Origin of the sequence: Micromonospora sp. NPDC002389, assembly GCF_040296095.1 — a bacterium.
Lineage (GTDB): Bacteria > Actinomycetota > Actinomycetes > Mycobacteriales > Micromonosporaceae > Micromonospora.
The window spans coordinates 1-229,514 of record NZ_JBEOWP010000009.1; the positions used below are offsets into that span (position 1 = coordinate 1).

Consider the following 229,514-nt stretch of genomic DNA (forward strand, 5'->3'; position numbering starts at 1 on the left):
AGATGTACGGACGCGCGGGCTTCGCTCTCCTACGACACCGAATCCTGCTCAGCTGACCAGCACCCTCCGTCACCACCGAATGTGAGACAGAGCCGAAATCATCTACGCAGTCCCCGGCTCCGGTCGTTCGGCTCGTCCCTCGTTCCGGGGCGGTCGTCGTCGCGCCGGTCACCTACACCGTTCGGGAAGTCGCCAAGCTGCTGGGCATCTCGCTCGGCAGCACGTACGCCCTCGTACGCGCCGGCACCATCCCGGCGACCCGCCTCGGGGGCCGCTGGCTGATCCCCCGTACCCGGTTCCATGCCTGGCTCGACGGCGTCACCGAGCAACCCGCCGCCACCGGCACCGAGCACGGTCGGGGGCGTTGATGGGCTTCGTCCGCAAGACTCCGGCCGGTACCTTCCGCGCCTGCTGGCGTGACCCCGCAGGCCAGCAGAAGTCGAAGAGTTTCCGCACGAAGCGGGAGGCCAGTGCCTACCTGGTGGAGATGGAAGGCAGCCTCAATCGGGGCACCTACGTCAACCCGCATGCCGGCCGTACCCGCGTCGGTGACTTCGCTCAGCAGTGGCTCGCCACCCGCTCGGTCGAAGCGCGCACCACGGAACGGACCGTGTCCCTGCTCCGGGCTCATGTCCTGCCCAAGTGGGGTGACTGGCCGCTCGGGAAGGTCGACTTCATGTCGGTGCAGGAGTGGGTGACCGGGCTCGGCCGCGACCTCGCTCCCGCCACCGTGGGCAAGTGCTACCAACTGCTGTCGATGATCCTGCGAACCGCTGTGCAGGCGCGGCTGATCGCGGTCAACCCCGCCGAGGGCGTCAAGCTGCCCCGGGACCGGACGCGGGACGTCAAGCCGATCACGATCAGCCGGGAGGACTTCTTCGGCAAGTTGCTGCCGGCCGTTCCACCCCGTCACCGGGCCATCGTCTGCACCGCCGCCGGGGCCGGGCTCCGCTGGGGCGAGTGCGCCGGGCTCACCTGGTCGTCAGTCGACCTCGACCGGGCATCGCTGCGCGTCGTCCAGGTCGCCGAGGAGACGCACGGCGGGATCGTGCTGCGCCCGTACCCGAAGAGTCGCGCCGGAGTGCGGACCGTGCCGCTGCCCGGCTTCCTCGTCGACGCGCTACGCCAGTTGCACGCCGCCGCCGACAACCTGGACCCGCGCACGCTGGTCTTCCGGGACCGGGTCGGCCGACCGCTGCGCCGGTCGAACTTCCGGCGTCGGGTCTGGCTGCCCTCGCTGGTCCGCGCCGGCCTGCTCGGCCAGGTCGTCGACACCGGTCCGCATCGGTACCGGGCCGTCTGGCCCGACCGGGAAGGCATCGAGTGGTCGGCCGAATTCACCACCGGGCGGGAAGCCGTTGCCTACGTCGCGGCCAAGGCTGCTGGCGGGATGCGGTTCCACGATCTGCGGCACGCCTACGCCACCTGGCTGGTCACCGACGGCGTGCCGATCAACCTCGTGCAGCGGGTCATGGGCCACGAGCAGGCGTCGACCACGCTCAACCGCTACACCCACACTCCGGACGACTACGCCGCCCGGGTCCTGGCGGCCTTCGACGGCCCTGCTGCCTCTCTGCTGCCTCCGACGGGAGAAACCGCGCCGGACGAGGCCGATGATGAGATCGGAGACGACCTGTGACCTGGGGCGGAGCGTTCCCACGGGAAAGGGACGACCCCCGTCGGGGGGGAGACGGGGGTCGTCGGAGGTTCGGCTCCGGGGGGGTCGAGCCGAACCCGCTCAGCGGTCACGGGGGGTGCAACCGCCGAGAGTCTGCCGGTTGTACGAGATGTGAATACTCGTGCTACGAACAAGTCTGCCTGAGCGGACCTGTGTACGTCGAGTGGTGTAGCCTCCACTCCCCGCAGATTCCTTTTCGCAGAGTGTGACTGCAGTCACCCTTCGCAGGCGGCGGGGAGGCCGACCCGCAGGTCCGCACGGTCCTTGGCCCCCGGGCATCCGCCGACGATAGACCATCGGGCTAGACTTTCGCGCCGTGGGCCGAAGTGCCGCTTTCTTCGATCTGGACAAGACCGTCATCGCCAAGTCGAGCGCCCTGGCGTTCGGTCGGCCGTTCTACCGGGACGGGCTGATCACTCGGCGTGACGTCGTCAAGTCGGCGTACGCGCAGCTGATGTTCCGGCTGGGCGGCACCGACGAGCAGACCATGGCCAGAACCAGGGACTACCTCGCCACGCTGTGCAAGGGGTGGCAGGTGGAGCAGGTCCGCCAGCTCGTCGCCGAGACACTGCACGAGCTGATCAACCCCTACGTGTACGCCGAGGCCGCCGCCCTCATCGAGGAGCACCAGGCGGCGGGGCGGGACGTGGTACTGGTCTCCGCCTCCGGCGAGGAGATGGTCCGCCCGATCGGCGCGCTGCTCGGGGTCACCGACGTGATCGCCACCCGGATGGGTGTGGTGGACGGGCGGTACAGCGGCGAGGTCGAGTTCTATGCGGCCGGTCCGAGCAAGGTCGAGGCGGTCAGCGAGCTGGCCGAGGCGCGCGGGTACGACCTGGCCGACTCGTTCGCCTACTCCGACTCGTACACCGATCGGCCGTTGTTGGAGTGCGTGGGGCATCCCAGCGTGGTCAACCCGGACCGGCAGTTGCGCAAGCTCGCGGTGGAGAACGCCTGGCCGGTGCTGGAGTTCCGGCACCCGATCCCGCTGGGTCGGCGGCTGCGGGAGCGGCCGGGCGTCCCGGTGGCGGCGGCCGCGCTCGGCGTGGGTGTCGGGGTGGCGATCGGCATCGCCTGGTACGGCCGGCACCGCCGGACCCGCGCCGGCAGCTCGGCCTGATCCCGGCCACAGTTCCCCCGCCGGTTCGGCCCGGTCATCGTCGCTCCCGCCTGAGCTCTTCCCACACGGGGTCGGCGGGACGGTCGATCCGCACGGACAGGTGGCCTGGCCGACGCCGGGCGGCGCGCACACCTCACGCGGCGGCCAGCACCTCGTCGCCGATGGCGGTGAGCTGGTCGGCGCCCACCTCGACGGCGGACATGTAGTGGCGTAGCCACGACCGGAGCCCGTCGGGTGTCCCGGTGGCGAAGGCTCCGGCCGCGCCGACGTACTCCGGCTCGCGTTCCTGGTGCCCGACGTCGACCGGCAGCAGGCCGCGCGGGTCGACGCCGCTGGCGAGCAGCACCAGGCGGGCCGCGCCCCGGGCCACCACGCCGGAGGGGCCGGCGAACGGGCGCAGGTTCAGCAGTTCCCCGTGCACCACGGCGGCGAGCACCAGCGGGGTGACCCTGGTGCCGCCGGCCACCAGCCCGGCCAGGGCGTCGAGGCGGGCGGCCACCACCGGGTCGTCGACCGGGCGGCCCAGGTCGGGCTGGTCGACGATGTCGCGGGCGGCGAGTACGTGCAGCTTCGCGAGGGCCTGTCGGGGCGCTCGGGGCCAGAGGTCGATCAGCCCGGGGAGCGCACCGGCGACGCGCAGGGCGCCCTGGAGGACCGGTTCGGTGACGGTGCCGGCGCGTACCGCCTCACGGTCGTGGGGCCGGCCTTCCAGGCCGGCGCTGGCCACCGCGGACCGCAGGCCGACCTCGGCCACGACCTGGCCGCCGTGTCGGCGCAGCGCGCGGTGGCCGAGTGCCTGGTCGAAGCGGGCGCGGGCGCGCGCGACGGCGTCGGCGACGTCGGCGAGGTCGAGCAGAGGCGCGAGCGGGTCGGCGGTCACCCCGTCACGCTATCGACCCGGCTGTCCGCGCCGAGCACGAGTCGGTGGCGGCGGGGTGCCGCAGGTGTGTCGGCGCCGTGCCGCAGGTGTTAGGAAGGGACCCTTCCTATGCACGAGGCGTTAATAAGGTGCCCTTCCTTACATCTCGGCGCGTGGGAGGGGCCGTTGGGCGACGAGGGCGGACGAGATCGGTCGCCTGGCGCGCCCGCCCCGGCTAACCTGCCCGGAAGAGACGCAGGTCACCCCGAGCGACGAGGAGCCACCGCATGAGCGAGGCATTGGCCAATCTGCTGAACGAGACGCGCCAGTTCCCGCCGCCGGCCGAACTCGCCGCCGCCGCCAACGTCACCGCGGACGCGTACGTCGAGGCCGAGAACGACCGGCTGGCCTTCTGGGAGCGCCAGGCCGGGCGGCTGACCTGGGCGAAGCAGTGGGACCAGGTGCTGGACTGGTCGACCCCGCCGTTCGCGAAGTGGTTCGTGGGTGGGCAGCTCAACGTGGCGTACAACTGTCTGGACCGGCACGTCGAGGCGGGCCGGGGCGACAAGGTGGCGATCCACTGGGAGGGCGAGCCGGGCGACACCCGGACCATCACCTACGCCGACCTGCACCGGATGACGTGCCAGGCGGCGAACGCCCTCACCGACCTCGGGGTGGTCGCCGGTGACCGGGTGGCGATCTATCTACCGATGATCCCGGAGGCGGCGGTCGCGATGCTGGCCTGCGCCCGGATCGGCGCGACGCACAGCGTGGTCTTCGGCGGCTTCTCCGCCGAGTCGCTGACCAACCGGATCCAGGACGCCACCGCCAAGGTCGTGATCACCGCGGACGGCGGGTACCGCCGGGGCAAGCCGTCGGCGCTCAAGCCGACCGTGGACGACGCGGTGGCGAACTGTCCGTCGGTGGAGCACGTGCTGGTGGTACGGCGTACCGGCGAGCAGGTCGGCTGGTCGGAGCGGGACCACTGGTGGCACGAGACGGTGGAGCAGGCGTCGACCGAGCACGCCGCGCAGCCGTTCGACGCCGAGCACCCGCTGTTCATCCTGTACACCAGCGGCACCACGGCCCGCCCGAAGGGCATCCTGCACACCACCGGCGGGTACCTGACGCAGACCTCGTACACCTCGCACGCGGTCTTCGACCTGAAGCCGGAGAGCGACGTCTACTGGTGCACGGCGGACATCGGCTGGGTGACCGGCCACTCCTACATCGTGTACGGCCCGCTCTCCAACGGCGTCAGCCAGGTCATGTACGAGGGCACCCCGGACACCCCGCACAAGGGCCGCTTCTGGGAGATCGTCGACAAGTACGGCGTCACGATCCTCTACACGGCACCGACGTTGATCCGCACCATGATGAAGTGGGGCGACGAGATCCCCGCCGAGTACAGCCTCTCCACGCTCCGCCTGCTCGGCAGCGTCGGTGAGCCGATCAACCCCGAGGCCTGGATGTGGTACAGGCAGCACGTCGGGCGGGGCGAACTGCCGATCGTGGACACCTGGTGGCAGACCGAGACCGGCGCCATGATGATCTCGCCGCTGCCCGGGGTGACCGCCGCGAAGCCGGGTTCGGCGATGACGCCGCTGCCGGGTGTCAGCGCGGACGTGGTGGACGACCAGGGCCAGTCGGTGCCGAACGGCGGCGGCGGGTACCTGGTGCTGCGGGAGCCGTGGCCGTCGATGCTGCGCACCATCTGGGGCGACGACAACCGGTTCATCGAGACGTACTGGTCCCGGTTCGGCGCGGGGGTGAGCGGCAACGCCGACGACCCGTGGGTCTACTTCGCCGGTGACGGGGCGAAGAAGGACGACGACGGGCACCTCTGGCTGCTCGGCCGGGTCGACGACGTCATGCTGGTCTCCGGGCACAACATCTCCACCACGGAGGTGGAGTCGGCGCTGGTGTCGCACCCGTCGGTGGCGGAGGCGGCGGTGGTCGGCGCCACCGACCCGACGACCGGTCAGGCGATCGTGGCGTTCGCGATCCCGCGCGGCAGCATCGACACCGCCGGTGAGGCCGGTGAGCAGCTCATCGCCGACCTGCGCACCCATGTGGCGAAGACGCTCGGCCCGATCGCCAAGCCGCGCCAGATCATGTTGGTGCCGGAGCTGCCGAAGACCCGTTCCGGCAAGATCATGCGCCGGCTGCTGCGGGACGTGGCGGAGAACCGGTCGCTGGGCGACGTCACCACGTTGCAGGACTCGTCGGTGATGGACCTGATCGCCTCCGGCATGGGCGGGGGCAAGTCCGACGAGGACTGACGGATAGGCGTACCACTCGACGGGTGGCGGTCCGACGCGGACCGCCACCCGTCGATGTCTGTCCGGACCTGCACGGACGTCGGGTGACCGCCGCCGAGGGCTGTGACAGTGAAAACGCCTGCCAACAACTCGCTGCCACAAAATCGACGCATACCCCTTCCCCTGCAGCCCCACGAGTGCCTATGTTCACCAGTGGCCCCATCCGTAGGGGCCTATTTCACCGGTCCACAACCCCCGACGGGCCGGTTCCCTCAATCCGGAGGTACCACGTGCGGAAAGTCGCAGTGGGTCTGCTCGGGCTCTCGCTGACCGCGACAGGGTTGACGGTCGGCGCTTCCGCCGCCGCCGCGCCTGCCACGGCGCCGTCGGCCCAGTCGATCGCGGAGCCCGCCCACGCCGAACACGACCTGCCGAACCCGCTGGAGGACAAGCGCCGCGCCCTGCGCGAGCAGGGTCTGAGCGAGGTTCTCTCGGGTCGGGCCGAGGCGGAGCGGATCAACGGCAGCACGGTGGTCAAGGTCGGCGAGCGGGCCACCAAGGGTGGCAAGGCCGGCCGCAACGCCAAGACCACCAAGGGCGGCAAGGGCCCGACCGAGAAGCAGTACGTCGAACTGTCGCGGGAGAAGACCGACCGGATCTTCGTGATCCTCGCCGAGTTCGGCAACGAGCGACACCCGGACTACCCCGACCAGGACACCGACCCCGACACCCCCGGCCCGACGCGGTTCGACGGACCGATGCACAACGAGATCCCGGAGCCGGACCGCCGGGTGGACAACTCCACCGTCTGGCAGCCGGACTACGACGCCGACCACTTCAGGAAGCTGTACTTCGGCACCGGCCCCGGCGACGAGTCGGTGAAGCAGTACTACGAGGCCCAGTCCTCCGGGCGCTACAGCGTCGACGGTGTGGTCACCGACTGGGTGAAGGTCAACTACAACCAGGCCCGGTACGGGCGCTCAAGCGGCTACCCGTGCGACGGGATCGTCTGCAACAACGTGTGGGCGCTGGTGCGCGACGCCGCCAACAAGTGGGTCGCCGACCAGAAGGCGGCCGGGCGGACCGACGCGGAGATCGCCGCCGACGTGCGGGCGATGGACCAGTGGGACCGGTACGACCACGACGGTGACGGCGACTTCAACGAGCCGGACGGCTACATCGACCACTTCCAGATCGTGCACGCCGGTGGCGACATGGCCGACGGCGACCCGATCTACGGCGAGGACGCGATCTGGAGCCACCGCTGGTACGCGTACGCCTCCGACCAGGGACGCACCGGCCCGCCGAACTTCCCGGCCGGCGGCACCCAGATCGGCGACACCGGAATCTGGATCGGCGACTACACGATCCAGCCGGAGAACGGCGGTCGCAGTGTCTTCTACCACGAGTACGCTCACGACCTCGGCCTGCCGGACGACTACAACGTCATCAGCGGCGGCGACAACAACAACGAGCACTGGACCCTGATGGCCCAGAGCCGCCTCGGCGCCAAGAACGACGGCGGTATCGGCGAGCGCGGCGGTGACCTCGGTGCGTGGAACAAGCTCCAGCTCGGCTGGCTCGACTACGAGGTGATCGTGGCCGGGCAGAAGCGCACGTTGGTGCTCGGTCCGCAGGAGTACAACACCAAGGAGGCCCAGGCCGCCGTGGTGGTGCTGCCCGAACGGGAGTACACGTTCGAGAACGGCGCGCCGTTCGAGGGCGACAAGCAGTTCTTCTCCGGCAACGCCGACGACCTGAACAGCACCCTGACCAGGACGTTCGACCTGAGTGGGGCGTCGTCGGCAAGCGTCTCGCTGAAGGGCCGCTACAGCATCGAGGCGGACTACGACTACCTGTTCTTCGAGACCTCGACCGACGGTGGGCAGACCTGGACGCCGCAGCCCGGCACCGCCGACGGCCGGCCGTTCAAGGAGATCTCCCCCGGCCGGTACGCGCTGGACGGCAGCACCGACGACGAGTGGGTGGACGTTCAGATCCCGCTGGACTCGGTGGCCGGCAACAGCGTCGGGTTCCGCCTGCGCTACCAGACGGACGGCGCGGTCGCCGAGGGCGGGTTCTTCGGTGACGCGATCACGCTGACCGCCGACGGGCAGACGGTCTTCGTCGACGGTGCCGAGGACGGTGCCACCGGCTGGACGCTGGCCGGCGGGTTCGAGGTCGTCGAGGAGACCTACACCCGCAGTTTCCCGAACTACTACATCGCCGGTACGCGGCAGTACATCTCATACGACAAGTACCTCAAGACCGGCCCGTACTTCTTCGGGTACGCCAACACCAAGCCGGACTTCGTGGACCACTACGCGTACCAGGAGGGTCTGCTGATCTCGTACTGGAACACCCGGTGGTCGGACAACGACACGTTCGCGCACCCGGGCGAGGGCCGGAACCTGATCATCGACTCCCGTCCACGGCCGATCTACAACCTGACCGGACAGCCCTGGCGGGCCCGGATCCAGGTGTACGACGCGCCGTTCAGCCTCAAGAAGGCGGACTCGTTCACGCTGCACCTCAACAGCCAGCCCCAGTACATCCGGGGTCAGGCCGCGCAGCCGCTGTTCGACGACACCAAGCAGTACTGGTTCCCGGAGCTGCCCAACCACGGCGTCAAGCTCCCGGCCACCGGCACCAAGATCAAGGTGCTGGAACAGGACGGCATCTACACCAAGGTCCGGTTCTCCTGAGCCGCCGACCTGACACGACGACGCCCCGGGCAGGCCATCTGCCCGGGGCGTCGCCCCTGCCGGGCCGGTGGTCCGGTCGGCCCGCCCGGGCCGGCGGCGGCGGGGTCATAGGCTGTCGGTCATGACCGAGCAGCGTGGCGATGCCATCGACGAATCCTGCGTCCTCACCGAGGGGCCGTGGACGCACCGGTTCGTCGGCGCCAACGGCAGCCGGTTCCACGTCGTGGAGGCGGGCACCGGTCCGATGGTGCTCTTCCTGCACGGCTTCCCCGAGCACTGGTGGGCCTGGCAGCAGATGCTGCCGGCGGTCGCCGACGCCGGTTTCCGCGCCGTCGCCGTCGACCTGCGCGGCTACGGCGCCAGCGACAAACCACCCCGGGGGTACGACGGCTACACCCTCGCGGCCGACGTGGCCGGTCTGATCCGTGCGCTCGGCGAACGCTCGGCGACCGTGGTCGGCGCCGGTGCCGGCGGGATGATCGCCTGGACGGTGGCCTCGTTCCACCCCAACCTGGTCCGGCGGCTGGTCGTGCTCGGCGCGCCGCACCCGCTACGGCTGCGTGCCGCGATCTTCGCCGATCCGCGTGGCCAGTTCGCCGCCTCCACGCCCGCGCTGAGGTTCCAGCTCCCCCGCTACGAGCACGTCCTCACCCGGGACGACGCTCGGGCCGTGGAGGTGATCCTGCGCCGCTGGGGCGGACCCCGCTGGGTGAGCGGCCCGGAGTTCGCCGGGTACGCCCAGCGCTACCGGGAGGCGATGCGCATCCCACAGGCCGCGTTCTGCGCCCTGGAGGGTTACCGGTGGGCGTTCCGGTCCGTGCTGCGGCTGCACGGGTACCGGTTCGTCAAGCTGATGCAGCGACCCCTGGTCACGCCCACCCTGCAACTGCACGGCGCGCTGGACGTGGCCTCGTTGCCGCGTACCGCGCAGGGGTCGGGGCGTTACGTCAGCGCGGCGTACGAGTGGCGGCTGCTGGACGACGTCGGGCACTTCCCGCACCTGGAGACGCCGGAGCTGGTGCTGGGCGAGATCCTGCGCTGGACGAAGTCCTGACCGCTGCTCAGATCCGCTGTTCGCGGACGTCGGTGACCTCACCGACCGGTGCCCAGCCCTGGTAGACACCGAAGTCGAAGGCTTCCAGCCGCATGGCCTGGGCGACCGGCCACCGACCACCGGTGTACTCGACCCGCAGCCACCCGTCGTGCACGGCGAGCACGATGAACGGCTGTCCCTGCCAGGTGCAGGTCGTCCGGACGTACGCCAACTCCTCGACCTCGGCGGTCGGGACGACCCGGACGTAGCGGCCGGAGCGGACCTCCTCGAAACCGTCGGCGGCCTCCGGCCGGTAGAGCCGGATCTCGCCGCCGTCCGGGCTGGCCTGGTACTCCCGGCCACGCCAGCGGGCCACGTAGCCGTCGCGCATCACCGCTCACCGACCTGACGCCAGGCGAGCGTGTCGGTGTCGAGCACGGCGACCAGCCGTTCGGTGCCGTCCGCGCCGATCCGCAGCAGTTGGGCACCGTGCGGCAGCCGGACACTGTCCACCTTGAACTCGGCCACCACGTCGGAACTCTCGCCGGGGGCGAAGCCGTTGCCCCGGAACGGGGAACGCTCGATCACCCAGCCCTCCATCGCCCGCATGGCGGCCTCGTTCTGCCCGCCGTACGGGATCCGGTAGAGGCTGGGCCGGTACGCCGGCCACCTCAGCACGTAGATCTGCTCGGCGTCGGCCGCGAAGGGCGACTCGGGGTGGTTGAGGCCGAGCGCACCGTACAGCTTCGCCGGGGTGTCGAGATGGGCCAGCTCACCGGCCCGGTGCACGAAGCCGGAGACCCGGTCGTAGCCACGCTCCAGGTAGTAGCCGAGCTGGCTGGGTGCGATCGCCTTCTGCATCACGATCGGCCGCACCGGGTCGACGACCGGTGCGGCCTCCCGTGGGCTGCTGGACGACACGGCCGGCTCGGCCGTCGACTCGGTCTCCCGCTCCGGGTCGTCACCGAGCCCCAGCTCGGCTGCCCAGTTGGCCAACCCGACGATCTGCTCACCGGGCAGCTTGGCCCCCACCGGCGTACCGGGATTGACCGCGAACGACCACGACGTGTCCGGCCAGCAGCGGATGAGCTGAACGAAGCGGACCTGGAGCGTCTCGGCGACGGCCGGGTCGGTGTGGTCGGCCAGCCGTTGCGGCGAGGTGTACGCCACCACGAAGGTCTGGCCGTCCAGTTGCACGGTGGGCCAGACGAAGCCCGGTTCGCCCGGCCGGGTGCCCGCGACGCAGTCGGCCGCCACCGGCATGAGGACCCGGGCCAGCAGCAGCGTGGACAGGAACGTGTCGGTGCTGCCGGCCTCCGCCGCCTCCAGCAGGTTCACCTCGACGTCGTTGGCCGGTGTGAAGTCGGCACCGACGGCCTGCGGCGCGGCGGCTGTTGGTGCGGCGGCGGATGCCGATTCCGGTACGGCGGCCGAGGTGGCCGCCGCCGTACTCTGCACCGTCGGCTCGGACCCGTCACCCGACCCGTCCTTCCCGGGCTGCGGCAACGTGGGCGACACCGGCGGAGTGATCACCTCGGTCTCGATCGCCGACTCCGGCGTCGTTCCCCGAAGCAGGACGGTCTGCTGCTCGGCCCCGACCAGCGGGACGTCAGCAGTCGGCTCGGAACCCGGCGACAGGACCTCGGCGGTCGGCTCGGACCCGACGGACGGAACCTCAGCGGTCGGCTCGGCCTCGACCGTCGGCACCCACGCCGTCGTCTCGGGCTCCACCGTCGGCACCCACGCCGTCGTCTCGGGCTCCACCGTCGGCACCCACGCCGTCGTCTCGGGCTCGACCGTCGGGACCTCAGCGGTCGACTCGGCCCCGGCGGTCGGCACCTCGGCGGTCGGCTCGGATCCGATCGTCGGGATCCACCCGGTCGGATCCGCCACCGTGGGCACCCATGCGGTCGGTTCGGCCTCCACCAAGGGAACCGGCGCGGTCGGCTCCGCCTCGGCAGACGGCACTTCGACCGTCGGTTCGGCCTCGACCGTGGGCACCCACGCCGTCGTCTCGGGCTCCACCGTCGGCACCCAGGCCGTCGTCTCGGGCTCGACCGTCGGGACCGGCGCGGTCGGCTCGGCCCCGACCGTGGGCACCCACGTGGTCGGCTCCGCCTCCACCAACGGAACCTGCGCGGTCGGCTCGGCTTCCGACACCGGGACACGTACGGTCGGCTCCGCCTCTGCCAGCGGGACCCGCATCGTGGGCTCCGACTCGGGGACCGGGACGCGCACCGTCGGCTCGGCCTCGACCGGGGGGACGCGCACTGTCCGTTCCGTGCTCGGGAAAGGGGCGGGCTCGTGCGGGCGGGGCGGGGCGTCGTCGACCGAGCTGAGGTCGCGGGCCTCGATGATGGTGCCCTCGATGACGATCGGGGTGAAGCCACGGCGGGGCGCGGGCGGGCTGGAGACCGGTTCTGCGGCCGACAACTCCTCCGTGGGCTCCGCCGGCCCGCGAGGAGGCAGCGCCTCGGTGGGGTCGCCGCCGTCGGCGAGACCACCCGGTGCCGTCCAGCCGTTCGGCGGGGACACCCGCAGTGGCCGGGTCGGCTCCTGCACCGCACCACCCGGTGACGGCAGTTGCTGGGTCGGCTCGCCACCGGACTCCGGACGGACGCCCGACTCGGCACCGGTGAAGTCGAAGGCGCGGGTCTTCCCCTCAGCGGACGGATCGCCGGCCGCTCCGCGCCGGGGGAACGGCTGCGCACCACGGGCCGCCAGTCGGGACGGCGGGGTCGCCCGGTCGGTCAGCCGGTCGGCGCGCTGGCCGGTGCGGGAGTTCGCCGGCTCGAAGAAGGACTTCCGAGGTGCCTGGCCGGGATCGGCGGGCCGGCCGTTGGTCGGCGGGCCGGCTCGGTCCGGCGTACTCGGCCAGCCGGGACCGGCGGCTGTCGGCTCCTCGTCGGGTGCCGGCATCGGCCGACTCGGCGGCGGACCGACCTGCCCTTCCACCCGGCCACCGCCGACGGCGCTGAGCCGGCTTCCCAGGGTCTCCTGACCGGCGGCGCGGTCCGGGGCGGGGGCACCCCAACCGGGATCGGGCCGGCCCGGCGACGCTCCGCCGGGCTGCTGGTGATGCGGACCGGCCACCGTGCCGGGCGCCGCCACCGGTGACTCGGGCAACTGGAAAGCCGCCGGGGCCACCGGTTGCGGCGAGGGCGGGGCCGGACGCCCCGGGCCGGTGCCGGATGACCGTGGAGTGCCGACCGGGGCGGGCGGGGTGCTCTGCGTACGGGCGTCGCGGGCGCGGTTCAGGGCCTCCACCCGTTCCAACCGGGCTCGTGCGCCGACGGTGCGCCCGGGCAGCCGGACGTCGCCCCGGGACAACTGGGAGACGTACCAGGCCGGCAGGTAGCCCTCGACCGGCAGGCCGGGATTGACGGCCAGCCACCACTCGTGGTTGGGCCAACCGGCGGCCAGTTCGGCGTACCCGGAGCGTCGGCTGGGTCCGGCGTGGTCACCGAGGCAGGACCGCATCGCCTCGGCGGAGGTGAACGCCAACACGTGCGTGCGGCCACCGGTCGTCCAGGTGCCCCAACCCGCCGGCACCTGACCTGGCACGGGCTGGACGGAGATCGGCAACAGCAGCTCGACCCGGGACAGGATGCGGAAGTACAACTGCTGGTCGTTGCCGCGCAGCGCGTCCCGCATCGCCGCCTCGGCCTCGGTGGCCGGCGCCCAGTCGGTCACGGCCACCCCTCCTCCCGGGCACAGCCATAGGTATCGCTTACAACCTACAAGGTGTCCACAAGATCACAATGCCAGGCCGTCGCCGGTCCGCCCGCTTCGCCGAGGGGCGCTAACATCCCGTTCCGGTGTCGACACGATACGGAGGCGGTCGATGTCCCGGAACGTCCCGCGTCCGCTCCTCGCGGGGGTGGCCGCCGCCCTGCTGGCCGGGCCGGCGACACCGGCATCCGCCGCGACCTCACGGCCCGCGCCGGACTGCACCGCGCCACCGGCACCGGCCCGGCCGGTGGTCACCACGCCCTGGCCGCAGGAACGGTACGCCCCGGCGCGGCTGTCGCCGCTGACCGACGGGTCCGGGGTGACCGTCGCCGTGGTCGACTCGGGCGTGGATCGCCGCCATCCACAGCTCGCCGGTCGGGTACTCGACGGCCTCGACCTGCTCGACCCCGGTGGTGACGGCACCCGGGACTGTGTCGGCCACGGCACCGGCGTGGCCAGCATCATCGCCGCCGCCCCGCACGACGGCGTCGCCTTCCACGGTCTGGCGCCGAACGCCCGGATCCTGCCGGTCCGGGTCAGCGAACAGCAGGTCGTGGACGGCCGGGGAGCGGGGCGTACGGTCGCGCCGGAGGAGTTCGCCACGGCGATCCGTTGGGCGGTCGACAACGGCGCCGACGTGATCAACCTGTCCGTGGTGCTCTACACCGACCGGCCGTCGGTCCGTGCCGCGATCGCCTACGCGGCGGCCAGGGACGTGGTCGTGGTGGCCGCCGCCGGCAATCTGCACGGCGAGGGCGACCCTCGCCCCTACCCCGCCGCGTACGAGCCGGTGATCGGGGTCGGCGCGATCGGTGCCGACGGGACACGGGCCGGGTTCTCCCAGACCGGCCCCTATGTCGACCTGGTCGCACCCGGCACCGACGTGCTGATCGCCGCGCCCGGACGCGGCCACCAGCGGGCCGAGGGCACCAGTTACGCCGCACCCTTCGTGGCCGCTACCGCCGCTCTGGTCCGCCAGTACCGTCCGGACCTGAGCGCTGCGGAGGTGGCCCGGCGGATCCTCGCGACCGCCGATTCGGCTCCTGGCGAGGGCTACGGTGCGGGCGTGCTCAATCCGTACCGGGCGGTCACCGAGGCGGACGGCACGACGCCACGCGCACGACCGGCGGTCGGGCTCGACGCGGAGCGGACGGACCCGGCGCTGGTGGCACAGCAGGCCCGGCGGGCCGCCGCGCGGGAACGGGCCGCTCTGCTCACCGCCGCCGGGCTGCTGGCGGTGACCGTCATCGTGCTGGCCGCCGTCATCGTGCCGCAGGGTGTCCGGCGACGGTGGCGCCCCGCCGACCCACGCTGAGCCGACAGCCCCGAGCGGCGGCTGCCGATGGCTGACGCCGACCGCCGCGTGCGAGGCGGCCGGCGTCAGCCCCTCGTCACTGGAACAGGCCGGCGTTGCGCTTCTCGGTGTCGAGATAGTCGGTCGCGGACTCGTCCACCGCCACCTTGATGTCGCGCAGCATCGTCTGGAGGTCCTGCGAGGCGTTGCGCCACCGGGCCTGACGCTGCTCGTACGCCTGCTGTGCCTCGCCGGACCAACTCGCGACCAGCGGAGCGGCGTCCTGCTCAAGCTGACCGAGCTGCGATTCGAGCGTGTTCAAGGCCCGCTGGATGTCCGCGCTGGCCTGTTGCAGCGCGGCGAAGTTGACGACCAGCACACCGTTCTCCATCCGAAGTCTTCCCCCTGGGTCGTGGTCTAGAGCGGCAGTTGGATGCCGCCCCGGTTGGTGGCGGACACCCGGCCGGCCGCCTCGGCGTCCGACGCGTCGTACTTCGCGCCGGCGGTGCGGATCGCGCCTGCGGTCTCCCGAAGGGCCCGCTGCAGGTTCGCCTGATCCTGCGCCCACTGCTGCTTGACCTGCTCGAACGACCGGCCGCCCGCCCCGCGCCAGGCCTGCTGGAGAATCGCCAGCTGGGCCAGCAGTCCACTGAGCATCGACTGCAACGACTGGTCCGTCTGCTCGAACTTCGCCGCGGTCTGTTGCATCACCGCAGCCTCTGCCTGGGTCTGGGAGGACACCCCGACGTCACCTCGTCTCTCGATCGTGGCTGGCCCATGGACACACCACCCGCGCCGCCGGAGGGCGTGCGCGACACGGGACGGGCCAACGAGAACTCGTCGCTGACAGTAGCGACACCATCGCGTTTCTGCTACCCCGCCGCGCTCCCCTGTGGACAATGCGGCAGCCGGGCGGGCTACTACGATGGGCGTCGATGACGTCGCGGGGTGTGATCGATCGACGGGCCGCAGTGCCGACCACCGGCACGCTTGCCCGCCGTACCGTCGACGCCCCCGCCGACACCGGCGACGGTCGAAATGGTCCACAGTGGAGCCTGTGCGCGTACCGGCCGACGGTCGGCCAGGTCGTCACCACGCAGGTGGCGGCGGCGCTGCTCGTCGCCGCGCCGGGTCTGGGCACGCTGCCGACGAGCGCCGCCGCCCTGCTGGCCGGCGCGCTGCTGGTCGGCGCCTGGGGTCGGGTACGTCGACGGTGGCTGCACGAGTGGCTACGGCTCGGGACGGGCTATCTGGCCCGCCGCCGGGTGCACCACCCGACGACCCTGCTCGACCTGGTCGACCCGGACGCCGTCGTCCGACCCGTCGAGTTGGCCGGATCCCCGGCCGCCGCCATCGACGACCCGGGTGGCCTGGTGGCCCTGCTCGACGTCGGCGACGTCGGCGACCTGCTCGGCGCGGGCGTCCGCGCGTTGCCGCCGCCCACCGCCCTGCTGCCGGCCCGCACCGCCGACATGCCGCCGGTACGCGTGCAACTCCTGCTCACCGTCACGGCGGCACCGGCGGTCGCGGCCGGCGGCGGACCGGTGGCCACCTCGTACCGACAGCTCACCGACGGACGGCTGGCCGGTGGAGAGCGCGCGGTGCTGGCCGTGCGCGCGGTGCGGGTGGCGGGCTGGCCCGAGGAGGCGCTGCGGCGGGCGCTCGCCGGCACCGTGCGCCGGGTGGTGCGGCGGCTCCGGCCCCTGCCCGTGCGTCCGCTCGGCGCACAGGCGACCCTGCGCATGCTCGCCGAGCTCGCGCACCACGACGGCCGCGCGCCTCGGGAGACCTGGCAGGGCGTCCGGTGCGGCGGGTTGCTCCAGAGCACCTTCACGCTGCGGCGCTGGCCGACGGAGCCGGTGGGTCGGCTGGTGCCCCGACTGTCCGCGCTGCCGGTGACCGCCACCACGGTGTCGCTGCACGCCGACACCGAGGCACCGGGCCGGACCGAGCTGACCGTACGTCTGAGCGCGGCGACGCCGGCCGAGCTGACCGCCGCCGGTCGAGCGCTGGAGCAGGTCGTGGCGAGCGCCGGTGGGGTGCTCGTCCGCAACGACGGCGCGCACCTGGACGGCTTCGCCGGCACGCTCCCGCTGGCGCTGCCGGGTCAGCCGGTCACGCGTCGCCGGGCCCCGTCGACACCGCCCGGCGCGGACGACCCGGAGTCGACGCTGCCGTACGGCTCGACCGGGTTGATGCTCGGCACCAACCGAGAGGGTGGACCCGTCGCCGTCCGGCTGTTCCGGCCGGAGAGCACCCGGGTGATGCTCGTCGGCGGGGTGCCCACCGCCCAGTTGGTCGCCGTGCGGGCGATGGCGCTCGGGGCCCGGGTGGTGGTCCAGACGACCCGACCACACGCCTGGGAACCCTTCGTGCGGGGTGTCGGCGTACCCGGCCGGACGGTCCCGCTGGTGTCACCGGACCGTCCGGCGGAGCTGCCGCCGGCGACCCCGCTCTCCCCGCTGCTCGTGGTGCGGGACGCGCCGCCACCGCCTCCGGGCCCGCGCCCGGGTGCCCCCTGGCAGACCACCCTGCTGGTACGCGACGAGCTGACCTCGGCCGACGCGGACGCGCTGGCCCGCGCCGACCTGGCGGTGCTGTCGCCGATGAGCCGGGCCGAATCGGCGGTCGCGGGCGGCGCGCTGGGCCTCGGCGACGCCGCGCAGTGGCTGGCGCGCAGTCGGCCCGGCATGGTGGCGCTGGTCAACCGGCGAGCCCTGCGCTGGGCGCTGCTGGCCGTCACACCGATCGAGGCGCAGCTCATCGGGGCACCCCTGAGGCCCCGGCGGAGTTGATCTCGCGGGTTTCGCCGGTACGCAGGCCATGACACCATGCCCGCCATGGGTTTTCTGAAAGGTCTACTGATCCGGGTCGGCGCCACGGCGGTGGCCTTCTGGCTGGCCACTGTGATCATCCCCGGCATCTCCCTGAACACCGACTCGTTCGGTGAGACGGTGTTGACGCTGGTCCTCGTCGCGGTCATCTTCGGCGTGGTGAACGGGGTGCTCCAGCCGATCATCAAGACCGTCGGGTGCGGCTTCTACCTGCTCACCCTCGGTCTGATCGCACTGGTGGTCAACGGTCTGCTGTTCCTGCTCACCGGCTGGATCGCCGACCAGGTGGGGCTGCCCTTCGATGTGGACGGCTTCTGGCCCGCCGCGGTGCTGGGTGCGCTCTTCGTCGGCATCGTCACCTGGATCCTCGGCGCCATCCTCGACCGCGACTGACCCTCGAACGGGGCGGCTCGCCTCGTCGACCGCCCGACCGGCCGTCCGCCGGGCGGTCACCGCCGACACCGACGGTGACCGCCCGGCTCACGAAGGGTGAATGGTCGGGTCCTAGGATCCCGAGGATGTTCACCCGGACCCGTCACGACGGCTACACGATCAGCACCTCGCCCGATCTGCTCGACCTGGATCTGGTGCACACCTGGCTCTCCACCGACGCGTACTGGGCGCTCGGGCGGGACCGCGCGACGGTGGGTGCGGCGTTCGCCGGCTCGCTCGGCTTCGGCGTGTACCGCCCGGCGGACGGCCGACAGGTCGCCGTCGCCCGGGTGATCACGGATCGGGCCACCTTCGGCTATCTCTGCGACGTCTACGTGGACCGGGCCGAGCGCGGACACGGGTTGGGCACCTGGCTGGCCGGCGCCGTCCGCGACCATCTCGCCGAGTTGGGCGTACGCCGGATCCTGCTCGCCACCAACGACGCGCACGGGGTGTACGCCAAACTCGGCTTCACCGTCGTACGCGCGGACCGGTGGATGGAGTTCGATCGCCGCGAGCCGAACGTGACGCCGCTCACCAGCAAGGATCCGCAGGGCGATCCGCCCCTTACGGTGAACACGTGACACCGCTCCGCCTCGGATACCTCTACGGCCTGGCCGCGTACCTGCTGTGGGGGTTCTTCCCGCTGTACTTCAAGCTGCTGCGTCCGACCGGGCCGCTGGAGATCCTGGCTCACCGGGTCATCTGGTCGGTGGCGTTCGTCGCCCTGCTGCTCGCCGTGATGCGCAACATCGGGTTCATCCGTTCCCTGCTGCGTCGGCCGCGCGCCCTGGCCGGGGTCGGTGCCGCCGCCGCCCTGATCGCGGTGAACTGGTTCACCTACATCTACGGCGTGAACTCCGACCGGGTGGTGGAGACCGCCCTCGGGTACTTCATCAACCCGCTGGTGGTGGTGCTGCTCGGCGTCCTGGTGCTGCGGGAGCGGCTGCGCCCGGCGCAGTGGGCGGCGCTCGGGGTCGGCGCGCTGGCGGTGGCCGTACTCACCGTCGACTACGGCCGGCTGCCGTACCTCGCGTTGACGCTGGCCTTCACGTTCGGCGGGTACAGCCTGGTGAAGAAGCGGCTGGGGCTGCCCGCGGCGGAGGGCCTCTTCGTCGAGTCCGCCGTGCTGGCCCTCCCGGCGCTGGCGTTCCTCGGCTGGCTCGCGACCACCGGCGACGCCACGTTCGGACGGGTCTCGGTCGGGCACGCGTTGCTGCTGGTGCTGGCCGGCGCGTTGACCGCCATCCCGCTGCTGCTCTTCGCGGGTGCCGCGAACCGGCTGCCGCTGACTGCCCTGGGCATGCTCCAGTACGTGGCGCCGATCCTCCAACTGGCCTGCGGTGTGCTGATCTTCCACGAGCCGATGCCGCCGGCCCGCCTGGTCGGTTTCGGGCTGGTCTGGCTCGCGCTGATCGTCTTCACCGCCGACGCGCTCCGGCACGCCCGGCGCAACCGCCGCTCGCGCCCGGACAGCGAGGTCAGCGCGGCGGCAGCGGTGCCCGCCCCACGCTGACCGGTCTGCCCCAGGTTGACCGCCCGCCCACGCTGACCGACGCCACCGCCTCAGCGGACGTCGTAGGCCAGCACGGGGGTGCCGTCGGCGCGGATGAGCTCCAGCCGGACCAGTTCGGCGTTGGTGAACCGGGTCGCACCGGTGATCCGCAGGTCGTCGCCGGGCGCGGCGCGCCACGAGCCGATCTGCTCCTCCGCGCCGTCCGGCCCGTACGCCACCAGCCGGAAGGCGTGCGCCTTGGCGTATCCGGTGTCCTCGTCGTACCCGCAGTGCATGGTCACCTCGGTGCCCCAGTCGGTGTGCCGCAGGCCGATCTCGGCGTGCACCGGCACCGACCCGGTCACCGGCTCCATCGCGACCAGGCGCACCTGTGCCAGCGGTGGCCGGCCCGGCTGCTCGCTCGGCAGCATCGTCGCCACGCCGAAGCCGACCAGCAGGGCGAACGCCGCCGCCGCGAGGCCGGTGACCGCGTACCGCAGCCGGTTGGCCTGCCGCTCCCGACGCCGGCGGTCCCGCGCGGCGTTGAGCAGCTCGGGCACCCGGGGATTCTCCGGCGGTGGGAGGAACTGCTCCAGGCTGGACGGGTCCAGCCGACCGAGCAGGCCGGGCAGCACGGCGATCTCGGAGACCGACTGCTGGCAGTCGTGGCAGCCGACGAGGTGACGTTCGTACGCGGCCCGGTCGGCGGGCGAGAGGGCACCCAGCACGTACGCGCCGTCGTCGAAGGCGTAGTCGCAGCGGCTCATCCGGTCACCCCCATCTCCGCCAGCACCAACCGTAGTGAGCGCAGCGCGTAGTGGGTACGGGACTTCACGGTGCCCGGCGGCACCCCGAGCCGGGAGGCGGCCTCGGACACCGAACGGCCCTGGTAGAAGCACTCGACGAGGACGTCCCGGTGGGACGGGCTGAGCCGGTTGAGCGCCTCCGCCACGGTCCACGCCTCCACGGCGCGTTCCGTCTCGTCGACGACCTCGCTGGGCTCGGGCAGCTCGTCGGTGTAGACCTCGCCGACCCGGGTCGACCGTCGCCGCCAGGCGTCGATGGCGAGGTTGCGTGCGGTGGTGAACAACCAGGCGCGGACCGAACCGCGCCGCGGGTCCAGTGACTCCGGGTGTCGCCAGGCCCGCAGCAGCGTCTCCTGCACCAGGTCCTCGGCGCGCTGCCGGTCGCCGTTGACCAGCCGCAACGCGTGCGCGTACAGCGCCTCGGCATGCTCGTCGTGCAGGGCGCGCAGCAGGTGGGCGTCGTGGTCGCTGATGGTCCTCTCCTCGCTCTCGACCGAGCGGGCGCGGCGTTACGACCAGGGATACGTGCGGTCACGCCGAACAGTTCACCGCCTGCGCGACCTGGGATTCCCGACGGGGGAGTTCATCGCCGGTTCACATCGACGCCGACCACCGCTCACCACGCCCTCCTAGCGTCCGGCGGGTACTCGTCGGTGAGCTGCACCGGCGCCCGTGACCCTCAGGAGGCTCCTCCCATGAGCGACCGTCCCCGGCTGCTCCCGCTGCTGGGCACTCCCCGCCACGGCAGCCGCGACGCCATGACCTGTCTCTACCGCTGCGGCAACGCCTGCGACCACCCGGTGCCCAACACCTCCGACAACGCCTACTTCGGCGACCTGGTCGACGCCGAGGTCTCCCGCCGTGGCCTGGTCCGCGCCGGGGCGGTCGGCGCGCTGGTACTCGGCTTCGGCGGTGGCGCCGGTGCGCTGGCCGGCGGCGGTGCCGCCGCAGCGGCACCGGGCTCCCCGGTGGTGCCCGAGACCACCACCTTCGCCGCCGGCGGCCGGGGCGTCGGCAGCGGGGCGCTGACCTTCTCGTCGATCCCGCCGAACACGCTGGACACCTTCGTGGTGCCGAACGGCTACGACCACGCGGTCGTCATCCGCTGGGGCGACCCGGTGCTGCCCGGCGCACCCGCCTTCGACCTGCGTCGGCAGACCGCCGCCGCACAGGCCCGCCAGTTCGGCTACAACAACGACTTCGTCGGTGTGCTGCCGCTGGACAAGGGCGGGCGGCGGGCACTGCTCGTCGTCAACCACGAGTACACCAACGAGGACCTGATGTTCCCCGGCTTCACCAGCCTCGACGCGCTCACCGTCGAGCAGGTGAAGGTGTCGATGGCCGCGCACGGCATGTCGGTGGTGGAGATCGAGCGGGTCGCCGGCACCGGGCAGTGGCGTGCGGTCACCTCGGGTCGCCGCCCGTACAACCGGCGGGTCGACGCGTTGAGCAGCACCTTCGAGCTGACCGGTCCGGCCGCCGGCTCGGCCTTCGTGAAGACCGCCGCCGACCCCAAGGGGCGTACGGTCGTCGGCACGCTGAACAACTGCGCCGGTGGGGTGACCCCGTGGGGCACGGTGCTCTCCGGCGAGGAGAACTTCAACCAGTACTTCGTCGGCGGCGACGCCGCACCGGCGGCGGACAAGCCCCGGTTGGCCCGGTACGGCATCAACACCACCACCCGCTACCCCAGCGGCAACCGCAAGTGGGACCGCGCCGCCGACCGCTTCGACCTGGCCAAACACCCGAACGAGGCGAACCGGCACGGCTGGATCGTGGAGATCGACCCGTACGACCCGGCCAGCCGCCCCCGCAAGCACACCGCGCTGGGCCGCTTCAAGCACGAGGGCGCCAACGTCATCGTGGCCCGCAGCGGGCACGTGGTCGCGTACATGGGCGACGACGAGCGCTTCGACTACCTGTACAAGTTCGTCTCGGACCGCACGTTCATGAAGGGCAACTCCTGGGTCGCCCGCAAGCACAACCTGACGCTGCTGGAGTCCGGCACACTCTATGTCGCCCGGCTCGACCAGACCAGCGCCGACGAGATCGACGGGTCCGGCCGGCTGCCCTCGGACGGCGCCTTCGACGGCACGGGCCGCTGGATCAAGCTGGTCAGCGGCAACCGTTCCTTCGTGGACGGGATGACCGCCGCCGAGGTGCTCACCTTCACCCGCTTCGCCGGTGACAAGGTCGGCGCGACCAAGATGGACCGCCCGGAGGACGTCGAGCCGAGCCTGCTCACCGGCAAGGTCTATGTGGCGCTGACCAACAACACCAACCGGGGTGTCGGCAGCAACCCCGGGCCGGACGAGGCCAACCCGCGCAGCAACAACCGGCACGGGCAGATCCTGGAGCTGGTCGAGCACCGGGGCGACAACACCGCCGAGACGTTCACCTGGTCGCTACCGATCGTCTGCGGCGACCCGGCGGACCCGTCGACCTACTTCTCCGGGTACGACAAGACCAAGGTGTCGCCGATCTCCTGCCCGGACAACGTGGCCTTCGACGCCACCGGCAACCTCTGGATCTCCACCGACGGCAACGCCCTGGGCAGCAACGACGGCCTCTTCGCCACGCCGACCGAAGGGCCGGAGCGGGGTCACCTCAAGCAGTTCCTCACCGTGCCGCGTGGCGCGGAGACCTGCGGGCCGTTCATCACCGGCGACAACCGCTCGCTCTTCGTCGCCGTGCAACACCCGGGCGAGGTCACCGGTGCATCGGTCGACAACCCGGCCTCCACCTGGCCGGACGGCGACTACGCCAAACCCGGCGTGGTGGTGACCTGGCGGCTGGACGGCGGACCGGTCGGTAGCTGACCCCGCCCCGGCTTCGCGCCGGCCGCTTCCCGACGGCCCTCTTCCCACCAGGAAGGGGGCCGTCTCGCGCCCGGGTCAGCCCTCGCGGATCAGCCCTCGGCGGCTCGGTTCTCGGCGGCGGCTCGGTCGGCTCCGGTCAGTTCTCGGCAGCCAGGCACTCGGCGATCGCGCGGGCGGTGGCGATCAGCTTCGTCCGGACCACCCGGGCGGAGGTCATCATCTCGCTGGCCGGCAGCGCGCAGGCCAGCACCGTACGCCGTTCCATGTCCTTGTCCGGGGTGACCAGGACGGCCGCGCAGGCCACCCCCTGCCGGAACTGACCCAGTTCGAGCTGCATACCGCGCCGCTCACCGGCCGCCAGATCGGCCTCGAACGCCTCCGGGGTGGTCAGGGTGGCGCTGGTGAACGGCCGCATGCCGTACTCCCGCAGATAGCGGTGCCGCTGCTCGGCGGTGAGCGTGGCGAGCAGCGCCTTACCGAGCGCGGTCGCGTGCGCGCCCTCGTCGAACCCGGGGACGAGATCCTCCAGGTACGGCGAGCGGTTCCCCTCCGCGACGGCGGTGATGGCGACCTGGCCGCCCACGAAGCGGCCGAGGTAGTGGCTCCACCCGGTCTCGATGGCCGCCCGACGCAGGTTCTCCCCCACTGCGGGCGAGCCCCGGAACGCGGCGACCAACTCGCGGTAGCGGTCGGCCACCTCCAGCCCCACGATGTACGTGCCGTCCTCCCGGCGGATCACGTAACCCTCGTACGCGAGTGTGCGGACCAGGTGGTACGTCGTGGCCACGGTCAGCTCACATCGCCGGGCGATCTGCTTCACCGTCAGCCCCCGCGGGGCACGGCCGACCGACTCGAGCACTCGAAGTGCGCGGGAGACGCTTCGGATCAGGTCCGAAGGTTCCGCCAGGGGGTCACGCACAACCACCTCCGCCACCGGGGACTTACACCATATGAAAAAGGAGCCCGGCGCGAAACGCCTGATCGGGTGGAGGATCACCGTTCGTCGGATACCCGATGTGATGCTGACCGCACTTTCCGTCGCCGGAATGCGGCAGGCGTAGGTTGGCCCCACCATGACCCACACCGCCCCGCCCCGCGCCCCGGAGACCGCCACCCGACCCGTCCGGGCCGCCACCACCGCCGTGGCCGTCACCATCGCCTGTGTCCTGCCGGTCTTCCTGGTCGGCGGCCTCGCCGTGCAGATGCGCGAGGAGTTGGGCTTCAACCCGGCCGGGCTGGGCATCGCCGTGGCCGTCTACTTCGGCATCGGCGCACTCGCCTCGGTCCCCTCCGGCGCACTCGTGGAACGCTGGGGCGGTGGCGTGGTCGCCCGGGTCGGCATCCTGATCTCCGCCGGCTCGCTGCTCGCCGTGGCGGTGCTGGCCCGCTCGTACTCGATGCTGCTCGTCCTGCTGGCCGTGGCCGGCACCGCGAACGCGCTGGGTCAACTCTCCAGCAACCTGCTGCTGGCCCGGCACGTACCGACGCGGCGACAGGGCCTGTCCTTCGGCGTCAAGCAGGCGGCCATCCCGGTCTCCACCCTGCTGGCCGGCGCGGCGGTACCCACGCTCGCGCTCACCGTCGGCTGGCGGTGGGCGTTCGTGGCCGCCGCCGGTGCCGCGCTGGCCACGCTGCCGCTCGTACCCTCACACGGACCGCAACCGGTCCACCGATCGAACCGGCCGGCCGGGAACGCGACCGTCGGTCTGGTGGTGATCGGCGTGGCCGCGACGCTCGCGGCGGGCGCGGCGAACGCGCTGGGCACCTTCCTGGTGGACGCCTCCGTGGACCGGGGTCACGGCCCCGCCCTCGCCGGACTCATGCTGACCCTCGGCAGCGCGGTCTGCGTCGCCGCGCGGATCGGTATCGGCTGGCTGGCCGACCGCCGCTCCGGCGGGCACGTCACCGTGATCGCCGGCCTGCTGGCGGTCGGCGCGGTGGGCCTGGGCCTGCTCGCGGTGGCCGGCTCCGGGGCGCTGGTGGTCGGTGTCCTGCTCGGCTTCGGCCTGGGCTGGTCCTGGCCGGGGCTGATGAACTTCGCCGTGGTCCGGCTGCACCCCCAGGCACCGGCCGCCGCCACCTCCATCACCCAGACCGGCGTGTACGCGGGCGGCTGCCTCGGCCCGCTGGCCCTGGGACCGCTCGCGGCCGCCGCCGGCTACCCGGCGATGTGGCTCACCGCAGCCGCCGCCATGCTCACCGCAGCCGGTCTCATGCTCACCGCGACCCGGCTGCTCTCCGCCCGGCCCGCGTCAGCCTGACCGCACACCCGGTCGAGGGCGTCGGTGGGGCGCTGCAAAGGGTTGGTCAGCTCGTGCGGTCGGCGATGTGGTCGCAGAGCGATTCGAGGGCGCGACGCGCCGGCACGTCCGGCAGCGGCGCGAGGCGGGCGCGAGCGTCCTCGGCGTAGCTGCGGACCGTCTCCCGGGCCCGCTTGAGCGCGGGGCTCTCCCGGAGCAGCCCGAGCGCCTCGGCGTGCAGGGCGTCGTCGGTCAGCGGGCCGGTGGCGAGGATCTCCCGCAGCCGGACCGAGGCGGCGTCCGCGTCGTCGGAGGCGAGGGCGTAGAGCACCGGCAGGGTCGGCACACCCTCCCGCAGGTCGGTGCCGGGCGTCTTGCCGGACTCCTCCGAGTCGCTGGCGATGTCCAACAGGTCGTCGGAGAGCTGGAAGGCGACACCGATGATCTCGCCGTACCCGGCCAGTGCCGACACGTGCTCCGGGGCGGTGCCGCTGAACAGCGCGCCGAAGTGGGCGCTGGTGGCGATCAGCGAACCGGTCTTCTCTGCGATCACGTCCAGGTAGTGCTGCACCGGGTCGGCGTCGGCCCGGGGGCCGACCGTCTCGGCGATCTGGCCGTGCACCAGGCGGGCGAAGGTACGCGCCTGGAGGCGTACCGCTTCGGGACCCAGCTCGGCGGCGACGTCCGCGGCCCGCGCGAAGAGGTAGTCACCGACCAGGATGGCGACCGAGTTCGTCCAGCGGGAGTTGGCGCTCGGCGCTCCCCGGCGCACCGCGGCCTCGTCCATCACGTCGTCGTGGTAGAGCGTGGCCAGGTGGGTCAACTCCACCACCACGGCGGCCGAGACGACCTCCGGCCGAGCCGGCTCGCCGAACTGGGCGCCCAGGGCCACCAGCAGCGGCCGGAAACGCTTCCCGCCCGCCTCCACCAGGTGCCGGGCGGCCTCGGTCACGAACGGATCGGCGCTGGCCACGCTGGCCCGCAGCTCGACCTCGATGGTCTCCAGCAGGCCCAGCACGGATGCCTCGGTGTGTGGGTCGGCCAGATGCAGACCGAGCGGGCCGAACTGGCCCGCGTGCCGGCTCCGGCGGCCACCGGAGCCGGTGACACCTGAACGCTCACCACCCCTAATCACCACTACTCCACCATGCCACACGGGCTCTACCTGCAGCGGACCGGGGAGGCGCGGCGGGGGCCGGCCCACACCCGTGGACCGGCCCCCGAAACGGAAGGTGACGCCGCTAGCGGATGAAGTCCGCAGCGCCGGTGGCCAGATCGAGCAGCGGGGCCGGTGCGACACCGAGGACCAGGGTCGCGAGTACGCCGATCACCAGCGCCGCCGAGGTCATCGCACCCGGCACCGTGACGGTCGGGGTCGAGTCACCCGGCTCGGAGAGCCACATCATCACCACGACCCGCAGGTACGGGAAGGCGAGCACCATGCTGGTCAGCACACCGGCGATCACCAGCCACACCTGACCACCGTCGAGAGCCGGCGCGAATACGGCGAACTTGCTGGTGAAGCCGCTGGTCAGCGGGATACCCGCGAAGGCGAGCAGGATGAAGGTGAACACCGAGGCGTACCCCGGCGAGCGGCGGCCCAGCCCGGCCCAGCGGGACAGGTGGGTGGCCTCCCCGTCGGCATCCCGGACCAGGGTCACCACGGCGAACGCGGCCAGCACGGTGAAGCCGTACGCCACCAGATAGAACATCGTGCCGGAAAGACCCTCCCGGCCCGGGGCCAGCACGCCGACCAGCAGGTAACCGGCGTTGGCGATGGAGGAGTACGCCAGCAGCCGCTTGATGTCGGTCTGGGTGACCGCGAGCACCGCGCCGACCAGCATGGTGAGCACCGCCACCGTGCCGAGCACCGGGGTGAAGTCCCACCGTGCGCCCTCGAAGGCGACGTGGAACACCCGCAGCAGGGCGCCGAACGCGGCGACCTTCGTGCAGGCGGCCATGAAGCCGGTCACCGGGGTCGGTGCGCCCTGGTAGACGTCGGGCGTCCAGACGTGGAACGGCGCGGCGGCGGCCTTGAAGAGCAGGCCGATGGCGACCAGGGCCATACCGGCGAAGAGCAGCACCGGGCTGGCCGTCGAGTTGACCACGGCGGCGTTGAGCGTGGCGAAGTCCACGCCCGCCTGACGGTCGCCCAGACCGGCGCTGAAGCCGTAGAGCAGCGCCAGGCCGAACAGGAAGAACGCCGAGGCGTACGCGCCGAGCAGGAAGTACTTCATCGCCGCTTCCTGGCTCAGGATCCGCCGGCGACGGGCCAGCGCGCAGAGCAGGTAGAGCGGCAGCGAGAAGACCTCGAGCGCGATGAACATGGTCAGCAGGTCGTTCGCCGCCACGAAGATCAGCATGCCGCCGATGGCGAACGTGGTCAGCGGGTAGACCTCACCGGCACCACCGGAGTTGGCCGCCTGCCGCCGGTCGTCCGGCGAGTCGGCGGTGATCGCGGCCTGGGCGACGAACGCGCCGCCCCGCTCCACCGACCGCTCGCCCATCAGCAGCAGCGCCACGCCGGCCAGGGCCAGGATCGCGCCCTGGAGGAACAGCGTGGGCCCGTCGATCGCGATCACCCCGATGGTGATCACCCGCTTGTCGGCGTTGAACACCACCATGGTCAGCGCGGCGAGCACCGCCAGCAGGGCCAGTGGGAGCTGGACGGGGTGCCGCAGCCGGCGCGGCACGAAAGCCTCGACCAGCACCCCCAGCACCGCCGCGCCCATCATGATCAGGATCGGCGCGAGTGCCGCGTAGTCGATCGGCGGCAGTACGAACTCGTTCACCGAGTCAACCTTTCGTTCGCGACTGCGCTGTCTTTTGCGCTCACCGGCTGGCCTTCGTTCGCGACTGCGGGGCTCGCGAGCTCACTCCTCGCGCTCACGGAGCCGCTTTCGTTCGCGACTGCGGGGCTCGCGAGCTCACTCCTCGCGCTCACCGGCTGGCCTCCTGGACGTTGCCTGCCGTCGGGGCCGGATCGGTCCGACCGACGTCCTCCATGGTCGCCTGCACCGCCGGGTTGATCACGTCGGTGACCGGCTTCGGGTAGAAGCCGAGCACCACGATCAGCGCGATCAGCGGGGCGACCACAAACTTCTCGCGCAGGTTGAGGTCGCGCTTCATCGCGTCGATCTGAGTCAGCGCCGGATTGAGCGTGCCCTGAGTGGTCCGCTGCACCATCCACAGCACGTACGCGGCGGCCAGGATGATGCCCAGCGTGGCGATCACCGCGACCGGCTTGTTCACCGTGAAGGTGCCGATCAGCACCAGGAACTCGGAGACGAACGGTGCGGTGCCGGGCAGCGCCAGCGAGGCGAGACCGGCGAAGAACAGCACCCCGGCCAGCACCGGCACCAGCTTGCCGGCACCACCGAAGTCGCTGACCAGCGCCGAGCCCCGGCGCGCGACCAACATGCCGACCACCAGGAAGAGCAGGCCGGTGGCGAGCCCGTGGTTCACCATGTAGAGCACCGCACCGGTGCCGGCCTGGGTGGTGAAGGCGAACAGGCCCACACCGATGAAACCGAAGTGCGCGATCGACGTGTACGACACCAGCCGCTTGAGGTCGTTCTGCCCCACCGCAAGCAGTGCGGCGTAGATGATGCCGATCACCGCGAGGCCCATCGCCCACGGCGCGAACCACTGGGCGGCGTCCGGGAACAGCGGCAGGCCGTACCGGATGATGCCGAAGGTGCCGACCTTGTCCAGCACCCCGACGAGCAGCGCGGCGGCACCGGCGGGGGCCGCGCCACCGGCGTCCGGCAGCCAGGTGTGGAAGGGGAAGAACGGTGCCTTGATCGCGAAGGCGATGAAGAAGCCGAGGAAGAGCCAGCGCTCGGCACCGGTGGAGATGTCCACCTGGGACAGCGCCACCCAGTCGAAGGTCTTCCCGCCGACGACCCAGAGGCCGATCACCGCGGCCAGCATGAACAGGCCGCCGACCAACGAGTAGAGGAAGAACTTGACGGCCGCGTACTGGCGCTGGTGACCGCCGTAGCTGCCGATGAGGAAGTACATCGGCACCAGCATGACCTCGAAGAACACATAGAACAGGAAGACGTCGGCGGCGGCGAAGACGCCGATCATCGTGCATTCGAGGACGAGCAGCAGCGCGAAGTAGACCGGCACCGACCGCTTCGACGACTCGGCGTCGTGCCAGGACGCCAGGATCACCAGCGGCACCAGCACCGCGATCAGCATCAGCATGACCAGCGCGATGCCGTCGGCGGCGAAGGTGAAGTTGACGCCCCAGTTCGGGATCCACGGGTACGACTCGCGGAACTGGAACCGGTCGCCGTCGACCTGCCAGGTCACCCACATGACCACGGAGAGCGCCAGCACCAGCAGCGACCAACCGAACGCGACCTGCTTGGCCAGCGTCGGCCGGCTGCGCGGCAGGAGGGCGACCACCACGGCGCCGACCAGCGGCGCCACGGTGAGCACCGAGAGGAACGGGAAGTCGGACATTATGCGGCCTTACCTCCGTCGTCGATGCGCGGTCCGCCGACGACGGCCGCCTGCGAGACCGTCGGCCTCTTGAGGTCGATCACGCGAACCACCCCGCCTGCACGGCAAGGAACGCGCCCACGATCAGCAGCGCCCCGGCGAGGATCGAGGTGGCGTACGACCGGACGAAGCCGGTCTGCAGCCGCCGCAGTCGACCCGAACCACCGCCGACACCGGCCGCCAGCCCGTTGACCAGCCCGTCGATGCCCCGGTTGTCCAGGTAGACGAGCGCCCGGGTGAGGAAGATGCCGGGCTTCTCGAAGACCGCCTCGTTCACCGCGTCGGTGTAGAGGTTCTTGCGGGCGGCGGTGACCAGCACACCGGCTGGCTGCGGCTCGTTGGCCGTGCCGTTGCGGAACAGGAACCAGGCCAGCGCGGCACCGAGCACGGTGACACCCAGCGACAGCACCACGATCGCCCAGTGCGGCAGCACCGCGTCGTGGTGCGCCTCGGCCGCGCCGAGACCGGCGGTGGCGGTCAGCCAGTCCGGTACGGAGGTGGCCAGCAGCCAACCCGCACCGATCGAGCCGATGCCGAGCAGGATCAGCGGGATGGTCATCAGCGGCGGGGACTCGTGCGGGTGCTCGATGTCCGTGGTCCAGCGCTTCGGGCCGTGGAAGGTCAGCACGAACAGCCGCGTCATGTAGAACGCGGTCAGCGCGGCACCGAGCACCGCGGCCCCGCCGAACAGCCAGGCCGTCCAGTCGTCCCGCTCGAAGGCGGCGGCGATGATCGGCTCCTTCGAGAAGTAGCCGGAGAACGGGAACATGCCGATGATGGCCAGCCAGCCCGCGCCGAAGGTGATCCAGGTGATCTTCATGTACTTCGACAGGCCGCCGAAGCGGCGGATGTCCACCTGGTCGGACATGCCGTGCATGACCGAGCCGGCGCCGAGGAACATGTTGGCCTTGAAGAAGCCGTGCGCCAGCAGGTGCACGATGGCCAGCGCGTACGCCGCGCCGCCCAGGCCGACACCGAGGAACATGTAGCCGATCTGGCTCACCGTCGACCAGGCCAGCACCCGCTTGATGTCGTCCTTGGCGCAGCCGATGATCGCGCCGATCAGCAGCGTCAGCGCACCCACGCTGACCACCACCAACTGCAGCGTGGCGTTGGCCGAGAAGATGATGTTGGAGCGGGCGATCAGGTAGACGCCGGCGGTGACCATCGTCGCGGCGTGGATGAGCGCCGACACCGGGGTCGGGCCCTCCATCGCGTCCGGCAACCACGCCTGGAGCGGGAACTGACCGGACTTGCCGGCCGCGCCGAGCAGCAGGAGTACGCCGAGCACCAGCACGGTGCTGCCGGCCAGTGCGCCGACCCCGTTGAACACCTCGTCGTACTGGGTGGTGCCCAGGGTGGCGAACATGATGAAGATGGCGATGGCCAGACCGGCGTCGCCGACCCGGTTCATCAGGAACGCCTTCTTGCCGGCGGTGGCCGCGGCCGGCTTGGTGTTCCAGAAGGAGATCAGCAGGTACGACGCCAGACCGACGCCCTCCCAGCCGAAGTAGAGCATCACGTAGTTGTTGCCGAGGACCAGCAGCAGCATGGCCGCGACGAACAGGTTGAAGTAGGCGAAGAACCGCCGACGACCCGGGTCGTGCGCCATGTACTCGACCGCGTACAGGTGGATCAGGAAGCCCACGCCGGTGATCAGCAGGACGAAGACCCCGGCCAGCGGATCGAAGAGCAGGCCGAAGTCGACGTTGAGGTTGCCGACCGCGATGAAGTCCCAGAGGCTGAGCTCGACGGACTTGTTCTCCAACCCGCGCAGGTTGAAGAAGTAGGTCAGGCCGAGCAGGAAGGCGGCACCCACGGCGGCCACGCCGAGCCAGTGCCCCCACCGGTCGGCGCGCCGGCCGAGCAGCAGCAGGACCATCGCGCTGACCAGCGGGATCGCCACCAGCAGCCAGACGCTGCTCAGCAGCCCGTCAGCCGTCGCGTACGAGACGGTCTCGGCCGGAGCAGCCTGGGCGTACGTCACAATTTCGTCCACCGGTGGGCCCCTCTAGTACTTCAACAGGTTGGCGTCGTCGACGCTGGCGGAGCGCCGGGTGCGGAAGATCGCCATGATGATGGCCAACCCGACCACGACCTCGGCCGCCGCCACCACCATCACGAAGAACGCCATGATCTGGCCGTTCAGGTCACCGTTCATCCGGCTGAAGGTGACCAGCGCCAGGTTGGCCGCGTTGAGCATCAGCTCGACGCACATGAACAGCACGATCGCGTTGCGCCGGACCAGCACCCCGGCCGCGCCGATGGTGAACAGCACCGCGGCGAGGACGAGGTAGTAGTTCGGTTCGACGGAGAAGAAGTCACTCACCGGACCGGCCTTCCGTTCGCGACTGCGGGGCTCGCAAGCTCACTCCTCGCACTCACTTCTCAGTGCCCTTCAGGGTGGTCTCCTCGGCGGCCAGCTCACGCACCGGAAGGATGTCCGGCGTGCTCCGGTCGCTCAGCCGGCCGTCCGGCAGGCGCGCCGGGGTGGCCACCGACGAGGAGGTGGCGAAGACACCCGGGCCGGGCTTCGGACCGGGGTAGTTGCCCGGCGCGAAGCGGGCCTTCATGGTGGCCACCTGGTCGCGCTTGTCCTCCTTGCGCCGCTCGATGTGCGCCAGGATCATGCCGCCGATGGTGGCGGTGATCAGCAGCGCGGCGGTGAGCTCGAAGGCGAAGATGTAGTCGGTGAAGAGCAACCGGGCGATGCCCTCCACGTTGCCGCCCGCGTTGGCCTCCTCCAGACCCACCGCGACGGTGCCCTGGGTGGCCCGGTAGACCCCGCTGCCGAGCAGGGCGGCGAAGCCGACGCCGAGCCCGATCGCGGCGATCCGCTGACCCCGCAGCACTTCGATCAGTGAGTCCGAGGCGTCCCGGCCGACCAACATCAGCACGAACAGGAAGAGCATCATGATCGCGCCGGTGTAGACGATGATCTGCACCATGCCGATGAACGGTCCGGCCTGGAGCACATAGAACACGCCCAGGCTGAGCATGGTGAGCACCAGCCAGAGCGCCGAGTGCACCGCGTTGCGTGCCGCGACCATGCCGATCGCGCCGGCCAGCGCGAGCGGGGCGAGGATCCAGAAGGCCACCGCCTCGCCGCCGGAGACCGCACCCGCGGCGAGCACCGTCGAGGTGGTCATTCCGTCTCTCCCTTGTCCGCCGCGGCACGCTGGGCGGCCTGCTCGGCACCGGGGAAGGTGACGCCCGGGTGCTCGTCCAGCTGGTACCGCCCCGGCCCCATCGGCGAGCGCTCGGCGCCGGCCGAGGTGCCCGGGTTGGTCAGGCTGCCGATGTAGTAGTCCTTCTCGCTGTCGCCCAGACGCATCGGGTGCGGCGGCTGCTCCATCCCCGGCAGCAGCGGCGCGAGCAGCTGCTCCTTGGTGAAGATCAGGTCCTGCCGGTTGTCCCGGGCCAGCTCGTACTCGTTGCTCATGGTCAACGAGCGGGTCGGGCACGCCTCGATGCACAGCCCGCAGAAGATGCAGCGGGCGTAGTTGATCTGGTAGTTGCTGGCGTACCGCTCACCCGGCGAGAAGCGCTGCTCGTCGGTGTTGTCGCCACCCTCGACGAAGATGGCGTCCGCCGGGCAGGCCCAGGCGCACAGCTCGCAGCCGATGCACTTCTCCAGGCCGTCCGGGTGCCGGTTGAGGATGTGCCGGCCGTGGTAGCGCGGCGCCGGCTTCGGCGGGGTGAAGGGGTAGTCGGTGGTGACGACCTTCTTGAACATGTGCGAGAAGGTGACCCCGAAGCCCTTGAACGTTCCGGTGATCGCGCCCACGTCACACCTCCTCAGAGTCCTGGCCGGCGGGAACGTTGGCCGGCTCCCGCTCGGCGACCATGCGCCGGGTACGCGGGCTCGGGGGTACCTGCAGATCCATTGGCGGCAGCGGGAAGCTGCCCTGCGGCCGGTTCTCGACCTGCTCGGCGACGGTTGGCTTCGGCTGCGGCTTGCGGCTCGGCCAGAACATCGCGGCGAGCAGCACGATCCCGGCCGGGATGCCGATGGCCCACAGGCGACCCGTGGTGTCCCAGTCGCCGATCGTGCGGTACCAGCCCAGGACCACGATCCAGACCAGGCTGATCGGGATCAGCACCTTCCAGCCGAGCCGCATGAGCTGGTCGTAGCGCAGCCGGGGCAGCGTGCCCCGCAGCCAGACGAAGACGAACACCAGCAGGATGACCTTGCCGAAGAACCAGAGCAGCGGCCACCAACCGGAGTTGGCGCCCGACCAGAGGCTGATCGGCCACGGCGCGTACCAACCGCCCAGGAAGAGGGTGACGGTGAAGGCCGACATGGTCACCATCGCCACGTACTCGCTGAGCATGATCAGCGCGAACTTCAGCGAGCTGTACTCGGTCATGAAGCCGGCCACCAGCTCCGACTCCGCCTCCGGCAGGTCGAACGGCGGCCGGTTCGTCTCGCCGACGATGGAGATGAAGAAGACGATGAAGCTCGGGAACAGCAGCAGCGCGTACCAGCCGGGTGCCGGGACGTCGAAGCCGAAGAGGTTCACCTGCGTGCCGGTGCCCTGCGCGGCCACGATCTCCGAGGTGGACATCGTGCCGGCGAGCATGAACACCGCCACGATGGACAGCCCCAGCGACACCTCGTACGAGATGAGCTGGGCGGTGGACCGCAGACCACCGAGCAGCGGGTAGGTCGAGCCGGAGGCCCAACCGGCGAGCACGATGCCGTAGACCGCCAACGACGAGAAGGCGAGCACCACCAGCACCGCCACCGGCACGTCGGTGACCTGCAACGGCGTCTGGTGGCCGAAGATGCTGACCATCGGGCCGAAGGGGATCACCGACAGCGCGGTCACCGCGCAGATCACCGAGATGGCCGGCGCGAAGAAGTAGATGACCTTGTCTGCCGACTTGGGGAGGATGTCCTCCTTGAAGGCCATCTTCAGGCCGTCGGCGAGCGTCTGCAGCAGACCGAAGGGGCCGAGCTGGTTCGGGCCCGGCCGGACCGCCATCCGCCCCACCACTCGCCGCTCGAACCAGACGCCCAGCAGCGTGCCGAGCAGGGCGACGACGAAGGCAAAGACGATCTTGCCAAGCACCAGCCACCACGGGTCGTGACCGAAGTCGGTCAGCGACGGCGCCTGGGCGAGGAGCGGGTGACTCACTGGGCCCACCTTTCGTTCCCGACTGCGGGGCTCACTCGCTGCGCTCGTTCACTCCTCGCACTCACTGGTCACCCCCGGAGGAGTTGAGCAGCGGGCCCGAACGACCCGCCGCGTCGGCGGCGACCGGCTCGGCCGTACCGGGCGCGGAGACCCGGACCACCGAACCGGAGGTCGCGCCCAGGCTGCGCCGTACCGTCGAGCCGGGCGAGTTGGTGGGCAGCCAGACCACGCCGTCCGGCATCTCGGTGATGGCCGCCGGCAGGGTCAGCGCCCCACGGTCGGTACCCACCGTCACCGCGTCGCCGTCGGCGATGCCGAGCGCCTCCGCGCTGCCCTTGCCCAGCCGGACCACCGGCGGACGGGCGGTGCCGCCCAGGTGCTCGTCACCGTCGATGAGGCTGCCCAGGTCGAGCAGTTGGTGCCAGGTCGCCAGGACCGCCTCGCCGGGCGCGAGGTCCCGGACGGTGCCCGGCTCGACACTCGGGGCGGCCGGACGACCCACCCGGGTCGTCGGCAGGCTGCCCAGCTCGCGGCGTACGGAGAGCACGTCGCCGGTGCCCAGCCGCACGTCGAGCTGAGCGGCGAGCGCGTCGAGCACCCGACCGTCGGTCATCGCGGCGGTGTTCAGGACCGCGTCGAACGGACGCAGCCGACCCTCCCAGTCCAGGAAGCTGCCGGCCTTCTCGACCACCGGGGCGACCGGCAGGACGACGTTCGCCCGTCGGGTCACCGCGCTGGCCCGCAGCTCCAGGCTGACCAGGAACGGCACCGCGTCGAGGGCCTGCTCGGCCAGGCGCGGGTCGGCCAGGTCGGCCGGGTCGACGCCGGCCACCACCAGCGCGCCGAGCTGGCCCGCTGCGGCGGCGGCGAGGATGCCGTCGGTGTCCCGTCCGGCCTGGCTCGGGATCACCCCGGCCGGGATGTCCCACGCCTCGCCCAGTTCGGCCCGCGCGGTCGGCTCGGTGACCATCCGGCCACCGGGCAGCAGGTTGGGCAGGCAACCGGTGTCGACGGCGCCCCGGTCGCCGGCGCGCCGCGGCACCCAGACCAGCTTCGCGCCGGTACGCGCGGCCACCTCGGCGGCGGCGGAGAGCCCGCCGGGCACCGAGGCCAGTCGCTCGCCGACGATCAGGATCGCGCCCGGAGCGCTCAGCGCCTCGGCGACCGTGGCGTGCTCGGCGAGCACCCCGGCCTCCTCACCCGGCACCACCCGGGCCAGCTTGGCACCGAGCTTCTCCAGGCCGCGGGTGGCGAACGGCGCGATCGCGTACACCTTGAGCTTGTTCTTGAGGTACGCCTTGCGCATCCGCAGGAAGAGGATCGGGCACTCCTCCTCCGGCTCCAGGCCGACCAGCACCACCGCGGGAGCGTTCTCGACGTCGGTGTAGGTGACGTCGGTGCTGCCGGCGACGTTGCTGGCCAGGAAGTCGGCCTCCTCGCGGGAGGCCGGGCGGGCCCGGAAGTCGATGTCGTTGGTGTGCAGCGCGATCCGGGCGAACTTCGCGTACGCGTAGGCGTCCTCGACGGTCAGCCGACCGCCGGTGAGCACCGCCGAACCCTGACCGCCGTCCCGAGCGGCACGCAGCCCCTCGGCGGCGACGCTGAGCGCCTCGCTCCAGGACGCCTCGCGCAGCTCACCGGTGCGCTCGTCGCGGACCAGCGGAGTGGTCAGCCGGTCGGTGGCGCGGGCGTACTGGAAGCCCCACCGGCCCTTGTCGCAGTTCCACTCCTCGTTGACCTGCGGGTCGTCGCCGGCCAGCCGGCGCATCACCTTGCCCCGACGCCAGTCGGTGCGCTGGGCGCAGCCCGCCGAGCAGTGCTCGCAGACGCTCGGGCTGGAGACCAGGTCGAACGGGCGGGCACGGAAACGGTACTGGGTACCGGTCAGCGCGCCGACCGGGCAGATCTGCACGGTGTTGCCGGAGAAGTACGAGTTGAACGGGACATCGCCGGCGCCGGCCGGAGCGCCAGCGGAGGCCAAGCCGGCGGGGTCGGCACTGTCCGCTTCCGCTCCACCGCCGTACTCCTCGTCCCGGTAGATGTTGATCTCCTCGGCGGACGACCGGTTCATCAGGTCGATGAACTTGTCACCGGCGATCTCCTCGGAGAACCGGGTGCAGCGCTGGCAGAGCACGCACCGCTCACGGTCGAGCAGCACCTGCGTGCTGATCGGCAGCGGCTTCGGGTACTCCCGCTTGTGCTCGTGGAACCGCGAGTCGGTACGGCCGGTCGACATCGCCTGGTTCTGCAGCGGGCACTCGCCGCCCTTGTCGCACATCGGGCAGTCGAGGGGGTGGTTGACCAGGAGCAGCTCCATGATCCCCTCCTGCGCCTTCTTGGCGACCGGGGAGCTGAGCTGGGTACGGACGACCATGCCCTCGGCCACCGTCTGCGTGCAGGAGGCGACCGGCTTGCGCTGCCCCTCCACCTCGACGAGGCACTGGCGGCAGGCACCGGCGGGCGCCAGCAGCGGGTGGTCGCAGAAGCGGGGGATCTCCGTGCCGATCTGCTCGGCGACGCGGATCAGCAGCGCCCCCTTCGGGGCGGTGACCTCGACGCCGTCGATGGTCAGCGTGACCGTCTCGGTCGACTTGGCAACGTCCGTCATTAGTGGGCTCCCACCAACTGCTTGTCGGACAACTTCGGCGCGGTCCGTCCCTCGATGTAGTCGAGGTAGTCCTGCTTGAAGTACTTCAGGGACGAGGTCACCGAGCTGGTGGCACCGTCACCCAGACCGCAGAACGAGCGGCCGAGGATGTTGTCGCAGGTGTCGAGCAGGGTGTCCAGGTCGTCGTGGGTGCCCTGGCCGGCCAGGATGCGCCGGTAGACCCGGACCATCCAGTAGTTGCCCTCCCGGCACGGGGTGCACTTGCCGCACGACTCGTGGTGATAGAACTCCAGCCAGCGGTAGGTCGCGTAGACCGGGCAGTCCTGGTCGGAGAAGATCTGCGTGGCCGTGGTGCCGAGGATCGATCCGGCGCCGGCCACCCCCTCGAAGTCCAGCGGCACGTCCAGGTGCTCGGCGGTGAGCAGCGGGGTGGACGAGCCACCCGGCGTCCAGAACTTGAGGTTGTGTCCCGGCTGCATCCCACCGGCCAGCTCCAGCAGCTCGCGCAGCGTGATGCCCATCGAGCACTCGAACTGGCCGGGGTTGGCGATCCGGCCGGAGAGCGAATAGATCATCGGCCCGGAGGACTTCTCCGTGCCCATGGTCTTCCACCACTCGGCACCACCGAGCACGACGTACGGCACGCTCGCGATGGTGCCGACGTTGTTGACCACGGTGGGGCTGGCGTACAGGCCGTGGGTCGCCGGGAACGGCGGGCGCAGCCGGGGCTGGCCCCGGAAGCCCTCCAGCGAGTCCAGCAGCGCCGTCTCCTCGCCGCAGATGTACGCACCGGCGCCCGAGTGCACCACCAGGTCCAGGTCGAACCCGGAACCGAGGATGTCGCGCCCGAGGTAGCCCTTGGCGTATGCCTCGTTCACCGCGTTGCGCAGCCGACGCGCCGCGTGCACGGCCTCGCCCCGGATGTAGATGTAGGCCCTGCTGGCCCGGATCGCGTACGACGCGATGATCACGCCCTCGACCAGCGAGTGCGGGTCGTGCGTCATCAGCGGCAGGTCCTTGCAGGTGCCCGGCTCGCCCTCGTCGGCGTTGACCACGAGGTAGTGCGGCTTGCCGTCGCCCTGCGGGATGAAGCCCCACTTGAGCCCGGTCGGGAAGCCGGCGCCGCCACGACCGCGCAGCCCGGAGTCCTTGACGAGCTGGATCAGGTCGTCCGGGTGCGCCTTGAGCGCCTTGCGCAGCGCGGCGTACCCGTCGAGCTTCTCGTAGGTGCCGATCCGCCAGGCGTCCGGCGACAGCCAGCGCTTGGTGAGTACCGGCGTCAGCTTGGCCAGGATCTCCGGCCGAGGCGTGGTCACTTCTGAGCCCCCTTGTCGTTCGCGGAGCCCTGGCCACCGCCGGACGACTCCGCCTCGCTGAGGTTGCGCTCCTGAGCCTCGGCGTCGTCGCCGGCAGGCTTGCCGTCACTGGCGGGCCGGTTGGCCGCCGCACCGGCGGCCTCCGCCGCCCGGGCGTCGCTCGACGTGGGCGCCGCCCCGTCGACCGGCACCTTGGTGCCGGGTGCGTCCGGCACGGCCGTCTGGGCGTCCGGCTGCCGGGTCTCTGCGGTACGCACCTGCGGCGACTTGCGGTCCGGCGCGGGTACGTCGGGTGCCGTGGTGCCGGTCGGCGCGGCCTTGGCCGGGGTGGCCGGGGCCGGCTTGTCACCGGCCTTGGCGCTGCGGATCGGGGTGTTCGGGTCGAAGCCCGGCACCGAGATGCCGTGCTGCTCGGCCAGTCGCAGGCCACGCAGGCTCGGCTCACCCGGTACGCCGTCGGCGACCGCGCCCTCGCGCTCGTCGGCGAAGCCGGCGAGCTGCACCGCCATCTCCTTGAGCGTGCAGAGGCGGGCACCTCGGCTCGGCGTGGGCCGCCCACCGGCGCGCAGCTCGTCGACCAGACCGACCGCGCTCTGCGGGTCGACCCCGTCGAAGAAGTCGTAGTTGACCGTCATCACTGGGCCGTAGTCACAGGCGGCCAGGCACTCGGCGTGTTCGAGGGTGATCGAGCCGTCCTCGGTGGTCTCGTCGTGCCCGACACCCAGGTGCTCGGTGAGGGCGTCGTAGACCTCCTGCCCGCCCAGGACGTTGCACATGGTGTTGGTGCAGACGCTGACCAGCCAGTCACCGGTGGGGCGGCGCTTGTACATGGTGTAGAAGCTGGCCACCGCGCCGACCTGGGCCTTGTTCAGGCCGAGCACCTCGGCGCAGAACGCCACTCCGGCCGGGGAGACGTAACCCTCCTCGGACTGCACCAGGTGCAGCAGGGGCAGCAGGGCCGAGCGGGACCGGTCGGCCGGGTACCGGGCGATGATCTCCCGCGCCCGGGCCCGCGTCGCATCAGTGAAAACAGTCGTGGTCATCAGCGCCGCCTTCCGTTCGCGACTGCGGGGCTCGCAAGCTCACTCCTCGCGCTCACCGGTCACAACCTCCCATGACGGGGTCCAGCGAGGCGCCGCCGGCGATCACGTCGGCGATCAGGCCACCCTCGGCCATCGCCGGCAGGGCCTGGAGGTTGACGAAGCTCGGCTCCCGGTAGTGCACCCGGTACGGCCGGGTGCCACCGTCGGAGACCGCGTGCACACCCAGCTCGCCGCGCGGCGACTCGATGCCGACGTAGACCTGGCCCGGCGGCACCCGGAAGCCCTCCGTCACCAGCTTGAAGTGGTGGATCAGGGACTCCATCGACTGCCCCATGATCTTGGCGACGTGCTCCAGCGAGTTGCCCATGCCGTCGACGCCGATGGCCAGCTGCGCCGGCCACGCGATCTTCTTGTCGGCGACCATCACCGGTCCCGGCTCCAGCCGGTCCAGCGCCTGCTCGACGATCTTGAGCGACTCGCGCATCTCGGCCATCCGGACCAGGTACCGGCCCCAGACGTCGCCGTCGGGGTGCGTCGGCACGTCGAACTCGTAGTCCTCGTAGCCGCAGTACGGCATGGTCTTACGCAGGTCCCAGGCCAGGCCGGCGGAGCGCAGCACCGGCCCGGTGACGCCGAGCGCGACACAGCCGGTCACGTCGAGCACCGCGATGTTCTTCGTACGCTCCAGCCAGATCGGCTGGCCGGAGAGCAGGTCCTCGTACTCCTTGAGCCGCTTCGGCAGGAGCTTGAGGAAATCGCGGATCTTGACGATCGCCTCGTCCGGCACGTCCTGGGCGACACCGCCCGGCCGGACGTACGCGTGGTTCATCCGGAGGCCGGTGATCAGCTCGAAGATCTCCAGGATGTACTCGCGCTCCCGGAAGCCGTAGAGCATCATGTTGATCGCGCCCAGCTCCATCGCCGTGGTGGCGACCCAGACCAGGTGCGAGGAGATCCGGTTCAGCTCCATCATGAGCACCCGGATGGTGTTGGCCCGCTCGGTGATGTCGTCGGTGATGCCGAGCAGCTTCTCCACCGCGAGCGAGTACGCCGTCTCGTTGAAGATCGGCGAGAGGTAGTCCATCCGGGTCACGAACGTCGAGCCCTGGACCCAGTTGCGGTATTCCAGGTTCTTCTCGATGCCGGTGTGCAGGTAGCCGACGACCGAGCGGGCCTCCCGGACCGTCTCGCCCTCCAGCTCCAGGACCAGCCGCAGCACCCCGTGCGTGGACGGGTGCTGCGGGCCCATGTTGACGACGATCCGACCCTCGTTGATCGGGTCGACTCCCGAGACGAGATCGTCCCAGTCCCCGCCGGTGACGGTGAAGACCCGACCTTCGGTGGTCTCGCGCTCGGTGGCGTAGTTGGACGCGCTCACAGTGCCGACCTTTCGTTCGCGACTGCGGGGCTCCGCTTCGCTGCACTCCTCGCGTTCACTGGTAAGACCTCCGCTTGTCGGGCGGCGGGATCTCGGCGCCCTTGTACTCCACGGGCACGCCGCCGAGCGGGTAGTCCTTCCGCTGCGGGTGGCCCTCCCAGTCGTCCGGCATGAGAATCCGGGTCAGCGCCGGGTGGCCGTCGAAGATGACGCCGAACATGTCGTACGCCTCCCGCTCCTGCCAGTCCGCGGTCGGGTAGACCGAGGTGACGCTGGGCAGGTGCGGGGCCTCGACGGAGACGGCCGCCTCCAGCCGCACCTGTCGCCGATAGGTCATCGAGGTGAGCTGGTAGACCACGTGCAGCCGGCGCTCGTCGGCACCCAGGTAGTCCACGCCGGAGAGCGAGGAGAGCAGCTCGAAGCGCAGCCCCGCGTCGTCCCGCATCACCTGGCACACCTCGGCGATTCGCTCCGGGCGGATGTGCAGAGTCAGCTCGCCCCGGTCGACCACCACGTTCTCGATCGCGTCGCCGAAGGCCGGGTACGCCTCCTCCAGCGCGTCGTACACGTCGTCGAAGTAGCCGCCGAACGGCCGGGGCGAGTCGGCGAGCTGCGGGCGCGGGCGGACCAGGCCGCCGAAGCCGGAGACGTCGCCGGTGCCCTGGTTGCCGAACATGCCCCGACCGGCGGGCGCGGCCGGCGGGAACTCGGCGGGCGCACCGCTGGTCGACCCGGCCGGCGTCACCGGAACCGGTACGCCGCCGCCCTCGGCTCGCTTGTCGTCAGTCACTTGATCCCCCCGTACGGGTGGAGGTGGTTCTGGGCCTTCATCCAGTTCTCGATCCGCAACTGCTCCTCGCGGCCCTCGCGGACGGCCTTCGTCCACTCGGCGCGGCGGGCCTTGTCGTTGCGGTACGACGACGGCATCGAGCCGTACGGCACCACCGGCACGTCACCGCGCGCCTCGCGGGCCGCCAGCATCTTGCGACCGTTCGGGCCGAGCGGCTCGTGGCCGATCTTCTCGCGCAGCTTGAGGATCGCGTCGATGAGCATCTCCGGCCGGGGCGGGCAGCCCGGCAGGTACATGTCGACCGGCACGACGTGGTCCACGCCCTGCACGATGGCGTAGTTGTTGAACATGCCGCCGCTGCTGGCGCAGACGCCCATGGAGAGCACCCAGCGGGGCTCGGCCATCTGGTCGTAGATCTGGCGCAGCACCGGGGCCATCTTCTGGCTGACCCGGCCGGCGACGATCATCAGGTCGGCCTGACGGGGCGAGGCCCGGAAGACCTCCATGCCCCACCGGCCCATGTCGTAGTGCGGACCACCGGCGGCCATCATCTCGATCGCGCAGCAGGCCAGGCCGAAGGTGGCACCCCAGACCGACGACTTGCGCGACCAGTTGACGAGCTTCTCCACCGAGGTGAGCAGGACGCCGGCGGGAAGTTTCTCCTCGATACCCATTGCCGTTCCTCCCTCAGTCCCAGTCCAGACCGCCGCGCCGCCACTCGTAGGCGTACGCGACGAAGACCGCACCGATGAAAATCAACATGGCGACGAATCCGAACACCGGCAGGAGGTCGAAGGAGACAGCCCACGGGTAAAGGAAGATCATTTCCACGTCGAAGACGATGAAGAGCATCGCCGTCAGATAGAACTTGACCGGGAACCGGCTGCCGCCGATCGGTTGCGGGCTGGGCTCGATCCCACATTCGTAGGCTTCGAGCTTGGCCTTGTTGTAGCGCCGGGGTCCGGCGAACCGGGCAGCCCCTATGGAGAACAGCGCGAAGGCCGCGGCGAGGGCGAACAGCCCAATGATGGGTACGTAAGGCGAGAGCGACATCTTCTTCTCCTGCTCGTCCTTCCCTGCCCTCGTTCGTTGGCGAAATTCACACTATTCACATCCCACCCGGCGACCGTCGGCGGGGGGTCGATCTGCCTGGTCCGCGCCCCTACACAGCGGGCGCGACCCGGGTCATCGCATTGATCACCCGGTCCATCGCGTCACCGCCACGGGGGTCGGTGAGGTTGGCCAGCAGCTTGAGCACGAAGCGCATCAGGGTCGGGTGGGGCATGCCGTGCTTGGTCGCCACGCGCATGATCTCGGGCCGGCCGATCAGCTTCACGAAGACCCCGCCCAGCCGGTAGTAGCCGCCGAACCGGGTCTTCAACTCCTGCGGGTACGCCATCAGGGCCCGCTCCCGCTCGGCACCGACCGGACGGGCCAGCGCCTGCACCGCGACCTCCGCGGCCAGCTCGCCGGACTCCATGGCGTACGCGATGCCCTCGCCGTTGAACGGGTTGACCATGCCGCCGGAGTCACCGACCAGCATGACCCCCCGGGTGTAGTGCGGCACCCGGTTGAAACCCATCGGCAGCGCCGCGCCGAGGATCGAACCCTCGGCGTTGGCCTCGTCGGTCATCCCCCACTCCGGCGGCGTGTTGGCCAGCCAGTCGGTGAGCAGCCGCCGGTAGTTGGTCTTGCCGAAGGCCGACGAGGAGTTGAGGATGCCGAGGCCGACGTTGACCCGACCGTCACCGAGGCCGAAGATCCAGCCGTACCCGGGCAGCAGGGCACCGGTGCCCTTGGCCCGCAGCTCCAGCCACGACTCCAGGTAGTCGTCGTCGTGCCGGGCCTCGGAGCGGTAGTAGCGGCGGACCGCCACGCCGATCGGGCGGTCCTCGCGCTTGGCCAGCCCGAGGGCGAGCGGGAAGCGGCCGGAGACGCCGTCCGCGGCGACCACCAGCGGCGCGTGGAAGGTGGCCGGAGCCTTGTCCGGGCCGTCCTCGGCCTCCACGCCGATCACCCGGCCGTTGCCGTCGAGCACCGGGCCGGTCACGTTCACGTTGGTGCGCAGCGTCGCGCCGGCGGACACCGCCCGCTGGGCGAGCAGGTCGTCGAAGTCGAGCCGGGTGCGGACCAGCCCGTAGTTCGGGAAGCTGGCCAGATCCGGCCAGTCGAGTTCGAGCCGGACGCCGCCGCCGATCACCCGCAGACCTCGGTTGTGCAGCCAGCCGGCCTCCGGTGAGGTGTCCACACCCATCCGGATCAACTGCCGCACCGCGCGCGGGGTCAGCCCGTCGCCGCAGACCTTCTCGCGCGGGAACTCGGTCTTCTCCAGCAGCAGCACGCGTACGCCGTGCTGAGCCAGGTGGTAGGCGGTCGCCGACCCACCGGGACCGGCGCCCACGACGATCACGTCGGCGTCGTTCTCCACCGCGGTCATTCGCGCCTCCTCCCGAGTGCTCGTGAAATGCTTCACAAGCCAGCCGGGACGAGTCTATGACCGACGCCGTACGCTCGGTTTGTTAGGGCGACCTAACATCACGGAAACAGGACACTGACGGAACTCCCGGACGCTGCGGCCATGCGGTCCGGGACATCGGAGCAGTCCTATGCGGTGGGGCTGGCGGCGTCCAGACCCGCGCGAATCGTCTCCGGCAGGTGCTCCCGCAACGCGCCACCGGCGGCCCGGTCCAGTGCGGCGAGCACCTCGGACACCACCTGGCGCACGTCCGCCGGATCCGCGCCGGCCAGATCCCTGAGCTGGTCGACCAGCTCGGCGGCATCATCGGTGGCCACGCGGTTCGCATCCGTCATGCGGGCCAGCCTAAGGGGCAGGCAATACCAAACGACCCAATTCACCTAAATGGCGGCGAGAAAGGGGCAAGTCGGTCAGCCCCGGATGGCCCGGTGCAGCGCCACGATGCCGCCGCTCAGGTTCCGCCACGCCACCTTGCCCCACCCGGCCGCACCCACCCGCGCGGCCAACGCCGGCTGGTCCGGCCAGGCCCGGATCGACTCGGCGAGATAGACGTAGGCGTCCGGGTTGCTGGACACCGTCCGCGCCACCGCCGGCAGCGACCGCATCAGGTACGACAGGTAGACGGTGCGGAAGGCCGGGTTGACCGGGGTGCTGAACTCGCAGACCACCAGCCGGCCGCCCGGCCGGGTGACCCGCGCCAGTTCGCGCAGCGCCGCATCGGTGTCGCTGACGTTGCGCAGCGCGAAGGAGATGGTCACCGCGTCGAAGCTCGCGTCGGCGAAGGGCAGCCGGAGGGCGTCACCGGCCAGCAACGGCACCTGTGGACGGACCTTCTTGCCCGCGTACAGCATGCCCAGCGACAGGTCGGCGCCGACCGCGTACGCCCCGGAGCGGGACAGCTCCTCGGTCGAGACCCCGGTGCCCGCGCCCACGTCCAGCACCCGGTCCCCGGGACGCAGGTCCAGGGCGGCGCGGGTAGCCCGCCGCCAGAACCGGTCCTGCCCGAAGGAGAGGACGGTGTTGGTCAGGTCGTAGCGGGCCGCGACCCCGTCGAACATCGCGGCGACCTCGTGCGGCTGCTTGTCCAGGCTGGCGCGCTGGCCCTGCGGGGTGCTCACCCCTCCACTCTGCCAGCCCGACCTCCGACCGTTCACCGCCAGGGTCGCCGGTGCCCACCGCGCAGACAGTAGGGGCGGGATGGTCGCCCATCCCGCCCCTACTGCCGTGCGTTATGTGAACGGCCCGCGCGGGCCGATTGAGGACCTACCTCAGGAGTTGGTCTTCTCGTCCCCCGGAGCCACCAGGACCACCCGGCGACGACGGGACACCAGGAACATGGCCGCACCGGCGAGCACGACGCCCGCGCCGACGGCGCCGATCGCGCCGGCCTGCACGCCGGTGACCGGCAGGCCACCGCCACCGCCACCGTTACCGGTGGCCGCCACGATCACGGCGAAGTCGTCGATGTTGTCCGACGGGTCGATGTCGGCGAACTCGGTGTCCTCGATCTCCCGGACCTCGGCCCGGTCGAAGTCCGGCACGGTCGCCTGCTTGCTGATCCGGGCCTCCGGCTTCAACACGCCGTGCGCCACGGCCTCCAGCGAGCCGCCCTTGAGGGCCACCGGCGCCTTCACGTCCTCGTCCACCACGACCGGCAGCGGGAGGATCAGCACGCTGTCCTGCTCGAGCAGGAAGTCCTTGTCCTCGCAGACCACGGTGCGCTCGGCGCCGGTCTTGCAGCCGTCGATCGGGAAGGCCAGGCTGACGTGCTCGGGCAGCTTGTAGGTCAGCTTGAGGCCCTGTGCGACCAGGTCGCCCTGGTTGGCGATCTCGCTGTAGACGAGGGCGGTGTCGCCGGGGTGCAGCTTCTTGCCCTCCTTGCCGGTCTCGAAGTCGAAGCTGGTCTTCACGTCCGGGACGATGACGCCCAGGTCGACGCCGCTCTCCGGGGTCACCTCGACGTCGAAGGTGACGCTGTTGTTGCTGTCGTCGGTGTCGTCCGGCGACTCGATGGTGATGGTGACCGGGGCCTTGTACGGCCCGGTGGCCGTTCCATCGGGCTTGATCATGAGGAGCGGCAGCTCGGTGGTCTCGCCGGGTCCGGGGATCTCGGTCTTGTCCAGATCGCAGACGAACAGGTTCGGGTCCGGGTCACTGTCGAACGTGCACCCGCCCTCGGTGAACGTCACGAACCAGAGCTTGCTCTCGTCCACCTTGGAGGCGTCGACCCTGAGGGAGACCTTGCTCGGGGTGTTCTTGCCCAGGTTGGCGACCTTGGCCCAGGCGATCTTGCCCCAGGCACCGTCGGTGACCTTGGTGCCGGCCGAGGTGATCGCCAGATCGGTCTCGGTGCCGGCGGCGTGGGCCGGTACGCCGAACGCGGCGACCGCGCCCGAGGCGAGCAGCGCGGCCGTGGCCAGGCTCGCGGCACGACGAGTACGGAAGATCATTGAAGGGTCTCCCCCGTGGAGTGGTGAGAAGCGTACGGCCGGGGACGTTAGCGGTCGGCGATCACACGCGCCACCCCGGATCACACCCGCCACAAGCTGCTCAGCTAATGGTCATTTAAGGTTTGTCCGGATTGATGGCTCTTGTTGCCCGAGGGAGCGCGCCCCCGCGCCGCTCCGGCACTACGCTTCGAGCCGGTTGGATGGGCGGGGCGAGCCGTTCGGGTGATCAGCCGAGCGTCGGCACCGTTGGCGAACCGTGACCTTTCCGGGGACCACTCGTGACCTTGGGGAGACTCAGTTCGCCTCGACCAGCGGCAGGGAGCGACCGGCACCGCCGCCGGGCAGCGCGATCGACGAGAAGTGCGACACCACCCGCTCGTCGGTGGGGTCGTCGGCGGGGGTGTGGTGCACGGCCAGTCGCCGATAGAGCGTGTCCCGTTGCGCCGGGATCCGGTCGGCGGAGCGGATCATCCCGATCAGCTCGTGCAGGTTGGAGCGGTGCCGGGCACCCGCCGAGGAGATGACGTTCTCCTCCAGCATGATCGAGCCCAGGTCGTCCACGCCCATGTGCAGCGCGAGCTGCCCCACGTCCTTGCCGGTGGTCAACCAGGACGCCTGCAGGTGCGGCACGGTCTCGAAGAAGAGCCGGGCCACCGCCACCAGGCGCAGGTACTCCAGCGTGGTCGCCTGGGTCCGGCCCTTGAGATGGTTGTTCTCCGGCTGGTACGTCCACGGGATGAAGGACCGGAAGCCCTGGGTGCGGTCCTGCACGTCGCGGATCATCCGCAGGTGCTCGATCCGCTCGGCGGCCGTCTCGCCGGTGCCCATCATCATCGTCGCGGTCGACTCGACGCCCTGCCGGTGCGCCAGCTCCATGACCTCCAGCCAGCGCTCGCCCGACTCCTTGAGCGGGGCGATCGCCCTGCGCGGGCGCTCCGGAAGCATCTCGGCGCCGGCACCGGCGATCGAGTCCAGCCCGGCGGCCTTGATCCGGGCGATGGCCTCGTCCAGGCTGACGTCGGAGACCTTGGCCATGTGCAGGATCTCGCTCGGGCCGATCGAGTGGATGGCGAGCTGCGGGTACGCCTGCTTGACCGAGGAGAACAGCTCCTCGTAGTACTCCACCCCGTAGTCCGGGTGGTGGCCGCCCTGGAGCATGACCTGGGTCGCGCCCAGCTCGACCGCCTCGCCGCAGCGGCGCAGGATCTCCTCGGTGGGGTGGGTCCACCCCTCGCTGTGCTTGGGAGCCCGATAGAAGGCGCAGAACTTGCACGCCGTCACGCAGACGTTGGTGTAGTTGATGTTGCGGTCGATCAGGTACGTGACGATGTTGTCCGGGTATCGCCGACGGCGTACCGCGTCGGCGGCCTCGCCCAGCGCGTGGAAGGGCGCCTCGGTGTAGAGCAGCAGCGCCTCCTCGGGCGTGATCCGCCCACCGTCCGCGCCACGCTGCAGGATGTCGTCGATCTCCCGGCTCGTCGTCACGCCACCGAGCCTACGTCGCGACTCCCACCGACCACCCCCAGGCCCGGCCCTCCTGTGACCAAGAACGGACCGGTGCCCACCGCCGCAGAGCGGATCTTGGTGCGGAACGGCCCCCGGAAGGGCGGTGTCGCACCGAGATCTCTCGGGCGGGCCGGCGACGCGGGGCCGCCGCATCCCTCGGGACGCGAACGGCCCCGTCGGGCCTCGACCTGATCGGATCAGGAGCGGTAGGCCGCCAGCAACATGGTGTAGGCGGCGTGCCCTTCCGCGTTCGGGTGGAAGGTCTCGGTGAGGCGGGTCAGGTTGACCCCGTGCAGGAACGGCTTGGGGCTGCACGCCTCGTACCCGGCGAGGACCGGACGCATGTCGACGAAGGTGACGCCGGCCCGGCTCGCCGCCGCGCGGGTGCCCTCGGCCACCGCGTCGGCGTTGCCGTTCATGAAGGTGCGCTTGGCGGCGCTGGGGCTGATCGCACCGCAGGAGCCGGTCGGGGCGACCAGCCTCGGGTAGCCGAGTACGACCACCTTCGCCTTGGGCGCCCGGCGCTTGATCTCGCCGTAGAGGCCGGCGAGCTCGCCCACCATCTGATTGCGGGCGTAGTACGACGAGTACATCGTCGTCACCTCGCAGGACCACTCGCTCTCGGTGAGGCAGCCTCGCGCCACCGAGGAGAACTGCGCGTCGTTACCGCCGACGGTGATGCTGACCAGCGCGGTGTTGCTGGTCAGCGCCGAGAGCTGCTTGCTCCGCACGTCGGCCATGGTGGCGCCGCTGCAGGTGACGTCCTTGACCGTGTACCCGCCGACGCTGGAGGCCAGCAACCTCGGGTAGCTCTTCGGGCTGCGCAGACATGCGCCACTTGCCGAGTCGTACGGGAAGGCGCCAACGCCGGAGGCGTACGAGTCGCCGAGTGCCACGTACTCCTGGGGGGCTGCGGCGCGGGCGGGTGCACCGACGACCGCCTCCATGGCGACGAGCGCCATGGCTGCGGCAACCACCACCGAGGTGAATTTGCGCATGGCTTCCTTTCTGACTGTGAAGCCGGATTTGACCGGGATGACCGTATCAGCGTTCGTCCATAATGGACCAATTGGGTCCAGTACCCGAAAATCGGACGATGCTCGCGTTCATCCCCTGGCGACACAGACGGTGCGGAGCCCGCGCATGTTCAGATCCCGCACGGCGAACTGCCGGCCGAGCGGGTGACGCGGGTTACGCGGGTGGACGTCAGGCGTCGTAGTCGACGGTGACGGTGTCGGTGATCGGGCTGGACTGGCAGGTCAGCACGTAACCGGCGGCCACCTCGTCGGGCTCCAGCGCGTAGTTGCGGGCCATCTCGACCCGGCCGGAGACCACCTTCGCGCGGCAGGTCGAGCAGACGCCGCCCTTGCAGGCGTACGGCAGCTCGCTGCGGACCTTCAACGCCGCGTCCAGGACCCGCTCGTCGCGGCGCATGCTGAAGCGCGACGACCGACCGTCGAGCAGGATGGTGACCTCGGTGCCGGTGCCCGGCTCGTCGCCCGGGCGGCGCACCGGCTCCGGTGGCGCGTCGACGTGGAACAGCTCGGTGTGCACCGCCGACTCGACGACGCCCCGCCCGACGAGCACCGCCTTGGCGTCCACCACGAGCCCGTACGGGCCGCAGAGGAACCATTCCTCGATCGCGTCACCGGGCACCACGGTGTCCAGCAACCGGCCCAGGCGCGCGGCGTCGATCCGCCCGGAGAGCAGCGGCGACTCGGTCTGCTCCCGGGACAGCACGTGCACCAGGTGCAACCGGGTCGGGTAGCGGTCCTTCAGGTCGGCCAACTCCTCGGCGAACATCACCGAGTTGGCCGTGCGGTTGCCGTACACCAGGGTGAAGGTGCTGGCCGGCTCGACGGCCAGAGCGGTGGCGACCAGCGACAGCACCGGGGTGATGCCGGACCCGGCGACCACCGCGCCGTAGCGGCGGACCCGGTCCGGGGCGAACGCGGTGCCGAAGTGCCCCAGCGGCGGCAGCACCTCGACGGTGTCGCCGCGCCGCAGCACCCCGCAGGCGTACGCCGAGAACGCACCGCCGGGGATCTCCCGCACGCCGATCCGCAGCCGCCCGTGCCGGGCCAGGTCCTGCGGCGTGGAGCAGATCGAGTACGACCGGCGCACGTCCTGGCCGGCACCCCCGCTCACGTCGGCGGGCAGCCGTACGGTGAGGTGCTGGCCGGCCTGGAAGGCGAAGGTCTCGCGCAGGTCCTCGGGCACGTCGAAGGTGATCGCGACGGCGTCGGAGGTGAGCCGGTCCACCGCGACGACGGGCAACGGGTGGAACACCGGGCGACGGCGGACCGGACGGGTGATGGTGACAGTCACAGCGCCTTCACATGGTCGAAGGGTTCGGAACAGGCGCGACAGCGCCACAGCGCCTTGCACGCGGTGGAGCCGAAGCGGCTGAGCTGCTCGGTCTGCGGTGAACCGCAGCGTGGGCAGCGCACGGCGAGGGTCAGCGGGACCACGCCGTCGCGGGTTGCCGCCTGCGGAGGGGCGATGCCGGCGGCGGCCAGCTTGGCCCGTCCGGCGTCGCTGATCCAGTCGGTGCTCCAGGCCGGGCTGTGCACCGTACGCACCTCGGCGTCCGGGTGCCCGGCGGCGGCCAGCGCCCGCCGGATGTCGGCCCGGATGACGTCCATCGCCGGGCAGCCGGTGTACGTGGGGGTGATGGTCACCACGACGCGGCCGGTCGCCGGGTCCTCCTCCACCGCGCGCAGGATGCCGAGGTCGTCGATGGTGACCACCCGGATCTCGGGGTCCACCACCGACGCGACGGCCACGCGCGGATCGGTCATCGCGACGCTCCGTCCGTGCTCACCAGCGCGCCCCGGGATGGGCCCGGTGCAACACCTGCGCCTCGGCGAGCAGGTACGACAGGTGTTCGGTGTGCACACCGTCCCGCCCACCGGCCGGCGCCCAGGCCGACTCCGGCACGGTGAGGGTCGCCTCGGCGAGCACCTCGGCGACCGTACGACCGGCCTCGTCCCGGAGGGTGGCCGGGTCGACCGGCGCGTCCGGCCAGGGGCTGAACAGCTCGTCGGCGTACGGCCAGATCTGGTCGATCCCGGCCTGCATCCGCCGGTGCGACTCGGCGGTGCCGTCACCGAGCCGCTTCACCCAGAGCGCGGCGTGGTCCAGGTGGTAGGCGGACTCCTTGCGGGCCTTGCCGCCGATCGCGGCCAGCCGCTCGTCGGAGCAGCCGGCCAACGCGGTGTAGAGCGGAAGCTGGTACGCCGACAACACGAGCAGCTTCGCCATGGTCACCGCGAAGTCGCCGTTCGGCAGCTCGACCAGCAGACAGTTGCGGAACTCCCGGTCGTCGCGCAGGTACGCCAACGCGTCCTCGTCCCGGCCCGCGCCCTCCAGCTCGCCCGCGTACGTCAGCAGCAGCCGGGCCGCGCCGAGCTGGTCGAGGGCGATGTTGGCCAGCGCGATGTCCTCCTCCATCTCCGGAGCCCGGGTGGTCCACTCGGCGAGCCGCTGCGCCGCGATCAACGCGTCGTCGCCGAGCGCCAGCGTGAAGGCGAAGGGACCGTTCACAGGTGCGCCACCCCGTCCGGTACCTCGTAGAAGGTGGGGTGGCGGTAGACCTTGTCGGCAGCCGGGTCGAAGAAGGCGTCCTTCTCGTCCGGGCTGGAGGCGGTGATCGCCCCGGCCGGCACCACCCAGATCGACACCCCCTCCTGGCGGCGGGTGTAGAGGTCCCGGGCGTTACGCAGGGCCAGCTCGGCGTCGGGCGCGTGCAGGCTGCCTACATGCGTGTGCGACAGCCCCCGCCGGGCCCGGACGAAGACCTCCCAGAGCGGTGCGGATTCCCTCGCGCTCACAGCACCCCCCTGGTTCGCGACTGCGGGGCTCGCAAGATCGGCTCACTCCTCGCGCTCACAGCACCCCCCTGGTTCGCGACTGCGGGGCTCGCAAGATCGGCTCACTCCTCGCGCTCACGCTGCCACCTTTTCTTTGGTCCGCCGCTTCGCCGCGTACGCCTCGGCTGCCTCGCGCACCCACGCGCCGTCGGTGTGCGCCTGGCGCCGGTGCGCCATCCGCTGCCGGTTGCACGGCCCGTTGCCCTTGATCACTCGCATCAGCTCGGCGTAGTCGGGCTGGGTGTAGTCGTACGCCTGGCGCTCCTCGTTCCAGCGCAGGTCCGGGTCGGGGAGGGTGAGCCCGAGCGCCTCCGCCTGGCCGACGCACATGTCCACGAAGCGCTGCCGCAACTCGTCGTTGGAGAAACGCTTGATCTTCCAGGCCATCGACTGGGCCGAGTGGGTGGAGTCGCCGTCCGGCGGGCCGAACATGGCCAGTGACGGATACCACCAGCGGTCCACCGCATCCTGCGCCATCGCCTGCTGGGCCGGGGTGCCGTGCGCCAGCACGTGCAGGATCTCGTAGCCCTGGCGCTGGTGGAACGACTCCTCCTTGCAGACCCGGATCATCGCGCGGGCGTACGGGCCGTAGGAGCAGCGGCAGAGCGGCACCTGGTTGACGATCGCCGCGCCGTCCACCAGCCATCCGATGGCGCCGACGTCAGCCCAGGTCAGAGTCGGGTAGTTGAAGATCGAGCTGTACTTCTGCCGGCCGTCCAGCAGGAGCTGGACCAGTTCGTCCCGGCTCACCCCGAGGGTCTCGGCGGCGGCATAGAGGTAGAGCCCGTGGCCGGCCTCGTCCTGCACCTTGGCGAGCAGGATCGCCTTGCGCTTGAGCGACGGGGCCCGGCTGATCCAGTTGCCCTCCGGCTGCATGCCGATGATCTCGGAGTGCGCGTGCTGGGCGATCTGCCGGATCAACGTCCGCCGGTACGCCTCCGGCATCCAGTCGCGCGGCTCGATCTTCTGGTCGGCGTCGACCACGGCAGTGAAGTACGCCGCCAGGTCCATTCCGGGATCGGCGTCCGCCCGGCCCCGTTCCGCCGCAGCCCGCAGTGCCGCCTCCGCCGCCTCGACCTCGCCGAGCAGGCCGCCGGGCGGGTCCTCGCCCGGGAAGTCATTGCCATACATGGACTCAGTGTTACAGCTTGCAACTTGCGACACCAGAGGGGTGTCATAGAAATACGAGATACCCGAGCGTTACCAGGCGCACGCCACGGGTAGCGCCCGCAACTATGAACTGGGTCACAAACGAGCGGCAAATCCTCTCAACAGCCGCGTAGCGGGTTCTTATCCCGCCTTCACGGCGAGTTGACCGGTGTCGGATCCTGGCGTCGCGCGAATCCGGACGTAGACTTCGCAGGTCACACCGATCGGTGCAGGACGATCGCGAGCCGATGGGGCACCTCCCCCGCCCCCGCAAGCGATCCACACCGGTCAGTCCTGGCAACAAGCCGGTCCCCCGGCCCTGACATCTGGAGCTCACCCGCTCATGCGATCTCGCGTGATCATGGTGTTCGCCGTCACGGCGGTGCTACTCGGCGGCGTCATGCTGGTGCCGGCCGCGTACGCCCGACTCAGCGGCGACGAAGCGAACGCCGCCCAGGAGAGCGTCGCGGCCCCGCCGCCCGCGCCACCGCCGCCGCCGACCCTCGCGGCGGGCAAGGTGTCGGTCGACTTCGAGGGCGAGTTCTTCTCGTGGGCGCTGATGGACCGCGAGTCGGGCAAGATCTCCGGCTCGAAGAACATGGCCGCGACCAGCTCCACCGAGTCGATGATCAAGGCCTGGATCGTCGCCGACTACCTGCGCCAACTCGGCGACGAGGAGCCGACCGCAGCACAGAAGAAGGCGGCCAGCAAAGCCATCCGGGACAGCCACGACTCGTCGACCAACTACATCTACCGCCTGGCCGGCGGCTCGTACGCGGTGCCGGCGGGCGGCCAACCCGGCCCGGTGATCAAGCGCGCGATCAGCATCTGCGACCTCACCGACACCAAACGGGGCAACATCAAGGGGTACGAGGGCTGGTGGAGCTTCACCAGGATGTCCCCGCGCGACGCGGTCCGACTCGGCGACTGCATCGCCGACGGCCGGGCAGCCGGCCCGAAGTGGACCGAATGGGTGCTCTCCGAGATGAGCAAGGTGCGCGGCACCACGGCCGACAAGGACCAGCACGAGGTAGAGGGTTGGGGCGGCGGCCGGTGGGGCATCATCGACGGTCTACCTGAGTCGATCACCAGTCAGGGCCCGGTCGGCATGAAGAACGGCTGGACCCGCCTCTATTACGACCGCAACTGGCACGTCAACTGCCTCGCGGTCACCGAGAAGTGGAGTCTGGCCGTCATGCTTCGCTATTCGATCGCCGAAAAGCTCGACTACGGCGCCGACGTCTGCGCCAGCGTCGCCGCCCAGTTGGTGACCGCGCAGCCCGGTGGCGCGCTCAAGGTCCCGCAGCAGCCGGTCGGGAAGCTCTGATGGCCGCCCGTAAGCGCGACCGGGAGGGCGGAACATCCCCGCTACGGCTCATCGCGATCGCGTGCGTCCTGCTCGGCCTGGTGCTGGTGTCCCTGCGCCTACTCCCCGGCTCGCCCTTCGAGTCCCGCGCCGCCGCCGAGTGGGGTCGGTCCGAGCCGCCGGTGTCCCGCGACGGCTCGCTCACCGACCGTCACACGCGCCCGTCGCCCTCGCCCAGCCCGTCGCCGGAGCCCGAGCCGCTGCCGTTCGCGGCGAAGCAGCTCGACCTGGACATCGACGGCTGGTACGGCTGGAGCGTGCTGGACCGCCGCTCGGGTGAGATCATCGGCTCGGACAACATGGACGAGACCAACACCACCGCCTCGCTGATCAAGTCCTGGGTCGTCGCCGACTACCTGCGCCGCACCGCGAACGCGGGGCAGACGCCGAGCGACGCGAAGCTCGACGACCTGACCAGGATCATCCGGGACAGCGACAACACCCGCACCGAGCAGCTCTACACCCAGATCGGGCGGTCCGCGTCGATCAAGCGGCTGCTGTCGGTCTGCGACCTGACGGACAGCAAGGTCTCCAGCGACCTCGGCTGGAGCCGCACCGAGCTGTCCCCCCGCGACACCGCCCGGCTCGGCAACTGCATCGCCGACGGTCGGGCCGCCGGCCCCGAGTGGACCAAGTGGCTGCTCAAGGAGATGCGCCTGGTACGCGGTGCCGGCGACTTCGGTATCCGCAAGGCGTTCCCGGCCGACGAGGCGAAGCAGATCGCCATCAAGAACGGCTGGGTGGACCGCACCCAGGAGCAGGAGATCCACGTCAACTGCCTGGCGGTCGGCGACACCTGGACGATGGGCGTGATGCTCCGTTACCCCATCAGCAAGGGCTACGAGTACGGCATGGACAACTGCCAGGAGATCACCGAGGCGCTGCTGACGCGTACCTGAGGGTGCGGGACGGTCAGCGGCCGACCGCAGTGCCGGCGGCGACGTGCGGCGGTGGCTCGACGGCCGCGCTGCCGTCGGTCCGGGGTGCGGTCAGCGGGTGAAGAAGGTCGGTCCGCCGGCCGGCAGCGCGGGGGCTTCGCCGATCTCGGCGGCCCGACGGGCGAACTCCCGGAGCCCGGCGACCTGACGCTCGCCGAGCGAGAAGTCCAGGGCCCGGAAGTACTCGGCGAGGGTGGCCGCGTCGAAGGGCTCCCAGCGGGCCGCCGACTCGGCCACCTGGTCCAGCTCGGCCAGGCACAGGTCACGCGAGCGCAGGAACGCCTCGTGCACCTCCTTGACCAGGCCGGGATGGGCGGCGGCGAAGTCACGACGGACCGCCCAGACGGCGAAGACCATCGGCAGCCCGGTCCACTCCCGCCAGGCCAACCCCAGGTCGGTCACGGTCAGCCCCTGCCGGGGCGCTTCGTACATGGCCCGCAGCGCCACGTCGCCGATCAGCACCGCGGCGTCGGCCTCCAGCAGCATCTGGGTCAGGTCCGGTGGGCACCGGAAGTACTCCGGGTCGACGCCGTACCGCTCGCGCAGCAGCAGCCGGGCGAGCAGCACACCGGTCCGCGAGGTGGATCCGAGCGCGATCCGGGCCCCGTCGAGGTCGGCCAGCGGGCGGGTGCTGACCAGGTTGACCGACAGCACCGGGCCGTCGCTGCCGACCGCCAGGTCCGGCAGGAGCAGCAGTTCGTCGGCGTGCCGCAGGTACTCGACCAGGGTGATCGGCCCGATGTCCAGGTCACCGGCGACCAGCGCGGCGCTGAGCCGGTCCGGCGAGTCCTTGTGCAGGTCGACGTCGAGCAGCGCGCCCGAGCGCATCAGCCCCCAATAGATGGGAAGGCAGTTGAGGAACTGAATGTGCCCGACCCGGGGACGGGCGACGCGCTCGACCATGCCCCGACCGTAACGCCGCCCTCCCTGATCTGCTCAGGAGGCCGACCCGGAAGTGGCCAACCCCGCACCCGACGGCTGCTCGGAACGGCGGGCACGCTCGGCGCGTACCGTCCGGCGCACCGGCCCGGCGAAGGCGAGCAGCACCAGCAACCCGGCCACCCCGCAGCCGGCGATCAGCGGGCGGGGCTCGGTGACCTCCAGCAGCAGGCCACCGACTAGGTAGCCGAACATCGCCGCGCCCTGCACGGCGGCACCCAGGGCGGCGAAGGCGCGCCCGCGAGCCGCCTCCGGCACCCGCCGGGCCAGCACGATGTTGTTGAAGACGTTGTCACCGCCGTTGCACAGGCCGCCGACGAGCCAGATCGGCACCAGCAGCAGCGCCGTGGGCACGGTCACCGAGATCAGCACCATCAGGCAGCAGCCGGCCAGCAGGAGCAGACCACCCTGGACCAGGGCGCCGTCGTCGGTGAACCGGCGGGCCAGCCGGGCGAAGATCCAGGCGCCGCAGAGCACACCCAGTGTCCACGCCCCGGTCACCAGGCCGTAGGCGGAGGCGGAGGCACCGAGCGTCTCCCGTACGTAGAAGACCTCGATGACACTGATCGCACCGACTGTCGCCATCACCCCGGCCAGGGTGGCCACCACCGCCAGCAACAGCGGATCCCGGCGCAGCCGCCAGTCCTCCACTGCTGCCGGCGCGTCGCCGGTCGCCGCCGGCACCGCGCGCCGCGCACCACCTCGGCGGGTCCGGATCAGCAGGCCGGCGAGGACCAACGCGAGGTAGCTGACCGCGCCGATCTGCAACGGAATCCGGGTGCCGAACCCGCCGACCAGGAACCCGGCCAGGGCCGGGCCGGCGAGCATGCCGAGCAGACCGGCGGTCTGGTTGAGCGCGGTGGCCTTGGGCAGATCGGCCGGGCGCACCATCGAGGGCACCAGGGCCGACAGCACCGGCTGGGTGACCGCCAGTCCGGAGGCCAGCAGCGCGACCAGGCCGACGACGAGTAGCGGGTGGCCGGCGTACGCCAGCGCGAGGCAGATCGCCGACTGGACCAGACCGGCGCCGACCAGCAGATTCCGGCTGTCCACCCGATCTGCGAGCCGCCCGGTGAGCGGGGCGAGCACCACCAACGGCAGAGTTCCCGCCAGCAGCACCCCGGCCACCGCACGGCCACCGGCACCGGAGGACTGCAGGGTCAGCGTCAGTGTGGTGGCCGTCAGGAACTGGCCACAGGTGGCGATGCCCCGGCCGCCGGTGGCGAGACCCACATCGGACCAGCGCGATCCGCCAGTTGTGAAAGACATGCTTCGAAGGTAATGCTTCACATCTGGTCGGCACAACCCCGGTCAATCCAGCGGCAGCGCCTTGTAGTGGATGGCCACTCGACGGGCTGCGGGCGGCGGGTCGGTCCGGGTTCGCTTGCGGTACGGCCGCAGCAGGTCGAGCACCGCCCTGTTCAGCCCGGCCAACTCGTCGGCGGTGAGCAGAAGCATGGAATCGCTGAGGATCGCGCTCTCGTACCACTCCTCCGGCTCGTCCGGGGCCCGCCGCAGCCAGTCGCGGCTACGCTCCAGGTCACGGGCGAGGAACACCTCCACCAGGGTCTGTCCGGCGGCGCGTACCGACGGGTCGGCATTCCGATCGGCGTCGATCGTCCAGGACTGGACCTTGCCGCGCCACAGTCGCTCCCGCGCGTCCCCCCGGCTCGGCGCCTGCTCCACCAACCCGAACCGGGCCAGCGCCCGAAGGTGGTAGCTGGTCGCACTCGGGGACAGGCCGACCACCTCGGCGCACTCCGTGGCGGTGACCGACGCGTCGGTCGATGCGAGATGTTCCATGATCGCGAGTCGGGCCGGGTGAGCGATCGCGCGCAGCGTCTGTGGGTCGCTGATCGTCACCCGGGGCGGCTCGGGGTGCGCCTCCGTCATGCTCACATGATCCCCCGACCGCGCGGAAAACCGGTTGCCGGCCGCCCGGCGGGGAGTAGGCTGTCCGTTTCCGCCTGACGGCCGAGGTGAGTAGCACCGGAGCGGACGTCCCGCGCCGACCCGTGGTCGGACACGCGAGCGGCAGCCTTCCTCCCCGTCAAGGAGCACGTGGATGAGCCTGCACGCCCCACAGACCCCGCACCCGCCGCCGTCCGGCCTCGACGACGAGCTGACTGCCGAGCGAGCGCACCTGACCCGTTCCCGAGCCGCGCTGCACCGGATGCGCGAACGCGCCGAGGCGCTCTTCGCCACCGGCGACAAGGTGGCCGGTGACTCGTACACCGCCGAGCAGCTCGGGCGGCACCTCGCCCGGCGGGTGGCCGAACTGGCCGACGACCCACGGACGCCGCTGTTCTTCGGCCGGCTCGACTTCGGTGACGCCGACGCCGAGCACGCCGGGCGGCGCTACCACGTCGGCCGCCGGCACGTCACCGACGAGCAGGGCGAACCGCTGGTGCTGGACTGGCGGGCCCCGGTGTCGCGGTCGTTCTACCGGGCCAGCGCCCGCGACCCGCAGGGGCTCGCCGTCCGCCGCCGGTTCGGTTTCGGCGACGGCGTGCTGACCAGCTTCGAGGACGAGCACCTCGACCGTGGCGAGGAACTCGGCACCGCCAGCCGGATCCTCACCGCCGAGATCGAACGCCCCCGGATCGGGCCGATGCGCGACATCGTCGCCACCATCCAGCCGGAGCAGGACGAGCTGGTCCGCGCCGACCTGGGCGACTCGATCTGCATACAGGGCGCGCCCGGCACCGGGAAGACGGCGGTCGGGTTGCACCGGGCCGCGTACCTGCTCTATCTGCACCGGGAGCGGCTACGCCGGTCGAAGGTGCTGGTCGTCGGCCCGAACCGGGCGTTCCTCGGGTACATCGCGGCGGTGCTGCCCGCCCTCGGTGAGGTGGAGGTCGCGCAGGCCACCGTCGAGGACCTGGTCGACCGGGTGGCGGTACGCGCGGTGGAACCGCCGGAGGTGGCGAGGATCAAACACGACGCCCGGATGGCCGAGGTGCTGCGCCGGGCCGTCGACGCGTACGTGGGCGAGCCGACCGAGGCGATGACCGTCTCCGACGGCTCGTACCGCTGGCGGATCGGGTTGGAGCCGCTGCACCGGCTGGTCCACGAGACCCGCGCGGAAGGGCTGCCGTACGCCGTCGGCCGGGAACGGATCCGCGCCCGGGTGGTCGGGCTGCTGCAAAGACAGGCCGAGGCCCGGCGGGCGGAGTCGCCCAGCGACGCCTGGCTGCGCCGGACGGGCCGCTCGACGCCGGTCACCACCTTCCTGGACGCGGTCTGGCCCGCGCTCACCCCGGAAGGGCTGGTGCACGCCCTGCTCGGCGACCCGGCCCGGCTGGCGGCGGCAGCGCAGGGCCTGCTCACCGCCGACGAGCAGGCCCTGCTCACCGCCGGGAAGCTGGCCCGTACGCCGAAGGCCACCCGGTGGACCGCCGCCGACGCCGTCCTGATCGACGAGGCGGCCGGGCTGATCGAGCGGCCGACCGGCTTCGGGCACGTGGTGGTGGACGAGGCACAGGACCTCTCCGCGATGCAGTGCCGGGTGATCGCCCGGCGCAGCGAGCACGGTTCGCTCACCCTCCTCGGTGACCTGGCCCAGGCGACCGCGCCGTGGGCCGCCACCGACTGGCGGGAGACCCTGCGGCACCTGGGCAAGCCGGACGCCACGGTGGTGCCGTTGACGGTCGGCTTCCGGGTACCGGCGGAGGTGCTCGCGTTCGCCAACCGGCTGCTGCCGGCGCTCGCCGTCGACGTACCGCCGGCCGAGTCGCTACGCCACGACGGCACGCTTACGGTGCGTACCGTGACCGAGCTGGCCGAGGCGACGGTGGCCGAGGTGCGCGCGGCGCTCGGGCACGAGGGGTCGATCGCGGTGATCGCCGCCGACGACGCGGTGCCCGGGCTGCGCGCGGCGCTGGCGGCGGCAGGGATCGAGACGGCGACGATCGACGAACCGACGGCGGGTACGCGGGTCTCCGTCATGCCGGCCACCAGCGTGAAGGGTCTGGAGTACGACCACGTGGTCGTCGCCGAACCGGCCGCCATCGTGGCGGCCGAACCGCGCGGTCTGCACCGCCTGTACGTGGTGCTCACCCGGGCGGTGTCCCGGCTCTCGGTGGTGCACGTCGCGCCACTTCCCGCCCCACTCGGCTGATTGCGCGGTCGCACCGGGACGGTAGACCGTTGTACACGGAGCAACGTGGAAGGAGCCCCCGTGATTCTCGCCCGCGCCGACCAGGTCAGCCGCCGCTACGGCGAAGTCCTCGCACTGGACCGGGTCGACCTGGAGGTCCGCGCGGGCGAACTGGTCGGCCTGCTCGGGCCGAACGGTGCCGGCAAGAGCACCCTGCTCAACCTGCTGGTCGGGTTGCGTCGGCCGACCTCGGGCCGGGTCGAGCTGTTCGGCGGCGACCCCCGGGACGCGGCGAACCGGCAACGGATCGGTGTGACGCCGCAGGAGACCGGGCTGCCCGCCACCCTGCGCGTCGGCGAGGTGATCGACTTCGTCTCCTCCCACTACCCGGACCCGGTGCCCCGAGGTGAACTGCTCGACCGGTTCGGCCTCACTGAACAGGTGAAACGGCAGAGCGGCGGGTTGTCCGGTGGACAGAAACGCCGGCTGGCCGTGGCACTGGCCTTCGTCGGCCGCCCCCGGCTGGTGGTGCTCGACGAGCCGACCACCGGGCTCGACGTGGAGGCCCGGCACACCCTGTGGGAAGCCATCCGCTCCTTCCACGCCGACGGCGGCACAGTGTTGCTGAGCAGCCACTACCTGGAGGAGGTGGAAGCGCTGGCGCGACGGATCGTGGTGATCGGACACGGTCGGGTGCTCGCCGACGACAGCGTCGACGCCGTCCGGGCCGTGGTCGGCGTACGCCGGGTCAGCCTGACCACCGACGCGCTGCCCACGCTGCCCGGGGTGGCCCGCACCGAACACGTCGACGGCCGGACGCACCTGCTCACCGCCGACGCCGACCAGCTCGTCCGGGACCTGGTCACCAGCGGCGTCGACTTCCGCGACCTGGAGGTACGGCCGACCTCGCTGGAGGAGGCGTTCCTCGCCATCACCACCGCCGACACCGAGCCGACCCCCGTCTGAGGAAGTGCCTGCCGTGCCACTCGCCCTGACCCACGCGCGTTACCAACTGCTGGAGACGGTCCGCATCCCGATCGCGCTCTTCGGCAGCGCCTTCTTCCCGGCCGTCGCGATGCTCTTCTTCGTCGTGCCGTGGGCCGGCGACGACCCGGTCGGCGCCACCTTCGCCACCGCCTCGATGGTCACCTTCTCGGTGATGAGCGCCAACATCTTCCAGTACGGCATGGGCGTCGCCGAGGACCGCCAACAGCCCTGGGACCCGTACACCCGGACCCTGCCCGTCGGGCCCGGACCGCGCTTCGCCGGCCGGGTGCTGGCCGGTCTGCTGATCACCTACCTGTCGCTGATCCCGTTGGTGGTGATCGCCGCGACGTTGACGGCGGCCGAGATCACCCTGCTCCGGTTCCTGCTGGCGCTGGCCACCGTGGCCGTGGTCGCGGTGCCGTTCACCCTGCTGGGGCTCGCCATCGGGTACTCACTGCCGAGCAAGGCGGCGATCGTGGTGGCCCAGGTCGTCTTCTTTCCGATGGCCTTCGGCGGTGGGCTGCTCTCCTCCCCCGGTGACGCGCCCGGCTTCATCGAGGCGATCGCACCGTTCCTGCCCACCCGGGGCGCGGTGGAGCTGATGTGGGCGGCCGTCGGCGACTTCCAGGTCAGCACGTTGTCGCTGGTCATGCTCGGGGTCTGGATGGTGGCGCTGGCCGCGATCGGCGCGTGGGCGTACCGGCGGGACGAGGGTCGCCGGTTCAGTTGACGTTCCGGCCGTTTCCCTCGGGCGGCGGCCGGGCGGTGCCACGATGCCGGTGAGGGCGGTCGAGCGGCGAGCGCCCCGAGCCGAGAGGGGTGGGGAGTGGTCGACGTCGCGCCGGGCACCCCCTGCTGGGCCGATCTGGCCACCCCGGGGCTGGACGCGGCCCGACGGTTCTATCCCGAGCTGTTCGGCTGGACCGGTCGGGTCGATCCCGAACCGGAGGCGGGCGGTTACACCGTCTTCCTGCTCGGTGGGCGACCGGTGGCCGGTGTGGGGCCGCCGGCCGTACCCGACCAGGTGCCGATCTGGTCGACGTACGTCGCCACCGACGACGCCGACCTGGTCGCCGGCCGCGTGGAGCGGGCCGGCGGGCAGGTGGTGGTACCCCCGTTCGAGGTGTTCGACCGGGGTCGGATGGCGGTGTTCAGCGACCCGGCCGGTGCCGCGTTCAGCGTCTGGCAGCCGATGACCTTCGCCGGGGCCGGCGTCTTCGACGTGCCGGGGGCGATGTGCTGGACCGAGCTGGTCACCCCCGACCCGGACGGGGCACGGGTCTTCTACGAGCTGGTCTTCGGGTGGCAGCCCGAGGAGGAGCCGATGGGGCAGGTCGCCTACACCGGTTGGCGGCTGGGTGACCGCCTGGTGGCCGGGATGATGCCGCCGCTGGGTGCGGAGTTCCCGGCCGACTCACCGGCGTACTGGACGCTGTACTTCTCGGTCGTCGACGCCGACGCCACCGCCGCCCGCGCCGCCGAGCTGGGCGGCACCATCCTCGTCCCGCCCCGGGACATTCCCGCCGGCCGCGTCACCGCCCTACGCGACCCGCACGGCGCCCTCTTCTCCCTCATCGCCCTGATCTCCTGACCGTCCCGCCCTCACCGCCACCCGTCAGCGGGGGCGGGTGGGGAGGACCAGGGGGCCGTGGGGGCCGGGGACGACCGTGACGTGGGCCCGGTAGTAGCGGGCGAGCATCTCCTCGGTGAGCACCTCGGTCGGGGTGCCCTCGGCGACGATCCGGCCGTCGGCCAGCAGCACCATGCGGTCGGCGTACTCGCCGGCGATGGAGAGATCGTGCATGGTGGCCAGCACGGTCAGGCCGTGCGTACGGCGCAACTGGTCGACGAGTTCGAGCACCTCCTGCTGGTGACCGATGTCCAGCGCACTGGTCGGCTCGTCGAGCAGCAGCAGGGTGGCGCCCTGTGCCAGTGCGCGGGCCAGGAAGACCCGCTGCCGCTCACCGCCGGAGAGGGTGGCCAGTTCCCGGCCCTGGAAGCCGGCCAGGTCCAGCCGGCCGAGCACCTCGTGCACCACGGCCAGGTCGGCGGCGGACTCCCGACCCAGCGGCGGGATGTACGGCGTACGCCCGAGCAGGACGTAGTCCAGCACCGCCATTCCGGGCGGTACGACCGGGGACTGGGCCACGGTCGCCACCACCCGGGCCCGTTCGCGGCGGCGCAGGGCGCTGAGCGGCGTACCGAAGAGGTGGACGGCGCCCGGCGCGGCGAGCAGGCCGCCGACGGCCCGCAGCAGGGTCGATTTGCCGGCGCCGTTGGGACCGATCACGGTGACCCACTCGCCGGGCTGGACGGTCAGGTCGACGCCGGCCAGGATCGGTGTGCCGTCCAGGCTGATCCGCAGGTCACGCACCTGCACGGCGGCGGCGCCGGACGCGGTCCGGTCGGCACCTGACGACTCGGGCGCGGTCACGTCAGCACCCGCCGGGCGGTCCGCAGCACCAGGACAAAGAAGGGGCCGCCGAGCAGCGCGGTGACCACCCCGATCGGGATCTCCTGCGGCGCGGCGGCGGTCCGGGCCACCACATCGGTCAACGCCAGGAAGGCACCGCCGAACAGCAACGACAGCGGCAGGATGACCCGGTAGCTCGATCCGGCGAGCAGCCGTACGGTGTGCGGCACGATGATCCCGACGAAGCCGATCAGGCCGGAGGCGGACACCGCGGCGGCGGTGCCCAGCGAGGCGGCGGCGATCAGCAGGTACCGGGAGCGCTGCGGGTGCAGGCCCAGCCCGGCCGCCTCGTCGTCACCCACCGAGAGCACGTCCAACTCCCGCCGGTGCAGCAGGATGACCAGGCTGGTGAACAGGAAGTACGGCAGCACCAGCCGGACGTCGTGCCAACCGGCGGTGGCCAGCCGCCCGAGCAGCCAGGAGTACACCTCCTGGATGCTGTCCGCGTTGCGTTGCAGCAGGTACGTCTGCCCGGCGGAGAGGAACGCGGAGACGGCCACCCCGGCCAGGATCAGCGTGGCCGGCGAACGGCTGCGTCCACCGGCCACGCCGAGCAGGTACGTCATGGCGACCGCACCGAGCGAGCCGACGAAGGCGGCCAGCGGGATGGTGAGCGGGAGCCCGCTGAGCGCACCGCCGGTCGCGGTGCCGAGGGTCAGCACGACGGTGACCGCGAGGCCCGCCCCGGCGGCCACGCCGAGCAGGTACGGGTCAGCCAGCGGGTTGCGGAACACGCCCTGGTAGGCGCCACCGGCCAGGGCCAGCAGTCCACCGACCAGCAGGCCCAGCACCACCCGGGGCAGCCGCAGCTCGGTGACGATGGCGATCTCGCGCTCGGTCAGCCCGCTCTCCAGGCGTACCCCGGGCAGCAGGTTGAGCAGTTCGATCGCGACACTGCCGGGCGGCAGGCTGACCGGCCCGAGCGAGACGCCGGCCACCAGGGCGACGAACACGGCGAGCACGCCGATGGCGAGCCAGCGTTTCCGCAGGCCCGCCGGCCGGGCGACAGGTAAGGAAGGGTCCCTTGCTAACGCCTGGTGCATAGGAAGGGTCCCCTGCTAACGCCTGACGTCGGTCACTCGGCAGCCTTGTTGGTGGCGTCCACGATGGTGCGGAGCAGGTCCACCACGCGCGGGCCCCAGCGCGAGGCGATGTCGTCGTCCAGCTCGACGATCTGGTCGTTCTTGACCGCCTCGATGCCGGACCAGCCGCTGCGCGCCTTGACCGTCGCGGCGCTCTGCTGGCAGCACTTGACATCGGAGAGGAAGACGAAGTCCGGGTTGGCCTGGACGATCACTTCCTGGGAGAGCTGCGGGTAGCCGCCGTTCTTGCCGTCGGCGTCCGCCGCGTCGGCGATGTTCTCCAGGCCCGCGAGGGCATAGATCGAGCCGATGAAGGTCTTGCTGGTGGCGGTGTACAGCTCCGGCCCCAACTCGTGGAAGTAGGTGGGCGCCTGGACCCGCTGCGGCACCTCGGCGACGATCTTGGTGATGTCGTCCTTCATCCGCTGCACCACGTCGGCCGCCGCATCGCCGTTGCCGGTGAGCGTGCCCAGCTCGGTGATCTGCCGGTACGAGTCGTCCAGGGTCTGCGCCGCCGGAGTCAGGTAGACCGGGATCTTGAGCGTGGTGAGCTGGTCGACGATCTTGTTGCGGTCGTCGCTGAGCACCACCAGGTCGGGGTTCTTCGCGGCGACCGCCTCGGCGTTCGGCTGGTAACCGGAGAGGTCCGTCTTCGGCACGTCGGCCGGGAAGTTCGACTGGTCGTCGACGGCGGTGACCTGCGGGCCGGCACCGATGGCGAAGAGCATCTCGGTGGCCGTCGCGGAGAGCGAGACGATCTTCTCGGGACGCTGCTCCAGGGTCAACGACCCGACGGTGACGGGGAAGGCGGCGCCACTCGGGCGCTCGCCGGTGCTGGGTGTCTCGCTGCTGGTCTCGGCGCAGGCACCGAGGGCGAGCGCGGCCACCGCGAGAGTGGCGGCGAAGACCCGGGGGGTACGGCTGAACATCGGTCCTCCTGTCGGTCGAGGAGTGCTGCTTCGCCGACAGGAGCCGGAGCGACCCGTCCGCGAGGCGCCCTTCCTCGAGAGCGCGGATCGCGACGCGCCCCAGGCGACCTGACTCGTCCCCGGCTTCGGGGCATCACAGTTGCGGGACAGCGCCGGTTTCGCACCGGCTTCGCTGCGGCGGGTCGGTACGACGGTAGCGCACGGCGGGACCGCGACCCCGCTGAGCAGGTCGCGGTCCCGGTCATGGGCGGCCACCGGCAGCCCGTCTAGTTCACTGTTGTCCGTTTGGCCCCTGGGACGGGGCCCCGCGCGAGGGGGTGTGGCGAGGCCCCGCCGATTTCAGGAGGCGGTGATGGTGACGTTGTCCACAGCCGCCTCGACCAGGCTGGCCGTCGACGCGTCGGCGGCCTCCACCAGGATCCGGACGGACTGTCCCGCGTACGGGGTGAGGTTGAGGTTGGCCTGGGTCCAGGCGCCGTTGCGGTTGCTCGCCGCACCGGCCTGGGTCAGCAGTGCCGTGGTGCCGCCGTTGTGCACCACGCTGATCCGCAGGTAGTCGGCCGACGACGAGTTGGATCCGTGTGCCAGGTACCAGGCCAGCGACAGGGTCAACGTACCGCTGGACGGCAGGGTGACCGCCGGGGACCGGGCGCTGGTCACGCCGCCGTCCACGTCGTAGTCTCCGGCGGCGCTGCCGGCCAGCCGGCCGGTGACCAGGTCGTTGCTACCGGCGAACGGGGTGAGCTGCTTGGCGCCGCTGGAGTTGGTGGCCTGCGCGGCGCCCCGCTCCCACTGCCCCGACGTCGCGGTGTCGGTGCCGTTGGGGTTGATCGTCCAGCCGGTCGCGGTCTCGAAGGTGTCCGACCAGACCGTGGTCCCGCTGCCACCACCGCAGTACTGCGACTGCTTGCCGATGGCCCGGTAGGGGCAGTCGGCGTACTCGGAGAGGATCAGCACCGCCTCCCGGTTGCGCGAGGTCTGCGCCGGGATGACCTCGTCGGGCGGGTAGAAGCCGCCGCCGGAGGCCGAGCCCGGATACAGCTCGAAGGTGTACGCCCAGATGCCGTGCGTCGCCCACATCCAGTCGATGCTGCTGCCGTCGGTGATGTACAGGTCGCTGGACTGCTGCGGGGTGAAGCCGTTGGTCGCCGCCATCTGCTGGCCGATGGTCGCGAAGGTGTTGTACTGGTCGGCGTTCATCCCGGTGGCGGTGTTGCTGGTCGTGTAGCCGTACGGCCAGAGCACCAGCTCGGAGTAGGTGTGGAAATCGATGTTGGCCTTGATCTGCTGCACTCCGCCGACCACCCGGCTGTTGACGAAGTTGCGCAGCGCCTGCGTCTCCGGAGCGGAGAACGCCGACGGGCCCCGGTAGGTGTCCGACGAGGTCGAGCCGGACGAGCCGCCGCAGCACCCGAAGTTGAAGCTCCAGTTGCGGTTCAGGTCGGTGCCGACGTACGACGAGCCGCTGTTGGGTTGCCGGTTCTTCCGCCAGGACCGGTAGGAGCCGGTGGCGATGTCGTACTCGCTGCCGTCGGGGTTGACGGTCGGCACGATCCAGATCTCCCGGTTGTTGACCAGGCTGGTGATCCGGGAGTCGGAGCCGTAGTTGTCGGTGAAGAGGTTGAGCAGATAGATCGCCATCTCGACGGTCAGGTGCTCGCGGGCGTGCTGCTGGGCGTTGAACAGGATCTCCGGCTCGTTCTCGTCGGTGGCGACGTTGTCGGAGATCTTCACCGCCACCAGGTCCCGGCCCTCGTACGAGCTGCCGATGCTGATCTTGCGGGCGATCGACGGGTGGTCCGCGACGACCTGGTTGACCACGGCGGTCATCTCCGCGTAGTCGTGATAGTTCGCGTCGGCCGGCGGGAAGGCCAACGCGCCGACCTGACCGTCCGTGGCGCCCCGATCGGTGGGCAGGGCGGCGATCGCCTCCAGCCGGAACCCGAGGCGGGTGATCGCGGCGGCCTCGGCGCGGGTGGCCGAGACGTGCAGCACCCCGTGTTCGGAGTAGTCGATCGCGGCACCGGTGCCGGCGATCGCGTTGCGGTCGGCGAGCGTCTTCGGGCCGAGCACCCGGTAGGGCACGGCGGCCGGCTGCTCGTCCCGGTTCGGAGCCGGTCCGGCGGACACCGGTGGTGCGGAGATGGTGAGCAGGCCGAGCCCGGCGGCGACGATGAGCGCCAGGGCACGGCGGACGGGGATCGAACGGAGGGCCATGGATAACCTCCTGGAGGCGCGGGGGTTCCCCGCCCGGTAGCGGACAGCCCACCACCGGTCCCATGGTCATATCAACATCGATCGCTGTCCGGCCCATCCCAGCCGGATCCTCATGCCGACGACATGGTTCCGTCGCCGCAGGTCAGGAGGACGGGCCGCGTCCCGGCTCGGTCGCGGAGCCGGGCTGGTCGGTCGTCCCGCCGTCGGCCTGGCCGCCGGAGACCGTGTCGGTCTCGGCCTGGTCCTCGCCGGCCAGGGCGGACCGCAGCCGCTCCTTCTCCGAGCGGCGCCGCTCGGCGGCGGCGGCCATCTCCTCGGCCATCTGGTCGCGTACGCCCTTGAGCAGGAAGAAGGAGACCGCAGCGGAGAACAGCAGGGCCAGGATCAGCTTGAGGAAGATGTCCATGTCGACCGGCCAGAGGGCCAGCATCACGACCACGAACAGGCCGATCCGGCCGAGGGTGTACTTGGCCGCCGCGCTCACGTCGTACTCCATTCTCCGCCGGGGGCGGCGTCTCTCAGCTCCTCCGTGCGGCCCCGCCGCACGACGCAGGGCGACCTCAGGTCGTCCGGTCGACCAGCCAGCGGACGCCGGGGAACCAGACCAGCGCGTACACGACGGTGAACGTCACCGCCGCCAGACCGCCGGAGAGCAGCGGCGGCAGCCCGGTCACCGCGCCCGCCACCAGCAGGCCGGAGACCACCGCCATCGCCAGCGCCACCAACCCGGCCACCACCCGGGGCGCGCCGAACTCCCAGGCCCGGAAGTCCTCCCAGAACAACCAGACCGCCAGGATCACCGCCAGCCATCCGTTGGCCTGGCCGAAATCACCGGCACCGAACCAGGCGAAGGCGGTGTCGAAGAGCACCAGCACCAGCATCCCGATGACCACCCCGGCCAGGCTGACGCCGAGCAGATCACCCAGGAACCGGATGCGCCCGTCGTCGTCCCGGCGCGGGAACGCGCCCTGCTGCTCGCTCATCGTCGTGCCAGGGTACGCGTCGACTCAGGCCCAGACCTGCTGCGGCTCGGAACGGCGCTCCGCCATGCTCGGCGCGGCGTCGTACTCGCGGACCACCTCGTAGCGGGTGTTCCGCTCGACCGGGCGGAAGCCGGCGTCCCAGATCAGGTGCAGCAGGTCGTCCCGGTGCATCGTGTTCGGCGTCCCGTACGAGTCCGCGTCGTGCGTGATCTTGTATTCGACGACCGAGCCGTCCAGGTCGTCCACGCCGAAGTTGAGCGAGAGCTGGGCCACCGAGAGCCCGTGCATCACCCAGAAGCACTTGACGTGCGGCACGTTGTCGAACAGCAGCCGGGAGACCGCGAAGGTCTTCAACGACTCGGCCGGCGAGGCCATCGTGGTGCGGGCCTGGATCCGGTTACGGATCTTGCCGTCCGCCGAGTCGACGAAGTCGTGCTGGTAGCGCAGCGGGATGAAGACCACGAAGCCACCGGTCTCGTCCTGCAGCTCACGCAGCCGCAGCACGTGGTCGACCCGGTGCCGCGGCTCCTCGATGTGGCCGTAGAGCATGGTCGACGGCGTCTTCATGCCCTTGCTGTGCGCCAGCCGGTGGATCCGCGACCAGTCCTCCCAGTGGCAGGCGTGGTCGACGATGTGCTGGCGGACCTCCCAGTCGAAGATCTCCGCGCCGCCACCGGTCAGCGACTCCAGACCGGCCTCCATCAGCTCGTCGAGGATCGCGTCGGCGGTCAGCCCGCTGATCTTCTCGAACCACTGGACCTCGGTGGCGGTGAACGCCTTGAGCTTGACCTTCGGCAGCGCGGCCTTCAGCTCGCGCAGCACCTTCGGGTAGTAGCGCCAGGGCAGCGTCGGGTGCAGGCCGTTGACGATGTGCAACTCGGTGAGCTGCTCGTCCTCCATCTCCTTGGCCTTGCGGACCGCCTCGTCGATACGCATCGTGTACGCGTCCTTCTCGCCCGGCTTGCGCTGGAAGGAGCAGTACGCGCAGGAGGCGGAGCAGACGTTGGTCAGGTTGAGGTGCCGGTTGACGTTGAACATCACCCGGTCGCCGTTGCGCTCGGTGCGCGCGTGGTGGGCCAGCCGCCCCAACCAGGTCAGGTCGTCGCTGGAGTAGAGCGCGATGCCGTCCTCACGGGTCAGCCGCTCCCCGGCGTACACCTTCGCTTCGAGCTCGCGCTTGAGTCCGGCGTCCATCGAAAGCCCGTCCCTTTCCCCTGCGTCCGCGACCGTTACCGGCCGCAGTCAGAGCCTACGTCGCACACCCGGGCTGCTCACACCGTGGTCCATCGGTGACCAGCGTCTCCCGAACTCACAGTTTTCTTTAACCCGTCCAAACATCGACACCACGCACCAGGTGAGGTAAGACAGGATGGGGCACGCCACACCTCACACCGGTGACGCCTGGCGATCTGGCGACACCTGGCGGTAGCGTCCCCACCGCCGCGTCCGACCCCCGGCGCGGCGTAGCAGGTCCGGACGGGAGCGCAATGGTCGACAGCACGGACGGACAACGGCGACGGCGACGGAGTCCGGTGGTCTCGCCGGTGCTGCGGCCGATGCTCTGGTCCGCCCTGCTCAGCGCCGTCGCCACCGCCGTCCTCGCGGCTCCCGCGTACGCCGAGCCGAGCGTCCCGGTCACGGTGCCCGACACCGGCTCCCGCCCGGCCGTCGCCGGCCAGCTCCAGTTGCCCGGCGCACCGACCGGCGGCACCCCCGGTGTGGTGGCGCCGACCGTCACCCCCGCCGGCAACGCGCTCGAAACTCAGATCAACGCCGTCGAGGCACGGATCGGCGAGCTCGGCACCCAACTCCTCGACCTGCAACAGCAGCGCACCGAGGCCGAGTCCCAGCACACCGCCGCGCAACGCACCCTGGAGTTCGCCCGGGCTGCGGTCACGCAGGCCGAGCAGCGCGCTGACCAGGTCGCTGCCGAGGCGATCAAGGTCGATGCCGCCCAACCGCCCGGCGACTGGGCGGCCACCCTGCGGGACCTGGAACTGCTGCACCGGGCCAACCGGGGTGAGCGCAGCGAGGGCGCCACCGGCCCGGCCGCCGGCCAGGTCAGCCGCGCCCGCGCCGACGAGCAGGTGGCCACGCAGGCGTACACCGCCGCCGAGCAGCGGCTGCGCGGGGTCCAGCAGCAGTACGCCGCCACCCAGCAGTCGCTGCGGGAGGAAGAGGCCAAGCTGGTCAAGTTGCGCGAGGAGAACTCCGCGCAGTTGATCACGCTGGCCCGCCAGCAGGAGGCCGCCGAGCAGCGACTCGGTGCCGACTACGGCGACCAGTCGGCCGACGGGCTGGTCGCGCACCCCACCGCGTTGGCCGCCCTCGCGTACGCCCGCCGCCAGCTCGGCGACCCGTACGTCTGGGGGGCCACCGGGCCGAACTCGTTCGACTGCTCCGGCCTGGTCTGGTCGGCGTACCGGTCGGCCGGGTACTACAAACTGCCGCGGGTCGCCCGCGACCAGTACTACGCGACCCGGTCCCGCACCGTGCCGCGCAACGCGCTGCTCCCCGGCGATCTGATCTTCTTCGCCTCCGGCAGCAGTTGGCGGACCATCCACCACATGGGCATGTACGTCGGCGGCGGCAAGATGATCCACGCACCGACCACCGGCGACGTGGTGAAGATCTCGACGGTGCGCTGGTCCCGGTTTTACGCCGCGACCCGGGTGGTCGGTGCGGTGCCCGCCCCCGCCACGCCCCCCACCCCGTCGCAGCCGCCGGCACCCAAGCCCACTCCGAAGCCGACGCCGAAGCCCACCACCACCCCGAAGCCGACGCCGACGCCGCGCCCCACGTCGCCGTCCCCCTCGCCGACGGGCTCGCCCACGCCGACGCCGACCGACTCCCCCTCCCCCTCGCCGTCGGTGACGCCGTCGCCGACCACCTCGCCGTCGCAGAGCCCGTCGGCCTCGTCCACCCCGAGCACGGAGAGCAGCAGCCTCGCCCCGACGAGCAGCAGCCTCGCCCCGACCACGGCGGCGAGCAGCAGGGCTCCCGAGGAGAGCGCCTCGGCCTCCCCGTCCACCGTCGGCGGTCGCTGACCGGACGGGGCCCGCCGGGGCGATCTTCGGCCCGACCCGCGCGTACACGAGGGACACTGTGCGGGCTACGGGTGTGCCATCCGGTCGGGATGTGGCACGGTGTCACACAGGCACTGCCGGTCCGGGGTACGGATCCGGGTGCGAGCGTGGCACGGAGGACGAGGATGACCGAACACGAGGTTCCGGCGAAGCCGGCCGACCCTGCGTCCACCGCCGCGCCGACCAGCACCGCCGAACCGCCTCCGGCCACCGCCGAGCCTGCACTTTCCAACCCCGAGCCTGCGCCAGCCGCCCCTGAGGCTGCGCCTTCCGCATCCGGCCCGGCGGCCGTCATCGGCACCGCTGCCGACCTCGTCGGCACGGACCCCGCGCCGTCACCGGCGGCGCCGAGCGACCCGGCTCGGCCACCGGCACGCGGCCGGGCGGGAGTCGCCCGCGTGGCCGTCCCGGGGAGTTCGGCGGTCGTCGGCACCGGACCAGCCGTCCCGGCCGCCGGCGGGCCCGGATCCGGCGCTCCCGCGACGGGCGGCGGTACCACGTACCGTGCCGGTTCCCCGGTGTCCCCCGAGGCCGACCGGCCGCCGGTGATCGCCCGAGCGCAGGTCAGTGTGGCCGGCGGCGCGGCGGGTGCCGGCACGACCCAGCCCGCCGATTCGAGCGCACCGCCGGCCGTTGCGGGCGTGAGCGGTGTCACCGGCACCGCCAGCGTCGCGGGCACGAACGGCACCGCCGGCACCACGGGCACGAGTGGAGCCACGAGCAGCACGGGCACCAGCGCTGTCACCGGTGGCACGGGCATGAACAGGGCTGTCGGCAGTGCGGGCGTGAGCGGTGCCGCCAAGGCCGGGACGGCGAGCGTGCCGGGGCAGCGGGAGCCGGTGCCGCCGACTGCGGCACGTGCCAGCGTGCGGGTCGCCGGCATGGGCCAGGTGAGCGCGGACGAGGCCGCAGCCGCCGGTGGTGGCCGGGCCGCCGGGGTCTACCGGTCGACGCCGGTCGCCCCGGAAACGGCCGAGCCCGCCGGACCGGCCGAGCCACCGCAGCCCACGACGCCGGAGCCCCAGCCGGTGCCGGATCCGACACCGGCGGAGCCCGCTCCGACGCCGCCCGCACCGGTGCCGGGACCCAATCCACCGTCACCGACGCCACCCGTCCCGGTGCCCGCACCGCCGACGCCCGGGCCGTACCCGCCGGGACCGGTGCCCGCACCGCCACCCGCTCCCCAGCCGGCACCGCCGGTGCCGGGCCCGCCGTCCCCTCCACCCGGCCCGCCCGTACCGCCGCCACCGCCGCCGCCCGGCCCGATGCCCGCACCGCCGTTCCCGCCGCCACCGGCCACCACCGCCTCGACGACGGCAGCATCGGCCACGGCTACCTCGACCACGGCGGCTGTGGCAGCGTCGGCAGCGGTGCCGTCGGTCACCGCGCCGTCGGCCGCGCCCGGCTCGGCGCCGCCGGTGGTGCCCGCTCCGGCGCTGCCGGTGTGGCCGCCACCGACCACTCCGGCCGGGCGTCGGGACGAGCCGGTCTCCGGCTCAACGGGGGTCGAACCTCGGGTCTCGGCACGGCCTGGGCTGCTTCCGGCCGAGCCGCCGACGGCCCCGCTCGGCACCGACCGGGCCCGGCCGGCTCCGCGCGGCACGGACTCGGACCGGACCCAGCCGGTGCCGCTGGACGACCCCGACGTCACCAGGCCGGTGCCCCGGCCGAACCCGCCGTCGGCGGCGGCCGGGCCACGGGCGGCGGCCGGTCCCGGACCTCGGTCGGACGCCTCCGGTCAGGCCGGATCGGCGACGTACCGTCCCGGCGGGTCCGATCTGAGCGCCTACTACGCGGACGGGTCGGGGGCCAACACCGTGGCCTTCCCGGCCGGCGAGGAGAACTCCGGGTCACTCACCGGTCACATCCTGGCGCAGGGCTGGACGGACACTCCGGCCGAGCGGTCCGGCAGCACCCTGCGGGTGGCGATCGTGCTGGCGGTCGCGCTGGGCCTGCTGGTGGCGTTCAGCGTGCTGGTCGTCCTGCTGACCAACGACGCCCTGAGCGGTCTGACCGGCGCTCTGCCGGGGTGAACGGCGGGTGAGTCCGCCCACTACCCCCATCCGGTCCCCGCGTGGGGACGACACTCGCCGTACACTTGTGGGTGATCACTGACCTGGCGCGCGACCGCGCGCCCATGGGCGTTCTTGCGGACGGATCCGGCGGCGCAGTGCCGTGGCGGGACATCGCGAAGGTGCGCCCCGCTCGAAAGGCATTTCTTGACCACCTCCGCTGCCTCTGGCATGCCCCTGTCCGCCTCCGACGTTCCCACCGATCTGCCGGCCGACGCCGCCGGCCCTGACCAGTCGATCGACTTCGGCGCACTGGGGCTGCCCCAGCCGCTCGTGCGCGCCCTCGCCCGGCAGGGCATCACCACACCCTTCGAGATCCAGCGCGCGACCGTGCCGGACGCCCTCGCCGGGCGCGACGTGCTCGGCCGAGGACAGACCGGCTCGGGCAAGACGCTCGCGTTCGGGCTGCCGCTGCTGGCCCGGGTCGCCGAGGGGGGCCGGGCTCGCCCGATGCGCCCGCGTGCGCTCGTCCTGGTGCCCACCCGGGAACTCGCCATGCAGGTCAACGACGCACTCCTGCCGCTGGGCAAGTCGATCGGCGTCTTCCTGAAGACCGCCGTCGGCGGAGTGCCCTACGACCGTCAGATCGACGCCCTGCGCCGGGGCGTCGAGGTGGTCGTGGCCACCCCGGGTCGACTCGCCGACCTGATCGACCGTGGCGTCTGCCGCCTCGACGACGTCGAGGTCACCGTGCTCGACGAGGCGGACCAGATGGCCGACATGGGCTTCCTTCCCGAGGTCACCGAGTTGCTGGCGAAGACGCCTGCGAACGCCCAGCGACTGCTCTTCTCGGCCACTCTGGACACCGACGTGGACGCGTTGGTCAAACGGTTCATGACCGACCCGGTGACCCACTCCACCGCTCCCGCGACCGCTGCGGTCTCCACCATGGACCACCACCTGCTGCTGATCCCGCCGCAGGAGAAGTTCCCGGTGACCGCGTCGATCGCGGCACGGTCCGGTCGGACCATCGTCTTCGCCCGTACGCAGCTCGGCGTGGACCGGCTGGTCACGCAGCTCGCGGCGGTCGGCGTACGCGCGGGTGGGCTGCACGGCGGCAAGACCCAGCGGATGCGTACCCGCACCCTGGCCGAGTTCCGCGAGGGCCGGACCAACGTGTTGGTGGCGACCGACGTGGCGGCCCGGGGAATCCACGTGGACGGGGTCTCGCTGGTGCTGCACGTCGACCCGCCGAAGGACCCGAAGGACTACCTGCACCGGGCCGGGCGCACCGCGCGGGCCGGAGAGGCGGGCGCGGTGGCGACCCTGGTGCTGCCGAAGCAGCGCCGCACCACTCTGGCGATGCTGGAGAAGGCCGGTGTCGAGCCGGAGCAAACCCGGGTACGCGTCGGTGACGCTGCCCTGGCCGAGCTGACCGGAGCCCGCGAACCGAGCGGGGTGCCGGTACGCGAGGAGCGGGAGGAGCACCGTCGGCCCGGTCGGCCCACCGGAGGCCCGCGCCGCTTCGGCGACCGGCCCGGTGGCGACCGCCGGTTCGGCGACCGCCCGGGAGGCGGGGAGCGCCGGTTCGGCGACCGCGCCTACGGCGACCAGCCACGCGGGGAACGCCGCTACGGCGACCGCAGCTACGGCGACCAGCCGAGCGGCGAGCGCCGCTACGGTGACCGCGCCTACGGCGACCAGCCGCGTGGGGAGCGCCGGTTCGGCGACCGCAGCTACGGCGACCAGCCCCGTGGGGAGCGCCGGTTCGGTGCCGACCGGGGTGGGCGCTCGGAGGTGCGGGGCGAGGACCGGCGCGGATCGGTCGGGCGTCCCCGGGCGCACACCTACTGATCGTCCTTCGGCGCATGCCCTGCCGGGCCGGGCGCGGTGGCGTAACGTCCGAAACATGTCGACCATGCGGAAGTCGCTGCTGTGGACCCGGTCCGACACGGCCGGTGCCGAACACGCCGTGGTCGACGACAGTTCCGGGCTGACCGCGCACGGCACGCAGATCGCCGCCGACCCGGTGCCCTACACCTGCCGCTACCAGGTGGCCACCGACTCCGAGTGGGTCAGTGTCCGCCTGGAGGTCGAGGTCGAGGGTGCCGGGTGGCGGCGGAGCGTACGCCTGGAACGGACGACCGAACGGTGGCGGGTGACCGCCGCCGAGCAGGGTGACCTGGACGCGGCCCTGACCGCTGCCGGGCGGGCCCCGGCCGGGCTGCCCGGCCTGGAGGATCCCGACCGCCTGGCCGACGCCCTCGACGTCGACCTGGGCGGCTCGCCGCTGTTCAACACGCTGCCGGTGCGGCGGCTCGGCCTGACCACCGCGCCCGCCGACACCACGCACCGGATCGACGTGGCCTGGGTGCTGCTGCCGAGTCTGACCGTGCTCCCCGCCGAGCAGGTCTACACCGGGCTGGGCCCGCACCGGTTCCGGTACGCCAGCGACGGCTTCAGCGCCGAGGTCGACGTGGACCAGGACGGCTACGTGCAGCACTACCCCGGTCTGGCGGAGCGCGGCACGCCCCGCTGAGTCGTCGGCCGGCTCAGCCCGGCCAGGAACCGTCGGCCAGGAAGCGCTCCACGGTCGCCAGGTGCGGGGCCAGGTCGAGGCCCTGCCCGGCCACCCACTCGTCGGCGTAGTACGTGTCGGCGTACCGGTCACCGGCGTCGCAGATCAGGGTGACCACCGAGCCGGTGCGCCCGGCGGCGCGCATCTCCGCGATCAGCCCGAAGGCGCCCCACAGGTTGGTGCCGGTCGACCCGCCCACCCGTCGGCCGAGGACGGCCGACCCGGCCCGCATGGCGGCCAGGGAGGCGGCGTCCGGCACCTGCACCATCCGGTCCACCACGGCGGGCAGGAACGACGCCTCCACGGTCGGCCGACCGATCCCCTCGATGCGGGAGCCCCGGCCGGTGCGGACCGACCAGTCGGCCGCCTGCCAGGCGGGATAGAACGCGGAGTTCTCCGGGTCGACCACACAGAGCTTGGTGGGCAGCCGCCGGTAGCGGGCGTACCGGCCGATGGTGGCGCTGGTGCCGCCGGTGCCGGCGCCGACCACCACCCAGGCGGGTACGGGATGGCGTTCCAGGGCGAGCTGCGCGTAGATCGACTCGGCGATGTTGTTGTTGCCCCGCCAGTCGGTCGCCCGTTCGGCGTAGGTGAACTGGTCCATGAAATGCCCGGCGGAGTCCTCGGCGAGCCAGCGCGCCTCGATGACCACCTTGGCCGGGTCCTGCACCAGATGGCACCGCCCGCCCTGGAACTCGATCTGGGCGATCTTCTCCGGCGACGTCGAGGCGGGCATCACCGCGATGAACGGCAACCCCAGCATCCGCGCGAAGTACGCCTCGGAGACCGCCGTGGAGCCCGACGACGCCTCGACGATCGTGGTCTCCGGCCCGATCCGGCCGTTGCAGAGGCCGTACAGGAACAGCGAGCGGGCCAGCCGGTGCTTGAGCGAGCCGGTCGGGTGCACCGACTCGTCCTTGAGATAGAGGTCGATCCCCCACGACCGGGGCAGCGGAAAGGGCAGCAGGTGGGTGTCGGCGGACCGGTTGGCGTCCGCCTCGACGGCGGCGATCGCCTCGGTCACCCACCGCCGGCTTGCCTCGTCGCACCGGTCGAGATGAGTCACGCTCGGAAAGGTAGCAAGCCGCTCAGGACGAGGTCTGCGCCACCGGCTGGGGCCGGTTCTCCCACTTGGTCGACAGGGCGATGCCGGTCCGGGTGGAGGCCACGCCGGGGGTCCGGTTCAGCCGGACGATCAGCCGCTCCAACTCGACGATGGTGCTCACCCGGGCCTTGAGCAGGAAGGACTCGACTCCGGCCATGAAGTAGCAGGACTCGATCTCCGGTATCGCCCGGAACGCCTCCAGCACGTCGTCGGTGTCGGCGCCGGAGTCCTCGACGATGCCGATCAGGGCGGTGACGCCCAGCCCGACGGCCTCCGGCTCGACGTCGGCCCGGTACGCCCGGATGACCCCGCCGGACTCCAGCTTTCCGACCCGTTCGTGCACTGCCGGCGCGGATAGACCGACCTGGCGGGCCAGTTCGGCGTACGACAGGCGGGCGTTGCTCCGGAGCAGGTCCACAAGGCTGCGGTCGATGGCGTCCACGGACTGTAGACCCTAGTCGGCGGCGGGTGACACCGGGACGCCGGTATCCGTTGGGCATGGCAGTGGGTGACAGTTCGCATACCCAGGGTCCGAAGGGCGTGCCGCCGGTAGCATTTACTAACTTCTCACTCAGTGCGTTTTTCGCGTTTGGCGGACAGGCCAGTTCGCTGGTGCTGTAATTGCCATACGTCCCTCATGACGGCTCTGGGCTCGCACCGGCCGGGGGCAGTGTGTTCAGCCGGGGGCTTCGTCGACGCGAGGAGGGGGCTGTGGACACTGGAGATCGCCTGCTGACACCGGGTGAAGTCGCCGCGCTGTTTCGGGTAGACCCGAAGACCGTGACGCGTTGGGCGGCAGCCGGCCGGATCGGCAGTATCCGGACTCCAGGAGGGCACCGCCGGTTTCGGGAATCCGAGGTGCGGGCCCTGCTTGAAGGGGAGGGCATGCTGGAAGAGGCGGACGAGATGGGCAGACCACGCAACAACGGCCCAGCCGCCTCGACCGGCTCAGGTCCGGCCAACGCCGGCATGTACTGAGTGGTGCGGGTCAGGACGCGGACCGGTCGTCAGGTCCGGTCCGCGTTCAACTTCCCCGCCCACCTGCGGAACAGGGTGTGCGGTACGCCGAGGGCGTCGAGCACCTTGCCGGCCACGAAGTCCACGAGCTGGGCCGCCGAGGCGGCGGCTCCCGCGCCGTAGAAGCCGGGGCTGGCCGGCAGCACCACCGCACCGGCGTCGTGCAACGCGATCAGGTGTTCCAGGTGGCTACGGGTCACCGGGGTCTCCCGGGGCACCACCACGACCCGTCGACGCTCCTTGAGGTTGACCTCGGCGGCACGCTGCAACAGGTCCTTGGACAGCCCGATGGCGATGCCGGCGCAGGCTGCCGTGCTGGCGGGCACCACCGCCATGCCACGCACCGGGTACGAGCCGCTGCTCGGCCCGGCCGCCAGGTCACCGGCCGGCCAGTGCCGCACGTCGGCGCCGTCCAGCTCGCGACCGAGCCAGGCGCCCAGGTCGTCGGCCCAGTGGGCGTCCCGGAACGACCTGCCGGTCTCGTCCAGCACGGTCAGTCGGGCGGCCCGGGAGACGATCAGGTCCACCGACTCCCCGGCGTCGAGCAGCCCGCGGACGACTGCGGCCGCGTACGGCGTGCCGGAGGCCCCGGAGACGCCGACCACCCATGGTTCACGCATCCCTCAAGCCTGCCTGGTCACCGTCGACGCCGCTGCGGCACCCCCGGGACCTGCCCTGATCCGGCAGTAGAGGGGCGTTACGCCACCGATGTCCGATCGGGGTGCGGGGGTCATCGCGACCTGGCATGCTGCCTGGTGCCGCACGCGGTACGGCACCTCAGGGGGAGGGATCGGGATGAGTCAGGACGTCCTGCCCTCACTGCGGGACGCCTGTCCGATCCCGTCCCGGCTGTCGCCGTACGCGGACGACGTGCAGGAGTGGTTGATCCACTGGTTGCCGCAGACCGGGCTGACGGTGGACCCGACAACCGCCAGACTGTTGGCCGGGGCCCGCTTCGCCCGCTACGCCGGCCGGCTCTATCCGGACGCCGACGAGCCCGACCTGCGCGTACTCACCGCGCTGTTCACCTGGTTCTTCCTGGTCGACGACGCCTGTGACAAGCCCGACCGGTTCACTCTCGCCGAGATCCGTGGGCTGCGCGACGGCGTACTCGCGGTGCTGCGCGGGCAGACCCGCTCACCGCAGACCGGGCTGGCCGGGCCGATGCGCCGCTTGCTGGTGACCGCCTGGCGGGAGCCGCGCCGCCGGATGCCGGCCCCCTGGCGGGCACGATTCGCCGACGCGGTCGCCCACCACCTCGACGGGACCTGGCAGGAGGCGGCCAACAAGACCGGCGGGCACCGGCCCGGCGTCGCCGAGTACGTCGAGCTGCGCCGCGCCACCTCGGCCGCGTACGTGTCGTATCCGCTGGTCGAGTTCGTCACCGGTCGGCCGCTACCCGACGCGGTCTACCACCATCCGGTGCTGAGCCGGTTCCGGGACCTCGGCAACGACCTGCTCTCCTGGTACAACGACCTGGCCTCGCTGGAGCGCGACGAGGCCACCGCTGGTGGGCACAACCTGGTGCTGGCGACCGCCGCCGAACACCGGCTGTCCCGGGAGGCCGCGATCGAGTCGGTGACCCGGCGCTGGCACACCACGATGCGCGAGTTCGTCGACCAGCGGTCGCGGGTGCAGTCGTTCGGTCCGGCGCTGGACGAGGCCGTCACGGCCCATCTCGACGGGGTGTCGCGGGCCGTGCGCGGCACCATCGACTGGACGCTGGAGAGTGCCCGCTACGCGGGTAAGGAAGGGCCCCTTACTAACGCCTCCGGTAGATAAAGGGTCCCTTCCTAACACCCCAAGCCCCCACCCGAACCCAGCCGGCACCCACGCACGACAGGGCGGCAGGGCGCGCGGCCGAGGGTCAGGGACGCAGGCCGAGCCGGACGACCAGGTCGAGCACGGCGAAGGCGAACAGGGCGATGCCGACGAAACCGTTGGCGGTGAAGAAGGCCCGGTTGACCCGGCTCAGGTCGGTCGGCGTGACCACCAGGTGCTGGTAGCCGAAGGCGACCGCGGTGAGCAGCAGACCGATCCACCAGAGCCAGCCGAAGCCGACCAGCACGCCGAACCATCCGAAGAGCGCGAAGGTCACCACGTGCGAGACCGTGGAGGCGTGCAACGCGAAGCGCAGGCCGTACCGCGACGGCACGCTGTGCACACCGATCTCGCGGTCCACCTCGGCGTCCTGGCAGGCGTAGATCAGATCGAAGCCGCCGATCCACAGGCCGACGGCCGCGCCGAGCAGCCAGGCCGGTCCGGAGCCGGCGAAGGTGCCGGTGACCGCCAGCCAGGCGCCGATCGGGCCGACCGCCTGGGCCACCGCCAGGATGGCGTGCGGCCAGTTGGTGAACCGCTTGCCGTACGGGTAGACCACCAGCGGCACCACGGCCAGCGGCGCGAGCACCAGGCAGAGCGGGTTGAGCAGGGCGGCGGCGGCCAGGAAGACCACCAGGGCGACGCCCGCGCCGGTCCAGGCCGTCCGCAGACTCACCGCCCCGGTGACCAACTCCCGGTTGGCGGTACGCGGATTCCGCGCGTCGATCCGGCGGTCCAGGATGCGGTTCGCGGCCATCGCGAACGTCCGTGCCCCGACCATCGCCACGGTGATCAGCAGCAGGTCGAGCCACCGCACCCGCCCACCGTTGACCTGCATCGCGGTCAACGCCGACAGGTACGCGAACGGCAACGCGAACACCGAGTGCTCGATCGCCACGAGCTTGAGGAAGGACTTCACGCGCCCGGGATGTTCGGCCGGCTCCACGGCGGCGGTCGCCATCAGATGCCGTACTCCTTCCACCGCTTGTCGACCAGCGAGACGACCTCGGGCGACATGGTCATCTCCTCCGGCCAACCCCGGGTGTAGCCCTCGGTGGGCAGCTTGCGGGTGGCGTCGATGCCTGCCTTGCCACCCCAGAACTGCTGGTACGAGGAGTGGTCCAGGTGGTCCACCGGCCCCTCGGTGAGCAGCAGGTCGCGGGCGTAGTCGACGTTGCCGAAGGCGCGGAACGCGACCTCGCGGTAGTCGTGCACGTCGCAGTCCTCGTCCACGATCACGATCAGCTTGGTCAGCGACATCATGTGCGCGCCCCAGATCGCGTTCATCACCTTCTGGGCGTGCTTCGGGTACCGCTTGCGGATCGACACGATCGCGCAGTTGTGGAAGACCCCGGCGGCCGGCAGGTCGTAGTCGACGATGTCCGGGATGAGGAAGCGCAGCAGCGGCGCGAAGATCCGCTCGGTCGCCTTGCCGAGACCGTGGTCCTCCTGCGGCGGCTTCGAGGTGACGATCGTGTGGTAGACCGGGTCACGCTGCATGGTCATCGCCTCGACGTGCAGCACCGGGAACGGCTCGACCGGGGTGTAGAAGCCGGTGTGGTCGCCGAACGGCCCCTCCGGCAGGCGCTCGCCCGGCTCCAGGTAACCCTCCAGCACCACCTGGGCGTGCGCCGGCACCTGCAACGGCACGGTCAGGCAGTCGACCATCTCCACCCGCTCGCCGCGCAGGAACCCGGCGAACAGGTACTCGTCGATGTCGGCGGGGAGCGGCGCGCTGGACGCGTAGCTGACCACCGGGTCGCAGCCGATGGCGATGGCGACCGGCAGCCGCTGGCCGAGCCGCTCGGCGACGGCGTGGTGCGCGGTGGAGTTCTTGTGGATCTGCCAGTGCATGCCCACCGTGTTGTGGCTGTGCTGCTGGAGCCGGTACAGCCCGAGGTTGCGCTTGCCGGTCTCCGGGTGCTTGGTGTGGGTCAGCCCGAAGTTGTGGAAGATCCCGCCGTCGCCCGGCCACACCTGGAGCCCCGGCAGCCGGTTCAGGTCGACGTCGTCCCCCCGGTAGACCACCTGCTGACACGGGGCGGTCTTGACCTTCTTGGGCGGCATCGACTTGAGCTGCATCACCTTGCCCAGGCCGCCCATCATGCCGGAGAAGCCCATCGGCAGCTCCGGCTTGAGCATCTCGCCGATCCGGTTGCCGATCTCGTCCAGCGACTCGACGCCGAGCGCCATCGCGGTGCGCTTCTCGGTGCCGAAGAGGTTGATCGCCACCGGCATCTCGCCCCGGGTGGGCCGCTCGAAGAGCAACGCCGGCCCGTCCGCCCGCACGGTCCGCGTGACGACCTCGCTGATCTCCAGCGTCGGGTCGATGGGTACGCCGACGCGCCGTAGCTCGCCCGCGCGCTCCAGCGTCGCCAGGAAGTCCTTCAGATCGGTGTACGGGAACCCACGAGCCGCCATGCAGCAAGTCTGTCCTACGCACCTGCGAAGTGCCCACGCCGGGTGCTGTGATGTGAAAGGAAGGGCCCCTTGTTAACGCCTCCGGTAGAGCACGGGTCCCCTGCTAACACAGAGCGGCACGGACATTACACACAGCGGCATGGACAGGAGCCGGCCGGGTAATCGAGCACCCAACGAGAGCGGAGTCGATCATGGCTGACGAACGGGTCCCGGCGGGGTTCACGGAGCAGCGGGCGAAGGTCGGCGACATCGCTGTCAACTACATCCGAGGCGGTAGCGGCCCCACGCTGGTGCTGCTGCACGGGTATCCGCAGTCCTGGTACATGTGGCGGCACATACTGCCGGAGTTGGGGCGGTCGTTTGAGGTGATTGCACCGGACCTACGGGGCTTCGGCGGCAGCGACGCCCCGCCGGGCGGGTACGACAAGAAGACCCTCGCCGGTGACCTGCACGGGCTGCTCACCAGCCTGGGCCTGAACCGCGACCTCCGGCTCGTCGGCCACGACATCGGGACCATGGTCGCGTACGCGTACACCGCGGCCCACCCGGACCGGGTGCAGCGGCTGGTACTCAGCGAGGCACCGATCCCCGACGAGGGCATCTACACCTTCCCGGCGCTCACCGCCGCCGGCCCGGGGGTGTGGAACTTCGGCTTCTTCAGCCTCACCAACGGGCTACCGGAACAGCTCGTCGCCGGCCGGGAGGCGCTCTGGGTTGACCGGTTCACCGACTCGCTGATGCTGCGCAAGGGCAGCCTGGACGCGACGGACGTCGAGGAGTACGCCCGGCCCCTACGTGACCCGGCCCACCTACGCGCGAGCTTCGAGTGCTTCCGCGCGTTCGGGCAGGACATCGCGGACAACGCCGAATATCGGAAGTCGATGCTGGCAATGCCGGTGCTCGCCATCGGCGCGCAGGCGAGCCTCGGCCGCCAGGTGGCCGAGCAGGTCCACCGGTACGCCAGTTCGGTGACCGGCGAGGTCGTCGAGGACAGCGGCCACTGGCTCTTCGAGGAACAGTCGGCGGAACTCACCGCCCTGCTGCTGCCCTTCCTCCGAGCCTGACCACCTCGCGGCCTGGGGCATGCGCTGACGGCCTGCCGGGCAGGTCAGCGACGGCGGGCCAGCGCCACGAACGCGCGCCAGGCGGCCGGGCCGAAGATCAGCACGTCGCCGTCACGGTCCTTGCTGTCGCGTACGGCGACCACGCCGGGCAGGTTGTCGGCCACCTCGACGCAGTTGCCGCCGTTGGTGCTGCTCCGGGTACTGGTGCGCCACCGGGCACCGGTCAGCTCCGCCATGACTCCGCCACCTCCGTCAACAACTCGATCGACTGCCGGGGCGGCAGCGCCTCGCCCTGTATCGCCTCCCAGGACGCCCGGATCGCCAGCACGTCCTCGGTGTCGTCGATGACCTGACCCTTGAGTTGGTCATCCAGGTAGGCGACGTCCTCCCCACCGGGAAGGGTAGCCAGCACGAAGGCCCCGGCGACACCTGGATACGCGCCGACCGAGGCGGGCACCACGTGCAGCCGCACCCGGGGCTGTTCGGTGGCCAGCTTGACCAGCCGGCGCAACTGTTCCCGCATCACCAGCGGGCCGCCGACCGGGCGACGCAGCACGTGTTCGTCCAGCACTGCGACGAGCTGCGGCGGTCGCTCGCCGGTCAGCACCGCCTGCCGCTCCAGCCGGGCCGATGCCCGCTGCTCCACCTCCTCCTCGTCGTAGAGGCCGACGCTGCGGAACAACGCGCGGGCGTACGCCGAGGTCTGCAACAGTCCCGGCACCACCGTGTTCTCGAACGAGCGCAGCACGGTCGCCTGCCGCTCGTTGGCCTCCCACTCCCGCATCCACTGCGGCGACCCGAGCCGGACCAGCATCCGGGCGAACGCGCCGCCGGTGTCGAGGGCGGTGTCCGCCAACTCCCAGAAGTCCGGCGGCGGTTTGCGCGCCTCCGTCTCGACCATGGCCACCGTCGACGGCGAATAGTTGATCGCCCGGGCCAGGTCCTCCTGGGTCATCTTCCGCGCCGCCCGCATGTGCCGCAGCTCGTCGATCAATACGCGTGACCGCTCGTCCATCCCCACTCCTCCTCACCAGCGTGTTCCGCGATCCTCACGCCTCTCACCGGCGACCCCGCCCGACGCACAGGGCGACCGGATGCCTTCCGACAGTAGTCGCCTCCTCACCAGACTGTCCCCATCGGAACCGTCCGGATCCGACCCGAAAGGACGGGCGGAACCGAGGCGAGGCCGTCCGGCACGTCGGCGACGGACGGCCCCGCTTCCACCCGCGACGGAACCCCCGGGTCCGCCCCGGCAAGCCGCAGAGCGACGGACGGTCCCGCGTCCACGACGGAGCGGTCCCGCGTCCACCCGTGACGGACCGGCCCCGCTTCCGCCCTGCGACGGACGGCCCCACTTCCGCCGCCGGCAAGCCGGAACGCGGCAGCCGGCCCCACGTGATACCCGTGAAGGGAGACGCAGATGAGTTCGGTGCCGCAAGTCCACGTACCGCTCCGGCCGCTCTGGCTGTGCCGGGCCTGCGGTATGCCGTGGCCCTGCGCGACCGCCCGGCTCACCCTGCTGGCCGACTACCGGGAGAGCCGCGTCGCCCTGTCGATCTACCTGGCCGGGATGCTGTACGACGCCGTGGACGACCTGTATCGACTCGATCCACACAACGTGCCGAAGCCCGCGTCGCTACACGAACGCTTCCTCGGCTGGGCCGCCCCGCGCACACCCCGTCCGCCCGAGACCTCAGCCCGTTGAGCCCACAGCGCGTCGACGTTTGAGGCGACAAGCGGCGGGATATCTCACGGGTGCTGGGTCGGCGGGCGTCGGGGACGGCAGGATTGGCGCATGTCTGACGCGTACGTCGTCGGTGACCCGGACGGGTTGTCACCGCTGCTCATTGGCCTGCGAGACGCTGTCGCCCGGGAGCTGCACGCACAGTTGGCGATGCGTGCCGAGCGCATCGAACTGGCCGACGTGCCGGAGATCGCCTACCAGATCACGTTGCGCGTCGACGAGACTCTGAGCCGCCCCGGCAGGGACTGGTGACTACGGCCCGACCAGGGTCGGCAGCCGGTTCACTCGCCGGAGTAGAGCCGGGCGGCATCGACCAGGACCACGTCCGGTCGGCTGACGGCTAGCTGCCGCAGCTCGTCGGTGAACCCCGCAGCGCTGGCGAGCAACAACCGCGTGTGATCCAGATCGAGACCGGGCCGCCCCCGCAGCAGCTCACGTGCCCGGACCAGCCGTTCGAGATCTGAGCGGCCCACAAGATGTAGAACTACAGTTATAAGAACTGTCGTTCTACATCCTGGGTTCTGTCCTCACAGACCGCCGTAGGAGTGCAGGCCCTCGAAGAAGATGTTCACGCCGAAGAGGTTCATCAGCACCGTCAGGAAGCCGAGGATGGCCAGCCAGGCGGCCACGTTGCGCTTCACGCTCGGCGTCGCGCGGGCGTGCAGGTAACCGGCGTAGATCACCCAGGAGATGAACGACCAGGTCTCCTTCGGGTCCCAGCCCCACGGCCGACCCCAGGCCGCCTCGGCCCAGATCGCCCCGGCGATCACCGCGAAGGTGAACAGCGGGAACGCGAAGGCGTGCAGCACGAAGGTGAGCCGCTCCAGGCTGGCCGCCGCCGGCAACTTCTTCGCCAGCGTGTACGGGAAGCTGCGCTTGCCGCGTTCGTAGCCGGCCCGCATCAGGTACGTCGCGGCCGGCACCGAGCCCAGCAGGAACAGTCCCGAGGCGAAGACGACGGTCGACACGTGCACGATGAACCAGTACGAGTTGAGCGCCGGCACCAGCGGCACGATCGGGGTGTAGAGCACCAGCTCGGCGGTTGCCACCAGCAGCACCATGACCAGGGTCAGGAACAGCCCGAGGCGGCGCAGCGACGGCACCTTCCAGAGCACCACCAGCCAGGCGGAGACGCCGATGAACGAGACCGTGAGAACGAACTCGTACATGTTGCCCCAGGGCATCCGCTCGGCGGCGATGCCCCGGGTGACCAGCCCGACCAGGTGCAGGGCCGCGCCCACGGCGGTGAGGGCCACCGCGATCCACCCGGCGAGTGCGGCCCGCCGCGCGGTGCGTTCGGCAGGGGTACGTGCCACACCGCCGCCGGCTGCTCCGCCACCGGCCCCGGCCACACCGCCGGCCGTACCCGTCGAACCGCCGTCCTCGGCCGCCCCCGCCGCGCTGCCGCTGCCCGCTGCGCCCGTCGCGCCGGAGCCGCCGCCGACCGTCGCGCCGACCAGCTCGCGGGCAGGGACCGCTGCCACCTTGGCGCGCGAGTTGCCGAGGGCGTACTCGACCGCGTGGCTGATCATCGCCAGCAGGTACACCAGGGTGGCGATCGACACCACCTGGTCGGAGAGTGCGGACATCACTCGGCTCCTTCTCGCGCCCCGGCCCGCTCGTCCGGGTCGATGGCCTCGCCGGTCCGCCGGTCGTCGCCGATCGCGGCGACCAGTTGGCTGAACTCGGCGGCGAACCCCGGATGTTCGGTCCGGGGCAGGCCAGCCACCTCGACCAAGCTACTACCGCCCGTCGGAGATCCACTGTCGGGGGGCCCGGACCCGGCGGGCCCGACGCCGGTGGGCACAGCACCGGCGGGCCCGGACCCGGCGGTCCCGGCACCGGCCGGAAGCACCCGGACGAAGATCCGGCGTCGCCGGACGAACAGCGAACCCATCAGCCCGAGGACCAGCCCGACGGAGCTGACCAGCAGCAACATCGTGCCCGGGTCATGCCGTACGGACAGCACGATGTAACGCTCGGTGCCCACGAACTCGACCGTGGTGCCGTCGTCGAGTGTCCAGCTCTCGCCCTTGCGCAGTTCCTTCGAGCCGACCTCGGTGAGCCGGCCGTTGCGGATCTGCCGCTGGTCGAGCTGGTAGACCGAGCCGGGGATGCCGCCGTCGAGGCCCAGGTTGCCCCGGTAGGCGATCAGGCCGAGCAGCGGGTTCTGCTCCGTCGGGTACTCGGAGCGGGTGAACGGGGGCTCCTGCGGCGCGGTCGGCAGGTACAGGCCGGAGAAGGCCATCTGGAGATTCGCGTTCCGCTCTCCGGTGTCCGGGTCGACGTTGGCGTCCGGGAAGGCCGCCAGGCCCTCACCGGTCAGACCCATGTCGCCGGTGGTGAGGAAGGGCACCACGCTGGTTTGCGTGCCGCCGAACCGGTCGGTGTAGCGGATCACCGGAGCGTAGCCGTGGCCCAGCAGATAGACGTTCGCGCCGTCGAGGCGCAGCGGCGAGTTGACCGAGAACTCGGCCGCCCGGGGTGCGCCGCCGTCCTCGTCGACCGTGACCTTGGCGTTGAAGTGCGAGGGCTGACCGCTGGGCAGGAACTCAGCCTCGAACTCGTCGAGCTGCATGCAGAACCGGGGCAGGTCGTCGCCGACGCGTGGGCCGAGTTTCGCCTCGGCGTACTGCTGGCGGGTGTTGCAGAAGACGCCGTCCGAGCCGGAGACGAGCAGCCGGTTGCCGTGCCAGCCGTACCAGGAGCCGAGCGCGACACCGACCAGCAGCAGCACCATCGAGGAGTGGAAGATCAGGTTGCCGGTCTCCTTGAGGTAGCCCTTCTCGGCGGAGATCTCGTCGCCGCGTACCGCCACCCGCCACCGACGGCGTCGCAGCGTCTCGGCGACCGCCGCCGCGCCACCGGCGGGTGCCGGCACCACCGCGTGCTGGGGCAACCGCTCCAGACGCTTCGGTACGGCCGGCGGCCTGGCCCGCATCGCCCGGACGTGGTCGCGCAGCCGGGGCGTGATGCACCCGATCAGCGAGGTGAACAGCAGCAGATAGATCGCCGAGAACCAGACCGAGCTGAACGCCTCGAACGCGCCGATCCGGTCCAGCACCGGGGCGAGCTGCGGGTTCGCGGTGTAGAAGTCCCGGACGTCCTCCGGGTTGACGCCGCGCTGCGGCAGCACCGAACCCGGAATGGCGGCGACCGCGAGCAGGAAGAGCAGCACCAGCGCGGTACGCATGCTGGTGAGCTGCCGCCACGAGTTGCGCAGCAGGGCGAGCAGCGCGTTGGGGCGGCGCCGGGGTGACTCGGCCGGGGCGGCCGGCCGGTCGTCCACCGCGGTCATCAGATGCTCACCTCGAAATCGCCCACCCCGACGGTGGTCTGCAACCAGATCACGACGTTGGTCCACCCGCCGGTGAGCAGGGCCAGCCCGATCAGGATCAGCAGGACGCCGCCGACCCGGGTGACCCAGCGGCTGTGCCGACGGATCGTACGGAAGACCCCGAGCAGGCGGTTGAAGCCGAGCCCGAAGACGATGAACGGTATGCCCAGCCCGAGGCAGTACGCCACCGCGAGCACCACCGCGCGGTCGGTCTGCCCGCTGGTGGTGGCCATGCCGAGCACCGCAGCCAGCGTCGGGCCGGTGCACGGGACCCAGCTCAGGGCGAACACCGCGCCGAGGACGGGTGCGCCGAGCAGGCCGGCGTTCGGCAGGCGGTTGATCCGGAACTCGCGTTGGAAGCCGGGCAGCGCGCCGAGGTAGCCCAGCCCGAGCACCACGATCAGCGCGCCGACGACGATCTCCAGCGCCCGCTCGTAGTCGAAGAAGACCCGGCCGATGCTGCTGAACAGGATCGCGGTGGCGGTGAACACCACGGTGAAGCCGGCGATGAAGAGCAGCGTCCCGGCGAGTACGCGCCCCTTGACCGCCGGGCTGACCCGGGTGCGCTCCCGCAGCGCCGTACCCCCGCCCGAGGTGTTAGGAGGGGACCCCTCCTCTACACCAGGCGTTAGTACGGGGCCCTTCCTTACGTCCCGGCCCTCCAGGTCGGCGCCGGCCAGGCCGGTCACGTACGACAGGTAGCCCGGCATCAGGGGCAGGACGCACGGGGAGAGGAAGCTGACCAGCCCGGCCAGTGCCGCCGCGCCGATCGCCAGCAGCAGCGGCCCCGAGACGGCGAGCTGACCGAACGTCTCGCCCATCAGCGCGGGCCGGACGCCGCAGCGGACTCGGCGGCGATCCGCTCGACGATGGGTTGCAGGCCCTCCTGGCGTACCGCCGCCCGGATCACGGTCGTGATCCGGCCCTCCCGGTCCAGGACCACGGTCGCGGGGATGGTGTTCGGCGGGATGTCCAAATCGAGGGCGAGGCGGCTGCCCGGGTCGAAGATGCTCGGGTAACTGATCCCGAAGCCCTCCTCGAAGGCGATCGCCTTGTCCCGGCTGTCCTGCACGTTGATGCCGAGGAAGGTCACCCCGGAGTCCTTGGTCGCCTGGTAGGTGTTCTCCAGGTCGTCGGCCTCGGCCCGGCACGGCGCGCACCAGGAGCCCCAGAAGTTGACCACGACGACCTGGCCCCGTTGCTGCGTCACGTCGTAGGAACCGCCGTCGAGCAGCTCACCGGCGAGACGGGGCGCGTCGGAACGTTGGTCCGGGGCGCATTCCACGATGCCGCCCGTGTTGTCGCAGGCCGCCTCCCGGCCACCGCCGGTGCAGCCGCTCAGCACCGTCGTGGCGGTCACGGCGGCGAGCAGGCCCACGGCCCACCTACGGGCACCCATCTCAGGCCCCCTTGGCCGTCCGCGCGGTCGGCGAGATCGCCACCAGGTGCGCGGCCGGCTCGGAGTAGCCGATTCCGACGATCTTGGCGCCGTCGAAGTGGAACGTGGTCAGCGAGGCCAGCCCGCACTGCCGACGTCGCGGGTCGTGCCAGAGCCGCTTGCGCTCGACGTGCCGACGCAGCGTCCAGATCGGGAGCTGGTGCGAGACCAGGACGGCCTCCCGCCCCTCAGCGGCGACCCGGGCGGCGTGCAGCGCGGCGAACATCCGCTCGGCGATCACCCGGTACGCCTCCCCCCATGAGGGGGTCACCGGGTCGCGCAGCACCCACCAGTTGCGCGGGTCACGGAAGGAGCCGTCACCGGGTGAGACCTTCTTGCCCTCGAACCAGTTGGCGCTCTCGATGAGCCGTTCGTCGACTCCGACGGGGAGCCCGAACTGGGCGGCGATCGGTTCGGCGGTCTGCTGGGCCCGTTCCAGGGGGCTGGCCACCACGTGCACGACCTCGCGTTCGGCGAGCCCCTGCGCGGCGGCCTTGGCCATCTGGACACCCAGCTCACTGAGGCGGAACCCGGGCAGCCGGCCGTAGAGGATGCCGTCCGGGTTGTACACCTCGCCGTGCCGAAGCACGTGGACCACCGTCTTGCTCACTGTGCTACACCCCTGTCGTCGCTGCCGCCGCGTTGGCCGCCACCGGCAGGGCGGCGGCGATCTGTTCCAGGGCGGCGTCGTCGATCGCCGCCGACACGAACCAGGACTCGAACGCGCTCGGCGGCAGGTAGACCCCGGCCGCGAGCATCGCGTGGAAGAACGCCTTGAACGCGGGCACCTGCTGGGTGCGGGCGCTGTCGTAGTCGACCACGTCGGCGTCCGTGAAGAAGATCGAGAACATGTTGCCCGCGTACGACAGCCGGTGCGGCACCCCGGCGGCGGCCAGTGCGTCGGCGGCGAGCTTGCCCACCACGGCGGCGGTGTCGTCCAGCCGGCGGTACAGCGCCTCGTCGGCCAGCCGCAGCGTGGTCAGACCGGCGGCGCAGGCCAGCGGGTTACCGGAGAGGGTGCCGGCCTGGTAGACCGGCCCGGCCGGAGCCAGTCGCGACATGATCTCCGCGCGCCCGCCGAACGCCGCCGCAGGCAGCCCACCACCCATGACCTTGCCGTACGTCCACAGGTCCGCGTCGACCGGATCGAGGCCGTACCAGCCGGAGCGGGAGACCCGGAACCCGGTCATCACCTCGTCGACGATGAGCAGCGCGCCGTTGGCGTGTGCGATCCGCGCCAGCTGGCCGTTGAAGTCGTCCCGGGGTGCCACCACACCCATGTTGCCCGGCGCCGCCTCGGTGATCACGGCGGCGATGTGCTCGCCCTCGGCGGCGAACGCCTCCTGCACCGCAGCGAGGTCGTTGTACGGCAGCACGATCGTCTCGCTCGCCGCCGCGCCGGTCACACCGGGCGAGTCGGGCAGCCCGAGGGTGGCCACGCCGGAGCCGGCCGCAGCCAGCAGCGCGTCCACGTGCCCGTGGTAGCAACCGGCGAACTTGATGATCTTGGAGCGTCCGGTGTACCCCCGGGCCAGCCGGATCGCCGACATGGTCGCCTCGGTGCCCGAGTTGACCAGGCGTACCTGCTCGACCGGCGTCCGCGCGACGATCTCGGCGGCCAGGTCGACCTCGCCCGGGGTGGGGGTGCCGAAGCTGGTGCCCTGCGCGGCGGCGGCCTGCACGGCCGCGACCACCTCGGGATGGGCGTGGCCGAGGATCAGCGGGCCCCAGGAGCAGACCAGGTCGACGTAGCGTCGCCCGTCCGCGTCGTGGAGCCACGGTCCCTCGCCACGGACCATGAAGCGTGGTGTGCCGCCGACCGCTCGGAAGGCGCGCACGGGGGAGTTCACCCCGCCCGGCACGATGGCGCGGGCGCGGTCGAACAGGGCCTCTGAGGCCGGCGCGTCGACCGGATAGCGGTCGGTTCCGGCGGGAAACACCTCGGTCACGATGCCGCCATTGTGTCAGCGCCCGGCTGCGGATCGGCAGGCACCCCGGATCAGGGTTATCCGGCTCACCTGCGGCACGCTGGGCGGAGGCGGTTCGCCTCGACAGGCCGGGTGCCCGAGATCGCGATAGGCTGACCCGGTGGATCGTGCCGAACTGTCCATCACCGTACACCGGACTGGCGACGAAGCGGTGCTTCGCCTAGCCGGTGAGATCGACATGCTCACGGCCGCCCAGCTGTCGACCGTCGTCAACGAAGTGCTCACCGAACCCCCGCCTCGGATCGTGCTCGATCTCGGCGGGGTCACCTTCTGCGACTCGCAGGGGTTGGGGACGCTCGTGGTCCTCAGCCGCAAGGCCAGCCACGCGCAGAGCCTGCTCCTGCTGACCAACGTGGGCGAGTTCCTGATACGCGTACTGGACATCACGGGCCTGCGTAGCGCCCTGATGATCCGGAACGACGCCCCCACCAGCTAAGACAACGCTCAACCCGGTCCCGACCACGGGCCGCCGGGTCGATCGTGACGTCGCCGGGGACCACCGGGCGGCCGTCCACGGCGACGTCACGATCGGGCGGTGTCAGGGGGTGGTGCCCCAGCGGGCCTGCTCCAGCAGGGCCACCGCCCGCGAGACGGCGTCCGGGTCCTTGTCCGCGCTCCGCAGCAGGGTGCTCGCCTCGTCCACCGCGTCGGTCAGCAGCCGCCACTGGGCGTCGCGCTCCCGCACCATCTCGGACTGCGCGGCCAACTGCCGGGTCTTCGTCCACAGCTCCACGAAGACCGAGACCTTGGCCCGCAGCACCCACGGGTCGAAGGGCTTGGTCAGGTAGTCCACCGCGCCGACCGCGTAGCCGCGCAACGCCAGTTGGGCGTCCCGGTCCGCGGCGGTCAGGAAGATGATGGGTACGTGCCGGGTCCGTTCCCGCCGCTTGATGTGACTGGCCGTCTCGAAGCCGTCCATGTCCGGCATCTGGGCGTCCAGCAGGATCACCGCGAAGTCGTCCACCAGAAGCTGCTTCAGCGCCGCCTCGCCGCTCTCCACCGCGACCGTCTGCACCGGCAGGCCCTGGAGGATCGCCTCCAGGGCCATCAGGTTCTCCCGGCGGTCATCGACCAGCAGCGCCTTCGCCACCTGCGTCACGAGCCCTCCTCGGTGCGGCTGCCACTGATCGAGCTGGTCATCAGTTCGATCAGCTCGTCCAGGTCGACCGGCTTGGTGATGTAGTCGCTGGCCCCGGCCGCGATCGCCGACTCCCGGTCACCGGGCATCGCCTTGGCGGTCAGGAAGACGATCGGCAGGTCCACGAAGCGGTGGTTCCGACGGATCTGCCGGGTCGTCTCGTACCCGTCCTGGTCGGGCATCATCGCGTCCATCAGGACGATGTCCACCTCCGGGTGCTCCGCCAACAGGCGCACCCCGTCGGTGCCGTTGTCGGCGTACAGGACGGTCATGCCGTGCAGTTCGAGCGCGCTGGTCAGGGCGAAGACGTTGCGGACGTCGTCGTCGACGATCAGCACGGTCGCACCGTCGAGCTGCCGGGTCTTGGGTGCCTCCGGCCGCTGCGGCAGCAGCTCCACCGGCGGCATCAGCAGCGACGACGGCAGGCCGGCCCGCTGTGGCGAGGGTGGCGACGGCGCCACCACCGCGTCCGGCGCCAGCACGTCGGGCAGGTACAGCGTGAACGTCGAGCCCTGGCCCGGTGCGGAGGTGACGGTGATCGTGCCGCCGATCAGGCGGGCCAGGTCCCGGCTGATCGACAGCCCCAGACCGGTGCCGCCGTAGCGACGGCTGGTGGTGCCGTCCGCCTGCTGGAACGCCTCGAAGATCAGCGAGAGCTTGTCGTCGGAGATGCCGATGCCGGTGTCGATCACCGTGAACGCGAGCACCTGCCGGGCGTTGGTCAGCGCCGGTACGTCGAACACCGCGTGCTCCGGGGCACGCGCGATGCGAAGCGTCACCGCACCGTTGTCGGTGAACTTGACCGCGTTCGAGAGCAGGTTGCGCAGGATCTGCTGGAGCCGCTGGGCGTCGGTGACCACCGCCGCGGGCAGGTCCTTGCCGACGCGTACCTGGAAGTCCAGGCCCTTCTCGTCGGCCTGCGGCGCGAACGCCTGCTCCACGTAGTTGCGGATCTCCGCGAACCGGATCTCGGTCGGCTCCACGTCCATCCGGCCCGCCTCGATCTTCGACAGGTCGAGGATGTCGTCGATCAGCGAGAGCAGGTCGGACCCGGCCCCGTGGATGGTCCGGGCGAACTCGATCTGCTTGGGGCTGAGGTTCTGCTCCGAGTTCTCGGCGAGCAGCCGGGCCAGCAGCAGCAGCGAGTTCAGCGGCGTACGCAGCTCGTGGCTCATGTTCGCCAGGAACTCCGACTTGTACGCCGAGGCCCGGGTGAGCTGCTGTGCCTTCTCCTCCAGACCGAGCCGGGCCAGTTCGATCTCCCGGTTCTTGGTCTCGATGTTGCCCTTCTGCTCGGAGAGCAGCGTCGCCTTCTCCTCCAGCTCGGCGTTGGTGCGCTGCAACTCCGCCGACTGCTCCTGCAACTCGTGGGCCAGCCGCTGCGACTGGGCCAGCAACTCCTCGGTACGCCGGTTCGCCTGGATGGTGTTGACCGCGATGCCGATGGTGGAGACCAGCCGCTCCAGGAACGCCAGGTGCAGTTCGGAGAAGGGGGTGACGGTGGCGAACTCGATCACGCCGAGCAGTTCGCCCTCGAAGAGGACGGGCAGCACGACCAGGTCGGCCGGCGGAGTGTCGGCCAGACCGGAGCGGAGCGTGATGCGGCCGTCCGGCACCGCGCCGACCCGGATCGTGCGCCGGGAGATCGCCGCCTGACCGACGAGTCCCTCACCGGGCCCGAAGGTGACGTCGTGTCCCCGGGACACATAGCCGTACGAGGCGGTCAGCCGCAGCCGCATCACCCCTTCGGAGTTGTCCGCCAGGAAGAACGCGCCGAGCTGCGCGTCGACCAGCGGCGTCACCTCCTGCATGATCATGCGGCAGACCTCGCCGAGGTCGCGTTGGCCCTGCAACAGACCACCGATGCGGGCCAGGTTGGAGTCGAGCCAACCCTGCTCCGCGTTCTTGTGGGTGGTCTCCCGCAGGGTGACGATCATCTGGTTGATGTTGTCCTTGAGCTCGGCGACCTCGCCCTGTGCCTCGACGGTGATCCGCTGGGTCAGGTCGCCACGGGTCACCGAGGTGGAGACCCGGGCGATGGCGCGAAGCTGGGTGGTCAGCGTCGAGGCGAGCTGGTTGACGTTCTCGGTCAGGTCCCGCCAGGTGCCGGAGACCCCCTTCACCTGCGCCTGACCGCCGAGCTTGCCCTCGCTGCCGACCTCGCGGGCCACCCGCGTGACCTCGTCGGCGAACGACGAGAGCTGATCCACCATCGTGTTGACCGTCGACTTCAACTCCAGGATCTCGCCCTGCGCGTCGACCGTGATCTTCTGCGACAGGTCGCCCTTGGCCACCGCCGTCGTCACCGACGCGATGTTCCGCACCTGACCCGTCAGGTTCGACGCCATCGAGTTCACGTTGTCCGTCAGATCCCGCCAGGTGCCCGAAACGCCCTTCACCTCGGCCTGACCGCCGAGCTTGCCCTCCGTACCCACCTCACGGGCCACCCGCGTGACCTCGTCAGCGAACGACGACAACTGGTCGACCATCGTGTTGACGGTCGACTTCAACTCCAGGATCTCGCCCTGCGCGTCGACCGTGATCTTCTGCGACAGGTCGCCCTTGGCGACGGCGGTGGAGACCTGGGCGATGTTGCGGACCTGGGCGGTCAGGTTGGACGCCATCGAGTTGACGTTGTCGGTGAGGTCGCGCCAGGTGCCGGCGACGCCCTTCACCTGCGCCTGACCGCCGAGCTTGCCCTCGGTGCCCACCTCACGGGCCACCCGGGTGACCTCGTCGGCGAACGACGACAACTGGTCGACCATCGTGTTCACGGTCGACTTCAACTCCAGGATCTCGCCCCGGGCATCCACCGTGATCTTCTGCGACAGGTCACCCTTGGCCACCGCCGTCGTCACCGACGCGATGTTCCGCACCTGACCCGTCAGGTTCGACGCCATCGAGTTCACGTTGTCCGTCAGATCCCGCCAGGTGCCCGATACACCCTTCACCTCGGCCTGACCGCCGAGCTTGCCCTCCGTACCCACCTCACGGGCCACCCGCGTGACCTCGTCGGCAAACGACGACAACTGATCCACCATCGTGTTGACCGTCGACTTCAACTCCAGGATCTCGCCCCGAGCATCCACCGTGATCTTCTGCGACAGGTCACCCTTGGCCACCGCCGTGGACACCTGCGAGATGTTGCGGACCTGGCTGGTCAGGTTGCCGGCGAGCTGGTTGACGTTCTCGGTCAGGTCGCGCCAGGTGCCGGAGACACCGCGTACCTGGGCCTGACCGCCGAGCTTGCCCTCCGTACCCACCTCACGGGCCACCCGGGTCACCTCGTCGGCGAACGACGAGAGCTGGTCGACCATCGTGTTGACGGTGTCCTTGAGTTCCAGGATCTCGCCCTGGGCGGCCACCGTGATCTTCTGCGACAGGTCGCCCCGGGCCACCGCCGTGGAGACCTGGGCGATGTTGCGGACCTGGGCGGTCAGGTTCGATGCCATCGAGTTGACGCTGTCGGTCAGGTCCTTCCAGGTGCCGGCCACGCCGGGCACCTCCGCCTGACCGCCGAGCTTGCCCTCGGTGCCCACCTCGCGGGCCACCCGGGTCACCTGCTCGGCGAAGAGGCGCAGCGTGTCGGTCAGCGAGTTCATCGTGTCGGCCAGCGCCGCCACCTCGCCGCGCGCGCTGACCGTGATCTTCTGCGACAGGTCGCCCTTCGCCACCGCCGTCGCGACCTGGGAGATCGACCGCACCTGGCCGGTCAGGTTCGAGGCCATGGTGTTCACCGAGTCGGTGAGGTCCTTCCAGGTGCCGGCCACCCCGCGTACGTCGGCCTGTCCGCCGAGCTTGCCCTCGGTGCCCACCTCCCGGGCGACCCGGGTCACCTCGTTGGAGAAGGACGAGAGCTGGTCGACCATGGTGTTGACCGTGCGGCCGATGCGCAGGTACTCACCGCGCAGTGGGCGACCGTCGATCTCCAGCGCCATGTGCTGGGAGAGGTCACCGTCGGCGACCGCCACGATGACCCGGGCGATCTCGGTGGTGGGTCGACCCAGGTCGTCGATCAACGAGTTGACCGCGCGCTGCCCCTCCGCCCAGGAGCCGTCCAGCCCCTCCTCGTCCAGGCGTTCGGTCAGCCGACCGTCGCGACCCACGACCCGGCTGATCCGGCGCAGGTCCAGATGCTGCCGCTCCTGGAGCGACACCACGTCGTTGAAGGCGTCGGCCACCTCGCCGGCCGCTCCCGAACGTCGGGGCAGCCTGACCTTGAGATCGCCACCGCGGACCCGTCGCAGCGCCTCGGCCAGCTCGGTGAGGACCGCCTCGTGGTCGGCGGCGGAGGTGTCCGCGATCGCCGACTGTTTCGCCGTGGTCATCATTCCTCGCACTCGCATCGGGGTACACCGGCTCGCGCCGGCCACCCCATCATTGTCCCCGTGACCTCGAAACCGCCACGGCGCACCGCCGTCCGTATTCCGGACCCGACCGGTGATCGGCTTGGCACGAGGCGGGTGCCGGGGCAGGATACGAGGGTGTCAGCGGCGGTGGGGCCAACGACGGACGGGGGCCCGGAGGAGCACGTCCGGCGGGTCCGGCTGCCCGCCGACCGGCGTACGCCGGCCGCCGCGCGGGCCGTCGTCCGGTCCGTACTGGCCGAGGCGAACCTGGACGGACTTCTCAACGAGGCGCTCCTGCTCACCACGGAGCTGTCCACCAACGCGGTCGAGCACGCCCGCACCGAACTCGACATCGAGGTCAGCGCGGACTCGTCCGGGTTGACCGTGACCGTGTCGGATTTCGCCTCCGGGCCGGTCGACGAGCTGACCGTCGGCGTCCGGAACGTGGCGACCGACATCACAGAGGTCGCCGAGCGCGGGCGGGGCCTGCTGCTGGTCGACCACTTCGCCAGCCGTTGGGGCACCACCTACCTGCCCAGCGGCAAGGGCGTGTGGTTCCGGTTGGAGCGCGACGGGCCGCAGCTCGCCCCCCGCCCGGACGACTTCGCCCCGCCGACCGGCCGTTCGGACGGCGCCCACTCCTCCGTGCCGAGCGCCGGGGCGATGAGCGCCCTGATGCAGCCCACCCCCGACCCGTACGCGGACGATCCGCTGCCGGACTTCGCCACCAGCCTGCTGACCCGGGTGGCGGAGATGGTCGGCGCGGCCGGCGGGATGGTGCGCCTGGACCGGGGTGACGGGCACGGCCCACAGGTGATCGCCCGGTACGGTCGGCAGCCCCGCCCCGGCAACGACCTGCTCCGGGTGCCGCTGGCGGTGCACCGCCCGTACGCCGGGGAGCTGGAACTCGACGCGGCGCCCACCGCGTACGCCCGGCCGTTGGCCCTGCTGACCGCCGAGCGACTGTCGCTGCACCTGGAGAACGACCGGCTGCGCCGCGCCGACGTCCGGCGGCAGGCCTGGCTGACCTTCCTCGCCGAGGCCAGTGAGCTGCTCGCCCAGTCCCTGGACGTGGAGCTGACCATGGCGCTCGTCCCGCAGCTCGTGGTGCCCCGGCTCGGCCAGTGGTGTGCCGTGCACACCACCGACGAGTGGGGTCGACTCAAGCTGGCCGCAGCCAGTCACGCCGACGAGTCGATGCTGCCGCAGTTGCACGCCACGCTGCGCGAGGCGGGACCGGACTCGGTCCAGGCCCGGCTACGCGAGGCGAGCCGCAACGGCACCCAGACCCCACTCGGCGCGCCGATGGAGGGCTTCGCCGTGCCGCTGATCGCCCGGGGTCAGCGCCTCGGCACGCTGGCCGTCGGTCGACACCAGCGGCACCGGCACGATCCAGACGAGATCGCGGTGCTGGAGGACGTGGCCCGGCGTGCCGCCCTGGCGATCGAGAACGCCCGCATCCACGCCGAGCGTCGCCGGGTGGCGCAGACGTTGCAGCAGTCGCTGCTGCCGCCGGTCCTGCCGGTGGTGGAGGGCATCGGCTTCGCCGCCGAGTACGTGCCGACCGGCGACGACGCCGAGGTCGGCGGCGACTTCTACGACGTGGTGCCGATGCCGGACGGCCGTTGGCTGGTGGTGATCGGCGACGTCTCCGGCAAGGGAGTGCAGGCCGCGGCGGTCACCGGGCTGGTCCGGGACGTGATCCGGGTGCTGGCCGGGGACGGCAAGCCCCTGCCCGAGGTGCTGTCCCGGCTCAACGAGACGCTTGTCGAGCGGGGCGCCGGGCGGTATTGCACGCTGGCGCTGGCGGCGGTCGGACCGGGCGAGAACGGGCAGCTCGACGTGGGGCTGCACCTCGCCGGCCACGACCGGCCGGTGCTGGTACGCGCGGCGGGTGGCCCGGCCAGGTTCGTCGGCACCGGCGGCACCGCGCTCGGCCTGCTCGACACGATCACCTCGCCGACCCTGGACATCACCCTCGATCCCGGCGACTGCCTGGTCTTCTATACCGACGGGGTGACCGAGCGACGCCGGGGCCGGGAGTTGTTCGGCACCGGTCGGCTCCGGGACGCCGCCGCGCCGCTCGCCGGTTACTCGGCGGACGTGGTGGCGGCCCGGCTGCGCGCCACCGCGATCAACTTCTCGGTCGAGGCGCCCCGGGACGACATCGCCATCCTGGTCCTGCGCAACGACGCGGTCTGACCGCCGGAGCGGCTCGAAGCAGGACCTTCGGCACCACCTGAGCCGCGACGACGAGGCCGCCGGACCTCAGAGGCGCCGGGCTCAAGAGCCGCCGGACCTCAGAGGCCGCCGGGCTCAAGAGCCGCCGGGGCTCAGAGGCCGCCGGGGAGGCGGCCGGGGGCCAGCCGGTGACCCGGGTCGAGGTGCTGCTTGACGGCGCGCAACCGGGCCACGCCGGTCAGCTCGCCCCACAGGTCGACGGCCCGCCGGACGGCGGGCGGCGCGGAGAGCACCAGGCAGCGACCCCGTCGGGCGAGCAGCACGCTGCGCACCGCGACCAGGATCGACGCCACCCGGTCGGGGGCCATCGTGCCGGGCAGCGCGGCGTGCACCACGCCGAGGCCGGCGGAGCCACGGACCGGCACCGGCGAGCCGGCCGCGTCCCGCAACGCATAGACGGCGGCGTGCAGGTCGCTGATCGGCACCTCCAGCCGCAGCGCGGTGTCGCCGGGGGCGAACGGGTAGCTTCGCCACCAGGACGGTGCCGACCGGGCGACGGTGGCCCGGGAACCGAGCATCGACCGGAGCCGGTCGGCGCGCTCCGCCACGTCGGACGGCCCGCCTTCGAGCAGCACCACCAGCGAGCCGGCCCCCGCCGGGCCGGTCGACGGGCGTCCCGTCATGGACGGGTGGCGCGCCATCGACTCGGCCCGGGGGTCCCTCGGCCGGGGTCCCGCACCGGCCGGCAGGTCCACCTCGATGGCAGCCGGGTCGAGCCGGGCGGCGAGCACCGCCCGGACCAGGTCGTGCGCCTCCAGCGGCGTCCACACCGGGCGGGTCACCCAGACCCGGCTGGCCGGCAGGGATTGCACCCGCAGGGTGGCGCTGACCAGCACGCCGAGCGCGCCCTCCGACCCGCACAGCAGCCGGGCCTGGGCCAGCCCGGTCGCCCCGCCACCGGCCTCGGCCAGCTCGCCGTCGGCGGCCAGGTAACGCAGGCCGACGAGCTGGTCGCAGGCGGTGCCGTGCCGGTGTCGCAGCGGACCGGCCTCGTCTGCGGCGAGCACGCCGCCGACCGTGGCGCCGGGTGAGGGCGCGTCCATCGCGAGCCGCTGGCCGGTGCGTTCCAGACTGGCCTGCACCGCGCGCAGCGGCGTGCCGGCGCCGACCTCGGCGGTGCCCCGATCGGCGGACTGGTGACCGATGCCGGCGAGCCGACCGGTGTCGAGCATGATGTCGACCCGTGCCGGCACGGCACCCCAGTCGATCTTGGTGCCGGCGCCACGCGCCACCACCGTCAGATCGTGCCGCGCGGCGAGCCGCAGCACCTCGGCCGCCGCGTGGGCGCCACCGGGCACCGCGACCCAGCGGGCCGGTCGTCCGGCCACCTCGTCGGCCGGGCCGGCGAACCGGGCGAAGCGGGAGCCGCAGATGTCGGTGAGGCGACGGGCGATGTCGAGGGCACCGGACCCGCCGGTGGAACGCGCTGGCAGCATGGCTGCGATCGTACATGTGTTCGAACGACCGAGTGGGGATTTGCGCCGCCCGAGACGCCCGACCTGCCGGTAACGTGGCGCCGTGACCACCGAGACCCCCGTACCCGTAGCCAGGCAGGTGCCGAGCGACCGCGTCCACCACGGCGACACCGTCGTCGACGAGTACGCCTGGCTTGCCACCAAGGACGACCCTGAGACGATCGAGTACCTCAAGGCCGAGAACGCCTGGACCGAGACGCGTACGGCGCACCTCGCTGAGCTGCGCACGGAGCTGTTCGAGGAGATCCGCCGGCGTACCCAGGAGACCGACCTGTCGGTGCCGACCCGCAAGGGCGGGCACTGGTACTACTCCCGGACGGTCGAGGGCAAGCAGTACGGCGTGCACTGCCGCCGTGCGGTCCGCGACGGCGAGACCAGGCCGCCGATCAGCCCCGACGGTGCCCCGTTGGACGGCGAGGAGGTGCTGCTCGACGGCAACCTGCTCGCCGAGGGGCACGACTTCTTCTCGCTGGGTGCCTTCGACGTCAGCCCGGACGGCCGTTTCCTGGCCTTCTCGACCGACTTCTCCGGCAAGGAACGCTTCACCCTCCGGATCAAGGACCTCACCACCGGCGAGCTGCTGCCCGACCAGATCCCGGACACGTTCTACGGCACCGCCTGGGCGGCAGACGCCTCGGTGCTGTTCTACGTGACCGTGGACGACGCCTGGCGTCCGCACCGGGTCTGGCGGCACGTGCTCGGCACGGCCGCCGCCGACGACGTGGTGGTGCACTCCGAGGACGACGAGCGGTTCTGGGTCGGGGTCGAGCTGACCCGCTCGGAGCGGTTCATCCTGATCGACATCGCCAGCAAGATCACCAGCGAGGTACGCGTCATCCCGGCCGGCAACCCCACCGGCGAGCCGGCCGTGATCGCCCCCCGCCGGCAGGGCGTCGAGTACTCGGTGGAGCACCACGGGCACCGGTTCCTGATCCTGCACAACGACGGCGCGGAGGACTTCGCGCTGGCGTACACCTCGGCCGACGCCCCGGGCGACTGGGTGCCGCTGATCGCGCACTCCCCCGGCACCCGGCTGGAGTCCGTCGACGCCTTCGCCGACCACCTGGTCGTGACGCTGCGCGCCAACGGGCTGACCGGGTTGCGGGTGCTGCCGGTCGGCGGCGGCGACGGGCACGACATCGAGTTCCCGGAGCCGCTGCACACCGTCGGGCTGGACTCGAACCCGGAGTACCGCACCGGGCAGGTTCGGCTGCGCTACACCTCGCTGGTCACCCCGGACTCGGTGTACGACTACGACCTGGTGACCCGCGAGATGACGCTGCTGCGGCGGCGACCGGTGCTGCCCGGTCCGGACGGGCGGGAGTACCGCCCGGAGGACTACGAGCAGCACCGGGACTGGGCGCTGGCCGACGACGGCACCAAGGTGCCGATCTCGCTGGTCTGCCGCCGGGACACCCCGCGCGACGGCTCCGCGCCCTGCGTCATCTACGGGTACGGCTCGTACGAGGCCAGCATGGACCCCTGGTTCTCGGTCGGCCGACTGTCCCTGCTGGACCGTGGCGTGATCTTCGCGGTGGCCCACATCCGGGGCGGCGGCGAGCTCGGCCGGAGCTGGTACGAGCAGGGCAAGCTGCTGGCCAAGAAGAACACCTTCACCGATTTCGTGGCCTGTGCCCGGCACCTGGCCAAGGCGGGCTGGACGTCGTCGGACCGACTGCTCGCCCGGGGCGGCTCGGCCGGCGGGCTGCTGATGGGCGCGGTGGCCAACCTCGCGCCGGACGCGTTCACCGCGATCGTCGCGCAGGTGCCGTTCGTGGACGCGCTCAGCACGATCCTCGACCCGTCGCTGCCGCTGACCGTCACCGAGTGGGAGGAGTGGGGCAACCCGCTCGCCGACCCGGAGGTGTACGCGTACATGAAGTCGTACACCCCGTACGAGAACGTGGCCGACCGCGAGTATCCCGCGATCCTGGCGATGACCAGCCTCAACGACACCCGGGTGCTCTACCACGAGCCGGCCAAGTGGATCGCCCGGCTGCGGGCCGTCGCGCCGCAGGGTGAATACCTGCTCAAGACCGAGATGGAGGCGGGGCACGGCGGGCCCAGCGGACGCTACGACGCCTGGCGCGAGGAGGCGTTCGTCAACGCCTGGACCCTGGACCGACTCGGCCGCGCCTGACCGCCCGCCGGGGCGACACCCGATCCGCCACGGCGCCGGCAGCCCTTGTGCTGCCGGCGCCCTGGGACGGGATCGTCGCGAGTGCTCGGGCGTCAGCGGCGTACGGTGACCGCCGCGCTGGTGGACTTGCCGTCCGCGTACCCCGTCTTGCGGGCGATCACGGTGACGGTGAGTTTCTTGTTGCGCATCGAGGACGTCAGCTTCAACGTCTTGCCCGTCTTACCCTTGATCACCTTTCCGTTCAGCCGCCACTCGTAGCGGTAGGAATCCGCCTTCGGTGACCAGGTGCCGACGGAGGCGGTCACCTTCCGGCCGACCTTGGCCGTACCGGTGACCCGGGGCTTCTTCGTCGCCTTGGGCGCCTTGCCCTTGGCGATCGCGACGGTGGACTTCGAGGTGGCCGTGCCGTTGGGGTGACCGGCCCGGACCGCCGTCACGGTGACCGTGAGCTTCTTTCCGCGCAGGGCGGCGGGGATGGTGAACGATGCACCGGTGGCACCCTTGATCGCGACGCCGTTCGCCGCCCACTGGTACCGGTACGACGTCGGGCTGGGCGTCCAGGTCCCGGTGCCGGCCTTCACGACGCTGCCCACGGCGACCGTTCCGGTGATCGTCGGCGGCTTCGTCGCCTTCGGCGGGGGCGGAGCGGTGATCTGCAGCGTGACCGGCATCGTCACCGAGTACCCGAGCTCGTCGTGCGGGGTCAGCGTCACCGTCGCGGGGCCGGTGGCCGCACCGGCCAGGTCTACGGAGGCCAACATCCGTACACGCTGCCCGTTCACCTGGTGGACCTGCGCCCGCACCGGCTTCCCACCGGCCGGCGTGACCTCGACGACGTCGTCCTTCTGCAGGTCGAAGCCCGTCAGCTCCAGCGTGTGCACTCCGCCGGTGACCACCGAGGGAGGATCCACGTAGCTGAGGGAGACCGGGCGGTGCGCGATCCGGAACCGGTGTTCGGTGACCGACGAGGTGGCGCCTGCCGCCGTCGCACTCCAGGCGAGCAGTTCGTAGTCGCCGACCCCGGGTGGCGTCCAGGAGAGGGTGGCCGTTCCGTCCGGACCGGCCGGGAGGGTGGTCACCAGACCTTCGTTGATCCGGTAACGGAACGCGGTCGTACCCGGCATACCGGCGGTGAAGGTGAAGGAGCCGGGCCACACCCGGCCGACGCCGTCGGCCGGGAACCCGGTCGAGGTGACCGGGGGGCGGTTGGAGACCGACCAGAGGTGAGTGGCGGTACTCGTCTGCACACCGGCGGCGTCCCGGGCATAGACGGTGATGAAGTGGGTGCCCTTGACGGTGGGCAGGAGCTGGAAGGTGGCGCTGCCGTCGGCCCCGGGCGTCAGGGTCTGGCGGCTCGCCGCGTCGGAGTTGACGGTGACCACGTACTCGACCGGGTTCGCCATCCGGGTACGAACGGTGAAGGTGGCGGGTTCCACCCAGCCCACGCCGGGGGTACGCGACACGGTCGGCGTCGCACCGTCGACGCTGTACCCGATGCGGCGGGACGCGGAGATCGTCCCGTCGGCGCTCACACTCTGGACCAGCAGGGATCTGATCTCGTGGTGCGCGGCCGTCCAGGTGAGATCCGCGGTCCCGTCCGGGCGCGCGGCCACACTACCCGCGCCGAGCGTCTGCATCCGCGTGTCGCGCAACTCGTACGTGTAGGACACCACATCCGGCGCCCCCGGCCGCAGGCGTACCGTGCGTGATTCGCCGACCACCAGTTTCGTCCCGTCCTCGCCCGGATCGGCGAGCCGTGGACCGTTGTCCACATCGAACGTGTAGGCCGTCTCGGCCAGTGGCGTACCGTCGGCGATCACGTCCCGGACGTACAGCGTCTGCCTGCCCGCGCGGTCCGGGGTGATCGACGCGCTTCCCTGGCGTGCGGCGACCGGGACGGTGCCGGAGGGACCGTCCTCACCGAGCCGCCAGGCGAACCCCACCGTGTCGGTGCGCCACGAGAGGAACGTGAACCGGCCTGCCACCCCGACGTTGTAGTCGAGGTTGGGTGGGTTGTAGTAGACCGGATACGCGGACGAACTCACCGCCGGTGGACGTGTGCTCTGCTCGGATTGCAGGTTGGCGTCGGCCGCGAGGGCCGGCGCGGACATCGGTACGGCGGCACCGACGGCGCTGAGTGCCGTCACGGTCAGCAGCGCCACGATCCGTCGAATTGAGCGCGAGCGGGTAAGCATTCTGTCCCCCATGGACCGACCGGGTGATCATCACCGGTGGGAGAGTGAGAATGGCAGATGTCACCCCGCCAGGCAAGGCGGAAGTGCCTAGGACGCCGGCACCACCTGGCCGCCCGCGTCTCAGGTGGCGCGCAGTTCCTCCATCGCCGTGTTGGCCCGCAGGAACAGCATCCCCAGCCCGACCGTGACCAGCACCGCGAGCAGCGCGCCGCCACCGACCAGGGCGAGCTGTTCGAGCGGTACGTCCGGCGTGCGCATCACGCGTTCGAGCGCGACGAACTCGACGTGGTACGGGCGGGTGGCCGGATCCTGGCACAGCTCCACAGCGGCCCGGCACACCTCCTGGGTGTAGCCGCCGCTGACCACGTCGCCGGTGAACAGTCGCCCGATCGCGTACCCGACGCCGACCGCGAGCAACACGGCCGGCACCACCGGTGCCAGCACCTGGATGAGGATCGAGGTGCCGATGGTGGCCCGGGGCACCCCGGTGGCCACCAGCGCGGCGTACGCCCGACGACGGGAGACGATGCCCTCCACCAGCGTGACCAGCAGACCCGCCGTGGCGATGGCGACCGCCACGAGGACGGCCAGGTCGATCAGGTCCATGGTGTTCAGATAGAAAGACCGATCGTCGCTGACCGGGCCGCCGAATCCGGCCGCCTGGTTCTCCTCCCGTTCGATCCGCTGCATGAGCTGGAAGTAGGCACGGAACCCCGCCGCACCGGCACCGATGAGAACGCTGGCCAGCAGCGCCGCGAAGGTCCGGCTGCTGCTCCACGGGTCGTCGGTCAACCGGCGGGCGGCCAGCAGTGTCGCCGGTCCTCGGGCGAGTCGGTGCAGCAGCCGCCCGGCGGCGTACGACAGCCATCCGGTGCCGAGCACCACCCCCGTCACGACGCCGAAGAGACCGAGGGTGAAGACGATCGCGATCCAGTCTGTGCCGACGCCTTCGAACGCCTTCCGCAGCGGTTCGGCCAACGCGGCCCCCAGCAGCCCACCGCCGATCAGCAGCGCCGGCCAGGGCCGGGGTGACCGGGTCCGGCCGGCCCGCCGGAACACGCCCAACGGCGTGGTGGTGACCCGGCGCAGCAGCAGCGCGGTGCCCGCCGCCGCGAGCACCGGCAGTCCCAGCGTCACCGCCGCGATCGCCGGCACGGAGGGCAGGACGTCGGTGGGCAGGGCGAGCTGACCGTGGGCGTCCGGACGGTGCAGCAGCTCCCGCGCGCCGAGGTACACCGCCAGTCCGACCAGCGTCCCGACCAGCGCGGCGAGGCCGGTCTCCAGCATCGCGACCCGGGTGACCTGGCCGGGGGTCGCGCCGGCCAGGCGCAGGGCGGCCAGGCGGCGGTCCCGTGCCGGGGCGCCGAGCCGCGCACTCTGCCCGGCCAAGGCCAGCACGGGTACGGCCAGCAGCAGCAACGCGAAGGCGGTGCCGCCGCGCAGCCCCGGCTCGCGCAGCAGCGCGTTCGCGTACTGCTGGGACTGCTCCCAGTCGTGGCCGGGCGGCTTCTCGATGGCCAGCACCGTCATCGCCGCCAGCCCGGCGAGCGCGGCCAGGGTGGCGCTCAGCGCGGTCAGGACCACCCGGGCGGCGTCGGTGCGGTTGCCGGCCAGGGCCAGCCGGGCCGACGTCCCCGGTCTCACCGTGCGCCGCCGGTCAGTGGTGCGTCCAGTCCCAGGCCGGTGTGGTCGATCACGCCGTCGCGCATCACGATCTCGCGGTCGGCGTACGCGGCGATCCGGGGCTCGTGGGTCACCAGCACCACCGCCGTGCCCTGCTCGCGGGTGAGCCGGACGAGTGCGGTGAGCACCTGCTCGCCGGTGAGCGAGTCCAGCGCCCCGGTCGGCTCGTCGGCGAAGAGCACCCGTGGCTCGGTGACCAGGGCGCGGGCGGTAGCGCAGCGCTGTTGCTGGCCGCCGGACATCTCACCCGGCCGCACGTCGGCGCAGTCCACCACGCCCAACCGGTCGAGCCAGGTGAGCGCCGCCGTCCGCGCTGCTCGCCGCCCCGTGCCGGCGAGCAGCAGCGGAAGCGCGACGTTCTCCGCCGCCGTCAGCTCCGGGACGAGCTGACCGAACTGGAACAACACCCCGAACTCGGTACGCCGCAGGCGCGACCGGGCCGCCTCGGACCAGCTGTCGATCCGGTGACCGCGCCAGGTCACCTCACCGGCGTCGGGCCGCAGGATGCCCGCCAGGCAGTGCAGCAGGGTGGACTTGCCGCAGCCGCTCGGCCCGGTCACCGCGACGATCTCGCCCTCGGCGACGTCGATGGTGAGGCCCCGCAGGGCGGGTGTCGGCCCGTACGACTTGACCAGCGCGCGTGCCTGAAGTTGCGTCACGAGTGCACCTCCCGGTGCCAGTCGGCGACCCGCTCCAGGGTGGTGCGCAGCCAGCGCAGGTCGGCGTCGAGATGGGCGATGGCGTAGTCGGCTGCCACGACGTCGTCGACGGTGGCCTCCGGTGCCGTCTTGAGCGCGGTCAGCTCGCGGAGCCGATCGGTGTGGGCCCGCCGCTGCGCGACGAGGTAACTCCGGGCCCGGTCCGCGTCGGCGTCCAGCAGCGCCACCACCACCTTGGCGAAGAGCGCGCTGTTGACGTGCGGCATGGGTGGCTCGACGGTGCCCAACCACTGGTCCAGTGCCGCCCGTCCCTCGTCGGTCAACGCGTAGGCGGTGCGGTCCGGCCCGGCGAGGCGTTCCTGTCCCGCCGGGACCACCAGGCCGTCCCGGAGCAGCCGGTTCAACGTCGCGTAGACCTGCCCGAACGCCAACGGGCGGGCCTGCGGCAACCGCTCGTCGTACGCGCGCTTTAGCTCGTACCCGTGCATGGTGCCGGTGGCGAGCAGCCCGAGCAGAACGTGCGACGTGGACACGACGCCCACTATTCACTCAGCGAATAGTACCCGTCAAGCGCTCCACGCCGAGTCCCGTCCGGTCGCGCCGAGCAGCCGGGACAGCTCCGGCAGGGCAGGGTCGGTGGTCACCTCCTCGGCGAAGACACCCATCTGGCGGCCCTGTGCGCCGAGCTGTGCGACCAACTCGCGCAACACCGGTAGCGCCTCCGGGGCCGCCTCATACGGCCGGCCGGTGGCGACCGCCAGGTCCCAACCGTGCACGGTGAGGTCGAGCAGCGCCATGCCACCGACCACCGGCTGCGGCATCCCCATCCCCGGCGAGACGCCCTCCTCGCTGGCCGGGTCCGACCAGGCCGCGACCAGTCGACGGGTCTCCGCCTCGAATCGGTCCCGCCAGCCCTCGCTCAGGTGATCGGGCTTGTCCGCGAAGGTGACCGGCTGCCGGGCGGCGAGCGCCTGGAAGGCCACCACGACGTCGTACAGATGGTTGAGCAGATCGCGGACGGCGTAGTCCCGGCAGGGCGTCGGCAGGTGCAGTTGGTCGTCCCGGACCGCCCGCACCACCGCCACCGTACGCGGCGCCGCCAGCGCCAGGAGATCGCTAGTCTGAGTCGCCATATGGGCAGCGTATGAGGGTGGTCTTGAAGAAATGCGACAGCTGCGCGGGGACAGCCGGGGCATTCTCGAACCGGCCGGGCTGATGCGGCGGGTCCGGTTCCGTCGGCACCTGCCCGCCGCACCGCTACAGCCCTGGGTCGAGCACTACTGGCTGGTCGACTGGGCTCTGACCGAGCCGTTCGAGCAGCGGGTGGTGGCGCACCCGGCGGTCAACGTGGTGTTCGCGCGCGAGGGTGACGGCCCGGAACGCGCCGAGGTGGCCGGCCCCGGCCTGGGCCTCTTCTCGACCACACTCGCCGGCACCGGACAGGTCTGCGGCATCCAGTTCCGGCCGGGCGGCTTCCACCCGTTCTGGCGTCGCCCGATGGTGGAGTTGACGGGCCGACGCCGGTCGTTCGCGGACCTGGCCGACCACTGGCCGCCGGCCGCCGCACCGAGCCCGGCGATCTGCGCCGGTACGGATGCCGCCCGCTGCCGCGCCCTGGACGACCTGCTGACCGGCTGGCAACCCCGGCCCGCCCCGGTCACCGACGAGGTGATGCGGCTGGCCGAGGCGATTCGGACCGACCGGAACGTACGGCGGGTCGACGGGTTCGCCCGCGACAACGGTCTCTCGGTCCGCCGACTGCAACGCCTCTTCCTCAGCCAGATCGGCGTCGGTCCGAAGTGGATGATCCGCCGCTACCGGCTGCACGAGGCGATCGAGCGGGCGGCCGGCAGCACACCCGACTGGGCCGCCCTCGCCGCCGAACTCGGCTACAGCGACCAGGCACACCTGATCCGCGACTTCACCGCCGTCACCGGTGTCTCTCCCGGCGCGTACGCCGACCAGGACCGCGCTCGGCACCCTGCACGGCGACACTGACCGCGTCGCCACTCGCGCCGACCAAGGCCCGCCAGGGGATCTTGGTGCGAGACGGCCCCCTTGAGGGGCGATTTGGTACCGAGATCCCCAAGGGGACTGCCTGGCTCGGCGACGGGATCGGTCATCGGGTCGACTTGCGGATCCAGCCGAGGAACCGGACGTAGAAATACAGCGGTTCGGGTGGCGCGCCGAGCCGGGTCAGGTCGGCGGTCGCCTCCGTGAGCAGATCGGCCATGTCCAGCGCGAGCAGTCGACCAGGGCCGTAGTCGGCCGCCAGCTCGACTCGGGCCTGCGTACACGGCCAGCCGTGCGCGCAGGCGGCACAGAACCAGAGGGGCTTGACGGGGGCGTGCCGTTGCCTCATTCGGGGCTCCTCCCGGGGGTGCGACGGGCGGCAAGCCCTCGGCCGCCGGGCTCGGCCTCCAGCAGCCGAGGGGCCTACCCCCATCCCAACCCAACATCCACCCCCCTGTCAATGTTGGCGCGCCTCTAAAGGCGTACCCATTCATGCGCGATCCTATTGGCAGGCAATCGTGCGCCTACCTTCCTTGGCATGGGCAAGGACCGTGGGCCTGGGCCTCTGGTGGCCGCTGGCGAGATCCTGGCGATGCTCGGCGTGGGCCGATCCCGCTTCCGCCAGATCGCCGCGCATCCAAACTTCCCGCAGCCGTATCAGGTCCTGTCGGTCGGCAAGATCTGGCTGCGCGCAGACGTCGAGGAATACATCCGCCAGTACCGGCAGCCGCGCCAGGTGGACGACGACGAGCAGGGGTAGACGTACAGCGTGGGCGGCCGCGGCGTGGGTGGTGCGCCTTCGCTTGGCCGGTTCGGAGATAGCTCGTGCGCGGCAGCGGTGTGTGTCCCTGGAGAGCCGGAGTCACGTGCGAGACCACAACATCAGGGATATTGCTGTCTCGCAGCCCACTCGAAGCAACAACATCAGGGATGTTGTGTGGATCTTGGCGGCTCTGACGGGTTCGGCAGGACGAGGCCACGACGCAAACTGGGACGGCTCGAAGGGCTCGGGTACGCCTTCCTGGTCAAGACCCGCTGACGCCGACGCGACCACGACTGGAGGGCCTGCGGCGTGCACCGCCGTGGGCCCCGCCGTCGTTCAGCGGCGGCGGAGGACGACGACGGCGACGTCGTCCTGGATCTCGTGCGGGGCGAGTTCGACGAGCAGGCGCTCGCAGAAGCGGTCCAGGTCGTCGTCCACCCGGGACGCGCTGACCGACAGGGCGGCCAATCCGTCGTCGATGGTGACGTCCCGCCGTTCGATCAGCCCGTCGGTGTAGAAGACCATCGTCGCGCCGGGCGGCAGGACGAACTCCAGGTCGGCCGGGCGGGGAGCGCGTACGCCGAGCAGCGGCGCGGAGTGCTGCACGTACTCGACCTTGCCGTCCTGGTTCATCAACGGCGGCAGGTGCCCGGCACTGGCCAGCCGGACGTGTCCGGTGGACGGGTCCAGCAGCAGTACGCAGATGGTCGCCAGCTCGTTGGGCAGCAGCGTTCGCATCAGCTCGTTGACCCGGTGCAGGATCTCGCCCGGCTGGTGGCCCTCCACCGCGTACGCCCGCACCGCGTGCCGCAGCTCGGCCATGACCGTCGCCGCGTGCAGCGAGTGACCCGCCACGTCGCCGATGGCCAGCAGCAGATGGCCGTCGAGCATCACCAGCTCGTAGAAGTCGCCGCCCACCTCGGTCCGGGCGCTGGCCGGTTCATAGCGGACGGCCAGGTCGAGCCCGGCGATCTCGGGGATGCGGCGCGGCAGCAGGCTGCGTTGCAGGGTCACCGCGATGCGGTGCTCCTCGTCGAAGGAGCGCTGCGCCTCCACCGCCGACGCGATCGCCTGGGCGAGCTGCACCAGCACCGGCGTACGGGCGGTCTGGGTGGCGGTGGGAACCACGACGTAGATCGGCGCGCGGTCCTCGCGCAGCCGGGCGGCGGCCACCGTGACCGTGTCGCCGGTCGTCCAGTCGGTGAGCGCCCAACCGGCGGGGTCCTGCACCGAGACGACGGTGCCGGTCGGTACCCCGGTGTCGTCGACCACCCAGGGCACGATGCCCCCTGCGGCACCGGGACCGGTGGAGACCCCGGCCAGGCAGTCACCGTCGAAGGTCTCGCCGACCACCGCGGCCGGACTCTTGAAGATCTCGGCGGCACCCATGGCCGCCGCCTCCAGCAGCCGGGCGAAGTTCGGCGCGGAGTGCACCGCCAGGGTGGTGTCGGCCAGCAACGTGAGCCGCTCGGCGAGCAGTTCGGCCCGTTGCCGCGCCTGGTAGTAGCGCAGCACCGCGTGGGCGGTGGCGACCAGTTCGTCCGGCTCGATCGGCTCGGCGAGGTAGGCGTCCGCCCCCCGGGTCAGCCCCTGGGTGCGGTCGGTCGCGTCGATCGCGTGCGCGGACACGTGGATCACCGGTAGCGCCGGATGCGCCGACTTGAGCTGCTCGCAGACCTCGAAGCCGCTCATGTCCGGCAGCCGGACGTCGAGCACCACCAGGTCGACCGGCTCCACCCCGACGCGGCGCAACGCCTCGCCGCCAGTCTCGGCTTCCAGCACAGTGAAACCGGCCCGGCTGAGCCAGCTCACCAGCAGGTAGCGCTTGGTCCGACTGTCGTCGACCACCAGCACTGTCGCCGCGCCGTCCACGTCAGGCTCCGTCCGCCGGCAGCGACACCGTGAAGGTGCTGCCCCGGCCGGGCTCGCTGGCCAGGTCGAGGGTGCCGCCGAGCAGGGTCACCAACCGCCGGGCGTACGGCAGGCCGAGGCCGGTGCCGCCGGTCCGGGTCGGGCCGGGCGCCTGGTAGAACTCCTCGAACACCCGCTCGTGCAGCTCTGCGGGGATGCCCGACCCGGTGTCCGCGACGGACAGTCGCCAGCCGCCGTCGTGCCGCTCGGTGCGCAGTCGCACCTCGCCCTGGGAGGTGAACTTCAACCCGTTGTGCAGCAGGTTGCGCAGCACCTGGGCGAGCAGCACCTCGTCGGTCCGCACGGTGGCCGGTGCCGGCGGCTCCTCCACCACCAGCGTCACGTCACCGGCGGTGGGCAGCGCCCGCAGGGTGCCCCGCAACTGCCCGAAGAGGGCCTTGAGGTCCACCTCCGCGATGGCCGGCTCGATCCGACCGGACTCCACCTTCGCCAGGTCGAGCAGTTCGTTGACCAGGGACAGCAGATCCGAGGCGGAGTCACGGATCAGGCCGACCTGGCGCTCCTGGTCGTCGGTGAGCGGGTCGGAGGCCGAGTCGCCAAGCAGCCGGGCCAGCCCGATGACCGCGGTGACCGGGGCCCGTAGCTCGTGGCTGACGTTCGCCAGGAACCGCGTCTTGGACTCGCTCGCGGCCCGCAACTGCGCCGACTTCCCGTCCAGCTCCGCGTAGAGCGCCACCACGCCCCGGTTGGTCGCCTCCAGCTCGTCGGTGAGCTGGTGGTACAGCGCCATCACGCCACGGTTGGTCTGTTCCAGTTCCTCGTTGAGTCGGGCCAGCTCGTCGCGCTGGCTGCGTACCTCGTCGAGGGCGGTGATGAGCTGCGTGTTCTGGGTGGCGAGTTCCTCCTCCGCGGTGCCCGGCGTGCTCTTGGCGAGCCGGGAGCGCAACCGGGCGAGGCGCTCGGGGGTGAGCGCCTGCGCGGTGGCCGGGATCCGTCGCGACATCCTCACGACCGTAACTTGCTCCTCGGCAACCATGCCGAGCGTGTCCACCAGGCGCGCCACCGCGGTCGATTCGGGCTGGTAGCGTCCGGCCGGCAGCGGCGCCACCGGGGCGAGGTCGACACGCAGGTGATGACGGCCGTCCACGGTGTCGGCGACGGCGAAGACCACGTCCGCCCCGCCGACCGCCCGGAGCAGGTCGCGGGCTACCTCGCTGATCGCGGTGGCGATCCGGACCTGGTCCTGGTGCTCCAGGCCGACCGCGCCGGCGACCTCACGGCCACGCTGGCGGACCATGAAGATGTCCTGTTCGACCCGCAGCGCCATCTGCCACAGCGAGACGGCGCTCATGACCAGGACCTCGCCACCAACACCCCGGCGTCGTCGCGCCGGATGCCGGCGTCCCGCAGCAGGGTGGCGGCGATCACCAGCGGCGACCGCCCGGTGAGACCGGGGTATTCCTCCCAGCGCCAGCGGTCCACCACCCCGTCGGAGTGCATCACCAGCAGGCTGTCCGGGCCGAACGGGTAGTCGTACTGCCGGATCACGGGCCGCTGGTGCCCGGCGATGCCGGGCAGCGAGACCAGGCCACGCCGCCGGCCGTCCGCATCGGTGAGCAGACCGTTGATGTTGCCCAGCCCGGCGTACCGCAGCACGCCGCCCGCCGGATCCGGCTCGGCCACCGCGAGAGCCGCGCCACGGGTGTGCGACAGCGCCCGGTGCAGGTGCCCGACCACCTCGGCCGGGGCGGCGGCCGGGGCGTCGCGGAACGCGGCGAGCGCGGCGTCGGTGGCCGCCGCGGCCAGCGGGCCGTGCCCGAGACCGTCGGTGACCAGCACCTGTCGGCGATCGCCGACGATCCGCCACGCGTAACCGTCCCCGCTGACCGTCTCGCCGGTCAGCGGTCGGGTCAGCCCGCCGGCCCAGGAATGGTCGGTGTCCGCGCCGTCGAACACGCGTACCGCGATGACGGTGCCCCGCCCGGGCCAGGAGTACGCGTCGAACCAGCTCGCCTGCCGCACTATCGCGCCCAGGCCGATGCCGAGGGTGCCGGTGGTGGAGTGGCCGTCCCGGGCGGAGTGCGCCAGGTCGGCCATGCCGGGCCCGGAGTCCAGGGCGATCAGCTCGACACCGGCGTCCAGCTCGCGGCGTACCGGCCGGAGCAGCAGTACGCCGTCGTCGGCGTGCTTGATCAGATTGCTGGTCAACTCGGCGGCGACGATGGCCAGGTCGGCGATCCGGCCCTCGGACAGCGCCAGTTGATCCCCCAGGCGTTCGGCCGCCCGCCGCACCGCACTGCCGGCGCTGCCGTTCTCCACGCGGTACCAGGTGCCCCGGTCGGAGACCGGTGCGGCGGTCACCGGGACCACTTGGTGATCGTGATCCGGGTGCCCTGCCCCGGCGCGGTCTGGATGTCGAACTCGTCCACCAGCCGCCGGGCGCCGCTGAGGCCGAGACCGAGACCACCACCGGTGGTGTAACCGTCGGTCAGCGCGAGGTCCAGGTCGGTGATGCCCGGACCGTCGTCCGCGAAGACGATCGTGATGCCGGACCTGCGGCCGTTGTCGACGGCGGCCACCTCGACCGTCCCGCCGCCGCCGTACACCAGTGTGTTCCGGGCCAGTTCGCTGGCTGCGGTGACCACCTTGGTCTGGTCGACAAGCGACAGCTTGACCGCCACCGCCACGGTACGCACCAGTTGCCGGACGCGTACCACGTCCTCGTCGCTGCCGACCGTCTGCGCCTGGGGACGCCCCAGGTCGACGCCGCTGGTCATGGCGACGCCGTCTGCTCGGGATCCGGCCGGTCGTGGAACTCGTCGTCGTGGAAGTCGTCGGCGCGGTCGGCCGCGATGAGTTCCATCCCGCGCTCGACGTTCAGGGCGGTCCGGATGCCGTTGAGCGACAGGCCCAGCTCGACCAGGGTGATGGCGACCGCCGGACGCATCCCGACCACCACCGTCTCGGCGTCCAGCACCCGGGAGATGGAGGCGATGGTGGAGAGCATCCGGCCGACGAAGGAGTCGACGATGTCCAGCGCGGTGATGTCGATGATCACACCGTGACAGCCGGTGGCGACGATCCGCTCGGCCAGGTCCTCCTGGAGGGCCATCGCCGTCTGATCGGACATGTCCACCTGGATGGAGACCAGCAGGATGTCGCCGATCTTGAGGATCGGCACCCGCTCCATCACGCCTCCCGGCGGTGGCGTCGGTTCGCCTCGACGCCGGTGAGTCGCAGTACGTGCCGCAGCGCGTCGGCGAGGCTCGCTTTGGTGGCGATGTCACCGAACTCGATGCCGAGCGCGACGATGGTCTGCGCGATCTGCGGCCGGATGCCGGAGATGATGCAGTCGGCGCCCATCAGCCGGGCCGCCACCACGGTCTTCAGGATGTGCTGGGCGACCTGGGTGTCCACCGCCGGTACGCCGGTGATGTCGATGATCGCGTACGGCGAGCCGGTGTCGACCAGGGTCTGCAGCAGCCGCTCCATCACCACCTGCGCCCGGGCCGAGTCGAGCGTGCCGACCAGCGGCACCGCCACCACACCCTCCCAGAGCTTGACCACCGGGGTGGACAGCTCGAGCAGTTGCTCTGCCTGGTCGGCGATCAGGCTCTCGCGGGTGCGGACGAAGGTCTCGAAGGTGAACAGGCCCATCTGGTCGACAAGTGCCGAGAAGGCGACGAAGTCGCGCAGGTTGCCGGCGCCCTGGTCGGTCTGCATGACCGCCAGCAGGGCCTCCTTGAGGGCGAACACACCGGTGGCGGTCTCGGTGGCGGTGAACCCCTGCCGAGCCTGCCCACGGGACACCTCGGCGAGCACAGCCCGCAGCTCGGTGGCCTCCTCGGCGGCGAGGTCGCCCACGCCCTTGCCGAGCGCGTCCACCAGCGCCCGGTGCAGTTCCTGCACGTGCCGGACCAGTTCGGCCTGGCTGAGCCGACCACGTAGCTGCGCGGCGACAACCTCGGTCCACCGCTGGGTGATCTGTCCGGCCTGACTGGTGAGCAGGTCGGCCAAGCGGCCACTCTCGTCAGCGCTCAACGCCATCGCACTACCCCCTAGACCTGGACCGGCCGGACTCTATCACCGCAGACCCGCAAACTACTTGTCGCAAAGCAAGGGAATGACGGTGGACACCTCATCGTGCTCCCGTTCTGCGTACCAGCCCCTGGGTGGGATACCGTTCCTCCGATAAACAGGAGGTCTGGCATATGTCCCTGACGGTGCACACGGAGCAACGCGGTGACGTGGTCGTGGTGTCGGTCGCGGGTGAGCTGGACATGGCCACCGCACCACAACTTCAGGACCAGATCACCGACCTGCTCGACAAGGGGCGCAGCCGCCTCGTGTTCGATCTGTCGGAGGTCTCGTTCTGCGACTCCACCGGTCTGTCGGTGTTCGTCCGCGCGAAGAACAGCTCCGACGAGGCCGGCGGAGTGGTCCGGCTGGCCGCACCACAACGGGGTGTGTTGCGCATCCTCGAGGTGAGCGGCCTGGTCGAGGTACTGCACACCTATCCGACGGTCGATGAGGCGGTCGCGGGGGAACCCACCCCCACCTCCCCCTGACCCCACCGCGCTACCCACCGGCCACGGCCGGGCCTCGCTCGTCCTCGATGTATCGGGGGCGAGCGATGACAATTCCCGCCCCGGTCTGCACCGCGAGTGCGACCAGCAGGAAGCCCAGCGGCGCCGTCCACCCGCCGGTGGACTCGTGCAGGATCCCGACCAGCAGCGGCCCGAGCGCCGCGATGAGGTACCCGACGCTCTGCGTGAAGGCCGACAACGCGACCGTGCCGTCGGCTGTGCGGGCACGCAGCCCGATGGTGGCCAGGATGAGCGGGAAGGCACCCTGCCCCAGCGCCAGCAGCACCACCCACAGCACCGCCCCGCCACGCGGCGCGAACGCCAGCCCCAGATAGGCCACGCTGGAGGCGGCGGTCAACGCCAGCACCAGCAGCCGCAGGTCACTCAGCCGGCCGGCGAGCGTCGGCATCAGCAACGCGATCGGCACCCCGAGCGCGGTCACCCCGGCCAGCAGCAGGCCGGCGTCCTGCGGCCGGAACCCGGCGTCCCGGAACAGCACGGCCAGCCAGCCCATGATCGCGTACGCGCTCAGCGACTGCGCACCGAAGTACAGCGCCATCGCCCAGCCGAGCCGGGTCCGCCCGGGGCTGATCCGGGCACGGGCCCGGCCGCCGTGCCGACCCACCCGCCGCGCGGCCCCACCGGTCCGCAGCGCCGCCGGCAACCACGGGAGTACGGCCACCGCCGCGAGCGCCGCCCAGACACCGAGCCCGGCCCGCCACGAACCGAAGGCGTGCGCCACCGGCACCGCAGCGGCGGCCGCCGCCGTCGCCCCCACCGTCAACGTCATCATGTACACCCCGGTGACCAGGCCGGTCCGGTGCGGGAAGTACTGCTTGACCAGCATCGGCAGCAGGATGTTCGCCACCGCGATACCGGCCAGCGCGAGCGCGCTGGTGACCAGGAACACCACGGCGGAGTCGGTGAGCACCCGCAGCACCTGCCCGACGGTGAGCGCGATCATCGCCAGCACCAGCAGTCGCGGCGCGGAGAGTCGCCGGACCAGCCACGGCGTGGTCGCCCCCAACCCGGCGAACGCCACGGCCGGCAGGGTGGTGACGACGCCCGCCATCGTGCCGGAGAGCGCCAACCCGACGCGTACCTCGTCCAGCAGCGGGCCGAGGCTGGTCATCGCGGCCCGCAGGTTCAGCGCCACCAGCAACATCCCGACCAGCAGCAGCCATCCCGTACGCGTCCGCTCCGCCCCACCCACCGGCCCGTTCCCGGTCGGGTTGTCCCCGCTCGCAGCGGGTGCGGCGCCAGCGGTCGGGGCAGGGGTGGCGGGGGTGCCGGCGGTTGGCGGAGTCATGACCTCGAACCTACAATCATGGGATGAATTCCTGCGAGTGGCTGTAACCAGTGCCACCAGCGATTGATTCCGCCGTCCCACCTCGGGGCCGACGGACGAACGAGACCATCGCCCGGCTGCGGCGACGGATCATGGCCGGCGAATGGCCGGTGGGCAGCCGCATCCCGACCGAGCCGCAACTCGTCGAGGATCTCGGCGTGGGGCGCAACACGGTCCGCGAGGCGGTCCGGGCACTGGCCCACGCCGGGGTGCTGGAGTGCCGGCAGGGCTCCGGGACCTACGTGCTCTCCACCGACGAACTGGCACCCGTGGTGGCCCGCCGCCTCACCGACGACCGGATGACCGAGGTGATCGAGGTACGCCGCGCCTTCGAGGTGGAGGCCGCCCGGCTCGCCGCGCGCCGACGTACCGCCGAGGACCTGGCCGCCCTCGACGCCGCGCTGGCGGCCCGCGAGGCGGCCTGGCGCGGCGGCCAGGTCGCCGAGTTCGTGGAGGCCGACGTCGCGCTGCACACCGCCGTCGTCGCGGCGGCGCACAACGGCATGCTCGCCGAGCTGTACGCCTCGGTCGCCACCGCCCTGCGCAGCACCGTCACGCAGGCCATGGGCGACGCCCTGACACCGGACCGGCACGTCGACCACGCCCGCCTGGTGGCCGCCATCCGGGCCGGTGACCCGGAGCTGGCGGCCCGGGAGGCTGGCGCTTTCCTGGAGTCCGCACCCAAGGCATAGGTTGTCCTCGACGAAATACCGGACACCTCAGGAGTACGGATGCTCAAGGGCTTCAAGGACTTCATCATGCGCGGCAACGTCGTCGACCTCGCGGTCGGCGTCGTCATCGGTGCCGCGTTCACGGGCGTGGTCACGCAGCTCACCAAGTCGTTCCTGGAACCACTGATCCGCGTCTTCGTGGTGCTGATCACGGGAAGCGACAAGGGCCTCGAGGGTACGGCGCCCGATTTTCGGGGCATCCCGTTCGACTGGGTCGCCTTCGTCAACGCGCTGATCACGTTCCTGCTCACCGCGGCGGCGCTGTACTTCCTGGTCGTCTTCCCGATGAACAAGCTGGCCGAGCGCCGCAAGCGGGGCGAGGAGCCGCCGCCCTCGGCGCCGAGCGAGGAGGTGAAGCTGCTCACCGAGATCCGGGACGCCCTGGTCGCCGCCGGCCGGACCACCCCGGCCCAGCAGCGTGGCGCCCTGGACGACGCGCTCGGTCGCCGGGAGGAACCGCCCAGCGGGCGCTGAACCCGGCACCCGCACATCGGCCCCTGTGGGAATCCCGCAGGGGCCGGCCCGTGTCGAACACATGTTCGATAGAGTCCCGCCATGGAGCAGCGAAAGCACTGGTGGAACGGGAAATGGGGGCGGCTGGCCCGGCGGGACGTCTTCCTCCGAGCGGACGCCGACCGCTGGTACGTGGAACAGCGTGCCGGCGGAGCCGAGGGCGCATCCCGGTTCTACGAGTACGACACCGTCGACGACGCCGAGGAGACGGTACGCGCGCTGCTCCAGGGCCCCGACACCTGGCGCGAACTCTCCCCCCGCCCCCCATCCCCCTGGACCACCCCCACCCCACCCGGTTCGCCCGCCCCCCACCCACCCCACCCACCCCACCCACCATCCCGTTGATCAAGAAGTTTGCGCCCCGCCCCCGCCGCGAGCGCGACCCAAACTTCTTGATCAACCAGGTGGGTGGGGGGTGGGGTGGGTGGGGGGACCGGGTGGGGTGGGAGGGGGTGGGTGGTTTAGGGGGAGTGGGGGGCGGGAACCGCGCGGGGTATGGAGCAGCAGGGCATCGATCAACAGGCCACCGTCTCGCGGGTCACCACCGGCATGCGGGTGGTGGACGCCGCCGGCCTCGACGTCGGCACGGTGGACCTCGTCCAGCGCGGTGACCCGAACGCCGTGACCGTGCAGGCGCCGACCGCCGACCCCGGCAGCAGCCTGGACGAACTGATCGAGTCCGCTGCCACCGAGGAACCCGACGTGCCTGCGGACCTGGCCGCCCGCCTGCTGCGTACCGGCTATCTGAAGGTCTCCACCGAACTGGTCCCCACCGGCGCCGTCTACGTGCTGGCCGACCAGATCAACACCGTCGTCGACGGAGAGGTCCGGCTCGACGTCCTCGCCGCCGACCTCCCCCCGGAGGACTGACCACCGCCTACGCCCCGGCGCCGCTCACGACTTCCGAGTCTGGCCGGGGACAGCGGTCGGCGCGGATTCCGCAGCCGGGCCGGACTCTGCTGCCGGCGCGAACTCCCCGGCCGAAGCAGACCCGGGCACGGACTCCCCGGTCGGAGCGGGCCCGGGCGTCACGGTCGGAGCAGACGCGGCGGGCTCCCCGGCGGAAGCGAATGCGACGGGCTCGGCGGCCGGGGTCGACGGCGTCGGCGTCGGGCGGCGGGAGCGGAAGAGGAGCAGCATCAGGCAGCCGGCCACGAGGCCCCAGAACGCGCCGCCGATGCCGATCAGCGACACCCCGGAGGCGGTGACCACCAGTGTCACCACGGCGGCCTCCCGTGCCGTGGGGTCGGCCAGCGCGGCGGTCAGGGCGGTGGCCAGCGCGCCGAGCAGGGCCAGTCCGGCGACCGCCTCGATCAGTACGGGGGGCGCCCAGCCGACGAGCGTGGTGACCGCCCCGGCACCCAGGCCGAGCAGCGCCAGCCCGATGCCGGCGGTCACCGAGGCGATCCAGCGGCGGTCCGGGTCAGGGTGTGCGTCCGGTCCGGCGGCCAGTGCGGCCGTGATCGCCGCCAGGTTGACCGCGTGGCCACCGGCGGGTGCCACGGCCATGCTTGCCAGCCCGGTGGTCCGCAGCGCCGAGCCGAGCGGGGGCCGGTAGCCGTAGCCGACCAGGACGGCGGTGCCGGGCACGTTCTGCGCGGCCATGGTCACCAGGAACAGCGGGAGCGCCACACCGATCAGCGCCGACAGGCTCCACGCCGGTGCGGTCAGCTCGAACACCGGGCGCAGTCCGCCGGTGCCGCCGCCCGAGGTGGTCAGCGCGATCGCGGCGGCGGCGACCACCAGCGCCCCGGGGACCGCCCAGCGCCGGGCGAAGCGGTGCAGCACCAACCAGGAGATCAGCACCGGAGCGGCGAGGTGGGGCACGTCGACGAGGGCGCGTACCGGTGCGGTGCAGAGCGGCAGCAACACCCCGGCGAGCATGGCCCCGGCGATGGGTTTGGGGATCGCGGCGACGGCGCGGCCGAGCACCGGGAACAGGCCGGCGGCGACGATGAGCAGGCCCGAGACGAGGAACGCGCCGACGGCGACCGGCCACCCGCCGGGGATCGGGCCGGTCGCGATGAGCAGCGCCGCACCGGGTGTGGACCACGCGATGCTCAACGGCATCCGGTGTCGCAGGCCGAGCCAGGCGGCGCAGAGCCCGGAGGCGACGCAGAGGACGAGCAGCCCGGAGGCGGCCTGCGCCTCGCTCGCGCCGGCCGCCCGCAGCCCGGCCAGCACCACCGTGAACGAGCTGGCGAACCCGACCAGCGCGGTCACCACTCCCGCGAGGATCGGCTGTGTCCGTCCCGCCATGACCCCACCCCTTCCCAACCGTTCCGTTTACGGAACAGCGGCGTGTAGCACCATAGCGGGGTGTCGCAGCCACCACCAGATTCGGACACCGTCGCGATCGGTCACCGGGTCCGCGCCCTCCGCGAGGCACGCGGGATCTCGCTCTCCGCGCTGTCCCGGCTGGCCGGGGTGGGCAAGGCGACGCTCTCCGGACTGGAGAACGGCGTCCGCAACCCCACCCTGGAGACGCTGTACGCGATCACCGCACAGCTCGGCGTACCGCTGACCGCAGTGCTCTCCGGGCCGTCGGCCGGGCCGACCGTACGCGGCGCGGCGGTCAGCGCGACGCTGCTGGAGGTCTTCGACGACTCGGACGCCACGTACGAGCTGTACCGGATGCGGGTGGTGCCCGGCCCCGGCCAGCTCTCCCCCGCGCACCAACCCGGGGTGACCGAGCACATCACCGTCTTCGCCGGGGTGCTACGCGCCGGCCCGGTCGACGCGCCGTTGACCGCCGCCGCCGGTGGCCACCTGCGCTGGACGTCCGACGTGCCGCACCTGTACGCCGCCGTCGGCGACGAGGAGGTAGCCGCCAGCCTGCTCCTGCGCTACCCCCGGGTGTAAGGAGGGGACCCCTGCTAACGCCTCGTGTATAGGAAGGGTCCCCTCCTTACATCTCGGCGGGAGTGGGTTCGGCGAGCCGTTGGCGTACCGCCCAGAGCGCCACCTCGGTACGCGAGGCCGAGCCGGTCTTGCGCAGCAGGTTGGACACGTGCACGGTGACCGTCCGCACCGAGATGCCCAGCGCACGGGCCACCTGCTTGTTGGACATCCCGGCGACCAGGCAGTCGAGCACCTCCACCTCCCGCCCGGTCAACTCGGCCGACAAGCCCGACGTCGCCGGACCACCACCGACCGGCGACGCGTCGGACAGCGGCTCGGCCGTCGACGCGCCGGACCCACGCTCGGCCGGCGGGACACCTCGACCGCGAGACCGAGGCCGTACGTCGAACGCGGGCGGGACGTCGGCCGGGGAGAGCAGCGCCTCGGGCGGCTGTCCGGCGTACGCGGCGAGCAGCTCGGTGAGCGCGTACGGGTTGCCGCCGGTGCTCCGCCAGACACCGCGTACCAGTCGACCGGGCAGCGGGTGGCCGGGGTACACCTGGGTCAGCACCTCGGCCACCTCGACCGGGCGCAGCGGCCCGAGGTGCTGGCGTACCGCCCCGGGTACGCCGCAGAGGCGCGCCAGGGTACGGCCGGCGAGTTCCGGGGTGACCGCGTGTGCGGCGGGTCGGGTGGCCACCACCAGCAGGGCGGGAAGGCCGGTGGCGGTGGCCAGTTCGCCGATCAGGTTGAGGCTGGCCGGGTCGAGCGCGTGCAGATCCTCGACCACGATGACGGCCGGGCCGGTGCCGACCAGCACCCGGACGGCCCGTACGGCGAGACGCAGCAGCGTGTCGGGGGCGTAACGCTCACGGGGTGCGGTGGGTTGTTGGGCGAGCCAGGCCAGCGCGTCGGGCGGTACGGTGTCGGCCGGCAGGTCGAGCCGGTCGGGGTCGCGTCCGCTGAGCACGGCGGCCAGCCAGTCGTACGGCGCCGGACTGTGCACCCGGGCGGCGCCGCTGAGCACCACCGCCGGTCGTGGGGTGAGTTCGTCCAGTGCGGCGGCGACCAACAGGCTCTTGCCGACGCCCGCGCCGCCGGTGACGACCACGACGGCCGGTGTTCGACGCCTCCGACCAGCCACGGTGGACCACGTCCGGCCCAGCTCAGCCAGCTCGTCGGCGCGCCCGACCATGGACATCGGCAACATTCCTCAACCCTACGCAGTAGTGCGTAGAGACGCGGGAAGGGTGTTCTTGGCAAGCTTGACCCATGACGCTGATCCTCCGCTCGGCCATCCTCAACGACATCGGCCTGGTCCGCACCAACAACGAGGACTCCGCGCTCGCTGGTGAGCGCCTCGTCGCGGTGGCCGACGGCATGGGTGGGCTGCCCGCCGGTGAGGTCGCCAGCGAGATCGTCATCCGGATCCTGGACGAGCTGATCCCGCCCACCGTCCCGGACGCCGCCGCTGACGCGCTGCGGGCCGTGGTGAGCACCGCCAACCAACGCATCCACGCGGCGATCGCCGCCGAGCCCGCCCGGGACGGCATGGGCACCACGCTCACCGCCGCCCTGCTCGCGGGCGACACGCTGGTGCTGGCGCAGGTCGGTGACTCGCGTTGCTACCTGCTGCGGGAGGGCAAGCTGCGGCAGTTGACCCGGGACGACACGTTCGTGCAGGCGCTCGTCGACCAGGGGACGTTGACCCCGGAGCAGGCCCGGCACCATCCGCAGCGGTCGTTGGTGACGCGTGCGGTGCAGGGGGCGGACGCGCCGCCGACGATGGGTTCGGTGACCGTGGCGGCCGGTGACCGGTTGCTGCTGTGCAGTGACGGGCTCTCCGACTACGTGACCGATGACGCGATCTCCGCTGCGCTGAGCCTGCACACCGACCGCCACCAGTGCGGTGAGCAGTTGGTGAAGCTGGCCCACCAGGCCGGCGCACCGGACAACGTCACCGTGGTGATCTCCGACATCGTGCCGGGCTGAGCCGCCGCCGCCTCGGGACCGCAACGGTCCCGGGGCACTTCCGTGCCCAACTAGGTAGTTGTGCCATCTAGGTAGCGCCACTAGGGTTCGGCGGGTGGATCCCGATCGTCGTGGGCAATGGCTGCGAGGTGTGCTCGACCTCTGCGTGCTGGCCCTGCTGCGCGAGGGCGAGTCCTACGGCTACCAGCTCGCCCAGTCGCTCGACGCCGCAGGCGTCGGGCCGATCCAGGGCGGCACGCTCTATCCGGTGCTGCTGCGGTTGCAGCGCACCGGCCTGGTCACCGCGCAGTGGCGGGAGGGCGGGTCGGGACCGGCCCGCAAGTACTACCAGCTCACCGACGACGGGCGGGCGGCGCTGCACAATGGCGGTAACGCCTGGCTGACGTTCGTGGCGCCGGTGACCGGCATCGTCTCGAAGGGGGTCGAGAGGTGAACTCCGACGACTGGCTGCGGGCGTTCGCGGCCGAGTTGCACCAGCGCCGGGTGGCGACCGACGCCGCCCGGCACGTGGTCGCCGAGGCCGCCACACACCTGCGCGAGGGCGGCGGCGACCCGTGGCAGGTCTTCGGGCCGCCGCAGGCGTACGCCGCCGCGATCGTGGAGAGCATCGGCACCGCGCCCGGCCCGCGTCCCGGGCCGGTGCGTCTGGCCGCCAAGGGCATCACCAAGCGGTACGGGCGGCGTCCGGTGCTGCGGGACGCCTCGCTGACCGTACGGGCCGGACAGATCGCCGCCGTGGTCGGTGCGAACGGCTGCGGCAAGAGCACCTTCCTGCGGATCTGCGCCGGGTTGATCTCACCGGACAGCGGTGACGTGACCGTCTCCGGCCGGCTCGGCTACTGCCCCCAGCAGGGCGGCACCGCCGACTTCCTGCTCCCCGACGAGCACTTCGTGCTGGTCGGCGCCGGTCAGGGTGTGGCTCGTGGTCCGGCCCGGCGGGCAGGTCGGGCAGCGGCCCGGAACCTCGGCTGGGACGCCGACGGCGCCGTGCTCGCCCGCCACCTGTCCGGCGGTACGCGCCAGAAGCTGAACCTGACCATGTCCACCCTCGCCCAACCGGACGTGCTGCTGCTCGACGAGCCGTACCAGGGCTTCGACCAGGGCAGTTACGTCAACCTCTGGGACCAGTTGACCCGGCTGCGCGACGAGGGGAAGGCCATCGTGGTGGTGACGCACCTGCTCAACCAACTCGACCGGGTCGACATCGTGCTCGATCTGACCTCCGCCGAGCAGGGAGGTCGGGCGTGAAGCGGCTGGCCACCGTCGCCGAGATGACGTTGCGGGAACTGGCGCGTCGTCGGGGCGTACTCCTGCTCCTGTTGTTGATGCCGTTGGTCTTCTGGATGATCCGGCGGGACTCGCACGTCGGGCAGTCGATCCGGGCGCTGTTCCTCGGCATCAGTTGGGCGGTCAGCACCGCCGCGCTCTTCGCCACCAGCGCCGCCCGCGAGCTGGAACCCCGGCTCCGGCTCGCCGGCTACCGGCCGCACCACCTGTACCTCGGTCGGATGCTCGGCCTGTGGGCGCTCGGGCTGACCATCGCGGTGCCATTCTTCCTGCTCACCGTGCTCGACACGACCAACCTGCGGTACGCCGGGATCGCCGTGGCGATGCTCTGCTGCGTGGCGGTGGCCGCGCCGTTCGGCATGCTGATCGGCGCCCTGCTCCCCCGCGAGCTGGAGGGCACCCTGCTGCTGCTCACCGTGGTGGCGATGCAGATGCTGCTCGACCCGGCCAGTCAGGGCGCGAAACTCACCCCGTTCTGGTCCAGCCGGGAGATCGCCACCTGGGCGGTGGACCACGTCGACGACGGCTACCTGGCCCGGGGCGTCCTGCACGGACTGGCGGTCACCCTGCTGCTGACCGTGACCGTGGCGGGCGTGTTCAGTGTCCGACTGCGCCGCCGCCGGCACCTGCACCACGCGCCGATCACCTGAGGGGTCCGCGCCCGGGCGCGGACCTCTAGCATCACCTGGTGCGTCTCAGATCCCTTGTCCCCGTGGTCGCGCTCGGTGTCGCCGTCGGTCTGACCGGCTGCGGCGGCCCGTCCGTACCCCGCGCCGACCCGCGAAGCGTCCAACAGCCGGCCTCCGGCGGCGACCCCGCCGAGCCGACCGCCGAGGTACCGCCCGGACAGCACCGGAGTGCCGAGACGAGCCCGTCCGGCCAGGCCGCGCTCAGCACCCCCGCCGCCGCTGCCGACCCGACCAGGGCGGCCGGCAGTCCGGGCGTACGCGACAGCGCGCCCCCGGCCGACGCGGCACCCGTACCCGCCGTGGCCCAGGCGGTCGACACCTCGAACCCGACCCGCACCGTCGGCGACGGCACCCCGGCCAGTTGCACCTCGGCAGCGGTGGTGCGGGCGGTCGCGGCCGGCGGCATCATCACCTTCGACTGCGGCCCCGACCCGCTGACGATCAAGATGGCGGCGACCGCGAAGGTCCGCAACGCCAACGGCCCGAAGGTGGTGCTGGACGGCGGCGGCAAGATCACGCTCAGCGGGCAGGGCAAGCGCCGCATCCTCTACATGAACACCTGCGACGTCCTCCAGGGCTGGACCACCGCACGCTGCCAGAACCAGGACCACCCGCAGCTCACCGTGCAGAACCTGACCTTCGCCGACGGTGACTCCACCGGCCAGCGCGTCGACGGTGGCGGCGGTGGCGCGATCTTCGTACGCGGTGGCCGGCTCAAGGTGGTCGACTCGCACTTCGTCGGCAACCGCTGCGACCGCACCGGCCCCGACGTGGGCGGCGCCGCCATCCGCGTCCTCGACCAGCACGACGGCCAACCCGTGTACGTGACAGGCAGCACCTTCACCGGCGGCTCCTGCGCCAACGGCGGCGCACTGAGCAGCATCGGCGTCTCCTGGGTCATCCTGAACAGCGTGCTGCGCGACAACGCCGCCGTCGGCACCGGCGCCAACCCGGCCCGCTCCGGCACCCCCGGCGGCGGCAGCGGCGGCGCGATCTACACCGACGGCAACGAGTTCTCGGTCCGCGTCGCCGGCACCATGATCGAGGGGAACGACGCCAAGGAGGGCGGCGGGGCGATCTTCTTCGTCAGCAACAACCGCACCGGCACACTGCGCATCGAGAACTCGACCCTGCGCCGCAACCCCAGCCACGGCTTCCAGACCCACCCCGGCATCTTCTACCAGGGCGCCGGCTCCGCCCCCACCATCACCACCTCCACCGTCCGCTGACCCCACCCGTCGTGGCCCGCCCCGCCCGCGGTGGCTTGCCCGCGCGGTGGCTTGCCCCGCCTGCGCCCGTCGTGACCCGCCCCGCCGTGGCCCGCCCCGCCGTGGCCCGCCCCGCCGCGGCCTGCCCGCGTCGATCATGGAGTTGTGGTCCGCATCTTGCCCACTTTCACGGCTTTTGCGGGGGCCACAACTCCATGATCGCAGCAGGCGACAGGCGAGCGAGCGGGGACGCCGCCACACCGTCCATCCACCTGTCGATCATGGAGTTGTGGCGCTCCTTCTGCCCGCTTTCGCAGCTTTCGTGACAGCCACAAGTCCATGATCGCGGGAAGGTGACCGTGCGGCGGGGGCGGGCGCGGGCGCGGGGCGGGGTGGGGTCAGTAGGGGTTGCCCTGGCCGGCGGGGCGGGCCTTGAGGAGGGCGGCGGGGCGGCCGGGCAGGTCGGGGGTGGCGGAGAGCGGCGGGCTGGCCGTGTGGGCGCGCTCGGCCATGCCGGCCACCAACTCCTTGAGCGCGGTGACCGCGTCCACCCGTGGCCGCCAGCCCAGCTCGGTCGCGGCCCGCTCGCTGGACATCAGTGGCGCGCTCAACGCCAGCTCGACCCACCCCGCGTCGACCGGTTGCAGCCGGGCCCGCCAGGTCAGCGCGGCAGCCGTCCGCAGCACCGGGGCGGCCACCGGCACCGTCCAGCCGTGGAAGTGCCGGGCCACCAGCTCCGGCGTCAACACCGGGTCCGCGGCGACGTTGAAGGCGCCGCGCGCGTCACCCAGAATCGCCCGCGCGTACGCGTCGGCCACGTCGTCGGCGTGCACCGCCTGCATCCGCAGCCGACGGTTGGCCGGCACCAACGGCAGCCGCCCGAAGCGGAGCAGCCGCACCGGCACCAGCGGCCCGAGGAAGTAGCGGCTGATCTCCGTACCCGCCTCCCGCTGGAAGATCAGCCCCGGCCGCAGGCGGACCACCCGCAGCCCCGGGTGGGTCCGCTCGATCCCGTCGAGCATTTCCTCCACCGCCGCCTTGTCCCGGCTGTACGACGACGCGGCCACCCCGGTCGCCGGCCACCGCTCGCTGATCGGCAGGTTCTTCGGCCCCGGCGCGTACGCCCCCACCGACGACGCGTACACCAGCGCCGGTACGCCCGCCCGCAGCACCGCGTCCACCACCGCCCGGCTGCCGCCCACGTTGGTACGCCGCAACACCTGCCGGTCGTGGCTCGGCTGGATCTGCCAAGCCAGGTGCACCACCGCGTCCGCCCCGGCGAACACCTCGGTCAACTCGTCGGCGGCACCAGCCCGCCCGATGTCGCACGAGTGCCACCGCACCCCCTCGTACGGCTCACCGGCCCCCGCGTGCGGCAGCCGCCGCGCCACCCCGACGATCTCCACGCCGCGCTCACTCCACAACCGGCGCAGCAGTGCCGTACCCATGTTGCCGCTCGCGCCCACCACCACGATCCGCATGTCCGGTCCGTACCCGGTCAGCCGCTTTCCACGCGTCCCATCTGGCTGCCGCCCGGACGTCGCACCGGGCCGACGGCCTCCGCACGCGCGCCCCGCTCTCCCGACGGTGCTTCCGCGCACGCCCAGCGCCCCTGATTCGACCGACGACGCTCTCCGTGCAGGCCACCCGGCCGGCGGCGCTACCGGGCCAGCAGAGCCCCGATCAGGCAGGCGAACGCCCCGACCGAGCTGCCCGTGCGGACCAGGTTCCAGCGCACCCACGGCACCTCGAACCGACGCCGGACCACCGCCAGGTCGGTGATCCCGTCGACCGACCCGGCGGCGTCCAACTGATCATTGAGCGGCACGTTGCACCGCGCCGTTACACCGAACGTCACCAGGTGCAGGACCAGCGCGGCGACCAACCAAAACAGCACCGCCCCGCCGTCACCGAAATACCCGACGACCGCCACCGCCACCAGCACCGGCCCACCCAGGAACACCGACATGAACCAGCCGTTGATGATCTTCCGGTTGATCGACTGCATGGTGCCGACCAGCGTCCGATCGTCGGTCGCCGCCAACCCCGGCATGACCGAGCAGGCGTACGCGAAGAACAACCCCGCCACCAGCCCCGTGGCCGCCACACCCCCGGCCAGCACCACGACCCGTACGCTCTCCGGCACGCTCGCCTCCCCCAGTCGAACCGACGTCCGAGCCGATCCTGCCAGCCTCGATCCACCAGCCCGCACCGGCGGACATCGACGGCTGCTCGACAGCCGCGAGCCCGTTCCCCGCAGTGTCCGGTAACCTGAGCGCGCGGGCCGCTAGCTCAATGGCAGAGCTGTGGACTTTTAATCCATAGGTTCAGGGTTCGAGTCCCTGGCGGCCCACTTCGATCCTGCATGCGAACCACCGAGCCCTGATGAGGGGCGACGGCTCGCATGCTGTTCACCCTCGTTCGCGGGCAGGGACTCGTTCGCGGGCGGGAAAGGCGGAACGCCGCCGCCCACCGATCCGTGTCGGCGGGCGCTGGGGTGAGCAGCTTCTACTTGTCGAGGTAGTGGCCGTGGCAGGCGGCGATTTCCAGGTCGCCGCCACGGACGCGGTAGATGAGCCGGTGTTCGTCGTTGATGCGGCGGGACGACCATCCAGAGAGCGGGCCTTTGAGCAGTTCGGGCTTGCCGAGACCGGTGCCGTGTGGATCACGTTGAACGTCGAGGATCAGTTTGCTGATGCGGCGGGCCATCTTCACGTCCCGGCGCAACCAGCCGTCGTAGTCCTCCCACGCGTTGGGAGTGAACACGATGCGCAGGCTCACGCGGCTTCCTTGCCGGGTTTCGGAGATGAGGACTTCGAGTCGAGTGAATGCTCCTCGAGTAGGCCGGCATCGGCCTGGGCGATGCTCTCCAGTAGTCGGCGGGCGTTCGAGGCGGAACCAAGAACATGCAGCGTCTCGTTCATGGCGTTCCACTCGTCGAGCGACACGATGACGACAGCCTTGCCACCGCCGCGTGGGATGACGCACTCCTCGGCATCGTCGATCACCGCATCGACCACGGCGGCGAGGTTCTTGCGAACGTCGCTGATTGTCAGCACCTTCATCTTGGCCCCCACGAGCAGAACGTACGGTCGAACGTACGCTCGATGGTACGTCAAGGTTGGAGGCGTCGCCGGGAGGTACCACCTACCTGGCCGAGCGAAACTACCTTGAACTGGTCAAACGTCCCGGTAGCGGATCGCCGGGTGCGTACCGGAAACCGGCAGCTCAGTCCTGGCCGGGACTCGCCACGGGCAATCCCGCTTGCTTGGCGGATTCGAGCAGTCGCCGGTCATAGGTGACAAAGGCGATGAGTGCCGTTCCAGACTCGCTGGTCAGGACCTGGGCCGTGGCGAGATGGATAGCGTCGAGGCTGCGCAGCGTCGATTCGGTGAATGCGGCCGCGGTCGCGCGGATCGTGCTGTCGACTTCCAACCGGAAGAGCCGGCCGACGGTCGCTGGCACTCCGATCAGGGCTTGCGGAGCAGACCGGCGTAGCGCTCTGGGCACTTCCACCTCGACGAGAGCGGATGAGACCAGCGGCGCATCGTCGTGGCTGTTGAGCCAGGAGACCAGGTCGGAGCTGCATGCCTCCTGGCGCACCAGCTTGATGACAGCGGCGGAGTCGAGGTAGATCACCAGCGCTCCTCGTCTCGCATCGCGGCGAGGCTGGCGGCCACATCTGCATTCTCGTCGCCGAGCCTCGGCGGAAGCGGAACCGGACCGCCACCGGTCGGGGCGACCGCCCGTCCCGCAGCCACCAGCTTGGCCAACATCGACCTGTCGTCACTCACAGGAACAAGTCGGGCGATCGGGTGTCCACGGTCGGTGATCTCGACGGTCTCGCCGCCGCTCACCCGAGCCAGCACCTGGCTCGTGTTCTGGTTCAGTTCCCGCACGCCGATGCGCTCCATGGACGCAAGCGTAGAACCGCATGTTCTACTTTTCCAGCTACTCGCATGATCAAGCGGGCGATGGCCTGGTCACACGCGCTATCGGCAGAGGGCGTCGATCTGCGTGTCGAAGTCGGGGAACTCCGCACGTGCCGCCGCGACCACCTCACTCGCCGACCGGCGACGATCCGGTGCGAAGCGCTGCGCGATCTCGGTGAGACGCGGGTCCGGCTGCGGCTCGTGCTCGTGCTCCGGGTGCTGCGCCGCCTCCCAGGGACCGAAGCCGTCCGCCAGCAGCCACAGGTAGCTCCCCAGGTCCGGCGCCACGACCCCGGTCTCGCCCTCGGAGCCGAGGAACACCACCGGCTGCCGTTCGACCGGTTCATCGGCGCGTACCAGCCAGAATGCGGCGAGTCCGCCGGTGCCGTCCTGACCGAAGACGCGGAACTCGGACCCGTCCAGGTCGGTGTTGCCGGTCCAGGACCGCCACCAGTCGGCGGTCTCGTCCGGGTCCATGAACTGCGGGTACGGCTCGAAGTCGACGCCGGCGCCGTCGCGGTAGTCGAACTCTCCGGCATGGGCTTCGGCCAGCGCGGCCGGCAACGTACGACTATCGTCATCCACGCCGGCACCCTAGCGAGCAGCACCGACACCGGCGAGGTGGCGGGGTGGACCTACTCGTCGTGCTCGGGCGGGGTGCGGTCGGTGCCGCGTGCGCGGGTCAGCACCTCCTCGACGGTGAGCGGGCTGCGCGGGTGGTGGCTCAGCGCGAGTGGAGTCCTGATCTTGCGCGGTGCGGCGCCTTCGGCGGCGAGGTAGAACTCGCCGACGGTCAGCCGGGAGATGTCGGGTACGTCCCCGCCCTTGGCGCGGGCCATCTCGCGGGCCGCCTCGATCTGGATCGGGCTGTTCATCAGTCCGTACAGTTGCGTCGCGGCGTTGCCGGGGATGCGGTTGTGCAGGCCCTTCGGTGCTTGGGTCGCGAAGATCAGCCCCAGTCCGTACTTCCGCGCCTGGGCGACCAGGGCCAGCGTGCTCTGGGTGCAGGCGGTCATCGCGCCGGACGGTGCGAAGGTCTGGGCCTCGTCCATGATGAGCAGGCCCAGCAGCGGCCGGTCTCCGGCCGGGTTCCGTTTGATCCAGGCGAAGAGCGCCATCTGGAGTTGGTTGACGAAGCTCTGGCGTACGTCGTCGGAGGGCAGACCGACGAGGCTGACCACGGAGATCCGGGCCCGTTTGCCAGGTGTCGGGGTGAGCAGGACGCCGGGGTCCATCGGGGTGCCCTCGCCGCCGAAGAGCGGATCGTTGACCATGGCGGCGGTCAACGTCTGCGCGAGACCGAGACCGATCTTGTCGGCGTCGTCGAGGTCGATGAGGCCGTCGGGCAGGTCGGTCAGGGTGTCGATGAGTCCCTTCAGACGGGAGCCGCCGCGTCGGCCGTAGTGTTCGACGGCCTTGCGCAGCACGGCCAGGCCCAGGTGTGCCTTGGTGGCCCGGCCGGTGACCAGGGCGCGGGGCGCGAGGGACGCGACGGCCGCCTCCACCGCCTCGCCGAACTCGTCCGGGTCGTCGCGGACGCTGGTGAAGTCGGGCAGCGGTTGGAAGCTCAGTGGGCGGCCCGAGGTACGCCGTGGCGTCCAGACGACGACGTCGGTGTGGGCGAGGTAGTCCTGCGCCTTGGCCTCGTCGCCGGGCCGCCACTGTGCCGGTGGGGTGGGCCAACCTTCGCCGAGGCGGGCCAGGTCGTTGTTGGGGTCGAGGACGATGGCGGAGACGCCCTGGAGGGCGCACTCCTCGACGATGCGGCGGATGAGCACGGTCTTGCCCGAGCCCGAGCCGGCGAAGATCGTGGTGTGTTTGCGGAGTGCTTCGAGCGCCAGCGGCGCGGGCGCGTCGTCGTCGTATCCGTACCCGATCGTGAAAGCCGGCTCGCCCGGCGACCCGGCGGCGGCCGACTGGGCGCTGTCGGTCGGCTGAGCACCGTCGGCATGCTGGGCGCTGTCGGCGGGCGGTGAGGTCGGCTCGCCGTCCGAACCGTCCGAACCGTCCGAACCGTCCGAACCGTCCGAGCCGCCCGAACCGTGCGAGACGTCCGAACCGTGTGAACCGTCCGAACCGTGTGAACCGTCCGAGCCGTCCGAGCCGTCCGTGGTCCAGTTGTCCACGTCGGCGAGCGCGTGTTGCAGGAACTTGAGGTCCCGGGTGGGTCGGCGGTCGGCCAGCCATCCCTGTAGCTCCATGGTGGCCTCACCGAGCATGACCTGTAGCGCCGAGAGGGTACGCAGGTCCTCGTCGTCGATGCCGATGGTCTGCCCACCGGCCTCGGTGAAGGCGGTGGTGGCCTTCCGGGTGCCCGCGCTCGTCGACCATTCGCGGTTACGCAGCAGGAACAGCTTGCGTTTGGGCAGGCCGCCGGTGAGGGCGGCGGAGACGCACGCCTTGCGGAGTCGGGCCAGCGCGGCGTTGCCGTGGTGCTCGTCGCTGATCGCCCGGAAGCACCAGTGCACCTGGTCCTCGGTGCGTTCGTCGAGCGTCAGCCGGAGTCGGGCGTGCAGCGGCGGGTTGGTGCTCGGGGGCGGGTCGACGCTGAACGCCTCTCCGGCCTGACCTCGTTCCAGGATCCACGCGGTCAGCCCGGCGGCGAGCAGCGGCGGCATCGCGGCGTCCTCGGACGTACGCGCCAGCGGTGCGGTGATGTCGGCGGCGGCTCTCAGTTCGGCGAACCGGGCGTCGTAGTGGTCCGTCTCCCCAGCAGAGGCGGTGACCGGGTCGGGCCGGGGTGCGCGAGGTTCCGCGGCGGGCGGCTCGCCGAGGCTGACCAGTTCCCGCAGCTCGTCGTCGGCGAGGCAGGCCCGGATGTGCTGGTCGATCTCGATGAGGAGCTGTCGGGGCGTGAAGGTCCCCGCCTCGGCGAAGGCACGCGGGGACACCGGCCAGGAGGGGTACGGCGGCACGAAGCCGACGTCCTGGTAGCGCAGCGTGAAGCGCTTCTCGATGATCGCTCGGGCGAGGTCGGCGTCGTCGATCCGGCGCAGCTTCGGCATCTCCCGGAACCGGTCGGCCACCGTGTCGGCGGCGGTGGACTTGATGATCGTCCACGAGTTGGGGATGCAGGCCAGGACCGTCAGGGTCCGCCGCGTGGTCTGGCGCAGCGACATCAGTCCGTCCGCCATCCGGGCCAGCATCAGCGCCTGCTCGGGACTCATCGCGGCGGCACCCACCACGGTCGGGTCGCTCTGGATCGCGAGTTGGGCGATCAGCGTGTCGACCTGGTCGATCGCCACCACCGACGGACCGGTGAGCGCCAGCAGCCAGGAGAGTTCCTGCACGATCTGCTGGGCGGTACGCGGGGCACGGCGCATCCCCCAGGCCGCGCGTTCACCGGGCGTCACCTCCTCGGAGCAGGTGAAGTAGTTCTCCGCGACGTCGCGCTGGTTGATGTCCTCGGAGGCGTTCAGCGCCAACGCTCGGGCGGTCTCCTGGCACGTCCGGGCCACGTGTCGGTCGAAGGCACCGAGCCCGTTGAGGAAGGCGTCCAGCGCCGCCCGGGTCAGCTCGGTCTCGCCCATCACGGCTCGGCGGACCGCACGGGGTGCGCCGACCCGCATCGAGAGACGACGCAGCAGCAGCTTGAGTTGGGTCTCCCCGGTGCCGGGCACCGGTCGCTGGAGACCGTCTGTCATGGCGTCCAGCACGCTGTCCCAGAACGTACCGGCGTCCAGCAGGCTGACCAGGAAGAAGTAGCCGCCCTCGTCCTGCACCTGCTGGCGTACCCAACCGAGCAGGTGGGTCTTGCCGGACCCGCGCTGGCCCTGCACGACCAGGCCGAGCGGACTGCCGCCGGTGCCGCTGCGGGCCTCGGCCACGGCGGCGAGCACCTCCCGGAGGACCGGTTCGTGCAGCCCCTCGACGTGGAAGGGCAGTGGCTGCCACACGTCGTCGGGAACCGGTGCCCAGTTGAACCGCAGTGCCGCCAGCGCGGCGTGCTCCGCCTCGCGCATCACACGCCGATCGCCAAGAGGTGGTTGTCCTGCCCGCCGACCCGCAGGGCCGCCGCGATGTCCGCCTCGGTGAGCGTCTTCTGGTTGGACTCGGGGACCAGGGTGACGCCCTCTTCGCGGATGAGCCGGCGCAGCGCGTCGTCCAGGTCGTCCCGCTGCACGTCGGCGAAGAACGGGCGCAGCCGCCGCAGGCTCACCCAGGCGCCGGGTTCGGCGGCGAGCGCACGGTAGGCGCTGACCACGCGGGCCCGCAGCGGCCCGGCCGGCTCGGACGCCGACCCGATCGGCTCGTACGCCGCAGTGGGTGCCGGAGCGCGGACGTCGCTGAGCGCGAAGAGTTCGGTCAGCGTGGCGCAGCCGCTGCGCGCCAGCACGCGGTCACGAAGGTTGCCGTGCAGGGCGGTCAGCGCCGCACCGAGCGCCGATGCCCCGCGCAGCGTGAAGTCGAGCTCGGTCTGCACCCGGACCCAGCCCTTGTCGTCGAGCTGGAGGGCGTAGGTCGAGCCGCTCTTACGGCTGGCCACGTAGTGCAGGCGGGTGAGCTTGTCCCGTTGCGGCTTGCGGACGTCCAGGCCGTACCGCTGACGCAGTTCGGTGTTCAGCACCTCCCGCGCCTCGGCCATGAGCACGACGAGGATCGCGCTCTCGGATGCGGTCAGGTCATCGCCGGCCATGAAGAGGTCCTTCCGGTATGCCCCGGCGACGGTTCCGCAGATACGCACCGATCTGCTGGACCACGGCGCCGACGTCGTGGATTACTCGTGCGTTGGTGAAGCGCAGGACGGCGTACCCGTCCAGTTGGAGCTGGACGTCCCGTTGCCGGTCGGCCTCGAAGCGATCGGGCCGGCAGTGCTCCGGACCGTCGATCTCGACCACGCACCGCTCGTCCGGCCACAGCAGGTCGAGCCGGACCGGTGCGCTCAGTGGATGGGACTGGTGGCTCTGGTTCCATCGCCGCCCGGCCGCCCAGCTCTCGGCGGCCAGCGCCGCTTCGAGCAGCTTCTCGACGTCGCTGGCGGGATGGGGCTTCCCGACGACCGCCTGGCCCGACTGGCCGGCCGGTGCGGGTGACGGCGGCGGCATCTCGACCCGGTACGCCGGGAGCCCTTCGACCCGGGCGGCACCTTCTCCGGTCAGCCAGACGGCCGGGCCACCGTGGTGCACCAGCCACCCGGCCCCGGCCGCGACCACGGCGGCGTCGGCGGCGTCCGGTTCGACCAGCATCACCACCGTGCGCCGACCGAACGCGTCAGCGACGAGGCGGGTCAGCGCGGCGGCCCGGGTACGCAGCGGGAGCGTGGTGGGGGCTCGTCGAGCGCTCACCGCGAAGACGGCCAGGTCCGGCAGGAAGGTGCCCGGGTAGTGGTCACGACGTGCCCGTGCCCCGGCGGCGGCCCGGATTGCGGCCAGGCCGGCGGTGTCCGGCCGGGTCGTCTGCGCCGCTTCCGGCAGCCAGGCCGGCAGCAGCTCGACCGCGACCTGTTCGAGTCGATCCACGGCCGCGTGCACGACGTCGGCCGGCATCGCGTGGCGTACCGAGGGACGGTGCACGACGGCGACCAGTTCCCTCTGGTCACGGGCGATCACCGTGGCCAACGCGTCGATGCGCGCCTCGGGCAGGGCGATCACCCGATCCGAGGGGAGGTCGAACGGATTCCGGCTCATCGCGTCGGGTCCGAAAGATCAGCGAGCGGGGTGGTGAACAGCGTTATCGACCCCTCCCACCATCGACCCCTGACGTCCGGGAACAGGGTACGAATCCGTTTCGGAAAGCGCTACAGCGCTCGGCGCCAGTGGAGTGTCGCCTTCCGGACTTCGGAAGAATTCCCGCTCTCCGATAGCCGCGAACGATGCGATTACCATTCACGGCCGGCGCAAGACCGCCTCGGCGGCGGGTACGACCGACCGTCGACCGAACGGCCCATACCCGGTCGGGTATGCCCGATCGGGCGCTCTTTCCGCCGCCCAGCGGTCCCTTATCGAAACTCTCTCACCTCCGCAGACTCGTCTTCGATGAGACAAGCGGGGGAGAGAGGGGCGGTACCGGTGAGCAGAGCCGTGGCCACGGAAGACGTCGCGCAGCTACCCGAGCTGCCTCTGGAACGTAAATGTCCGTACCAGCCGCCGGAGGAATACCGGGAGCTGCGGGAACGCGGGACGGTCACCCGGGCGCGGCTGTACGACGGCCGTCCGGTCTGGGTGGTCACCGGGTACGCGGCGACCCGGACGATCCTGGCCAGCCCGGACACCAGCGTGGACGTACGGCAGCCGAACATGCCGCTGCCGGTGCCCGGAATGGCGGGGCTGCGGCAGAGCGGTTCGGCGACCATCGAGGCGTTGCTGCGGACCGATCCGCCGGAGCACTCGCGGCAGCGGCGGGCGGTGCTGCCCAGCCTCACCTTCAAGCGGATCAGCGCGTGGGAACCGGAGATCGTCCGGTACACCGACGCCTACCTGGACCGGATGCTGGCCGAGTCGCCGCCGGTGGACCTGCTCGACGTGTTCGCCAAGCCGCTGGTCGCGGAGGTCCTGGGCCGGCTGCTCGGGGTGCCGGAGGCGGACGTCGAGCACTTCCAGACGGTCACCTACAAGCGGTTCAACCCGGTCCGGTCGATGACCGGCTACCTGACCCACCTGCTCACCGACGGTCGGGACGACCTGCGGGACGGTCAACTGCGGGATCTGGCCGAGCGGATCGACGAGGGTGAGCTGACCGTCGAGGAGGCGGCCGGGCTGGGCATCGCCATCGTGCTGGCCGGGCAGGACATCACCGTCAACACGCTGGGCATGAGCGTGCTCACGCTGCTCGCCGAGCGTACCCAGCTCGACCTGCTGCGGGCCGAGCCGGAGCGCTGGCCGGACGCGGTCGAGGAGCTGCTGCGGTACCTGTCGCTGACCGGCGCCACGGTCCGCGTCGCCACCGCCGACCTGGAGGTGGACGGCGAGCTGATCCGGGCCGGTGAGGGCATCGTGCTCCTGCTCCCCGGGGCCAACCGGGACGCGGAGCGGTTCGCCGATCCCGACGTGCTGGACGTACGGCGGGCGGCGCGCGGCCACCTGACCTTCGGCTTCGGCATCCACCAGTGCGTCGGCCAGCACCTGGGACGGCTGGAGCTGCTGATCGCGCTGCGGGCCCTGTTCACCCGGCTTCCCGGTCTGCACCTGGCCGTGGAGGTCGAGCAGATCCCGGTCCGGCAGGGCGTGGTGTTCGGGCTCGGTCGGCTGCCGGTGCGGTGGTGACCCGATGACGGTCCTGCTCACCGTCGCGGCGGAGCGGTGTCTCGGTGCCGGGCACTGCGTCCGGCTCGCGCCGGAGGTGTTCGACGAGGACGACCACGGGACGGTCGTGCTGCTGGTGGCCGAGCCGGAGCCGGATCGGGTCCCGGCCGTCCGGGAGGCCGCACAACTGTGCCCCAACCGAGCGATCTCGATTCAGACGACTCAGCAGGAGCGTGAACGGTGACCAGCTTCAGTGCCCGGATGGAGGTCAACGCCGCGCAGTTCGGCGAGCGGACCGCGTTCACCTACGTGGCCGACCCGATGCGCGACGACGCCCCGATCAGCTACTCGTACGCCCAGATCCACGACGCGGCCCGTCGGGTCGGCGCGCTGTTTCAGGACCGGTTGGGCGCCGGTGACCGGGCGATGCTGCTCTATCCGCCGGGCCCGCAGTTGGCCCTCGCCGTCCTCGGCTGCCTGTACTCCGGGGTGATCCCGATCGTGGTGCCGGTGCCGGACGGGCAGCAGCACCGCAGCCAGCGACTGACCGCGATCGTCCGTAACGCGCGGGCCGCCGCCCTGCTCACCGAGGAGCGGGTGGCCGGTGACGTGACCACCTGGGCGGAGGCGGCCGGGGTGGGCGACCTGCCGCGTCTGGTGACCGACGCGACCGCGCTGCCCGACGTCGGGCGGTTCCGCGCCCTGCCCGACGACCCGGACCGGATCGCCTTCCTCCAGTACACGTCCGGGTCCACCAGCCAGCCCCGGGGCGTGGTGGTGACGCACGGCAACCTGGCCGACAACGCGGGGGTCTACCAGCGCATCCTCGGCGCGCCGTCGGACGCCCGGCACGGCGGCTGGCTGCCGATGCACCACGACTTCGGCCTGATCGGGCTCTTCCTCTCTCCGCTGTACGTCGGCAGCACCACCGTGCACATGCCCGCCTCGGTGTTCCTGCGACACCCGCAGAGCTGGCTGTTCCTGGTCGACCGCTTCGACGTGCAGATCTCCCCGGCGCCCAACTTCGCCTACGAGATGTGCCTGAACCGGATCGCCGAGGAGAGGCTCGCCGGCCTGGACCTGTCCCGCTGGCGGGTGGCGGTCAACGGCGCCGAGCCGGTCCAGGCGAGCACGCTGGCCCGCTTCCGCGACCGGTTCGCGCCCTACGGCCTGCGGCCGGAGGCGATCGGGCCCGGATACGGGCTGGCCGAGGCGACGCTTGCGGTCACCTGCGCCGGGCAGTACCGACTCCCCCGGATCACCCGGGTCGACGCCGCGCACCTGGGCCGGGGGCAGGCCCGACCGGTCGGGCCGGACGCCGACGAGGCAACCCGTGACCTGGTCGGCTGCGGCACGACGTCCGAGATGGACATCCGGATCGTCGATCCGGAGCGCCACGTGCTGCTCCCCGACGGCGAGGTGGGCGAGATCTGGCTGCGCGGCCCGAGCGTCGCGCGCGGGTACTGGGAGAACCCCGAGGCCACGGCCGCCGTCTTCGACGCCGAGACCGCCTGCGGCGAGCGCGGCTTCCTGCGCACCGGCGACCTCGGGGTACGCCTCGACGACGAGCTCTACATCTCCGGGCGGATCAAGGAACTGCTGATCATCCGGGGGCGCAACCTGTACCCGCAGGACCTGGAGGCCGAGGCGCGCACCGTGCATCCCGCGCTGGCGCTCGGTGTCGGTGCCGCGTTCAGCGTGCCGGTGCCCGAGGAGCAGGTGGTCCTGGTGCACGAGGTGCGGGCCGGACGGGCGACGCCGGAGGAGTTGGCCCGGATCTCGGCGGCGGTGCGGCACCGGTTGTCCCGCGAGTTCGGGGTGGAGGCGAGCGTGCTGCTGGTCCGCCCGGGCGGGGTGTCCCGGACCACCAGCGGCAAGATCCAGCGGGTCGCGGTCCGTCGCGCCTTCCAGGAGGGCTCGCTCGCCGGCACGTACGCCGACCTCACGCCGGAGGTCCGTGCCCACCTCGACGCCGCCGACCGGGACCGCGAGCTGGCCGGGGTGGCCCGATGAGCGCCGTCACCACCACCTCGCCGGGCCTGCTGGACGCCGCCCTGGCCACGGCCGAGGCGTTCCGCCCGGACCGGGTCGCCGAGCTGGACCGGACCGAGACGTTCCCCACCGACGCCGTACGACTGCTGGACGAGCTGGGGGTGCCCGACTGGTACGTGCCGGCGCGCTTCGGCGGCGCGTCGACCGATCACGCGCAGCTCGTCGAGGTGGTCCGCACGATCGCCCGGCACGACCTGACCGCCGCGATCGCACACGCCAAGACCTACCTGGGTGCGGTCTGCGTCTGGGTGGCCGGCGACCCGGAGCAGGCCGAACGGCTCGGCGCGCGGGTCCGGGCCGGTGCGGTGGTCTCCTGGGCGCTGACCGAGCGCGAGCACGGCAGCGACCTGGTGGCCGGGGAGCTGACCGCCACCGAGTGCCCGGGCGGGTACCGGCTGGACGGCGAGAAGTGGCCGATCAACAACGCCACCCGGGCCGGGACGATCTGCGTGCTCGCCCGCACCTCGTCCGACGGCGGGGCACGCGGCCACAGCCTGTTCCTGGTCGACAAGGACCGGCTCGCTGCGGGCAGCTACCGCACGTTGCCGAAGGCGCGTACGCACGGCATCCGGGGTGCGGACATCAGCGGCATCGCGTTCGACGGCGCGGTGGTGCCGACCGAGGCGCTGGTCGGGCGGCCGGGCGCGGGTCTGGAGATCGTGCTCAAGGCACTCCAGCTCACCCGGGTGATGGCGGCCGGGCTCTCGCTCGGCGCGATCGACCACGCCCGGGAGCTGACCCTGCGGTACGTGCGGGAGCGGGAACTCTACGGCCGTCGGCTGATCGAGCTGCCGCACGTGCGGCGCAGCTTCGGGGAGATCTCCGCCGCCGCGCTGGTGGCGGAGTCGGTGGTGCTGTTCGCCGGGCGGGCGGCCGGTGCGCTCACCGGCGAGATGAGCGTCTATTCGGCGGTGGCGAAGGCGCTGGCGCCGACCCTGGTCGACGAGGCGATCGCGCGCTGCGGCGAGCTGCTCGGCGCCCGCGCGTTCCTCACCACCGTGTACGCGGACGGCGCGTTCCAGAAGCTGGAACGGGACCACCGCATCGTGGGCATCTTCGACGGCAACACCTTCGTCAACCGGCACTCGCTGATCACCCAGTTCCCGCGTCTGGTGGCCGGATGGCGGCAGCAGGTCCGGGACGTCGCCGGGCTGCGGGGCGTCGAGGTCGGCGCGCCCACCGACCCGGGCCGCCTGGAGCTGTTCTCGCGCGCCGGATGCAGCCTGGTGCAGAGCCTGCCGTTCCTGGTGGAGCAGGTCCGCACGTCGGCACCGGAGAGCGTGGTGCGGCTCGCCGCGCACGTCCTGGACTCCGCCGAGCGGCTGCACGACGAGATGGCCGCCCTGCCGCCGCAGGGCGTGACGGCCGGGGTCGAGGCGTTCGAGCTGGCCCGACGGTACGAGTGGTGCCTGGCCGCCGCTGCCGTACTGCACCGGTGGTCCGCCGAGCCGGCCCGGCCGGAACTGGCCGCCACGCTGGCCCTGATCGTCGGCCGCCTCGGCGGTCTCCGGCCCGATCCCACCGCCTTCGACCGGCTCACCGACGACCTCAAGGAGCTGTCATGACGGCCCCCGCCCGGCTGGACGAGCTGGAACGCCTGCTCGGCGACCCGTCCGACGACGGCAACCCGACCGGCGCCGCCGCCGCGCTGGCCGCCGACGAGAAGGACGAGGTGTTCGGCGCCGCCGAGCGGGCCCTCGACGCGTACTGCCTCAACGCCGAGTTCGTGCCGCGCCGCCACGGCGGGCGGCTGGCCGGGGCCGACGACCTGATCCAGGTGCTGCGGACGGTGTTCCGGCGGGACCCGTCGCTGGGCCTCGGCTACGGCGTCAGCTCGTTCATCTCGTCGGTCAACGTGTGGGCCTCCGGCTCGCCGACGCAGACCCGCTGGGTCGCCGACACGCTGCTCTCGAACCAGAAGATCGCCTCGGCATACCACGAGCTGGCGCACGGCAACGACTTCTCCCGCGCCGAGTTCGCGGCCCGGCCGGGCACGACCGGCGGGTGGCGGCTGACCGGGCGCAAGGAGGTGGTCACCAACGTCAAGCGGGCACGTGGGCTGGTGCTGCTGGCCCGCACCGACGAGCGGCCGGGCAGCCGCAGCCACTCGCAGATCCTGGTGGACAAGCAGACCGTGCCGGACGGCGCGATGCGCGACCTGGCCCGCTACCCGAGCGTGGGCATGCGCGGCGTGCAGTTGGGCGGCATCGAGTTCACCGACTGCCCGGTGGACGACGAGGCGGTGGTGGGTCGGCCCGGTCAGGGCATCGAGACGGCGCTGCGCTCGTTCCAGCTCACCCGCACCGCGATCCCGAGCATGCTCGCCGGTGTCCTCGACTCGGGCCTGCGGTCGACCATGGACTTCGCCGCCGACCGACGCCTCTACGGGCACCGCGTCGCCGACCAGCCCGAGGTCCGGCGGCTGCTCGTCGACGCGTACCTGGATCTGTTGATCTGCGACAGCCTCGGCCTGGTCGCGGCCCGCGCGCTGCACCTGCTGCCCGGCCAGACCAGCATGTACGCCTCCGCCGTGAAGTACCTGGTCGCCAAGCGGCTGATGGACTCGATGCACCAGCTCTCCCTGGTGCTCGGGGCGCACTTCTATCTGCGCGAGGGCCGGTACGCGATCTTCCAGAAGCTGCTGCGCGACCTGGCCCCGGCCGGGTTCGGGCACGCCGCCCGGGTCGCCTGCCTGGGCACCATGCTCCCCCAGGTGCCGCTGCTGGCACGACGCGGCTGGGTGCAGCCGGAGCCGGCCGACCCGGCGCTGTTCCGGATCGGCGAGGAGCTGCCCGAGCTGCCGTTCGAGCGGCTGCGGGTCTCCGCCGGTGGGCTGGACTGCCTGGCCGGGTCGCTGGGCGCGGCCGTCGACCGGCTCGGTGACGGGTCGGAGCAGCAGCGACTCCGTCGGCTGGCCGAGCAGTTCCGGGCCGAACTCGGTGACCTCGCCGAGGCGGGAGCCGCGCTGCGCCCCTCGGACCTGGGCGTGGACGCCCGCGTCGAGGTGCTCGACCTGCCCGCCCGGTACGCCACCGTGCTCGCCGCCTCGGCCTGCCTGAACGTCTGGCTGGCCCGCGACGACGACCCGGCCTGGGTCACCGCGGCGCTGGACCGGCTGGCCCGCAGCCTCGGCCGGGCGGGCGACGACAGCCCCGGCCGCCACCGCGAGCCGCTCTATCAGGAACTGGCCGCCCGGCACGCGGAGCGACGCAGCTTCGACCTGTCCCGCCGGGCGTTGCCGGGGTGACCCGGGAGCCAGTCCGCACCGCCAACCATCCGAGGAAGGAAACCCACATGGCATCCAACGCCGAGGGCGCGGGCGACCTGCGTTCCTGGTTGACCCGCTGCGTCGCGGAGTACCTGCGCCGGCCCGAGGACGAGATCGACCCCACCGTCCGCCTCGCCGAGTACGGCCTGGACTCGGTCTACGCGCTCGCCCTCTGTGGCGACATCGAGACGCACCTGGACATGCGGCTCAGCGAGACCCTGGTCTGGGACCACCCGACCATCGACGAACTGACCGCGCACCTGACCGAACTGATCGCCGAGCAGGAACCCGCGGGTGCCCGGTGACCACCATCGAGGCGGTCTCCGCCTATCTCCCGTCGTCGGTCGTGCCGATCGAGGAGATCGGTGCCGAACTGGCGATGGACCCGAAGCAGGTGGCGACGTTCCGCCGCTTCTACGGGCTGTCCGAGGTGCGCTACGACCCGGACGGCGACCTGGCCCAGATGATGATCAACGCGGCCGGCAAGCTGACCGCGCTGACCGGACGCGAGAGCCAGGTCAGGTACGTGCTCCAGGCCCGCACGTTGCAGACCGTGGCGCCATACCCGGAGAACCCGCTGCACCAGGTCCGCACCGCGCTCGGCCTGGAGCACGCGGTCTCGTTCGCGGTCACCCAGCACGCCTGCGCGTCGGGTCTGCTCGCCGTGCACCTCGCCGGTGAGCTGCTGGCCGCCGACGGCGACCCGGACGCGTTGGCCCTGGTCTTCGCCGGGGAGAAGGCGTTCACCCCCACCGCGCAGCTCATCCCGAACACCACCTTCATGGGCGAGGGTTCGGCCGCCGTACTGGTCGGCCTGGGCGGCGACCACGACCGGCTGCTGGGCTACGCCACCCGCACGTACGGGCAGTTCAACGCCGGTCTGCGGATGGACGCCGCGCGGGCCGCCGAGTTCGAGGCGATCTATCAGGACGGTCTCGCCGAGGTGGTCCTGGCGGCCGTGGCGCAGGCCGGTGTCGCCCTCTCCGACGTGGACCTGATCCTGCCGCACAACGTCAACCGGCTCTCCTGGGTCAGGCTGTGCAAGCAGCTCGGCTACCCGGTGGACCGGGTGCTGCTGGACAACGTCGCCTCGACCGGCCACTGCTTCTGCGCCGACTCCTTCATCAACTACCAGACGGCCCTGGAACTGGAGCGGCTCGCGCCGGGCGACCGCTACCTGATGGTCGCCGTCGGGCTCGGCGCGACCTTCTCCGCCATGGTCTTCGAGCACTAGGAGGCATGATGACCACACCGTTCATACCCCGGCTCAAGACCGCGGTGACCGGCGATCCGGACGCGCGTTTCGTCTTCCTCGGCAACTTCGAGGTGGAGGACGTGTGGGGCGAGGACGAGCCGGGCCTGCCCCGGATGGCGTTCGGCTCCGGCAGCGCGGTGGTGAACCGGATGGACGAGTTCGCGCTGCTGCTCGCCGGACCGGGTGACCGGGTGCTGCTCAAGGCCACCCCCGACCCCGACTACCTGGCCTTCCTCACCGGCCTGGGGGTCCAGCTCCCGGAGATCCACACCGTCTCGGCGCAGAACCCGCAGCACACCGTCAGCCAGGACGTACTCGCCGACTCCGACCTGCTCGGCCGGATGACCGAGTGGGCGGAGCAGGGCGCGTACCTGTCGGTGCACGGCGTCTCGGTGCTGGAGGAGGAGATCGCCGCCCGCACCGGCGTCCGGATCGCCGGCAGCTCCGCGCAGACCTGCAAGGCGGTCAACAGCAAGGTCTACAGCCGGCAGGTCGCCGACGAGGTGGGCCTGCGGCAGCCGGCCGGTCGGGGCTGCGTCACGATCGCCGAGTGGTCGGCGGCGGTGGCCTGGGCCAAGGAGGTCCTCGCCGCCGGCCGCCGGGTGGTGGTGAAGGACGCGTACGGCGTCTCCGGCAAGGGCATCGTCGTGGTCGACGACCCGCGGCGGCTGGACCAGATGGACCGGATGGTGAGCCGCAAGGCGCGCACCACCGGCTCCGACCGGGTCGCCCTGGTGGTGGAGGAGTTCGTGGCCAAGCGGGCCGACCTCAACTACCAGATGACCGTGGGGCGCGACGGCGACGTGCGGTTCGACTTCGTCAAGGAGGCGATCACCGAGTCCGGCGTGCACAAGGGACACCGCATCCCGGCCCGGCTGGACGCGCGCCAGGAGACGGAGATCCGGGAGGCGGCCCGGCTGCTCGGCGAGCGGCTGCACGCCGACGGATACGTCGGGGTGGTCGGCGTGGACGCGATGGTCGGCGACGACGAGCGCCTCTTCCCGGTCACCGAGATCAACGCCCGCAACAACATGTCCACCTACCAACTCCCGTTGCAGGAGCGCTTCGTCCCCGCCGGCTGGGTGGCGCTGGCCCGGCAGTACCCGCTGCGGTTGCCCGAGCCGCTGCCGTTCAAGCGGCTGCACGGGGCGATCGGCGACGTGCTGCTCACCCGGGCTGGCGAGGAGGGCGTCCTGGTGAACAACTTCGCCACGGTCAACGCGGCGGCCGGTGGCGAAGGCGGCTTCGACGGCCGGCTCTACGCGCTGGTCATCGCGCCGACCGAGGAGCGGGTGCGCCAGCTCGACGAACACGTGGCCGGCGTGGTCGCCGGCCTGACCGAAAGGACCGGATCATGACCGCCGAGCACGACGTGCAGGGCATCGGCATCACCGAGTTGGCCGAGCGATTCGGCACGCCGATGTTCGTCTACGACGGCGAGCAGTTGCGGCGGCAGTACCAGGGCCTGCGGGACCGGCTGCACCCCGCCGTGGACATGTTCTTCTCGCTGAAGGCCAACCCCAACCTGTCGGTCTGCGCGGTGCTGCACGGCTACGGCGCGTGCGCCGAGGTGTCGTCGCTGACCGAGCTGATCACCGCGCGGCGGGCCGGGGTGGCACCCCGGGACATCATCTTCCTCGGGCCCGGCAAGAGCCGCGACGAGCTGGCCGCCTGCCTGCGTGAGCAGGTGTACGCGGTGGTCGTCGAGTCCTTCGGCGAGCTGGAACTGCTCAACGAGGTGGCCGCCGAACACGACGTCGTCGCGCCGGTCGCGCTCCGGGTCAACCCGGAGTTCGCGGTCAAGGGCGGCGGCCTGACCATGGGCGGCAAGCCGCGTCAGTTCGGCATCGACGAGGCGCAGCTCTTCGCCGCGCCCGACCTGGGCGCCCTGTCGCACGTCCGGGTGATGGGCGTGCACGCCTATCTCGGCACCCGGATCCTCAGCGAGGAGGTCATCGCCGAGAACACCGCGCGGATCCTGGACCTCGCCGAGCGGCTGGCGCAGCGGCACGGCTTCCCGCTGGAGATGGTCGACATCGGCGGCGGGCTGGGCGTGGCGTACTTCGAGGGCGAGACCGACCTCGACCCGGCCCTGGTGGCCGAGCGGGTGAATCCGGTGGTCGAGGCGTTCCGCGACCGGCATCCGGACACCCGCGTGATCATGGAGCTGGGTCGGTACCTGACCGCGCCCGCCGGCGTGTACGTGGTGGGCGTCCGCTACGTCAAGGAGTCGATGGGCCAGCGCTTCGCCGTCGCCGACGGTGGCACCAACCACCACATGGCGGCCGTCGGGACCGGCTCCTTCGTCAAGCGCAACTACCCGATGGTCCTGCTCAACCGTCCGGCCGAGCCGGCCGTGGCGGAGTGGCAGGTCACCGGCCCGCTCTGCACGCCCAACGACACCATCGGCAAGAACGTGCCGCTGCCGACTGTCCGTCCCGGCGACCTCATCGGAGTGCTGCGCTCCGGGGCGTACGGGCCGACCGCCTCCCCCGTGCACTTCCTCAGCCACGGCTACCCGGCCGAGGTGCTGGTCCACGAGGGACACGCCTACCTGGTCCGGCACCGGGACGACCCGGAGGACCTGCTCAGCCGACAGCCGACGCACGACGAGCTGGCCGCACCGGCCCGGCTCGTGTCGACCGTCACCAGCAACGGACACCCCTCGAACGAAAGGATTCGCGTGTCATGACCGAGACGATTGTGCAGGGGCAGCCCCAGGCTCCGGTGGTGGACGAGGCCGTGGTGGCCAGCGTCCGGACCGCGCTCGCCGCCGTCCTCAAGCGGGACGTCGCCACCATCACCCCGGACACCCGGCTCTTCGACGACCTCGGGCTCGACTCGACCAGCGTGCTGGAACTGCTGCTCGAACTGGAGAACGAGCTCGGCGCCGAGTTCGACCCGGACGACCTGGAGCAGCGGCACTTCGAGACCGTCACCACCCTCTCCGAGTACGTCAACGAGCACGTGAGCCGCTGACCGTGTTCACCACAGTCGCACCACGGCTCGCCGCCGACCGGACCGGCCTCCTGCGGGAGTTGCCGGTCCGGCCGGCGGCGTCCGCCGCCCGCACCTTTCGCGGCAACGGGCCGATCGAGGACGACGGCCTGGACCGCTACCTCGCCGACATGGTGGGCGCCTACGGCCGCTCCTACGACCCGGAGTTCCTCGCCAAGGCCCAGGTCACCTCGTACACGACGATGGCGTCGACGGTGGTGGCCGAGCTGACTCCGGGCGTGGACGCGCTGCGCCGGATCGTCCTCGCGTTCGCCACACCGGACATCGACTCCCGGGCCTCGGCCGGGTGCTACCTGGTCGAGGCGGCACCCGGACGACCGACCGTGTTCTGCGTCAGCGACCAGGGCGCCACCGCGCCGTTCACCGCACTGCGGCTGGCCGCCGACCACCTGCGCGACGCCGCGGCCGACGCCCGTACCGCACTTGTCGTCCTCGACCAGCGCAACCTCCCGTGGGAGGTGGACGCGACCGAGCGGGTACCGGCCGAGGACGTCGCGGTGGCGTACGCCTTCCGGCCGACCGCCCCCGGCGAGGCCGGTGTGCTGCTCGCTCAGCGCACCGAGGTCGACCCGGCGGCGGCAGCGGCGCTGCTGGTCGACGTCCTGGACGAGATCTCGGCCCACGACGGCCGTCCGTTCGAGCTGGTGGCCGGGTACGACGTGCCGGTCACCGCCGAGGTCGCGCTGCGGGCCGAGCGGGTGCACCGGGTCTCACCGGGCGCGCTCTGCACCGGCATCTGGACCACCGCCCGGCGCCTGACCGGCCGGACCGTGCTGGTCGAGTACGACCCGGTGCTGCGCTACCTCAACATACTCGCCTGGGACCCGACGTGGTGACCGCACAGGCGGTCGTCGCGCTGGCCGACTGCCGGACGGTCGCCCGCCGGGACGGACTGGTGGCGGGCTGGGCGGCGCTGGTGACCGCGACCGACGCACCGGAGACGGTGCACGGGCCGCGCGGACACGGGCTGTGCCCGCCCGAGCGGCAGCACCTCTCCGGTGGGACGGACAACCGGCCCGCCGGGTGGGTGCTCGGCCTGACCTGGATGCGGCTCGGCGTCTCGCAGTGGCTGCTCGACCAGGCCCGGGAGTACCTGACCGGCCGGACCACCGGCGGTGTGCCGCTGATCCAGCAGCAACTGGTCCAGGGCAGTCTCGCCGAGATCGTCACCGAGCAGCAGGGCGTCGCCGCGGTCCTCGACGCGCTGGAGCACGACCCGGACCCGTCCCTCGCCGCGTACCTGCACCGGCAGCTCACCGACGCCGACCGCGCGTCGCTGCGGCTGCTCGGTGCCGGCGGCTTCCTCACCGACGGGCCGGGCGGGATCGCGCACCTGTCCGAACTGCTGGCCGACGCGTACCTCGACGGAGTTGACCATGGCGATCATCGAGCCGGATGACCGGCTGCGCGTGCTGCGCGAGCACGCCCGGGAGTGGGCCGCCGAGCTGCGGCCGTACGCCTTCGAGCTGGAACGCGACCCGGACACCGTCTATCGGCACCTGGACCTGCCCGCGGTGAACTACGTGGGCAAGACGATGATCCCCGCACACCTGCAACCGGACCCGATGCGGATCGGCAGGTACACGTACTACGGCAGCACCGCCGTGGAGCGGGTGGTCGCGGCCGAGGAGATCGCCTTCGGCGACGCCGGGATGTTCCTCGCCTCGCCGGGTGCCTCGCTCTCCGGCGTCCTGGTCGGGATGCTCGGCGACGAGGCCCAGCAGGAGTGGTACTTCGGGCGGGTACGGTCGCGTCCCACCTGGACGTTCTTCGCCCTGACCGAGCCGGCGCGCGGCTCGGACGCGATGTCGCTGAGCACCCGGCTGCGCAAGGCTCCGGACGGGTCGGCGACCCTGCACGGCGAGAAGCGGTATGTCGGCAACGCGACCCGCGCCGAGGTGGGCACGGTCTTCGCGCGTACCGGCTCGGGGCCGCTCGGGGTGGTCGCGGTGCTGGTGGAGACGTCGGCCCCCGGCTATCACGCGGAGGCACTGGACACCGTCGGTCTGCGGGGCGCGCAGATCAGCGCGATCCGCCTCGACGGCGTGCCGGTGGCACCCGGCCGGATCCTCGGTGCCCACCTGCCGGCCTCGGCGCGCGGCATGTGGAGCGCACTGCGGACGTTCAACCTGCTGCGCCCCGGGGTGGCCGCCATCGCGTTGGGGATCGCGCGGGCGGCCATCGAGTATGCTCGATCGCAGTCCGGACGGGGTCGGGACGAGCTGGACCGGCTGGGTCACCGCGTACACACCACACGCCAACTGATCCTGCGCGCCGCCCACGAGGTGGACCGGGACGCCCGCAACGGCTACTACGCCTCGGCCGCGAAGGCGCAGGCCGCCCAGCTCGCCGAGGAGGCCACCCAGCAGGCGTTGCGGATCCTCGGCCCGGGCTCCCGGTTCGCGCATCCCTGGCTGGACAAGCTGGCCCGCGACGCACGGGGGGTCGAGTTCATGGAGGGCACCCGCAACGTGCAGCGGCTCACCGTGTCTCACGCACTGACCAAGGGCAGGTTCGACGATGACTGAGTACCGCCGCCAGGTGCTGCGCCAGGCCTCGCCGATGGTTCTCGGCGACCTGGTGGGCGTGCTGGTCCCGCTCGTGGTGGTCGCCCTGATGAGCCGGATGGGCGACGACTCGCTCTACATCCGCTCGTTGTTCACCCCGATCATGTTCGTGATCATCGCCCTGCACGCCGGACTCGCCGTACCGAACCAGGTCGCGTCGGCGCTCAGCGGCGACGACGCCGAGAGCCGCATCCGGGCGCTGGCCGGGTTCGCCCGGATCGGCGCCGTGGCATCGGTCGTGGTGCTGCTGCTGCTCGGTCTGGCCGCCCCTGGGATGGCCCGGTTGTTCGGGGTCGACGCGGGGGCACAGAGCGACTTCGTGTGGTTCGTCCGGTGGGTCTGCCTGGCCGCGCTGCTCGGACTCGGGTCGGTGCTCTGCGGAGCCACCCTGCGGGGCGCGGGACGCCCCCGCGAGGGAGCGGCGGTGCTGCTCGCCGCCGCCGCCGTGGAGATCGTCGGCGTGGCCGCGCTCGGTCTGCCCGGCGGGCTGGGCCTGGGCCTGTGGTCGGTGCCGATCGCCATCGCCGCGTCCGGCGTGGTCGGCAGCGCACTCGGTGGCTACCTGCTGTGGCGTACCGGCGTGTGGCGGCCCGGCACGTCCCTGGCCTGGCGACCCGACCTGCTCGGCCTGCTGGCCGGCGTGGGCCTGCCGGTCTTCGCGTCGTACGTGGCCATCTTCGCCAGCAACTTCGCGCTGACCTGGGTGGTGAGCGCCTTCGGCGCGACCGTGGTGTCCGGCTTCGCGGTGGCGTACGTGGTGCAGAGCGTGGTGATCGTCGCCGGTGTGGCGATCGGCGCGGCCACCGCGATCGTCGCCAACCAGTACCGAGGCGCCGGGGAGAGCCACCGGATGCCCGGCGTGCTGCGCGCCGGCCTCCAGGTGACCGCCGCGTTCTACGTGGTCTGCGCCGTGGTGGTCTGGACCGGCCGGGACTGGCTGGCCCGGGTGACCGCGGCCGACCCGGCGGTGGCCGCCGAGGCGTCCCGCTACCTCGGCATCGTCGCGCCCACCTTCGTGCTGATGGGCCTGGTCCTCGCCGCGCTCACGGTGTTGGAGCAGGTCGGCGGCGGGCCGCTCGCGATCGCCCTGAACGTCGTCTACTTCGGCGGCATCGTGGCGGTCGGCGGTTACCTGGCCCGGTCCGCCGGTGGACCCGAGCCGCTGTACTGGACGATCGCGATCGCCAACCTGTTCGGCATCGCCGCCGTCTTCGCCACCGTCCTCTTCGTCCGACGGCGAGCGGGCACCGCACCCCCGGAGACCACCGAGCACGACCAGGAAGAGCAGGAGGCGGCGGCATGGCGCGAATGACCCGGCAGGCGGTACGCATCGACGGCGAGCGGGGCGTGCTCGCCCCCGCCACCCTGGGCCAGCGCAGCATCTGGGTGGACATCGACCGGCAGATGCCGGACACCTCCTTCTACAACTCGACGGTCTTCACCCCGGTGCCCGACGGGGTGGACCTGCCCGGCGTGCTCGCCGCGCTGGACGCCCTGGTCCGCCGACACGAGGCGCTGCGCACCCTCTTCCATCGGGACCCGGACGGCAACCTGATGCAGCAGGTGATGGCCGCCGGTGAGCTGCCGGTGGAGATCTGCGAGGCCACCGCCGAGGACCCCGACCCACGGGCGCTCGTCGACGACCTGGAGGCACGGGTCCGGGGGCACCGTTTCGACCACACGACCGAGTGGCCGATCCGGCCCGCCGTCGGCGTGCTGGACGGCGCACCCCGGGTCGTGATCACCTGCGTGTCGCACGCGGCCACCGACTACCTGGGTACCCGGGTGATCGGCGCCGAACTGGCCCGGCTGCTGGCCGGCGAGGAGCTGCCACCGCCCGCGATGCAGCCGGTCGAGTTGGCCGAGTTCGAGCGGAGCGAGCCGGGGCGGCGGGTCCAGGAACGCTCGTTGGCCTACTGGCGGGAGCAGTTGGTGACCGCCCCGTCGGCGATCTTCACCCCCCGCAAGCCGGAGGACCCCCGGTACGCCGTCGCCACGCTCAGCTCCAGCGCGGTCAAGCTGGCCCTGGACGCCCTCGCCACCCGGTACGCCACCGGCAGCTCGGTCGTGCTGCTCACCGCCACCGCGAAGGTCCTCGGTCGGCGTACCGGCCACGACCGGGTGCCGATGGTCCTGATCGCGGGAAACCGGCACCGGGCGGAGCTGCGGGGCTACGTCGGCAACCTGGTGCAGGACGTGCCGGCCACGATCGACGTGTCCGCCGAGGACTTCGCCGCGCTGGTCCGGAGCTGCTGGGGCACGGCCATGAAGGCGTACCGCAGCGGGATCAGTGACCGGCAGGAGATCAGCGCGCTGCGCGGCACGCTGGCCGCCACCGCCGACCCGTCCTGCTACTTCAACGACCTGCGACAGGCCGGGCCGGACACGGGCCGGATCGAGGAGGTGACCGCCGAGCGGCTGCGTACCGCCCAGGCGACCAGTCGGCTCACCTTCGGTCCCGGGTACGAGGTGGACGAGCTGACCTTCTTCCTCAAGGTGATCGAGGACGGGCCGGACCGGCTGGAGCTGACCGTACGGGCCGACACCACCCGGCTCGGCCGCAGCGACGCCGCCGAGATCCTGCGGGAGATCGAGGAGTTGCTGGTGACGGTGGCGGCGCAGGAACGGGTCCTGGCGGCCACCGGAGCACCGTGATGCGTCTCGACGGCGTCGTCCACGTCTGGCGGATACCGCTGGGCCGTCCACTCGCCGGTGATCCGGATCCGGCCCGTCTGCTGGACCCGCACGAGCGTCGCCGGGCCGACCGGCTCGGCGACGCTCGCCACCGCCGCCGCTACGTCCACGCGCACGCCACCAGCCGACTGATCCTCGGCGGCTACCTCGGCGTACCGCCGGAGGAGGTGGTCTGGCAGCGGGGTCGGCACGGGAAGCCGGCGCTGCTCGGGCGGCCGGAGACGAAGGTCAACCTGACCCACTCGGCCGACCTGGCCCTGCTGGCGGTCACCACCGGGCGGGAGGTGGGGGTCGACGTGGAGCGCCTGGCCCGGCCGGACCCGGACGGTACGCCGTCACCGTCGGGCCGGCTGGCGACGCGGTTCTATCCGCCGGGCGAGGCGTCCCGGGTCGGCCGCGCTCACGGTCCGGCCCGGGACTGGTGGTACCTGCGCTACTGGACCCGCAAGGAAGCCTGCGTGAAGGCCAGCGGTGGGCGGCTGGTGCAGGGACTCCGGGTACGGGTCGCCGGATCGCAGTCGCACGGTCGCGGCCTGCGCTGCCGGGGCGGGACCGGCCTGCCCGGCCCGTGGATGGTGCGGGATCTCACGCTCGGCGACGGGCACCTGGCCTCGGTCGCGTTGACCGGGACCGCCGACTACCGGGTGGTGGTGCGGACCTGGCCGGGGCTACGCCGGTTCGGCCTGGATGAGCCGTTCCCGCAGGGCGATCGCCACGGCGAGCGTGCGGTTCGGTGAGTCCAGTTTGGTCATGATGCTGCCGACCAGCCGCTTGGCGCCGTGTTCCGAGACACCGAGTCGACGGCCGATCTGCCGGTTGCTCAGCCCCTCGGCGAGCAGCGCCAACGTCTCCCGCTCCCGGGCGGTGAGCACCGGCGCCCGGCTGCGCTCCCGCCTCGTCCGGCCGGTGGCCAGCTTGAGCAGGTGCCGGCTCAGTTCCGCCGGCACCACCAACTGGCCGTCGGCCACCTGCGCCAGCGTGCGGTGCAGCGACTCCGGGGTCAGGTCCGTGGCAAGGAGGTAGCCGTCCGGCGTCAGCCATCGCACGATGTCGACCTGGTCCGGCTCGTCGAGCAGGACAAGGAGCTTGTGCTGCCGCCCGTCGTCGTGCCCTCGCAGCGCGTCGGCACGGCTGAGGGCCCGGGGCGAGGCGATGACCACGTCCGCCCCGTCCGGTCCGGCCCGTAACCGCACCATCGGCACCTGCTGCACGACGGCCGCCACCCCGCGCCGGGTCACCTCGTTGTCGACCACCACGGCGATCGTCAGGTCGTCGGTCGGCAGTGTCGGCCGGTACCCGGCGGACATCACCGGCCAGATCATCTTCTGTACCATTTCCCCCGTCTCGCTTCCGCTCGTTGAAATAGCGTCGCAGGGCCACCATAAACATCCGGCAATGGCCGCAGTAGTGGTAGCTACGGAGGTGGTGGTTCCACCGCGCGAAGGTGGCAGACGGTCTACGACCAAAGTAGTAGAAGCATCTGCCGTTGTTGACGGAGCCGAATTGCCACCCGACTGACCGAGAATAGACGCATCAATGCCGTGTCGCTATTCGAGGGGCGCCGATGTCTATTCAGTCGATTGCGGATCCGCTGTCGAGCGGTTCGCTGTCCCGCGTCGTCGGCCTCTCATTCTCGGAGAGCCGTCCGGTGGTGCAGGCCGTCTTCCAGCTCCGCTTCCTGACCGGCGCGCTGCTGGCCGCACCACCATTTCATCCCACCGCGGTACGGGACCTGACAGTGGGCGCGCTGGCCTGGCTCTGCGCCACCTGGCAGGTGTATCTGCTCAACGGTCTCTGCGACCGCACCGAGGACCGGCACAACGGCTCGGCCCGGCCGCTCGCCACCGGGGCGCTGTCCGCCGCCTCCGCCGGTGGGGCGGCGGCCGCCCTCAGCCTGCTCGCGATGACCCTCGGCCTGCTGGTCTCCCCCGGCTTCGCCGTCCTGGTGGCGGCCATGCTGGCGCTCGGCTGGCTCTACTCGGCCGCACCCCGACCGCAGAAGGCCAACCTGCCCGGCTTCGTCGGCGTGGTGGTGGCCGGCGGCCTGGTCACCTATCTGGCGGGCTGGCACGCGGCCGGCGGCGGCGTACCGGACCCACGGGCGGCGGCGGTGGCCGTGGCGTTGTCGTTCTGGATGGGCCTGGTGGGCATGACCAAGGATCTGCCGGACGTGGCCGGCGACCGGCTGGCCGGCCGGCACACCCTGCCGATCGTGCTGCCCGAACGCGTCGCGCGTGGGCTGCTCGCCACCGGTGCGCTGCTCGTCGCGGCGGGACTGGCCACGGTCGCCGTCGCCGAGCCGACCCTGGTGCCGGCGGCCGGACTGCTGCTGGCCGGCGCGGTGGTGCTGAGCGTCTGCGTACTGACCCGGATCAGCCACGGCGACCGCAGCCGCCGACGCCGCCCCTACCGGGCCTTCATGGTCACCCAGTACGCGGTGCACCTGACGGTGATCGCCCAGTGCCTCGCGAGCTGAGCGACCGCCCCTCCGGTCTCTCCGGGTCAGCGGGAGAGCCGTTGCCCGTCGGAGATGATCCGGCGGGCGACCGCCTTGCGGATCGCGTCCACCCGGGACACGGCGTTCAGCTTGGCGTACGCGTTGGTCAGGTGCCGTTTCACGGTGGCCTCGGTGATGTGCAGCCGGGAGGCGATCTGCTGGTTGCTCAGCGCGCTCGCGGCGAGCACCAGGACCTCCCGCTCCCGCTGGGTCAGCGCCGTACCCGGCCCGCCCGAGCCGGGCGGTCGGCGGTCCAGTTGCTCGACCGTGCCACGCGAGACCGCCAACAGGACGTTCGCCGACGGGCGACGCACCGACCGGACCGCCGCCAGCAACTCGTCCCGCAGGATCGTCTTCAACATGTACGCGCTGGCGCCCGCCTCCAGCACCTCACGGACCAGTTCGGCGTCGTCGTGCATGGTGAGCACGATGATCTGCACCTCCCGGCGCTGGTGCAACACCTGCCGGATGGTCTCCGTGACCCCCGCCCCGGGCATCTCCACGTCCAGCAGCAGCACGTCCGGCTGGTGGGCGACGACCAGCTCGACCGCCTCCGGGCCGCTGCCACCCTCACCGACGATCCGGATGGTCGGGTCCGTGCCGAGCACCTCCTTGAGGCCCTCGCGGAACAGGTTGTGGTCGTCCACCACCACCACGCGGATGGTGCCCGACGTGCTCATCCTTCCGAGCCGTAGAGCGGCACCTCGACCGCGACAACGGTGCCGCTGCCGGGTGCGGAGGTGATGGTGAACCGGCCGTTGAGCAGGTCGGCGCGCTCGGCCATGGACCGGAGCCCGAAACCGGCGGTCTGCGCGTCGATCAGGTCGAAGCCACGACCGTCGTCGATCACCTCGGCGTTGATGGCGTCCTCCGTGGCGACGATCGTGATACGCAGCTCGGTCGCCTCGCCGTGCCGTACCGCGTTGCGGGCGGCCTCGCGCAGGATGAGGTACAGCTCCTCACCGACCTCGCGGGGCATGACCTTGACGTCGCCGGTGACGGTCAGTCCGGTGCGGATGGTGGCCGGCACGCTGGCCGAGAGGTAACCCCGCAGGGCCGGCTCGATGCCGTCCGCGCCGAACGAGCGGCGCAGTTCGGCGGTCAGCTCCTGGACGGTCTGCAACGCCTCCCGCATCTCGTGCATCGCGGCGCCGACCTTGGCGTCGGCCCGGGGCCGGTCGTGCGTGCCGTAGTGGCGGGACAGGTCGAGGTTCTGCAGGGAGAGGCCGATCGAGTGACCGAGCCGGTCGTGCAGGTCGCGGGCGATCCGACGACGCTCCTCGCGGCGTGACGCCTGCAACTTCTCGATCAGGTAGTTCACGTACGCCAGTGAGGAGAGCGACACCCGCCGGGAGATGGCGTCGTGCAGGGCGAGGGCGATGGCCGCGACCCGGGCCGGATCGGTGATGACGTACCGCCGCAGGATGATCGGCAGCGCGACCTCGAAGAGCAGCGCGGCGGCCCGTAACGATTCGATCGGATGGATGTTGCGCAGCGCCCGGTCCACGCCGATCTCGGTGGGCAGCAGCGCGTGATCGACCACCTCGTCGATATCGTCGACACCGGCGGACGGATCGACCGCCGACGCCGGCAGGTCGAATTGCTCCGCCACGTCGGTGACGATCGCGTGGACGTTGCGCCGCAGCTGACCGAGCACCGGCGCATTACGGGTCAGCGCGATCGAGGCGGACTCCAGACGCCTGTGGTGCTCCCGAAAGATCTCTTCGGCCAGTCCGTCGTGCGTACCTGTCTGATAACCCACGTGCTTCCCTGTATTCGATTCCACTGATTAGGCCCACAGATATTCCTACTACGTGTCCCCGCGTGTGGATCCGATTACCGGCTTGTTTCATGGGAGCGCTCCCGAAGCGCTCACTCTAACAGGAGACATGGATCACAGCAAGCAAGGTGCGCGTTTACCGTCGCCGCCCGGGCGCACTGAACGACGGTCCCACCACGGCAGATCGCCGCCGACCGCAGGCAGGGCCGTCGATTTTCGAGCGCCGGCCGTAGCGGCGATAAGACCGTTTTAGGCCGACCGGTCGGCAGATATTCGGAAACCGATGTGTGCGACCCGAGAAGTGATCGATCAAATCGTGGATCACCCCACGTCGAACGGCGAGCAACAAGTGACCGAAAGGGGGAGCCAGGTGCCCGACGATGCCGACGTCGGACCGCCTTTCGTCCGCTGTGGACATCGACTGCCGCCGCGCGGCGCGCCGAGCCGACGGACTGTCGGAGGCGTAGGCCATGCTGCGGCAATGAACTCGTCGCCGCAGTGGCTCAGCCGCTACCGCAAGGGCCAACGGGAGCAGGTCTGGCACGAGCTGCACCAGTGGGGCAGCGGCATCCGGCTCCGCCCCGAGCTGGCCGAGGAGGCGCAGTCGGTCTGCGACGAGATGGCGCGCCGGGCCCGGCAGAACGTCGAGGTCGTGGTGGCGCGGCTGACCGCCGCCGGCTACCGGTTCCACGAGAACGACGACGAGCGGACACCGGTGCCGCGCCCGTACGTCCCGCCGACCACGCAGGCCGACGCGTACGCCGACTGGCTCCGGGACCGGTTCGGCGCGGTGCCGATGACGGTGTGCTCCTGGGTCCGGCTGGTGGGTGACGTGTGGCTGGTCGGCACGCACCCGGAGTGGGCCGACTCGGCATCGGCCGACCCGTTGGTGATCGAGCTGGAGGGATCCCGCCACCCCGACGGGCCGCCCCTGCGCGAGTACCACGACGAGGAGTGGACCGACTGGCAGGAGGCGCAGGCGACCGACGAGGAACCCGGGGTGTTCGTGCTGCCGGTCGCGCCGGACCGGCTGCACAAGGAGAACACCAGCGGCGGCGGGCCGTACGGCTTCGTGCTGCCTGACGGGTGCGTGGACGGGCTCTTCATCGGCGAGACGACCACTTCGTTCGTCGCCTACCTGAACCAGGTCTTCGGCAGCGGCGGCTTTCCCTGGCCGACCGGCTCGGAGGGCGAGTGGCAGATCAAGCGCGGCCTGGCCGAGGACCTGCTCCCACTCTGACCGCTCCCCGCGTCACCCCCGGGCGCGCTCAAGGCCGTCGAAGAGCAGGTCGAGGGTGAACTCGAACTCGATCTGGCTGTCGCACCAGCCGAGCGTGGGATCGTCCGCGTCGTGCGCCTCGGCGGCCACCATCGCCGTCAGGTGGGGCAGCTTCTCGGCCATCGCGGCCAGCTCCGCCTCGGCGACCTCGACGTCGGTCGCCCCACCGGCCGCCGCCGGCCGGAACACCTCCTGGGCGAAGCCGAGCGCGAGACTGCCGAACGCGTGCAGGGCGCGGTGGGCGACCCGGTAGGAGAAACCGCCGTCGCGCAACGTGGCGATGATCTGGTCGTAGTAGGTGTAGACCCCGGGAGGCACGGTCGGGCGGGAGCCGAGCAGGCCGGGCGCCCACGGATGGCGCAGCATCACCGCGCGGGCGGCGAGGAAGCGCTGTCGCAGACGCGTACGCCAGTCGTCGCCGGCCGCCGTCGCGTCGGCGACCTCCGCCGCGGCCTCGATCTCGGCGATGACCCGGCCTGAGTGCCGCTGTCACCACGGCCCCCTGAGTGCCGCTGTCACGACGGCCCCTTGAGTGCGGCCGTCACCGCGACGCCCCGGGTGGGGCGCGGCGGCCCGGCCGGTGACGCGCCCTTGCGCGGGCCGGTCGGGCCGCCGTGTCGTTGATCCGGTTGTGCCCGCCGCCCGCCGGCCACCACGGTGGGGGCGCCGACCACCGGAAGGGACGCCGATGACCAGTGAACGCGAGACCGTGGAGGTCGATCCCACGCTGTTCCAGGCCGTCTACGACTCACCCGCGTCGCTGCCCGGCCGGCACCGCTGGACCACCCCGGAGGCCGACGTCCGGCGGATCGAGAAGCTGCTCGGCATGCCGCCGCGCACCATCGGCGCACCGCTCTGGGTCAGCGGTGACCAGCCGGACTGTCCCAAGTGCGGTCGCCGGATCACCTGGTACGACATCGTCGCCTCGGCGCTGAAGGGCGTCCACGACCCCGCGATGATCGCCACCGTGATCCTCGGCGACCGTCGGTACGTCAACACCGGGCTGCCCGCCGCCATCCCCGGTGTCCGCTGCACCGACTGCCGCTCGCCGATCGACGGGCTACGCAGCTTCAAGTGCCACAACTGGGCGTACGCCTTCGACGACCTGGCCGCCGTACAGCAGCGGATGGCGGGCAGCTAGAAGTTAGGAAGGGACCCTTCCTATACACGAGGCGTTAGTAGGGGACCCTTCCTTACACCGCACCCCCTGCACAGCAACCCCCTGCACTGCGCGGCGCCGGCTCAGGCGGCGGCGCGGCGGGTGGGGCGGCGGCCGGGGGGTGCGGTCGGCTCGTCGCCGAAGTCCGGCACCGGCGGCATCGGGCGGTGCGTCGGGGTGCCGGCGACCACCCGCACCTGCTCGCCGTGGTGCCACAGGTCGACGGTGGTGTCGGCGGGGGCGTCGGGCAGCTCGTAGCGGGCCCCGTCGGCGGTGAGGGTGACCAGCAGCCGGTGCCCGTGCCAGCACAGGCTGAACGCCAGCCGGTCGATCCGGTCCGGCAGCCGGGGATCGAACGAGAGCAGCTCCCGGTCGTCGCGCATGCCACCGAAGCCCTGCACCAGCGCCAGCCACGAGCCGCCCAGCGAGGCCAGGTGCAGCCCGTCGCCCGTCTTGTCGCCGATGTCCAACAGGTCCTGCAACACCGACTCGGCGAACAGGTCGTACGCCAGGTCGAGGTGACCCAGTTCGGCGGCGAGCACCGCCTGCGGCGCGGCGGACAGCGACGAGTCCCGGACCGTACGCGCCTCGTAGTAGGCGAAGTTGGCCGCCTTCTCCTCGGCGGTGAACTCCCCCGGACAGCGCAGCATGGCCAGCACCAGGTCGGCCTGCTTGACCACCTGACGGCGGTACAGCTCCAGATAGGGGAAGTGCAGCAGCAGCGGATAGTCGTCGTCCCCGGTGTCGGCGAAGTTCCACTCCGGTTGGCTGGTGAAGCCGGCCGCCTGCTGGTGCACCCCGCGCTTGGCGTCGTACGGCAGCACCATCGCCTCGGCCGCCGCCCGCCAACCGGCCACCTCGGCCGGGTCCACGCCCAACCGACCGCCCGCCTCCGGGTGCCGCTCGACGGCGTCGGCCGCACCGCGCAGGTTCCGCCGGGCCATCAGGTTGGTGAACGCGTTGTCGTCGACGAGTGCGGCGTACTCGTCCGGGCCGGTGACGCCGAAGATGTGGAAGCCGCCGTCGTCGGTGAAGTGCCCGAAACCGTGCCACAGCCGGGCGCTCTCCACCAGCAGTTCCAGCCCGGCGCCGGCCCGGAACTCCTCGTCGCCGGTGGCAGCGGCGTAGCGCAGCACCGCGTCGGCGATGTCGGCGTTGACGTGCAGCCCAGCGGTGCCGGCGGGCCAGTAGCCGGAGCACTCCTCGCCACCGATGGTCCGCCACGGGAAGGTCGCGCCGGTCAACCGCAGCTCGGCCGCGCGTTCCCGCGCCTGGGGCAGGTGCGCGTACCGCCAGCGCAGGGCGGAACGGGCCACTCCGGGAGCGACGTACGTCAGCACCGGCAGCACGTACTGCTCGGTGTCCCAGAGCACGTGCCCGTCGTACCCGTTACCGGTCAGTCCTTTGGCCGGGATGCTCAACGCGCCGTCCGACCGGCCCGCCTGAATCAGGTGGAACATGGCGAACCGGATCGCCAGTTGCAGTTCCTCGTCACCGTCGAGCAGCACGTCGGCGGTCTGCCAGGCGGTGTCGAGGGCGGCCCGCTGGTCGGCGAGCAGGGTGTCGAAACCCGCCTCGCGGGCGGCGTACGCCTCGGCGGTCACCTGGTCGGCGAGTGCGTCGGTGTCGGTGCCGTCGACCGGCGTCCACTCGTACGCCACGTACTTGGTGAGGCGTACCCGCTCGCCGGGCGCGACCGTCCCGGTGAGGGTGAGTCGGATCCGGTCCTCGGTGGCGTCGGTGCTGGTGGCGATCTCGTCGGGGGTCGACAGCCGGTGCGCCACCGCGACGGCGATCCGCTGGTCACTGTGCTCGGTGCGGTGCACCAGGACGCCATCGGTGCCGTCGGCGTGGTGCCGCTCGGCGATCAGCGGATCGTGGATGGTCGAGGCGGCCCGGGGGTCGTCGGCGCGCTCCGGGACCCGCTCGTTGGCCAGCAGGTCCGCGCAGATCCGCAGCTCCACCGCGTCGTCCAGGGGTTCCACCGTCCAGTCCAGGGCGGCCACCCGGCGACGCGGCAGCGACACCAGCCGGGTGCTGCGGATCCGCACCCCGTGCCCGGCGGGCGAGATCCACTCGGTAACCCGTTCCACCACCCCGGCCCGCAGGTCGAGCACCTGCTCGTGGGTGCGCAGCGTTCCGGTGCGGATGTCCAGCGGCTCCCCGCCGACCCAGAGCCGGACGAGGGTGGCGTTCGGCGCGCTGATCAGCGTGTCGCTGAGCTGCGGGAAGGCGTACCCGTCCTCGGGGTAGTCGAGCTTCCGCCGCTCGTGGAACCCGTTGAGGTAGCTGCCCGGCATCTCGCAGGGGTCGCCTTCGTCGAGGGTTCCGCGCCAGCCCACCCAACCGTTGCTCAGCGCGAAGATCGATTCGGTCTCGCCGAGTCGGTCCAGGTCGTCCTGGGTACGGACGATCCGCCACCGGTCGTCCGGTGCCGGTGACGGCTGGTCGGGGGTGCTCTGCACAGCGCCTCCTGGGGGTGCGACGACGAGCCCTGCGGACCGTCATTTCCCCGCCGGCCCACGCACCACACCAGGAGCCGACCCGCTCACCACACCAGCAGCAGCGCCCCCAGGGTGCCGAGCACCAGGTACGGCCCGAACGGCAGGTGGCTCGACCAGCGGGCCCGGCCGGTGACCAGCAGGATCAGCGCCACCAGACCGGAGAGGACCAGCGCGAGCAGCAGTCCCGTCACGAGCAGGCTCCAGCCGTACCAGCCGAGCAACGCGCCCGCGCTGAGCGCGAGCTTGGCGTCCCCGATGCCGAACCCGCGCGCACCGAGCAGCAGCGTGGTGACCGCGAAGAAGAGGGCCAGCCCGAGCCCGGCGGCGGTGGCGCGCCACCAGGGCGTGACCCCGGCGCCGGTCAGCGCGGCGACGCCGAGCAGCAGCCAGGTGCCGGCGGCGGCCGGCCAGGTGAGCCGGTCCGGCAGCCGGTGCACCGCGAGGTCGACGAAGACCAGGGGAATCGCGAAGGCCAGCCACCACGCGGCAGCGGCGAGCTCGGCGACCGGCGGGCGGGTCAGCAGCAGCCCAGCGAGGACGGCCACGGCGACCAGCTCGACGCTGCCCGGTGGCGCGCCGACCCGCGCGCCGCATCCGTCGCAGCGGGCGGTCGGCCCGAGCGCAGGCCACGGCCGGGCGAGGCTGATCGGAGCGCCGCAGGCGTCGCAGCCGGAGCGGTTGCCGACCTCGGCGGGTACGGCGAACCGCGCGATCGCGTACCGCATCAGCGGGGTGATCGCCAGCATGGCCAGGGCGCGCCGACCCGGCCGGCGGGTGGCGGGGGCGTCCGGCGGCGGTGGGTGCTCGGCCGGTACCCGCTCGCGCAGCGGCGGGCTCGGGTCGCGCCGGCTCATGCGGCAGACTCCGCAGTCGACCCCACCACGGACCGTAGTGTGTCCGCTCGGTGCGGGTGGTGGAACGAACGTCGGGCCGGGGCTCCTCCGGCACTCGCGCAGTGTCGGCCGAAACGCGCCGGAGAGACTGATGCAATTCCCATGGAATGCAATTGGCGCGAAATCAAGCCCGATATGACCGGGGACAGATCGGACCACATGCCATTTCCCGTCACATGACGAACGGCTGATTGACCGCTCCACGAACGACGGTTCGGCACGACCGACCGTACGCGTCCGCCCGACGCTCCGGGCGTCGCGACCGACGCCCGCAACCTACCGGTAACCACCCGACACCACCACCATTCATGACTCAGCGTGTTCGGTTGAATTGCCTCTGTTGCATCGGCCGGCATCAGCTTATGCTCGCCCCTTGGACGTGGCGCAACCATGTCCACGGGGGCATCACCAGCCAGGCGCTGCATTTCTAGAGATCTAAACAGGTAAATGCGGCTGCGATTCGGGCAGGACCGGGGAAAGCCCCTCCGGTCGCACTACCGCACGCCTGGGAAACGCCGGCGACGGCGGTCGCCGGATCAGCACCGAGGAGGGCACGAAGGTGCGAGCACGGCAGCTCAGCCGCTGGACGGCCGGTCTGGTCGCGGTGGCGGCGGTCGGCACGACCACCGCCTGCGGCGGCGCTCAGGAAACGACCACCACGACAGCGCCCGAGCGACGCGGGACACCGACCGACACACAGCGGGTCGCCGAGGAGAAGGCCGCCGAGAAGGCGGCGCTGGCGGCGTACGCCGGTTATCTCACCGCCTCCCGCACGGCGAGCCGCCGCAGCGACCCGCAATACCCGGAGTTGACCCGCTTCCTCGGTGACCCACTGCTGACCCGGGTCCGGTTGAGTCTGGTCAAGGCTCGCGACAACGGTGCCGTCAGCGCCGGCACGATCCGCTCCGACCCCGCTGTGACCTCGGTCAACCTGGACGCCTCACCGCCCACGGTGGAGATCCAGGACTGCCTCGACGCGACCGGCTACCGGCTGGTCTACCGCTCCGACGAGAAGAAGACCGTGCCCGGCACCCGGGGCTCCCGACACCTGGCCACCGCCACCGCGATGCGCTACCCCGACGGTCGCTGGCTGATCAGCACCGGCGCCGCCCACCGGGACCAGCCGTGCTGACCGCGCGCACGACGCGAGCCATCCGGCGCCTGGACGACACCGGGCGCCTGCGTCCCGGTCGCCGGCTGGTCCGGCGCGCGCTGCTCGGCAGCGCCCTGGCCCTGCTGTTGACCACCGGGCCGGCGGTGCCGGCCCACGCCGACCCCGGCGCCGAGTGCCCGCCCGCCCAGCCGAACTGCAACGTCTGGGACGACGACCCCGGCACCCCCGGTAACGGTGGCAACAACGGCGGTGGCAACAACGGCGGTGACAACGGGGGCGGTGGCAGTGGCGTCTGCCAGTGGAACGGACGCACGATCCCCTGTTACACGGATGAACTGGGCTGGTTCAACAGCAACGACGGCTGCTACTACAAGCTCGCGGAGCCGCAGCCGGAGGCCGAAGAAGGTCACCGGTGGTACACACGCGCCTGCAACGGTGGCGATCTCGGCTCGGTGGATACCGTCCAACTGCCCGAGGCGCCACCCGGCTTCGGGGCCCCGCCGGACCCGGAGGAGTTGGCCCGCCGGGCGTTCGCCTCGATCAGCCTCGTCGCTCCCCGGGCCAGGGTCGCCCCCCGTAAGAGCATCGGGCCCGGCCTGGTCGGCCTGCCGGTCTGGATGTGGGCGGAACGCGGCCCCAATCAGTTCGGCCCGCTGACCGCCTCCGCCTCGGACCGGGGCCTGACGGTGAGCATCCGCGCCGAGGTCGACAGGGTCGTCTGGGAGATGGGCAACGGCGTCGAGGTCACCTGCAAGGGCCCGGGCACCGCGTACGACCGGAATGGCCGACACGCCGGCCAGAAGTCCCCGGACTGCGGCTATCACAGCGGCTACCCGAAGGCCGACACGTACGAGGTCCAGGCGACGACGCACTGGAACGTGACGTGGGAGGGCGGCGACCGGAGGGGCACCATCCCCGGCGTCACCCGCACCACCGGTGTGGTCGAGATCCAGATCAACGAGCTTCAGGTGGTGACCCGATGAGCGTGGCGACCCGTAACGGCAACCCTTCGGTGGACGCGCCGGTCGCCCCACCCCGGGTGGTCCGGCAGCGCCGGGTACGCCCCGGCCTGCTCGGCCTGGCCGTCCTGCTGATCGCCCTCGGCGGCCTGGGCTCGGCGTTCGCGATCACCTCGGTCCGCGCCACCGGCAGCTACCTGGCGGTGGCGCAGACCGTCGAGGTGGGCAGCGTGATCGGCGCGGACGACCTGGTGGCCGTGCAGGTGGCCGGCGGGCAGGGACTCGACCCGGTGCCGTCCGGCCGGCTCGCCGAGGTGATCGGGATGCGGGCGGCCGTCTCGCTCGCCCCGGGGACGCTGCTGACCATGGCCCAGCTCACCGACGACCCGCTGCTCGGCCCCGGTCAGCAGCAGCTCGCCCTCGGGCTGCGCGCGGCCCAGGTCCCCGCACCGAAGCTCCGCCCCGGCGACCAGGTCCTGCTGGTGAGCACCCCGAACAACGACGGCAACAGCAGCGGCGGTGGCTCGTCGAGTGCCACCCGGTTCACCGCGACCGTCACCGACGCGGTCAGCACCGAGGGCCGCGACGAGGTCGTGGTCTATCTGGCCCTGGCCGTTCGGGACGTACCGGCCGTGGTGGCGCTGGCCGCCCAGGATCGGATCGCGGTCGTGCTGACCAAGGCGGCCTGAGCATGGCGATCATCGCGCTGGTCTCGGCCAAGGGCTCGCCGGGGGTGACCACGACGGCGTTGGCCTGCGCGTTGAGCTGGCATCGACGGCTGGTGCTCGCCGAGTGCGACCCGGCTGGCGGCTCGGTGCTCGCCGGCTACCTCGGCGGTGCGCTCGACGGCCCCCGGGGCATCGGCGAGCTGGCCGTCGGCGAGCTGCGCGACGGCAGCCTGGAGTCGACGTTCTGGTCGCAACTGGTCGACCTGGACGCGCCCCGGCGCGAGCGGCTGCTGCTGCCCGGCGTCGTCGACCCGGCCCAGGCGGGCAGCGTCATCCCGCTCTGGCAGCGGTTCGCCGACTACTTCGGCGGGCTGGAGCACGGCGACCCGCCGTACGACGTGCTCGTCGACTGTGGACGGCTGCACGTGGTCGGCACGCCGTGGCCGCTGCTGCGTGCCGCGTCGGTGGTGCTGGTGGTGAGCCGGGCGCAACTGCCCGACCTCTCCGGCACCCGCGCCATGATCCAGACCATCGAACGGGACTTCGCCGAGCACCGGGTGCAGCCCGGCACGCTCCGGCTGCTGCTGGTCGGCGGCGGCCACGGCAAGACCGAGGTCAGCAAGGCGTTGCACACACCGGTCATCGCCCGGTTGCCGCACGATCCGCGTACCGCCGAGGTGCTCAGCCTGGGCGGCACCGTCCGGGCGTCCCGACCGCTGCTGCGCGCGGCCCGTGGCCTGGAGGTACCGGTCGGCGCCCTGCTGGAACGGCGACGGGCCCGACTGGCCTGGCCGGTGACCCAGGGGGTGCCGGATGCGGTTTGAGCCGGTCTCGTCGGACCCCCGCCGGTTGCCACCCGGCGCGACCTCGACCGCGCCGCCGCTGCCACCGGTCAACGGGCGGCACCATCCGCCGATGCCAGTCCCCGTCGCACCGACGGCACCCGAACCGCCACCCCGGCCCCGGGTGGACTTCCAGATCGTCCGCGAGCTGCGCCGGGAGTTGAGCGAGCGACTCACCCGCTGGCAGCGCGGCCGGGAGTTCACCGTCGACGAGGAGGACACCGAGCGCGCCCGGCTCGCGGTCGAACTGGTCGCCGAGTACGCCGACTCGGTACGCCGGGCCGGTACGCCGATGGCCGCAGGCGAGGAGCGGCTGCTGCTCGACCAGGTCACCGCCGAGCTGGCCGGTCTCGGGCGGCTCCAGACGTTGCTCGTCGACGACACCATCGAGGAGGTGCACATCCTCGGCTGCGACCAGGTGCGCATCACCCGGCACGGCGGCGGCGTGGACTGGGCCGACCCGATCGCGGACAGCGACGACGAGCTGGTGGAGATCCTCCAGGCAGCCGCCCGCCGGGCCGGCGCCACCGAGCGTTCGCTCTCCACCTCGAAGCCCACCCTGGACCTGCAACTGCCCGACGGCAGCCGGTTGGCCGCCGTGTTCCTGGTCAGCCACCGCCCTTACGCGGTGATCCGCAAGCACAACACGCTCGACGTGACCCTGGACGACCTGGCCGGGGCGCGGGGCGACCTGGACGAGATGGTCGACCCGCTGCTGCGGGACTTCCTCCGCGCGTCGATGCGCGCCGGGCTGAACATCATGGTCGCCGGGCTGGCCGGTGCCGGTAAGACCACCGTCATCCGGGCGCTGATGAGCGAGATCCCGCCGGACGAGCCGTACGTGCTGCTGGAGGAGAGCCGGGAACTGCTGCCGGCTCGGCGCGGCGCACGGCACCGGGCGGTGATGAGTTTCGAGGCACGGGAGGGGCACGGCGAACGCGGGCCGGACGGCCGCCCGGCCGGTGAGGTGAGCATCGCCGACCTGATCCCGGTCTCGCTGCGGATGGGCGTGCTGCGGATCATCGTCGGCGAGGTGCGGTCCCGGGAGATCGTGCCGATGCTCCAGGCGATGACCACCAGCCGGGGTTCGATGTGCACGATCCACGCGCGTACCCCCGGCGGGGTGAGCGAACGGATCATCGAGTTGGCGCTGGCGCACGGCCGGGAGATGACCGTCGACCAGGCCCGCCGGATGGCGGGCAACGCCCTCGACCTCATCGTCTATGTCAACGTGGAGGACGAGACCGGGATCGGTGGCCGCAAGCACCGGTTCGTCTCGCATGTCGAGGAGGTCCTCGGCGTCGGCGAGGCCAGCCGCATCACCACCACCCAGGTGTTCGGGCCCGGCCCGGACGGCCGGGCCGTCCCCCGGCACCTGCCGGAAAGGATCCGCGACCAACTGCTGCGGGTGGGCTACGACGCCCGGCTGCTCAGCCGCTGGATCGAAGCGGGCCAGGGCGCGTGGCGACGCCCCAAGCAGACCCGACTCGGGCGGCGGTGACCGTGCTCGACAACATCCAACTCATCGCGGTGGTCTCCGGGGCGGCCTGCGTGGCCGGGCTGGTGCTCACGGTCGTCGCGCTGGTCGGCACCCGCCGCCCGCCCGGTCCCGCACCCGGCGCGGGTCCGGGGCTCAGTCGGCTGTGGCGCGGCTCCGGCACCTTGCGTGAACAGCAGACCCACCAGGCGTTGCTGATCGGCGCGGTGGTCGCGGGCGCGCTGGCCTTCCTGGTGACCGGGCTGCCGGTGGTCGGGGTGCTGGTCGCGGTGGCGGTACCCGGCACGCCCTGGCTGTTCTCGGTCGGCCGGGCGGAACGGCGGGCGATCGCCCGGATCGAGGCGGTCGGCGAGTGGACCCGTCGACTCAAGGACGTCTCCTCCACCGGGCAGGGTCTCCAACAGGCGATCATCGGCACCGTCGGCACCGCGCCGGAGGAGATCCAGGAGGAGGTACGTCTGCTCGCCGCCCGGCTCCAGGCCGGTTGGCTGGCCCGTTCCGCTCTGCTGGCGTTCGCCGACGAGATCGGTGACCCGGTCTGCGACCAGGTGGTGGCGGCGCTCATCCTGCACCTGACCGACCGGGGCGAACGCCTCGGCGACGTGCTCGGCTCGATCGCCGCGGCGGCGTCCGCCGAGGTCGCCACCCGACGCGAGATCGAGGCCAAGCGCACCCAACCCCGGTTCGCGGTCCGCTTCCTGACCGGGATGACCCTGGCCACCATCGGGTACGGGCTACTCAACCGCGAGTACGTGCAGCCGTACGACACGCCGTTCGGCCAGGTGGTGATGGCGGTGCTCGGTGCCGCCTTCGTCGGCCTGCTGGCCTGGGTGCGGTCGATGAGCCAGCCGCCGCGACCGGCCCGCTTCCTGCCCGCCCCCGACCCCCGGGAGGTGGTGGCGTGAACCTGCACCTCACCATCGCGGTGCTCAGCGGTGCCGTGGTCGGGCTGGGCGTCTTCCTGATCGTGCGCGAACTGGTGCCGGCGACCCCGGCACTCGGTCCGGCGCTGCGTCGGCTGCACCAGCCGCCGGGGACGGCCCGGCTCGCCCCGGCCGACCGCCGGCTGGACTGGCTGACCGGGCTGGCCCGCTGGCTGCGCCCGCCGCACCGGCAACTGGCCCTGCTCGACCGCACCCCCGAGCAGTACGCCCTCTCCCTCCTGCTGTCCGCGTTGATCGGGCTCGCCGCACCGGCCCTGCTCGGCTTCACGCTGTTCGCCGTGGGCGTCTCGCTGCCGCTGACCGTGCCGGTGCTGGGCAGCATCGGTCTGGCAGTGCTCTGCGCGCTGGTCGCGCACCGGTCGCTGATCGCCCGCGCCGAGGCGGCCCGGGACGAGTTCCGGCAGGCGGTCTGCACCTATCTGGACCTGGTCGCGTTGCAGCTCTCCGCCGCGCACGGCCCGGTGCAGTCGTTGGAACGGGCCGCCGCCATCTGCGAGGGCTGGGTCTTCGACCGGATCTCCGAGGCACTGCGGATGGCCCAGATGCAGATGCACTCGCCGTGGGACGAACTCCGCGACCTCTCCGACCGGATCGGCATCCCGGAGCTGGGCGACGTCGGCGCGATCATGCGCTCGTCCGGCAGCGAGGGCGCCCAGGTGCACGAGACCCTGCGCAGCCGCGCCGACTCGCTGCGCGACCAGATCCGCACCGACAACCTGGCCCGGGCCGAGGGGGTGACCAGCCGACTCGACATTCCCGGCGCGCTGCTGGTCTTCGTCCTGCTCGGCTTCGCCATCTATCCGTTCCTCGCCCGCCTCTGACACTCGACCTCGACCGAAGGAGCCCCGATGTCCGTCCTCACCGAACTGAACGCCGCGCTGGGCGTGCGGCTGACCCACGTACAGACCGCGCTGCGAGCGCGACTTGTGCACCTGCGGGGTGACCGGGGCGACAGCCCGGTGCCGACCGCCGTGATCATCTTCGGCCTGGTGACCGTGGCGTTGGCGGTCACGGCAGCGGCGCTCACCGCCGCCAACAACTGGATGGGCCGCATCCCCGGACCGCCGGCAGCACCATGACGTCGCGCCGCCGCCGCTACGCCGGGTGTCGGATGGTCACGGCCATCCGACACCATCGGCTGCCCGATGACGGCGAGCGCGGCGGCAACCCGGTGGAACTGGCAGTGGCAATGCCGGCAATCCTGATCCTGCTGTTCGGCTCGATCCAGGTCGCCGCCGTCTTCGTGGCCAGGTCCACCGCGCTCAACGCGGCACAGAGCGGAGTCAACGCACAGCGGCTTCACCAGGCTCCAGCCGGCGCCGGCGAGGAACGCGCCGCGCGCTTCCTCACCCAGGCCGGCGACTGGCTGGTCGACTGGGACGACCCGGGACCGGACTGCGCCGTCACGGCAACCGACGTGACCTGCACCGTGACCGGCCGCTCGCTGTCGATCGTGCCGGGCGTCAGCTTCCCCATTCGACAGACCGCACACGGGACGGCGGAACGGTGGACCGCACCATGAGCCGGGGCTCGGTGTCGATCGAAGTGGCCGTTCTGGCGCCCGCGTTCCTGGCCATGATGGTGCTGGCCGGAGTCGCCGGGCGTACCGCGGTGGCCAGCGAGGCGTTGGAGGCGGCGGCACACGACGCCGCCCGCGCGGCCTCCATCTCCCGCGACGCCCGCACCGCTCGCATCGAGGCCCGCGACGCGGTCCGCAGCCAGCTCGACTGGCGGGGGTTGGCCTGCACCGGCCAGCCGGAGGTGACCTTCAGCGGATCGGTCGACGGCCAGCCCACCACCTTGGGCCAGGCGTTCAGCAGTTCCGTCGGGCAGGATGCCACGGTCACCGTGCAGATCGCCTGCACTGTCTCCTACCAGGACATCAGGATCTCCGCCCTGAGAATGCCGAGCGGGAATCGGATCACCGCATCGTTCACCTCGCCGCTGGACCGCTACCGGAGCCGGGGATGACAACCGCGAGGGGCGACGCCGGGCGGGTGAGCATCTTCCTCGCCGTGGCGATGATCGGCGTACTCGGCATCATCGGCATGGCGTTCGACGGCGCCGGTCAGCTCCGCACGCTGCAACGCGCCGAGAACCTGGCCGCCGAGGCGGCCCGGACCGGTGGCCAGGCCATCGACCGGGCGACCGCCATCGAGGGCGGTCCGAAGCGCATCGACCAGACCGAGGCCCGGGCGGCCGTCGCGGACTACCTCGCCGCCGCCGGGGCCACCGGCCACACCGTGACCTTCCCGGTGGTCGACGGCGAGACCGTCATCCGGGTACGGGTGTCCGTCACCTACCGCCGGGCCATGCTCGGCCTCTTCGGCTTCTCCAACACCGTCACCGTCTCCGGTGAGGCGACCGCGCGGGCGCTGACCGGGGCTCCCTAGGGAAGGAAGGTAGCCATGGCCGCATCGGGTGGCACCGCCGTACGGCGGGTCGGTCGGGTGCTGACCGGATTCGGCGCACTGGTGGTGCTGATCGGCCTGCTGGTCGGTGGTCCGATCGCGTTGCTGGCGTTCGCCGGCAACCCGCTGCCGGACCACGTGCCCACACTCGCGGAGATCGGCACCACGCTGACCAGCCGGGACGACGGGCAGCTCTTCCTGCGGGCGCTGGCGATCGTCGGCTGGTTCGGCTGGGCCACCTTCGCGCTGTCGGTGCTCGTGGAGTTGGGCGCGCAGTCGCTGCGCCGCCCGGCACCCCGACTGCCCGGGATGGGTCGGCAGCAGCGAGCGGCGGCGGCCCTGGTCGGCTCGGTCGCGTTGATCATCGCCGCCAGCCCGGCGGCCACGGCCGCCACCACGGCGTACACCGCCCCCGCCTACTCCGCGCCGGCCGCCACCGCGTCGTTCGCCGCACCGGCGACGCTCGCCGGGCCGGCCACGGCGTTCGAGCCGGTGACGTCGCGGACGGAACGCACGACGACCGACGCACCGGTCTACAAGGTGGCGAAGGGCGACTACCTCGGCAAGGTCGCCGACCGCTACCTGGACGACTTCGAGGACTATCGCAAGCTGGCCGCGCTCAACAACCTGCGGGACCCGGACCGGATCCGCCCCGGCCAACTGATCACGCTGCCGGCGGACGCGAACGACCAGGGTGCCCGGCCGCACGCCACCGGCCGGCTGGTCGGTGCGCAGGCCCGTCCCGCGCCCGAGCAGTCGCGTCCGACGCCGTCGAAGCCGTCGCCATCGACACCGACGCCGTCGACGCCGGACGCGGAGCAGTCGGAGTCCGCCACGCCCACGCCGCCGCCTCCCGCCGCCACTCCGCAGGGACGGCCGGCACCGCACGACGAGGCACCGGAGGGGCACCCGCCGGTGGTGACGGTGGGTGCGGCACGGGCCGGTGAACCGGACCGGGTGAACCGTCCGCTCGCCATCTCCGCCGTGCTCGCCGTGGCCAGCATCGTCGGGGCGCAGATCGGTGCGGTGCTGGGCCTGCGGCGTCGCCCGGTGCCCGTGGCCGCCGCCCGGCAGCCGGTCCGGAGCGGCCCGCCCGGTGAGCTGCCGGTCGGCCGCCACCGCAAGGACTGACCGTCCCTACCGCCCCGGTGGTACGGCCGGTGCGGGCCCGCCTCACGGCAGCCGGGCCTCCACCCGTCCCTCGACCACCCGGGTCGGCAGGGTCTGCTGGTCGTTGCCGGACGGGCCGTGCACCACCTCGCCGCCGTTGAGGCGGAAGGTGCTGCCGTGCCACGGACAGACCACGCAGGCGTGGCCGTCGATCTCGGTGACCTCGCCCTCGCCGAGCGGGCCGCTCTGGTGCGGGCAGCGTTCCAGCATCACGGTGACGTCCTCGCCGTGCCGATAGAGGATCACCGAGACGTCGTCCACCTTGCGAGTCACCAGTTGCCGCTGCGGCAGCGTGGCCATCTCGGCTACCGAGTGCCAGCCGTCGCTGATCAGGTGCAGGTCGGAGACGCTCACGTTCACCTGGGCACCCTGCTTGTACGCCAGATGTCCCCCCAGGTACGCGCCGGCTCCGGCGGCACCGAGCCCGAGCCAGCCGAGCGTACGGCCGAGCTGGTGGCGGCCGGAGAACCGCGCGGCCATCGAGCCGGAGTAGAGGACCAGCGCGACGGTGTTCGACGCGGCGTGCACCAGGCCGACCCGACGCTGGTCACGGGAGAGCGCCGCCCAGTCGTTGAGCCCGGCGACAGCCGCCGGCAATGCGCTCACCGTGCCGATCGTGGTGAGCGCGGTGGCCGCCCGCCGCTGACCGGGCATCAGGTCCAGGACGGCCGCGCTCATCCAGGAGCCGACCGGCACCTGCACCATCGCCGGATGCAGCGGATGGCCCAGCCAGACGCCGTGCAGCAGGTCCCGGACCCGCTGTCCGCGCAGGGTGCCCTGCACCGCTCGCTGCAACCGGTCACCGAACCGGTCCAGCCCGGACGCTTGCTCGATCTTCGTCAACAACGCTCGCACCCGCACCGACTTCCCGCCGTACGCGGTCACAAACCGGTCGTCCGGGACGAATCGTCGGCGACCGCGTAGCAGGCCCTCTCGCCCCGCCCCGCCCCGGCACTGCCCCGCCCCGGCACTGCCCGGCCCGGCGATCATGGAGTTGTGGTGGTGGTTTTGACCCTTCTATGGGTATTCATCGGCACCACAACTCCATGATCGACGACGAGCGGGTGGGTCAGTTGCGGTTGATGGTGAAGGTGGACGTGGTGTTGCGGATGTCCTGCCAGTTGTCGCTCAGGCGCAGGTTGGTGAAGGTGACCGAGCCGACCGCCGGGCCCTGACCCGCCTCGGGCATCTCGTTGACCCAGATCCCGAAGCCCGACTTGGCGTCGAAGGCGTCACCGCTGCGCCGGGCACCGCTGATCGACACGTTGGTGAAGATCGTGTCGGTGATCGGGTTCTCCGGTTGGCTGCCCGTGTACTTGGTCTGGAACATGATCCCCGAATAGGTCGGGTCCACGATGTCCACGTCACTGACGCGGATGCCTCGGAACTCCTTGGACGCGGAGAACACCCAGATCGCCGGGAAGGTCTGCGCGCCCCAGAAATGGCCACCCGCCCGGACCAACGAGATGTTCTCGAATCGGGTCGGTGGACTGGACCCGAATCCGACGAACGGATATCCGAAGTCCAGCGAACTGATGGTGATGCCCGAGTACGTCAGCATGTCCGCGATGTAGAGGTTGCGGAACACGTTGTCGTAACCGCCGTACACGGCGATTCCGGCCGCCCGCCAGGTCAACGTGGCGGTCAGGTTCTCGAACACGTTGCCGTGGTTGCCGGTCGACGCCCCCTGGTCGGTCGCGGAGAACAGCGCGAAGGCGTCGTCGCCGTTGGAGCGGCCCTCCGAGTTGCTGACCAGGTTGTCGGTGCTGCCGTTGGTCAGGTTCACCGCGTCGGCGAAGGTGTTCCGGAACCGGCTGTTGGTGATCTTCAGGCCGCTGACGCTCACCCCCCAGTACGCGCAGACCGTGTGCTCGACCCAGACGTTGTCCAGGGTGAGGTCGTCGACGTCCTTGAGTTCGCCCCAGACCTTGCCCGGCCCGTCCTGCCGGACCGTGTAGTTGCCGAAGAACGCCAGGTGGGAGAAGCTCGACCCGCTGGCGCTCGGCTCCACCCGGAAACCGGCGTCGGTGTTCTGCTGCGCCGACGGCGTCTGGAACCGGGTGAACCACATGCCGGCGCCGACCACCTTCACCGCCTTGCCGTACACCTGGAACTTCTGCGCGGTCTCGTACGTGCCGGCGGGTAGGTAGACACCGACCAGGTTGCCGGTCGTATCCATCCGGACCGCGTCCAACGCGCTCTGCACGTCGGCGTGGCTGAACCCGTTGGGCACCCGGTACCGCGCCGGGTCCGGGTTCTCCCGGGGCGTCACCTGCTCCAGGTTGACGAAGTCGACGGCGTACGTGGTGGTGTTCGCCGGGTCCTTCTGCAACCGGATCCGGCTGCCGGCCGGGATGGTGGAGTTGAGCAGCACGTTCGCCTCGTCGTAGAGGTGCCGGGGCGGCCCGGCGCTCGGCGAGTCGCTCGGGCTGGCCTCGGCGCCGTACAGCCAGATGTGCTTCGAGGTGAGGCTGATCGGCTTGTGCAGCACCCCGTTGACATAGATGTTCAGCGTCGAGGTGATCCCGCCGCCGTTCGGGGCGTCCGGGATGGAGAAGCGGGTGACCAGGGCGTTGGCCGGTGCCTTGGTGGTCCACTCGACGTACGCGCCGGTGGTGTTGAGGGTCACCGCCCGGCGGCCGGACGCCTCACCGGCCAGGTCGCCGATGGTCCGGTTCGGCCCGATGACCTGGGCGCCGCCGCCGACCGAGCCCTCCTCGGCCTCGTAGTGGTCGTACGGCAGGTTGGCGCCGCGTCCCACGAACAGCGGACGCTCGCTGGTGTTGTTGGCCCGCTTCACCGGCAGTTCGTTGGCGTCGGCGGCGATCACCACCCGGACGGTGTACCGGCCGTTGGCCGCCGTCCAGGTGCCCAGGTCGGCCGGGTTCGCCGTGGCACCCGCGCCGATGCCGCCGCCCGCCGATCCGGTGAGCGTCCGCACCACCGTGCCGGCGTCGTTCAGCACGGTCAGCGTGATGCCGTGCGACCCGCTCGCCGAGGCGATGGTGCCCTGGTTGCGCAGGGTCACCGTGAAGCGGACGGTGGCGCCCGCGCTGGGCGTGCCCGGTGACCATGTGACCGCCGAGGCGACCAGGTCGGAGCTGGCCACCGGGGCGACCGTCAGCCGGGTCGGGTTGGTGTACGAGTTGTTGCCCTCGTTCTGCTCGATGACCGTGTTGGCCGGGTCGACCGTGGCGCTGAGCTGGTAACTGCCCGCGTTTCGGGCCGCGACGGTGGTCGACACGCTCGTCGACGCACCGGGGGCGAGCGCGCCGACGGCCGCCTGGCCGACCTTCGTCCCGTCCAGGGCGAAGTCGACCGTGGTCGCGCCGGAGGCCAGGGTGCCCGCGTTGCGCACGGTGGCGGTGAGCGTGAGCTGGTCGGTCTCCACCGGGTTGGCCGGGGCGGAGGTCACCGAGGTGACGGTGAGGTCCGGGTTCGGTGCCGGGGTGCCGATCACCTGGAGTTCGGCGACCTGCCCGTTCGACGACCCGGTGTTGGCGGTGAAGGAGAGCCGCACGTCGGCGGCGGTCGCCGACACCGGGATGGTGACCGTGTTGCTGCCCGCCGGGCTGAACGAGTAGTTCGCCGAGCCGACCAGCGTGCTGAAGCCGGAGGCGGACTGCTCCCGGCCGAGCACCGAGAAGGTCTGGGTACGCGGACCCCACGCCGGGTCCGGGTTCAGCTTCACCACGATCGCGCTGACGCTGGCGTTGGCGCCGAGCGCGACCGTCAGCGTGCTCGGGTACGCGCCCGGCGCGCCCTCCCAGTAGGTGGTGACGTCGCCGTCGACGGCGTTGGCCGCAGCGAAGACGTGCACCATCGACGAGGCGGTGGCCGGCTTGCCGGCGGCCAGGTCGGTGCCGCCGGGCGTGCTGCCGACACGGGTCACGGTGTTGCTGTTGGCCGAGACGTTGCCCGCCGCGTCCCTCGCCCGGACGAAGTACGACACCGTCGCACCCGCCGGCTGCGTGTCCGTGTACGTCAGCGTCGTACCCGACACACTCGCCCGCAGGGCACCGTTGGCATACACGTCGTACCCGGTCACCCCGACGTTGTCCGTCGACGCCGACCACGTCAACCGCACCTGCCCACTGCCCGGCTCCGAGAACGCCAGACTGGTCGGCGCGGTGGGTGCCTGGGTGTCGCCGGAGCTGCCGGTGCGGGTGACGGTGTTGCTGTTCGCGGAGACGTTGCCCGCCGCATCCTTCGCCCGGACGAAGTACGACACCGTCGCACCCGCCGGCTGCGTGTCCGTGTACGTCAGCGTCGTACCCGACACACTCGCCCGCAGAGCACCGTTGGCATACACGTCGTACCCGGTCACCCCGACGTTGTCCGTCGACGCCGACCACGTCAACCGCACCTGCCCACTGCCCGGCTCGCTGAACGCCAGACTGGTCGGCGCGGACGGCGGTTGGGTGTCGCCGGTGGCCGGGCCGTACACCTCCAGCTCGGCCAGTTGTCCCGCCGACCAGCCGGTGTTCGCGGTGACCAGCAGGCGGACGTAGCGGGTGGCGGCCGAACCGACGGTGATGGTCACCGTGTTGCCGCTGGTGGGGTTGAAGGCGTACCCGGCGGAGGCGACCAGGGTGGTGAAGCTCGTGCCGGTGGTGCTGCCCTGCACGGTCACCGTCTGGGTTCGCGCGCCCCAGCCGGTGGGCAGCTTGAGCACCAGCCGGTCGACGGTGACCGTGGCGCCCAGGTCCACCTGGATCCACTGCGGGAAGGCGTTGTTCGGGCTCTCCCAGTAGCTGGTCTGGTTGCCGTCGTTGGCGTTGGCGGCGACGTAGACGTCGGCGTGGCCGCTGGCGGACATGCTCCGACCGGCCGCCAGGTTGGTCGAGGACGCGACCGCGCCGTACACCTCCAGCTCGGCAAGTTGCGCGGCGGGCCAGCCGGTGTTCGCGGTGATCGCGATCCGCACGTACCGGGTGCTGGTGGCCGGAAAGTCGAGGGTGACGGTGTTGCCGCCGGCCGGGCTGAAGGCGCGGCCCGCCGAACCGACGATCGTGGCGAAGGCGCTGCCGGTGGTGCTGCCCTGCACCGACAGCGTCTGGGTGCGGGCCTCCCAGCCGGTCGGCAGCTTCAGCTTGACCTGGTCGATGGAGTGGGCGGAGCCGAGGTCGACCTGCACCCACTGCGGGAGGGCGCCACTGCTCTCCCAGTAGGTGCCGGCGTTGCCGTCGGTGACGTTGGCCGCGACGAACGAGCCGTTGACGCTGCTGGCGGTGGCCGCGCGACCGGCGGCCAGGTTGGGCCCACCGGCTGCGGCGGCCGGTGGGGCGGGCGCGGCGGTGAGGACGAGGCCGACCGCGACGAGCACGGCGGTCAGCCGGGTACGGAATCTGGACATGGGGGATCGACACCTTCTTCCGGGGATGTGGAGAGGCGTTACCGGGTGGCGCTCTTGCGGCGTGGGTGGGCCCCGCTTCGGCGTGCGGGGCCCACCCACGGGTCAGGTGGCGTGGACCTCGAACTCGGCGATCTGCGCCGCCGGCCAGCCGGTGTTGCCGGTAACGCTGAGCCGCACGAACCGGCGGTCACCGGCGGACAGGCCGATCGACACCGTGTTGCCGGTGGCCGGGTCGAAGGTGCGGCCCGCCGAGGCGGCGAGCGTGGTCCAGGTGGTGCCGTCGGTCGAGCCGAGCACCGACACCGTCTGGGTACGCGTCTGCCAGGCCGACGACGGTGGCAGCTTGAGCACCACCCGACCCACCCGACGGGCGGTCCCGAGGTCGACGGTGAGCGTCTGCGGGAAGGCGTTGTTGGCGCTCTCCCAGTACGTGCCCGGGTTGCCGTCCACCGCGTTGCCCGCCTGGTAGGTCTGGTTGTGGCTGGACGCGACGACCGGCCGTCCCTGGGCCAGGTTCCCGCCGGGCGGCGGCGTGGTCGGGGGTGGTGTGGTCGGCGGTGGGGTCGTGGGTGGTGGGGTCGTGGGTGGCGGGGTGGTGGGCGGTGGGCTCGTCGGGCCGCCACCCCACTGCGGCTCCGGCCACGGACCGCAGTACGGGGTGGCGGTGTACCAGCCGGAGTTGCCGGCCCCCTGGGTGATCTGGAAGCCGCTGCCCACACAGTTGTGGATCGGGTTGGGCTGGGCGACGCCGGTGGCGCGTACGTTGGTGAAGGAGACCTGGCTCGGTGCCTGCACCTGGAGCGCGTACGTGCCGGTGCCGTCGATGCGGACGTTGGTGAAGCTGATGCCGCTGCTGGCACCCTCGATCCAGTGCAGCGCCGCGTACGAGCTGTCGAGGATGTCGGTGTCGCTGACCTGGATCGACGCGCCCTGGAGCGGCTCGTTCAACGCGGAGAACCAGATCGCGCCGACCCCGAACCGCCAGTTGTAGTCGGAGTTGCCGTTCCGGATCAGCGTGTTGCGCGCCACGGTGATCGTGCCGGCCACGGCGGTCGGCCCCTGCACTCCGGTGTACCGGTTGGCCACGTGGATGCCACCACCGTTGGTGACCGAGTCGGCGGTGACGTTGTCGGTGATCCGGATGTCCCGGCCGCCGTAGGTGACCAGGTGGTTGGCGAGGACGGTCACGCCGATGGTGTTGCGGGTGAACGAGTTGCCCACGTTCGGCACGGTGTCCGCCCACATCGCCAGCGCGTCGTCACCGGTGTTGCGGACGAACGTGTTGGTCACCGTGGAGTTGGTGACACCCCAGTGGAAGTTCACCCCGTCGGCGGTCTGGTCCAGGATCCGGCTGTTGCGGATGGTGAAGTTGTCCATCGGCCCGTCCATCCACGCGCCGACCTTGGTGTGCTGGAGCCAGAGGTTGTCCACCACCGAGTCCGACATCGCCCCGCCGATGGCGTTGACCTGGTCCTCGTCGACGCGTTCCCGGATGTCCCCGATGATGGCGAAGTCACGCAGCACCACGTTGCGGCTGGGCCCACCCGCCTCGTGCGGCCGGATCTCGCCCCGGTAGCCGCCGCCGGTGACGTACTTGCCGTATATGCCGGCGGCCCGCTTGCGGTCGGTGGGGTGCCGGCCGCCGAGCACCGAGTGCCACGGGCCCGCCCCGCGCAGGGTCACCCCGTCGACCACCACGTGGTCCCAGAGGGTGAAGGTGCCCGGCGGGATCCAGACCGTACGCCCCTGGGCCTTTCCGGCGTCGACGGCGGCCTGGAACCGGGCGGTGGAGTCGGTCGCGCCGGTCGGGTCGGCACCGAAGTCGGTGACCACGTCGAGCACGTTCGCCGGTCTGGTGATCGGCGCGGCGACCAGTTCGAAGTCGGCCAGGTCGATGGTGAACGTCGGTGACTGCGCGGTCGACGAGACCTGGAGCCTGATCTTCGTGCCGGTCGGGTAGGTGGTGCCGAACAGGGTCCGGGCCTCGTCGTAGAAGTGGTGCGGGTTGACGTCGCCGGGGTTGTTGTTGAACGGGTAACCGCCGTAGTACCAGCCGTACTTCGAGGTCACCGGCACCGGCTTGACCAGGGTGCCGTTAGCCCGCAGGTCGATCGTGGCATCCCGGCCGGTGCCGGCGGCGTTGTCCGGGAGGCTGTAGCGGAACGTCACCGCGTTCGCGGGTGCGGTGAGGGTGAACTCGACGTACTCCCCGACCGCGTCGAGGGTGACCGCCTCCCGGCCGCTGGCCTCCGACGGCAGCGTGCCGTAGCGGCGGTCCGGGCCGATCCGGGTGCCGGTGTGCGCGGCGTTCTCGGCCTCGTGTTCCACGAACGCGACGGTGGCGCCCCGACCGACGATGTCGAACGGGCTGAGCCCGGCGGCGCGCGCCGGGGTCGCGGTCCCGGCAACGGTGACGACCGTGATGGAGGCGGCGGCGAGGGCGGTGCCGGTGAGGGCGGCCAGCGCGGTACGGAACCGGTGCCCGGGTGGGTGGGGGTGGTGCGGGACGGTGTGGTCGGCCATGAGCGGCGCTCTCCCTTTCCTCAGGTGGCCAGGTCCCCCCGTGGTGGTGGTGCCGGTGTTGCGGTCACCTCCTCGTCGGTGTCGGCCCGTGGCCGGTGTCGGCGGCGGGACGGAGCCGCCGACACCGGGCGCGGGCCTAGGCGGATTCGGGCGCGGTCCGCAGCCAGACGGCGGTGTCCGGCGGCAGCAGGTCGTCGTCGAGCGGCCCGCTGGCGAGCAGCCGCCCGGTGTGCGGCGGCAGCGGCACCGCCACCGAGGAGAGGTTCACCACGCAGGCGAAACCGGGGTCCCGCCGGAACGCCAGCACCCCGTCCGGGGCGGGCAGCCAGGCCATCGGACCGTCGCCGAGCGCCGGTTCGGCCCGGCGGACGGCGATAGCGGCCCGGTACAGCGCCAGCATCGACCGGTCGTCGCCGGCTTGCGCCTCGGCGGTGCGGTCCTTCCAGTCGGCCGGTTGCGGCAGCCACGGCGTGGCCTGCACGCCGTCCGGACTGAAGCCGAACGGCGGCGACTCACCGGACCACGGCAGGGGTACGCGGCAGCCGTCCCGGCCCGGGTCGATCCGTCCGGACCGCTCCCACATCGGGTCCTGACGCAGCTCGTACGGGATGTCCTCGACCTCCCACAGCCCCAGTTCCTCGCCCTGGTAGACGTAGGCGGCGCCGGGTAGCGACAGGGACAGCAGCGCGGCGGCGCGGGCCCGTCGGGTGCCCAGTTCCAGGTCGGTCGGGACGCCCTCGCGTTTGGCGGCGAAGCTGAACGTCGTGTCCGCCCGGCCGTACCGGGTGACGTGCCGGGTGACGTCGTGGTTGGAGAGGACCCAGGTGGCCGGCGCACCGACCGGTGCGTGGGCGTTCAGCGTGCCGTCGATGCTCTCCCGCAGCGCGGCGGCGTCCCAGGCGCAGCCGAGGAAGTCGAAGTTGAACGCCGCGTGCAGTTCGTCCGGCCGCAGGTAGGCGGCGAACCGCTGCCGGTCGGGCAGCCACACCTCCCCGATCAGCGCCCGCTCCCCCGGGTACGCGTCGGCGATCCGCCGCCAGTCCCGGTAGATCTCGTGCACCCCGTCGAGGTCGTGGAACGGGTGCGGCCGGTCCGCCGTCACCTCGGGCAGCGTGGCGTCCTTGACCAGCAGCCCGGCGGAGTCGATCCGGATGCCGTCCACGCCCCGGTCGAACCAGAACCGCAGGACGTCCTCGAACTCGGCGCGGACCCGGGGATGGTCCCAGTTGAAGTCCGGCTGCTCCGGGGCGAACAGGTGCAGGTACCAGTCACCGGGGCGGCCGTCCGGGTCGATGGTCCGGGTCCAGGTGGGGCCGCCGAACTCGCCGACCCAGTCGGTCGGAGGCCGGTCTCCGTCGGGGCCCCGCCCCGGGCGGAACCAGAACAGCTCCCGCTCGGGGGCGTCCGGCCCGCCGGCCAGGGCGGCCCGGAACCAGGGATGCGCGTCGGAGCAGTGGTTCGGCACCACGTCGACGATGGTCCGGATGCCGACCGCGTGCGCCTCGGCGATCAGCGCCTCCACCTCACCCAGCGTGCCGAAGACCGGGTCGATGTCGCGGTAGTCGGCCACGTCGTAACCGGCGTCGGCCATCGGCGAGGGGTACCAGGGGCTGAACCAGATCGCGTCGACACCGAGCGCGGAGAGGTGGCCCAGCCGGGAGCGGATGCCGGCCACGTCGCCGATGCCGTCACCGTTGCCGTCGGCGAAGCTCCGGGGGTACACCTGGTAGATCACCGCGCCTCGCCACCACGGACCGCTGTCTGCTGGGGACACGAGCACCTGCTTTCTGCGTTTGGGGGGCTAGCCCTTGAGGCCGCCGGTGGTCAGGCCGGACATGATGTTCCGTTGGAAGATCAGGAAGATGACCACCGTCGGTATCGCGGCGATCACCGAGGCGGCGATCACCACGTTCATCGGCGTACCGCCGGCGAAGGCGTAGATGCCGACGCTGACCGTCCGGGTCTCCGGCGAGGGCATGACCAGCTTCGGCCAGAGGAAGTCCTTCCAGACGGCGGTCACCGCGAAGATCGAGACCACGCCGAGGATCGGACGGGACATCGGCAGCACGATCGACCAGAGGGTGCGCAGCGGCGACGCCCCGTCCATCAGGGCCGCCGACATCAGGTCCTCCGGGATCGAGTCGAAGAACCGCTTGAGCAGGAAGATGTTGAACGCGTTGGCGACCAGCGGCAGCCAGATCGCGAACGGCGAGTCGAGCAGGCTGATGTTCAGGAGCGGCAGGTCGATCACGGTCACGTACTGCGGGACGATCAGGACCATCGCCGGGATCATCAGCGTGGCCAGCATCAGGCCGAGGATCGCGGAGCCGAGCACCGGCCGCAGCTTCGACAACGAGTACGCCGCGGCGGTGTCGAAGACGAGCTGGAACAGCACCGCACCGGCCGCGTAGTAGAACGTGTTGAACAGCAGCTTGGCCAGGGCCAGGTGATGCCACGCGTCGACGTAGTTGCGCCACTGCGGGTCCTGCGGGACCAGCGTCGGCGGGGTCTGCGCGATCTCCTGGCCGGACTTGAGCGCGCCGGTGACCATCCAGTAGAGCGGACCGAGGAAGACCAGCGTGAAGCCGACGACCACGACGGCGAGCAGCGTCCAGTAGATCGCCCGACCGGGGCCACGCCGGAGCTGCGCCTGCGAGATGAGGGTACGGGTGCCGGAGTCCGGTGCCATGGCGTGTCCTAGTCCTGTTTCGCGGTCAGCCGCAGGTAGACGGCGGAGAAGCCGGCCAGCACGACGAGCATGATCACGCCGAGTGCGGCGGCACCGTTGAGGTCGTTCTGGAAGAACCCGTGCTGATAGATCAGGTACGCGACCGAGGTCGCCGAGTCCTCCGCGCCCGCGCCGTTGGCCAGGATCAGCGGCTCGATGAAGAGCTGCATGGTGGCGACGATCTGGAGCATCGCCAGCAGGGCGAGGATCAGTCGGGTCTGCGGGATGGTGACGTGCCGGATGCGTCGCCAGATCCCGGCGCCGTCCAGTTCGGCGGCCTCGTACTGCTCACCCGGGATGTTCTGCAGGGCGGCCAGATAGATCAGCACCGCGCTGCCCATGTTCATCCAGGTGGACGCGATGACCATGGCGGGCACGGTCATCTCCGGGGACTGCATCCACTGCGAGGTCGGCAGACCCAGCCCCTTGAGGATCGCGTTGAACAGACCGGCGTCTCCGGGGTCGTACGCGTAGAACTTGAACAGGAACAGGGCCGAGGCGGGCGGCAGCATCACCGGCAGGTAGACCAGGATCCGCAGGTATCCCTGGGCGTGCCGGAACTCGTTGAGCAGGATCGCCACGAAGAACGGCACCGCGTACCCGAGGACGAGCGCGAGGCCGGTGAAATAGAAGGTGTTCTGCCAGGCCGTGGCGAAGCTGGGGTCGTCGAGGATGCGCAGGTAGTTGTCCCAGCCGACCCAGGTGGTCTCGCCGCGCCGAGTGCGCTGGAAGCTCATCACCACACCGCGGACCATCGGATACCAGGAGAAGACCGCGAAGCAGAGCACCGCACCGATCAGGAACGCGTGCCCGGTGAGGTTGTCCCGGACCTTGCGGCCGAGGCTCGATCGCGCCGGCCCGGCCGGGGCCGGTGAGCTGGTACGCCCCGGGGCTCGGGTGGCGGCCGGGGCAGAGGTGATCGCCAAGGCAACTCCTGGTGGGGGTGGGACGACCGGGCTGGTACGGCGGGGCGGGGCGGGAGCCGGTTCGCCGACCCCCGCCCGTGCGGGTCAGCCCTGCGCGGCGAGGAGTTGGTTGACCTTGTCCTCGGCCGTCTTGAGCAGCGCATCGATGTCGGCGTTCCGGTTGGTGAGCACCCCGGACATCGCGGCGTCCAGGACCGCGTAGACCGCCTGCGCGTTGCGCGGTTCGCCCTTGATCGGGACCGGGTTCGCCTCGAAGATGGCGAAGTTCGCGGTGTCCACGTTGGCGTTCGCCTTCCGCAGTTCGAGTTCCTGCTTCTGGGCGTCGCTGCCGTTGGTGAACAGCAGCGGCTGCGGCAGACCGACCGGGTAGTTCTGCGGCTTGGCCCGGGCGTAGTCGAGCTGGCCCCTGCCCGGCGTCAGCTTCTGGTACGCGATCCACTTGAGACCGGCCTTGACCTGCTCCGGGGTGAGGTCCTTCTTGAAGAAGTAGCCTTCGCCGCCGCCGAGCGTGCCCAACGCCGTGCCGTCCTGGCCGGGCAGCGGTGCCATCGCCCAGTCCTCGAACTTGCCCTGGAACTGGCTGACGATCGCCTGGGTGGTGTCCGGTGCGCCGACGAACATGCCGACCTTGCCCGCGCCGGCGTTGGTCAGCAGGTCACCCCACTGGAGCAACTGGCGGTCGCCCATGCTGTCGTCGCCGTACCGCATGTCCTTGAGGTTCTGTAGGACCTGGCGGCCCTGGGGGCTGTTGAAGGCGGCCTTCGTGCCGTCCTCGGTCAGCACCTGACCGCCCTGCGAGTAGAGCAGTGCGGTGAAGTGCCAGCCGCCGGTGTTGCCGGCGCTGTACTCGGCGTACCCGGCGATCCCCTTGCCCAGCGCGGAGATCTTCTTGGCCGCCTCGCGGACCTCGCCCCACGTCTTGGGCGGGTTGTTCACGTCGAGCCCGGCCTGCTGGAACAGCACCTTGTTGTAGACCAGGCCCATCGAGTAGTTCTTCACCGGTACGGCGTAGAGCTTGCCATCGTCGGTGAAAACCTCCTTGAGCGCCGGGTCGACGCTGTCCCAGGTCGGGATGGTCTCGGCGGTGGCGTGCGCGGTGATGTCCATCGCCTGGCCGGAGTCGAGCACCTGCTGGAGATCGGTCATGTACCCGTAGAACACGTCGGTCACCGTGCCGCCGGCCAGGCGGGCGGTGAAGTCCGGCGGGTTGTTGCACTGCTCGCCGACGCTGACGCTCTTGACCACGATGTCGGGGTTCTGCCGCTGGAACTCGGCGACGTCCGCGTTCCAGTTCTGGAGCAGTTCCTTCTGCGCGCCGACCGGCTGACAGTCGACGGTGATGGTGACCTTGCCGCTCGCGTCGTCGCCGGCGTCGTCGCTCTTGGTGGAGCACGCCGTGAGGCTGAGCCCGGCCACGAGCGCCAACGCCGCAGCCTTCCGGTACTGCGGTACGGACATCTGTCCATCCCTTCGGGGAACGAAGTGTCGCCGTGAAGTTCGCTGAACCGCGGTGATCGCCACCGCCGCGATGCCTGCTGCTGATCGGTGTCCGCCACGCACCCTGACTCCATGTGATCGACCGGAGGCCGGGTGTGAGTGGAGTCACTGTAGCGAGGGCGACTCATTCCAGCAAGGTTTCGATCTGATGATGAAATTCGGCGACTCTGTGTCGAGAGATATCGACACGGCTGCTCGCCGGCACCACGACGACAGAGGCCGCCGACCGCGAGCAGCGGTCGGCGGCCTCTCGGGTCGCGCGGGGTTACCGGACAGTGGGTGTCGGCCGGGACCGACGTTCCGGACCGGAGGACTGGGTCAGCGGCCGGGCGCGGGCGCGGTCGAGCCGCGCACCACCAGCTCCGGCTCGAAGAGCAACTCGTCGGTGAGCACACCACCGCCCTCGATCTGGGTCACCAGCAGGTCCACGGCGGCCTGCCCCATGGTCTCGATCGGCTGGCGCACCGTGGTCAGCGGCGGGTCGGTGCAGGTCATGAACGCGGAGTCGTCGAAGCCGACCACCGAGACGTCACCCGGCACCGAGCGGCCGAGCCGGCGGACCGCGCGGATCGCGCCGAGGGCCAGCACGTCACTGGCGCAGATCACCCCGGTCACTCCCCGGTCGACCAGTTTGGTCGCGGCGACCCGGGCACCCTCCATGGAGAAGCTGGACCGGGCGACGAACTCGGTGTCGTCGCCCCAGCCGGCGACCCGCCCCAGGGCGGCCAGCTTGCGTCGCGACGGCACGTGGTCCTCCGGGCCGAGCACCAGGCCGATCCGCTCGTGCCCGAGCGAGCGCAGGTGGCCGTACGCCTGCTCGACCGCCACCGCGTCGTCGGTGGAGACGCGGGGGAAGCCCAACTCGTCGACCCCGGCGTTGACCAGTACCACCGGCAGGCCCCGGTCGGTCAGCCGGCGGTAGTGCTCGTGCGAGGCGTCGGCCAACGCGTACGAGCCACCGGCGAAGATGACCCCGGAGACCTGGTGGTCGAGGAGCATCTCCACGTACGCCGACTCGGAGACCCCGCCGATGGTCCGGGCGCAGAGCGCGGGGGTGAACCCGCGTTGCGCCAGTGAACCGGTGACCACCTCGGCGAGCGCCGGGAAGATCGGGTTCTGCAACTCGGGCAGCACCAGACCCACCAGCCGGGCCCGTTCGCCGCGCAGCTTGCTCGGGCGCTCGTAGCCGAGCACGTCCAGGGCGGTGAGCACCGCGGTCCGGGTCGCCTCGGCCACGCCACCGCGGCCGTTGAGCACCCGACTCACGGTGGCTTCGCTGACGCCCGCCTTGCGGGCCACCTCAGTCAACCGTTTCGTCACGGTCGCAATCCTACGTTCTGAGGCTGCAAAAACAGAACAGCAGTTTGTCGCGCACTGACGCAGTACGTCAGATCAGGAGCCCAGATCACGCAACGCTTCGGACACCGCCCGGTGGAAGGTCGGGTACGCGTAGATCATGTGCCGGAGCTGCGCCACCGGCACCGCCGCGTGCACCGCCACCGCCAGACCGGAGAGCACCTCGCCACCGGCCGGTCCGACCGAGGTGGCACCGACCAGCACCCCCTGGTCGGCGTCGGCGACCAGCTTGATGAACCCGGCGCCCTCGGTGCGGTGGATCCACCCCCGGGTGGACGAGGCGAGTTCGGTGAAGCCGACCTGCACGTTGATGCCGCGGTCCCGGGCCTGCTGCTCGGTGAGACCGACCGCGCCGATCTCCGGGTCGGTGAAGGTGACCCGGGGCAGGGCCCGGTAGTCGGCGCGGGGCACCGACCCGGCCACGCCGCTCGACCCGGTGGCCGCCAGCGAACTGGCCACGCCGACCGCGCCACCGACCACACTGGAGGTGCCGCTCGGATCCGCGCCGCCGTCCGCCCGCCGGACGTGGTCGAGCAGGTCGGCGACCACGATGGACGCCTGGTACATGGCGATGTGCGTGAACGCGCCCTCGCCGGTCACGTCGCCGACCGCCCAGATCCCGTCGGTGACGTGCAGCCGGTCGTCCACGGCCAGGTACCGACGGCTCGCGTCGACCCCGACCGTGTCCAGTCCCAACTCGTCGAGGCGGGCGCGGCGGCCGGTCACCACCAGCAGCCGCTCGGCGGTGAACTCCGCGCCGTCCGCACCGTGCAGGGTGAACCCGTCCGGGCCGTGCGCGACCCGGGCCGCGCGTACCCCGGTGTGGATCTCGACTCCGTCGGCGCGCAACGCGGCGGCGGCCACCTCGGACGCCTCCGGCTCCTCCACCGCGAGCACCCGGTCGAACGCCTCGACCACGGTGACGCGTACGCCGAAGCGGGCGAACACCTGGGACAACTCCAGGCCGATCGCCCCGCCGCCCAGCACCAGCAGCGACCTGGGCAACTCCTCGACCTCAATGGCCTCCCGGTTCGTCCAGTACGGCGTACCGGCCAGCCCGTCGATCGGCGGCACCGACGGTGCGGTGCCGGTGCCCAGCACGATCCCGTGCCGGGCCTGGAAGACCCGGTCGCCGACGCGAACCCGACCCGGGCCGTCGAGCCGGCCGCTGCCCCGGACGAAGCGCGCCCCCTTGCCGGTGAGGCGTTCCACGGCGCCCCGGTCGTCCCAGTCGTCGGTGGCCTCCGCGCGGATCCGCTGCGCCACCGGCGCCCAGTCCGGCCGCACCTGGGCGGTGCCGGCCAGCCCGTCGACCCGCCGCGCCTCGGCCAGCGCGTTGGCCGCCCGGATCATCATCTTGCTCGGGATGCAGCCCCAGTACGGGCACTCCCCACCGACCAGGTTCCGCTCGACGCCGACCACGGTGAGACCCGCCTCGGCGAGTCGCCCGGCCACCTCCTCACCACCGACGCCAAGGCCGAGCACGACCACGTCCACGACTTCCGGCTCCACCATGCCGCCAGCATCGCGCACCGGTCGTCTGCCGACCACCCGGCCACGCGGCGCGTCTCAGCGCAGCCAGACCGGATCCACCGCGTGCGCCGCCGTGGGCGGTGGGTAGTCCAGGCTCTCGCGGAGCGCCTCGGGCAGCCGCCACGGCTGGTGCACCGCCTTGCCGGACACCGCCGCCAGCTCCGGCACCCAGCGCCGCACGTACGCGCCCTCCGGGTCGTACCGTTCGGCCTGCCGGATCGGGTTGAACCCCCGGTACGGCCGGGTGTCGTTGCCGGTGCCGGCCACCCACTGCCAGTTGCCCGAGTTGTTCGCCACGTCCCCGTCGAGCAGCCATCGGGAGTAGACCGCCAAGCCGCCGCGCCAGTCCAGGCCGAGCGACTTGGTCAGGTAGCCGGCGGTGATCAGGCGAGCCCGGTTGTGCAACCAGCCCTCCGCCCGCAACTGCCGCATCCCGGCGTCCACGATCGGCACGCCGGTGCGCCCCACCGTCCAGTCGGCGATCGCCTCGTCGTCGTACCGCCACTGCTCGGTGGCGCCGCGCCGGTAGGCCGTCCGGGAGATGTCCGGGAAAGCGGCGGTGACCTGGTAGTAGAAGTCCCGCCAACAGACCTGGCGGACGAACGGCGAGGCGGGGTCACCGGCCCGGTTCGCCACGGTCAGCGGCGACACGCAGCCGAACCGCAGGTAGGGGCTGATCCGGGAGGTGGCGTCACCGGCCATGTCGTCGTGCCGGTCGCCGTAGTCGGCCAGGTGCGGCATCCACCGGTCGAGCCGACGCCGCGCCTCCGTCTCGCCGCCCATCGCCGCGTCCGGCGACTCGCCGTCGGGCAGCGCCGGCAGGCGGCCCACCGCCACCCCGCCCGGCAGCAGCACCCGGGACGGCGCGGCCAGCTCCTCGCGCCACCGCTGCCCGCTCCAGGCCCGGTGGTACGGGCTGAACACCCGGTAGTGGTCACCACCGCTCGGCTTCGTCGCCCCCGGCTCGACCACCGTCAGACCGGGGAAGAAGCGCAGGTGCAGCCGGTGCCGGTCGCACTCGGCGCGCAGCCGGTCGGCCCGTCGGGTGGCGTACCGGGAGACGTCGGCCGACAGCGCCACCGCCTCGGCACCCACCTCCCCGGCCAGCCGGATCGTCTCGGCCACCGGGTCGCCGTGCCGCAGCACCAGGTCACCGCCGAGCCGGCGCAGCGCGTCACGCAGGTCGGCGAGGCTCTGGTGCAGGAAGCGGGTGCGGTTGGGCGACAGTCGCGTCAGCACCGGGTCCAGCACGTACAACGGCACCACCCGGTCGAAGGCGGCACAGGTCGTCGCCAGCGCCGGGTGGTCGTGCACCCGCAGGTCGCGGGTGAACAGCACGACGGCGGTACGCGCGCTCACGACAGCCGGGGCCCGGGCAGCTCGACCGGCGTGCCGGCCGGGGTGAGCAGGGCACGGGAGGCGACCGACATCCGGCGTCGCCGGGGCACGGTGGCCCGCCGGACGAACACGTCGTAGTCCTGGGCGGCCACCTCGTCGAGGATCCCGCCGTACAGCGCGTACGCGGTGCGGATGCAGGCCTGCGAGGCGGAGTCGAGCAGCAGCACCCCCGGTGCGGCGGCGGCGTAGTGGGTCTGGGCGCGGGCCACCTCGTGCCGGATCAACTCCCGCACCGGCTCGGTGGTCCGACCCGCCGCCCGGCAGGCCAGCAGGTCCTCGTGGGTCACCCCGAAGGTCTCCAGGTCCTCCTCCGGCAGGTACGTCCGGCCCCGGTCGAGGTCCTCGGCGACGTCCCGGACGAAGTTGGTGAGCTGGAACGCGAAGCCCAGTTGGCGGGCCGGTTCCCGGGCCGCCGCCGGGGCGGAGCTGCCCAGGATGGGCAGCATCATGGTGCCGATGACCGCCGCCGAGCCCTCCATGTAGTCCAGCAGGTGGGCGTAGGTGCGGTACGAGGTCACGGTCAGGTCCATCGCCATGCTCTTGAGGAACGCGGCGAAGTCCTCCCGGTCCAGGTCGAACACGGCGATGGTGTGCAGCACCGCCGGCAGCAGCGGGTCGTCGACCTGCTCGCCGTGCAGACCGGCGATGAACCGGCCGCCCCAGTCGTCGAGTCGGGCGGCACGGGCCGGCGGCGGCAGCGCCTCTGTCTGGTCGACGATCTCGTCCGCGTACCGAGTGAATCCATATAAGGCGTGCACATGACGCCGTTTCCATGCGGGTAGTAGGCGGGTGGCGAGATAGTAGGTACGCCCGTGGCGTTTGTGCAGCTCACGGCACCTCTCGTAGGCGGCGCTGAGATCCGTCTCCACGAGCCCTCCTCGAAAAATCGACGCACCAATCGACGCAACTTGAAACCTTAGGGTACGCTCAGCCGCATGGCCAGCGACCGACTTACCGGTAACCTGCTTCGCGTGGGGCCTGAGCAGCCGGTCGGGGACGACGATCCGATCCGGGCCGTTCTGGCCGCTTACACCCGGGATCTCGTCACCGCCGTCGACGAGACCCTCACTGACTTCCTGACCGCCGAGGTCGATGCGCTGACCGAAATCGACGCGGCGATGGGCAGTTTCGCCGCAACGGCACGTGACTACGTCCTCGCCGGCGGCAAGCGGGTCCGCCCGACGTTCGCCTACTGGGGATGGCGTGGCGCGGCCAGCGGCGACGAACCGCTGGCCCCGGTGCTACCCGCACTGGCCACGTTGGAGCTGCTGCACACCTTCGCGCTGGTGCACGACGACGTGATGGACGCGTCCGCCACCCGACGCGGCCGACCCACCGCGCACATGGCGGTGGCCGCCCAGCACGCCGCCGCCGGCCGCAACGGCGACTCGGGCCGCTTCGGCGAGGCCGTCGCGGTGCTGATCGGCGACCTCTGCATGGTCTGGGCCGACCAGTTGCTGTCCCGTGCCGCCCTGCCCCCGGGCCGGCTGCTCGCGGTGCGTCGTGGGTACGACCGGATGCGGGTGGAGACCGTCGCCGGGCAGTACCTCGACATCCTCGGCGAGGCCGACCCGGAGAGCTGGTCGGTCGACCGGGCGCTGCGGGTGGCCCGCTACAAGACCGCCAGCTACACCGTCCAGCGTCCGCTGCTCTTCGGCGCCAGCCTGGCCGGCGTCACCGACGACGACCGGCTGACCGCGGCGTACACCGCCTACGGCCTCTGCGTCGGCGAGGCGTTCCAGCTCCGCGACGACCTGCTCGGCGTGTACGGCGACCCGGTCACCACCGGCAAGCCCGCCGGTGACGACCTGCGCACCGGCAAGCCGACCACGCTGCTCGTACTGGCCCGGGAGATGGCCACTCCGGCCCAACTTCGGGAGCTGGACGGCACCGGCGGGCCGGTCACCGGGCCCCAGGTCGCCCGGCTGGCCGAGGTGGTCGTCGACACCGGTGCGGTGGACCGGATCGAGCGGATGATCGACGAGCGGGTCGAGGAGGCCCTGGCGGCGCTCGACACCGCCGCCGTGGACGAGACCGCGCGGGTGGCGCTGGCCGGTCTCGCGGCGGTGGCCACTCACCGGAGGGCATGATGGGGAGATTCTCGGTGCGGACCGTGGACGGGCGTACGGATCGGGTGGTGGTCGTCGGGGCGGGTCTCGGCGGCCTGGCCTGCGCGCTGCACCTGGCCGGCAGCGGACGGCAGGTGACCCTGCTGGAACGTGAGCCGGTGCCGGGCGGACGGGCCGGGCGGCTCAGCGTGGACGGCTACGAGTTCGACACCGGCCCCACCGTGCTCACCATGCCCGACCTGATCGCCGAGGCGCTCGGCGCGGTGGGCGAGGAGCTGTCCGACTGGGTCGACCTGATGCCGCTCGACCCGGCGTACCGCGCCTACTACCCGGACGGCTCCACGCTCGACGTGCTGACCGACACCGCCCGGATGGCGGCGGAGATCTCCCGGGTCTGCGGATCCCGCGAGGCCGACGGCTACCTGCGGTTCGTCGACTTCGCCCGCAACCTGTGGCGGTTGGAGCGGGCCGACTTCATCGACCGCAACCTCGACGCCCCCACCGACCTGCTCACCGCCAACCTGCTCAAGCTGGTCGCCACCGGCGCCTTCCGGCGACTCCAGACCAAGATCGACCAGTTCTTCCGCGACCCGCGTACCCGACGCATCTTCTCCTTCCAGGCGATGTACGCCGGCCTCGCCCCGCACGACGCGCTGGCCATCTATGCGGTCATCGCCTACCTCGACTCGGTCGCCGGGGTCTACTTCCCGCGCGGCGGCATCCACGCGGTCTCCCGGGGGCTGGCCGGCGCCGCCGAGAAGCACGGCGTCAAGATCCAGTACGGCACCACGGTGACCCGGGTGGAGACCGCCAACGGCCGGGCCACCGGCGTGCTGACCGCCGACGGCGAGTTCGTCCCCGCCGACGTGGTGGTCCTCAACCCCGACCTGCCGGTGGCCTACCGCGACCTGCTGCCGGCGACCCGGCAGCGCCGACTGACCTACTCGCCGTCCTGCGTCGTGCTGCACGTCGGCTCGACCCAGGGATACCGGCGCATCGCGCACCACAACATCCATTTCGGGCGCTCCTGGAAGGGCACGTTCGACGAGGTCATCCGGCGCGGCGAGCTGATGACCGACCCGTCCCTGCTGGTCACCAACCCGAGCCGGACGGACCCGTCGGTCGCGCCCGCCGGGCGGCACACCTACTACGTGCTCGCCCCGGTGCCCAACCTGGAACGGGCGCCCTTCGAGTGGCGCGGCGACCTCACCGCCCGGTATTCCGACCAGCTCGTTGCCACCCTCGAGGAACGCGGCTACGTCGGCTTCGGCGCGGGTGTCGAGGTGCTCCGGGCGGTCACCCCGGCCGAGTGGGCGGAGCAGGGCATGGCTGCCGGCACCCCGTTCGCCGCCGCGCACACCCTGTTCCAGACCGGCCCGTTCCGCCCGTCCAACCTGCACCCGTCGCTGTCCAACGTGGTCTTCGTCGGCTCGGGCACGCAGCCCGGCGTCGGAGTGCCTATGGTGCTCATCTCCGGCAAGCTGGCCGCCGGCCGCATCACCGGCGGTGGCCGGTGAACGAAGGATGGCTCTGATGTCACTGTCGCGGGAAGCTCACCTGGTCGAGCTGGTCGACGACGCGGGCCGACGGATCGGGTCGGCCACCGTGGCCGCCGCCCACCAGACCCCCGGTCAACTGCACCGCGCCTTCTCGGTGCTGCTCGTCTCGCCGGACGGGCGGATCCTGCTCCAGCGCCGGGCCGCGGCGAAGACGCGGTTCCCGCTGCGCTGGGCCAACACGTGCTGCGGCCACCCGCAGCCCGGCGAGGACGTCGCCGAGTCCGCCAACCGCCGGTTGCACGAGGAACTCGGCGTCGGTCCGGTGGCGTTGACCGAGGTCGGGGTGCACGTGTACCGCGCCGAGGACCCGTCCACCGGTCGGGTCGAGGTCGAGTACGACCACGTCCTGCGCGGCGAGTTCTCGCCGGACACACCACTGACACCCGAGCCCGCCGAGGTCGCCGAGCTGCGCTGGGTCGACCCCGCGGCACTGACCACCGAGCTCGACCGCGACCCCGACGCGTACGCGCCGTGGCTGGCCGGCGTGGTGGACCGTCTGCTGCACCCCTCGGCCTCGGCCGGCGACGGGTCGGAGCGGTCGGGTGGCCGATGAGGCTCTGAGCGCGGGGGCGGTCGCCCGGCGACTCGGCGTCGCGGTGACCACGCTGCGCACCTGGCACCAGCGCTACGGCCTCGGGCCGAGCGAGCACGTACCCGGGCACCACCGCCGCTACACGGCGGCCGACCTGGCCCGGCTGGAGGTCATGCGACGGCTCACCGGTGAGGGGGTCAGCCCGGCTGAGGCGGCGCGATGGGCCCGACAGACCCCGGCCACGGCGGCGCGCGACGTCGCCCGGCCGAGGACCGCACGGGACGGCGGTGGCAGCACCATCCCGGTGGGCCGTGCCGGTCCGGCGGCGCGCGGTCTGGCCCGCGCCGCGATGCGGCTGGACTCGGTCGCGATCAGCGAGGCGATCTCCCGCAGCCTGGCCACCGAGGGTGTGATCGGCACCTGGGACAGACTGCTGCGCCCGGTGCTCGCCGGGATCGGGCAGCGGCACGCCGCGACCGCCGCGCTGATCGAGGTGGAGCATCTGGTGTCGCGTTGCGTGTCGGCGGCGTTCGCCGCGGCGACGGCCACCCGTCCCGCTCTCGGGCCGCCGCGCATCCTGCTCTCCTGCGCCGACGAGGAGCAGCACAGCCTGCCCCTGGAGGCGCTGGCCGCCGCGCTGACCGAGGCCGGTGTCGGGCACCGGATGCTCGGTGCCCGGGTCCCGGTGGCGGCACTGCTGGACGCCATCGACCGGACCGGACCGGCCGCCGTGGTGGTCTGGTCGCACACCCGGGCCACGGCCGATCCCGCACAGCTCAGCGCCCTGCTCACCGTGCCCCGCCGGCCCCTGCTGGTGCTCGCGGCGGGGCCGGGTTGGCGGGCCGAGAGCCTGCCGGCGGGGGTGATCCGCCCGATCGATCTGACCGAGGCGGTCTCGCTCGTCGTCGCCGTACGCGACTCGCTCGACCGTCCGGCCGCGTCCTGATCGAAATTTTCAGGGTCTTTGCAGCCCTCTGTACGCGTTCAGGGCTTTCGGCCGGCACGGAAAGCGGCGGCGTCCTGACCCGGCGTTTGTCCACTCAAATCGGGTGAACTAGCGTCGGGCAGTCCGTCGAACCCGAACCCCTCTCGGGAGCGAACGATGCGTACCCGTGTCCTGCTCGCGTGTGTCACGAGCCTGGTCCTGCTGGCCACCGGCTGCGGCAGCGGCGGCGACTCGCCCCAGGCGTCCCCGTCCAGTCCTCCTCCGTCGGCCGCCCTGCCTCCGGAGCCGACGCCGACGCCGTCGCTGGCCCCGACCAAGCCTCCGCTGCGGGCGCTGCCGGCGAAGCTGCCGGCCGGGCTGGTCCGCACCACCGGAGCCGAGGGGGTGGCTCTCACCTTCGACGACGGACCCGATCCGACCTGGACGCCCAAGGTGCTGGACCGCCTCAAGAAGGCCGGCGTCACCGCCACCTTCTGTGTGGTCGGCAAGCAGGTCCGCAAGCACCCCGACCTGCTCCGGCGGATCGTCCGGGAAGGGCACCAGCTCTGCAACCACAGCTGGAACCACGATCTCGACCTCGCCCGGCGTCCGGTCGCCGAGATCCGCGCCGACCTGGTCCGGACGAACAAGGAGATCCGGCGGGCGGTACCCGACGCGGAGATCCCGTTCTACCGCCAGCCCGGCGGCCGGTGGACCGCCGAGGTGGTCCGGGTCGCCAAGAAGCTGGACATGCGGTCGCTGCACTGGACGGTGGACCCGCAGGACTGGGCCAGGCCGACCGCCGCCACGATCGAGAAGCGGGTGAAGCGCACCGCCAAGCCCGGAGCGGTGGTGCTGCTGCACGACGGCGGCGGCAATCGGGCCGCCACGCTCGCCGCCTGCACCAAGGTGATCGCCGCCCTGAAGCGCGACCTCGGCATCACCAAGCTCGATTAGACACCGCTCTGAGCTGCGGTTTTGCGAGACGTTGTGGCTGTAGCCATACCGGTTTGGCCGACCGGTGAGACATCACGTATGCTTTCCAAGCCTCCGGCGGGGCCGGATGGGAGCAAGTCCGCTCACGTTGCGAATGTGCAATGATAGCGGGGCCGCCCTCATCGTCTAGCGGCCCAGGACGCCGCCCTTTCAAGGCGGTAGCACGGGTTCGAATCCCGTTGGGGGCACGGTCCGACTTCGGTCGGATGCAACACCAGCTAGGTCCTGTGGAGCAGTTGGAGTGCTCGCCGCCCTGTCAAGGCGGAGGTCGCGGGTTCAAGTCCCGTCAGGACCGCAAGCGCTGACGCCGCGCACCTCGCGCGGCGTTCTGCGTATCGGGGCATGTGACCCTCCCGACGGGGACCCGGTGGGACGGGTAGCATGAGCCGAGCACCACGGCCAGGTAGCTCAGTTGGTACGAGCGTCCGACTGAAAATCGGAAGGTCGGCGGTTCGACCCCGCCCCTGGCCACATAGCCTTTCGCCGGGCTACAGCAACGCCGACCAGCGGATCCGCAGGTCGGCGTCTTGCTTTCCCGGGTACGCGGTCAGTCGTCCTGGCGGCGTTGCGCCAATCCGTTCTGGATCGCGTCCCACACGCTGCGACCCGCGTGCAGGATGCTCTCCCCGGTCTGCTCGGCCAACTGGCGCGCCGTCAACGGCTCGGGCGGTGCGGCGGTGCCCGCTTCCGGCTCCTCGGCCCGGTCCGGCCGCCCGTCGCGCGGCCCGCCCCGATCCGGGCCGGCGCCACCCGGTGTGCTGTCGGCCACCGCCCCGATCGCCCCCACCTGTTGCCCGAGATCATCGGTGGCCCCACCCGGCGCCCCGATCCCGGGATCCGGCGCGGCACCGACCCCGTCGGCGGTCCGACCGACCGCCTGCCCCTGTGGCCCCGCACCCCGACCGGCCGGCGATCCGCCCGCGCGGTCCGTGGCGTACCCGACCGCCGTGCCGCCCACCGGGCCGCCAGCGGGCCGATTCGGAGCGCCGCTCGCTGGGGGGTCGGGGCGTCCACCCCTGGGACCTCTCGCCCGGTGGCCGGGGTGCTCCGCCCCAGCACCGCCCACCGCGTCGGTGGCGGGACGGCCGGTGCGTCCGGCCGACCGGGCGGGTTGCTGTTCCGCTCCGTCCGCCCGTCGGGGCGCGTCGACCACCTGCGGGTTGTGGTCGATCGTGGTGAGCGCGCGGTCGAGGATCGTGACCAGCTTCTCCAGGCGTACCTTGAGCAGGGCCTGGGCCTGTGCCCCGGTGACGTCCAGGTCCACACCCTCCAGGTGGACGCGAGCACCGGCGTCGACCTCCAGCAGGCCGGCCACCCGGGCCCGCAGGGAGAGCGGCGTCCAGCCCGTCGGCGGAGAGCCGGATCGAGTCGACCGACACCCTCGGCACGTCCAGCAGGACGTCGGGCTCCGCCCCCGCAGGCTCGGCGCCGCCCCCGCCGGGACGGTCCCGGTGCATCGCCCCGAGGCGTGGCTCGTGCGGGTGTCCGGCACCGGGTACCGACGCCTGCGGCTGTTCGCCCATGGTCTCCGCTCCGCCCCACCGCCCGGACCACCCCGGGCGGCATCGCGCGGCGGATACCCGCTCCGGGGGCCACCATCCGCCGATGTCCGCAGCACACTGGAATCAACCCGTAAACGGATCTTCCGGCAGGTCTCGGCCTTGCCGGAAGCTGCGCACGCGGGCATCAGCCGGTATGGTCCGGGCCTATGGGACAGGGGATTACCGATCCGGTCGACATCCAGCAGGATCACGAACGGTTCACGATCCACAGCGCCCTGGTCGTCCCGACCACCCCCGAGCAGGCCTACGCGGTCTTCACCAGCAGGCTCGCCGACTGGTGGGTGACGGAGTACACCTGGTCCGGCCCCGAGGCCCTGGCCGAGCTGGGCATGGAGCAACAGGCCGGCGGCATGCTCTACGAGATCGGTCCCTACGGCTTCCGCAACGACTGGGGCCGGGTGCTGACCTGGGATCCGCCCCGGCGGCTGGTGTTCACCTGGCAGATCGGTGCGGACCGCGCGCCGGTGCCCGACCCGGCGCAGGCCAGCGAGGTCGAGGTGCTGTTCACGCCGGAAGGCTCCGACACCACCCTGGTCGAGGTCGCGCACCGGCACTTCGACCGGCACGGCCAAGCCGCCGAGGGCTACCGGCAGGCGCTGACCGCTGGCTGGCACGAGCTGCTGTCCCGGTACGCCACCACGGTGGTCCAGTCCGGCACCTGAGGACGTCGCCCCGACCAGTTCCGCCGATTGTGGCGGCCCGACTCCGCAGGGCGCTCCGGCTCACGCGCCCCGGCACCGCAGGGCGGACCGACTCACCCCGACCGGTGCCGCAGGGTGGCCACCGTCGAACCCGCCAGGGTCAGCAGGCACTCCGGCAGCAGCCCGTCGGCCACCGCCGCACCGAACAGGGCGCGGGCCGTGTCCAGGTCCGAGTTGGCGTACGCGCTGACGAAGCGGGCCACCCAGCGGGCGTCGTACTCGGCCTGGTCGATGTCGGGGAAGTCGAGCGCGCAGGCGCCGGGCGGCACCGGATCACCGACCATCGTCGCGGCCAGGCACCACGCCACGTCGTACGCCCCGACGAGACCGGACCGGTCCACCACCGCGTCGAATGTCCCGACCACGCCGTCGGAGTCGCCGTCGAGCGCCGAACTGAGGATGGCGGTGGCGTCGTCGTACGTCTGCTGTGGCGAGTCGGTCACCCACCGCACGGTAGGGGGCCCGGTCAAGCAACCACCAAAGGTCACTCTCCGTAATGAGCGAGGGCGACCTGCGGATAGACAGGCCTCCACGGTCCCACGGAACGTCACGGCACGTTAGTCTGCGCAGCGGACCTTCGCCGTAGGAAGGACGACGATGCACATGTCACGCGGCTCGCGGGCGGCAATCCTGGCCACCTGCGCCACCCTCCTGCTCGCCACCAGCGCATGCGGGAACGACCAGGCCGAAGAGGCGAACGCCGACCAGGTGCGCCTCTACGGTACGGACGGCAACATGCTCAACTCGTACCCGGAAGAGTTGCAGGATCGCGCCAACCTGGTCGACGGCATGAAGGGCACCACCCCCCTGACTCCGCTGCCGGAGGACTTCAAGAACCGGCTACGGTCCATCGACTCGGGGCTGACCGACTTCCTCTACGCCGCCGAGGCGTACGACGCGGTGGTGATCAGCGCCCTCGCTACGGAGCTCGCCGGCAGCACCAACCCGGCGGCCATCGCCCGGCAGATCGTCGGCGTCACCAACGAGGGCACCCGCTGCGAGACCCCCGCCCGGTGCCTGCGGCTGGCCAGCGACGGCGACGACATCGAGTACCGCAGCGTCTCGATCACCCGCGCCGGGTTCACCGACGCCGGTGAGCCCGCCACCGCCAGCTACGCCACCCTGCACTTCGACAACCAGCAGCTCAACGACGCCAAGACGGAGTTCGTCGGCGCCGGGGACGAGTCGGCCGCGAGCACGAAGTCACCGCCGCGCGGCAACCGGCAGACCAGCACCGCGCCGCTCGTCCTCGGCGGTCTGCTGCCCAAGACCGGCGACCTGGCCCTGGCGTACCCGCCGATCGCGGCCGGTGTGGCGCTGGCGATCAAGGAGATCAACGCGGCCGGCGGTGTGCTCGGCGAGGACGTGGTCTGGATCGACGGCGACGACGGCACCGACCCGACGGTCGCCAAGCGGACGATCGCCAGCCACGTCGACGCCGGGGTGCACGTGATCATCGGCGCCGGTGCTTCCGGGATCTCGGCCGCCGTCCTGCCCGACGTGGTGAAGGCCGGACTCATCCTGTTCTCCCCGTCGAACACCGCCGCGTCGCTGACCGACGCGGACGACAACGGTCTCTACTTCCGCACCGCGCCGCCGGACAGCCTGCAGGGTCGGGCGTTGGCCGACGTGGTCCTCCGCGACGGGCCGCAGAAGATCGCCATCGTGGCCCGTAAGGACGCCTACGGCGAGGGCCTCCAGGAGGCCGTCCGGACCGAGCTGGAGCGGGCCGGTTTCGGTGGCGACAAGGTGAAGCTGCTCGGCTACGAGCCGGGCGAGGGTGCCGACGCCGCACCGATCAACTTCAACGACGGCGCCAAGCAGATCAAGGACTTCGGCGCCGACGCCGTACTCATCATCGGCTTCAGTGAGTCGGCCGCGGTGATCCGGGCCCTGGCGGACGCCGACGTGCCGCTGGCCGCGATGGGCCGCTGACCGATCCGACAGCAACGGCCGCACCGGAACCCTCCGGTGCGGCCGTCGTGGTCTCGCGGTCGGTCTCAGCGTCCGCGACGCCGGTCCAGGAACTCCGTCATCCGGCGGTGCTTCTCGTCGTCCTCGAAGAGCACCGCCTGGCTGACCAGATCCAGGTGCGGATGGGCGGCGGGCGGTGCGTCGACGGCGAGCTTGGTCAGCCGCAGCGCCAGCGCCGAGCCCTTCGCCATCTCGTCGATCAGCTCGTGTGCGGCCGGCAACAGCTCCTCCGGACCCGACACCACCCGGTTGACCAGACCGATCCGGGACGCCTCCGCAGCGTCCACCCGGCGACCGGTGAACAACAACTCCTTGGCCCGGGCCTCGCCGACCAGCGCCGGCAGCCGGTGCGTCGCGCCGGCACCGGCCAGGATGCCGAGCCGCACCTCCGGCTGGCCGAAGACCGCCCGCTCGGTGCAGACCCGGAGATCGCAGGCGTACGCCAGTTCGGCGCCGCCGCCGAGCGCGGGACCGTCGACGGCCGCCACGGTCGGCATCGGCAGCGACCGGATCCGGGCGAACGCGGCCGAGTTGATCGCGGCCAGCGCGTCCAGGCGGCCCCGCTCGCGCAGTTGGCCGATGTCGGCCCCACCGGCGAAGATCCCGTCGGTGCCGCCGGTCAGCAGCAGCATCCGGGGGCGGGCCTCCAGGTCGGCGCAGACCTCGTGCAGCGCGGCGATCAGGTCGGCGTCGATGGCGTTGCGCTTCTCCGGCCGGTCCAGCGTGACCACCAGCCGGTCCGGGCGTTCCTCGACCCGCAGCCCGCCGCTCATCGGGTCGTCCCCGCCCGGTCGGCGGAGGCGCCGCCTGCCTCGGTCCGCGCCGTGCCGTCCGCGCGCACGCCGTCGACCCAGTGGTAGAAGCCCTGCCCGGACTTCTTGCCCAGCCGGCCGGCCGCCACCATCTCCGCCAACAGCGGCGGCGGCGCGAACCGGTCCCCGTACGCGGCCTGGAGGGTGCGGGCGATGTCGAGGCGCACGTCCAGACCCACCAGGTCGGTCAGCTCCAGCGGTCCGACCGGATGCCGGTAGCCGAGCACCATCGCCTTGTCGATGTCGGCCGGGTCGGCCACCCCGTCGGCGACCATCCGGATCGCCTCCAGTCCGAGGGCCACCCCGAGCCGGGAGGTGGCGAAGCCCGGCATGTCGCGTACCACCACCGGGTCCTTGCCCAGCCGGGCGGCGAGCGTGACGGCGGCGGCGGTGGTCTCCGGCGCGGTGGCCGCCCCGACCACGATCTCCAGCAGCGCCATCGCCCAGACCGGGTTGAAGAAGTGCAGCCCGCAGAAGCGCTCGGGCCGGGTCAGTCCCTCGGCCAGCTCGGCGATCGGGATGCTGGAGGTGTTGCTGCCCAGCAGGGCCGGGTGCAGCGCCTCCGCCTCGGCAAGCACGGTCCGTTTCAGGTCGAGCCGTTCCGGCACCGCCTCCACGATCACCTGCGGCTCCGCGGCCACCTCGGCGAGCCCGGCCCGCAGCGAGACGCGTTCCTGGTTCGCGGCGGCCTGCGCCACGGTCAGCTTGCCGCGCCGGACGCCCCGGTCCCACAGCTCGGCGAGCCGGGTCATGGCCGCCGCGCCGCGTTCCCGGTCCACCTCGACCAGTTCCACCGCGTGGCCGGCGCCGGCCGCCACGTACGCGATGCCGAGCCCCATCGTGCCGGCACCCACCACCACGAATCGCTCAGTCACGATGCCACCACCGCAGGGTGACGACGACACGTTCTCCGGCGTCGTCGACGCGCGGGATCGCCGCCACGCCGCAACCGGCCCGTACGCTCCGCTCAGTCATGCTGCGACCCTATGCAGCACCGACCGGGCCCGATGCGTGGGGGCGGACGGGATCGGGTACAGACCGCCGACAGCCAAGGGAAGGACGAACAGATGAGCCAGGCACCGGAGACCACGGGCGACGCGGGCACCCAGGAGACCGTCGAGACGCGCGGCGACGAGCGCATCGAGTTGCTGCGCGCCGACACCAACAACGACGGCCGCACCGACGTCTGGGTGGTCGACACCGACGGTGACGGCAAGGCCGACCTGTTCCAGTTCGACACCGACGGCGACGGCAAGGTGGACGTCACGATGGTCGACATCGACGAGGACGGTCAGCCCGACGAGGTCGTCGACGGCGACGGCGGCCTGCCGCCCGAGCAGCTCCCGCCGACCGTCCAGGTCTGACGTTTCGTGCAAGGAGGGGTCCCCTGCTAACGCCTACGGCATAGCAGGGGACCCCTCCTAACATCCGCAGGATGCGTCAGGCGGCCAGGCGCAGGGTGGCGAGGTAGTACGGGGCGTCCCGGTCGTCCACGTCGGTCAGTCGCCAGGCGGTGCCGCGGACCAGCTCGGCGAGTTCGTCCGGCGAGCAGACCAGGTAGTCGAACCAGGGCGTACCCAGTTCGCGGTAGCGCAGCCGCAGGCGGAGCTGCCCGCCGAGACGGCCCCGCCGACGGTTGCGCTCGTGGTAGCCGCTGTGCACCGGATCGGTGGTGCCGTACGGGTCGGTGCCGTGCGCGATCACCTGCGCCCCGGGGTTGGCCATCGCGGCCATGGCCGCCAGGAAGGCAGGTGCGCGTTCCCGGCCCTCGAACAGGCCCAGGTTGTTGCCGAGCAACAGGAACGTGTCGTAGCGCCGTCCGCCGGCGCAGTGCTCGTCGACCGTGCCGAGCACCAGGTCGCGTACGCCCCGGCGACGGCACACCGCGAGCGCGCCGGGCGAGACGTCCAGCCCGGTCACCGGTACGCCGCGCTCCTGCAACAGCAGCGCGATCCGGCCGGCACCGACGCCGACGTCCAGGGTCGCGCCCCGGACCCGGTCCACGGCCCGGTGGTCGTGTGGTTGCCACTCCTGCGGCCCGGCCAGGTAGTGGGCGGCGGGCGCGCCGTTGACCAGCCCGTCGTCCCGCTCGATGATCTCGATGACCGGTCGGGGCAGTCGCCCGCCGGCCAGCGGCCGGGGACCGACCCCGGTCGCCACCGCCAGCGCGTCGCGCAGCAGTTCTCCGAAGACGTCACCGATCCGTGGTTCCCCCGTCACGTCCGTAACGCTAACGGGCTGCTCAGTCAGGCGCGACGCCCGTATCCTGGGCGACGTGACCACGTTGGACCGCCTCTCGGCGGAGAAGTACATACTCCTCACGACCTTCCGCAAGGACGGCCGCGCGGTGCCGACCCCGGTCTGGGCGGTACGCGACGGCGACGCCCTGGCGGTGTGGTCTGCGGCGGACGCCGGCAAGGTGAAGCGGATCCGACGCAGTGGGGATGTCACGGTGGCGCCGTGCGACGTGCGCGGTCGACCCCATGGCGAGGCGGTGCCCGCCCGGGCGAGCCTCTACGACCCCGGAGCGACCGATCGCATCCGGGGGCTGATCAAGCAGAAGTACCGAGTGATCGGGCGGCTGACGCTGCTCGGCAGCCGACTGCGCCGGGGCACCGGCGGCACGGTGGGGATCCGGGTCGAGCTGACCGGCTGAGCCGGTGCGCGACCGGGCCGCACCGGGTGGCGGACATGACGAAGGGCGACGGATTCGAGAATCCGTCGCCCTTCGTGGTGTCTCTGCTATCTACCGGCCGGTCAGTCCCCCTGGCGCTGCTGCGGGATCTGCCCCTGCAACAGCGCCCTGACCTCGGACTCGCGATACCGGCGGTGGCCGCCCAGGGTCCGGATGGCGCTCAGCTTGCCGGCCTTCGCCCAGCGGGTCACCGTCTTCGGGTCGACACGGAACATCGACGCCACCTCGGCCGGTGTGAGTAGCGGCTCTGGTTCGTGCGTTCGCGATGCCATCGGTCACTCCTCCACATGTAGAGACATCGGCCGGGGTCCCGCCGGCCGACGCGTCTCCCATGGTCCGGCTAGTCCCCGATGTCCGACATGGGCCGAACGGCCGAACGTCCCTAGACGGACGGATGAACCATGCCCGATTTATACGACTTTTACACGCCAGAAAGTACCTTATTCGGACTCATAGTCACGGTTCGTGACGCAACAACTACGAGAGCACCTCATGTTACAGCCCGAAATTTGGGCAAAAGCGGACTAGTTGCAGCGTTCCAGAAGTTGCACGGCCCGCCAGCGCGCGACGAGCTTGTCGTACGCCGCAGACGCCTCTTCCGCCTCGCCTCGCGACAGTCCGGCAAGTCCGGCGGCGACCAGTTCCGCCGAGTCGTCCTCCGCGAGCGTCTCGTCGGAGAGCAACTCGACCAGACCTCCGTAGTCCAGCTCCACCACCGAGCGGGGATGGAACTCCTCCAGCCACCGGGCGGCCTCCTCGACCGCCTCGGTGATGGGCGCGTCCCCCACCGACTTGCGCAGCACCGACAACGCGCGCGACGACCGACGACGCGCCTTGGAGATCTCGGTCCGGAAGCGCAGCGAGCGGCGCTCCGGCGCGGTCACGTGGTGGCGCTCCTGCGCCTCGAACAGCACGAACCACCGCAGCGGCACGCCCCAGGTGGCGATCTGCTCGTGCACCCGGGGTACGCCGTGCTCCAGCACCCGGGCTCCGCTGCGCCAGTCCTCCACCACGGCCTTGGCCTGCCCGGCCAGCACCGGCGGCACGAACGCGTCGGCCAGCACCGCCGGCACCCCGTCCCGGGCGCTCAGCGCGGCCTCGGCCACCCGGATGCGCAGGTTCCACGGGCACACCAGCAGCGTCTCGTCCGTCTCCAGCACGTACGCCTCGTCGGGCAGGTCGGGCAGCCGGGTCCAGCCGGCGCCGAGCGCCTCGATCACCGAGGTCCGCTGCCGGCCCGGCCCCTCCACCGGCGCCACCGCCCGCCCCTGCTCGACGTAGCGCCGCCAGTACGCCTGACGATCGCGATCGAAGGCGGTCAGCGGCTCGTACACGCGCAGGTATGAGGCGAAGAGCGACGGCACGGCGCGATCCTCCCACGAACGGCAAGCCGAGCGTTGCTCGGCGTCACCCGGGTGGTGCCGCGTGGCGAGCCGAAACGAGGGCTCGGAGCCCTCGACGCGCCCTGCGCCGGGGGTGGAGGACGCCCGGTGCGTACGCCCGCTGGGCGGGATGCGGACGCCCGGGAGAGGCCGTGGAACGCCTGCCGATACTAGGCTCGCACCACCGGCAGCATCCCCGCCGGCTCGACCGAGGTCCGCGTCCCACAAGGGCGCCCGCCGACACAGGAGCCAGTCATGGGCGTATTCGCCACTTCCGACGACCCGGAATCCACGGGCCATGAGCAGGTCGTGTTCTGCCAGGACAAGCAGACCGGCCTGAAGGCGATCATCGGGATCTACTCCACCGCACTCGGCCCGGCGCTGGGTGGCACCCGCTTCTACCCGTACGCGAGCGAGGAGGCCGCCCTCGCCGACGTGCTCGACCTGTCCCGCGGCATGGCGTACAAGAACGCTCTCGCCGGGCTGGACCTGGGCGGCGGCAAGGCGGTCATCTGGGGTGACCCCGAGCAGATCAAGAGCGAGGCGCTGCTGCGCGCGTACGGCCGCTTCGTGGAGTCGCTGGGCGGGCGCTACTACACCGCCTGCGACGTGGGCACGTACGTGCCGGACATGGACGTGATCGCCCGCGAGACGCGCTACGTCACCGGCCGCAGCGTCGAGCACGGCGGAGCCGGCGACTCCTCGATCCTCACCGCCTGGGGTGTCTTCCAGGGCATGCGGGCGGCGGCCGAGCACGTCTGGGGGGTCCCCACGCTGCGCGGCAGGCGGGTCGGTGTGGCCGGCCTGGGCAAGGTCGGCAAGTATCTGGTCGGCCACCTGCTGGAGGACGGCGCCGAGGTGGTGGCCACCGACGTGAGCCCCCGCGCGCTGGACTGGGCGCGGACCACCCACCCCGAGGTGACGCTGGTCGAGGACGCGTCCGCGCTGGCCGCCGCCGACATCGACGTGTACGCGCCCTGCGCGCTGGGCGGCGCCCTGGACGACGACACGGTGGGAGCGCTGCGGGCGAAGGTGGTCGCCGGGGCGGCCAACAACCAGCTCGCCCACTCCGGCGTGGAGAAGCTGCTCGCCGACCGGGGCATCCTCTACGCCCCGGACTACGTGGTGAACGCCGGTGGTGTGATCCAGGTCGCGGACGAGATCGAGGGCTTCGACTTCGACCGCGCCAAGCTGCGGGCGACCCGCATCTTCGACACCACGCGGGAGATCCTCCGGCTCGCCGACACCGACGGCGTACCGCCCGCCGTGGCGGCCGACCGGTTGGCCGAGCGGCGGATGGCCGACATCGGCCGGCTGCGCACGATTCACCTGCGGTGACCTCGCCGTACGTTGAGGGCGGGCCGCGTTGCTTCCGCCCTCAACGTACGTATCCGGCTAAACTGAAGATACGACGCGTTCATGGAGATTTACCCCGTGTCAGGACCGTTCCCGGCATCGCTCCTTACCGGGTACAGTGGGTGACGACCGGTTGACCGCCACGCGCGGCGGCGGTCAGCGGTAACCCGAGGTGCCGAACGGTGGCATCCCCATGTACCGTAAGAGCCACGAGAGATGCCTGACGTCATCGGGGCCCGCCTTCGGGCTGCCCCGCATTCTGTGCGAGGGGGTCGAGCCATGGGGCGCGGCCGTGCTAAGGCCAAGCAGACAAAGGTGGCCCGGGAGCTGAAGTATCACTCCCCGAACACCGACCTCGCCGCCTTGCAGCGAGAACTCGGCGGCAGCGGCAAGTCGGACCACCATTTCGACGACGACAAACAGTACGTCGACGATGATGAGGACCACGCCGAGGACGACCCGGACACCTGGGTCCGTCCCACCCGCTGACCCCCGGTCACATCCGAGCACGCGGTAACTCCCCGCGTGCTCACGTATGTGCCCGGCACGGCGGCGGCGTACCACCCGACGCTCAAGGGCCTGCCACGCCCGGAGGTAATCCGGGAACGTGGCGGGCCCTCGACTCCGGCCGGTCAGCGAGGCCGGTTGTTCCAGTTGTAGAACGTCGGGATGTTCTCGAAGTGGTTCCAGGCGCAGACCGCGCTGGCCCCGTCGCCACCCGTCACCTCCGCCCGTAGGCGTCGTGCGTCCTCTGCCTCCTGGAGCAGGGCGGTGAGCCCGGCGGCGGCCTCCCGCACCCGGTCGGTGACCCGGCCGGCCTCGTTACCCCTCACCCGCTCGGGCTCCCGGTGACTTGTGGTCTCGGGCATGATCCAACACTCCCTCCAGTAGGCGGATCTTGCTGTTGCGGCAGTGCTCGGTCTCCGTACCGTCGAAACGGCCCAGCTCGAAGTAGCGGTTGGCCGCGTGGCCTCCGCCACAGAAACCGAAGTACGGGCAGGACGAGCGGCAGGCTTCCACCCCGCTCAGGAACTCGCCGACCCAGCCGGTGCGGGCCGCACCGGCGAGGATCGTGTGCAATGGCGTGGCCAGGACGTTCCCGCTGCTGAAGTCACCGTGGCGCGGATCGGTGAAGCCGGCCAGCTCGGGTGAGAGCACCACCACCGAGCCGTCGTACGCCACGGTGGGGATCGGGTCGAGGCTGGCCGGCAGCAGGCCGTCCGCCGTGCCGTCGAGGACCGCCGCGGCGTACCGCAGCGACCACTCGACCTCCCGCAGATGGATCCGCGGATCACGCCGCCAGGCCGCGACCAGCTCGGCCCAGAACCCGGTCACCGCGGCGGCGTCGTGAGCGTTGTCACGGGTGTTGACGCCCTCGGTCTCCTCGATGTTGACCCCGAGCACCTCGCACCCGAGGTCGAGGAAGTAGGCGTACAGCTCCGCCGCCCGGGCCGGCGACGGGTCGTTCACCACGGCCAGCGCCGAGAACGGCAGTCCGTGCCGGCGCAGCGCCGCCACCCCGCGCACGATCCGGTCGTACGCCGGGTGTCCCGCCCGGGTCACCCGGTCCCCGTTGCGCGCCCGGGGCCCGTCCACGCTGACGCTGACCCGGATCCGGTGCGTCGCGAAGAACTCGCACCACGCGTCGTCGATCAGCGTGGCGTTGGTCTGCACATGGTGCTCCACCTCGGCGGCGAAGGGCGCCATCAACGCCGCCAGCCGCTCCCGGCCCGCCGCGAGCGGCTCTCCGCCGTGCCACACCACGGAGAACCGCCCCGAGGCGGCCCACGGGTTCACCGAGGCGGCCACCGCCTCCGCCACCGCCACCGGCATCCGCCGGTCGGCGGCCCGCAACGGCAGGTAGCAGTACGCGCAATCCAGATTGCAGAGGGTGGTGGGCTGCATCACGACGTACGACGGGACGACGGCCAGACCCCGCATCCCACGCAACGACCGTCCCCGTGCAGCCATCGCCCTCCTCACCGGTTGACGGCTGCCGGGCACGCCACGGCACGGGCGCACCCACAGCTTCGAAGCAGCCCCTCAAGGCGAAGCAGCCTCAAGGCTAGGCCGCGACGGCCACTTGGGTGAACCCCTGACCAGGTGGTTGGACGATCGGTGTCAGATGATCAGCCGCGGGTGTGCTGTCCGATCATCTGCACCTCACCGGTGCCCTCGATGATTTCACCGGCCTGCCACGCGTCCACCCCGCGGCCGGTCAGCGTGGCCAGCGCGCGGTCGGCGTCCTCGGCCGAGACGATCGCGAACATGCCGACGCCCATGTTGAAGGTCGCCTCCATCTCCGGGTCGTCGATCCGTCCCTTGGACTGCACCAGGTCGAAGATCGGCTGCGGCTTCCAGGTGGAGCGGTTGACCACCGCGTCCACGTGCTCGGGCAGGATGCGCACCAGGTTGCCGGGAATGCCACCGCCGGTGACGTGGGCCAGTGACCGCACCTCCGCCTCGGCGATCAGCTTGAGGCAGTCCTGCGCGTAGATCTTGGTGGGGGTCAGCAGCTCCTCGCCGAGGGTGCGCTGCCGGCCGAAGTCGTCGATCACCACGTCCAGCCGCATCCGGCCGGCGCCCAGCAGCACGTGCCGGACCAGGGAGTAGCCGTTGGAGTGCAGGCCGGACGAACGCATGGCGATCACCACGTCGCCCACCTCGACCCGCTCCGGGCTGAGGATCTGGCTCTCCTCCACCACGCCGACGCCGGTGGCCGAGATGTCGTACTCGTCGGGGCGCAGCACACCCGGGTGCTCGGCGGTCTCGCCGCCGAGCAGCGCGCAGCCCGCGTACCGGCAGCCGTCGGCGATACCGGCACCGATCTCGGCGACCCGGTCCGGCACGACCTCGCCGGTGGCGATGTAGTCCAGCAGGAACAGCGGCTCGGCGCCGCAGGCCACCAGGTCGTCGACGACCATCGCGACCAGGTCGATGCCGACCGTGTCGTGGATGTCCATCTGCTGCGCGATCACCAGCTTGGTGCCGACGCCGTCGGTGGAGGAGGCCAGGATCGGGTTCTTGTACTTCGTGGTGTCCAGCCGGAACAGGCCGGCGAAGCCACCCAGGTCGCCCATCACCTCCGGCCGGCGGGTCTGCTTCACCTTGGACTTGAGCAGCTCGACCGCGCGGTCACCCGCCTCGATCGACACGCCGGCGTCCGCGTACGAGACCGAACGTTTGCGAGCGGGGCGGCCGGTGCCGGCCGTCCAGGGCTGGCGGTCGCCGCCGGCGCCGGTCGGGCTGCTACCTGCGCCGCTGCGCTCGGACACGTGCGTCACGGTTCTCCCCTTAGTGGTTCTCGGCGGCCGTGTCGGCGGTGACCGACGCCGCAGCCGGATGGTGCTATGGGCGGTGTGTGGTCGCCGACATCGTCACGTCGGTGCGGGGCGTCGTGCCGGCCTGCTCGCCAGCGTCGACATCGTCGTCGACGCGGTTCGCGACCCGGCGGCTGATCCCTTCGAGCACGTGCTTACCGATCAGGTTGCCGACGGGCAGCTCGATCGGGTACTCCCCGTCGAAGCAGGCCCGACACAGCCGGGTCTTCGGCTGCTCGGTCGCGGCGATCAGACCGGGCAGCGAGACGTAGCCCAACGTGTCAGCGCCGATCGACCGCCGGATGCCCTCGTTGTCGAGGCCGTTGGCGAGCAGCTCGGCGCGGGTGGCGAAGTCGATGCCGTAGAAACAGGGCCAGGAGACCGGCGGTGAGGAGATGCGGACGTGCACCTCCACCGCGCCGGCCTCGCGGAGCATCCGGACGATCGCGCGCTGGGTGTTACCCCGGACGATCGAGTCGTCGACCACGACCAGGCGCTTGCCGCGTACGTTCTCGCGCAGCGGGTTGAGCTTGAGCCGGATACCGAGTTGACGCAGGGTCTGCGACGGCTGGATGAAGGTACGCCCGACGTACGGGTTCTTCATCAGGCCGGCGCCGTAGGTGATGCCGGACTCCTCGGCGTAGCCGATGGCGGCCGGCGTGCCCGACTCGGGCACCGGGATGACCATGTCCGCCTCGACCGGGTGCTCCTTGGCCAACTGGCGGCCGATCTGCACCCGTGCCGAGTGCACGTTGCGCCCGGCGATGGTGGCGTCCGGGCGGGCGATGTAGACGTACTCGAAGAGGCAGCCCTTGGGCTCGGGCGCGGCGAACCGGTTGGACCGCAGCCCCTCGGCGTCGATCGCGATCAGCTCACCGGGCTCGACCTCCCGGACCACGCTCGCACCGACGATGTCCAGCGCTGCGGTCTCGCTGGCCACCACCCAGCCCCGCTCCAGGCGGCCGAGCACCAGCGGACGCACCCCGTGCGGGTCACGGGCGGCGTACAGCGTCGACTCGTCCATGAAGACGAAGCTGAACGCGCCCCGCAACTGCGGCAGCACCTCCAGCGCGGCGGCCTCGACGGAGAGATCCGGGCGGCTGGCCAGCAGCATGGTGACCAGCGAGGTGTCGTTGGTCGAGCCGTCGGTGCCCAGGCCGCGCTCGGCGACCTCACGCTGGAGATCGGCGGTGTTCACCAGGTTGCCGTTGTGGGCCAGCGCGATCGTGGTGCCCGAGCTGGTGGCCCGGATGGTCGGCTGGGCGTTCTCCCAGGTCGAGGCACCGGTGGTCGAGTATCGGGTGTGGCCGATGGCGACGTGCCCGCGCAGGCTCGCCAACGTCGGCTCGTCGAAGACCTGGGCGACCAGGCCGAGATCCTTGTAGACCACCACTCCGGAGCCGTCGCTGACCGCTATCCCGGCTGCCTCCTGGCCCCGGTGCTGCAACGCGTACAGCCCGAAGTAGGTCAGGTTGGCGACCTCCTCCCCGGGCGCCCAGACGCCGAAGACGCCGCACGCGTCCTGGGGGCCTGGTCGTTGGGGATCAAGGTCGTGGCTCAGCCGGCCGTCGCCTCGGGGCACCTGCCGCTCCCTCTTGCTGGTCTGGACTGGCCTGGCGGAGCCACCGGGGCCGCTCCGCGCTGCATCGGCCGGAACCACACTGTCGTCGCCTGACAGTGTACGCGAATCCATGTCGCCACATACAGTCACACTGATACGCCGCAGTGTCATCACGCCACAGGCGTCACTCCAGTTCGAGCGGCAGGTACGCGGACAGATCCGCTCGCGTGCCACTCGCCCGTACGCGACCCTCCGTGACGGCGCGCTCCCAGTCGAGTCTCCCGGCGGCGAGCGCGACCCACGTCTGCGGATCCATCTCCACCGTGTTCGCAGGAGTACCGCGGGTGTGTCGCGGACCCGGAACACACTGAACTGCACCGTAAGGTGGGACACGCACCTCCACCGATCGGCCGGGGGCGCGCTCCGCGAGGGTGGCCAACAGGGCCCTGACCGCCGCTCGGAGCACCGGCCGTTCGGGCGCGCGTCCCTCGTCGAGCGCCGACAGCGCCGCGGCCACTGCGGTGGACTTAATGTACGGAGAGGACACGACGGGACGATACGGCGCGGCTGCCCGGCGCGTCACGATGGCCCTGGGTCGCGCCGATCCGCCCCGACAAGGCATAGTTGCCGACGGCGTATTCGTACCGTGATGTTCCTTCGGCCGGCGCTCGCCGGTACGAGGAGGTCAGTCCGGAAGGCGGTGGACGTGTCAACACACCGACGAGCCTGGCAAAAGCGGGCCGGTGTGGTCGTAGCGCTGATTGTCGGTGCCTTACTCGCCGCCCCCGCCACACCCGCACTCGCCGCGAACCCGGACGTCCAGATCACCAACCTGCCGAACGGCACTCTCCAGTCCGGTCAGCAGACGTCGATGACGTTCCGCGTCAAGAACAACAACGAGCTGCCGACCCCGTTCAGCATCTCCGTCGGCACCTTCAACGGGCTGAGCTGCCAGGGTGACTGCAACATCCCCGCGCGCGTGATCGGTCCCAACGAAGAGGTGTCGATCACGGTCAACCTGGTCGCGGGCGACGTGGCGGCCGGCCAGGAGCGCTCCGGTCGGGTGCGGGTCTCCGCCCGGGCTGGCGGCGACCAGGGCGGCGACGAGCGCGACATGACGGTACGCGGGCCCAACGCCCCGCCCACCTCCCAGGCACCGCAGACCGTGCGGTCCATCGCGGGCAAGGTCGTGGCGCGGTCGGGTGACGCGGTGCCGAACGCGTACGTGCTGCTGGTGGACAGCGCCGGCCGTCAGCGGGACACCACCAGCGACGGCAACGGCAACTTCCGCTTCACCGGCAACAGCGGCAACCCGATCGCGCCCGGTCGGATCGACATCGGCGCGAGCAAGGACGACATCCGGGCCACGGTGAGCTTCACCGCCAACGCGGGCCAGCAGATCAACGGACGGCGGATCACCCTCGCCATCGAGTCCTCGGCCAGCCCGAGCGCCACCCCCTCGGAGAGTGTGTCGGCGGAGCCGACCGAGGACCCGTTCGCGGACGACGAGACCGACGAGACGGAGGCGCCGCCCGGCGACACTCCCGCCGCCCAGGCCCCGGCCGCCAACGAGAGCTCCGGCGGCTTCGGCAACTGGCTGCTGATCCTGCTCGGTGGTCTCTTCGTGGCGATCGGTGTCGGCACGATCGTGCTGCTCTGGATGAAGCGCAAGGAGAACGAGGACGCCGATCCCGATGGTGAGCCCGTCGGTGGGGCGCCGGCCGGTGCGGTTCCGGCAGCCCGGGGCTCGTTCGCCGGGGCGGACGACCAGACCCGGGTGGTGAACCGGGTGGGCTCCACTCCGGACCCGACCATGGTGGGCGGTCCCGGGCTGGCCAACGCGCCGACGATGATGCACCAGCCGGTGGTCGACGACGTCCCGCCGGACCCGTACGGTGCGCCTCCGCAGCCGTACGGCGCGGCGGGCGGGCCGGGACAGGCCTGGTCGGGCGGTTACGGCGACGAGCAGGGCGGCGGCTATGGCGGCGGCCCGGGCTACGGCAACGCCCCGTCCTCCGGCGGCGGATACGGCAACGCCCCCTCGTCGGGCGGTGGCTACGGCACCAGCCCATCCTCGGGTGGCGGCTACGGCAGTCGTGACTACGGTGCGGGCGGCGGTGAGTCCGAGTACCCACCGGCCGGTGGCGGTGGAGCCGGCTACGGCGAGCGGTTCGACGAGCCGACTGGGCGTTACCAGGGCGACGACACCCGCTATCCGGCGCCCGCCGACCCGTACGCGACCGGTATCTACCAGCCGGAGGGCAGCCAGGGCTACGGCCAGGGTGAGCCCGGCGGATACGGCCGGGGCGAGTCCGGCGGTGGCAGCGGATACGGTCCGGGCGAGCCCGGTGGCTACGGCCAGGGCGGCGGCGACGGCCGGGGCTACGGCCAGGGTGACCCGACCGGTGGCTACGGCCAGGGCGAGCCCGGTGGTTACGGCCAAGGCGGCGACGGCACCCGGGGCTACGGCCAGGGTGACCCGACCGGCGGATACGGCCAGGGCGAGCCCGGCGGATACGGCCAAGGCGGCGGCGACGCCACCCGGGGCTACGGTCGGGGCGAGCCGACCGGCGGCTACGGCCACGGCGCGGAGCCGACCGGCGGCTACAACGAGCCCGGAGGCTACGGCCAAGAACCGCCGCAGCAGCCCGGAGGCTACGGCCAGGAGCCGCCGCAGCAGCGCGGTGGCTACGACAACTACAGCGAGCCCACCGGTTACGCCCCGGGCGGCTACGGCCAGGGCGGCGGCTACGGCCAGGAACCCCCGCAGCAGCGCGGAGGCTACGACAACGCCTACGAGCAGGGTGGCTACGGCCAGGGCGGGGGCTACGGCCAGGAACCGCCACGCCAGCGCGGTGGCTACGAGGACAGCTACGAGCAGCAACAACAGCAGGGTGGCGGCTATTACGGCGACCCGGCGCAGACCGGTCGCGGTCGGCCGGACACCCCGGGGCAGGAGCGGGGCGGACGTCGGCTGGACTGGATGGACGACTGATCCACACCCCGTACGCGTCGTCCTGACGCGGAAGCACCGACGACAAGAGCCGCGGACCGGAAGGTTCGCGGCTCTTGTCGTCGGTGGACCGATCGCGGTGTCCGCTGTGACTTGACGGGACGTGTGACCGGACGGGGCGCGGTCAGGCGGCGGAGAAGACGCCCTGTCGCAGCAGCGGGACCACATCGGAGTCGCCGACCCGGACCGCGATCTCGACGTCGTCCGTGAAACCGGCCTCGATCAGCTCGCGGCCGGACACGCAGCCCCGGACCGCCGCAGCTACGTCCGGCGTGCTCGCCAGCGCGGCCAGCGCCATGGCCGCTTCCACCGACAGGCCACCCGGCACTGCGGAGACGGCGTCCAGTACGCAGGCCGCGCCGAGCTGGTCCTCCACCGACGGCCTGAGCGAACCGTCCGGCCACTGCTCTCCGGCGGCGACCACCCCGATCGGGTCGGTGGTCGAGCCGTACCCCTGGCGCAGCAGCCAGCTCCCGACGGCGCGGGCGTTACGCAGGTTGGCCGCCACCACCGGCAGACCGGTGGCGCTGGCGGCGGCACTGATGGCCGACCCGTTCGGGGATGGCAGCACCAACTCGGCGACGAACGGTGCCCGGCTCAGCGCGGCTGGCGACAACGACCACGGATGGTGCGCGGTCTGTCGGCGACCGGTGGCGACCACCGCGCCGATCCGCTGTGCGTAGTCGGCGGCCTGGGCGCCCCAGGGGAACGGGTGCACGCGCATCCCCCGCCCGACGGCCACCTCGACGGTGGTGGTGAACGACAACACGTCCACCACCACCAGTGCCGCGCAGACCCGGCCGAGTTCGGCAGCTCCCGCGAGGCCCCAGTCGAACCGGGCTCCCGATCCGGGTTGGGCGAAGACGGCCGAGGCCACCGCCTCAGCGCTCGTCGGACGCGGCAGGCTGCTCGGTGGCACCGGACTGCGGAGCCTCGGCCCCGGGCCCGTCGGCCGGAGCGTCCCCGGCCGTCGACGTCTCACCGGTAGCGGCCGCCCGGACCGGCGGCGTCGCCCGCTCGGCCGGCCGCTCGGCCACCGTCGCGGTCTCGTCCTCGGTCTCGGCACCCGCCGTCGCCGGCTCCTCGGATGCGGCGACCGGACTGTCGGTCGCCGGCACCTCGTCCGCCACCGCCGCCTCGTCCACCACATCGGCGGTCTCCGACGTCGCGTCGGCGGTCGGTGCCACCTCGGCGGTCTGGGCAACCTCGGCGGTCGGGGCGACGTCGGCCCGGGCCGGCGTCTCGACGGCCTCCGGTGCGGTCACCTCGAACTGCTGCACGCCCCCGAAGATCTTCGGCAGGGTGCCGGTGTGCGCCTCGCGCAGCTCGTCCAGCTCGACCCGGAACTGGCCGTGCACCTCCAGCGCAGCGGCGGTGGAGTCGGTGACCCCGATCAGCTCCCACGGCACGCCGTGCTCGGCGCAGAGCGCGGTGAACGCCTTCTCGTGCCCGCGCGGCACCGAGACCAGCACCCGGCCGGCGGACTCGCTGAACAGGAAGACGAACGGCATCGAGCCGCCCTCGAACCGCTCCGGCACCGCGATCCGCGCGCCGACGTTGTGACGAAGGCAGGACTCCACCAGGCTCTGCGCGAGACCGCCGTCCGAGAGGTCGTGCGCGGAGCTGAGGTGACCGACCCGGGCGGCGGCGGCCAGCAGCCCGGCGAGCTGCTTCTCCCGCGCCAGGTCGACCTGCGGGGGTACGCCGCCGAGGTGCTCGTGGGTGACCCAGGCCCATTCCGAGCCGGAGAGCTCCACGTGCGTCTCGCCGAGCAGGAAGAGCTGGTCGTGGTCGTTGTTGGTGCGCGCGACGAAGCCGGACGCCACCCGTTCGGCCACGTTCTCCAGCACGCCGAGCACGCCGACGACCGGAGTGGGGTGGATGGCCGCCGCACCGGTCTGGTTGTAGAAGCTGACGTTGCCGCCGGTCACCGGGATGCCCAGCTCGGCGCAACCGTCCGCCAGGCCGCGTACGGCCTCGGCGAACTGCCACATCACGCCCGGGTCCTCCGGCGAGCCGAAGTTCAGGCAGTCGGTGACCGCGATCGGCGTCGCACCGGTGACCGCGACGTTGCGGAACGCCTCGGCCAGCGCCAGCTTGGCACCGTGGTACGGGTCGAGCCGGGCGTACCGGCCGTTGCCGTCCACCGAGAGCGCCACGCCCAGGCCGGTCCGCTCGTCGATCCGGATCACGCCCGAGTCCTCCGGCTGGGCGAGCACGGTGTTGCCCAGCACGTACCGGTCGTACTGCTCGGTGACCCAGGTCTTGTCGGCCAGGTTCGGCGAGGCGATCATGCGCAGCAGGGTCTCGCGCAGCGCGTCCGGGTCGGTCGGCCGGGGCAGCGTCTCGGCCCGGTCGGCCTGGAGCAGGATCAGGTCCGCCGGCTCCCGCATCGGGCGGGCGTAGACCGGGCCGTCGTCCACCAGCGAACCCGGCGGCACGTCGACCACGAGGTGGTCCCGCCAGGTGATCAGCAGGCGGCCGGGCTGGCCGTCCGGCTGCGGTGCGGTGACCTCGCCGATGGCGGTGGCCAGCACGCCCCACTTCTCGCAGGTCTTGAGCACCGCGTCGAGCTTGTCCGGCTCGACGACCAGGAGCATCCGCTCCTGCGACTCGCTGGCCAGGATCTCGTGCGGCTCCATCGACGGCTCACGCAGCGGCACCCGCTCCAGCCAGACCCGCATGCCAGTGCCGGCCGCCGCGGCGGTCTCGGTGAGCGCGCAGGTCAGCCCGGCACCGCCGAGGTCCTGGATGCCGGCGACGAGCTGGGCGTCGTACAGCTCCAGGCACGCCTCGATCAGCAGCTTCTCGATGAACGGGTCACCGACCTGCACCGACGGGCGACGCTTCTCACTGCCCTCGCTGAAGGTGGCGCTGGCCAGGACGGAGACACCGCCGATGCCGTCCCGGCCGGTCTTGGCGCCCATCAGCACCACGACGTTGCCGGGGCCGACAGCGGCCTTGTTCTGCAGGCGGCTGACCGGCAGGACGCCGAGGCAGAGCGCGTTGACCAGCGGGTTGCCCTGGTAGCAGGGGTCGAAGACCACCTCACCGCCGATGTTGGGCAGGCCGAGGCAGTTGCCGTACCCGCCGACGCCGGCCACCACGCCGGGCAGCACCCGGGCGGTGTCGGGGTGGTCAGCGGCACCGAAGCGCAGCGGGTCCATCACCGCCACCGGGCGGGCGCCCATGGCCAGGATGTCGCGGACGATGCCGCCGACGCCGGTGGCGGCGCCCTGGTACGGCTCGACGAAGCTCGGGTGGTTGTGCGACTCGACCTTGAAGGTCACCGCCAGCTCGTCGGAGATCTGCACCACACCGGCGTTCTCGCCGATGCCGGCCAGCAGCCGGTCGCTGGGCGGAGCCTTCTCGCCGAACTGCCGCAGGTGGACCTTGCTCGACTTGTAGGAGCAGTGCTCGCTCCACATGATCGAGTACATCGCCAGCTCGGACTGGGTCGGCCGGCGGCCCAGGATGTGCCGGATGCGGTCGTACTCGTCGTCGCGGAGCCCGAGCTCGGCGTACGGCTGGAGCTCGTCCGGGCTGCCGTCGGCGGCCGGGACGGTGTCCACCCCGCCGGTCCAGTCGGTGGCCTCCCGCGCGGCGGCATGCCGGGGCACGGCGGCCGAGGGCGCGGCGGCAGCCGGGTTCGGCTGGACCGGCGCGGCCGGGAATGCCTCCGGGGTCTCCCGTACCGGGTCCGGATGCGTGGTCATGACATCTCCTCGTTGCGCTCGCCGCCGGGGAGGCGGGTGAGCTGACCGTTGATCCCGCAGCCGACGGTCACGCCGGCGTCCCCACCAGGTGCTTGAGCACCGAGGTGAAGAAGCCGAGGCCGTCGAGGGAGGGGCCGGTGAGCGCCTCCACCGCGTGCTCGGGATGCGGCATGATGCCGACCACGTTGCCGGCGGGGTTGGTGATCGCGGCGATGTCGCGCTGCGACCCGTTCGGGTTGCCGCCGAGGTACCGGGCCACGACCCGACCTTCGGCCTCCAGCTCGTCCAGCGTCGCCGGGTCGGCGACGTAGCAACCCTCGCCGTTCTTGACCGGGATCAGCACCTCCTGGCCGGGCTGGAACGCGTTCGTCCAGGCCGTGCCGGTCGTCTCGATCCGCAGGACCTGGTCCCGGTTGCGGAAGTGCAGGTGCTGGTTGCGGGTGAGCGCGCCGGGCAGCAGGTGCGCCTCGCAGAGGATCTGGAAGCCGTTGCAGATGCCGAGCACCGGCAGGCCACCGGCCGCAGCGTCGACGATCTTCTCCATCACCGGGGCGAACCGGGCGATGGCACCGCACCGCAGGTAGTCACCGTAGGAGAAGCCGCCGGGCAGGACGACCGCGTCCACCCCGTGCAGCTCCGCGTCCCCGTGCCAGAGGCGGACCGGCTCCGCGCCGGCGATCCGGACGGCCCGGGCCGCGTCCCCGTCGTCGAGCGAGCCGGGGAACGTCACCACACCGACCCGGGCGGTCACGAGCGGGCGTCCGCGGCTTCGTCGGCCTCGACCAGGTGGACGGTGAAGTCCTCGATGACCGGGTTGGCGAGCAACTTGTCGGCGATCTCCCGGGCCCGGTCCAGGTCCGGTTCACCGGTGAAGTCGATCTCGATCCGCCTGCCGATCCGTACCGAGGCGACGTCGTTGACGCCGAGCCGGGGCAGCGCGTTTGCGACGGCCTGGCCCTGAGGATCGAGGATCTCGGGCTTGAGCATGACGTCGACGACGACGCGAGGCACTGGGCACTCCTGACTGTGTACGCAGTTGGGTGCCGACCCACAACGGGCGAGCGCAGCCAGCCTACCTGGCAGATACGGCGCCAGACGCACCGGCCGGACGCGGTCCGGGCGGTGTCCGACCGTACCCGCGTGGGGCCTTCGGGACCGATACGGGTTCGTTGCAGTCTCGATACGGGTTCGTTGCCGGGTGGCCCGGTCCGGGCAGGTTTCACCCTTCCTCGGGCCGAGACCGGGCACCGATCGGCCCGTTCCGGCACCTCCTCGCCTCGACGCCGGGAGATCCGACTGTTACATCCGATTGTTTCGATGAACCTCTTGTGAAACACCTCACCGGGCCCTACGGTACATCGTCATACGTCGATTCACAGACGTCGCGGTGGCGGTTCACCCCCTCCCGCCAGCGCAGACCGACTCGGCCAACCCGGGTCACCGAACCCCGAAGGAGCCCTACCGATGCGCATCCGATCCCTGATCGTGGCCTTCGCCACAGCCATGGTTGGCGTCGTCGGCGCCAGCTCCGGCGCCGTCGCCTCCCCCGTCAGCCCGTACATCATCGGCGGCGGCACCGTCTCCTCGGCACCGTGGGCGGCGGCGGTGCTCAGCAACGGCTCGTTCACCTGCTCCGGCACGATCATCGCGCCGCAGTGGGTGCTCACCGCCCAGCACTGCATCGGCAGCAACATGTCCGTCCGCGTGGGCAGCGTGAACCGCTCCTCCGGCGGCGTCACCCGCACGGTCAGCGCCACCTACGGACGCTACGACCTGGCCCTGATGCGGTTGTCCAGCGCGGTGAGCACCAGCTACGTCACGCTGGCGACCAGCAACCCGCCGGTCAACTCCACCAACTCGATCTACGGCTGGGGCATGACCTGCTACAGCGGCTGCTCGGCTTCCACCCAGCTCAAGACCGCGTCGGTCCGGGTGACCAGCACCAGCGTCTCCGACGCGTACGGCGGGCAGGCGATCCGGAGCACCCGGGTCAACGGCAACGCCTGGCGGGGCGACTCGGGCGGCCCGCAGTTCTACAACGGCGCGCAGGTCGGGGTCGCCTCGACGGCCGACGGCGTGAACATCCAGAACTACGGCAGTGTCGCGTTCAACCGGGCCTGGATCACCTCGGTGGCCGGTGTCTGACGGTTAGCGCCCGGTCGGCGCGGATGGTGGGCTACGCGCCCGCCGTCCGCGCCGCGTCGTTTTGCAGCATCCGATCAGGTGAACAACCCTCACGTTGTCGACCCGCATCGACTGCCAGCATCAGAAACGTGCTGGTCGTGACGACGGACCAACTTCCCGGCTACGAGATCCGCCAGATCCTCGGCGAGGTGGTCTCCTCCATGGCCAGGACCCGCAACCCCTATCGCGAGGGGGTGAAGAACCTGCGTGGTGGCGCGTACGACCCGTCGGCCCCGGACAACCTCACCCGCTGGCGTACCGACTCGGTGGCGCGGCTCGGCGAGGAGGCCCGGCGACTCGGCGCGAACGCGGTCGTGGGGATGCGGTTCGACAGCCGGGACTGCGGCGAGATGTGGATGGAGATCTGCGCCTACGGCACCGCCGTGATCGTGGCACCGACGGTGCCCGACGTCATGCCGCCGGACCAGCCCCTCGTCGCAGCCGAGACCGCCCAGGACCCGTCCTTCGCCCAGTCTCCGGGCGGCATCGCCGAACCCGCAAGCGCCCCCAACCTCAGCTCCGCCGCCGAAACCCCCACCCGCGACTAACCCCACCCACCGACCCACCCGGCCCCACCCACCCCACCGCCCCTCCCACCCCACCGCCCCGCCCCACCCGCTGGCGTTGATCAAGGAGTTTTGGCCCTCTGGAGTGCTCCTCGGCGACCAAAACTCCTTGATCAACGCCGTCGGGGTGGGGTGGGGTGGGTTAGAGGATTGGTGGGGGGGCGTAGGTGGCGGCGGCGGGGTGGGACTGGACGATCTTGGCGATTCGGGTGGTCACCGCCTGGATCTGGGCGGGAGCGGCACCGACGAAGGCGGCCCGGTCGGCGACCAGGGCGTCGATCTCGGCGCGGGTGAGGCCCAGCCGGGGGTCGGCGGCCAGCCGGTCGAAGAGATCGTTCTCGGCGGCGCCCTGCTCACGCATGGCCAGCGCCACGGCCACCGCGTGCTCCTTGATCGCCTCGTGGGCGGTCTCCCGGCCCACGCCCCGGCGCACCGCCGCCACCAGAATCTTGGTGGTGGCCAGGAACGGGAGGAATCGCTCCAACTCCCGGTTGATCACCGCCGGGTACGCGCCGAACTCGTCGAGCACGGTGAGGAACGTCTGGAACAGCCCGTCGGCGGCGAAGAAGGCGTCCGGCAGGGCCACCCGGCGGACCACCGAGCAGGAGACGTCCCCCTCGTTCCACTGGTCGCCGGCCAACTCGCCGACCATCGACAGGTACCCCCGGATGATCACGGCGAAGCCGTTGACCCGCTCCGACGAGCGGGTGTTCATCTTGTGCGGCATCGCGCTGGAACCGACCTGACCCGGCTTGAAGCCCTCGGTGGCCAACTCCTGCCCGACCATCAGCCGAATCGTGGTGGCCAGCGAGGAGGGTGCCGCGGCCACCTGCGCCAGCGCAGCGATCACGGCCATGTCGATCGAGCGGGGGTAGACCTGCCCGACGCTGTCCAGCACCCGCTGGAAGCCGAGGTGCTCGGCGACCCGCCGCTCCAGCTCGGCGACCTTCTCGGCGTCGCCGTCGAAGAGGTCCAACTGGTCGGCGGCGGTACCCACCGGCCCCTTGATCCCGCGCAGCGGGTACCAGGAGATCAGGTCCTCCAGCCGCTCGTACGCGATGATCAGTTCCTCGGCGGCCGACGCGAAGCGCTTGCCCAGCGTGGTGGCCTGCGCCGCGACGTTGTGCGAACGCCCGGCCATCACCACGTCCGCGTACTCGTGGGCGTGCCAGGCCAGCCGGGCCAGCGTCGCCACCACCCGGTCCCGGATCAGCTCCAACGACCGGCGCACCTGGAGCTGCTCGACGTTCTCGGTGAGGTCCCGCGAGGTCATCCCCTTGTGCACGTGCTCGTGCCCGGCGAGCGCGCTGAACTCCTCGATGCGGGCCTTCACGTCGTGCCGGGTGACCCGCTCCCGGGCCGCGATCGAGTCCAGGTCGACGTCGTCGAGCACCCGCTCGTACGCCTCGACCACCCCGTCGGGCACCGGCACACCGAGATCCCGCTGGGCCTGGAGCACGGCCAGCCAGAGGCGACGCTCCAGCCGGATCTTCTCCTCCGGCGACCAGAGGGCGACCAGCTCGGGTGAGGCGTACCGGTTGGCGAGCACGTTCGGGATCGTCGTCACCCCGCCATTCTCCCGATGCCGCCGCCGCCCGCCCCGACCGGGTACGGCCGACGACCCGGAGGTCAGCGTTCCAGGATCGCGGTCACGCCCTGGCCACCGGCCGCGCAGATCGAGATGAGCCCCCGGCCGCTGCCCTTCTCGGCGAGGAGCTTGGCCAGCGTGGCGACGATCCGGCCGCCGGTGGCCGCGAACGGGTGCCCGGCGGCCAGCGAGGAGCCGTGCACGTTGAGCTTGTCGGTGTCGATGGCGCCGAGCGGGGCGTCCAGGCCGAGGCGGTCCTTGCAGAACTCCGGCGACTCCCAGGCGGCCAGGGTGGCCAGCACCTGCGAGGCGAACGCCTCGTGGATCTCGTAGTAGTCGAAGTCGGCGAGGGTGAGCCCGGCCCGGGCCAGCATCCGGGGCACCGCGTACGCGGGAGCCATCAGCAGCCCCTCGTCGCCGTGCACGAAGTCCACCGCGGCCGTCTCCGACCAGGTGAACCAGGCCAGTACCGGCAGGTGGTGTGCGGTTGCCCACTCCTCGCTGGCCAGCAGCACGGTGGAGGCGCCGTCGGTGAGCGGCGAGGAGTTGCCGGCGGTCATGGTGGCCCGCTCGGCGTCCGGGCCCTTGGCGCCGAAGACCGGCCGCAGCGTGCCGAGCTTCTCCAGCGTGGTGTCGGCGCGGAGATTCGCATCGCGGGTGAGCCCCAGGTAGGGGGTCATCAGGTCGTCGAAGAACCCCTTGTCGTACGCGGCGGCGAGCCGCTGGTGCGAGCGCAGCGCGAGGGCGTCCTGGGCCTGCCGGTCGACGTTCCAGCGCAGCGCGGTCTGTGCGGCGTGCTCGCCCATGGACAGCCCGGTACGCGGTTCGGCGTTGCGCGGGACCTCGGGCTTGAACGGCTGGGCCGGGCGCAGCTTGGCGGCGATCCGCAGCCGCTCGCCCAGCGTCCGGGCCGAGTTGAGCCGGAGCAGGGTGCGGCGCATGTCCTCGTTGACCGCGAGCGGGGCGTCGGAGGTGGTGTCGACCCCGCCGGCGATGCCGACGTCGAGTTGGCCGAGGGCGATCTTGTTGGCAACCAGGATCGCGGCCTCCAGGCCGGTGCCGCAGGCCTGCTGGATGTCGTACGCGGGGGTGCGCGGGTCGAGCTTCGAGCCGAGCACCACCTCGCGGGTGAGGTTGAAGTCCTTGGCGTGCTTGAGCACAGCTCCGGCGACCACCTCGCCGACGCGCTGCCCGGCCAGGCCGAACCGGGCGACCAGCCCGTCCAGGGCGGCGCCGAGCATGTCCGCGTTCGAGGCGTCGGCGTACCGCGAGTTGGAGCGGGCGAAGGGGATCCGGTTGCCGCCGATGACCGCGACCCGTCGAACCTTCTGCACGATCCGCCTCCTCAGGAGTGTTGCCGTACCTTACCCGCCAGTAGGCTACGCCTATGACCGACAGGTACGCGAGTTTTGTCCAGTCGGGCGCCGGCCGGGCGCTGGTCAAGCGTCTCGGGCTGCCCGATCCGCCACGACTTCGCCGACACGCGCCGGGTGAGCCGATCCTCCCCGGGCCGGTCCTGCTCGGCACCTCCACCGGGGGCCGGCTCGCCGAGCCGGTCCGCACGATCCTGGCCGCCGCCGGGCTCGCCCTGCGCGACCCGGCCACCGCCACCCCCGATCCCACCTCCGGCCGTACGCCGACCAGCGCCGCCCTGGTCTACGACGCCACCGGCATCACCGACTCGACCGGGCTGCGGCAACTGCACGACTTCTTCCACCCGCAGGCGCGGGCGGTGCAGCCCAGCGGCCGGGTGATCGTGCTGGGCACCCCGCCCGCCGAGTGCGACACGCCGCGCGAGGCGACCGCCCAGCGGGCCCTGGAGGGGTTGACCCGCAGCATCGGCAAGGAGTTCGGCCGGGGCATCACCGCCCAACTGGTCCACGTCACGCGGGAGGCCGACGAGAGCACCTGGACCAGCCTGGAGGCGACCCTGCGGTTCCTGCTCTCCGGCCGCTCGGCGTACGTGTCGGGGCAGGTGATCCGGGTCGGTGCCGGGCGGGCGAGCGCACCGGTGGACTGGGACCGCCCACTGGACGGGCAGGTGGTGCTGGTCACCGGCGCGGCCCGGGGCATCGGCGCGGCACTGGCCCGGGTGCTGGCCCGGGACGGCGCGACCGTGGTGGCGCTGGACGTGCCGGCCGCCGGGGACGCGCTGGCCGGCGTCGCCAACGAGATCGGCGGCAGCGCCGTACAACTCGACCTGACCGCCGCCGACGCGCCCGCCCGGCTCGCCGATCACCTGGCCGAGCGGCACGGCCGGGTGGACGTGGTGGTGCACAACGCCGGCATCACCCGGGACAAGACCCTGGGCCGGATGGACGCCGACCGCTGGGACCAGGTCATCGACGTCAACCTGTCCAGTCAGGAACGCATCAACGACGTGCTGCTGGACCGGGGCCTGATCCCGGACGGCGGGCGGATCGTCGGCGTCTCCTCGATCGCCGGGATCGCCGGCAACCGGGGCCAGACCAACTACGCCACCAGCAAGGCCGGCGTGATCGGGCTGGTCGACGCGCTGGCTCCGGCGCTGCGCGACCGGGGGATCAGCGTGAACGCGGTCGCACCCGGTTTCATCGAGACCCGGCTGACCGCGCGGATCCCGCTGGTGCTGCGCGAGGCGGGTCGCCGGATGAACAGCCTCTCCCAGGGCGGGTTGCCGGTGGACGTGGCGGAGACCATCGGCTGGCTGGCCTGGCCCGCTTCCGGCGCGGTCAGCGGCAACGTGATCCGGGTCTGCGGCCAGAGCCTGCTGGGGGCGTGATGGCCACGCAACGGGAGCGGGTGACGCTGTCCGCGCTGCCGACGGCCGGGCCGCTGTACCGGCGGGCCCTGCTGGGCGCGGTGCCGGGGCGCGGCGGGCGGCGGACGGACGAGGTGCCAGCGGTGGAACTGGCCGTCGACCGGGTGGCCGTGGACCCGGCCCGGCTGGCCGACTACGACCGGGTCTGCGGGTTCCGGCTCGCCGACCGGCTGCCGGCGACCTTCCCGCACGTGGTGGGCTTCCCGCTGGCGCTGCGCCTGATCACGGCGCCGGACTTCCCGATCCCGCTGACCGGGGTGGTGCACGTGGCCAACCGGATCACCGTGCACCGGCCGGTCACGGTGGCCGACCGGCTGGACTTCACCACGTGGGCGGAGAACCTGCGCCCACACGACCGGGGGCGGCAGGTCGACGTGGTCCTCGTCGGCTCGGTGGACGGGGAGGAGGTCTGGCGCGGCGTCTCGACGTACCTGGGTCGGCAGCGCACCCCGGGCGGCGGCGAGCGGCGCGACCGGGGCGACCGGCCCGCGCCGCCGGCCGCGTCCGCGCGCTGGCGGGTCGAGCCCCGAGTGGGTACGGACTACGCACGCGTCTCCGGCGACCACAACCCGATCCACACCTCCCGGCTGGGCGCGCGGCTGTTCGGCTTCCCTCGGCCGATCGCGCACGGCATGTGGAGCAAGGCCCGCTGCCTGGCGGCGCTGGAGAACCGGCTGCCCGAGGCATACACGGTCGACGTCGCATTCAAGCTGCCGGTGCCGTTGCCCAGCACGGTGGCGTTCAGCGCCACGGCGGCCCAGGCGGGGTGGGAGATCGCCCTGCACGACCAGCGAGGTCGTCCACACCTGACAGGCACGATCCGCTGAGGTGAGGGTCGGGCACTTGCCCGGCCCTCCTTTTCGCGCTAAGTTGTTCTCACATAGAGATGTTCTCAGAGTGAGAGTGATCGAGCGTGAACGAGCAGGACTTCCTCGCCTCCTACGACCCACGCGCCTACCCGGCCGTCGCGGTCACCGCCGACGTGGTCGCACTGACCATCCGGGACGACGCGCTGCACCTGCTGCTGATCCGCCGCGCCGAGCCGCCGTACGCCGGGCACTGGGCGCTGCCCGGCGGCTTCGTCCGCCCCGACGAGGACCCGGCCACCGCCGCCCGCCGGGAGCTGGCCGAGGAGACCGGGCTCGGCGGGGAGCGACTTCGGCGCGTACACGTCGAGCAGCTCGCCAGCTACGGCGCGCCCGAGCGCGACCCCCGGATGCGAGTCGTCTCCATCGCCCACCTCGCCTTCGCCCCCGACCTGCCGGACGCCGCCGCCGGCAGCGACGCCGACGAGGCCGACTGGGTGCCGGTCACCGAGCTGCCCGGCCGCGAGCTCGCCTTCGACCACCGCCGGATCGTCGACGACGGGCTGGAGCGGGCCCGCTCCAAGCTGGAGTACACCCCGCTGGCCACCCGCTTCCTCGCCCCGGAGTTCACCATCGGCGAGCTGCGCGCCGTCTACGAGACGGTCTGGGGTCACCCGCTGCACGCCGGCAACTTCCACCGCAAGGTGCTCTCGGTGCCCGGCTTCGTGGAGAGCACCGGCGCCAACACCGAGCGCGGCGGCAGCCGGGGCGGCCCACGCGCCCGGCTCTACCGGGCCGGTGACGCCCGGCTGCTGCACCCGGCGCTGCTGCGGCCCGCCCGGGAGGAGACGGTGCGATGAGGACCGACGAGGCGATCCGCCTGGTCACCGCCGCCCGCGACGACCACGATCTGTTCGGCGCCGACGCGCCGGAACGCCGCTACCGGGAGCTGGTCACCGCCCTGCACCCCGACCGGCTGGACCGGGCCGCCCCGGGCGTACGCGCCGAGGCCACCGACGCGTTCGTCCGGGTCACCACCCGCTGGCGCGCCCGCCGGGTGACCGTGCTGCACGGCTACCGCTGCGGCGCACCGGCGTACTCGGGGGACCTCGCCGACCTCTACGACGTGGGCGGGGACCGGCTGCTCAAGCTGCCCCGCGAGGCCAGCGACAACGACCTGATGATCCGCGAGCAGCGCGCGTTGCGCCGACTCGCCGACCACGGCGACCCGCGCTGGCTGCCGTACGTACCCCGGCTTGTCGACACGTTCGCGCACCAGGACCCGGCCACCGGGGCGGAACGCCAGGTCACCGTGCTCGCCACCGCACCCGGCCTGCGCAGCCTGGTCGACGTGCGGCGCGCGTACCCGGACGGGCTGGACGCCCGCGACGTGGCCTGGATGTGGCGACGGCTGCTGGTCGCGCTCGGCCTGGCCCACCGGGCCGGCGTGGTGCACGGCGCGGTGCTGCCGCCGCACGTGCTGATCGAGCCGGACGCGC

General features: G+C 71.7%; 213 protein-coding genes, 4 tRNA genes, 1 pseudogene and 1 riboswitch (1 of these 219 running past the window's edge). Of the genes and pseudogenes, 97 read left to right on the forward strand and 121 right to left on the reverse strand.

The genetic code is table 11. The annotated features are described in order from the left end of the window. Positions 1–182: 182 nt before the first annotated feature. The 3 genes and pseudogenes from ABT008_RS18235 to ABT008_RS18245 form a co-directional block, all read left to right on the forward strand. Positions 183–368: pseudogene (locus ABT008_RS18235) on the forward strand (helix-turn-helix domain-containing protein); the annotation flags it as partial. Then, a complete protein-coding gene (locus ABT008_RS18240; RefSeq protein WP_350697667.1) occupies positions 368–1,639 on the forward strand; it encodes a tyrosine-type recombinase/integrase in 1,272 nt (423 codons plus the stop codon). The pseudogene ABT008_RS18235 and the gene ABT008_RS18240, both read left to right, overlap by 1 nt. 355 nt (positions 1,640–1,994) lie before the next feature. Continuing rightward, a complete protein-coding gene (locus tag ABT008_RS18245) occupies positions 1,995–2,798 on the forward strand; it encodes an HAD family hydrolase (protein ID WP_350697401.1) in 804 nt (267 codons plus the stop codon). 133 nt (positions 2,799–2,931) lie between these two features. On the opposite strand, the gene ABT008_RS18250 is transcribed toward ABT008_RS18245, so the two are convergent. Continuing rightward, on the reverse strand, positions 2,932–3,678 hold the full coding sequence (locus tag ABT008_RS18250) for a Fic family protein (protein WP_350697402.1): 747 nt from the start codon (positions 3,676–3,678) through the stop codon (positions 2,932–2,934). 266 nt (positions 3,679–3,944) lie between these two features. On the opposite strand from ABT008_RS18250, the gene acs reads away from it, so the two are divergent. The 3 genes from acs to ABT008_RS18265 all read left to right on the forward strand — a co-directional run bounded on the left by acs (position 3,945) and on the right by ABT008_RS18265 (position 9,677). Continuing rightward, on the forward strand, positions 3,945–5,939 hold the full coding sequence (gene acs / locus ABT008_RS18255) for an acetate--CoA ligase (protein WP_350697403.1): 1,995 nt from the start codon (positions 3,945–3,947) through the stop codon (positions 5,937–5,939). A gap of 284 nt (positions 5,940–6,223) precedes the next feature. Continuing rightward, a complete protein-coding gene (locus ABT008_RS18260; RefSeq protein WP_350697668.1) occupies positions 6,224–8,623 on the forward strand; it encodes an immune inhibitor A domain-containing protein in 2,400 nt (799 codons plus the stop codon). Positions 8,624–8,744: 121 nt separating this feature from the next. Further along, positions 8,745–9,677 carry an alpha/beta fold hydrolase gene (locus tag ABT008_RS18265; protein ID WP_350697404.1) on the forward strand — a complete coding sequence of 311 codons (933 nt, stop codon included), beginning with the start codon at positions 8,745–8,747 and terminating at the stop codon, positions 9,675–9,677. 7 nt (positions 9,678–9,684) lie between these two features. Here ABT008_RS18265 and ABT008_RS18270 read toward each other — a convergent pair whose 3' ends face one another. Continuing rightward, on the reverse strand, positions 9,685–10,050 hold the full coding sequence (locus ABT008_RS18270) for a UCP033725 family protein (protein WP_350697405.1): 366 nt from the start codon (positions 10,048–10,050) through the stop codon (positions 9,685–9,687). After that, a complete protein-coding gene (locus tag ABT008_RS18275) occupies positions 10,047–13,349 on the reverse strand; it encodes an SseB family protein (protein WP_350697406.1) in 3,303 nt (1,100 codons plus the stop codon). Before ABT008_RS18275 ends, ABT008_RS18270 begins: the two co-directional genes overlap by 4 nt. A 151-nt stretch (positions 13,350–13,500) precedes the next feature. On the opposite strand from ABT008_RS18275, the gene mycP reads away from it, so the two are divergent. Continuing rightward, on the forward strand, positions 13,501–14,703 hold the full coding sequence (mycP, locus tag ABT008_RS18280) for a type VII secretion-associated serine protease mycosin (protein WP_350697407.1): 1,203 nt from the start codon (positions 13,501–13,503) through the stop codon (positions 14,701–14,703). A gap of 76 nt (positions 14,704–14,779) precedes the next feature. On the opposite strand, the gene ABT008_RS18285 is transcribed toward mycP, so the two are convergent. Further along, the gene (locus ABT008_RS18285; RefSeq protein ID WP_350697408.1) at positions 14,780–15,073 is read right to left on the reverse strand and encodes a WXG100 family type VII secretion target; all 294 of its coding nucleotides are present in this window, start codon (positions 15,071–15,073) and stop codon (positions 14,780–14,782) included. 26 nt (positions 15,074–15,099) lie between these two features. Further along, on the reverse strand, positions 15,100–15,423 hold the full coding sequence (locus ABT008_RS18290; RefSeq protein ID WP_350697409.1) for a WXG100 family type VII secretion target: 324 nt from the start codon (positions 15,421–15,423) through the stop codon (positions 15,100–15,102). A 194-nt stretch (positions 15,424–15,617) separates the two neighbouring features. Between ABT008_RS18290 and ABT008_RS18295 the strand changes: the two genes are divergently transcribed. The 4 genes from ABT008_RS18295 (at position 15,618) to rarD (ending at position 19,464) form a co-directional block, all read left to right on the forward strand. Further along, on the forward strand, positions 15,618–17,477 hold the full coding sequence (locus tag ABT008_RS18295; protein ID WP_350697410.1) for a type VII secretion protein EccE: 1,860 nt from the start codon (positions 15,618–15,620) through the stop codon (positions 17,475–17,477). A gap of 45 nt (positions 17,478–17,522) precedes the next feature. After that, entirely contained in the window at positions 17,523–17,909 is a 387-nt protein-coding gene (locus tag ABT008_RS18300; protein ID WP_350697411.1) for a phage holin family protein, read from the forward strand. A 125-nt stretch (positions 17,910–18,034) separates the two neighbouring features. Next, positions 18,035–18,532, forward strand: a complete 498-nt coding sequence (locus tag ABT008_RS18305) for a GNAT family N-acetyltransferase (RefSeq protein ID WP_350697412.1) — start codon at positions 18,035–18,037, stop codon at positions 18,530–18,532. Next, positions 18,529–19,464 (forward strand): EamA family transporter RarD, encoded by a 936-nt coding sequence (rarD, locus tag ABT008_RS18310; protein ID WP_350697413.1) that lies wholly within the window; start codon positions 18,529–18,531, stop codon positions 19,462–19,464. The genes ABT008_RS18305 and rarD overlap by 4 nt, the downstream gene beginning before the upstream one ends. A 50-nt stretch (positions 19,465–19,514) precedes the next feature. Here the strand turns inward: rarD and ABT008_RS18315 are convergent, their stop codons facing one another. Together ABT008_RS18315 and ABT008_RS18320 are read right to left on the reverse strand one after the other, a co-directional pair. After that, on the reverse strand, positions 19,515–20,210 hold the full coding sequence (locus ABT008_RS18315) for an anti-sigma factor family protein (protein WP_350697414.1): 696 nt from the start codon (positions 20,208–20,210) through the stop codon (positions 19,515–19,517). Continuing rightward, positions 20,207–20,701, reverse strand: coding sequence for a sigma-70 family RNA polymerase sigma factor (locus tag ABT008_RS18320; protein ID WP_233527450.1), 495 nt, complete (start codon positions 20,699–20,701; stop codon positions 20,207–20,209). The genes ABT008_RS18315 and ABT008_RS18320 overlap by 4 nt, the downstream gene beginning before the upstream one ends. 243 nt (positions 20,702–20,944) lie before the next feature. Between ABT008_RS18320 and ABT008_RS18325 the strand changes: the two genes are divergently transcribed. Beyond that, entirely contained in the window at positions 20,945–23,068 is a 2,124-nt protein-coding gene (locus tag ABT008_RS18325) for a PhoX family protein (protein WP_350697415.1), read from the forward strand. Positions 23,069–23,204: 136 nt separating this feature from the next. Here ABT008_RS18325 and ABT008_RS18330 read toward each other — a convergent pair whose 3' ends face one another. Beyond that, entirely contained in the window at positions 23,205–23,987 is a 783-nt protein-coding gene (locus tag ABT008_RS18330; protein ID WP_350697416.1) for an IclR family transcriptional regulator, read from the reverse strand. A gap of 154 nt (positions 23,988–24,141) precedes the next feature. Between ABT008_RS18330 and ABT008_RS18335 the strand changes: the two genes are divergently transcribed. After that, positions 24,142–25,329: an MFS transporter gene (locus ABT008_RS18335; RefSeq protein ID WP_350697417.1), complete on the forward strand. Its 1,188-nt coding sequence runs from the start codon at positions 24,142–24,144 to the stop codon at positions 25,327–25,329. Between the two features lie 46 nt (positions 25,330–25,375). On the opposite strand, the gene ABT008_RS18340 is transcribed toward ABT008_RS18335, so the two are convergent. From ABT008_RS18340 to paaA, 26 genes are all read right to left on the reverse strand, one after another. Beyond that, positions 25,376–26,446, reverse strand: a complete 1,071-nt coding sequence (locus ABT008_RS18340; RefSeq protein WP_502890450.1) for a polyprenyl synthetase family protein — start codon at positions 26,444–26,446, stop codon at positions 25,376–25,378. A 103-nt stretch (positions 26,447–26,549) separates the two neighbouring features. Continuing rightward, positions 26,550–28,100, reverse strand: a complete 1,551-nt coding sequence (nuoN, locus tag ABT008_RS18345; RefSeq protein WP_350697418.1) for an NADH-quinone oxidoreductase subunit NuoN — start codon at positions 28,098–28,100, stop codon at positions 26,550–26,552. 148 nt (positions 28,101–28,248) lie between these two features. Further along, on the reverse strand, positions 28,249–29,781 hold the full coding sequence (locus ABT008_RS18350) for an NADH-quinone oxidoreductase subunit M (protein ID WP_350697419.1): 1,533 nt from the start codon (positions 29,779–29,781) through the stop codon (positions 28,249–28,251). A 79-nt stretch (positions 29,782–29,860) separates the two neighbouring features. Next, positions 29,861–31,819 (reverse strand): NADH-quinone oxidoreductase subunit L, encoded by a 1,959-nt coding sequence (gene nuoL / locus ABT008_RS18355; protein ID WP_350697420.1) that lies wholly within the window; start codon positions 31,817–31,819, stop codon positions 29,861–29,863. A gap of 12 nt (positions 31,820–31,831) precedes the next feature. Beyond that, the gene (gene nuoK, locus ABT008_RS18360; protein WP_013731028.1) at positions 31,832–32,149 is read right to left on the reverse strand and encodes an NADH-quinone oxidoreductase subunit NuoK; all 318 of its coding nucleotides are present in this window, start codon (positions 32,147–32,149) and stop codon (positions 31,832–31,834) included. Between the two features lie 52 nt (positions 32,150–32,201). After that, positions 32,202–32,969, reverse strand: coding sequence for an NADH-quinone oxidoreductase subunit J (locus ABT008_RS18365; RefSeq protein ID WP_350697421.1), 768 nt, complete (start codon positions 32,967–32,969; stop codon positions 32,202–32,204). Further along, the gene (nuoI, locus tag ABT008_RS18370) at positions 32,966–33,607 is read right to left on the reverse strand and encodes an NADH-quinone oxidoreductase subunit NuoI (protein ID WP_350697422.1); all 642 of its coding nucleotides are present in this window, start codon (positions 33,605–33,607) and stop codon (positions 32,966–32,968) included. Before nuoI ends, ABT008_RS18365 begins: the two co-directional genes overlap by 4 nt. Before the next feature lies 1 nt (position 33,608). Beyond that, on the reverse strand, positions 33,609–34,961 hold the full coding sequence (gene nuoH, locus ABT008_RS18375) for an NADH-quinone oxidoreductase subunit NuoH (protein WP_350697423.1): 1,353 nt from the start codon (positions 34,959–34,961) through the stop codon (positions 33,609–33,611). 61 nt (positions 34,962–35,022) lie between these two features. After that, the gene (locus ABT008_RS18380; RefSeq protein WP_350697424.1) at positions 35,023–37,569 is read right to left on the reverse strand and encodes an NADH-quinone oxidoreductase subunit G; all 2,547 of its coding nucleotides are present in this window, start codon (positions 37,567–37,569) and stop codon (positions 35,023–35,025) included. Next, positions 37,569–38,885, reverse strand: a complete 1,317-nt coding sequence (gene nuoF, locus ABT008_RS18385) for an NADH-quinone oxidoreductase subunit NuoF (protein WP_350697425.1) — start codon at positions 38,883–38,885, stop codon at positions 37,569–37,571. Before nuoF ends, ABT008_RS18380 begins: the two co-directional genes overlap by 1 nt. Then, positions 38,882–39,928 (reverse strand): NADH-quinone oxidoreductase subunit NuoE, encoded by a 1,047-nt coding sequence (gene nuoE / locus ABT008_RS18390; RefSeq protein WP_350697426.1) that lies wholly within the window; start codon positions 39,926–39,928, stop codon positions 38,882–38,884. Before nuoE ends, nuoF begins: the two co-directional genes overlap by 4 nt. Before the next feature lie 52 nt (positions 39,929–39,980). After that, positions 39,981–41,306 (reverse strand): NADH-quinone oxidoreductase subunit D, encoded by a 1,326-nt coding sequence (locus tag ABT008_RS18395; RefSeq protein WP_131054079.1) that lies wholly within the window; start codon positions 41,304–41,306, stop codon positions 39,981–39,983. 55 nt (positions 41,307–41,361) lie between these two features. Next, positions 41,362–42,096 (reverse strand): NADH-quinone oxidoreductase subunit C, encoded by a 735-nt coding sequence (locus ABT008_RS18400; protein ID WP_350697427.1) that lies wholly within the window; start codon positions 42,094–42,096, stop codon positions 41,362–41,364. Further along, complete coding sequence (locus tag ABT008_RS18405) at positions 42,093–42,770, reverse strand: NuoB/complex I 20 kDa subunit family protein (RefSeq protein WP_117229654.1); 678 nt, start codon at positions 42,768–42,770, stop codon at positions 42,093–42,095. Before ABT008_RS18405 ends, ABT008_RS18400 begins: the two co-directional genes overlap by 4 nt. Positions 42,771–42,783: 13 nt before the next feature. Beyond that, positions 42,784–43,149, reverse strand: coding sequence for an NADH-quinone oxidoreductase subunit A (locus ABT008_RS18410; RefSeq protein ID WP_350697428.1), 366 nt, complete (start codon positions 43,147–43,149; stop codon positions 42,784–42,786). A gap of 109 nt (positions 43,150–43,258) precedes the next feature. After that, positions 43,259–44,533, reverse strand: a complete 1,275-nt coding sequence (locus ABT008_RS18415) for a geranylgeranyl reductase family protein (RefSeq protein ID WP_350697429.1) — start codon at positions 44,531–44,533, stop codon at positions 43,259–43,261. A 167-nt stretch (positions 44,534–44,700) separates the two neighbouring features. Continuing rightward, complete coding sequence (locus tag ABT008_RS18420) at positions 44,701–44,907, reverse strand: hypothetical protein (protein WP_350697430.1); 207 nt, start codon at positions 44,905–44,907, stop codon at positions 44,701–44,703. Between the two features lie 75 nt (positions 44,908–44,982). Then, positions 44,983–45,690, reverse strand: coding sequence for a demethylmenaquinone methyltransferase (locus ABT008_RS18425; protein WP_350697431.1), 708 nt, complete (start codon positions 45,688–45,690; stop codon positions 44,983–44,985). A gap of 150 nt (positions 45,691–45,840) precedes the next feature. Continuing rightward, positions 45,841–47,022: an LPXTG cell wall anchor domain-containing protein gene (locus ABT008_RS18430; RefSeq protein ID WP_350697432.1), complete on the reverse strand. Its 1,182-nt coding sequence runs from the start codon at positions 47,020–47,022 to the stop codon at positions 45,841–45,843. Between the two features lie 294 nt (positions 47,023–47,316). Then, the gene (gene mqnC / locus ABT008_RS18435) at positions 47,317–48,507 is read right to left on the reverse strand and encodes a cyclic dehypoxanthinyl futalosine synthase (protein WP_350697433.1); all 1,191 of its coding nucleotides are present in this window, start codon (positions 48,505–48,507) and stop codon (positions 47,317–47,319) included. Between the two features lie 218 nt (positions 48,508–48,725). After that, the gene (locus tag ABT008_RS18440) at positions 48,726–49,526 is read right to left on the reverse strand and encodes an SGNH/GDSL hydrolase family protein (RefSeq protein WP_350697434.1); all 801 of its coding nucleotides are present in this window, start codon (positions 49,524–49,526) and stop codon (positions 48,726–48,728) included. A gap of 208 nt (positions 49,527–49,734) precedes the next feature. After that, positions 49,735–50,856, reverse strand: coding sequence for a 1,2-phenylacetyl-CoA epoxidase subunit PaaE (paaE, locus tag ABT008_RS18445; protein ID WP_350697435.1), 1,122 nt, complete (start codon positions 50,854–50,856; stop codon positions 49,735–49,737). Further along, positions 50,853–51,329 carry a 1,2-phenylacetyl-CoA epoxidase subunit PaaD gene (gene paaD / locus ABT008_RS18450; RefSeq protein ID WP_350697436.1) on the reverse strand — a complete coding sequence of 159 codons (477 nt, stop codon included), beginning with the start codon at positions 51,327–51,329 and terminating at the stop codon, positions 50,853–50,855. The genes paaE and paaD overlap by 4 nt, the downstream gene beginning before the upstream one ends. Positions 51,330–51,348: 19 nt before the next feature. After that, complete coding sequence (gene paaC / locus ABT008_RS18455) at positions 51,349–52,074, reverse strand: 1,2-phenylacetyl-CoA epoxidase subunit PaaC (protein WP_350697437.1); 726 nt, start codon at positions 52,072–52,074, stop codon at positions 51,349–51,351. Beyond that, positions 52,071–52,361, reverse strand: a complete 291-nt coding sequence (paaB, locus tag ABT008_RS18460; RefSeq protein ID WP_350697438.1) for a 1,2-phenylacetyl-CoA epoxidase subunit PaaB — start codon at positions 52,359–52,361, stop codon at positions 52,071–52,073. Before paaB ends, paaC begins: the two co-directional genes overlap by 4 nt. Positions 52,362–52,475: 114 nt before the next feature. Continuing rightward, complete coding sequence (gene paaA / locus ABT008_RS18465) at positions 52,476–53,531, reverse strand: 1,2-phenylacetyl-CoA epoxidase subunit PaaA (protein WP_350697439.1); 1,056 nt, start codon at positions 53,529–53,531, stop codon at positions 52,476–52,478. Between the two features lie 361 nt (positions 53,532–53,892). On the opposite strand from paaA, the gene ABT008_RS18470 reads away from it, so the two are divergent. Then, complete coding sequence (locus ABT008_RS18470) at positions 53,893–54,876, forward strand: hypothetical protein (RefSeq protein WP_350697440.1); 984 nt, start codon at positions 53,893–53,895, stop codon at positions 54,874–54,876. After that, entirely contained in the window at positions 54,876–55,814 is a 939-nt protein-coding gene (locus ABT008_RS18475; RefSeq protein WP_350697441.1) for a serine hydrolase, read from the forward strand. Before ABT008_RS18470 ends, ABT008_RS18475 begins: the two co-directional genes overlap by 1 nt. A gap of 90 nt (positions 55,815–55,904) precedes the next feature. On the opposite strand, the gene ABT008_RS18480 is transcribed toward ABT008_RS18475, so the two are convergent. The 3 genes from ABT008_RS18480 to ABT008_RS18490 are packed head-to-tail and all read right to left on the reverse strand — an operon-like array spanning position 55,905 to position 58,685. After that, positions 55,905–56,756 carry a menaquinone biosynthetic enzyme MqnA/MqnD family protein gene (locus tag ABT008_RS18480; RefSeq protein WP_350697442.1) on the reverse strand — a complete coding sequence of 284 codons (852 nt, stop codon included), beginning with the start codon at positions 56,754–56,756 and terminating at the stop codon, positions 55,905–55,907. A gap of 33 nt (positions 56,757–56,789) precedes the next feature. Next, positions 56,790–58,061, reverse strand: coding sequence for an MFS transporter (locus ABT008_RS18485; protein WP_350697443.1), 1,272 nt, complete (start codon positions 58,059–58,061; stop codon positions 56,790–56,792). A gap of 42 nt (positions 58,062–58,103) precedes the next feature. Next, positions 58,104–58,685 carry an ArsR/SmtB family transcription factor gene (locus tag ABT008_RS18490; protein ID WP_350697444.1) on the reverse strand — a complete coding sequence of 194 codons (582 nt, stop codon included), beginning with the start codon at positions 58,683–58,685 and terminating at the stop codon, positions 58,104–58,106. A gap of 172 nt (positions 58,686–58,857) precedes the next feature. Here ABT008_RS18490 and ABT008_RS18495 point away from each other — a divergent pair, with 172 nt between their 5' ends. The 4 genes from ABT008_RS18495 to ABT008_RS18510 all read left to right on the forward strand — a co-directional run bounded on the left by ABT008_RS18495 (position 58,858) and on the right by ABT008_RS18510 (position 63,469). Further along, entirely contained in the window at positions 58,858–60,912 is a 2,055-nt protein-coding gene (locus ABT008_RS18495) for a HelD family protein (RefSeq protein ID WP_350697445.1), read from the forward strand. A gap of 60 nt (positions 60,913–60,972) precedes the next feature. Then, entirely contained in the window at positions 60,973–61,857 is an 885-nt protein-coding gene (locus ABT008_RS18500; protein WP_350697446.1) for an ABC transporter ATP-binding protein, read from the forward strand. Positions 61,858–61,870: 13 nt separating this feature from the next. After that, positions 61,871–62,608: an ABC transporter permease gene (locus ABT008_RS18505; protein ID WP_350697447.1), complete on the forward strand. Its 738-nt coding sequence runs from the start codon at positions 61,871–61,873 to the stop codon at positions 62,606–62,608. 96 nt (positions 62,609–62,704) lie between these two features. Beyond that, positions 62,705–63,469 carry a VOC family protein gene (locus ABT008_RS18510; protein WP_350697448.1) on the forward strand — a complete coding sequence of 255 codons (765 nt, stop codon included), beginning with the start codon at positions 62,705–62,707 and terminating at the stop codon, positions 63,467–63,469. 24 nt (positions 63,470–63,493) lie between these two features. Here ABT008_RS18510 and ABT008_RS18515 read toward each other — a convergent pair whose 3' ends face one another. The 7 genes from ABT008_RS18515 to mqnE all read right to left on the reverse strand — a co-directional run bounded on the left by ABT008_RS18515 (position 63,494) and on the right by mqnE (position 70,756). Continuing rightward, complete coding sequence (locus ABT008_RS18515; RefSeq protein WP_350697670.1) at positions 63,494–64,258, reverse strand: ABC transporter ATP-binding protein; 765 nt, start codon at positions 64,256–64,258, stop codon at positions 63,494–63,496. 50 nt (positions 64,259–64,308) lie between these two features. Further along, a complete protein-coding gene (locus ABT008_RS18520) occupies positions 64,309–65,394 on the reverse strand; it encodes a FecCD family ABC transporter permease (protein WP_350697449.1) in 1,086 nt (361 codons plus the stop codon). Positions 65,395–65,426: 32 nt separating this feature from the next. Continuing rightward, positions 65,427–66,362 (reverse strand): ABC transporter substrate-binding protein, encoded by a 936-nt coding sequence (locus ABT008_RS18525; RefSeq protein WP_350697450.1) that lies wholly within the window; start codon positions 66,360–66,362, stop codon positions 65,427–65,429. Positions 66,363–66,469: 107 nt separating this feature from the next. Then, a riboswitch (cobalamin riboswitch) is annotated at positions 66,470–66,530 on the reverse strand. Positions 66,531–66,701: 171 nt separating this feature from the next. Continuing rightward, positions 66,702–68,579 carry a M14 family metallopeptidase gene (locus tag ABT008_RS18530; protein ID WP_350697451.1) on the reverse strand — a complete coding sequence of 626 codons (1,878 nt, stop codon included), beginning with the start codon at positions 68,577–68,579 and terminating at the stop codon, positions 66,702–66,704. A gap of 142 nt (positions 68,580–68,721) precedes the next feature. Continuing rightward, positions 68,722–69,063: a DUF4229 domain-containing protein gene (locus ABT008_RS18535; protein WP_350697452.1), complete on the reverse strand. Its 342-nt coding sequence runs from the start codon at positions 69,061–69,063 to the stop codon at positions 68,722–68,724. Positions 69,064–69,139: 76 nt separating this feature from the next. Further along, entirely contained in the window at positions 69,140–69,562 is a 423-nt protein-coding gene (locus ABT008_RS18540) for a hypothetical protein (protein WP_350697453.1), read from the reverse strand. 24 nt (positions 69,563–69,586) lie between these two features. Next, a complete protein-coding gene (gene mqnE, locus ABT008_RS18545) occupies positions 69,587–70,756 on the reverse strand; it encodes an aminofutalosine synthase MqnE (RefSeq protein WP_350697454.1) in 1,170 nt (389 codons plus the stop codon). A 293-nt stretch (positions 70,757–71,049) separates the two neighbouring features. On the opposite strand from mqnE, the gene ABT008_RS18550 reads away from it, so the two are divergent. From ABT008_RS18550 to ABT008_RS18565, 4 genes are all read left to right on the forward strand, one after another. Continuing rightward, positions 71,050–72,609, forward strand: coding sequence for a C40 family peptidase (locus ABT008_RS18550; protein WP_350697455.1), 1,560 nt, complete (start codon positions 71,050–71,052; stop codon positions 72,607–72,609). Positions 72,610–73,406: 797 nt separating this feature from the next. Continuing rightward, positions 73,407–74,681: a hypothetical protein gene (locus ABT008_RS18555; RefSeq protein WP_350697456.1), complete on the forward strand. Its 1,275-nt coding sequence runs from the start codon at positions 73,407–73,409 to the stop codon at positions 74,679–74,681. Positions 74,682–74,867: 186 nt separating this feature from the next. After that, positions 74,868–76,514: a DEAD/DEAH box helicase gene (locus tag ABT008_RS18560; protein WP_502890451.1), complete on the forward strand. Its 1,647-nt coding sequence runs from the start codon at positions 74,868–74,870 to the stop codon at positions 76,512–76,514. A gap of 55 nt (positions 76,515–76,569) precedes the next feature. After that, on the forward strand, positions 76,570–77,199 hold the full coding sequence (locus tag ABT008_RS18565; RefSeq protein WP_350697458.1) for a putative glycolipid-binding domain-containing protein: 630 nt from the start codon (positions 76,570–76,572) through the stop codon (positions 77,197–77,199). Positions 77,200–77,212: 13 nt separating this feature from the next. On the opposite strand, the gene cds1 is transcribed toward ABT008_RS18565, so the two are convergent. Next, positions 77,213–78,304 carry an L-cysteine desulfhydrase Cds1 gene (gene cds1, locus ABT008_RS18570; protein WP_350697459.1) on the reverse strand — a complete coding sequence of 364 codons (1,092 nt, stop codon included), beginning with the start codon at positions 78,302–78,304 and terminating at the stop codon, positions 77,213–77,215. A 22-nt stretch (positions 78,305–78,326) separates the two neighbouring features. Further along, the gene (locus ABT008_RS18575) at positions 78,327–78,785 is read right to left on the reverse strand and encodes an Lrp/AsnC family transcriptional regulator (RefSeq protein ID WP_350697460.1); all 459 of its coding nucleotides are present in this window, start codon (positions 78,783–78,785) and stop codon (positions 78,327–78,329) included. A gap of 269 nt (positions 78,786–79,054) precedes the next feature. Here ABT008_RS18575 and ABT008_RS18580 point away from each other — a divergent pair, with 269 nt between their 5' ends. Further along, entirely contained in the window at positions 79,055–79,321 is a 267-nt protein-coding gene (locus ABT008_RS18580; protein ID WP_350697461.1) for a BldC family transcriptional regulator, read from the forward strand. A 29-nt stretch (positions 79,322–79,350) separates the two neighbouring features. Here ABT008_RS18580 and ABT008_RS18585 read toward each other — a convergent pair whose 3' ends face one another. Further along, positions 79,351–79,980, reverse strand: coding sequence for a UbiX family flavin prenyltransferase (locus tag ABT008_RS18585; RefSeq protein ID WP_350697462.1), 630 nt, complete (start codon positions 79,978–79,980; stop codon positions 79,351–79,353). Positions 79,981–80,155: 175 nt separating this feature from the next. Here ABT008_RS18585 and ABT008_RS18590 point away from each other — a divergent pair, with 175 nt between their 5' ends. Further along, positions 80,156–81,142, forward strand: a complete 987-nt coding sequence (locus ABT008_RS18590; protein WP_350697463.1) for a terpene synthase family protein — start codon at positions 80,156–80,158, stop codon at positions 81,140–81,142. An 85-nt stretch (positions 81,143–81,227) separates the two neighbouring features. Here ABT008_RS18590 and mqnP read toward each other — a convergent pair whose 3' ends face one another. Together mqnP and ABT008_RS18600 are read right to left on the reverse strand one after the other, a co-directional pair. After that, positions 81,228–82,142 (reverse strand): menaquinone biosynthesis prenyltransferase MqnP, encoded by a 915-nt coding sequence (gene mqnP / locus ABT008_RS18595; protein WP_350697464.1) that lies wholly within the window; start codon positions 82,140–82,142, stop codon positions 81,228–81,230. After that, positions 82,142–83,602, reverse strand: coding sequence for a menaquinone biosynthesis decarboxylase (locus tag ABT008_RS18600; protein WP_350697465.1), 1,461 nt, complete (start codon positions 83,600–83,602; stop codon positions 82,142–82,144). Before ABT008_RS18600 ends, mqnP begins: the two co-directional genes overlap by 1 nt. Before the next feature lie 191 nt (positions 83,603–83,793). Here ABT008_RS18600 and ABT008_RS18605 point away from each other — a divergent pair, with 191 nt between their 5' ends. Beyond that, positions 83,794–84,666, forward strand: coding sequence for an alpha/beta fold hydrolase (locus tag ABT008_RS18605; protein WP_350697466.1), 873 nt, complete (start codon positions 83,794–83,796; stop codon positions 84,664–84,666). A 44-nt stretch (positions 84,667–84,710) separates the two neighbouring features. Here the strand turns inward: ABT008_RS18605 and ABT008_RS18610 are convergent, their stop codons facing one another. Beyond that, entirely contained in the window at positions 84,711–84,902 is a 192-nt protein-coding gene (locus ABT008_RS18610) for a DUF397 domain-containing protein (protein ID WP_350697467.1), read from the reverse strand. After that, a complete protein-coding gene (locus ABT008_RS18615; protein WP_350697468.1) occupies positions 84,890–85,681 on the reverse strand; it encodes a helix-turn-helix domain-containing protein in 792 nt (263 codons plus the stop codon). Before ABT008_RS18615 ends, ABT008_RS18610 begins: the two co-directional genes overlap by 13 nt. Before the next feature lie 405 nt (positions 85,682–86,086). On the opposite strand from ABT008_RS18615, the gene ABT008_RS18620 reads away from it, so the two are divergent. Then, the gene (locus tag ABT008_RS18620) at positions 86,087–86,371 is read left to right on the forward strand and encodes a hypothetical protein (protein ID WP_350697469.1); all 285 of its coding nucleotides are present in this window, start codon (positions 86,087–86,089) and stop codon (positions 86,369–86,371) included. Between the two features lie 90 nt (positions 86,372–86,461). Further along, complete coding sequence (locus tag ABT008_RS18625; protein ID WP_350697470.1) at positions 86,462–86,662, forward strand: hypothetical protein; 201 nt, start codon at positions 86,462–86,464, stop codon at positions 86,660–86,662. 29 nt (positions 86,663–86,691) lie between these two features. On the opposite strand, the gene ABT008_RS18630 is transcribed toward ABT008_RS18625, so the two are convergent. From ABT008_RS18630 to hemL, 7 genes are read right to left on the reverse strand one after another with little or no spacing between them, the layout of a single operon-like run. Further along, positions 86,692–86,883, reverse strand: coding sequence for a hypothetical protein (locus ABT008_RS18630; protein ID WP_350697471.1), 192 nt, complete (start codon positions 86,881–86,883; stop codon positions 86,692–86,694). Positions 86,884–86,937: 54 nt separating this feature from the next. Beyond that, positions 86,938–87,999, reverse strand: a complete 1,062-nt coding sequence (ccsB, locus tag ABT008_RS18635; RefSeq protein ID WP_350697472.1) for a c-type cytochrome biogenesis protein CcsB — start codon at positions 87,997–87,999, stop codon at positions 86,938–86,940. Next, complete coding sequence (locus ABT008_RS18640; protein ID WP_350697473.1) at positions 87,999–89,708, reverse strand: cytochrome c biogenesis protein ResB; 1,710 nt, start codon at positions 89,706–89,708, stop codon at positions 87,999–88,001. The genes ccsB and ABT008_RS18640 overlap by 1 nt, the downstream gene beginning before the upstream one ends. Continuing rightward, the gene (locus ABT008_RS18645) at positions 89,708–90,568 is read right to left on the reverse strand and encodes a cytochrome c biogenesis CcdA family protein (protein WP_350697474.1); all 861 of its coding nucleotides are present in this window, start codon (positions 90,566–90,568) and stop codon (positions 89,708–89,710) included. The genes ABT008_RS18640 and ABT008_RS18645 overlap by 1 nt, the downstream gene beginning before the upstream one ends. Then, entirely contained in the window at positions 90,568–91,146 is a 579-nt protein-coding gene (locus ABT008_RS18650; protein WP_350697475.1) for a TlpA family protein disulfide reductase, read from the reverse strand. Before ABT008_RS18650 ends, ABT008_RS18645 begins: the two co-directional genes overlap by 1 nt. A 1-nt stretch (position 91,147) precedes the next feature. Then, the gene (locus tag ABT008_RS18655; protein ID WP_131053678.1) at positions 91,148–91,795 is read right to left on the reverse strand and encodes a histidine phosphatase family protein; all 648 of its coding nucleotides are present in this window, start codon (positions 91,793–91,795) and stop codon (positions 91,148–91,150) included. A gap of 4 nt (positions 91,796–91,799) precedes the next feature. Next, a complete protein-coding gene (gene hemL / locus ABT008_RS18660) occupies positions 91,800–93,134 on the reverse strand; it encodes a glutamate-1-semialdehyde 2,1-aminomutase (RefSeq protein WP_350697476.1) in 1,335 nt (444 codons plus the stop codon). A gap of 139 nt (positions 93,135–93,273) precedes the next feature. Here hemL and ABT008_RS18665 point away from each other — a divergent pair, with 139 nt between their 5' ends. Continuing rightward, on the forward strand, positions 93,274–93,609 hold the full coding sequence (locus ABT008_RS18665; RefSeq protein WP_131053680.1) for an STAS domain-containing protein: 336 nt from the start codon (positions 93,274–93,276) through the stop codon (positions 93,607–93,609). Between the two features lie 102 nt (positions 93,610–93,711). Here the strand turns inward: ABT008_RS18665 and ABT008_RS18670 are convergent, their stop codons facing one another. Both ABT008_RS18670 and ABT008_RS18675 read right to left on the reverse strand, forming a co-directional pair. Next, positions 93,712–94,272 carry a response regulator gene (locus ABT008_RS18670; protein ID WP_350697477.1) on the reverse strand — a complete coding sequence of 187 codons (561 nt, stop codon included), beginning with the start codon at positions 94,270–94,272 and terminating at the stop codon, positions 93,712–93,714. Continuing rightward, a complete protein-coding gene (locus ABT008_RS18675) occupies positions 94,269–98,639 on the reverse strand; it encodes a HAMP domain-containing protein (protein ID WP_350697478.1) in 4,371 nt (1,456 codons plus the stop codon). Before ABT008_RS18675 ends, ABT008_RS18670 begins: the two co-directional genes overlap by 4 nt. A 168-nt stretch (positions 98,640–98,807) precedes the next feature. Here ABT008_RS18675 and ABT008_RS18680 point away from each other — a divergent pair, with 168 nt between their 5' ends. Then, positions 98,808–100,862, forward strand: coding sequence for a SpoIIE family protein phosphatase (locus ABT008_RS18680; RefSeq protein WP_502890453.1), 2,055 nt, complete (start codon positions 98,808–98,810; stop codon positions 100,860–100,862). A gap of 131 nt (positions 100,863–100,993) precedes the next feature. On the opposite strand, the gene ABT008_RS18685 is transcribed toward ABT008_RS18680, so the two are convergent. Beyond that, positions 100,994–102,337: an FAD-binding oxidoreductase gene (locus ABT008_RS18685; RefSeq protein WP_350697480.1), complete on the reverse strand. Its 1,344-nt coding sequence runs from the start codon at positions 102,335–102,337 to the stop codon at positions 100,994–100,996. A gap of 82 nt (positions 102,338–102,419) precedes the next feature. On the opposite strand from ABT008_RS18685, the gene ABT008_RS18690 reads away from it, so the two are divergent. Then, positions 102,420–104,516 carry a S9 family peptidase gene (locus ABT008_RS18690; protein WP_350697481.1) on the forward strand — a complete coding sequence of 699 codons (2,097 nt, stop codon included), beginning with the start codon at positions 102,420–102,422 and terminating at the stop codon, positions 104,514–104,516. Between the two features lie 92 nt (positions 104,517–104,608). Here ABT008_RS18690 and ABT008_RS18695 read toward each other — a convergent pair whose 3' ends face one another. The 5 genes from ABT008_RS18695 to ABT008_RS18715 form a co-directional block, all read right to left on the reverse strand. After that, the gene (locus ABT008_RS18695) at positions 104,609–106,678 is read right to left on the reverse strand and encodes a hypothetical protein (RefSeq protein WP_350697482.1); all 2,070 of its coding nucleotides are present in this window, start codon (positions 106,676–106,678) and stop codon (positions 104,609–104,611) included. 153 nt (positions 106,679–106,831) lie between these two features. After that, positions 106,832–108,355 carry an FtsX-like permease family protein gene (locus tag ABT008_RS18700; RefSeq protein ID WP_350697483.1) on the reverse strand — a complete coding sequence of 508 codons (1,524 nt, stop codon included), beginning with the start codon at positions 108,353–108,355 and terminating at the stop codon, positions 106,832–106,834. Further along, a complete protein-coding gene (locus ABT008_RS18705; RefSeq protein WP_350697484.1) occupies positions 108,352–109,053 on the reverse strand; it encodes an ABC transporter ATP-binding protein in 702 nt (233 codons plus the stop codon). Before ABT008_RS18705 ends, ABT008_RS18700 begins: the two co-directional genes overlap by 4 nt. Continuing rightward, entirely contained in the window at positions 109,050–109,586 is a 537-nt protein-coding gene (locus ABT008_RS18710; RefSeq protein WP_350697485.1) for a PadR family transcriptional regulator, read from the reverse strand. The genes ABT008_RS18705 and ABT008_RS18710 overlap by 4 nt, the downstream gene beginning before the upstream one ends. A 33-nt stretch (positions 109,587–109,619) precedes the next feature. Further along, a complete protein-coding gene (locus tag ABT008_RS18715) occupies positions 109,620–110,186 on the reverse strand; it encodes a TIGR03086 family metal-binding protein (protein WP_350697486.1) in 567 nt (188 codons plus the stop codon). Positions 110,187–110,217: 31 nt separating this feature from the next. On the opposite strand from ABT008_RS18715, the gene ABT008_RS18720 reads away from it, so the two are divergent. After that, complete coding sequence (locus ABT008_RS18720) at positions 110,218–111,051, forward strand: DUF6597 domain-containing transcriptional factor (protein ID WP_350697487.1); 834 nt, start codon at positions 110,218–110,220, stop codon at positions 111,049–111,051. 121 nt (positions 111,052–111,172) lie between these two features. Here the strand turns inward: ABT008_RS18720 and ABT008_RS18725 are convergent, their stop codons facing one another. Continuing rightward, positions 111,173–111,415 (reverse strand): flavin reductase, encoded by a 243-nt coding sequence (locus ABT008_RS18725; protein ID WP_350697488.1) that lies wholly within the window; start codon positions 111,413–111,415, stop codon positions 111,173–111,175. A 189-nt stretch (positions 111,416–111,604) separates the two neighbouring features. Between ABT008_RS18725 and ABT008_RS18730 the strand changes: the two genes are divergently transcribed. After that, positions 111,605–111,826: a helix-turn-helix transcriptional regulator gene (locus tag ABT008_RS18730; protein WP_350697489.1), complete on the forward strand. Its 222-nt coding sequence runs from the start codon at positions 111,605–111,607 to the stop codon at positions 111,824–111,826. Positions 111,827–112,165: 339 nt separating this feature from the next. Here ABT008_RS18730 and ABT008_RS18735 read toward each other — a convergent pair whose 3' ends face one another. From ABT008_RS18735 to ABT008_RS18760, 6 genes are read right to left on the reverse strand one after another with little or no spacing between them, the layout of a single operon-like run. After that, positions 112,166–113,701: a SpoIIE family protein phosphatase gene (locus ABT008_RS18735; RefSeq protein WP_350697490.1), complete on the reverse strand. Its 1,536-nt coding sequence runs from the start codon at positions 113,699–113,701 to the stop codon at positions 112,166–112,168. Between the two features lies 1 nt (position 113,702). Beyond that, positions 113,703–115,052, reverse strand: a complete 1,350-nt coding sequence (locus tag ABT008_RS18740; RefSeq protein ID WP_350697491.1) for an ATP-binding protein — start codon at positions 115,050–115,052, stop codon at positions 113,703–113,705. Then, positions 115,049–116,071 (reverse strand): SpoIIE family protein phosphatase, encoded by a 1,023-nt coding sequence (locus ABT008_RS18745; RefSeq protein WP_350697492.1) that lies wholly within the window; start codon positions 116,069–116,071, stop codon positions 115,049–115,051. Before ABT008_RS18745 ends, ABT008_RS18740 begins: the two co-directional genes overlap by 4 nt. Continuing rightward, positions 116,059–116,478, reverse strand: a complete 420-nt coding sequence (locus ABT008_RS18750; protein ID WP_350697493.1) for an ATP-binding protein — start codon at positions 116,476–116,478, stop codon at positions 116,059–116,061. The genes ABT008_RS18745 and ABT008_RS18750 overlap by 13 nt, the downstream gene beginning before the upstream one ends. Then, on the reverse strand, positions 116,475–116,891 hold the full coding sequence (locus ABT008_RS18755) for an STAS domain-containing protein (RefSeq protein ID WP_350697494.1): 417 nt from the start codon (positions 116,889–116,891) through the stop codon (positions 116,475–116,477). The genes ABT008_RS18750 and ABT008_RS18755 overlap by 4 nt, the downstream gene beginning before the upstream one ends. After that, the gene (locus ABT008_RS18760; RefSeq protein WP_350697495.1) at positions 116,891–117,748 is read right to left on the reverse strand and encodes an STAS domain-containing protein; all 858 of its coding nucleotides are present in this window, start codon (positions 117,746–117,748) and stop codon (positions 116,891–116,893) included. Before ABT008_RS18760 ends, ABT008_RS18755 begins: the two co-directional genes overlap by 1 nt. Positions 117,749–117,912: 164 nt before the next feature. Between ABT008_RS18760 and ABT008_RS18765 the strand changes: the two genes are divergently transcribed. Then, positions 117,913–118,269 (forward strand): STAS domain-containing protein, encoded by a 357-nt coding sequence (locus ABT008_RS18765; protein ID WP_350697496.1) that lies wholly within the window; start codon positions 117,913–117,915, stop codon positions 118,267–118,269. A gap of 10 nt (positions 118,270–118,279) precedes the next feature. On the opposite strand, the gene ABT008_RS18770 is transcribed toward ABT008_RS18765, so the two are convergent. Next, positions 118,280–119,596: an MFS transporter gene (locus tag ABT008_RS18770; protein ID WP_350697497.1), complete on the reverse strand. Its 1,317-nt coding sequence runs from the start codon at positions 119,594–119,596 to the stop codon at positions 118,280–118,282. 50 nt (positions 119,597–119,646) lie between these two features. Here ABT008_RS18770 and ABT008_RS18775 point away from each other — a divergent pair, with 50 nt between their 5' ends. The 4 genes from ABT008_RS18775 to ABT008_RS18790 all read left to right on the forward strand — a co-directional run bounded on the left by ABT008_RS18775 (position 119,647) and on the right by ABT008_RS18790 (position 121,749). After that, entirely contained in the window at positions 119,647–120,327 is a 681-nt protein-coding gene (locus ABT008_RS18775; RefSeq protein WP_350697498.1) for a FadR/GntR family transcriptional regulator, read from the forward strand. Between the two features lie 39 nt (positions 120,328–120,366). Next, complete coding sequence (mscL, locus tag ABT008_RS18780) at positions 120,367–120,840, forward strand: large conductance mechanosensitive channel protein MscL (protein WP_350697499.1); 474 nt, start codon at positions 120,367–120,369, stop codon at positions 120,838–120,840. A gap of 81 nt (positions 120,841–120,921) precedes the next feature. Then, positions 120,922–121,224: a hypothetical protein gene (locus ABT008_RS18785; protein WP_350697500.1), complete on the forward strand. Its 303-nt coding sequence runs from the start codon at positions 120,922–120,924 to the stop codon at positions 121,222–121,224. 150 nt (positions 121,225–121,374) lie between these two features. Continuing rightward, complete coding sequence (locus tag ABT008_RS18790) at positions 121,375–121,749, forward strand: hypothetical protein (RefSeq protein ID WP_396741267.1); 375 nt, start codon at positions 121,375–121,377, stop codon at positions 121,747–121,749. Between the two features lie 24 nt (positions 121,750–121,773). Here the strand turns inward: ABT008_RS18790 and ABT008_RS18795 are convergent, their stop codons facing one another. Continuing rightward, positions 121,774–123,138, reverse strand: a complete 1,365-nt coding sequence (locus tag ABT008_RS18795) for a benzoate/H(+) symporter BenE family transporter (RefSeq protein WP_350697501.1) — start codon at positions 123,136–123,138, stop codon at positions 121,774–121,776. A 60-nt stretch (positions 123,139–123,198) separates the two neighbouring features. On the opposite strand from ABT008_RS18795, the gene ABT008_RS18800 reads away from it, so the two are divergent. After that, positions 123,199–123,741, forward strand: coding sequence for a helix-turn-helix domain-containing protein (locus tag ABT008_RS18800; protein ID WP_350697502.1), 543 nt, complete (start codon positions 123,199–123,201; stop codon positions 123,739–123,741). A gap of 46 nt (positions 123,742–123,787) precedes the next feature. Here the strand turns inward: ABT008_RS18800 and ABT008_RS18805 are convergent, their stop codons facing one another. Further along, positions 123,788–124,921: an AAA family ATPase gene (locus ABT008_RS18805; RefSeq protein WP_502890454.1), complete on the reverse strand. Its 1,134-nt coding sequence runs from the start codon at positions 124,919–124,921 to the stop codon at positions 123,788–123,790. Between the two features lie 71 nt (positions 124,922–124,992). Here ABT008_RS18805 and ABT008_RS18810 point away from each other — a divergent pair, with 71 nt between their 5' ends. The 5 genes from ABT008_RS18810 (at position 124,993) to ABT008_RS18830 (ending at position 128,917) form a co-directional block, all read left to right on the forward strand. Further along, positions 124,993–125,712, forward strand: coding sequence for a PP2C family protein-serine/threonine phosphatase (locus ABT008_RS18810; RefSeq protein WP_350697504.1), 720 nt, complete (start codon positions 124,993–124,995; stop codon positions 125,710–125,712). 94 nt (positions 125,713–125,806) lie between these two features. After that, positions 125,807–126,145 carry a PadR family transcriptional regulator gene (locus ABT008_RS18815; RefSeq protein ID WP_117229357.1) on the forward strand — a complete coding sequence of 113 codons (339 nt, stop codon included), beginning with the start codon at positions 125,807–125,809 and terminating at the stop codon, positions 126,143–126,145. Beyond that, positions 126,142–126,960, forward strand: coding sequence for an ATP-binding cassette domain-containing protein (locus ABT008_RS18820; RefSeq protein WP_350697505.1), 819 nt, complete (start codon positions 126,142–126,144; stop codon positions 126,958–126,960). The genes ABT008_RS18815 and ABT008_RS18820 overlap by 4 nt, the downstream gene beginning before the upstream one ends. Next, a complete protein-coding gene (locus ABT008_RS18825) occupies positions 126,957–127,649 on the forward strand; it encodes an ABC transporter permease (RefSeq protein ID WP_350697506.1) in 693 nt (230 codons plus the stop codon). Before ABT008_RS18820 ends, ABT008_RS18825 begins: the two co-directional genes overlap by 4 nt. Positions 127,650–127,687: 38 nt before the next feature. Then, complete coding sequence (locus ABT008_RS18830) at positions 127,688–128,917, forward strand: hypothetical protein (RefSeq protein ID WP_350697507.1); 1,230 nt, start codon at positions 127,688–127,690, stop codon at positions 128,915–128,917. 377 nt (positions 128,918–129,294) lie between these two features. Here ABT008_RS18830 and ABT008_RS18835 read toward each other — a convergent pair whose 3' ends face one another. Continuing rightward, a complete protein-coding gene (locus ABT008_RS18835) occupies positions 129,295–130,377 on the reverse strand; it encodes an NAD-dependent epimerase/dehydratase family protein (RefSeq protein WP_350697508.1) in 1,083 nt (360 codons plus the stop codon). Between the two features lie 179 nt (positions 130,378–130,556). Further along, positions 130,557–131,042, reverse strand: coding sequence for an anthrone oxygenase family protein (locus ABT008_RS18840; RefSeq protein ID WP_350697509.1), 486 nt, complete (start codon positions 131,040–131,042; stop codon positions 130,557–130,559). A 135-nt stretch (positions 131,043–131,177) separates the two neighbouring features. On the opposite strand from ABT008_RS18840, the gene ABT008_RS18845 reads away from it, so the two are divergent. Further along, positions 131,178–131,249: transfer RNA gene (locus tag ABT008_RS18845), tRNA-Lys, on the forward strand. Positions 131,250–131,404: 155 nt separating this feature from the next. Here the strand turns inward: ABT008_RS18845 and ABT008_RS18850 are convergent. From ABT008_RS18850 to ABT008_RS18885, 8 genes are all read right to left on the reverse strand, one after another. Then, a complete protein-coding gene (locus tag ABT008_RS18850; RefSeq protein WP_350697510.1) occupies positions 131,405–131,677 on the reverse strand; it encodes a Txe/YoeB family addiction module toxin in 273 nt (90 codons plus the stop codon). Further along, positions 131,674–131,973 (reverse strand): type II toxin-antitoxin system Phd/YefM family antitoxin, encoded by a 300-nt coding sequence (locus ABT008_RS18855; protein ID WP_350697511.1) that lies wholly within the window; start codon positions 131,971–131,973, stop codon positions 131,674–131,676. Before ABT008_RS18855 ends, ABT008_RS18850 begins: the two co-directional genes overlap by 4 nt. A 151-nt stretch (positions 131,974–132,124) precedes the next feature. Further along, on the reverse strand, positions 132,125–132,535 hold the full coding sequence (locus ABT008_RS18860; RefSeq protein WP_350697512.1) for a type II toxin-antitoxin system VapC family toxin: 411 nt from the start codon (positions 132,533–132,535) through the stop codon (positions 132,125–132,127). Further along, positions 132,532–132,810 (reverse strand): type II toxin-antitoxin system Phd/YefM family antitoxin, encoded by a 279-nt coding sequence (locus ABT008_RS18865; RefSeq protein WP_350697513.1) that lies wholly within the window; start codon positions 132,808–132,810, stop codon positions 132,532–132,534. Before ABT008_RS18865 ends, ABT008_RS18860 begins: the two co-directional genes overlap by 4 nt. A gap of 78 nt (positions 132,811–132,888) precedes the next feature. After that, positions 132,889–133,413: an SMI1/KNR4 family protein gene (locus tag ABT008_RS18870; protein WP_350697514.1), complete on the reverse strand. Its 525-nt coding sequence runs from the start codon at positions 133,411–133,413 to the stop codon at positions 132,889–132,891. 50 nt (positions 133,414–133,463) lie between these two features. Next, the gene (locus tag ABT008_RS18875; RefSeq protein WP_350697515.1) at positions 133,464–136,790 is read right to left on the reverse strand and encodes a helicase HerA domain-containing protein; all 3,327 of its coding nucleotides are present in this window, start codon (positions 136,788–136,790) and stop codon (positions 133,464–133,466) included. Beyond that, positions 136,790–137,464 carry a hypothetical protein gene (locus tag ABT008_RS18880; protein ID WP_350697516.1) on the reverse strand — a complete coding sequence of 225 codons (675 nt, stop codon included), beginning with the start codon at positions 137,462–137,464 and terminating at the stop codon, positions 136,790–136,792. The genes ABT008_RS18875 and ABT008_RS18880 overlap by 1 nt, the downstream gene beginning before the upstream one ends. Further along, the gene (locus tag ABT008_RS18885; protein ID WP_350697517.1) at positions 137,451–138,455 is read right to left on the reverse strand and encodes an endonuclease domain-containing protein; all 1,005 of its coding nucleotides are present in this window, start codon (positions 138,453–138,455) and stop codon (positions 137,451–137,453) included. The genes ABT008_RS18880 and ABT008_RS18885 overlap by 14 nt, the downstream gene beginning before the upstream one ends. Positions 138,456–138,848: 393 nt before the next feature. On the opposite strand from ABT008_RS18885, the gene ABT008_RS18890 reads away from it, so the two are divergent. The 16 genes from ABT008_RS18890 to ABT008_RS18965 are packed head-to-tail and all read left to right on the forward strand — an operon-like array spanning position 138,849 to position 155,600. Next, positions 138,849–140,030 carry a cytochrome P450 gene (locus ABT008_RS18890; protein WP_350697518.1) on the forward strand — a complete coding sequence of 394 codons (1,182 nt, stop codon included), beginning with the start codon at positions 138,849–138,851 and terminating at the stop codon, positions 140,028–140,030. 4 nt (positions 140,031–140,034) lie between these two features. Continuing rightward, a complete protein-coding gene (locus ABT008_RS18895) occupies positions 140,035–140,253 on the forward strand; it encodes a ferredoxin (RefSeq protein WP_117229869.1) in 219 nt (72 codons plus the stop codon). After that, positions 140,250–142,022, forward strand: a complete 1,773-nt coding sequence (locus ABT008_RS18900; RefSeq protein ID WP_350697519.1) for a fatty acyl-AMP ligase — start codon at positions 140,250–140,252, stop codon at positions 142,020–142,022. Before ABT008_RS18895 ends, ABT008_RS18900 begins: the two co-directional genes overlap by 4 nt. Then, the gene (locus tag ABT008_RS18905; RefSeq protein WP_350697520.1) at positions 142,019–143,626 is read left to right on the forward strand and encodes an acyl-CoA dehydrogenase family protein; all 1,608 of its coding nucleotides are present in this window, start codon (positions 142,019–142,021) and stop codon (positions 143,624–143,626) included. The genes ABT008_RS18900 and ABT008_RS18905 overlap by 4 nt, the downstream gene beginning before the upstream one ends. Continuing rightward, a complete protein-coding gene (locus ABT008_RS18910; protein WP_350697521.1) occupies positions 143,623–145,308 on the forward strand; it encodes an acyl-CoA dehydrogenase family protein in 1,686 nt (561 codons plus the stop codon). Before ABT008_RS18905 ends, ABT008_RS18910 begins: the two co-directional genes overlap by 4 nt. Positions 145,309–145,355: 47 nt before the next feature. Continuing rightward, positions 145,356–145,634 (forward strand): acyl carrier protein, encoded by a 279-nt coding sequence (locus tag ABT008_RS18915; protein ID WP_350697522.1) that lies wholly within the window; start codon positions 145,356–145,358, stop codon positions 145,632–145,634. After that, positions 145,631–146,563, forward strand: a complete 933-nt coding sequence (locus ABT008_RS18920; protein WP_350697523.1) for a 3-oxoacyl-[acyl-carrier-protein] synthase III C-terminal domain-containing protein — start codon at positions 145,631–145,633, stop codon at positions 146,561–146,563. Before ABT008_RS18915 ends, ABT008_RS18920 begins: the two co-directional genes overlap by 4 nt. A gap of 8 nt (positions 146,564–146,571) precedes the next feature. Beyond that, on the forward strand, positions 146,572–147,942 hold the full coding sequence (locus ABT008_RS18925; protein WP_350697524.1) for a preATP grasp domain-containing protein: 1,371 nt from the start codon (positions 146,572–146,574) through the stop codon (positions 147,940–147,942). Then, positions 147,939–149,276: a type III PLP-dependent enzyme gene (locus tag ABT008_RS18930; protein WP_350697525.1), complete on the forward strand. Its 1,338-nt coding sequence runs from the start codon at positions 147,939–147,941 to the stop codon at positions 149,274–149,276. The genes ABT008_RS18925 and ABT008_RS18930 overlap by 4 nt, the downstream gene beginning before the upstream one ends. After that, a complete protein-coding gene (locus ABT008_RS18935) occupies positions 149,273–149,563 on the forward strand; it encodes an acyl carrier protein (RefSeq protein WP_350697526.1) in 291 nt (96 codons plus the stop codon). The genes ABT008_RS18930 and ABT008_RS18935 overlap by 4 nt, the downstream gene beginning before the upstream one ends. Before the next feature lie 2 nt (positions 149,564–149,565). Beyond that, positions 149,566–150,438, forward strand: a complete 873-nt coding sequence (locus ABT008_RS18940) for a hypothetical protein (protein WP_350697527.1) — start codon at positions 149,566–149,568, stop codon at positions 150,436–150,438. Then, positions 150,432–151,001, forward strand: a complete 570-nt coding sequence (locus ABT008_RS18945) for an acyl-CoA dehydrogenase family protein (RefSeq protein ID WP_350697528.1) — start codon at positions 150,432–150,434, stop codon at positions 150,999–151,001. Before ABT008_RS18940 ends, ABT008_RS18945 begins: the two co-directional genes overlap by 7 nt. Further along, on the forward strand, positions 150,979–152,130 hold the full coding sequence (locus ABT008_RS18950; protein WP_350697529.1) for an acyl-CoA dehydrogenase family protein: 1,152 nt from the start codon (positions 150,979–150,981) through the stop codon (positions 152,128–152,130). The genes ABT008_RS18945 and ABT008_RS18950 overlap by 23 nt, the downstream gene beginning before the upstream one ends. After that, entirely contained in the window at positions 152,123–153,481 is a 1,359-nt protein-coding gene (locus ABT008_RS18955; RefSeq protein ID WP_350697530.1) for an MATE family efflux transporter, read from the forward strand. The genes ABT008_RS18950 and ABT008_RS18955 overlap by 8 nt, the downstream gene beginning before the upstream one ends. Beyond that, positions 153,469–154,824 (forward strand): condensation domain-containing protein, encoded by a 1,356-nt coding sequence (locus tag ABT008_RS18960; RefSeq protein WP_350697531.1) that lies wholly within the window; start codon positions 153,469–153,471, stop codon positions 154,822–154,824. The genes ABT008_RS18955 and ABT008_RS18960 overlap by 13 nt, the downstream gene beginning before the upstream one ends. Then, positions 154,824–155,600, forward strand: coding sequence for a 4'-phosphopantetheinyl transferase family protein (locus ABT008_RS18965; protein WP_350697532.1), 777 nt, complete (start codon positions 154,824–154,826; stop codon positions 155,598–155,600). Before ABT008_RS18960 ends, ABT008_RS18965 begins: the two co-directional genes overlap by 1 nt. Here ABT008_RS18965 and ABT008_RS18970 read toward each other — a convergent pair. Next, positions 155,532–156,185: a helix-turn-helix transcriptional regulator gene (locus ABT008_RS18970; RefSeq protein ID WP_350697533.1), complete on the reverse strand. Its 654-nt coding sequence runs from the start codon at positions 156,183–156,185 to the stop codon at positions 155,532–155,534. The two genes, ABT008_RS18965 and ABT008_RS18970, sit on opposite strands and share 69 nt — an antisense overlap. A gap of 242 nt (positions 156,186–156,427) precedes the next feature. On the opposite strand from ABT008_RS18970, the gene ABT008_RS18975 reads away from it, so the two are divergent. Beyond that, positions 156,428–157,339 (forward strand): UbiA family prenyltransferase, encoded by a 912-nt coding sequence (locus ABT008_RS18975; RefSeq protein ID WP_350697534.1) that lies wholly within the window; start codon positions 156,428–156,430, stop codon positions 157,337–157,339. Between the two features lie 26 nt (positions 157,340–157,365). Here ABT008_RS18975 and ABT008_RS18980 read toward each other — a convergent pair whose 3' ends face one another. Next, positions 157,366–158,040, reverse strand: a complete 675-nt coding sequence (locus tag ABT008_RS18980; protein ID WP_350697535.1) for a response regulator — start codon at positions 158,038–158,040, stop codon at positions 157,366–157,368. Then, complete coding sequence (locus tag ABT008_RS18985; protein WP_350697536.1) at positions 158,037–159,122, reverse strand: sensor histidine kinase; 1,086 nt, start codon at positions 159,120–159,122, stop codon at positions 158,037–158,039. The genes ABT008_RS18980 and ABT008_RS18985 overlap by 4 nt, the downstream gene beginning before the upstream one ends. 499 nt (positions 159,123–159,621) lie before the next feature. On the opposite strand from ABT008_RS18985, the gene ABT008_RS18990 reads away from it, so the two are divergent. Further along, a complete protein-coding gene (locus tag ABT008_RS18990) occupies positions 159,622–160,380 on the forward strand; it encodes a hypothetical protein (RefSeq protein WP_350697537.1) in 759 nt (252 codons plus the stop codon). 12 nt (positions 160,381–160,392) lie between these two features. On the opposite strand, the gene ABT008_RS18995 is transcribed toward ABT008_RS18990, so the two are convergent. Beyond that, positions 160,393–160,887, reverse strand: coding sequence for a TetR/AcrR family transcriptional regulator C-terminal domain-containing protein (locus tag ABT008_RS18995; protein ID WP_350697672.1), 495 nt, complete (start codon positions 160,885–160,887; stop codon positions 160,393–160,395). A 220-nt stretch (positions 160,888–161,107) separates the two neighbouring features. Between ABT008_RS18995 and ABT008_RS19000 the strand changes: the two genes are divergently transcribed. Continuing rightward, positions 161,108–161,560 (forward strand): DUF8243 domain-containing protein, encoded by a 453-nt coding sequence (locus ABT008_RS19000; protein ID WP_350697538.1) that lies wholly within the window; start codon positions 161,108–161,110, stop codon positions 161,558–161,560. Between the two features lie 101 nt (positions 161,561–161,661). Here ABT008_RS19000 and ABT008_RS19005 read toward each other — a convergent pair whose 3' ends face one another. Next, positions 161,662–164,043, reverse strand: coding sequence for a glycoside hydrolase family 65 protein (locus ABT008_RS19005; protein WP_350697539.1), 2,382 nt, complete (start codon positions 164,041–164,043; stop codon positions 161,662–161,664). An 83-nt stretch (positions 164,044–164,126) separates the two neighbouring features. After that, the gene (locus tag ABT008_RS19010) at positions 164,127–164,828 is read right to left on the reverse strand and encodes a prepilin peptidase (RefSeq protein ID WP_350697673.1); all 702 of its coding nucleotides are present in this window, start codon (positions 164,826–164,828) and stop codon (positions 164,127–164,129) included. Positions 164,829–165,534: 706 nt separating this feature from the next. Between ABT008_RS19010 and ABT008_RS19015 the strand changes: the two genes are divergently transcribed. From ABT008_RS19015 to ABT008_RS19070, 12 genes are read left to right on the forward strand one after another with little or no spacing between them, the layout of a single operon-like run. After that, positions 165,535–166,107 carry a hypothetical protein gene (locus ABT008_RS19015; RefSeq protein WP_350697540.1) on the forward strand — a complete coding sequence of 191 codons (573 nt, stop codon included), beginning with the start codon at positions 165,535–165,537 and terminating at the stop codon, positions 166,105–166,107. 29 nt (positions 166,108–166,136) lie between these two features. After that, complete coding sequence (locus ABT008_RS19020) at positions 166,137–167,072, forward strand: hypothetical protein (RefSeq protein ID WP_502890461.1); 936 nt, start codon at positions 166,137–166,139, stop codon at positions 167,070–167,072. Next, on the forward strand, positions 167,069–167,737 hold the full coding sequence (locus ABT008_RS19025; protein WP_350697541.1) for an SAF domain-containing protein: 669 nt from the start codon (positions 167,069–167,071) through the stop codon (positions 167,735–167,737). Before ABT008_RS19020 ends, ABT008_RS19025 begins: the two co-directional genes overlap by 4 nt. Positions 167,738–167,739: 2 nt before the next feature. After that, entirely contained in the window at positions 167,740–168,540 is an 801-nt protein-coding gene (locus ABT008_RS19030; RefSeq protein ID WP_350697542.1) for a CpaE/TadZ family protein, read from the forward strand. After that, positions 168,530–170,059 carry a TadA family conjugal transfer-associated ATPase gene (locus ABT008_RS19035; RefSeq protein ID WP_350697543.1) on the forward strand — a complete coding sequence of 510 codons (1,530 nt, stop codon included), beginning with the start codon at positions 168,530–168,532 and terminating at the stop codon, positions 170,057–170,059. The genes ABT008_RS19030 and ABT008_RS19035 overlap by 11 nt, the downstream gene beginning before the upstream one ends. Then, complete coding sequence (locus ABT008_RS19040; RefSeq protein ID WP_502890456.1) at positions 170,020–170,961, forward strand: type II secretion system F family protein; 942 nt, start codon at positions 170,020–170,022, stop codon at positions 170,959–170,961. Before ABT008_RS19035 ends, ABT008_RS19040 begins: the two co-directional genes overlap by 40 nt. Next, positions 170,958–171,821: a type II secretion system F family protein gene (locus ABT008_RS19045; RefSeq protein WP_350697545.1), complete on the forward strand. Its 864-nt coding sequence runs from the start codon at positions 170,958–170,960 to the stop codon at positions 171,819–171,821. Before ABT008_RS19040 ends, ABT008_RS19045 begins: the two co-directional genes overlap by 4 nt. Positions 171,822–171,848: 27 nt before the next feature. Continuing rightward, positions 171,849–172,079, forward strand: a complete 231-nt coding sequence (locus ABT008_RS19050) for a hypothetical protein (RefSeq protein WP_350697546.1) — start codon at positions 171,849–171,851, stop codon at positions 172,077–172,079. A gap of 32 nt (positions 172,080–172,111) precedes the next feature. After that, positions 172,112–172,522 carry a TadE/TadG family type IV pilus assembly protein gene (locus tag ABT008_RS19055; RefSeq protein WP_350697547.1) on the forward strand — a complete coding sequence of 137 codons (411 nt, stop codon included), beginning with the start codon at positions 172,112–172,114 and terminating at the stop codon, positions 172,520–172,522. Next, positions 172,519–172,971: a TadE/TadG family type IV pilus assembly protein gene (locus ABT008_RS19060; RefSeq protein ID WP_350697548.1), complete on the forward strand. Its 453-nt coding sequence runs from the start codon at positions 172,519–172,521 to the stop codon at positions 172,969–172,971. The genes ABT008_RS19055 and ABT008_RS19060 overlap by 4 nt, the downstream gene beginning before the upstream one ends. Next, entirely contained in the window at positions 172,968–173,393 is a 426-nt protein-coding gene (locus tag ABT008_RS19065; protein ID WP_350697549.1) for a pilus assembly protein TadG-related protein, read from the forward strand. The genes ABT008_RS19060 and ABT008_RS19065 overlap by 4 nt, the downstream gene beginning before the upstream one ends. Before the next feature lie 15 nt (positions 173,394–173,408). Further along, positions 173,409–174,542, forward strand: coding sequence for a LysM peptidoglycan-binding domain-containing protein (locus tag ABT008_RS19070; RefSeq protein WP_350697550.1), 1,134 nt, complete (start codon positions 173,409–173,411; stop codon positions 174,540–174,542). Between the two features lie 42 nt (positions 174,543–174,584). Here the strand turns inward: ABT008_RS19070 and ABT008_RS19075 are convergent, their stop codons facing one another. From ABT008_RS19075 to ABT008_RS19125, 11 genes are all read right to left on the reverse strand, one after another. Further along, the gene (locus ABT008_RS19075; protein WP_350697675.1) at positions 174,585–175,436 is read right to left on the reverse strand and encodes a Rieske (2Fe-2S) protein; all 852 of its coding nucleotides are present in this window, start codon (positions 175,434–175,436) and stop codon (positions 174,585–174,587) included. 214 nt (positions 175,437–175,650) lie between these two features. Further along, complete coding sequence (locus ABT008_RS19080) at positions 175,651–179,937, reverse strand: galactose-binding domain-containing protein (RefSeq protein ID WP_350697551.1); 4,287 nt, start codon at positions 179,935–179,937, stop codon at positions 175,651–175,653. A gap of 102 nt (positions 179,938–180,039) precedes the next feature. Further along, positions 180,040–182,460, reverse strand: coding sequence for a discoidin domain-containing protein (locus tag ABT008_RS19085; RefSeq protein ID WP_350697552.1), 2,421 nt, complete (start codon positions 182,458–182,460; stop codon positions 180,040–180,042). A 136-nt stretch (positions 182,461–182,596) separates the two neighbouring features. After that, positions 182,597–184,234: a glycoside hydrolase family 13 protein gene (locus ABT008_RS19090; RefSeq protein WP_350697553.1), complete on the reverse strand. Its 1,638-nt coding sequence runs from the start codon at positions 184,232–184,234 to the stop codon at positions 182,597–182,599. 27 nt (positions 184,235–184,261) lie between these two features. Then, positions 184,262–185,149, reverse strand: coding sequence for a carbohydrate ABC transporter permease (locus tag ABT008_RS19095; protein WP_350697554.1), 888 nt, complete (start codon positions 185,147–185,149; stop codon positions 184,262–184,264). Between the two features lie 8 nt (positions 185,150–185,157). After that, positions 185,158–186,114 (reverse strand): carbohydrate ABC transporter permease, encoded by a 957-nt coding sequence (locus tag ABT008_RS19100; protein ID WP_350697555.1) that lies wholly within the window; start codon positions 186,112–186,114, stop codon positions 185,158–185,160. An 84-nt stretch (positions 186,115–186,198) separates the two neighbouring features. Next, the gene (locus tag ABT008_RS19105) at positions 186,199–187,572 is read right to left on the reverse strand and encodes an ABC transporter substrate-binding protein (protein WP_350697556.1); all 1,374 of its coding nucleotides are present in this window, start codon (positions 187,570–187,572) and stop codon (positions 186,199–186,201) included. 357 nt (positions 187,573–187,929) lie between these two features. Further along, the gene (locus ABT008_RS19110) at positions 187,930–188,931 is read right to left on the reverse strand and encodes a LacI family DNA-binding transcriptional regulator (RefSeq protein WP_350697557.1); all 1,002 of its coding nucleotides are present in this window, start codon (positions 188,929–188,931) and stop codon (positions 187,930–187,932) included. 72 nt (positions 188,932–189,003) lie between these two features. Continuing rightward, a complete protein-coding gene (locus ABT008_RS19115) occupies positions 189,004–190,479 on the reverse strand; it encodes a dihydrolipoyl dehydrogenase family protein (protein WP_350697676.1) in 1,476 nt (491 codons plus the stop codon). A 57-nt stretch (positions 190,480–190,536) separates the two neighbouring features. Beyond that, on the reverse strand, positions 190,537–191,859 hold the full coding sequence (locus ABT008_RS19120) for a cryptochrome/photolyase family protein (protein ID WP_350697558.1): 1,323 nt from the start codon (positions 191,857–191,859) through the stop codon (positions 190,537–190,539). Continuing rightward, positions 191,856–192,767: a phytoene/squalene synthase family protein gene (locus tag ABT008_RS19125; RefSeq protein WP_350697559.1), complete on the reverse strand. Its 912-nt coding sequence runs from the start codon at positions 192,765–192,767 to the stop codon at positions 191,856–191,858. Before ABT008_RS19125 ends, ABT008_RS19120 begins: the two co-directional genes overlap by 4 nt. Positions 192,768–192,833: 66 nt before the next feature. Here ABT008_RS19125 and ABT008_RS19130 point away from each other — a divergent pair, with 66 nt between their 5' ends. The 8 genes from ABT008_RS19130 to ABT008_RS19165 all read left to right on the forward strand — a co-directional run bounded on the left by ABT008_RS19130 (position 192,834) and on the right by ABT008_RS19165 (position 198,450). Next, the gene (locus tag ABT008_RS19130) at positions 192,834–193,988 is read left to right on the forward strand and encodes a polyprenyl synthetase family protein (RefSeq protein WP_350697560.1); all 1,155 of its coding nucleotides are present in this window, start codon (positions 192,834–192,836) and stop codon (positions 193,986–193,988) included. After that, positions 193,988–195,484: a phytoene desaturase family protein gene (crtI, locus tag ABT008_RS19135; RefSeq protein ID WP_350697561.1), complete on the forward strand. Its 1,497-nt coding sequence runs from the start codon at positions 193,988–193,990 to the stop codon at positions 195,482–195,484. The genes ABT008_RS19130 and crtI overlap by 1 nt, the downstream gene beginning before the upstream one ends. Positions 195,485–195,500: 16 nt before the next feature. Further along, on the forward strand, positions 195,501–196,079 hold the full coding sequence (gene idi, locus ABT008_RS19140) for an isopentenyl-diphosphate Delta-isomerase (protein ID WP_350697562.1): 579 nt from the start codon (positions 195,501–195,503) through the stop codon (positions 196,077–196,079). Continuing rightward, positions 196,069–197,004 carry a MerR family transcriptional regulator gene (locus ABT008_RS19145; RefSeq protein ID WP_350697563.1) on the forward strand — a complete coding sequence of 312 codons (936 nt, stop codon included), beginning with the start codon at positions 196,069–196,071 and terminating at the stop codon, positions 197,002–197,004. Before idi ends, ABT008_RS19145 begins: the two co-directional genes overlap by 11 nt. 156 nt (positions 197,005–197,160) lie before the next feature. Next, the gene (locus ABT008_RS19150; RefSeq protein ID WP_350697564.1) at positions 197,161–197,940 is read left to right on the forward strand and encodes a polysaccharide deacetylase family protein; all 780 of its coding nucleotides are present in this window, start codon (positions 197,161–197,163) and stop codon (positions 197,938–197,940) included. Between the two features lie 154 nt (positions 197,941–198,094). Further along, positions 198,095–198,167, forward strand: a tRNA-Glu gene (locus ABT008_RS19155). 33 nt (positions 198,168–198,200) lie between these two features. Beyond that, positions 198,201–198,274: transfer RNA gene (locus tag ABT008_RS19160), tRNA-Asp, on the forward strand. 102 nt (positions 198,275–198,376) lie between these two features. Next, positions 198,377–198,450, forward strand: a tRNA-Phe gene (locus tag ABT008_RS19165). Positions 198,451–198,526: 76 nt separating this feature from the next. Here ABT008_RS19165 and ABT008_RS19170 read toward each other — a convergent pair. After that, positions 198,527–199,294, reverse strand: a complete 768-nt coding sequence (locus tag ABT008_RS19170; protein ID WP_350697565.1) for a hypothetical protein — start codon at positions 199,292–199,294, stop codon at positions 198,527–198,529. Positions 199,295–199,687: 393 nt separating this feature from the next. Between ABT008_RS19170 and ABT008_RS19175 the strand changes: the two genes are divergently transcribed. After that, the gene (locus ABT008_RS19175) at positions 199,688–200,203 is read left to right on the forward strand and encodes an SRPBCC family protein (RefSeq protein WP_350697566.1); all 516 of its coding nucleotides are present in this window, start codon (positions 199,688–199,690) and stop codon (positions 200,201–200,203) included. Positions 200,204–200,295: 92 nt separating this feature from the next. On the opposite strand, the gene ABT008_RS19180 is transcribed toward ABT008_RS19175, so the two are convergent. Next, on the reverse strand, positions 200,296–200,685 hold the full coding sequence (locus ABT008_RS19180) for a hypothetical protein (RefSeq protein ID WP_350697567.1): 390 nt from the start codon (positions 200,683–200,685) through the stop codon (positions 200,296–200,298). 154 nt (positions 200,686–200,839) lie between these two features. On the opposite strand from ABT008_RS19180, the gene ABT008_RS19185 reads away from it, so the two are divergent. Next, entirely contained in the window at positions 200,840–202,177 is a 1,338-nt protein-coding gene (locus tag ABT008_RS19185; RefSeq protein WP_350697568.1) for an ABC transporter substrate-binding protein, read from the forward strand. 65 nt (positions 202,178–202,242) lie between these two features. Here the strand turns inward: ABT008_RS19185 and ABT008_RS19190 are convergent, their stop codons facing one another. Both ABT008_RS19190 and ABT008_RS19195 read right to left on the reverse strand, forming a co-directional pair. After that, positions 202,243–202,989 (reverse strand): enoyl-CoA hydratase/isomerase family protein, encoded by a 747-nt coding sequence (locus ABT008_RS19190; protein WP_350697569.1) that lies wholly within the window; start codon positions 202,987–202,989, stop codon positions 202,243–202,245. Continuing rightward, positions 202,986–203,903, reverse strand: a complete 918-nt coding sequence (locus tag ABT008_RS19195) for a 3-hydroxyacyl-CoA dehydrogenase family protein (protein WP_350697570.1) — start codon at positions 203,901–203,903, stop codon at positions 202,986–202,988. Before ABT008_RS19195 ends, ABT008_RS19190 begins: the two co-directional genes overlap by 4 nt. Before the next feature lie 192 nt (positions 203,904–204,095). Here ABT008_RS19195 and ABT008_RS19200 point away from each other — a divergent pair, with 192 nt between their 5' ends. Beyond that, on the forward strand, positions 204,096–204,392 hold the full coding sequence (locus ABT008_RS19200; protein ID WP_350697571.1) for a hypothetical protein: 297 nt from the start codon (positions 204,096–204,098) through the stop codon (positions 204,390–204,392). Between the two features lie 76 nt (positions 204,393–204,468). On the opposite strand, the gene ABT008_RS19205 is transcribed toward ABT008_RS19200, so the two are convergent. After that, complete coding sequence (locus tag ABT008_RS19205; protein ID WP_350697572.1) at positions 204,469–205,248, reverse strand: class I SAM-dependent methyltransferase; 780 nt, start codon at positions 205,246–205,248, stop codon at positions 204,469–204,471. A gap of 55 nt (positions 205,249–205,303) precedes the next feature. Between ABT008_RS19205 and ABT008_RS19210 the strand changes: the two genes are divergently transcribed. Further along, entirely contained in the window at positions 205,304–205,684 is a 381-nt protein-coding gene (locus ABT008_RS19210) for a PPOX class F420-dependent oxidoreductase (protein WP_117229983.1), read from the forward strand. A gap of 101 nt (positions 205,685–205,785) precedes the next feature. Here ABT008_RS19210 and ABT008_RS19215 read toward each other — a convergent pair whose 3' ends face one another. Further along, positions 205,786–205,995, reverse strand: a complete 210-nt coding sequence (locus ABT008_RS19215; protein WP_007073996.1) for a BldC family transcriptional regulator — start codon at positions 205,993–205,995, stop codon at positions 205,786–205,788. Between the two features lie 252 nt (positions 205,996–206,247). Then, on the reverse strand, positions 206,248–207,087 hold the full coding sequence (locus ABT008_RS19220) for a DUF8083 family protein (RefSeq protein ID WP_350697573.1): 840 nt from the start codon (positions 207,085–207,087) through the stop codon (positions 206,248–206,250). 273 nt (positions 207,088–207,360) lie between these two features. Between ABT008_RS19220 and ABT008_RS19225 the strand changes: the two genes are divergently transcribed. After that, entirely contained in the window at positions 207,361–208,443 is a 1,083-nt protein-coding gene (locus tag ABT008_RS19225) for a Glu/Leu/Phe/Val family dehydrogenase (RefSeq protein ID WP_350697574.1), read from the forward strand. 297 nt (positions 208,444–208,740) lie between these two features. Next, a complete protein-coding gene (locus ABT008_RS19230; protein WP_350697575.1) occupies positions 208,741–208,950 on the forward strand; it encodes a DUF3073 domain-containing protein in 210 nt (69 codons plus the stop codon). A gap of 143 nt (positions 208,951–209,093) precedes the next feature. On the opposite strand, the gene amcA is transcribed toward ABT008_RS19230, so the two are convergent. The 5 genes from amcA to ABT008_RS19255 all read right to left on the reverse strand — a co-directional run bounded on the left by amcA (position 209,094) and on the right by ABT008_RS19255 (position 213,859). Further along, complete coding sequence (gene amcA, locus ABT008_RS19235) at positions 209,094–209,330, reverse strand: multiple cyclophane-containing RiPP AmcA (protein ID WP_350697576.1); 237 nt, start codon at positions 209,328–209,330, stop codon at positions 209,094–209,096. Further along, positions 209,284–210,402 (reverse strand): cyclophane-forming radical SAM peptide maturase AmcB, encoded by a 1,119-nt coding sequence (gene amcB, locus ABT008_RS19240; protein ID WP_350697677.1) that lies wholly within the window; start codon positions 210,400–210,402, stop codon positions 209,284–209,286. Before amcB ends, amcA begins: the two co-directional genes overlap by 47 nt. Positions 210,403–210,590: 188 nt before the next feature. Then, positions 210,591–211,745 carry a phosphoribosylformylglycinamidine cyclo-ligase gene (gene purM / locus ABT008_RS19245; protein ID WP_350697577.1) on the reverse strand — a complete coding sequence of 385 codons (1,155 nt, stop codon included), beginning with the start codon at positions 211,743–211,745 and terminating at the stop codon, positions 210,591–210,593. Between the two features lie 64 nt (positions 211,746–211,809). After that, positions 211,810–213,363: an amidophosphoribosyltransferase gene (gene purF, locus ABT008_RS19250; RefSeq protein ID WP_350697578.1), complete on the reverse strand. Its 1,554-nt coding sequence runs from the start codon at positions 213,361–213,363 to the stop codon at positions 211,810–211,812. A gap of 163 nt (positions 213,364–213,526) precedes the next feature. Beyond that, positions 213,527–213,859, reverse strand: a complete 333-nt coding sequence (locus ABT008_RS19255; protein ID WP_502890462.1) for a sterol carrier family protein — start codon at positions 213,857–213,859, stop codon at positions 213,527–213,529. Positions 213,860–214,087: 228 nt separating this feature from the next. On the opposite strand from ABT008_RS19255, the gene ABT008_RS19260 reads away from it, so the two are divergent. Continuing rightward, positions 214,088–216,337, forward strand: coding sequence for a carboxypeptidase-like regulatory domain-containing protein (locus ABT008_RS19260; RefSeq protein WP_350697580.1), 2,250 nt, complete (start codon positions 214,088–214,090; stop codon positions 216,335–216,337). 142 nt (positions 216,338–216,479) lie between these two features. Here ABT008_RS19260 and ABT008_RS19265 read toward each other — a convergent pair whose 3' ends face one another. The 4 genes from ABT008_RS19265 to purS form a co-directional block, all read right to left on the reverse strand. Then, a complete protein-coding gene (locus ABT008_RS19265; protein WP_350697678.1) occupies positions 216,480–217,232 on the reverse strand; it encodes a 2-phosphosulfolactate phosphatase in 753 nt (250 codons plus the stop codon). Positions 217,233–217,236: 4 nt separating this feature from the next. After that, positions 217,237–220,071 carry a phosphoribosylformylglycinamidine synthase subunit PurL gene (purL, locus tag ABT008_RS19270; RefSeq protein ID WP_350697581.1) on the reverse strand — a complete coding sequence of 945 codons (2,835 nt, stop codon included), beginning with the start codon at positions 220,069–220,071 and terminating at the stop codon, positions 217,237–217,239. 67 nt (positions 220,072–220,138) lie between these two features. Further along, positions 220,139–220,822 carry a phosphoribosylformylglycinamidine synthase subunit PurQ gene (gene purQ, locus ABT008_RS19275; RefSeq protein ID WP_350697582.1) on the reverse strand — a complete coding sequence of 228 codons (684 nt, stop codon included), beginning with the start codon at positions 220,820–220,822 and terminating at the stop codon, positions 220,139–220,141. After that, positions 220,819–221,082, reverse strand: coding sequence for a phosphoribosylformylglycinamidine synthase subunit PurS (purS, locus tag ABT008_RS19280; RefSeq protein WP_131051412.1), 264 nt, complete (start codon positions 221,080–221,082; stop codon positions 220,819–220,821). The genes purQ and purS overlap by 4 nt, the downstream gene beginning before the upstream one ends. 453 nt (positions 221,083–221,535) lie before the next feature. Here purS and ABT008_RS19285 point away from each other — a divergent pair, with 453 nt between their 5' ends. Further along, positions 221,536–222,216, forward strand: coding sequence for a S1 family peptidase (locus ABT008_RS19285; RefSeq protein WP_350697583.1), 681 nt, complete (start codon positions 221,536–221,538; stop codon positions 222,214–222,216). A 23-nt stretch (positions 222,217–222,239) separates the two neighbouring features. Beyond that, entirely contained in the window at positions 222,240–222,803 is a 564-nt protein-coding gene (locus ABT008_RS19290; RefSeq protein WP_350697584.1) for a YbjQ family protein, read from the forward strand. A gap of 160 nt (positions 222,804–222,963) precedes the next feature. On the opposite strand, the gene purB is transcribed toward ABT008_RS19290, so the two are convergent. Both purB and ABT008_RS19300 read right to left on the reverse strand, forming a co-directional pair. Beyond that, entirely contained in the window at positions 222,964–224,388 is a 1,425-nt protein-coding gene (gene purB, locus ABT008_RS19295; RefSeq protein ID WP_350697585.1) for an adenylosuccinate lyase, read from the reverse strand. Positions 224,389–224,450: 62 nt separating this feature from the next. Then, complete coding sequence (locus ABT008_RS19300; protein WP_350697586.1) at positions 224,451–225,743, reverse strand: acetyl-CoA C-acetyltransferase; 1,293 nt, start codon at positions 225,741–225,743, stop codon at positions 224,451–224,453. Positions 225,744–225,796: 53 nt separating this feature from the next. On the opposite strand from ABT008_RS19300, the gene ABT008_RS19305 reads away from it, so the two are divergent. The 4 genes from ABT008_RS19305 to ABT008_RS19320 form a co-directional block, all read left to right on the forward strand. After that, positions 225,797–227,170, forward strand: coding sequence for a 3-oxoacyl-ACP reductase (locus tag ABT008_RS19305; RefSeq protein ID WP_350697587.1), 1,374 nt, complete (start codon positions 225,797–225,799; stop codon positions 227,168–227,170). Continuing rightward, a complete protein-coding gene (locus ABT008_RS19310) occupies positions 227,170–228,036 on the forward strand; it encodes a MaoC/PaaZ C-terminal domain-containing protein (protein WP_350697679.1) in 867 nt (288 codons plus the stop codon). The genes ABT008_RS19305 and ABT008_RS19310 overlap by 1 nt, the downstream gene beginning before the upstream one ends. 86 nt (positions 228,037–228,122) lie before the next feature. Beyond that, positions 228,123–228,875: an NUDIX hydrolase gene (locus tag ABT008_RS19315; RefSeq protein WP_350697588.1), complete on the forward strand. Its 753-nt coding sequence runs from the start codon at positions 228,123–228,125 to the stop codon at positions 228,873–228,875. Further along, positions 228,872–229,514 carry the 5' portion of a protein kinase family protein gene (locus tag ABT008_RS19320; protein ID WP_350697589.1) on the forward strand. It continues 332 nt past the right edge of the window, so 643 of the gene's 975 nt are visible here — the first part of the coding sequence; the start codon lies at positions 228,872–228,874; its stop codon lies beyond the right edge, outside the window. Before ABT008_RS19315 ends, ABT008_RS19320 begins: the two co-directional genes overlap by 4 nt.

What these genes read in the sequence shown, in the direction of transcription:
- ABT008_RS18240 (WP_350697667.1), top strand. Translation starts at nt 368, where the DNA reads ATGGGCTTCGTCCGCAAGACTCCGGCCGGTACCTTCCGCGCCTGCTGG.
- acs (WP_350697403.1), top strand. Translation starts at nt 3,945, where the DNA reads ATGAGCGAGGCATTGGCCAATCTGCTGAACGAGACGCGCCAGTTCCCG.
- ABT008_RS18265 (WP_350697404.1), top strand. Translation starts at nt 8,745, where the DNA reads ATGACCGAGCAGCGTGGCGATGCCATCGACGAATCCTGCGTCCTCACC.
- mycP (WP_350697407.1), top strand. Translation starts at nt 13,501, where the DNA reads ATGTCCCGGAACGTCCCGCGTCCGCTCCTCGCGGGGGTGGCCGCCGCC.
- ABT008_RS18285 (WP_350697408.1), bottom strand. Translation starts at nt 15,073, where the DNA reads ATGGAGAACGGTGTGCTGGTCGTCAACTTCGCCGCGCTGCAACAGGCC.
- ABT008_RS18295 (WP_350697410.1), top strand. Translation starts at nt 15,618, where the DNA reads ATGACGTCGCGGGGTGTGATCGATCGACGGGCCGCAGTGCCGACCACC.
- ABT008_RS18300 (WP_350697411.1), top strand. Translation starts at nt 17,523, where the DNA reads ATGGGTTTTCTGAAAGGTCTACTGATCCGGGTCGGCGCCACGGCGGTG.
- ABT008_RS18305 (WP_350697412.1), top strand. Translation starts at nt 18,035, where the DNA reads ATGTTCACCCGGACCCGTCACGACGGCTACACGATCAGCACCTCGCCC.
- ABT008_RS18315 (WP_350697414.1), bottom strand. Translation starts at nt 20,210, where the DNA reads ATGAGCCGCTGCGACTACGCCTTCGACGACGGCGCGTACGTGCTGGGT.
- ABT008_RS18325 (WP_350697415.1), top strand. Translation starts at nt 20,945, where the DNA reads ATGAGCGACCGTCCCCGGCTGCTCCCGCTGCTGGGCACTCCCCGCCAC.
- ABT008_RS18335 (WP_350697417.1), top strand. Translation starts at nt 24,142, where the DNA reads ATGACCCACACCGCCCCGCCCCGCGCCCCGGAGACCGCCACCCGACCC.
- ABT008_RS18350 (WP_350697419.1), bottom strand. Translation starts at nt 29,781, where the DNA reads ATGTCCGACTTCCCGTTCCTCTCGGTGCTCACCGTGGCGCCGCTGGTC.
- ABT008_RS18365 (WP_350697421.1), bottom strand. Translation starts at nt 32,969, where the DNA reads ATGACCACCTCGACGGTGCTCGCCGCGGGTGCGGTCTCCGGCGGCGAG.
- ABT008_RS18380 (WP_350697424.1), bottom strand. Translation starts at nt 37,569, where the DNA reads ATGACGGACGTTGCCAAGTCGACCGAGACGGTCACGCTGACCATCGAC.
- nuoE (WP_350697426.1), bottom strand. Translation starts at nt 39,928, where the DNA reads ATGACCACGACTGTTTTCACTGATGCGACGCGGGCCCGGGCGCGGGAG.
- ABT008_RS18405 (WP_117229654.1), bottom strand. Translation starts at nt 42,770, where the DNA reads ATGGGTATCGAGGAGAAACTTCCCGCCGGCGTCCTGCTCACCTCGGTG.
- ABT008_RS18410 (WP_350697428.1), bottom strand. Translation starts at nt 43,149, where the DNA reads ATGTCGCTCTCGCCTTACGTACCCATCATTGGGCTGTTCGCCCTCGCC.
- ABT008_RS18415 (WP_350697429.1), bottom strand. Translation starts at nt 44,533, where the DNA reads ATGACCGCGGTGGAGAACGACGCCGACGTGATCGTCGTGGGCGCCGGT.
- ABT008_RS18420 (WP_350697430.1), bottom strand. Translation starts at nt 44,907, where the DNA reads ATGACGGATGCGAACCGCGTGGCCACCGATGATGCCGCCGAGCTGGTC.
- ABT008_RS18430 (WP_350697432.1), bottom strand. Translation starts at nt 47,022, where the DNA reads ATGATCTTCCGTACTCGTCGTGCCGCGAGCCTGGCCACGGCCGCGCTG.
- ABT008_RS18440 (WP_350697434.1), bottom strand. Translation starts at nt 49,526, where the DNA reads ATGCGCAAATTCACCTCGGTGGTGGTTGCCGCAGCCATGGCGCTCGTC.
- paaD (WP_350697436.1), bottom strand. Translation starts at nt 51,329, where the DNA reads ATGACCGATCCGCGCGTGGCCGTCGCGTCGGTGGTGGACCCCGAGATC.
- paaA (WP_350697439.1), bottom strand. Translation starts at nt 53,531, where the DNA reads ATGTATGGCAATGACTTCCCGGGCGAGGACCCGCCCGGCGGCCTGCTC.
- ABT008_RS18470 (WP_350697440.1), top strand. Translation starts at nt 53,893, where the DNA reads ATGCGATCTCGCGTGATCATGGTGTTCGCCGTCACGGCGGTGCTACTC.
- ABT008_RS18475 (WP_350697441.1), top strand. Translation starts at nt 54,876, where the DNA reads ATGGCCGCCCGTAAGCGCGACCGGGAGGGCGGAACATCCCCGCTACGG.
- ABT008_RS18480 (WP_350697442.1), bottom strand. Translation starts at nt 56,756, where the DNA reads ATGGTCGAGCGCGTCGCCCGTCCCCGGGTCGGGCACATTCAGTTCCTC.
- ABT008_RS18485 (WP_350697443.1), bottom strand. Translation starts at nt 58,061, where the DNA reads ATGTCTTTCACAACTGGCGGATCGCGCTGGTCCGATGTGGGTCTCGCC.
- ABT008_RS18490 (WP_350697444.1), bottom strand. Translation starts at nt 58,685, where the DNA reads ATGACGGAGGCGCACCCCGAGCCGCCCCGGGTGACGATCAGCGACCCA.
- ABT008_RS18495 (WP_350697445.1), top strand. Translation starts at nt 58,858, where the DNA reads ATGAGCCTGCACGCCCCACAGACCCCGCACCCGCCGCCGTCCGGCCTC.
- ABT008_RS18520 (WP_350697449.1), bottom strand. Translation starts at nt 65,394, where the DNA reads ATGCACCAGGCGTTAGCAAGGGACCCTTCCTTACCTGTCGCCCGGCCG.
- ABT008_RS18525 (WP_350697450.1), bottom strand. Translation starts at nt 66,362, where the DNA reads ATGTTCAGCCGTACCCCCCGGGTCTTCGCCGCCACTCTCGCGGTGGCC.
- ABT008_RS18530 (WP_350697451.1), bottom strand. Translation starts at nt 68,579, where the DNA reads ATGGCCCTCCGTTCGATCCCCGTCCGCCGTGCCCTGGCGCTCATCGTC.
- ABT008_RS18540 (WP_350697453.1), bottom strand. Translation starts at nt 69,562, where the DNA reads ATGAGCGAGCAGCAGGGCGCGTTCCCGCGCCGGGACGACGACGGGCGC.
- mqnE (WP_350697454.1), bottom strand. Translation starts at nt 70,756, where the DNA reads ATGGACGCCGGACTCAAGCGCGAGCTCGAAGCGAAGGTGTACGCCGGG.
- ABT008_RS18550 (WP_350697455.1), top strand. Translation starts at nt 71,050, where the DNA reads ATGGTCGACAGCACGGACGGACAACGGCGACGGCGACGGAGTCCGGTG.
- ABT008_RS18555 (WP_350697456.1), top strand. Translation starts at nt 73,407, where the DNA reads ATGAACAGGGCTGTCGGCAGTGCGGGCGTGAGCGGTGCCGCCAAGGCC.
- ABT008_RS18565 (WP_350697458.1), top strand. Translation starts at nt 76,570, where the DNA reads ATGTCGACCATGCGGAAGTCGCTGCTGTGGACCCGGTCCGACACGGCC.
- ABT008_RS18585 (WP_350697462.1), bottom strand. Translation starts at nt 79,980, where the DNA reads ATGCGTGAACCATGGGTGGTCGGCGTCTCCGGGGCCTCCGGCACGCCG.
- ABT008_RS18590 (WP_350697463.1), top strand. Translation starts at nt 80,156, where the DNA reads ATGAGTCAGGACGTCCTGCCCTCACTGCGGGACGCCTGTCCGATCCCG.
- mqnP (WP_350697464.1), bottom strand. Translation starts at nt 82,142, where the DNA reads ATGGCGACCGCCGCCGTGGAGCCGGCCGAACATCCCGGGCGCGTGAAG.
- ABT008_RS18600 (WP_350697465.1), bottom strand. Translation starts at nt 83,602, where the DNA reads ATGGCGGCTCGTGGGTTCCCGTACACCGATCTGAAGGACTTCCTGGCG.
- ABT008_RS18605 (WP_350697466.1), top strand. Translation starts at nt 83,794, where the DNA reads ATGGCTGACGAACGGGTCCCGGCGGGGTTCACGGAGCAGCGGGCGAAG.
- ABT008_RS18610 (WP_350697467.1), bottom strand. Translation starts at nt 84,902, where the DNA reads ATGGCGGAGCTGACCGGTGCCCGGTGGCGCACCAGTACCCGGAGCAGC.
- ABT008_RS18615 (WP_350697468.1), bottom strand. Translation starts at nt 85,681, where the DNA reads ATGGACGAGCGGTCACGCGTATTGATCGACGAGCTGCGGCACATGCGG.
- ABT008_RS18620 (WP_350697469.1), top strand. Translation starts at nt 86,087, where the DNA reads ATGAGTTCGGTGCCGCAAGTCCACGTACCGCTCCGGCCGCTCTGGCTG.
- ABT008_RS18625 (WP_350697470.1), top strand. Translation starts at nt 86,462, where the DNA reads ATGTCTGACGCGTACGTCGTCGGTGACCCGGACGGGTTGTCACCGCTG.
- ccsB (WP_350697472.1), bottom strand. Translation starts at nt 87,999, where the DNA reads ATGTCCGCACTCTCCGACCAGGTGGTGTCGATCGCCACCCTGGTGTAC.
- ABT008_RS18640 (WP_350697473.1), bottom strand. Translation starts at nt 89,708, where the DNA reads ATGACCGCGGTGGACGACCGGCCGGCCGCCCCGGCCGAGTCACCCCGG.
- ABT008_RS18645 (WP_350697474.1), bottom strand. Translation starts at nt 90,568, where the DNA reads ATGGGCGAGACGTTCGGTCAGCTCGCCGTCTCGGGGCCGCTGCTGCTG.
- ABT008_RS18650 (WP_350697475.1), bottom strand. Translation starts at nt 91,146, where the DNA reads ATGGGTGCCCGTAGGTGGGCCGTGGGCCTGCTCGCCGCCGTGACCGCC.
- ABT008_RS18675 (WP_350697478.1), bottom strand. Translation starts at nt 98,639, where the DNA reads ATGACCACGGCGAAACAGTCGGCGATCGCGGACACCTCCGCCGCCGAC.
- ABT008_RS18685 (WP_350697480.1), bottom strand. Translation starts at nt 102,337, where the DNA reads ATGCTGCCAGCGCGTTCCACCGGCGGGTCCGGTGCCCTCGACATCGCC.
- ABT008_RS18715 (WP_350697486.1), bottom strand. Translation starts at nt 110,186, where the DNA reads ATGGCGACTCAGACTAGCGATCTCCTGGCGCTGGCGGCGCCGCGTACG.
- ABT008_RS18720 (WP_350697487.1), top strand. Translation starts at nt 110,218, where the DNA reads ATGCGACAGCTGCGCGGGGACAGCCGGGGCATTCTCGAACCGGCCGGG.
- ABT008_RS18725 (WP_350697488.1), bottom strand. Translation starts at nt 111,415, where the DNA reads ATGAGGCAACGGCACGCCCCCGTCAAGCCCCTCTGGTTCTGTGCCGCC.
- ABT008_RS18730 (WP_350697489.1), top strand. Translation starts at nt 111,605, where the DNA reads ATGGGCAAGGACCGTGGGCCTGGGCCTCTGGTGGCCGCTGGCGAGATC.
- ABT008_RS18740 (WP_350697491.1), bottom strand. Translation starts at nt 115,052, where the DNA reads ATGAGCGCCGTCTCGCTGTGGCAGATGGCGCTGCGGGTCGAACAGGAC.
- ABT008_RS18750 (WP_350697493.1), bottom strand. Translation starts at nt 116,478, where the DNA reads ATGACCAGCGGCGTCGACCTGGGGCGTCCCCAGGCGCAGACGGTCGGC.
- ABT008_RS18755 (WP_350697494.1), bottom strand. Translation starts at nt 116,891, where the DNA reads ATGGAGCGGGTGCCGATCCTCAAGATCGGCGACATCCTGCTGGTCTCC.
- ABT008_RS18760 (WP_350697495.1), bottom strand. Translation starts at nt 117,748, where the DNA reads ATGGCGTTGAGCGCTGACGAGAGTGGCCGCTTGGCCGACCTGCTCACC.
- ABT008_RS18765 (WP_350697496.1), top strand. Translation starts at nt 117,913, where the DNA reads ATGTCCCTGACGGTGCACACGGAGCAACGCGGTGACGTGGTCGTGGTG.
- ABT008_RS18770 (WP_350697497.1), bottom strand. Translation starts at nt 119,596, where the DNA reads ATGACTCCGCCAACCGCCGGCACCCCCGCCACCCCTGCCCCGACCGCT.
- mscL (WP_350697499.1), top strand. Translation starts at nt 120,367, where the DNA reads ATGCTCAAGGGCTTCAAGGACTTCATCATGCGCGGCAACGTCGTCGAC.
- ABT008_RS18785 (WP_350697500.1), top strand. Translation starts at nt 120,922, where the DNA reads ATGGAGCAGCGAAAGCACTGGTGGAACGGGAAATGGGGGCGGCTGGCC.
- ABT008_RS18790 (WP_396741267.1), top strand. Translation starts at nt 121,375, where the DNA reads ATGGAGCAGCAGGGCATCGATCAACAGGCCACCGTCTCGCGGGTCACC.
- ABT008_RS18795 (WP_350697501.1), bottom strand. Translation starts at nt 123,138, where the DNA reads ATGGCGGGACGGACACAGCCGATCCTCGCGGGAGTGGTGACCGCGCTG.
- ABT008_RS18805 (WP_502890454.1), bottom strand. Translation starts at nt 124,921, where the DNA reads ATGTCCATGGTCGGGCGCGCCGACGAGCTGGCTGAGCTGGGCCGGACG.
- ABT008_RS18810 (WP_350697504.1), top strand. Translation starts at nt 124,993, where the DNA reads ATGACGCTGATCCTCCGCTCGGCCATCCTCAACGACATCGGCCTGGTC.
- ABT008_RS18835 (WP_350697508.1), bottom strand. Translation starts at nt 130,377, where the DNA reads ATGCGGATCGTGGTGGTGGGCGCGAGCGGCAACATGGGTACGGCACTG.
- ABT008_RS18865 (WP_350697513.1), bottom strand. Translation starts at nt 132,810, where the DNA reads ATGGAGCGCATCGGCGTGCGGGAACTGAACCAGAACACGAGCCAGGTG.
- ABT008_RS18875 (WP_350697515.1), bottom strand. Translation starts at nt 136,790, where the DNA reads ATGCGCGAGGCGGAGCACGCCGCGCTGGCGGCACTGCGGTTCAACTGG.
- ABT008_RS18880 (WP_350697516.1), bottom strand. Translation starts at nt 137,464, where the DNA reads ATGGCCGGCGATGACCTGACCGCATCCGAGAGCGCGATCCTCGTCGTG.
- ABT008_RS18885 (WP_350697517.1), bottom strand. Translation starts at nt 138,455, where the DNA reads ATGAGCCGGAATCCGTTCGACCTCCCCTCGGATCGGGTGATCGCCCTG.
- ABT008_RS18895 (WP_117229869.1), top strand. Translation starts at nt 140,035, where the DNA reads ATGACGGTCCTGCTCACCGTCGCGGCGGAGCGGTGTCTCGGTGCCGGG.
- ABT008_RS18905 (WP_350697520.1), top strand. Translation starts at nt 142,019, where the DNA reads ATGAGCGCCGTCACCACCACCTCGCCGGGCCTGCTGGACGCCGCCCTG.
- ABT008_RS18910 (WP_350697521.1), top strand. Translation starts at nt 143,623, where the DNA reads ATGACGGCCCCCGCCCGGCTGGACGAGCTGGAACGCCTGCTCGGCGAC.
- ABT008_RS18915 (WP_350697522.1), top strand. Translation starts at nt 145,356, where the DNA reads ATGGCATCCAACGCCGAGGGCGCGGGCGACCTGCGTTCCTGGTTGACC.
- ABT008_RS18925 (WP_350697524.1), top strand. Translation starts at nt 146,572, where the DNA reads ATGACCACACCGTTCATACCCCGGCTCAAGACCGCGGTGACCGGCGAT.
- ABT008_RS18930 (WP_350697525.1), top strand. Translation starts at nt 147,939, where the DNA reads ATGACCGCCGAGCACGACGTGCAGGGCATCGGCATCACCGAGTTGGCC.
- ABT008_RS18935 (WP_350697526.1), top strand. Translation starts at nt 149,273, where the DNA reads ATGACCGAGACGATTGTGCAGGGGCAGCCCCAGGCTCCGGTGGTGGAC.
- ABT008_RS18950 (WP_350697529.1), top strand. Translation starts at nt 150,979, where the DNA reads ATGGCGATCATCGAGCCGGATGACCGGCTGCGCGTGCTGCGCGAGCAC.
- ABT008_RS18955 (WP_350697530.1), top strand. Translation starts at nt 152,123, where the DNA reads ATGACTGAGTACCGCCGCCAGGTGCTGCGCCAGGCCTCGCCGATGGTT.
- ABT008_RS18960 (WP_350697531.1), top strand. Translation starts at nt 153,469, where the DNA reads ATGGCGCGAATGACCCGGCAGGCGGTACGCATCGACGGCGAGCGGGGC.
- ABT008_RS18965 (WP_350697532.1), top strand. Translation starts at nt 154,824, where the DNA reads ATGCGTCTCGACGGCGTCGTCCACGTCTGGCGGATACCGCTGGGCCGT.
- ABT008_RS18970 (WP_350697533.1), bottom strand. Translation starts at nt 156,185, where the DNA reads ATGATCTGGCCGGTGATGTCCGCCGGGTACCGGCCGACACTGCCGACC.
- ABT008_RS18975 (WP_350697534.1), top strand. Translation starts at nt 156,428, where the DNA reads ATGTCTATTCAGTCGATTGCGGATCCGCTGTCGAGCGGTTCGCTGTCC.
- ABT008_RS18980 (WP_350697535.1), bottom strand. Translation starts at nt 158,040, where the DNA reads ATGAGCACGTCGGGCACCATCCGCGTGGTGGTGGTGGACGACCACAAC.
- ABT008_RS18990 (WP_350697537.1), top strand. Translation starts at nt 159,622, where the DNA reads ATGAACTCGTCGCCGCAGTGGCTCAGCCGCTACCGCAAGGGCCAACGG.
- ABT008_RS19000 (WP_350697538.1), top strand. Translation starts at nt 161,108, where the DNA reads ATGACCAGTGAACGCGAGACCGTGGAGGTCGATCCCACGCTGTTCCAG.
- ABT008_RS19010 (WP_350697673.1), bottom strand. Translation starts at nt 164,828, where the DNA reads ATGCTGGCGATCACCCCGCTGATGCGGTACGCGATCGCGCGGTTCGCC.
- ABT008_RS19025 (WP_350697541.1), top strand. Translation starts at nt 167,069, where the DNA reads ATGAGCGTGGCGACCCGTAACGGCAACCCTTCGGTGGACGCGCCGGTC.
- ABT008_RS19030 (WP_350697542.1), top strand. Translation starts at nt 167,740, where the DNA reads ATGGCGATCATCGCGCTGGTCTCGGCCAAGGGCTCGCCGGGGGTGACC.
- ABT008_RS19035 (WP_350697543.1), top strand. Translation starts at nt 168,530, where the DNA reads ATGCGGTTTGAGCCGGTCTCGTCGGACCCCCGCCGGTTGCCACCCGGC.
- ABT008_RS19050 (WP_350697546.1), top strand. Translation starts at nt 171,849, where the DNA reads ATGTCCGTCCTCACCGAACTGAACGCCGCGCTGGGCGTGCGGCTGACC.
- ABT008_RS19055 (WP_350697547.1), top strand. Translation starts at nt 172,112, where the DNA reads ATGGTCACGGCCATCCGACACCATCGGCTGCCCGATGACGGCGAGCGC.
- ABT008_RS19060 (WP_350697548.1), top strand. Translation starts at nt 172,519, where the DNA reads ATGAGCCGGGGCTCGGTGTCGATCGAAGTGGCCGTTCTGGCGCCCGCG.
- ABT008_RS19065 (WP_350697549.1), top strand. Translation starts at nt 172,968, where the DNA reads ATGACAACCGCGAGGGGCGACGCCGGGCGGGTGAGCATCTTCCTCGCC.
- ABT008_RS19070 (WP_350697550.1), top strand. Translation starts at nt 173,409, where the DNA reads ATGGCCGCATCGGGTGGCACCGCCGTACGGCGGGTCGGTCGGGTGCTG.
- ABT008_RS19080 (WP_350697551.1), bottom strand. Translation starts at nt 179,937, where the DNA reads ATGTCCAGATTCCGTACCCGGCTGACCGCCGTGCTCGTCGCGGTCGGC.
- ABT008_RS19085 (WP_350697552.1), bottom strand. Translation starts at nt 182,460, where the DNA reads ATGGCCGACCACACCGTCCCGCACCACCCCCACCCACCCGGGCACCGG.
- ABT008_RS19095 (WP_350697554.1), bottom strand. Translation starts at nt 185,149, where the DNA reads ATGGCACCGGACTCCGGCACCCGTACCCTCATCTCGCAGGCGCAGCTC.
- ABT008_RS19105 (WP_350697556.1), bottom strand. Translation starts at nt 187,572, where the DNA reads ATGTCCGTACCGCAGTACCGGAAGGCTGCGGCGTTGGCGCTCGTGGCC.
- ABT008_RS19130 (WP_350697560.1), top strand. Translation starts at nt 192,834, where the DNA reads ATGGCCAGCGACCGACTTACCGGTAACCTGCTTCGCGTGGGGCCTGAG.
- crtI (WP_350697561.1), top strand. Translation starts at nt 193,988, where the DNA reads ATGGGGAGATTCTCGGTGCGGACCGTGGACGGGCGTACGGATCGGGTG.
- idi (WP_350697562.1), top strand. Translation starts at nt 195,501, where the DNA reads ATGTCACTGTCGCGGGAAGCTCACCTGGTCGAGCTGGTCGACGACGCG.
- ABT008_RS19150 (WP_350697564.1), top strand. Translation starts at nt 197,161, where the DNA reads ATGCGTACCCGTGTCCTGCTCGCGTGTGTCACGAGCCTGGTCCTGCTG.
- ABT008_RS19175 (WP_350697566.1), top strand. Translation starts at nt 199,688, where the DNA reads ATGGGACAGGGGATTACCGATCCGGTCGACATCCAGCAGGATCACGAA.
- ABT008_RS19185 (WP_350697568.1), top strand. Translation starts at nt 200,840, where the DNA reads ATGCACATGTCACGCGGCTCGCGGGCGGCAATCCTGGCCACCTGCGCC.
- ABT008_RS19190 (WP_350697569.1), bottom strand. Translation starts at nt 202,989, where the DNA reads ATGAGCGGCGGGCTGCGGGTCGAGGAACGCCCGGACCGGCTGGTGGTC.
- ABT008_RS19200 (WP_350697571.1), top strand. Translation starts at nt 204,096, where the DNA reads ATGAGCCAGGCACCGGAGACCACGGGCGACGCGGGCACCCAGGAGACC.
- ABT008_RS19215 (WP_007073996.1), bottom strand. Translation starts at nt 205,995, where the DNA reads ATGGCATCGCGAACGCACGAACCAGAGCCGCTACTCACACCGGCCGAG.
- ABT008_RS19225 (WP_350697574.1), top strand. Translation starts at nt 207,361, where the DNA reads ATGGGCGTATTCGCCACTTCCGACGACCCGGAATCCACGGGCCATGAG.
- ABT008_RS19230 (WP_350697575.1), top strand. Translation starts at nt 208,741, where the DNA reads ATGGGGCGCGGCCGTGCTAAGGCCAAGCAGACAAAGGTGGCCCGGGAG.
- amcA (WP_350697576.1), bottom strand. Translation starts at nt 209,330, where the DNA reads ATGCCCGAGACCACAAGTCACCGGGAGCCCGAGCGGGTGAGGGGTAAC.
- amcB (WP_350697677.1), bottom strand. Translation starts at nt 210,402, where the DNA reads ATGCGGGGTCTGGCCGTCGTCCCGTCGTACGTCGTGATGCAGCCCACC.
- purL (WP_350697581.1), bottom strand. Translation starts at nt 220,071, where the DNA reads ATGACCACGCATCCGGACCCGGTACGGGAGACCCCGGAGGCATTCCCG.
- ABT008_RS19285 (WP_350697583.1), top strand. Translation starts at nt 221,536, where the DNA reads ATGCGCATCCGATCCCTGATCGTGGCCTTCGCCACAGCCATGGTTGGC.
- ABT008_RS19290 (WP_350697584.1), top strand. Translation starts at nt 222,240, where the DNA reads ATGGTGGGCTACGCGCCCGCCGTCCGCGCCGCGTCGTTTTGCAGCATC.
- ABT008_RS19305 (WP_350697587.1), top strand. Translation starts at nt 225,797, where the DNA reads ATGACCGACAGGTACGCGAGTTTTGTCCAGTCGGGCGCCGGCCGGGCG.
- ABT008_RS19310 (WP_350697679.1), top strand. Translation starts at nt 227,170, where the DNA reads ATGGCCACGCAACGGGAGCGGGTGACGCTGTCCGCGCTGCCGACGGCC.